Here is a 167,798-nt window from a genome sequence, read left to right as displayed (position 1 = left end):
TGGTTTTCTGGTATGATTGTCATCGAGTAGAGTCCCTTCTTGGTGGCGTGGTAACCCCGAGGATACTCTACTTTTTTGTGTCTTGGAAAGACTCCAAATGTTGGTACACAACTTATTGTACGTCATCGCCGGCAGGGCTGTAAGACGTTTTAATCGTCTTATTCACTCGAAAGTAGCTGCTGGCATGGCTGTAAGACGTTTTAATCGTCTTATTCGATCGAAAGTGACTTTTGGCAGGGCCATCACAGGGCCATCGCCAATTTGATAACTTGACGAATCCGATCAACAAACTTATACTTAATTACAAATAGTAAGTAACAATTTTTTATGAAGAGTAAGAATTAAGAGAGGTGACCATAGATGGCGCATCGGCTGAATCCGGCCGCTAGGCTTGGGGAAGTGAAGCTCAAAGTAAGCAATATGGAGAGATCGCTCGCTTTTTACCAAGACGTAATTGGCTTTCAGGTATTAACGAGGAACGGGAACATCGCGGAATTGACGGCTGACGGCAGTACGGCCCTTGTTGTGCTGGAGGAAGTACCCAACGCATATATTGTGCCCCAGCGATCGGCGAGCGGATTATACCACTATGCAATCCTTCTCCCGACGAGAAAGGCGCTCGGCAAGTCGCTTCGCAGGCTGCTCGATAAAGGCATTCAAGTCGGACAAGCGGATCATTGGGTAAGCGAGGCGTTGTACATTTCCGATCCGGATTCGAACGGCATTGAGATTTACCGCGACCGCCCGAGAGACGAATGGGAATATAACGAGCAAGGCTTCGTCAAGATGGGGACCGATCCGATCGACTGGCACGGTTTGCTTGCCGAAGCGGAAGGAGAAGAATGGGGCGGTCTGCCGCAGGGAACGGTCATTGGCCACGTGCATTTCCATGTCGGAGATCTCCACAAATCGAAGCAATTTTATTGCGATGCGCTGGGGTTTGACATCGAAGCCGATCTCATGCGTCAAATGGGCGCGTTGTTTATCGGCGCGGGACGCTACCATCACCATGTCGGCCTGAATTTATGGGCAGGAGCAGGCGCGCCCCAGGTACCCGCTAATGGTACGGGCATCTCGTATTTTACGGTTATTTTACCGAACGAGGAAGAACTGGAGAAGACAGCTGAAAGCCTTGAACAACACGGCTTTGCCGTTCAGCGAGACGGTCGGATTCGGTGGGTTGGCGACCCCAACGGCATCTCGGTGAAGCTTGAGGCAGAGGCTTAAACACGATGAGCCTGCAACTCGGCATGCATTGTCATGCCGCTTAAGAATAGAGCAAGCAGGGTAAACGAATAATAAGGCAGTTCAAATCAATGACTGGAGGCTATTTCACATGGGAACAACGCAGGGAGCAACCGCAACAAAAAACTTTTACGAGGCAGTTGAAGCAAGACGTTCGATCTACGTCATCAGCAATGAGCAAGTCGTATCGGACGAGCGCATTCAAGAGGTCGTCAATCACGCCGTGAAGCACACGCCATCATCTTTTAATTCCCAGAGCGCTAGAGTAGTCGTACTTATCGGCGACAAACATAAAAAACTGTGGAGCATCACGACGGAAACGCTGAAAGCCATCGTGCCCGCGGATCAGTTCGGATCGACTCAAGACAAAATGAACATGTTCGGCGCAGGATACGGAACGGTTCTGTTCTTCGAGGATCAAGAAGTCGTGGAAGGCCTGCAGAAGCAGTTCCCAAGCTATGCGGATAACTTCCCGGTTTGGTCGAACCAATCGAACGGCATGCTGCAATACGTCATCTGGACATCGCTCGAATTGGAAGGCTTCGGCGCGACGCTGCAGCACTACAATCCGCTTATCGACGATAAGGTGAAAGCAGAGTGGAACATTCCTTCCAGCTGGAAGCTGCTCGCCCAAATGCCTTTCGGCAAGCCGGTTGCACCTGCCGGCGACAAGGAATTCAAGCCGCTTGAAGAGCGAGTGAAGTTCATTAAATAATTTCAGAACGCGGGAATTACTGCGGTCATTCCATTCACGTCGATTTTTAAAGGGGCATCTAAAAAGTCACTAAGGTGAACTTTTTAGATGCCCCTTTTTGTTACGCCAGCAGCCAACACCTCCGGATCGCTATTGAACAAACTAGCTGCTGCAGCAAGACGATAACGATGGCTCATAGCGTTATCGCACGATTCACCGCTGCTTTAACGCCAGTAGCCACACCTACGATCGTAATCGAACAAACTAGTTACTGCAGTAAGACGATAACGATTGCTCATAGCGTTATCGCACGATTCACCGCTGCTTTAACGCCAGTAGCCACACCTCCGATCGCTATCGAGCAAAGTAGCTGCTTCTACAGAGCAATAACGATCTCGCTTATCGGTATTGCACGACAGGGCATTAACGTGGCTCCGTTCCGTTAGGCTCGAATAAAAATAAAACCCCAGCCGAGCAGGATATACCTCCTCGTCTGGGGTTTGCGCTTTTGAATATCTTAAATATCCCTCATCGGAATTTCGATCCGAAGCACGGAGCCGCCCAGAATGTCCGACACGGCAAGCTCGATCGTGCCGCCGAGATGCTTGATCTTGTCCTTCATGGCGGATAGGCCGAAGCCGTATGGCGCCGCCGTATAGGGCAAGCCGTCATTGTGAAGCGCGAACAGGAGGACGTCTTCGTCCATGTAGAGGGCGAAGTCGAACTGCTTGCTTCCCCCATGCTTGATGCCATTGGTCAGGCCTTCCTGCAGAGCGTGGAAGACCGATTTTTTCATCAACGCGTCCAGCACGGGGATATCGCCGCTTATCGAGCGGCGGACGGTAATGCCCGTCATATGCTCCGTTTCGTTCATCAACTCGTTCAGCGATTCGGCCAAATCATCCTTCGGCGAATTTTCTTTCATCATGCGAACGGCGACACGCACGTCTTCCAGTCCCTTGCGGACGGACTCCAGCGCGGCATCCAGCTTGCTCTGCGCGGAATCCGGATCGATAAGCATGAGCCTCTTGGCCGCCTCGAGCTGCATGGCCGCTCCGGTCAGCTTATGGCCGAGAATATCGTGTATTTCGTGAGCGATTCTATTCCTCTCCTCCCATATCGCGACCTCGCCGAGCGCATCGTAGGTCTCCATCATCGAATCCTGCAGTTGACGGTACGTGTTCTCCAAATCGGCCGTCCGCTGTTTCACTTGCTCCTCGAGCGCTTGATTCAGTCTTGCAAGCTCCAGGTGGAGCTGCATGCGGGCAAGAAGCTCCCGCTTCGAGACCGGCTTGATCATATAATCGTTGGCGCCGGCATCGAAGCCCTGCAGAATGTCGGACGGCTGGTTCTTGGCCGTCAGAAGCACGATCGGCAGCTCGCCGGGATGGTACTGCTTGCGCAGGGCCGAGCACACCTCGTAGCCGGTCATGCCCGGCATCATAATGTCGAGAAGAACCAAATCCGGCTTCTGCTCCCGAACGGCGTTCAGCGCCTCCTGGCCGCTGCCCGCGCTAAGAACGAGATGCCCGGTATCGGCCAAATAGTTCTTCCATACCTGCAGGTTAATCGGCTCGTCGTCCACGATCAGAATCGTGGCCTGGGCGCCGCCTGATCGCGATGCGGCGGCAGGGGCGGGCAAGTCTTCGGCCAGCGCGATCGGCGGTTCGTATTTCCGGAGGGAGGCCTCCATATCCCCTTCGCCTCCGGCGGCGGAATAGCCGAGCGAATCCGAATCGGCCGCAACGGGCAGCGAGAAGGTGACGGAGGTTCCCGCTCCGGGCAAGGAGACGAGCTTCAGCTCTCCGCCGTGCAGCTCGACGAGCTTCCGCGTAATCGGCAGGCCGAGGCCCGTTCCTCCGTTCGGCCGGTAGGCGCCGGCCTGCGTGAACGGCTCGAGCACCGCTTCTTGATCCGCGCGGTCGATTCCTATTCCGGTGTCGCGCACTTCCACGACGAGGAAGCCATTCTCTTCTTCAGCCCGAATGCGGACCTCGCCGCGATCCGTAAATTTATAAGCGTTGCCGATGACGTTGTACAAAATTTGCTGAAGCCGGTTTTCGTCGGCATAGGCAAGCGGGACATGCTGCTCGATATCGTTAATGAGCAGAATGCTTTTTTGCCGGGCCAGCGGCTCGAAGACGGCCAGCACCACCGAGGCGGCTTGCCGCAAATGAACGGGCGAGCGGCGCAGCTGCAAATCGCCGTGCTTCAGCTTCGACATGTCGAGGATGTCGTTCACGAGCCCCGTCAGTCTCGAGCCGCTGTCGGCGATCAGCTGCAGATTCGAGCGGACCGCGGGCGGGAGCGGTCCGGCCGCCTCTTCTAGCAGCGATTCGGATATGCCGACGATGCCTTGGAGCGGCGTGCGAATTTCGTGCGACGTATTGGCGAGAAATTCATCCTTTAATTCGTCCAGCTCCTTGAGCTTCGTATTCTGCTCCTCCAGCTGGCCGGCATAGACGTGCAGCTTCTCGTGCATGTTCCGCAAGTAACCGGAGAGGGCGAGACCCGTGCATAGCACGAAAATAAATCCCGCAACATACACCATATCCATCTGCCAGTAGAAGGAATAAAGCGGCCAATTCATGAAAAGCCAAACGCCGATCTCCGGGTACAGGTACAGCAGCCACTTATATATCCATAATAAAATCATGACGGCATTGCCCAGCATGATCCATTCCATCTTGCCGTCGATCTGGAGCTTATGGGTCCGGATGATGGAAGCGGACACGGCAATCAGCACCGCAACCAGAACCCATTGAAACGATTTGCCCGTCAGCCAGACGTACGCAGGCTCGTGGAGCCAAGCGGCTAAGAGGCTGCAAACGAAATAAGCACCCAAAAAGTACAGCGATAGCCGGTTAACCGACCGCCAGCCCTTCCCGTACATTCGCTCCAGGAAAGCCAAATAAGCGACCATGGAGAACGGCAGGAACAGCGAAGAGTAGTAGGCGAGAGCCGACACTTCGGCATAATAGCTGAGCAGCGACGTATTCACGAAGCAGGATAAGCCTTGGCCGATATTCAGCAGGGCGAAAAACAAATAGATGGCTTGCTTGCGGTTCGACGCAAACGCGAACAACGATGCGGCGCCAAGAGACGAAAAAATGATGCCCAGGATGGCTCTTACCGCGTTTTGGCGGAGCGCGTGGCTAAGCGCGTCCTCGGCCTTCACGATGAGGTACGTCGATTCGTAAAGCTGTATGCCGGGCTTCGTCAGGATGACGCGAATGTAGGCGAAGCCGTCCCCGGCCGAGGATAGAGGGACGAGGCGCAGCTGGTGATTCGTCCGCACCTTGGGATTGAACGGCTCGATATTAAAGCTGTATAGCCGCTCGTTCTGTCCGTACACCTCGTAGCGCTCGATGCCCCGTATCCATAGATAAGGGTCCAGGATGGTTTGCTCCGACGGACGGAGCCGGATCCAGTATTCGCCTTCGTACGATTGCGCCTGCCCGGATTGCTGCAGCTCGGTCATCGGAATCCATGCCGCGTCTTCGTCCCGAACATGCTCTCCCTGCACGGGCAGCGTCCCGAGGTGGACCGCCGTGCTCGGCATGTCGGAGGCGATGCTCTTGGAGACCGGAAAGTTCGGCTTGCCCAGCCCTCCGTTGATCAAATTGGTCAGCATCACGCAGCCGGCGAGCAGCACGGACAAAAATATCGTATATTTCATGATGATGGACAACCATCGTTTTCCTCGTTCAGGCACCGCTCTTCTTCCCCTCGTCGACAAGTGTGTGGTCGTTATTCCATAAGCTCTTTTAAATGCAGAATCGCCTTCGCCCGGTCGTTCACGCCAATCTTGTGGTAGATGATGCTGACGTAATTTTTGACCGTGCCTTCGCTCATGAATAAAGTTTGCGCGATCTCCTTGTTGTTCTCGCCCTCGATCAGCAGCTGTATAATCTGCTTCTCTCTGTCAGTGAAGGAATGGCCGTGTTTAAACCTGACGGCGGCCGGCGGCTTGGCCGGCGCTGCAGACAAGGCGGAGATGCGGGCGGCCAGCTTGCCGGCGATGACGCTGGACATCATGAGCTGCCCCTTCACCGCGTCTCGAACCGACTGCACGATCCGGTCGGCGGGCATATCCTTCAGCAGGAAGCCTACGGCCCCGTTCACGAGGCTGTCCACGATATATTGATCCTCCGCGAAGGTCGTCAAGACGACGATCAACGTCTCCGGGAATTCGGCAAGGATGAGCTTGGTCGCTTCGATTCCGTCCAAAACCGGCATGCGCACGTCCATCAGCACGAGATCGGGGCGATGCTCCCTTACAAGCTGTAAGGCTGCCTCGCCGTTATCGGCCAAGCCGACAACCTCCATATCGTCTTCCAAATTAATAATCGTTTGCAGTCCGTCTCGCATGAGCGTTTGGTCATCGGCGATGACAAGTCTAATTTTGGACAACGTGAATCCTCTTCTTTCTTCGGTTATGGGATGAATCTATTATAAGGCAAGGCCTGCGGGGGCGGATACGGCATAATCGCATTGTGACGAATATTGTGACTGCGGTCATATCGGCATTTCATGACGGGGGTAACTATTCGCAAAGGAGGTTTGGAGGTAGGATTTGGAATAGATTGCCGTTCGTTATGGAGAATAGCGGCAAAAAATTTCAAACGTTAGGGTGATGGACGATGTTTGCAGGGTTTATCGGGAGGCGAAGGCGATCCGGCAAGCGGATGATTGCCGCCGTGCTCGCGGCGGCGATGCTGCTTGCCGTGCCGCTGCAGGCGACGGCGGAAACCGCCGAAGCGCAGCAGGCTAGAGAGCTCGAAGAGGCGTTCGAGCAGCTCGCCGAGGATATCGTAGTGGAGGAGCCCCAAGGCGAAGGCGATGACGGAGCCGAAGGGGAGGAAGAAGCCGAGGGCGTGAGCGCGGAAGCGGACGGAAGTGCTATCGAGGCTCCGATTCTAAACCCGCTGAAGCCTTATACGAACAGCAAGACGATTACGATCGAAGGCGCGGCCTATCCGGGCGCCGAGGTCGTGGTATGGGTGACCAAAAACTACGACGGGTATAGAGCGGGCTCGGTCATAGCCGATGAGAACGGCAAATTCAGCATCCCGGTTACGGTAGCTTTCGAAGGCGCTTATTCCTTCAAGGCCGTATCGCACTACAGCGACGGGACGATGAGCGAGTTTTCGCTGCCGGTCGAGACGATTATCGATATCAACGCGCCGGACGGCCCGGTCGGGGGGAAATGGATTTCTCCTACGGCTTCCCAGATCGAGCTAAGCTGGGGGGCTCCGTACGGATCGGATCAGCCGGCCTTGTATCAGGTGTACCGCGGGGGCGAGAAGGTCGGAGAGACGTCCTTGTTGTATTACCTGGACGAAGGTTTAAGCTCTGGAACGATCTATGACTACAAAGTCTATGGCGTCGACGCCGCGGGCAACCAGTCGGAAGCGCTTGACATTACGGCATCGCCGACGCGTAATGACATTCGCCGCGTTAGCGGCACGGAGATGGAGGTCATCCGCGAAACGGCGATCAGTCCGGACGGGAAGACGATCGCTTTCGTTGAAGAGAAGTGGCCGGGGCGCTTGCTGCACGTCATCAATTCCGAAGACGGAGTGGATCACGAGGTCCGGACGGAGGTAGGCGGAACCTTCTACAACATCCAGCTGAGCAAGGACGGACGCTACACGATATTCGGCGCGGAGACGTCGGAGAACGACCACTATACGGAGCAGATTTTCCGTTATGACCGCCAGACGAAGGAGCTGGCCGAGATTACGGCGAGTTTGAACAGCTCTTATCTGGTTGGGGCAAGGGATGACGGGCAGTTGGTCGTCTACCTGGAGCAGGGCGAATATTACGAGGATCCCTACAAGCTGATCCGTTACGACATCGCGTCGGGAACGCGCGAGGAGCTGCCGCTGCCGGAGCCTTGGGACCAATACTCTTCTTACAAGGCGCTGTCCGCGGACGGAGAGCATCTAATCTACGCGATGGAAAGATGGGAATTAGCCGGAACCAGCGAGGTGGAGTCCGGTACGAAGAACGATCCGGGAACGGAGTCGGAAGACGATCCGGAGCCGGACTCCGGCAATGACTCTGGCAATGACTCCGGTAACGACTCCGGAGAAGACTCCGAGGAGGAGCCTGCGCCCGTCACGGGCCTGTTCTCCTACGATTTGACCACCTTCGAGACGATCGAGATCACCAATAACGCGCCTGATTCTGCCGCAACCGTGTCCAGGGACGGCAAGAAAGTCGCGTTTTCGGAAGAAGGCAGCATTTATTTATACGATACGGAAACGAACGAGCTCGCGGAGCTTGTACGGAAGGACGCCGAATACAGCTACGGCAAGCCGGTCATCAGCCAGGATGGATCGGCCGTCGTGTTCCGCTTCGAGGATCTGACGCCGCCTAGCGGCTGGAGCGTCAGCGGCAACGGGATGAAGTGGATGGATCTGGCGAGCGGTGCCGTGACGGACAGCTTCATCCACCCGGGCGAGGATATCCAGGATTGGCATATCGACTCCCGAGCCAATAAGCTGATCTATCAATCGACGGACGTTACCCGTCTGGATCCTTATGGCTGGTTCCCGTCGGCGGCTTATGTGTACTGCCAGGGAGGCGTGTGCACGGATGCGCCGCCGGAAGAAGAAGTCGCTATTGATTCATTCACTTGGAAGGCCGTCATGACGGGCGGAGAGGCAGAGCTCGGCAGCGAAGTGGCGCTGCGTATGGAAGGCAGCAAAGGAATGAGGGCTCAGGCGGTTGTTGCCTACCAGGCATGGAACGAAGACGGTACCGGCTCGGAGGAGCGGACGGCGAACGTGGCGCTTGCCGAAACGTCCGACGGCGTATATGAAGGAACGTTCACGTTGGCGGATGGCATTAGGCAGGTGAAGGCGATCAAGGCCGTGGCCGAAAAAGCAGGGGAGAAGGCCGAAACGAATGCCGGAAGACTGCCGCTTCAAGTTAGCGGTAGACTGGCAATTACGTTCGTCGCGGAAAATCCGGAGGATCTGGAGGGCGCGACGCTGATTGCATGGAGCGATGCGCGCAAATCGGGCAACCGTTCGGTTACGGTTAGCGGCACGTCGCTGAACCTGGCGCTGCAATCGAGCGAGGATTACCGGCTGAGGCTGCTCGCCGCAGATGGCGGCAAGCTGGCTCAGAGCGGAGTTGAACCGATCGTGGTGCCGAGCGGCAAGACCGCATCTTACACGCTTAGCGTGCAAGTCCCGGCCGCTATCGAGGTGCACGTGGAGAATTCGGATGGCGCGCCGATGCCGTTCACTCTATTGGAGCTGTCGGATACGGCAACTAGGAAGCAGCTGACGGGGGCGGTAACCGACTCGGGAGGCCGCGCTTATATCACCTACGGCTATGTCGGCGATTCGATCGATATAACGGCGGATGTCCGGTCACCATACAAGAAGCCGGAGAAGCAGACGCTGACGCTCGAGAAGCTGACGAAGGTCCGGATTGTCGTGGAGAACGAGGAAGGCACCGTCAGCGGCACGGTGAAGGACGAAGCCGGCAATCCGGTATCGGGAGTGACCGTAACCGTGACGCAGCCGAACTTTACGAGGAAGGCCGTAACGGACTCCGCAGGTAAATATACGCTGGTCGCGCCGGTCGGGGATTCTACGATCGAAGCCTACCGGACGGAAGCGCCGTTCCTTCGGAGCAGAGGCTATGAGGTGATCCAAGTCAAGACATCGCCCTCAACAACCAAAGATCTGAAGGTGTATTCCAAGGCGAACGGTCATGTCGATGTTCAATTGTTCAGCAAGCTGATCGATACGGACTGGGAGCAAATCGAAGTCAATCGCGGCACGCTGTATGCTTACATGCTGAAAGTGACGGGCGAGAACAACCGTCACGTGAACTACACGGTTGCGACGAACCGGCTGCTGATCGAAGCAAGCCCGGGAGAAACGATCCAGGTCTGCATTACGAAGTGGGGCGGGAATGGCGAAAGCAACTGCGCATCCGTGAAGCTCGACGAACGCCGCGAAGGGGCGGTGGAGCTGAGGCTGAAGGAATTCTCCGCGCTCAAAGGCAAAGTGGTGTTCGACGCGTCCAGGTTCTTCAATGTCAGTGTACGCGTGCAGCAGCTTGACGCTTCCGGTAAACGGATCGGCAGCGGCACTTACCGTGAGGTGTCCGGCGAATTCAGTCTGAGCGTGCCGAAGGCGGGACGCTATGCGGTCGAATTCACGGGCAGGGCTAGAATGAGCGGCGTGAAGCCGGCGACTGTCTACAAGGAAGTCGAAGTCGGCGAAGAGCAATTCGTCGAGCTGGGCGACGTTGAAGTGAAGGAAGGCGGCCTGTTCACGGGTCAAGGCAACTTCTTGACCGCCACGGCGGGCGAGGTCGTAACCGGAGGCACCTTCACGCTCAGAGGAAGCTATAAGAACGATACGGGTAAAGCGCTCGCCGATGCGGAAATTTTATTGGTCATTCCATCCGGCACGACGCTTATCGACGGCAGCGTCATTCACAACGGCGTTTCCGTGACGCCGGTCAAGAAGAGCGATGCCGTCTATGCCATTGCCGCGGGTTCCGTGCCGAAAGGAAAGCTCGGAAGCTTCAGCTACCGTCTGCGGACGGACTCGACCGTAAGCGAGCATGTGCGGGCGGAAGCGAGAATAGCGTTCGCGTTCGAAGGCGAAGAGGACCGCAAGGATGACACGATCGGCACGACGCTGCTGCGAGTGACCAAAGTCACGATCGCGGCTCCGGACCGGATCTCACGTCTGACGTTCGAAGTCAGCGGACGCGCGCCGGCGGGCAGCAAAGTGCTTATCTACGATCAAGATCAGCTCGTCGGGGAGGCGGTCTCATCGCCGGGCGGCTATTACGCGAGCGATATTACGATCGAGGACATCAAGCTGAATCCGTACCATTCGCTTAAGGCGGTGGCCGTTCATAACGAGACGGAGATGCAGTCGGAGCCGCTCATCGTCAAGCACGATCCCGAGCATGCCCAGCCCGTGGAGCTGGTCGTGTCGCAGGGCGGCAATAAAACGAGGCCGGTCGATATCGCGAAAGGCGAGCTCAGGCTCAACCTGCCGATTAATCTCGGGCTCCCGGTTATGTTCGAATTGAAATTCAACGAGCCCGAGAAAGTGGAGAACGTTAAAATTTATTCGGGCAAAAAAGGATACCCCGCGACGTACGACGCGAAGAAGCAAGCGTTCATCGCCATGCAGCCGCCGTACATCCAATCGTCGGGAGAGCCGATCTCGGTCACGTACGACGTCAAGCCGGATCCGTTCCAGCCGTCGGGTATGACGAACGAAGAGATCGCGGCGGAGCAGCTTAAAGCGCTGCCTAAGCCGCTGCAAGAGTGGGAGACGGAGATTTTGTCGCAAGAAGCGTCTTCCGCGAAGACGCTTGCGCGGGAAGTGGCGCCAACCGTCGTCCTTACATCCAAATCTAATCCAGCCGCAAGAAGCACGGTCAATATGAGCGCGGAGGAAGTGCCGAACTTTGTAGCGGAGCCGCTTGAAGCCGGGCGGCCGCCGATCTACAACCTAAGCTACAGCACAGAGGCGGCTCCTGATGGAGGCATGAAATTCCATATGGAATTCATCGTGCCGAGCGAGCAGGCGGAGCAAATGGGCTTTGGTCAGCTAGCGAAGTCCGGCAAGAAGTTTCTGAAGCTCGACATGGATTGGGAGAATAACAAAGAAGGCCTTTCGGACATGTACGACGTCATTGAAGCGGCCTTGGAGTACCAGGATACCTACGACGAAATCGATGCGCTGCTTCACAAGCTCGAAACCACGGACTGTATGCCGATGGACCGCATTAATCACCATGCTTTCGAAGCGGCGGAAATGATCGATCATCTGTCGACGGATCTCATGTTGACTTATACGCTCACGATTGTCGGCATCGGTGTTGCATACAGCGGGGTAGGCTTCCTTGCAGGCGTTGGAATCGCCGCAGTCGCTTTGTTGTTGGAGGAAGCGATTGAGTGGCAGTGGGAGCAGGCGTACGAGAATTTTAAAAACAATGTGGAGGCGGATATTAAGGCCGCAGGGGAAGATCCGGATTGTAAGCCGGACGAAGAAGAAGAACCGCCTAAGAAACCGGATCCGAAGCCGTCTCCGATCGTACCGGGCACCCTTATCGGCTTGCCTAGCTGGGTCTTCGACCCAAGCGGCTATGTGTTCGAGGCCGTGCCTTCGAACCGTCTGGACGGCGTAACGGCTACCGTCACGGAGAAGAATGTCGATACCGGCGAGTACCAATATTGGGACGCGGAATGGTATGGACAGCAGAACCCGCAAGTAACGGGCAGCGACGGCCGTTACGGCTGGGATGTTCCCGTAGGCACGTGGCAGGTGCAATACCGGAAGGACGGCTACGAGCCTGCGCAGAGCGCGGAGCTGGTCGTGCTGCCGCCGCACTTCGACGTCAATATTCCGATGGTGTCGCTCGCGGCTCCAAGCGTGAAAGGCGTTTACCCGACCGAGGGAGGCTTCCTGGTCGATTTCACCAAATATATGATTCCGGAAACTCTGACAGCGGACAAAATCAAGCTCTCGAAAGGCGGCGCGGAGCTGGCCTTTACGGTCGAACCGGCCGACGCCGAAGCGGATTTGGACGGCCGCACGTTCGCAAGCGCCTACCTGTTGAAAATTACGGACGCTATGGCGGACGGCGACAAAGTCGCGATTCATATCGATTCCTCCGTATTCAGCTATGCCGAAGTGCCGATGGCAGCGGCGTTCGATGGGGAAGCTTCTTATGTTAGCGGTCCTTCCAAGCCATCCGAGGCGGCAAGCGATCTGCGTCTTGTCCAAGGGTATGACGGAATCGGCCTTACATGGACCGAAGAGGATGTTCCGCTTCTGAAGAGCATGAAAACGTATTGGAAAGCATCGGATGAAAGCGTATGGTCCGAGCAGGAAATCGAGAAAGGTCTCGGCACCCATTGGTTCGCCGGCCTGGATGCTTCGAAGGCTTATGACTTCCGCCTCGTGACCGTCGACGCGAACGGAGCGGAGTCGGAAGGCGTAACAGTGACGGGACAGCCGATCGACGACGCCCCTCCGGAAGACAGCACGCCGCCTGCGGATGTAACGTCCTTCGCCGGGGAAGCGGTGGAAGGCGGCATCAAGCTGACCTGGAAGGATCCGTCCGACGGCGACTTCTACCGGGCTTCCCTGGAGCTGCGGAAATCCGGAGAGGAATGGGGAGCGCCGCGTTATGTCTCCAAAGGCGTTCAGACCTACGCGTTCGCGGAGCTGGCGGACGGCACGTACGAGGTACGGATCAAAGCGGAGGATTTGCGCGGCAATCCGTCGGCAGGCGTAACGGCGACGGTCGACATTCGCACGGAGGAGCCGGTATCCGACAGTCCTCTGGCGAACAACATCACGATTTCGAACAACCGGTCCGGAAGCCCGGATACGATTACGGTGAACGGTCTTGCTGCAGGAGATCTCGTGTCTGTCTACCGATCGGCGGATAGCGCCGAGAAACTGGGAACGGCTACGGTTGCGTCCGGCCAAACGTCGGCCATCGTAAGCGTGGCGCAGCTCGGAACTTCCGCGGGCCAGGTATACGTGTCCGTGACGAGCGCCGGCAAGCTGGAGAGCGCAAGAGTCGCCAAGGCGTACAGCGCGGAGCCGGTTCCTCCATCGGATACCATCGCTCCTGATACCAAGTTCCGTCTCCTGCCTCTGATCGGTTTCAACAGCAAGGGCTGGCCGTACATCAAGGGCTTCACCCTTTCCCTTAAAGCGACCGACAATCTGGGAGGAAGCGGCGTGAAGACGACGTTCTACCGCCTGAACGGAGGGGAATGGCAGGAGTACAATGGGCCGATCACTTTGACGGCGGGCGTAACGAAGGTCGTGGAGTACTACAGCATCGACCATGCGGGCAATTCGGAATCTCCGGTGAACAAAATGGATTTCGTCAAAGGGATTTTCATCGGAGCGGGCATTTACTAATAGCTGGCGCGCGGTCGATTATTCGGCCGCGCCTCTGCGAGCGAGGAGGAGATCAAGATGGCCGACATTCGTTTGGAAGCGGAAGCCGCAAGGAAGAAGCATTGGGAGAAGCCGTTGCTTGAAGTATTGTCCGTAGCGGACACGGCTTATTGTGAATTCGTGTTTAATCCGGAGACGGGCTTCTATCAGGAGCTCTGCCACGGGTCGTAGCATGGAAATGACAGGGAGCATCGTAACGACGCACTTCAGCGTTGCCGCGATGCTCCTCTTTATTATTTATCAGCTAATAAAACTTGCAAAGTGCAAATAACAATGCTATAACAGTCTCAGGAGGTAATGACGATGGAAAATGTGCGAAATTTATTTCAGATACTGTCCCGAAACTTCGGACTGCTGAACGAGCAATGCTGCGAGGACTGCTGCGGGCAGGAAGTATCCCTTGTTCAGAGCCATATACTGTACGAGATCAACAGGCAGCATAAGCCGTCCATGCAAGAGATCGCGGGAGCGCTGGGGATGGACATCACGACGTTCAGCCGGCAAGTGAAAACGTTGGCGGATAAGGGCCTGGTCAAAAAAACGCCGCATCCTTCCGATAACAGGATCAACATTCTGGCTCTCACGCCCGAAGGCCTGAACGTGGAGAACAACATCAATCTGACGGTTAATGCCCAATTAAACGGCGTATTGTCGATGATGACGGCGTTCGAACGGGATACGCTTCTAAGATCGATTCAATTGTTTAACGATACGATGAAGAAATCGGATTCCTGCTGCGTGCCTCCTAAATGATGGGAGGCTTTCGCCTGCACCTATACTTGCAAAATGCAAATTTATAAAACAGGAGGTTTTTCCATGAATCATGCCTTACCGACCGCCATTATGGGCGGAGGCCCGGTCGCTCTTGCCGCTGCCGCTCAGCTGGCCGCAAGAAACATGCCCTTTGTCCTTCTGGAGCAGGGAACGAACGTCGGAGCAGCCGTATGGAGCTGGAAGCATGTCCGGATGTTCTCGCCATGGGAGTTCAACATCGACTTGGCGGCGAGAGAGCTGCTGCTGCAAGCAGGGTGGCCGGAGCCCGACCACGCGCATATGCCTACCGGAGAAGAGCTGGTAAGGGACTATCTGGAGCCGCTGTCCCGGTTGAATTCGATCAGACCGTTTCTTAAGCTGAATTCGAAAGTAACGGCTGTACACCGCAAAGGATTCGATAAGATGAAAACGGCCGGCCGCGAACAGGCTCCTTTCATCATCGAATACGTGCACGAGGGCCGGACGCAGCGACTCGAAGCCGCGTCGGTCATCGACGCAACGGGTACCTGGCTGACGCCGAATCCGATCGGAGCAAGCGGCAATTTGGCGGATGGAGAAGCTTTGCACGCGGATCGGATCACGTACGGTATACCTGATATTTTGGGAAGAGACAGAGAACGTTATGCCGCGCGAAATATCGTCGTAATCGGAAGCGGTCATTCCGCCATTCAAGCCTTGACGCTCCTCCACGAGCTGAAGCTGCAAATGCCGGAAACGACGATCCATTGGCTGCTGAGAAAGATCGACGTATCGGACGCTTTCGGCGGAGGAGAGAGAGACGGCTTGCCGGCGAGAGGGGCGCTCGGCGCCAGGGCCAAGCAATATGTACGGAACGGCAATGTTATCGTTCATACCCCCGTGATGATCCACAGGGTTTCGCGGGACGAAGCGGCGACACTCACTTTGCTTGGAACCAAGCAAGGGGAGGATTACGCGATTGAGCGGGTTGACGAGGTAATCGTGGCGACGGGCGCAAGACCGGATTTTTCGTTCCTGCGCGAGCTGAGATACGCCGCGGATTCGGCAATCGAATCGGTCCCGGAGCTGGCCGATCTTATTGACCCGAATATTCATAGCTGCGGGACGGTTAGGCCGCATGGCGAGGCGGAGCTCCGTCAGCCGGAAAGAAATTTCTATATCGTCGGCTCCAAAAGCTACGGCCGGGCGCCGACCTTCCTGCTGGCCACCGGCTACGAGCAGGTGCGCAGCGTCGTCGCGATGCTCGCCGGCGATGAAGAAGCGGCCCGGGAAGTGAGGCTTCGTTTGCCGGAAACCGGCGTTTGCTCGGGAGCCGGGTCGCCCGAGCCGGACGGCGGCGGCAGTACCTGTTGTACCCCGACGTCAAGCTCCTACAAGCCGATTGCCGTAACGACGGCGGCAGCAAGCAGCTGCTGCGGCTCGACCGGCAAAGGGTCATCCTGCGGTTGAAAATAGAAAAGAAAAACGGGATCCTCGGCAAAGGGTCCCGTTTCGCTATATGATCCGTTACTTACCCGTCTCGACAAACTCGCTGATCCGCTTCTTGATCGAATCGCGCACTTGGCGAAACTGAGCCGTAATTTCTTCTTGCGTGCCCGTCGCTTTAGCCGGATCGTCGAAGCCCCAATGCCACTTGATCACATCCGTATTCGAGATGACCGGGCAGTGCTCGTCCGCGTGTCCGCAGAGCGTAATGACATAGTCGGCGCGGTTCAGCAGCTCGGGATCGATGACGTCCGAGGTATGGTTCGATATATCGATGCCGGCTTCTTCCATGATGGCGACCGCGCGGGGATTCAGCCCATGGGCTTCAAGGCCTGCGCTTTTCACCTCGTATCGATCTCCGCCAAGAGCTTTCAGGAAGCCGTCGGCGATTTGGCTGCGGCAGGAATTACCCGTGCACAGAAAGTAGACTAGCGGTTTTTTCTCCATAATTTTGCGTTCTCCTTTATGAGCCTTTAACCGATGGCTTTTAGTTTTTTGCGCTTGTTCGCGCGGGCAGCATGAAAAATAAACATGAATAGGGCAACAAGCAGCAGAATCGCCGCAATGACGGTCCAAACCGGAAGACTCATCTTGTCGATGGCCAAGAGCCATAGATAGAGTCCGGCAAGCGTAATGAACAAGGTGGGAACCGTAAGGACGATGCCGACCTTGAAATATTGGCCCCAACCGATTCGGATGCCCTTCTGGGCCAGAACGTGCAGCCAGAGCAGCGTCGCGAGCGAGCCGATCGGCGTAATCTTCGGACCCAAGTCGGAGCCAATGACATTGGCATAGATCAACGCCTCGCGAATGATGCCGTCCGTCGCGGTACCCTTAATGGCCAGCGCATCGATCATAACCGTCGGCAGGTTATTCATAATCGAAGATAGAATCGCCGCGATAAAGCCGGTGCCGACCGTGGCTGCGAATAAACCCTGCTCGCTGATCCATTGGAGCAGCCTCCCGAGCTCGTCCGTCAAGCCGGCATTGCGCAGACCGTACACGACCACGTACATGCCGATGGAGAAGACGACGACCGCCCATGGGGCGCCTTTGACCAGCTTCCAGGTGTGAATGGAAGGGCTTCTTCTAGCCAGCAGCAAGAAGACGAGAGCCGCTGCTCCGATAATAATGGAGACGGGGAGCCGGATCACTTCGCTCAGCATATACGCGACCAGAAGCACGCCTAGCACGACCCAGGACAAGCGGAACAACCGAATATCTTTGATCGCTTCCACGGGTTTTCTCAGCTGACTCGCGTCGTAATCGGCCGGAATGCTCTTTCGGAAATAAAGGAACAAAACGAGCAAGCTGGCCGCAATCGAGAAGAGAGTCGGGACGATCATGCGGCTCGCGTACTCGACGAACGAAATGGAGAAGAAGTCCGCCGACACGATATTGACGAGATTGCTGATAATGAACGGGAGCGACGCCGTGTCCGATATGAATCCGCTGGCCATCACATACGGCAGGATGAAGCGGTCGTCGAACTTCAGCGCTCTAACCATGGCAAGCACGATCGGCGTCAGGATAAGAGCGGCTCCGTCATTGGCGAAGAAGGCCGTGACCGCCGCGCCGAGCAGGATGGCATAGACGAACATCAACCGTCCGTTGCCGCCGGCGAAACGCGCCATATGCAGCGCGGACCATTCAAAAAATCCGATCTCGTCGAGCACTAGAGAAATAAGAATGATGGCGACGAATGCAAGCGTGGCATTCCAGACGATCTGGGTTACATCCCACACGTCGGCGAACGTCACGACGCCGCACGCGAGAGCAATGACGGCGCCGGCCGATGCCGACCAGCCGATGCTGAGGCCCCGGGGCTGCCAGATGACGAAAATCAAAGTCAGAATAAAAATGACGGAAGCGAGAGCGACCATGGTTCCTCCTGTTATTCACATGATAAATTCGTTCGGGCAGCCAGCGTTTCTTTCATGGAAGGAAGCTGCTCCAGCACGGCTTGCAAGTAAGGCTTGGATTCCTTGTTCAAGGAATAATAAATCCATTGGCTGCGCCTTGATTCGTTCACGAGCCCGCCGAGCTTCAGCTTTCTTAGGTGCTGGCTGACATTGGGCTGCGTCGTCTCCAGAATATCCACGATATCGCAGACGCACATGTCCCGTTCTTTCAACAAAGCCAAGATCGTTAACCGCGTTTTATCGGACAAAAGCTTTAGGGTTTCGGCTATCTCGTCGAATTCGTTCATCGTTTGCTCCTTTCTTTCCGTAGTCGGGCAATAATCGAAATTAAGTATATGCGCATCTGATTATATAATCAAGAACTAATGCAAGAAAAAAGTTTAATTCCTACTTGACAGGTATGATTAATTGGTTTAATCTAAGTCCAACGCAAATGCATCAGCTATCATTTAATCGATAGTCATTCAACGAACAGTCATTATCTTAAGGTTAAAACAATAGGACAGCCGATTGGACCACCAAAGGCTCCTTGCTTCCCCTACCGCACGAACGCGGAGGAGTCGCCGGGAGTCTTTTTTGTTTCCAAGCAGCAGGATTGAGAGGAGAGGCATGGAGGAGAAGGATTGGAGCTTACTGGAGGAGGCTGATTGGGCGTTCCGCAAGCTCGTGAGGCGGTTCGTCAAGGAGCGGGACAAAATTTCGGTCGAAGGCCTGTCGCTGCCGGGATTGCTCATTCTGAACTCGATCCTGCAGCAAGGCGAGCAGCGGCTTGGCGAGCTGGCGGAGCAATTCGATTTCACGTCGGGGGCGGTCACCGCGCTGGTCGACAAGCTGGAAGCGGGAGGCTATGCCGTCCGTACGCGCAGCGAAGAGGATCGCCGCACGGTCGTCCTCGGCATTACGGAGCAGGGCCGCGAGCTGCTGAAGCGGAACCGGCATGTCGGCACGCATATGATCCGCGTGTTGTTGGACGGTTTCTCGCCAGAGGAGCTTCGGACGTTAACGACGTTTCATAAACGCCTGCAGGGCAATGTGGAGCGGTTCGCGGATGAGGTGCTGACTTACGCGGAACAGAACAAGGCCGAGGCATCTCAGGAGCCTGCCGAGCCGAACGGCCAATATCGAAGCAAACGATTTATATCTTATTGAACAGACGAGAGGAGCAATTACGATGGGACACCCTACCATTTATCCGACAGGAACGACGGTTTACAACCCGAACAAGGCATGGAGCGGCTATACGATTTATCAAGCGGCAGACACGGGCGCGCTGCTCGTGGACATGAACGGACGGGAGGTTCACCTGTGGAAAGGACTGCGCGGCTTCCCGAACAAGCTTCTTCCGGGCGGCTACGTGCTCGGAAGCACGGCGGAGCGCGATACGAGATACGGCTTCCAGGACGAAAAAAATCTGGTGCAGGTCGACTGGGACGGCAACATCGTCTGGAAGTTCGACCGCTACGAATATATCGAGGATCCGGACAACGCGCCGGAATGGATGGCCCGCCAGCATCACGATTACCAGCGCGAAGGCAATCCGGTCGGCTATTATGCGCCGGGTCAGACGCCGAAGACGGGCTCGGGCAATACGATCATTCTGACGCATAAAAACGTGAACCGTCCGAACATCTCCGACAAGGAGCTGCTGGACGACGCGATCATCGAAGTCGACTGGGAAGGCAACGTCGTCTGGGAGTGGGTGTGCAGCGACCACTTCGACGAGCTGGGCTTCGACGAGGACGCCAAGGCGACGTTGTACCGCGAGCCGAACACGAGATTTTTCGGCGCGAACGCGGGCGACTGGATGCATATCAACTCCGCTTCCGTCGTCGGCCCGAACAAATTTTACGACGCGGGCGACGAGCGCTTCCATCCCGACAACATCATCTGGGATGCGCGCGAGACGAACATTATCGCCATTATCGACAAGAAGACCGGCAAAATCGTCTGGAAGCTCGGCCCGAGCTATAACGACGAAGCGTCGAAGCATATCGGCTGGATCATCGGTCAGCACCATGCCCACATCATTCCGCAAGGCTTGCCGGGCGAAGGCAATCTGCTCGTGTTCGATAACGGCGGATGGGCCGGCTACGGCCTGCCGAATCCGGAATCGCCGGACGGCGTGAAGAACGCGCGGCGCGACCACTCCCGCATCCTGGAGATTAATCCGGTGACGCTGGAGATCGAATGGCAGTACACGCCGACGGAAGCGGGCTTCCAGGCGCCGCTTGATTCGTACCGGTTCTACAGCCCGTACATCAGCTCCGCCCAGCGGCTGCCGAATGGCAATACGCTTATTACGGAAGGGGCGGACGGCCGCATCTTCGAAGTGACGCGCGAGCACGAGCTGGTATGGGAGCATATCTCTCCGTACAAGAACAAACGTAATTCCAACATGGTCTATCGCGCTTACCGCGTCCCTTACGAGTGGGTGCCTCAGCTGGAGCGTCCGGAAGAAGTGGAAATCGCTCCTCTGGACGTCGCCGATTACCGTCTTCCGGGAGCGGCGCCGCGGGGAGCCGTTACCGCAGTAGAAGTAGCGGGAACGGGCGAATACGGAGAAGGAGCGCTGTGCGTCGCGCGGGTCGACGAAGCGCCGCAGAAGGAGGGGAACGGCGATGACGAACAATAAGAAGACGCGCGTTAGCATGATCGTCCTCGCGCTCGCGCTTGTCGGCACGCTGCTGGCCGGCTGCGCGGGAGGCGAGAAGCAAGGAGCGGCGACGCTGAAGCTCCGCATAGCGGACATTACGTCCAACCCGGTCTTCCAGGTGGCGAAGAGCAAGGGCATCTTCGAGAAGCATGGCATCGACGCGGAGCTGATTACATTCGCGACGCCGGCCGAAGGCATCAACTCGCTGTTCATCAAGCAAGTGGACGTCGCGTTCGGCGCGGACTTCCCGCTGCTGAACGCCGCCAGCAAAGGCGACTATTCCATTATCGCTTCGTCGGGGACGGCGACGGATCTGAGCGCGAGCGAGTGGAAGCTGTTCGTCCGCAAGGACATTCAGTCGCCGGCCGATCTGAAGGGCAAGAAGCTGAGCTTCTCCCGCGGCACGTTCATCCCGTATTTGTGGGACGTCTACCTGGCGGAGAACGGCATCGCGCTGTCGGATGTCGAGCTCATCGGGCAAGGCGGATTCGACGAGACGTACGTCGCGCTGGGTAAAGGCGAGATTGACGGCGCATGGGTATACGGCACCGTGCTGAACGAGAAATTCGCCGCGCTGGAGGAAGTTCGCGAGTTGACGGATATGTCGAAGACGCCGGTCCGGCTTGGCACGGGTCTTATCACCACGGATGAGCTGATCGAGAGCAAGAAGGACGGACTGGTCGCGTTCCTGAAGGCGGTCGACGAGGCGGCGGCATACGCCCAGGAGCATCCGGAGGAGACGGCCGACATTCAATACGACGCGGTCAAGCAGCCGAAGGATGCGACAATTAAGGATTTACCGAAAAACCCGTGGGTCATCGGCTTCACGCAGAAGGCGTACGACGGCATGGCCGCCCAGAAGAAATACATGGTCGATACGGGCATTATTCAGAACGATTTCCATTTGGACGACAAGCTGAATCTGGATTTGGTAAGGGAAGCGTTCCCGGACCGGGTCGAGCTGAAATAGGGGGATGAAGAGATGAGGGCAGCGTCGAAGCGCAACGAAATTCATATTGAAAGGCTGAACAAAAGCTATTCGCAGCAAGCATCGGCCTCCGGCGAATTGCATTATATTATTCAGGATGTGGATTTGGCCGTCAAAGGCGGGGAGTTCTTCGTCCTGCTGGGACCGAGCGGCTGCGGCAAGTCGACGCTGCTCAGCCTCATCGCCGGCTTCGTCTCCAAAACGTCCGGGCAGGTGCGCGTCGGGGAGAAGGAGGTCGAGCGTCCGGGCCAGGACCGGGCCGTCGTCTTCCAGCAGGCGGATTCTTCGCTGTTCCCTTGGCTGACGGTTCGCGAGAACGTCGAATTCGGCTTGCGGATGAAACGGATCCCGGCCGCGGAGCGCAAGGTCATCTCTGACAAATTCATCGCTCTGGTCGGCTTGTCCGGCCATGAGAAGAAATTCCCGCGCGAGCTGTCCGGAGGCATGAAGCAGCGGGTGCAGCTGGCCCGCGTCTTGTCCAACGACCCGGCGATCCTGCTTATGGATGAGCCGTTCGGCGCGCTGGACGCGATGACGCGGCGCACGATGCAGAAGGAGCTCGTGAATATTTGGCGGAGCACGGACAAAACGGTTATTTTCGTCACGCACGATATCCAAGAAGCGCTGCTGCTCGGCGGCCGCATCGGCATTATGTCGCCTGGTCCGTCCTCCCGCATCTCGCATATTTACGACGTGCCGCTGGCCTACCCGAGGGATTTATCCTCCCCCGAGTTCCATGTCCTGCACGATCAAATTCAATCCCATTTCGAAGAATAGAGAGGAGGAGCCGACATGACCGCAAAGCTGAAAAGAGGAGGGCTTCACCTCCTGTTCGTCTTGGCCGGCTTCGTGCTGTGGCATCTATTATCGCTGGTGTACGGTCCGGAAATATTGCCGGGTCCGATCTATACGGCGCAAGGCGGGTATGAGCTGCTCCGGGACGGAACGCTGCTGCAGTATATCGGCATCAGCTCGTACCGCGTGCTCGCCGGCTGGACGATCGGTAGCCTGATCGCCATTCCGGTCGGACTCGTGATCGGCAAGGTCGGTCCGATCCGCGCGTTTGCCGAGCCGTTCCTTAATTTTATCCGGTTCATCCCGCCGATCGCCTTCATCACGCTGTTCCTGGTCTGGTTCGGGATCGGAGAGACGTCGAAAATCGCGCTGATCCTGTACGCCACGTTTTTTATCGTCGTGCTGAACACGCTGACGGGCGTGTTGTCCGTGGAGGAGGACAAAATCCGTTCCGCGCGCAGCATGGGAGCATCCGAATGGCAAATCGTGTTACATGTCATTATTCCCGCAACGGTGCCTTATATGTTCACGGGCATCCGGCTGGCGATGGGGACGTCGTTCATGGCCATTATCGGCGCCGAGATGATCGCATCGAACGAAGGGGTTGGCTACCTGATCTGGAATTCGCGGCTGTTCTTCCGGACAGATTGGATCTTCGTAGGGCTGATCAGCTTAGGGCTGATGGGCTTCCTGACGGACCGCGGCGTCGCCTGGATCGGCAAGCGTCTGCTCTCGCGGTATGGCGTTGTATCGACAACCTCGCTTAGGCGGTAATCCGGTACCATTAAGAGTTGGTACTATTCCCTTCGAGACCTCCTTGTTATAGTGAAAGCAAGCCGGAGACGCGGCTTCCACTACGAACGACGAAGAGGTGTAGAGCATGCCGATCGCAACCGAAATGACTGGCTCCCAAAACCTAGCTTATATCTATATCCTGCTCACGAACACGGGTACCGCATTCACGCGTTTGATCAAATGCTTTACGGGCGCGCCGTACAACCACGCTTCCATCTCCTTGGACCCGGAGCTGAACGAGCTGTACAGCTTCGGGCGCAAGGAAGCGCGAAACCCGCTGAACGCGGGCTTCGTCAAGGAAGACGTGTATTACGGGACGTATCGCTACTTCCCGAACACGACCTGCCAGCTTCTTCGGCTGGAAGTAACGCCCCGCCAGAAGGAAGCCGTGGCCGCCGCGATCGATTATTTCAAGCGGAACAAAGAACGTTATTCGTATAATTTGCTCGGTCTGCTCGGCGTTCTCGCCGGCAAGGATCTCGAGATTCAGAATGCGTGCTTCTGCTCGCAGTTCGTGGCGGAAGCGATGAACAAGGGCGGAGTCGGCTTGTGGAACGACCGCCCGGCGGCGCTTGTGACCCCGCAGCATTTCCGCGAGAACGCCAAGCTTGAGACCGTCTTCGAAGGACGTCTGTTCGATTACTCCGCGCTGGACGAGAGCAAGCTGCGGCTGGCTCAGGCGAATACGTACCAGACTCGTACCGCGGCTCTGAAGGTTAATTGACCGGGCTCGATCGGCGTCTGCGAATCGGCCATCGAGAGCGCGGCCGTCTTGAACCGGATCGGCGCGGCTTCCTGGCCAAGCTCCTGCACCTTGCAAGGAATGGCGGACAAGGAGACGCCAAGCGCGCCGGCGATGGCCGCCGCTTTCTCCTGCGCGCTCCGAACCGCCTCGCGAAGCGCGAGCGCCTCGAATTTGGCCGATTCCGAGGACAAGAAGACGATATCCGTTATCGCGTTCGCGCCCTGGGCGACGGCCGCGTCAATGACCGCTCCCGCGCCTGCGACGCCGTCCAGCGTAATGCCGAGCAGATGCGTAACCTTGTAGCCGCGGAACGTCTGGACGCCGTCCGCGTAATCGTATTGCGGTTCGATGCTGTACGTCTTGGTCTGTATGTTCTCCCGAGGCACCCCGAGCCTCTCGAGCGCCGCGATAATCGCTTCGATTTTTTCCGCGTTTTCCTTCTGCGCTGGCTGAACGTCCTTGCCTTCCGTCACGACGCCAAGCGTAATGTGCGTCCGGTCGGGCGCCGCCACCGCCATTCCTTCTCCTATCACTTCTATTGTAAAATCGCAGCTCCCGCCTCCGTTTTTCAATGCGTTTGTTGGAATCATCGGTCGACATCCTCTCCTGAAATTTCCGTTTCCTTCCTCTAGATTATGGGCGATTGCCCTCCCGCATTCAACCACCTTTGCAAGTTCCAATCTTTTACAACATCTCAATACAACGTTGACATTGTACAAATATTCCAGCGATATAGTTGTCCTCGAAGTAAAAGTCGAGACAAAGGAGAGTTACAAACCATGCGTGCAATGATGAAAGCACTACTCTTGATCTGTGCATGCGCCATGATCGTGGTCGGCTGCTCGAGCAACGGGGGCGGCAACAACACGCCGGCGGCATCGAATGCCGGCGCGAACGAAGGGGCGACGCAAACGCCGGAGGCGACCAAAGAAGCAGACAAGCCTTCGGACGAAAAGGTAGAGCTCAGCTTTTATTACCCGGTTGCCGTAGGCGGCCCGATTACCGAGGTCGTCGAGAAGATGTCTCAGGACTTTATGGCGGAAAATCCGAACATTACCGTGAAGCCCATCTACACGGGCAGCTATGCCGATACGATGGTCAAAGCGCAAGCCGCGGTTCAAGGCGGGACGCCTCCCGATCTGGCGGTATTGCTCTCTACCGAGCTGTTCACGCTGCTCGACATGGACGCGATCGAGCCCCTGGACGAGCTGATCGCGGCCGACGGCGGCGACGAGTATATCAAGGACTTCTATCCGGCATTCATGGAGAACGGCATTACGGAGGGCAAGACATGGGCGATTCCGTTCCAACGCAGCACGATCGTTCTCTTCTATAACAAGGAAGCGTTCAAAGCGGCCGGACTGGATCCGGAGAAAGCGCCGGGCACATGGGAAGAGCTGGCCGATTACGCGAAGAAGCTGACCAAAGACGGTCAATGGGGCCTCGAAATTCCGTCGACCGGCTTCCTGTACTGGATGTTCCAAACGTTCGCGCTTCAAACGGGCGACAACATTATGACGCAGGACGGCAAGAAGGTGTTCTTTGATACGCCGGAAAACGCGGAATCGCTGCAATTCTGGAGAGACCTGGCGGCCGTTCACAAGGCGATGCCGGAAGGCGCGATCGAGTGGGGCACGGTGCCGTCCGATTTCATCGAAGGCAAGACGGCGATGATGTACCACACGACGGGCAACCTGACGAACGTCAAAACAAACGCGAAATTCGATTTCGGCGTCGCCATGCTGCCGAAGAACAAGCAATACGGCACGCCGACGGGCGGCGGCAACTTCTACGTCTTCAAAGGCCTCAGCGACGCGAAGAAGCAAGCGGCATGGAAATTCATCCGCTTCATGACGGACTCCGAGCGCATCGCGCAATGGAGCATCGACACGGGTTACGTTGCCCCTCGCATGTCCGCTTACGAGACGGAGAAGATGAAGACGTACGCGGCGGACTTCCCGGAAGCGCTCGTGGCGCGCGATCAGCTGGAGTACGCATCGGCCGAGCTGTCGACGCACAACAACGGCAAGGTGTCCAAAATTTTCAGCGACGCGATCCAATCCGTCCTGACGGGCTCGTCCGACGTCGCTTCCGCGCTCAAGAAGGCGCAGGAAGAAGCGGACAAGGCGCTCGAGCCGTTCAACAAGTAAGCGAAGGGAGATGACCCATGGTGGGGACGGCAGCTAGGCGCAGAGCATGGAGAAGGAACGCGTTCGCGTGGCTTCTCCTGCTCCCCTCGCTCCTCTTCCTCGTGCTGTTCACCCTCTATCCGGTTGCGGGATCGCTGAAGCTCAGCCTCTATCAGGCTGATCTCGGCACCCCGCAGCCTTCTTATATTGGGCTCGATAATTACAGCAGGATGGCGGAGGACGACGTATTCTGGAAAGTGATCAAGAACAATGCATGGTTTGCGCTCGGAACCGTTCCGACAAGCATCCTCCTGTCTCTGCTTATGGCGCTGTTCGCCAATAAGGTAATGCGGGCAAAAGGACTCGTCCGAACGGCGTTCTTCTATCCGACGGTCGTGCCGATGATCGCGATCGGCAACATTTGGCTGTTCATCTACACGCCCGAATACGGGATGATCAGCCGGTTTCTCGAGCCGTTCGGCCTGACGGGCCCGAACTGGCTGGGGACGCCGGATCTTGTCATGTGGGCGATGATCGTTATGATTCTGTGGAAGGAAGCGGGTTACTTCATGGTGTTCTATCTGGCAGGCTTGCAGAACATCAGCGAGGAGCTGTATGAATCCGCCAAGGTGGACGGCGTCGGAGCATGGCGTGTCTTCTGGCGAATCACGTTCCCGCTGCTTATGCCGACGACTCTGTTCGTCTCCATCATCGCTCTGACGAACTCGTTCAAGCTGGTCGACCATCTCTGGATTATGACGAAGGGCGGACCGGAGAACGCAAGCAACCTGCTGCTGTTCTATATTTACGAGACGGCGTTCAGCTTCTGGGATCAGGGCATGGCCTCCGCGCTTACGACCGTCATGATTATCTTCCTTCTGCTCTTGGCGGCGCTCCAGTTCTTCGGACTTGACCGCAAGATCCACTATCGTTAGGAGGAGCAGACCCATGATGAAGAAAATAGGCTACGGCTTCATGTATATACTGGCCGCCGTCTGGCTCGTGCCTCTCGTCTGGACGGTCTGGACCGCCTTCCGTCCGAAGCGGCTGGCCTTGTCGTCGTCGTTTTCGTTCGACTTCACGCTGACGCATTTTACCCATGTCTGGAATTCGGCGCCGTTCAACACGTACTATTTGAACACGCTGATCATCGTCGCGGGCGTTTTCGCCATACAGTTTCTGACCGTCTCCCTGGCGGCATTCGCCTTCGCGCGCGTCGAATTCTGGGGCAAATCGGTCGTGTTCGTTCTATTCCTGGCGCAGATCATGATTCCGGCCGATATTCTCATCTTCCCGAACTATAACGTTCTAAGAGATCTGTCGCTTCTGGATACGAAGCTTGGCATCATGATTCCGTATTTCGCGTCGGCGTTCGGCGTGTTCCTGCTGAGGCAAATGTTCAAGACGATCCCGTTCGAGCTGGATGAAGCGGCCCGCATGGAAGGCTGCAGTCTGTGGCAGGTGCTGTGGCGAATCTACATCCCGCTGTCGGGGCCGGCGTTCGTCTCGTTCGGTCTCGTATCGGTCAGCTACCATTGGAACAATTTCTTGTGGCCGCTCATTATTACGAATTCGGTCGAGAACCGGCCGCTTACGGTGGGCCTCGCGATATTCGCGCAATCGTTCGAGACGGGAGCGCAGTGGAGCGAAGTGACGGCGGCAACGATGATCGTCATTCTGCCACTTCTGCTCGGGTTCATGCTGTTCCAGCGCCAGTTCATGAACAGCTTCATTCATTCGGGGATTAAGTAGACGGGCACTAGAGCAGGGAGAAGGGGGAGCCGCATGAGGAACGGGGGAGTGAATCCGATCATCGCGTCGATTACGAGCGATGAGCAGCTGGCGCAGGCGATCCGAAGCCAGGTTACGCGCATTAATCTGATGACCGGCGATATTTCGACGCTCGGAGATGTCGTGGGACAGCTGCATGAAGCGGGCAAGCAGGTTTACGTCCATATGGAGATGATGCAGGGAATCGGCCGCGACGCATCGGCTATTCATTATCTCGCGCGGACGTTCGAGGTGGACGGCATTATCACGACCAAAAGCCAGGCGGTTGCCGCCGCGAGGCTGGCAGGCATACGCAGCATCCAGCGCATATTCGCCATCGATTCGGCGGCGGTCGATACGGGCATCCGGATGATCGCCTCCAGCAAGCCCGACGAGGTGGAGCTGATGCCGGGGCTTATGCCGCGCATCATCCGGGAAGTGAGGGCGAAGATGAGCAGGCCGCTTATTGTCGGCGGTCTGATCCGGTATAAGGAAGAAGCGCGCGAAGCGCTGGACAACGGCGCGGACTTCGTGTCCGTCGGCAACTCGGAGCTGTGGAATTAGAGTCGGAGTTTGAGCCCGTTGGTTGGCTTCCCGGCGAATAGAAGAATAAGCAAGCAGCCCGCAGGCCTGCTGGACCTTGGTCCAGCAGGCCTGAGCTTTGGTCGGAGGACCAAAGCATGACGGGAAGATCATCCCGCGGCCCGTCACGAGGGCGTGCATTCCTCCTGTAAAGTGAAGGTATGACTTTACAGGAAATGGGTGAGGAATTTGCGTAAATCATTGTGGTTCCAGGGCGAGAAAGCGTTGGTATGGACGGGAGTGTTAGGCTTGCTGCTGGCGTTGCTGTGCGGCGCGGGGGTTCTGTTGTATGGGACGGAGGACACTCCGGGAGCGGGACTCGCGAAAGCCTTTTCGTTTAACGCGGCATTAGGCGTGTTCATGCTGTCTACGGCTGCGATCGCGCCGATGTCGGGGATGGGAAGCAAGGGGCGGGCGTTTTTCCGTTGGTCCTACATTGTGCTCGCTCTGTATTCGTATTTCGCGGAAACCGTACAGCATGCGCGCGGCGTCAATCCGAGATTCGTGGAAGACGGTTCCGCGTTCGACAATGTCGTGGCTATGGGCTTCGCCCTCGTGGCGCTGCTGCTCGTCGTGTACTATCTCGTCTTTGCGATCATGTTTTTCCGCAGGCGCTCTTATGAGCTGCAGCCCGCCGTCGTGGTCAGCATCCGGTATGCGATGATCGCCGTGCTGCTTTCGTTCGCTGGCGGTATTATGATTTCGGTCAACCAAGGGCGGTTCTTAGGCGCGGAAGGCAACCTGATCTGGTTCCACGGACTGGGCTTCCACGCGGTGCAGGCGCTGCCGTTCCTTGCTTGGCTGACGCTGCGTTCTTCGATGCCCGGCGCGGCTGGCCGTTCGCTGATTCACATATCCGGCATCTCCTTCATCGGCGGGCTCGCCGCCATTGGCTGGCAGACGCTGCTGGAGAAATCGATCTGGGAGTGGACGGCGCTCCCGCTTGCGGCCGTCGCGTTTTTCCTGGTCGCGATAGCCGCCGGAGCGAGAGCTCTAATGGAAGCCGTTAAGTATCCGCGCGTTAGGCAGACCGGCTCGGCCGACGCGTCGAATAGGAATTAGGATCGCTTTTACAAATCCTTTGCTTTTCATTTCCGCTACCATTGCTTACAATGGCTCTGATAACAATTGGAGGTTGTACGGATGAGAAGCAAAATAAAGCTTTGGCTCGAAATTTTACGCGTTTCCGGCAAGCTCGGCCTGCTCTCGTTCGGCGGGCCGACCGCGCATCTGGGCTACTTCCATAATGAATACGTCAAACGAAGGAAGTGGCTGGACGAGGCGGGCTATGCGGAGCTTGTGGCCCTCTGTCAGTTCCTGCCGGGTCCCGCAAGCAGCCAAGTCGGCATAGGGATCGGGATTGTCAGAGGCGGTCTTCTCGGAGGGTTGCTTTCGTTCCTCGGCTTCACGCTTCCGTCGGTTGTGCTGCTGGTTTTGTTCGAGTGGCTATTAAGCGGCACGGACGTCAGCCGGGCGGGATGGCTGCAGGGTCTTCAGCTCGCCGCGGTTGCCGTCGTAGCCCATGCCATATGGGGAATGGGTCAGAAGCTGACGCCGGACCGGACCCGAATGACCATTGCGGCCGTCGCCGCAGGCGCCGTCTTGTTATGGCAGACGGCATATTCGCAGGTCGCGGTGATCCTGCTTGCAGGGCTCGTCGGCCTCTGGCTGTACCGGAAGACCGGAGCCTTATCCGGACCGTCACCCGATTCCGTCTCGGTTATCGGGTCTGGAGCGGCAAGCCCGTACCGGATCGGAAGGGGTGCGGCGATAGCCAGTTTGTCCATATTTGCCGCGCTGCTGCTATTGCTGCCTTGGTTACGGGACTGGGATCCGCTGCTGGCGATGGCCGACAGCTTCTATCGGACCGGGTCCCTCGTATTCGGCGGAGGGCATGTCGTGCTGCCGCTGCTCGAGAGGGAAGCCGTTGGAGCAGGCTGGATCAGCGAGCAACAGTTTCTAGCGGGATACGGAGCGGCGCAGGCCGTACCCGGACCGTTGTTCACGTTCGCTTCGTATATAGGCGCCGCTTCGAACGGGCTGATCGGGGCAATTGTGGCGACGGCGTCTATCTTCTTGCCTGCGTTTCTCCTGGTGGTCGGCACGTTGCCGTTCTGGCAGCTGCTCCGGCGTTCGCCTGCCGCGCAGGGTATACTGACCGGCGTGAACGCTGCCGTCGTCGGCTTGCTGCTTGCGGCGCTCTACGACCCGATCTGGAAGCACGCGGTCGTCTCTACGGCCGATTTCGTTGCGGCATTGGTTCTGTTCATCTTGCTTGTATTTTGGAAGCTTCCTCCGTGGCTGGTGGTGCTGGCGGGCGCGGCGGCGGGCATCGTCATCGAGTTGGCAGCCTAGAGCGAGGAGCGGGAATGGACGTCTGGCCGCGTCATTTTTCTTCACATTGGCGTATAGATCGTTCCGAGTGTGACAAACTATAAAGTGGGAGAACACTCTAGGAAAGGAGCGATTGCTGATGGATTCCACGATTGGCGCGGACGAGGTCGTCCGCAGAATCAAGCAGCTGCAGACTAGTGGAGGCTCGGTGAGCAAGAAGCAAGTGAAGCAGAACGACCCTGAGCTCATGAAGAACGCGCTGTTCTATTTTCCTAGCTGGGAGCATGCGCTCAAAAACGCGGAACAGCTGTAGAGACTCTCATACATAAAAGGTTTTTGATGCGAATTTTCGAACCGCGCCGGCTGATGCCCGGCGTGGTTTTTTCTTTGATCGAGTAATGCTGCGTCGTTGGTAAGGTCTGGGCGAAAATAGCGGAAAAAATGATGTTATTTCTAAGCGACAATAGGCTCTCGTTCAAATAGCGGACATAACGGCACTAATTCCTTAGGAAATATGAAGTTTCTTCATTAGGGATTATATTAATGGTATTTTGGGTGCTATTTCCTTGAGATGTTGAAGTTTGAGTAAAAATAACAGTAGAAATGCCGTTATTCCAAAACAGCCACTTCATCAAGGGAGTGCTTAGACTCCCGGAAAGAGTTCCCTTCCTTTTGACGGGAATCTTCCATTATAGTAAACGTTTCACTTCCTCTTTATACACGGAGATTGGTAAGCTAAAGGAAAGCTATGAGGTAGAAGGATGGGATCAACATGACGTTAAATACATCGGCGCTGCCGTTAACCGTATCAACGATTGCGCAAGGACTTCGGGAGACCGGCGTTAAGCCTGGCATGACGCTGCTTGTTCACGCTTCGCTAAAGGCGGCGAACCGCTGGATCGCGGGAGGGCCTTCGGCGCTTATTCTGGCTTTGGAGCAGACTCTTGGAGGAGACGGAACGCTCGTCATGCCCGCGCACACACCGAATTTGTCGGAGCCCTCGGAATGGCGATATCCGCCGGTGCCGGAAGAGTGGTGGGAGATCATTCGGGCGGAGATGCCGCCGTTCGAGCCGGATCTAACTCCAAGCGGCCATATGGGCGTTACGGCGGAATGCTTCCGCAAGCGGAACGGCACGCTTCGAAGCCGGCATCCCCAGCTATCCTTCGCGGCAAAGGGCAAGCATGCGGCCGTCATCACGGAGAATCATTCGATCGACTATGGTCTGGGGGAACAATCGCCGCTAGCGCGCCTCTATGAGTTGGATGGGTATGTGTTATTGTTCGGGGTCGGTTACGACCGGTGCACTTCGCTGCATTTGTCGGAATACCGGGCGGAGTATGCGTCCAAAGCTTATGTTAAGCAGGGCGCTCCTCTGCTCGCGGACGGGCAAAGGCAATGGGTCACTTACGATGAAATTAACTTGGACAGCGACGATTTTGCGCGGCTGGGAGAAGCTTTCGAGAAGGAAGTAAGCAGTGTGCAGATAGGAAAGATCGGAGACGCGGATATTCGGCTTGTGCGGGTAAGGCCTTTGGTCGACTTCGGGGTAAGGTGGATCGCAAAGCATCGGTAATAGTGGCAGTGTTGCAAGATGGGTATGGAATAGTAGAACGCAGATGGTTCAACAATGTAGAGACAACTCAGGAGATGGTTAGCCTAGCACGGATGAGGGGAGTCCAGCAGCTCGAAGGCTTGCCCCTTGCTCATATAAGTGATGCCGTCCTTCGTATAGAAATCCCCGGGACAGCTCGCCCCGTTGATCCGAATCCGGCCTTCTGACAGAAGGAGGGAGTAGGTAACTCCCTTCGCGGCGATATCGATCGTGCCGTTAACATCATCATAGGTGAGCTCTCCTCCCGTTTGCCGGGAGACCTGCTCGATGGGGGCATAATCGGCTTCCTCCAATGGTGCAGGCGGATTCGTCAGCCCTCCGTAAAGCGTGGCGGCGGCAATCAAGATGAGCGCCGCGTTTTTGACCATGTTCATGTTCGGAAACCTCCTAAGCGCGCGGGACTGGCGTTCTTAGGATCAGTGTAACCAAGAAATGTGCAGGGAATGTTAGGGCTGTTTTAAGGTTTGTTAAAGCCCTCAAAAAAACGATCATGCGGCTCGAGCGGCCGGCATGATCGTTTTTGGTTGATGGGAAGGATGAATTAAGACGACGCTTTAAGCTCTTTCTGCGACTCGACAGGCGTGACCGACGCTTTGCTCACGGGCATTTTGCTGCTGCCGTTGAATACGCCGCCGGATTCGATGATGAGCGATTGCGCGGCGATATTGCCGTTCAGTACGCCGGTCGCGCATATCGTCAGCTTGCCCCGCACCTCGACGTCGCCGTTCAGCTGACCTGCTAATACCAAGTCACGGGCCGAGACGTTGGAGTTGGCCCGGCCGTTCTCCCCGATGATGACGTCGCCGCTTGATACGATGTCGCCGATTATCGTGCCTTCGATGCGGATGCTGGCTTCCGTTCTAAGCTTTCCTTCGAAAGTCGTGCCTTCCCCGATAAGCGTATCCGTTGCGTCGGGATTGATTTTGCCGGCGGCTGGTTTGTTCTTGAACATAGTCGGTCACGGTTCCTTCCTGTCTTCTTTGATATAAGGCATAGGGTCGACATGCTCTCCGTTCACGATAACCTCGTAATGGAGGTGCGGTCCCGTACTTCTGCCGGTGTTGCCAAGCTCTCCGATCAGCTGGCCCTTCTTCACGGTATCTCCGATCTCGACGAGCCGTCTGTTCAAATGCAGATACCTGGTCTCCATTCCGCGCCCATGATCAATCAGAATGTTGTTGCCCTGCGGATAACCGCGTTCCGATAAGGTAACGACGCCATCCGCGGCGGCATAGATCGGGTCTCCGCGGTTTCCTCCGAGATCCAGTCCGGAATGAACCGCAGATCTGCCGGAGATCGGGTCTCTGCGGACGCCGAACGTCGACGTCACCCGGCGGGAATCTGCGGGCCAAATGCTTGGCGTCATATCCAGCAAGCGCTGATAACCGATCAAAGCCTCTTTGGTCGATTCCAGGCTGGGTTTCATGGCTTCCATCATCGACGTCATTTCGCTGAAGCTTTGTTTGGTTGCCGTAGCGAGATTGGCATCGGTCTCTGCGGCGGATACAACAAATTCTTCGCCGCCTTGTCCGTCCGACAGGGGAATATCAGGCTCTTCGATACCCGCGATGTTCTTCAGCTCGGACTCCAGCTCTGCAATCTCCGTCATTCTGTCCTCGACCTCGGCTGCCTGTTGGGATAACGAGGCAAGGTCCGATTCGAGAACGGCGATCTGCTCCTCTCTGGATTGAAGCATATCCTCGTAATTCGTTTCCGAGAGGGCTAATTGACGCTGCAGCAGCTTGACCTGACTGGCGTGACCGGAGTTGAATATGATGAAAATCGCCGAACATAGGGCTAGCATAAGGATGAGGATAGGAATCGCGAAGAATAAGACTTTCGGCACGGTAAAGTGTCGAACGGGCTTGTTCGCGTCTGGAATAAGGACAAACTTCACCCTTTCATGTATTCGCTTCATGACTTTCCTCCTACATTTTCCATGACATTGCAAACGCTTTATTCGACACATCGTATGGAATATCCTTTATTTCCGGGGAAATACGCCGATTTATCGCAAAAAAATCTCGATTTACCTGATGCCGGACAAGTGATACTCTAGATGAAAATAGATAGGCGGGAGAGTGGAAGAGTATGTTGAAATGGGATGGGCACACGCACACGAGATTCTGTTATCATGGCAGCGATGCCGCACAGGAGCTCTATATAGATCGGGCTATCGAGCTGGGCTTCCAACGGTATACCATAAGCGAGCATCCGCCGCTGCCTGCCGGATTGGTGCCGGACGAGAAGCTGTTCGCCGAGCTGGCGATGCCCCCGGAGGAGCTGCCCGCTTATATGGATTACGCGAATGAAATGAAGCGGCGCTACGAGGGGCGAATCGACATAACGGTGGGGCTGGAGCTCGATTATTTGCCGGGTCAGCTTGACTTCACGGAGCGAATCGTAGACGAATGGCAGCAGGTATTGGAGGATGTCGTATATTCGGTCCATTATCTGCCGGGAGTCGGCGGAACCCGCTGCATCGACTACACGCCTGTCGATTTCCGGACGAATTTACTGTCGTACTACGGCACGATTGACCGGCTGGTGAACGAATATTACGACCATGTGGAAGCGGCTATAGCCTTCGCGGCGAAGCTCCCTATGCGCAAACGGCTAGGCCATATTAATCTAATCGAGAAGTTCCGAAGCGAGCTGCCGGAGTTCGACGACGCGCTGATTAGGCGCAGGCTGGAGGGCATTCTGCCGCTGCTCGCGGAGTCGAAGGTCGGAATCGACGTCAATACGGCCGGCTTGAGGGTCGCGACTTGCGGGAAGCCTTACGTGCCCGAATGGTTCCTGGCCGAATGCAGAAAGCGCGGCATCGAGTGCGTCTACGGCTCCGACTCCCACAAGCCGGAGCATGTAGGCTTTGGCTGGGACTGGTTCGAAGCGCAGATGAGAGCTGAGGCCTAGGATGGGAGGCGAGGAGATGGACAAGCTGGAATTGAAGACGGTAAAGCCGGGCCATGTGGACTTGTCCAGCTTGATCGAGAAGCTGGACGGCTATCTGTCCGGACTATATCCGCAGGATGAAATATTCGGCGTGGATTTGTCGGACCCGAAGTCGGAAGAGATGACTTTCGTGCTGGCTTATTGGGAAGGCGTGCCCGTAGGTTGCGGGGGTATCCGGCGAATAGATGAACGGACGGTGGAGCTGAAGCGCTTCTTCGTCGAGCCGGCGATGCGCAGGCAAGGCGTGGCTCGGCAAGTGTTCCGCTATCTGGAGCAGGAAGCGGAGAAGCAGGGCTGTACCGTCATGAGGCTGGAGACGGGCGCTCCCCAGTTCGAATCGGTGAACTTCTACAAGAAGCAGGGCTTCTACGAAATCGAGCGGTTCGGGGAATACGTGAACTGCGAGTCGAGCTTGTGCATGGAGAAGGTTTTGGCTTAGTCCGACTGAAGTTGGGCGGGCGTGGGAGCTGCTGAGCGGATGGACGGATGGACGGATGAACAAAAGGCGGAACAGGCTTAGTCTGTTCCGCCTTTTTTGGTGCTTGGGAAATGATGCAAAAGTACATTATTTTTTGAATGAATTCGCGATTTATAACAAAATGATGCGATTCTGCAGCATTTTCTGAGTTTAAAGCAATATGGGCGTCATTTGGCTCGGAAATGCTGCACTTTTACATCAATAACGGTTCCTGGGCAAATCAGTTGTTGAAGTTGCTGTAGAATTGCATCATTTCGTTGGCGCTCAAAGGATAAAGTCGACTCCGCAAAGTTTGAGCCTAACCCGCGCTGCGCTCGAAGGCGACGATCCATTCGCCTTTGGTGGCGGCATAGCCGCGATCCCCTTCGACGACGAGGCCGAACAAGTTCTTCACGTCGAGGAACTCCTTGCGCACGCCGTTGTCGAACTGCAGCGTAATGTAGTAATACGTGCGCGAGGAGGAGCCCGCGTGGCCGATTTCGTTGTTGTGATGGTGGTTCGAGTGATGGCGCACGTCCATCCGCTTGGCTACGACCGTCGCGTACGAGGTCACCTCGGGCGAACGCGAATTACGCATATATTTGACGATGCTGAAGATAATGCCGCCGATAATAAGCGCAAACACGAGGAAGAACAGAAACGGGAAAATGTTGAACATGAAGTCGAAGCCCGAATCTCCGAACGATGGACCGGGTCCCATATGAAAAAACCTCCTTATCGAGTCTTGTAGTCATACCGTCTACATGAATACGTTGAAAGCGGCAAGTATGTTGCAGCCTCATCTGAACCAGAGGTCCCGGAACCGCACCCAGCCGAGAGACTCCAGCGAAATACCCTGCACGGAAGGGTGGAAGGCCGTCTTCAGGTGTTTGCGGTACAAGAACAAGAGCGAATGGCGGAGGGAAAGCAGCCCCTCGATGCCGATGAACAGTCTCGTGCGGGCGGAGGCGTCCGGCTCCGCGAGGATGCGCTCGAGCGTATCCGCCACCTTGGCGCGGACTTGCGGTTCCGCATGCTGCATCATGCTTTTGTACAAATCGATCAGCCGGATTTCCCGATGCTCGTCGAGCATGACGGCGAACAGCAGCAAATCGGCCGACATCCGCTCGGCTCCTTTGAATTGCTCGGCCGGGAGCAGGCTCACGCTTACCGATACGCCCGCCTTCTCGAGCAGCCCCTGAATAATCGACGCGTCATGCCCGTATTGAGGAATCGTAGTGAGCGTCAGCGTCTCCCCAAGGTAACCCGCGTCGCGCAGCTCCTGCTTGATCGCTACGCATTCGTCCTCATAGCTGATTCCGCGGCTGTCCGAAGGCCCGCCGTTCTTCTCAGTCGTCCAGAAGCTGGAGGCGCCTTCGATGACGTCTCCCGACAGCTGCCTGAGCAGCTCGCCCCGATGGATGGCGCGGTCCAAGGCGGCCCGAATGGCGGGATTGCGCAGCGGGCCTGGCTTCAGCTCATTCACGGTGATGAATTTACAAGTCGTGCCGGACTGTCTGACCTGCTGGAACTGGCCGCCTGTAAGCCCCTCGATCCTCACATTATGCATCACCTGGAATTGCCTCAGCTCCTGCTGCTGCCTATCCTTCTCCGCCTCCTCCTCCAGCGGTATCGTCCATACCTCCACCCGGTCCAGGAACGCTCTCCCTTGAAAATAAGCCGGAAATGCCTCCAGCATCCAAATGCCGTGTCCCCGGCTCGCCAGCCGGAACGGCCCGGTTCCGATAACGGAACCGTCCGCTTCCCCGAACGACTCGCCTTCGGAGGAGCAGACGTCTTCCGGCACGATGGAAGCGCGGTTGGTGGAGAGGAACGACAGGAATACCTCGTTGCGCTGCTTGAGCCGAATTCGGATCGTGGTGGAGTCCGGCGTTAGCATGTCCTCGATTCCGTGGTAGACCCAGTTATAGAGGCCGCCCGGGGCAAGCCGCTGCAAGCGCTCCAGCGTGAACCGGACGTCGGCGGAGGTCATCTCCCGCCCGTGATGGAACATGACGCCCTTGCGCAGATAGAACGTCCACTCCGTCCGGTCTTCGTTCGTCTCCCAGGCATGCGCGAGGTGAGGGAGCACGATTTCGCCTCGGGCATCCACGCGAACAAGTCCGTCGAACAGCTGACTGACGAGATGGGATTCGCCAATGAAGTGAATGCGCGCGGGATCCAGGCTGCCGATCGCACCGGGCAGCGGAAAGCGCAGCGAATCCGTTCTTCGTTGTCCGTCAAGCGTGCTTCGGAAGCCGAATTGACCGGAGAGCCACTGCTGGAATCGGCCAAGCGCCGCCGAGCCAGCTCCTTTGTTCTGCAGCAGCTCGAAGGCCGATTGAAGATCGCCGCGCATCGCCAGCTCCTCCGCTTCCTCCAGCAGCAGCTTATCGAGCGGACGCTCGAACGTCAGCAACGAGCGGTTGCCCCGTCCGCGCTTCGCCGTCCAGCCGACCCAGCCTTCCTCCGTCATCCGCTTCAGCAGCAGCACCATATTGCGATGCGTGCAGTCCAGCTTCTCCGCCAGCTCCGCGGTCGTCACCTCGATCGGCACGCCGTCCTCGACATGCGGATACGCTTCTCTCAACTGAAATAAGTGCCTGCGTATTTTCAAGGGAAGCCTCCCATCGTAAAAATATGAAATTCCGCCAAACAAACTTGCACTTTTTGTTCTTATTTTCTAGGTTACAATAAAAGGGAGAAAAGCACAAAAGGGGGCATGGCGAGATGAGAGATCCCGCGCCTTGGCAGAAACGGTACGATACGATGTGGGTCCTGGCCGTCATTCTCGGTTTCATCAGCCAATACTTGTTCGTTGGCCGCGCTGCCGGTGTATCGGTGCCGATCTTTACGCTGCTGTTCTACGTTTATTTTTTCTATGCGACCAAAGGAAGACGGGGCGGCTTCGACCGCTGGCAAGGCCAATCCAAGACGGGATGGTTGTTGTTCGGTCCGATCGGTCTGCTGTCTCTTACTTATGCGATATTCGCGAACGAGCTGTTCCGGCTCTTGAACTTCTGGGTGCTGGTTGCGTTAATCGTCGGCCAGACGATGCTGCTGACGAGGGGAGGCTCGCAGCCTTGGTTCCGGCCAAGGTTCGGGGCGGAGCTGCTGAAGCAGTGGCTGGTGACGCCTTTCGCGCATCTGGGCGTACCGTTCGGTTTCATGGCAGGCTGGCTGCGCATGGGCGAAGAGAGCAGCCGTACGCGCACCAACCTCGGCAAGATCAGCCTGGGTCTGCTGCTTGCGGCGCCGCTCCTGCTCGTCGTCATCCTGCTGCTGGCTTCCGCGGACGGCATCTTCATGTCCTGGCTGAATCGGCTTCCCGCGTTATTGGACGGGGGGACGGCCGAAGAAAGCTTCCTTCGTTTCCTGTTCGCGGTCTGCGCGGCGTTCTACCTGTTCTCTTTTGTCTGGGGGTTGATGTTCAAGCAGGAGCGTCCGTTACCGGCCGAAGAGCCGAAGAGGGGCGAGGCATGGGAGTGGGAGGCCATTGCGTTAACCCCTAATAAGGCGGATGCGGCCAAGCCTAGAGACACGCTGGACCCGATCGTAGCGTCCACCGTCTTGGTCTGCGTGAACGCCGTGTACGTGCTGTTCGCCATTATTCAGTTCACGTATCTGTTCGGCGCCGCCGACGGCTTGCTGCCAGCGGGAACAGCTTATGCGGAATATGCGCGAAGAGGGTTTGCCGAGCTTGTATTCGTCGCGCTGATCAATATTTGCATCCTGCTGGTCGGCTTGCATTACGTCGAGCGCGGGGAGAGCTGGCTGGACCGGCTAAGGAAGATCATGCTGACCGTGCTGATGGGCTGTACGCTTGTTATGCTGATCTCCGCATACAGCCGCATGTCCCTGTATGAAGAGGCTTACGGCTACACGCAGCTTCGGCTTCTGGTGAGCGGCTTCATGATTTTTCTAGGCGTGCTGATGGCGATTGCCATAGTGCGAATCTGGTACCGCTGGTTCTCTTTGGCCAAAATCTATATTGCGCTGGGCATTGCGGCGTACGTTATAATGAACTATAGCAATCTGGACGCGAGAATCGCGGAAAAAAATATCGAGCGCTACGAGACTACGGACAAGATCGATCTCGACTATCTGGACACGTTGTCGGCGGATGCGGCGCCTGCGCTCGCCAAGCTTGCGCGGGAGCATCCGGAGCTGGAAGGCGTAGACGACATGCTGGATGATTTCCGCAAGCTGGCGAAGGATAGGAAGCATTGGCAGTCCTGGAGCCTGGCGCTTCGGAAGCTGGAGGAATAACGTCAACGGGCTTCGGGGTTGGGGTTGTTGGATGGAGGGAGATTTATGGGGAAGAGGAAACGGCGGGGCTGGCTTTATTTTATCGGGGCGGTCGTTGTCATTCTGTTGTTCTTGTATCTGGAAAACAATGCAATCGGAGTGACAACCTATAAGGTGACGTCAGCGAAGCTGCCGAACGGGATTGACGGTTATAGGATCGTGCAGTTGTCCGATTTGCAGAGCAAGGAGTTCGGGCGCGATCAAGAGCCGCTCCTGCGGAAGGTGGAGAAGCTGAAGCCGGACATCATCGTCGTGACGGGGGATTTGTCCGACAGCAACCATTTCAATGCGGAAGCCAGCTATCGGATGATGGAAGGAGCGGCTAAGATCGCCCCGGTATATTTCATAAGAGGCAATCATGAGCACAATACGGTCGGTTACCCTGCGCTCGAAGAGAGGCTGAAGCGGATCGAAGGCATCCATATTTTGCAGAACGAACATGTTATCCTGCCGGCTGGAGACGGCGTTATCCGCTTGGTCGGCGTGGATGATCCGATCTTCAACCAGGAGCGGGACGGGGACGTAGACAAAATGAATGCCCATCTGGACGAGGCTCTTGCCGGCATTGAACATCCGGAGGCATATACGATTCTGCTCTCCCATCGTCCGGAGCTGCTCCGCGTGTACGCGGATTACGGGATGGATCTCAGCTTCGCGGGACACGCGCACGGCGGTCAATTCCGCGTGCCGTTCGTCGGCGGCGTGTATGCGCCGGAGCAAGGCTTTTGGCCGAAATATACGGAAGGCCGCCACCGGATCGGCAGCTCCGAGCTCATCATAAGCAGAGGGCTCGGCAACAGCAGATTTCCTCAGCGAGTGTTCAACCGGCCCGAGATCGTGGTCGCGGAGCTTAGCCGGACGGCTGAGTAAGCCAAAAAAGGCGCATGTACCCGTTGGAAACGCCAATTCGTCCTAGTATCGCTCCGCATACGGTATAGAAACGGGTTGTATCGGAGACAAGGACGGTGATGGTATGTTCGGCTGGTGCGCGCATGTTAAGATCATTAAAAACGAAGGCACGGTCATCATCGGCAACATTAAGCAATACGCCCCGAGCACGAACTCCGTCACGAACGAATCCTCGGGCAGCGAGACGGGGACGGGGGATACGGAAGCGGGCGTCAGCGGCCGTCTCTCCCGGAAGGGGAAGCGAGGACGTGGAAAGGCTTGCCGTCAAGGACGAGGAAAGCGACGGGCTGGCGGGAAGGGCAAGCGAGGGAAGCCGTGGACGGCTTGGACCTGCGGTTGACGCGTTTGAGCTATCATACGAATGGGCAAAAAAAGGGGCCCGCTGCAACGGGCAGCGGGCCAAAGTGTTTATATTATAAAAAAGGGGGTCGAGTTCTATTATAGGCTCCCTACATTAAGGAGCGATGAAAGAAATATTTCAGTTGTATTACAAATTGTTGGATTGATATTCCATAGCTCTAAGCGTCGGAGACCATTTAAGGCAATTAAATGAGAAATCAATGATGGTATGCCGGGAGCGGGATAATGTTGACAAAATGAGCCGGTTCTCATACAGTAAAGCTAAGTAATCGTTTACGCACGCTGTATTAGCGTCTGTAAGCATATTATATAACGTTAGCATAGGTGTGAACTGTTATGAGCGAAAACAAGAACATCAGTATAAAAGACGTAGCCAAGCATGCGAATGTCTCGACCGCAACCGTATCGCATGTCATTAACGGCACCAGGTTTGTATCCGAGGATACGAAACAGAAGGTTATGCGCGCGATGGACGAGCTGAACTACCGGGTCAATGTCGTCGCAAGATCGTTGCGGAGCCGCAAGTCGTATGTCATCGCGTTCCTGGCTCCGATTCTTGCCAGCGAGACGTCGAATCACTTTTTTATGTCTGTCGCGGCCGGCATTCAAAGCGTGTTGAAGCAGAATCAGTACCATCTTATGCTTAGCGACTCGCATGAAGAGGAAGAGTTCGAGAAGGAAGAGATCCGCATGCTCGGCTCCCAAATGATCGACGGTCTCATCATGGCGCCTTCCAGCAGAGAAACGGATTACGAGCAACTATTCGGCGATTATCCTGTCGTTTATGTGGACAGGGTGCCGAATAACAGCGACAGGGACAGCGTCGTCGTTGACAATAGATCCGTGTCCAAGGATGCGGTGGAGATGTTGATTCGCAGAGGTCACAAGCGGATTGCGTACTTATCCGGACCGAATACGCTGACGACGACGGAGGAGCGGTTCGCCGGTTATTTGGAAGCCTTGTCGGAAGCGGGCCTGGCTGAGGATAAGGAGCTCGTCTGCACCGGGGAAGTGTCGCTCGACAGCGGCTATAAGCTGACCGAGTCGCTGCTCGCGCATAAGCCTACTGCTATATTTGCGACGGATAATGTGATGGCAATGGGCGCCATGATGTATATGCAGGAGAACCAAATCAAAGTTCCGGATCAAGTTGCGGTTGTTGCCTACGACGAGTTTCAATGGACGAGGGTAACGACACCGCCGCTAACCGTAATCGAGCAGCCGGCTTTTGACCTTGGCGTGAAGGCAGCCGAGGTCATGCTGGAGCGGATTGACAATGCCGATGCGCCGTTGTCTCAGCATCGGTTGTCCGGAAAACTGATAGTCAGGCAGTCGTGCTGACTATCTTTTTTTCGCTAAAAAACATCTTGACTGACAATTGTGGAAGCGCTTATAATTCATATAAACGATTACGTAATCGTTTTACTGGTGAAACATCAATAAAATTCATAGAGTTTGGGTAAAATGTCAAGGTTACGTAAACGATTACGCAAGTTGGAAGGTGGAATCACACATGGGGGCGTCAGAACGTTACGCGCAAGAGGAGAATAGGGGCGCAAGAGCTGCCGGAAGTAATCGCACTTGGGTGAAGATCCGGCAAAATTACGAGCTATATCTGTTCCTGCTGCCGGCCGTAGCGATTTACTTGGTATTTAAGTATTACCCAATGTACGGGGTGCAGATCGCATTCAAGGATTTCAGGGCAAGCAAAGGCATATGGGGAAGCGAATGGGTTGGCTTCGAGCACTTTATCCGGTTTTTTGAAGCGTATAATTTCTGGCCGATTATGGAGAACACGATTCTTCTCAGCGTGTATTCGCTCGTGTTCAGCTTCCCAATTCCGATCATTGTGGCATTAATGCTGAATCAGATGATGGCGAAGCGGTACAAAAAATTCGTGCAGACGGTTATCTACGCCCCGCACTTTATATCGACAGTCGTGCTGGTCGGTATGCTAGGCGTATTCCTCTCGCCGAATAGCGGCATCGTAAACCATATCATTACTTTTTTCGGCGGTGAACCGGTTCTATTCATGGCAGACGAAGGCTGGTTCCGCCCGCTATACATCTTGTCCGGTATCTGGCAGGAGACGGGCTTCGCCACGATTATCTATCTGGCCGCGCTTGCTGGAGTCAATCCCGAGCTGCATGAGGCGGCCGTCATGGATGGAGCAAGCAAATGGAAGCGCATCAGGCATGTTGATATCCCCGGCATTTTACCGACTATCATTATTTTATTGGTTCTAGCGATGGGCAATGTGATGAGCGTCGGCTTCGAGAAGGCATATCTAATGCAATCGGATCTGAACTACGCGGTATCGAACATTATTCCGACCTATGTCTACGAGCTCGGCATACAGAAGGCGCAATACAGCTTCTCCGCAGCTATTGGATTGTTCAACGCCGTCATTAACGTCGTGCTGCTGGTTACCGTAAACAAGGTTGCCAAGAAGCTGACGGAAACAAGTTTATGGTAAGGGAGTGAAACCGATGAACACGCTGCTATCCCGCAAAACGAAAGGCGACATCCTGTTCGATGTCTTGAATTATTCGTCTCTGACAATCGGCATGCTGCTGATTCTATATCCGCTATATTTCGTGCTCATCGCCTCGTTCAGCGACCCGAATCTTATCTATTCGGGAGCTGTGTGGCTCTTCCCTAAAGGCTTCACGCTGGACGGCTATGAGCGTATATTCGCGGACCGGCAAATCTGGATCGGCTACGGAAACTCGCTGCTCTATGCCATTGTGGGTACCGCTATCAGTGTAACCGTGACGCTTATGGCGGCTTATCCGCTCGCTCGCAAAGATCTCGCCGGCCGAAACGCGGTCATGTGGTTCTTCGTGTTCACGATGTTTTTCAGCGGCGGGCTCATTCCGACTTACCTGCTGGTTAAGGATCTGAACATGATCAATACGATCTGGGCTCTGGTTGTTCCGGGAGCGGGCAGCGTATTCAATATCATCATCGTGCGAACCTTCTTCCAGAGCACGATTCCCGATGAGATGCGCGAAGCCGCCTTCATCGACGGCTGCTCCAATACCCGCTTTTTCCTGATGATGGTGCTGCCGCTGTCGAAGCCGATTATCGCGGTCATGGTGCTGTATCACGCCGTAGGCTTCTGGAACGGATTTTTCGATGCCATGATTTATTTGAACGAGGAGTCGAAATATCCGCTGCAGCTGGTGCTCCGCAATATTTTGGTTCAGAACCAGGTCAACTCCAGCATGATGATCGACGTTGAATCGTACGCCGCGAAGCTTCGGGTAACCGAGCTGATCAAATACGGCGTCATTATTATCGCAAGCTTGCCGCTGCTCATCCTCTATCCGTTCCTGCAGCGTTATTTTGTCAAAGGGGTCATGATTGGCTCTATCAAGGGCTAAGGGTCGTGGTTATCGCCTGGATTCGTCGAAACCGCGGAAGACGAACCTGGATGATGATAGATAGAAACAAGCATATAAAGGGAGGATCATCGCAATGAAAAAGAGAGGTTCTGTTGCAGTCAGCATTCTTCTCGCAACAAGCTTAATGTTGTCCGCATGCAGCGGAGGAAATGAATCGAATACCGGTAACACGCAAGGGAACGCGAATAATGGAGCGACTGAGGACGCTGGGATCCGCAAGGATGGACTGCCGATCGTCGACGAGAAATTGACGCTGACGATTGTATCGCCGAAAGCTCCGCTTGCACCCGAGTATAACGAAATGGAAATCTTCAAGCGCTTGGAAACCGACACGAACATCCATATCGAGTGGAACAACATTCCGGACACCGACTATGCCGAGAAGAAAAATTTGCTGCTTGCCAGCGGCGATTTGCCGGATGCCTTCTATTCCTCGCAATTTTCCGACTATGAATTAATCACGTACGGGCAAGACGGCACCATCATTCCACTTGAGGATTTGATTAACGAATACGCGCCGAATCTGAAAAAGCTGCTTGAGGAACGCCCTGACATCAAAGCGGCGATGACTGCGCCGGACGGCCATATTTACGGCTTGCCTACATGGGAGGAGAACGAGCTCGGCACGAATCCGTTCTTCCATGTGATCAACACGAAATGGCTCGAGAAGCTAGGACTGAAATTCCCGGAAACGCTTGATGAATATACCGAAGCGTTGGTTGCGTTCAAGACGCAGGACCCGAATGGCAATGGTAAAGCTGACGAAATCCCGCTCAGCTTCATGCATATGCAATGGTGTATGGACATCGCAGGCCTGTTCGGCGCCTTCGGCATGCCGGACAATCTCGAGCATCGTATCGTGCGCGACGGCAAAGTTATTTTCACGGCAACCCAGCCGGAATACAAGGAAGCCTTGCAGTATTTCAACGAGAAATGGTATAAGCAAGGGCTGATCGATCCGGAATCGTTCACGCAGGACGCTCCGCAGTACCTTGCAAAAGGCAAGACGCCAGAGTCTACTCTTGGCTCCTATGTCTGGTGGGAAGTCGAGGAAGTTGTTGGAACGGACCGGGCAGCCGACTACGCGCTTGTGCCGCCGCTCACTGGCCCGACAGGCAAGAAAACGATCGGTCGTGGCAACGGCGGAGGACCGGGTAGGAACGCATTTGTCATTACGAGCGAGAACGAGCATCCGGAAGCAACAATGCGCTGGATCGACCAGCAATATGAGCCGTACATGGCTGCACAAATTCATTGGGGTCCGATTGGCATCATCTATGAGAAGGACGCAAACGGCAAGCTGGTAAACCTTCCGCTGGAGGAAGGCGTATCGATGGGCGAATTCCGTCAGAAGGTCGCTCCTAACGGAGCCGGCGTCATCACGGCCGAGCACTTCAAAACGATTGTCGACATGGAGCCGCGCGCGAAGCAGCGGAAGCTGGATCTGGAGAAATACTATGAGCCGTTCATGGAGAAAGAGAATTATCCGACGATCTTCTTCGAGCCAGAGGAATTGGATCAAATCAACCAGATCGAACCAGAACTCATTAAATATGTGAATACACAGCGAGCTAAGTTTATCGTAGAAGGCATGAACGACAAAGCATGGGATACGTATGTGAAAACGGTACAGGACATGGGCCTGGATCAACTGATGGAAATTTATCAGACAGCTCTTGATCGTTACAACGAAGCGCAGAAATAAAAGAATGACGGATTAAGGATTAGAGGAGAGAGAAACCTATGAAGCCTATCACAGAGCATCCTCTGCGACCCCAGTTTCATTTCACCCCGCCTGCCAATTGGATGAACGATCCGAACGGAATGGTCTATTACGAAGGAGAGTACCATTTGTTCTATCAGTATCACCCGGACAGCACGGTTTGGGGACCGATGCATTGGGGACATGCGGTAAGCAGGGATCTTGTTTACTGGGAGCATATGCCGATAGCGCTGTTCCCTGACCAGAACGGTACGATCTTCTCGGGCAGCGCGGTTGTCGATTGGAACGATACAAGCGGTTTCTTCGACGGAGGTCCAGGTCTTGTCGCCATCTATACGCAAATGGAGATGATTGCCGGTACGGATTCGTCCAAGCAACGGCAGAGCATCGCATACAGCAAGGACAACGGGCGCACATGGATTCCCTATGAGGGCAATCCCGTGCTTATCGACGAGCGGTTCCCGGATTTTCGCGATCCGAAAGTGTTCTGGCATGAACAATCCAGCAGTTGGGTCATGGTTCTGGCTGCGGGTGATCGGCTGTTCTTATACCGTTCGCCCGACCTGAAGTCCTGGACGTTCGCAAGCGAGTTCGGGGCGCAGGAAGGATCCCATGACGGAGTATGGGAATGTCCGGATCTGTTCGAGCTGCCGGTCGAAGGTGAGAACGAAGCTTCGCGCTGGGTTATGATCGTAAGCATTGGCGATGCTCCGACTTGTTCGGAGGGCTCCCGTACACAGTATTTTGTCGGTTGCTTTGACGGGACAACGTTTACGAACGAAAATACGCCGAATACAGTGCTCTGGCTGGATCACGGCCGCGACAATTACGCGGGTGTAACCTGGTCCGACGCCCAGGGCAACGACTCGGAGAGGCTGTTTATTGGCTGGATGAACAATTGGAAATACGCCAATCTGATCCCGACCGGGGAATGGCGCGGAGCGATGACTCTTGTGCGCAAACTGTCCTTGAGGAAGGAGCAGCAAGGGGTTCGTCTCATACAAAACGTTGTAGACGGCTACCGGCAGCTCCGGCTGCAAGGTATTGAACGCTCCAACGAGCTGCTGAGCGCGGAAGGCATACAGTTTGCCGGACTTAGCGGGCAGCTGGAGATCGAAGCTGAAATCGAGCTGATGATGGCGGCTGAAATCGGTCTTAGGTTCAAATCAGGAGATAAGGAAACGGTAGTAGGTTTTAACGCGGCATTGGCCGAGCTGTTCATTGACCGCACAATTTCGGGCCATATCGACTTTCATGATGAATTCGCATGCAGGCATTCAGCTCCGCTGAAAGCAAAGGAAGGGCGGATTAAGCTGCGACTATGGCTAGACCGATCATCGATCGAAGTGTTTGCGGATGACGGCGGACTCGTTATGACGGATCAGCTGTTCCCTCTTGATGGTACGGATTGTATCGAGCTGTATGCGATCGGCGGCAAGGCCATGCTGAGGACAATGCGGGTTTATCCGCTCCGGTCGGTCTATGCGGCAGCAACCGTACAAGCGGCAAGCCGCTAGCAAGGATTGGGAGGGATCGCGTTAATGGAGAATAGAGTAGGGTCCGACCGTTTATTGGCACATTGGCGTTTGGACGAATCGGGAGGCAGCGCTGCGCTTGACTCTTCAAGTGGCATACAAGACAAGGTGTCATACTCGCTGCTGAAAGGAAGATTCTCGAATCCTTCCGATCCGGGGTGGCGTCCAGGAATAAGCGGAGGCGCGCTTCTGTTTGACGGGTATTCGACCTGGATTACACGCCAGGCTTCGTTGGCGCCCAGGCTGGATGACGCGTTTACGATTACGGCTTGGGTCGCACCCCGTTCGTATGAGTGGGGGGCAGAAAACAGGCTGTCCGCCATTGTGAATCAACACAACCGGGAGGCTGCGGAAGGCTTCGTATTCGGCTTATTCCGACACGGCGCCTGGTCGCTGCAGCTCGGATCGGGCGGCAGCTGGCATGAGCTTTGGTGCCGGCACAGGCCTCTCGAGAAAGGGAAGTGGTCGCATGTTGCGGCTACTTATTGCAAGAAAGAAGGAGTCATGCGGTTGTATTTGAACGGTGAGCAGACCGCCGAGATGTCTTTACCGGATGATGCGGGTATGACCTTAAGCGGGGAAGATCTGCTGATTGGGAAGAATAACCAATCCACCGTGCTCGCGGAAGCCTTCCGGCACAATATGTTCGACGGCTTAATGGACGATGTGCGCATCTACGGAAGCGCTTTGTCCATTGTCGAGATTGCATCTATCTTCAAGGAGCCGCTGGCTTCACATGGCTTCGCTGTTCCTGCCATACCGTACGAGGTTATCCGGCTGGACCGCACGCCTATGCTGAGCGACCGGCATCGGCCGCAGTATCATGCAAGCCCGCCGGTTCATTGGATGAACGAACCGCATGCTCCCATTTATTTTGAGGGCAAGTACCACCTATTCTACCAGCATAATCCGCAAGGCCCTTATTGGGCGCAAATCCATTGGGGGCATTGGGTGAGCGAAGATATGGTTCATTGGCGGGATCTTCCGATAGCGCTCGCGCCAGAGAAGGGAGCCGTCGATCCCGATGGTGTCTGGTCGGGAAGCGCCTGCCTGGACGAATTCGGCGTGCCGGCGCTCTTCATCACCGCAGGCGATGACAGTGCGTCGCCGAATCAACGTGTCGGGCTTGCGCGCAGCAAGTTCCGGCTGGACGGCGACAGCGATTTGACCTATTGGGAGAAGCATCCGAATCCATTAATCGTTCAAGAGCAGGGACAGGGCAAATTCGGCGACTTCCGCGATCCGTTCGTATGGAAGGAAGACGGTTTGTGGCGCCTGCTTATCGGTTCTGGCACAAGTGATGGACAGAGCGGTACGGCGCTTGCTTATTCATCGGCCGATATGATTCATTGGACGTATCACGGTCCGTTCTATGTGAGCGATCCCGAGCGCTTCCCCTATCTCGGCAACATGTGGGAGCTGCCTGTGCTTCTTCCGCTCGGGAAGGGTGCGGACGGACGGGAGAAGCATCTGTTCCTGATCAGCCCGCTGGGTCCCGGTGCTGACGTTGAAGTGTTCTATTGGATCGGGGAATATAACCGAGAGCAAATGCGCTTTTCCCCCGACCATGAGGAGCCGCAGCTGATCGACGTTGGCGACTTTCACTTTACCGGTCCAAGCGGGATGGTCGATCCCAAGACAGGCCGCAATATCGTCTTTACCATTGCGCAGGGCGAAAGGACGCCGCAGATCGATTACGATTCCGGCTGGGCACATAACGCAGGTTTGCCGGTTAGCGTATTCTTAAGACCGGACGGACGACTCGGCATCGAGCCGATCGGGGAGCTTGCGTCGCTGCGTGGCCGTCAGTTGTGCTCCCTGCGGGATGTGACACTTGAGGAAGCAAATCGTGAGCTGGCGAATCTGCAAGGGGATATGCTCGAGATTCAAGTGGAATTCGAGACGTCTTTAGCGGATTCTATGGTTGGCATATGGATCAGACAGTCGTCCGACCGGGCGGAAGAGACGCTGATCTTCTACGATAAGCTGGCGGCGGAGCTTGGCGTTAACCGCGAGAAGACGACTTTGTCCACTGAAGAACGCACAAGAGGCATTCAATCCGGAAGGCTGGATCTGGACGGCGAAGCGCTCAAGTTCCATATCTATCTGGATAAGTCGCTGGTAGAAGCCTATGTAAGCGGTCTGAAAAGCCTGACGACGAGAGTGTATCCTAGTCGATTGGATGCCACTGGTCTCCAATTGGAAGGAAGCCCTGACACCGTCATCAAGTCGATCGATATTTGGATCATGAACTCGATTTACCAATAGCAAAATCATATTTCAGGCTGTCCTCGCAGGGCAGCCTTCGAATTATAGGAAATAAGGGGATTAAGCAATGAGAATCGGAGCAATCGAGGCAGGCGGCACAAAAATAGTATGCGGCATCGGCAATGAGCACGGCATCATCGAGGACCGAATCAGCTTTCCGACGGAGGAACCTGGGCACGTCATGGAGCAGGTTATCGCTTACTTCAGAGACAAGTCCGTAGAGGCGATCGGCATCGGGACATTCGGCCCGATTGATCTGGATCCTGGAAGCGGGACATACGGCAGCATTACAACGACGCCGAAGCCTGGATGGTCCGGCTTTCCGTTCCTGGATACGCTTAAGAAGGAGTTCAACGTGCCGTTTGGCTGGGATACGGACGTGAATGCGGCGGCATTCGGCGAAGCAAAGTGGGGCGCCGCACGCGGACTGGACAGCTGCGTCTACTTTACCGTCGGTACGGGCATCGGAGTGGGCGTTTATGCTGAAGGGCGGCTTGTGCACGGCATGACGCATCCAGAAGGCGGACATCTGCTGCCAAGGCGCCATCCTGATGATCACTTCGACGGCAATTGCCCTTACCATGGCGATTGTCTGGAAGGGCTAGCAGCAGGTCCTGCCATCGAGCGTCGTTGGGGCAAGAAGGGCGTAGAGCTAGGCAATGATCACCCCGCATGGGCAATCGAGGCGTATTACCTCGGGCAAGCTGTTATGTCGACCATCCTAATGCTGTCTCCTAAGCGAATCATTATGGGCGGAGGCGTCATGCATCAGGAGCAGCTGCTCCCGCTCATTCGTTCGGAGGTTGGCCGCATGCTGAACGGGTACGTTGACTCCGCTGTTCTTCGAAATGGTATGGATGATTACATTATTGCTCCTGGACTCGGCGACAACGCCGGAATATGCGGGGCGCTGGCGCTCGGACTAGTGGCGCTTAAGAGGAGTACATCCTAACAGGATGCAGGCGATATAACCCTGTTACAGCCGCTCATTAATATTAAATATCCAAATCAGTCACAAAAACGCTTCCAACTTAGATATAACGCGCAGATTAGTTTCTTTCTTCTCGTTATAAGTCAAGTTTGGAAGCGTTTCATTTTTGTGACAATTCTAGAAATACGATCGAGGAGGATTGTCAGTGCTTAAAAGCTTTATAAAGAAGAAAAAAGTCGCAATGATCACATCATTTCTACTCGTTTCCCAAATGATCGTTCCCGCCGTTCTCGCAACAAGCGTGTCTGCTGAAGAATTCGCAACGGCTTCGGAATTCGAAATTCAGAATCCAGGCTTTGAGACCGGCGATTTGACAGGGTGGACCGTTGTATCGGGAGGAGCGTTTGGTCCTGATAGCGTGTCGGGCGATACGACCTGGTGGGCGGAACAAATTCCTTACTTCCAGGAAGGCGAATATCACTTAAACGGTTGGAGGTATCCGGAAGCCGAAACAGGAGTTATTCGTTCTTCCATCTTCCAATTAGGCGGGAGCGGCTGGATCAGCTTCAAGCTGGGCGCGGCCAAAAATCCGAGCAAAACCTTCATTAACATCGTAGAGGCGGATACGGGCAAGGTCATTGCCAGGTACGGCAACAGTGAATTTGCGAATATCAACTTCCCTAATCCGGACAACGGCATGCGTCTGGCCAATATGGTGCAGTACAAAGGCGATCTGTCCGATCATCTCGGGAAGCTGCTGTATGTAGAGATCGTCGACCATGCGACGAATGACTGGGGCTTGATCATGGCGGACGCGTTCTTCATGAATCATGAAGCGGAGCCGGCCGAAGGCGTTGCCGCAATCGATATCAAACCGGATTTCGATCGTTACCAAATCGAGAATCCAAGCTTTGAATCCGGGGATTTATCGGGCTGGACGATTGTTGAGGGCGAGGCCTATAACAACGGCAGTGTATCGGATGAAACGACCTTCTGGGACGAAAATATTCCATACAATCAAGAAGGGAATTATCACTTGAACGGCTGGAGAAGTACGGAGGCCGATACCGGCAAGCTTCGTTCTTCCACGTTCGAGCTAGGCGGTACGGGCTGGATCAGCTTTAGGCTCGGCGGCGGCAAGCATACGGATCAAGCGTATATCCAGGTCGTCGATGCGGATACTGGTAAGCTGATTGCCAGATACGGCAATACCGAATTTTCGGAAGCTAATTTCCCGAATCCGGACCTGGGATTGCGTCTAGCGAACATGGAGCAGTATAGGGCTGATTTGTCTAAGCATATAGGCAAGAATCTGTACCTTGAAATCGTCGACAACGCAACATTGGATTGGGGCATGATTTTTGCGGACGCCTTCCACACCTTCCATGAGATTGCACCAGCGGAAGGGATCTATGCAGTCAATATCATGCCTACGGAGATTATCAATCGAGGCTTTGAAACCGGGGATTTGTCAGGCTGGGCAGTAGATGGAACCGGCTTCCAAGTGACGGACGAGGCTCATGAGGCGAAGGAAGGAACGTTCTATGCTGCATCCAGCGCTGAAAGCGAAGGCTCCATCGCATCTAATGTCTTTAAGCTTGAAGGCGCGGGCGTCATCAACTTTACCATTTTGGATATTCATAACCCTGAACAGGCGTATGTCGCGCTATTCGATGCAAACAGCCATATGATGCTCAAGAAGACAGGAGACGTGAGTGAAAATACACAAATTTCTTGGGGCGTTCAAGAGCATTTCGGCAAAGAGGTATACATAAAGGTCATTGACGATTTGAATGAAGCAAGCATTGCCGTCGACGGCTTTCAGGCGCATGCGGACGGAACCATTGCTTCCTTCAGCTTTGATGACGGCAGCGGGAAGACGGCGTTGGAAGGAGTTCGCAATGCCCAGCACGAGGTGCATTACGTGTTTAATGATGCCAGATACATGAACTCGAAGGATCCAAGGTGGACTCCGAACGGGGTGAAAGGCGGCGCCTTGCTGTTCGACGGCTATTCCAATTCTATCGAGATTGATGCCAAGGAGATCGTGCCCGTCAGTGATGCGTTGACTATCGAAGCGTGGGTGGCCCCGCGCAGTTATGAGTGGGGAGACGGCAACAAGCTGTCCGCGATCGTGAATCAATCCGACCCGGATAAAGCCGAAGGCTTTGCCCTTGGCATGTATCGTCACGGCTCATGGTCGATGCAGGTTGGCATCGGCGGGGAGTGGATAGAAGTATGGGTGCACGATCATCCATTGAAGAAATACGAGTGGAATCATGTGGTTGCAACCTTCGATAAAGATGCCGGCATGATTACGTTGTATTTGAACGGAGAGGCAGTAGCTTCGCAAGCGACGCCAGTCCACGTTCCAATCACACCGTCAACGGAAAATCTGTTCATTGGGAAAAACAGTAAACCCGTCGAGTTTGCCGGTTTGTTCTCCTACAATATGTTCAGCGGGCTTATGGATGAAGTGAGCCTGCGCAATGAAGCGCTGACAGCGGATGAGGTGCTTGCGCAATATGAGAGCGTGAAGGCGTTGCACGGCGGAGAAATTCCGAATATCCCGAATGCGGATATTGACGAGGACCCAAGCGTGTTCGACGGCGATCAGCATCGCCCTCAATATCATGCGATCCCGCCGCAAAATTGGATGAACGAGGCTCATGCGCCGATTTATTACAACGGCAAATATCACCTGTTCTATCAGCATAATCCGCAAGGGCCTTACTGGCATCAAATTCACTGGGGCCATTGGGTGAGCGACGATATGGTGCACTGGGAGAATGTAAGGCCTGCTCTTGCACCGGAAGCAGGCACCTTGGATCCTGATGGCATCTGGTCAGGGGGAGCGACACATGACCGAGACGGCAACCCTGTTCTGTTCTATACCGCTGGCAATAACTCCAAGTCGCCAGACCAGAGCACAGCGATCGCGACACCGGCCGACTTAACGGATCCTAATCTGGAGAAATGGGTGAAGCATCCAGAGCCTGTAACGGAACAGAACGGCATCGGCATTCCTAATGAATTCCGGGATCCGTACGTATGGTACGACGAAGAGGTCGATAAGTGGTATCAATTGGTTACTTCCGGACTTCAGGATTATAGCAGCGGTACGGCTTTGGTCTATGTATCCGACGATATGTACAATTGGGAGTACAAGGGGCCTTTATACGTCAGCGACAGAACCGTTTACCCGGAGCTTGGAACGGTATGGGAATTGCCGGTGCTGCTGCCGTTAGGCACAGACAGCGAGGGGAATAAGAAGCATATATTTTTGATCAACCCTCACGAAAAGCCTCATCATGTTCCGCCGTCTAACGATGTGCAGAGAGATGTTGAGGTGTTCTATTGGATCGGTACATGGGATCGCGATAACTTCCGGTTTATTCCGGACCAGGAGGCGCCTTCGAAGCTGGATGTGGGCGATGGCTACTTAACGGCAGAAAGCGGTATGGTCACGCCGGACGGCAGAACGGTCGTCTTCTCCATGGTACAGAACGTCAGAACGCCGCAAGCCGAATTCTTGTCAGGCTGGGCACACAATTTGGCACTGCCGATAGCATTGAGCCTGGACTCGAATGACGAGTTGAAAATAGAACCGATTGAGGAATTGCAAAGCTTGAGAGGAAACAAGGTAGTCGATTTTACGAACAAAAACTTGGCAAGCGCTAATGCTCTTATTCAAAATGTTAAAGGCGATATGCTGGAGATCGTAGTGGATATTGATCCGGGCAGCGCGCAGAAGTTTGGTCTGAAGGTGCGACGCTCCGATAACGGAGAAGAGGAGACGCTTATCTACTACGACAAGTCCAATGAAACCTTTAACGTAGACCGTACGAAGAGCAGCATCGATCCGGATGTCCGCGTGGACGGTATCCAAGGAGGTTATGTCGATCTGGACGGCGAGAACCTGAGGCTCCATATCTATCTGGACCGTTCCGTCGTCGAAGCGTTCGCTAACTACAAGAAGAAATTAACAACACGCGTGTATACGGGCAGATATGACTCGTTAGGTCTGCAAGTCTGGGCCGACGGCGACATTACCGTAAAGTCTATGGAAGTTTGGAACATGAATGCGTTGACGGGAGAGCCGGCCGCACCGGTCTATGTGCCGGAAAACTGGGACAACTCCGTGTACAAGGATATTACCGGATTGCCTAACCATGATTTTGCTACCGGCGATTTAACAGGCTGGATAACGGAAGGAGACGCATTCCAGGATCTTCATGTGACCGATGTCGAGAAATTCTGGGATGAAATTTATTTCAATCCTTCGCAAAAAATTCCGGGCGGCTATCATCTATGGGGTCATAATGAAGCGGCCGGCGGCGACGGCTTAACGGGTACGCTTAGGTCACAAACCTTCGTTCTTGGCGGAAACGGGAGGATCGATTTCCTCGTCAGCGGCGGCCGCGATATCGATCGCTTATACGTTGCTCTCATTAGAGCTTCAAATGGAGAAGAGTTGTTCAAAGCGACTGCAACCAACTACGAGGAGTATCAACGGAAGATATGGGACGCATCGGATTATATCGGCGAAGAGCTGTATATTAAGGTCGTCGACCAATCGACCGGCGGCTTTGGGCATATCAACGTCGATGATTTCCACGTGCCGGTTCGAATTCAACAAAATAGCGGGCCAGTCGTTCCTTCCAATCCGAATGACGATTTGATCTCCAACCCGAAAGCGAACGGACAAGGGAAGATTCCGGTCATAATCGCCAAAGGCGAGAAGAAAGTATTGCTACCTGCGAATGCGGCTGCAATCGATGGCCGGAATAGCCTGAGTATTACGAATGCGGATGAGGGAGTAGAGCTTGAAATTCCGGCCGAGGTTTTAACGGCATTACAGGGGCTTGTCGATGCTGCTGGGCTGGAGCATGCTAGAATTTTATTCGAGATGGATAAGGTTGATTCCGACAGCATTAATGAGCTGCTGGGCAAGGCAAAATCCAAAAGCAATGCGGATGTAAAAACAGCCGGAGATGTTTTTGAATTTCATTTGTCTTTGGTAACAAAGGACGGAAGCATCAGAAAGCTGACGAATTTCCCGAAACCCATACCTATCAAGCTGAGCGTGGGTGATGAAGTAAATCGGGATCTTATCGGTATCTATTACATCGCGGACGACGGTGCTTTGGAATATGTTGGCGGCAAGTACGAGGGTGGAAAGCTTTCCGCAGACTTGAGGCACTTCAGCAAATATGCCGTTCTGGAATATGACAAATCGTTTGAAGATGTTGGCGAACTGTATTGGGCCCACGATGTGATTAAGAATCTGGCTGCAAAGCATATTGTTGCCGGCATCAGCGAAACCGAGTTTGGCCCTTTGAGGGAAGTAACCCGAGCAGAATTTACGGCGTTTATCGCAAGGGCTCTCGAGCTGGAAGCAACAACCGAGCCGGGGTTTAAAGATGTAGATAGTGCCGCGTGGTACGCTGAAGCTATAGCGGCAGCCTTCGAAGCGGGAATCGTAACGGGACAGAGTGCGAATGTGTTTGCTCCGAACGCTGCCATCACTCGTCAAGAAATGGCCGTGATCATCATGAGAGCGTACGGGTATAAGACAGGCAAACCTGTCCCAGCCTCCGTTGATGCTCATTTCACGGATGATGCTAGAATAAGCGACTGGGCTAAAGAAGCAGTGAACGCTGCTGCCGGACTCGGCCTCATCCAAGGTAAAGGCAATAAGCAATTTGTGCCGAAGGGTTATGCCAACCGGGCCGAAAGCGCGCAAGTCATATTTAATCTGCTTACTGTAATCTAGTGTTTCTAATGAAGCCCAAGGCCGTGTCTGTTGTCAACGCCTTGGGCTTTCATTCAAATGAAAATAGGCAGGAGGCTGCTGTTGATGAAACCGTTTTTCTATCGTCCTAAGAATGCCTGGGTCGGCGATGTGATTCCCTATTATGAGGACGGGGAGTTTAAGCTGTTCTATCTGCATGGCTGGAGAGGGAATGCTCGGGAAGGTCTGCCGCATGGTTGGCATCTGATCGGAACGAATGACTTCCGCGAGTATCGGGAATATGGAGCAATAGACATTCATGGGGGCACCGGGCATGTTTTGAAGGTCGGTGATATCTATCATTTGTTCTATTGTATATTTCCGGAAGGCAAGCAGTTGGTCTGTCATGCGACCGGAGCGGATCTTATGAACTGGACTCCGATACCGGAAGATACCTTCTCCGCCGATGATCAGATATACGAGCTTTCCGACTGGAGGGATCCATTCGTGTTCTGGAACCAGGAGGAGGGGCAATATTGGATGCTCCTTGCCGCGATGGCAAAGGGCCCTTCCAGTCGCAAGGGGTGCGTAGCCTTACTCACTTCGCAGGACTTGAGGAAGTGGGCATATCGTCAACCGCTGTATGCGCCTAACCTTCATGTCGGGGCTCACGAATGTCCGGATATGTTCCGGCTGGGTGACTGGTGGTATTTGATTTACTCCAACTACACGGACCGATTTGGAACCTTCTATCGCATGAGCCGCTCCTTAGATGGCCCATGGATCACCCCAAAGGTGGATACGTTCGACGGCAGGGCATTCTATGCGGCGAAGTCGGTATCGGATGGGCAGAACCGTTATCTATTCGGCTGGAACCCAACGAAAAACGAAAACTTGTTCGGATGGAATCCTCCAAAATACGCAGGTAAAGACTATCATACTTGGGATTGGGGCGGCAATCTTATCGTTCATGAGATTTTCCAGCGTCCGGATGGCACACTAGCAGTGAAGGTCCCTGATGCCGTGAATCAAGCATTCACGGTCGAGCAGCCCCTTCATCTGCATGCGATCACGGGTGAATGGACGAATACGGTCTCGGACGAGTATGAATGCGATTCTCCATATGCCTTTGCGGCGAGCTTGAGCGCGGAAGAGCTGCCCGATCGATGCAAACTATCAGCGGATATCCGCTTCTCGGAGCATACGCAAGGAATAGGCGTAATGCTGCGTGCGGGTATAGGACTGGATGCCGCTTATTATGTAACTTTGGAGCCGCAGCGCAAACGGATGACGTTTCGAGGGCCAATCATGCAAAGCGAGGAAGGCGGCAAGACATTTCCTTACGAAGTGGAGTTGGAACGCCCAATCGAGCTACAACCAGAGCACGAATATAAGGTAATAATCTTCATCGACGGATCGATCTGTGAAGTCTATTTTAATGGGGAAGTCGCAATGAGTGCCAGAATGTATGATATAGAACGAGGCAAGTTCAGTTTATTTGTTAGTCAAGGAAGCGCTTGTTTCAAGCATGTCCGATTGGAAACTCAAAGACATGAAGATTGAGGAGATTATTGGTCTCGTTCCGGAGCTAAACCGAAAGTTTACTCAATATGAGGCTCTTAGCGGCGGGTTTAGCAACCAAACGTTCAAGGTGATCACGGAGCCACGCTCGTATGTTCTGCGGTTAAACAGCAAGCAAAACGAGTATTTGAACCTTACTCGTCAATCCGAGGTTGAGGTCATGCGGAAGGCGAGTCAAATGGGCATTGCACCCGAGGTTATCTATGCGGATGACCCGAAACGATTTTTTGTCACGACGTATAGTGAAGGGCGAATGCTGGAGAAGGACGATCTGCAAACCAAGACGATAAGAACCATGATTATGGATCGGCTTAAAAGCATCCACCGCATGGATATCGCTCAGCGAACCTGCACGCCTTACGATTTGATTTTTGGTTATTTAAAGGGAGCGGATCTATTCAAGGTTAAGCAACCTCAAGAGCTAAAACAAATTCTAGGTCGTGTCGAGAAAATCGCATATAAGCGAAGTGATGATAAAACGTACAACAACAAGTTCTGTCACAACGATTCGTTCTTATGCAATATGATTTTTACCGGCGACCAGTTGCAGATAATTGATTGGGAATTGTCCGGAATAGGCGATATTTTTTTCGAATTGACGCTCATCCCGTTTTCGAACCGGTTCAATGAAGCGGAGGAACGTGAATGGCTTACCATGTACTTCGGTCGTTTGGAGGAGGATGCCTTTCATATTTTCCAAGACATGAAATTTGTATCCATGGTTCGCGAAGTGGCCTGGGGCATGTTTTATAGTGGGCTAACCAAAGATGAACCTGCCAATGATTTTGATTATTACAAATTTGCGGAATACTGCGTACAGAGGATTGAAAACGGCATTTATTCTATATGATTCTCATGAAATAAATCTTAGCCGGGGGACCTGAGTACGGAGCAGACTGCTCTTGGCGATCTATCCTGTAGGTCCATGGTGAACAGTAACGATTAGGATTACCGATGAATGGTAACGTTAGTTCCATTAAACAACCACGACGAGGCTGCCGGAAAATCGGTAGCCTCGTTAACTAGAAGGACTCTCGGTGGAAGATCGTTAGTTTAGTAAGCGATACCTACACGTGCTCTTACATAATCGTTAGCGAATATCTGCCTAAATGCGAATTCTGCTGTGTCCGGAACGGATATTTCAACCCCATCCTCGGGCAAATAGTCCTTTTCTATTCGGTATTTGCCTACTTTTTCTCCATCGGGCAAGTACGTAGGGCAGACAATCGTCCAGTCGAGGGTGGATTGTTGAAGCATTTCGTAGACGATATGGTGTTCTCTTGCGGCATGAGTCGACTTCCGCTTGGATTCGCTGGATTGATAACGCAGTACATTCGGCGTGGTTCTGCTCTGAAGAATACCCGCCGTTCCTACCGTTATTATCCGTTTTACTCCTTCATTTTCCATTGCCTCCATAATGAAAGGCATGCTTTCCGATAAAGTGGTTGTGCCGTCCGTATTTAGTGCGCTAATCACGACATCAATCCCTTGCATGACACGCGCGATATCCCCTTTGTTTAAAACATTCCCTTGAATAACGGATAAATTGCCGTCATTGATTTGAATCTTCTCTGGAGTCCGCACCAATACAGTAACATGATGCCGATCATGAAGAGCATAAGTAATAATGTGATGTCCGACTCGTCCAGTTGCACCTAAAATTAAAATATTCATTGAGTGGGGACTCCTTTAGTCAGTCGAGCAGTGTCATCCGAAAGTCAGTTTAACTGCATGTCTCCGTTCCCTGGAGCTTTGGCTCCTTGATTTCTCTCTTCCAGAATCATATCGAGCAGAATGAGGATAGCGCCGATCGAGATTCCGATGTCGGCAATGTTGAAGATCGGGAAGATATAGTTACCGAACGTCAGTTTGAAAAAGTCGACGACCTCCCCGTACAGAGCTCGATCAACGAGGTTTCCAATCGCGCCGCCGAGGATCGATCCGAGCGCTACCATTTGCAGTGCTCGGCCCGTATTTCGATTCCTCAGGATGTACCATATGATGCCGATTACGACAGCGGTCGTAACGATAATGAAGAACAACCGCTGGTTGGGCAGCATGCTGAATGCCGCTCCGTTGTTCTTGTACAGCTGAATTTTGAAAAACTCGCCGATCACTGAAATTTGATCGCCTACCTCCATGCCGCCAGAGACGATCTTCTTCGTAATCTGGTCCAACAAAAGCAAGACAAGTGCAACCCAGAAATAATAGTATCTCACTACGTTTCCCCCGATACATTCAACATGGACGATCAACCATAATCTGCAAATTTATCAAAAACACCGAGAATACCCCTGCCTCTAAGCTACCTTGCTCACGAAGTGAGAGTGTAGGCAGGGGATGAATCGGGAATTTTGTTAGTGAATAAAGGCGAACGTATGTGCTATAATTGAAGCGAGTTAACATCCATCTCTTTTGTAGCGAGGTGATGAATCAGACGATGCTCCATCATAAAGCATTCAAATTTCGCATCTATCCGAGTCAAGAACAAATCATGCAGATGCGCAAAACATTGGGTTGCAGCCGCTTTGTGTTCAACCATCTCCTAGCAAAATGGAATCAGACCTATCAGGCTACGGGCAAGGGTTTGTCTTATAACACCTGTGCATCGCAGCTTCCTTTGATGAAGCGCGAGTGGCCTTGGCTGAAAGAAGTGGATAGCATTGCACTGCAGTCGGCTGTGCGGAACTTGGCGGACGGATTTCAACGCTTCTTCAAGAAACAGAATGATCCGCCTCGCTTCAAAAGCCGCAAGCACACCGTACAAAGCTATACGACACGGTATACGAACGGAAACATTGCCGTGAAGGGAGATTACTTGCAGCTTCCCAAGCTAGGATGGGTGCGCTATGCGAAATCAAGAGAGATCGAAGGCCGGATTCTATCGGTTACTGTACGGCTTGCCCCAAGCGGCAAATGGTTTGTAGCGTTGGTATGCGAGGTGGACATCCAGCCGCTTCCCTTGACGGATGGCATGCTTGGCATTGACGTGGGCATCAAGCAGCTAGCTGTCCCTTCGGAAGGGCCCACCATGGATAATCCAAGATATACGATGCGATATGAACGGCTGCTCGCGAAGTGGCAACGCATTCTTTCGAGAAGAAAACGGGGCGGAAGCAACTGGTCCAAAGCGAAAAGAAAAGTAGCCCTCATCCATGAAATAATTCGAAATAGCCGATTAGACGTGATACATAAACAGACCACGAAATGGATCCGTGAAAACCAAACGATCTGTCTCGAGGACTTACGTATTGCTAGTATGATGAAGAACCGACACCTCGCCAAACACATAGCAGATGCTTCTTGGGGCGAGATGAGTCGGCAACTGCATTACAAGGCCAGGTGGTATGGCCGAACGATCAAGGAGACAGCGGCTTTTGCGCCAACGAGTCAAACCTGTCACGTCTGTGGGAACAAACATGTAGAGGTGAAGGATTTGAGTATTCGGGTATGGAAGTGTTCCTTCTGCCAAACGGTGCATGACCGAGACAGGAATGCGGCACAAAACATAAAAGCCATGGCCTTGTAATGAAGGAAATAGGAACTGTGGGAACCACAGGGATCGCTTGGTGTACGATGTTTCGAAAGGAAATATCGCTACAGTTTTGCCCCATTAGGAGCAACGACCCAAGAATCCTCCACCTCTTAGGTGGCGGGAGTGTTCAATCCATAATAGTGTACCATATGCTCGGCGGGCAAACCACAAGTTAAATGATTCGCGGCAGCTGCTTCATTTCCATTGTTTTAAGGGCGGTATGCATGAGAAGGCGAGGACCTGGTGGGGCCTCGCCTTGGGATGTCACCTTGCTTTTTGTTTGTTTCGGAAGAAACCGAATTCCACCGGGTTCGTTCGGACCTTCGCCGGGCCGGAGCGAACTCTCTCAAAGCTGTTCAAATTGTAAAGCCCATATGCCGCTAAATACATTCCGGTCAAGATCAGGAAAGAATACGTGTACGCCCAGTTGATCTTCTTATACATATCAATAAGCGTGAGCAACGGCAGGCCAACATAAGCGGCAATAATGCCGTAGACGACCGCTTTGACGAATGGATTCAAGTGCGGCTTAATTTGTATGAATAACATTGCAAGGACAGGCAAGACGGAAAGTCGAAAGGAGAAGCTTAAGGTTGGAGACGGGATTACTTTGATTGGGTATGACCATAAGCCGGATTCGATTCCTATCGTATCCAAAACGGCGGAGAAAATCATGACGAACAATCCTGCAGACAACAGGCGACCGGTACTTTGTCTGTCTCGAATAACAAACCAAATAAACCATGGAACCACGATTAAAGCGACCCCCAACCACCATTGCCATGTAAATAAGAAAGCGTTCATAATAACATCGGCGACAATTCCGTTTGCCTCGACGATTTGTTCATTCGCCTCGCTTACTTTCTCTAAGCCTTCGTCCAAACTCATTATGTGCGCGCTCCTCAGGTAATTTTTGAATAGTCTGCACAGATCATCCTTTTCTTAACCAACTTGACGTGCTGTTTATCACGCACTAGATACGAGACGCGAAGCAAAGGAACCTTACCTTATTCAGAAGAGAAGGTTCCTTTTCCTTTGGAGAGTTGATCTCACGTGGTATATAATGTAAATGGCGCGCGAGCCCGAGGAAAGAAGAGCATCAAGCGTACCATACATGAGATGCAGCCTCTATTTAAAGACCGGCAGCGATTTCCCGCTGCCGGCGTTACTATAAAAAAACACAAGAAAGGAAGTGTAATCTTTATGGAAGTTAATCGTGAGACCTGTGTTCCGCATGGCGTGAATCAGAAAGACACCGGATTCGGTTATACGCTGTCCGTTATTGGCGGCAAGTATAAAATGACCATTCTATATTGTCTGGCCGAACACCATGTTCTACGCCCCAATGAAATGTTGCGGAGAATTAACGGCATTCCTTACAAGACGTTAAGCATTATGTTAAAAGAGCTCGAAGCTGACGGCCTCATTCTGCGCAAGGATTATGCCCAAATTCCCCCGAAAGTTGAATATTCCTTAACGGAACTTGGGCAATCGGTCATTCCTATATTGCATTTGATGTGTGAGTGGGGAGAGAAAAACAGGAGGCTTGAATCATCCTCCTGAAGGGGTTATGCCCTACAGAGTGTCGATAAAGCGAAGATATTCATGTACTCTCTCTTCCAAGGCATTGGTTGTCGGTCTATTGTCTTCGACGGATGACGCTTCGTCGCCCTCCTTGCCATAAACAGCATAGAACGAGCGGTAGTCAGAATGACAGTAGCGGAACGTTGTTTCAAACGGTGTCAGCAGTTGCTCTAACGAATACCCGTATTTCCCGTCAGAACGATATTCCTTTTGCCGTATCCCGGTTGACACGGCTAGAGCGACCTTTCGGTTTTTCATTTGGTTACCGTTGCCCGAACCATAGCCCCAGCCGTAGGTTAATACATCATCAAGCCATTTTTTCAACAGCGGCGGGCAATTGAACCAGAAGATCGGGAACTGCAAAATTAGATTTTCATGCGACTCTACCAGCCTCTGTTCGTTCCTTACATCAATGTTTCCGTCGGGGTAAGTTTTGTATAAATCATGGACGGTATACTTTTCCGGAAACTTCTTTAATTCTTCTACCAGTCGTTTATTAATCGTTGACGTTTCAATGTTTGGGTGCGTTACAATGACCAATGTTTTCATGTGATCCCTCCTATGTTCATGAGTATAATGGCAATCTTCCCGAGTTTGAAGTACGCACATTATTTTCAGGTACTTACCTAAAGGTGGGTAGCAGCTTGGCTCTCCAAGAAATTGAATAACCGGATCCTCCTGAATTTACTTACCTTGGATCGGGTAGACTAAGGCGCATAACATTTCCTTCTTTTGGAAGAGGTCGTGCGAATCGATGAGTTTTGAACAAAATCTGCTTTTGCTGATCTGGCTTTTAGGCTTGCTTGTGATCGTATTTGGCGTACCTTATGGCAGACGGCATTCGTTTTTCATCGCCTACTTAACGGCACAGGGGCTCGATTGGCTTGCGGAGATTTTGCTTTTGCAATTTAACACGGTGTCGTTTCCAATCCGGGAATTTCCGGGAGCTTCAGATATGAGTATTACGCTGATGATTTTTTTAATGCCTCTTTGCTGCGCGATTTACGTCATTTATGAGCCCAGAAAGTCTCTGCCGATCCGGACTTTATCCTTGTTATTATGGGCGAGCGTCATGACTTTGGTGGAAATCGCCATTTCCCGCTTTAGCAATCTGCAGGATCACAAGAGCTACTACTGGTTGGTCGCAGAGATCGTATTTAGCGTGGAGCTAGTTATCACGATTGCGATTGTCCGGTGGTTTTTCCACAAATCGTCTATATTGCGAAGGGGTCGGGAGACCGTATGATTTTGGAGCGTAGCATTCTTGTTGGCGTTCTGGTTATTTCCTTGTTATTGGTGCTGGTCATCCCCAGAGAAAAAATTCGATTAGCAATGGTCGCTTTTTTTGTGAAACAGTTTATTACCATGATTCTTGGGCACGTTGTCGTTCAGTCCGGGGCTATAACCTATCCGTTTCGCGAATTCGCCAAGGTCAATCGAACCAGTTTTGTTTATGAGTTTCTCGCCTTCCCCATGGTGTGCGCCATATTCAATGTGTATTATCCTGCGCATCGCAGCCGGCTATGGCAGATAGGCTACTATATGCTCTTCTGCTCCGTATTAACGATTACCGAGGTGTTGCTCGAACGGTATACGAATCTAATTCTTTATGTCAGATGGAATTGGTTTTGGACTTGGGGATCGTTATTGATTACTCTTCTAACAACTCGGGTAATCTGCGTTTTTTTCTTCCGAACGGTTCATCAGGAATATGAGAACGCGAAATAACACCAACGAAACATATAAGCTTCGGTTTGAAAGAATAATCGAATAATGACTTAATAACCTCGGGGGACTTATGACCGAGGTTTTATTTTTGTCAAAAACGATCAGCCAAAGCACGTCATGCCGAGTGTACGATTATACATCCGACAAGGTACTATATTGCATTCCAGCAGACGGTACCGATTTATATAATCAGTGATAGTAGTCGTACTACAATCTGATAGAAGGAGTGAAAGCTTTGAGCAAAACGAAACGCAGAAGTCTGAGCTTGGTGTTGGTTATGGCCATGCTGCTGTCAGCATTCGGCGCCAACCTTGCGCCGTTGACCGTACTTGCGGCAGAACCGGATGGATCCGAGGCTGAGCTGATCAGCGTAGCGGGGGAGGCGCTCGCGCCGGGCGGAGGAGGCGGCCAACAAAGCAATCCGATAACTGCCAGCATCAACGCCCTGAATACCCAGATTACGACGGATGACATCGTTGCTTCTTCCGCCGCGACGGTCGAGCTGTACGATGACTCGAGCTTCAGTACAGCACAGAACTCCATTTCTCTCCATGCGGGAGAAAATCAGGTATACATCAAAGTCACCTCGCAGGATGAAACGAATATCAAGCACTACCATGTCACTGTGAATGTATCCGATGCGCAGCAGACAACTGCAAGCGCTTACAACGTGTCGTTGACCATCAACAAAGACGGACAGCCGTTTGAAGGGCACGGCAAAGCGTTCACGCTTCGTCAAGCTGGGGAAACAAAGGCTGCTGGTTCTGCCGGCACCGGCGGCACGGTTACATTCGACGTGCCTGACGGCACTTATAACATCTTTGACGGCAGCGACGACACCGGCGAAACGATTGTCGTCTCCGGAACCGCCGACAAAACGCTCCATTACTACACGGTTGAGTTCAGGGCGGAGGATGCCGGCGCATCCAATGGTTCAGCCATTATCGCTACATACAACGACAGCTTCATTGCCAGCGGCGCCGTGGTTCTCGGAGGGAAAACGCTGGTCATTGCCGCCGAAGGAAGGGGAGCGACGTCATCTCCGCCGGCCGTGCTCGAAGCCGGATATTCGTATCAATGGAGCGGCGACGGCGCCAACAATCAAACCGCCGACTCGCTGACGATCAACAATCTGGACCGAAAGATCGATGTGCTCTGCACCGTGGAGGGAAGTCTGCGCTTGTATGCGGCGGGCAGAAACAGTACGGATGCCGCCAAGGCGCACTATGCGCTGCCGGAGGTTTTGACCAGCGGGCAAATGACGGTCGAGTTCGATTACGTCACAACGGTAACCGGTCCGAACACGGCCGTCTCCCTGGTTCACAGCGGCGCCGCGGTGAATACGGATGTCGTGGGCATGAACGCCCTTGTGCGGTTCAATACGGGGATTGGCGCCTATAACGGCAATGGGTGGGGGCCTGATGTCATCTCGCCGCTCAAGACCCATACATCCTATCATCTGAAATTGACGATTGATATGACCGCGAAGACATACAGCGCCTGGGTAACGCCCGAGGGCGGCTCGGAGATCGAGCTCGCCAAAAACTTTGCTTTCAGGGCCAAAGACCCTGCAAACATCGCAGAGCTCCGGGTGCTTGATACAAGGACCTCAGGCAATAACGGCGTTACGAAACAAATGTGGGTGGAGAATATAACCGTGTCCAAGAAGCCGGAGCTGACGGTGCTTCTGGATGGAGAGCCGCATCCCGACATTAGCGATATGGAGTTTACATTGGTGCAGGACGGCAGCGTAAAGGCTGTCGGCGCCAAGGACGGCAACAAGGTTACCTTTAACGAGACGTTAAGCGACGGCCTATATGACATTTATGTCGATGGCGCGAACACGAACGTAAAACTAGCGATCGCGGGCGGCATAGGCAGCGCGACGGTTGATCTGGGCACGGACGAGGGCAGGGCGAAGAAAGCGCTGCAAGAGCTTGTCACGGCCATTGAGGGGCACGGCCTGAAAGAAGAGCGCTACACCCCGGCTACGTGGGGACCGTTCGCCGCGGCGCTGAACGAGGCCAAAAGCCTGCTTCTTGACGATGCGGCGACGGCGGAGGCGCTCAATACCGCGCTCAGCAACCTGAGCAACGCGTATGAGTCTCTTGCGCTTATCCCGCGAGCCAACGGCATCTACAAGGCCGCGTACGCGGATAAATTCGGCGGCACCGTGGTTCGCACCGGCATAGGAAACACGAGCAATGGCGCGACTTACCCGAACGGCAGCTACTCGTCGCCGCCAGCCGGCCAGCCTAACGACAGATCCGTCCTTGGCGGCTTCCACACCGGCAGCGACCCCCAAACCTATAGGGCGAAGCCGGGCGCGGGCGTTACGTTCCCTTTCACCATTCACAAGGACGGCGAATACGGCTTCATGCTGAAGTTCTCCCGCGTTAATTACGAAATCGAGGATTATATCAGCGTGTACGTCAATTACGACCAGGTCGAGAAAAACGAAAACGGCTCTCCGAAAACGCCAGGCGAATACCGGATTCCCCTCGCCGGCAGGGACAGCGAGCTCGTCTTTGTAGAATCCGATATTTGGACGATGGACCTGAAAGAGGGCGACACGATTTCACTGGTGCTCGACACCTCCAGTCTTGACGTAGTAGACAAACCGGACAGGGGTCTTGTCAATATCGACTATCTCTCCGTCTGGGAGGTGGAAGAGTCCCATACCTATGACTCCTTCAACCGTAATTTCTACCTCCTGGCAGGCAGCGAGATCGTGATTCCGGAGCCCGTGGCCTTCCCGCTCACCTGGACCAGCAGCGATCCCGAGATTGCGACGGTCGACTCCGTGACCGGAAGAATCCAGGCGCTCAAGGCCGGGGACGTCGTTATGACGTCGACCGGTATCGGCGGTACGTTTAAGTACAACCTGTACGTCAAGGATAGCGAAGACGAGATCAAGCTGAAATCCGCCCATGTCTCGCTGTGGGATATGGAGAACAATGTGTTCGACCCGCCGGCGGCGGTACGGAACAGCAACGCCAATGAAGTCCCGGAGAACATTCCGATCGCGCTATCCGGCCTGAGCGGCGGGACTCGGGTGGGCAACGGGTTTGTCGATACGATGGACTACGTCCCGGTCGGCTCATCCGTTGAAGTCGACGTGCCGGGTGCCGTCGTAGATAAGCCCGGTTTGTATGACATCACGCTGAACTATGCGAAAGGAAGCTCTCAGGCGAGCGGCCAACTCGGCCTGCTTGTGAACGGGCAGCTTGCCGGCACCCTATATACGAGGACAACGGCCAGTCTCGCCAGCACGGAACAGTCGAATATCGTAACGGCGTATCTGAAGCCCGGCGATACGATCGGCATCCGGACGATCGTGAATCCGAAGGACGCGGTCGGGCGCTTCAACAGCTTGACGGTTACCGAGAACGTGGTCATTCCGCCGTCATCGGTTACCCTGTCCACGCCCGCCACCGTGAATCATCAGGACCAGACGACGCTGAATTATACAACGGTCCCCGCGAACGCCACGCCTGCTTTTGTCTGGACAGCCGCAGACACCGACATTGTGTCCGTGTACGGCAATCTGGTGGTCGGGGAGAATGTCGGGGAGACGACGGTTACGGCGACTTCTCTGTACAATCCCGATGTAAAATCAACCGCGACGGTGGCGGTTACGCCAAACCATAGCGTCTTCAGCATCGAGAGCGATGAAATGAAGGTCTATCTGGATAAGGACTTCCCTCGCGCCATTCAGTATGAGATGAAGGACAGCGGGGCGAAGATCGACGGCAACCGCACCAAGCTGGACACCCTCAGGCTGACGACCGGCATGACATACAGCCTGAATACGTCCCAGGGGCTGACCGGCTCGACGGTCAAGGACTACAAGCCCGTCGTTGCAAGCAGCGAGACCGTCCAGAACGCAGACGGCAGCCAGCATGTCATCTATACGATGAAAGTGACCGAGCTGAACGCGGAACTTAAGATTAAAGCGACGGTGGACGGTACGGTGCTTAAGTTTGATTTCATCGAGATAAAGGAGGAGCCCGAGAATCGCATTTTCGTTATCGAGATCCCCGATCACAATCCGGTAACGGTCAGCAATTTCAATGCGGGAGCCTCATTTGCCGGCTCCAAGATGGAAAGCAACATCGGAAGGAGCGGCGACAGCTTCCTCCAAATCGGAGATATGATGAGCGGCTCCGATTATTATAACTATGCTTTCGTGTCGAACGGCACCGTGGCCGCAAGCATCAAGAGCAATGCTTTCGGGTTGACGGACGGCAGCGTGGCAAGACGGGTGTACGCGAACACCAAGAGGAACGACTCGCTGGTCACGACGAGTCTGCTCAGCGGCTCTTGGGTATGGCGATTCCCCGACGCAACCAAAAAATTCGTTGATTTCGAAGGACGATACGGAGAAGCGCAAACTTTAATAACAAGGACTTATACGGATGAGCCGTACGAAAAGGATATGCCCCATGTCTGGGTCGTTCTGGCGGAAGAGAATAACAACGACGGCATCGTGAATTGGCAGGATGCGGCCAATGCGTTCCGCGAGGTTGCAAAGACGGCGGTTGGCTCGGACAAAATTGCCGATGCGGTCGTCCAGCGGTTGATTATGTCGCAGGGCAATGAAACGAACTACCCGTATCTGTCATCGGTGGATGAGACCAAGCGGATCTGGCTGCATACGGACGGCCTCGGGCAGATCATCTTGCAGAAATACCATAACGCGGGCAACTGGGGCGACTTCAGCGTCTATGACGACCAACTAGGTGGCCTCGATGAGTTCCGGAAATTTGTCGACATTACGACAAACCAATACAACAGCTTTGTCGGCGTTCATACCAACTTCACCGAATATTTCGCCAAGGTGGACCAGTTCAGCTATGAGAACGTGGAGATGCAGGCCGACGGCATTACACCGCGAAGCAAAGGCTATGTGGCGTTTGGCTACTACCTGCACCAGGCCTATGTGATTGACGATCAATTGGATGCGCTGACCAGGTATAACGAGAATGAGGCCAGTCAGGAGAAAAGCCGTTATGAGCGAATGAATCGGTTCAAAACCGATATTCCGAATCTGGGCTTCATCTACAGCGATGTGTATTCCCATAACGGCTGGCGTGGCAACGCTCTGGCGCGGGATTATGAGGATAACGGACTTGCGTACTTCGTGGAATGGCCGTATGTCTCGGAGGACGCCGCCGCGTGGGCGCACTGGTCCGTGGAGAAAAGTTACAGCCCCGCGTCGCTGAAGGGATATTCCAGCGATATCGCCCGGTTTATCTTCAACGACACCAAGGATCGCTGGGATAATTACTCGACCGACAACTGGAAGACCGATATAGAGAAAACGCGTGTGCCGAACAGCGCTTTCCTGCTGATGGGCGCCGATACGACCTCCTACGAGGGTTGGGTGCATAACGGCATCAATGAATATGACTCCATCGTGGAGAAAATTTACCGCAACAATATTCCTTCCAAGTACATGCAGCACTTTCCCGTAACGCGCATGGATAAGGATGAGAATGGCTGGGCGGACTATATTGAATTCAATAACGGAGAGGTGAAGGTATACGCGGAGGGTTACCAGAACGCCGGTAACGACACGAGAAACAGTAAACGCATTATCGAGAAAGACGGGAAAAAGATCTACGAGCAGGCAAATACCATCGGCACCGACCAAGGCTCCGCCAAGTACCTGATTCCATGGGACGAGGGCGACATGCAGAAGCTTGATGAGCAAGAAGAGAAGGAGATCAAGCTGTACCATTGGAACGATGACGGCGGCAGCACGACCTGGGAGCTTCCTGACAGCTGGGAGGGTCTCCATACCGTTTACATGTATAAGCTGTCCGATCAGGGCAAGAGCTCCGAACGGGCTTTAACGGTACAAGATGGGAAGATTACGTTGAACGCGGAGGGAAGAACTCCGTACGTGGTGTACAAAGAGCAGCAGGATATCGAAGTGGACGTCGACTTCGGCGAGGGACAGTACGTGTATAACCCCGGCTTCAGCACCGGCAGCCTGAAGGGCTGGAACACAACAAGCGGAAATCCCGCAGTCGTGCGCAACGACAATGCCAACATGTCGCTGTTCACCACGAGCGGAGCCGTAGCCCAGCCGAACTCGAACGCCGACAACCGCGGCAGAAGCCGTAACTATGAGCTTGCCGTCAAGGACGGCAACGAAGCGGAGGTCAGCCAGACCATTACCGGCCTGACGCCGGGCGACGAGTACGCCGTCTCGGTCATGGCGGAGGTGCAGCGCGGCAAAACGCGCAAAGCGTCGCTCCTGGTGGATACCGAAGGTGATACGGTTTCCAACTACACGGATTCCTCCATCTTGCTTAACTATGACCGCTATGACTCCAAGGAAAAAACCGGCATGCTGCGTATGCGAGTCGTGTTCACCGCGGACGCGCCTACGGCGACAATCAAGCTGCACGTCGCGGCGGGCGAGGGCGAGGTGCGATTCGACAACGTGCGCGTGTACAGGACGACCACGCCAACGCCGAAGACGACCGTGACCGACGGGGAGGTCATCCTGTATCAGGACTTCGAATCCGCGCCGGACGGAACGACGGAAGCGGGCACGTCCATTAACAAACCAACCTTTGAGGGCTTCTACCCCTTCAACCTTGGCAACGGCGGCGGGTTCCGCGAGGCCAGAACGATCATGCAGCGCCGCCACGAACCTTATACGCAGAACAATACGGTGCCCGATTGGGGCGAAGACGCGCCGGATAGCGTAAGAAGCTTCGTGCAGCCAACGAAGGACCAGGCGGGCAATACCGTTACCGGCCAGTGGTGGGATACCACGACCATTCCTATTGACCTGGTTGTGGACGGCAAAACTTCCTTCTCCAACATTACCGGCAGCGCGGGCATCATGTACCAGACCACGCCGCAGAGCATCCGGTTCGAGGAGGGCAAGACGTATCGGATCAGCTTCGATTACCAAACCGGCCTGAACGGCATATTCGCCTTTGTGCTCGGGAGCGGCATGAATGGCACGCTGAGTCAGAAGGTTTCTTCGACAAACGTGGAATTCGCCGGGCTCCAGCACTACGATTATTTGCAAGGCACGATGGGCCCGTACTTCAACAACGTGACGTCGAACCGGCCTGACGGCGGCGTGCCAATCACCGCCATGCCGGAGGGCTGGGCAGCCGATAGCACGTACCGCAACATCGACATCAAGAAGGCGGTTCCGAACTGGAGAGGGTACTACGAGTTCGAATTCGTGAGCGACTCCGACCAGACATGGTTTGGTATTTTGCGAAACAACGATACCCCGGCGCCAAGCGAAAATCCGAACCCGTTTATCATCGACAACTTGATGATTGTGGAAGTGGGCAATGATGATTCCGAATCCAATGACGCAACGCTGTCTGACCTGACCGTTAGCGCGGGCGCTCTGTCGCCGGCATTCAGCTCCGGGACGACGAGCTACTCCGTAAATGTAGCGAACAGTGTCAGCAGCATGACGATCGCCGCAACGGCGAATGACAGCGCCGCGACGGTCAGCGGAGCTGGCGCGAAAGCTTTGAGCGTAGGAGCGAATACATTCCATGTCGTCGTGACGGCCGAGGATGGCACGCAGAAAACCTATACCATAGCCGTGACCCGCGCTAGCGCGCCGCCGACGGGACCGATTACCGAGATTCCTGCCGAGCCTGCTCCGACGCCGACGCCGACACCTACGCCGAAACCAGACGATGAGGAGTGGATTCTCCAGGTCGAGGAAGACGCGAATGCTGAGATTATGAAAGGCAATTCGGATCAAACGAAAGCTGCGGAAAACGCGGTGAAGGCAGCCGCTGCGAGCAACGCGAACACGAGCGTGACCATTGCGGCCGTTGCGCCGCCGGTGATTGTGAAGCCGTCAGGGGATGACGGCAAGCCGTATGCCGTAACCTTGAGCATTCAGCAAGGCGAAGACCATGCGGAAATGACCACGATGGCCATTGTGAACGCCGACGGCTCGTTGACCCCGGTACCTACTAGGATGAACGGCGATGGCACGGTAACCGTCATCGTCCGCGGCGAGGTCATGCTGGTGCCGGTGAACGTCAAATCGGGCTTCATCGATACGACCGGGCATTACGCGGAAGAAGAAATTGCCCGTGCGGCGGAGCTCATGCTGGTTAACGGCAAGGGCAACGGCGGCTTCGCCCCATCAGGTAAGGTCACTGTAGCCGAAGCCATCACGATATTCCTCCGGGCGCTGGGCATTCCGGCTAATAAGGATGCCACTACCGTGTACGGAGTCGAACAGGATAAATGGTATGCCGAACATGTCCATACCGCAGCCGATCATCATCTGATTGACGGCACGAAGATAGACCCAGACAGCCCTATGACCCGCATGCAGACCGCGACCTTGATCGCAAACGCCCTGAAGGCTCTGCACTTGAATCCGAAGATGTCCGTTCAGGAGGCGAACGAGTGGTTGAAAGGGTTCGCCGATACGCGAGGGCTGACGGCGTCAGAGCGTATCGATCTGGCGATCTCCGTCAAGCTGGGGATCTTCAAAGGCAACGGCGACGGAACGATGAATCCGCACGCCGCCCTGCAGCGGGCTCACCTGGCAAGTCTTGCGGTGAGGTTCCAGGATTATATGCTGGAACGCTGAGGAATCACCTTGTGCCGCCGAGACGATCGGCGGCACATCTAACTTAGATGTGTACAATTATCCATCCTACAAGACACTATATTGCATTTCATCAGGATATCGGATTTCGTACAATCGGGATAGTAAGACGCAGTTATATGAAGCAGATATTCAGAATCTTCAAAAAATTAAACCATCTAGGGGGAAAAACAATGAGCAAGAAAAGACGACTGGCGATGATCCTTAGCACCGCGCTGATTCTGACGGTCGCCGCCTGCGGGTCGCCATCCAATTCCAATCCCAATTCGAATGCCAATTCTTCCTCGCCCGCGCCGGCGAGCTCCGAACCGTCGTCCGAGCCGTCCGGCGAACCGGAACCGTCGCTGCAGGGAGAGCTGGTGTTCTGGACGATGTGGAACGATACAGAGCCCCAGGGCGAAGCTTGGGCGGATGTCGCCAAAGCATTCGAGGCCAAGTACCCGGGAACGAAAATTACGATCAACTGGTCCGGACGCGACCTCAGCAAAACCCTAAAGCCCGCATTGGAGAGCGGCCAGCGAATCGACATCTTCGATTATCCCACGCAGTACGGCGGCCAGCTCGGCTCCTATGCGCTGGATCTGAGCGACATCATCGCGCAGCCCTTCGACGTTCTAGGCGGCAAGAGCCTGACCGACGTTCTTCTCCCGTCCATGCTGGAGACGCCGAAGAAGCAGACGGACATCTGGGACGGTCAGGTGGCGGTCGGTTACAAGCCATGGCTGAACCTGTTCATGTACAATGTCAAAGCATTCGAGGAAGCCGGCATTACCTCCGCTCCTAAGACCTGGCAAGAGCTGGACGAAGCGTCAGCAAAGCTGAAGGCGGCAGGATATTCGCCGATCACCTTCGACGACGCGTATGCCCACTGGATTTCCGGCACCTACTTGCAGCGCTTGAAAGGGCAGGATTGGGTTATCGAGCTGGCGGCGGACACAACCGGCGACAAGTGGCGCGATCCCGCCGTGCTGGAGTTTGCCAAGGCGTTCGAGGATTTCGCCAAGAAAGGTTATTTCGACGCTAACGTCGGCGGCAACAAGTGGCCTTCCGGACAGATGGATGTCGGCAGCGGAAAGGTCGCGATGTACTTCAACCTCACCGGTCTGCCCGTCGAGGTGAAGGATGTGGCCGGTCCCGACTTCAAATGGGGCGCGTTCAACTATCCCGATGTGACCGACGGTCAGAACTTCGCCGCCAACGCTGCTGCAGCAGGCGCGACGATGACGGCCATTAACTCCAAGACCGAGAATACGGCGCTTGCCGCCGAGTTCCTCGCGTTCATGCACTCGGCCGAGAGCGACGCGCGTTTCGTGGAAGCCGGCATGACCACGTCCCTGAAGGATGGCAACTGGCCGGCCGAGCTCGCCGACGTGAAGCCCGTGTTTGACGACATCAACGTCATCCTTCAGACAGGCGGCGGCATCGAGTCCAATCCCGAGATTAAGCCGGTCTTCTCCGAGAACTTCATCAAGCTGGCCGCAGGACAGATCAGCGCCGAAGAGTTCGTGGATAACATGGCTTCGGCCGCCAAGCAATAACAGGGCAGTCCATAACTTTTAATGGGAGGGGGAAGCTTTGGAATCCGAAGCTTTCCCCTCCTACATTCCAGTCCGAAGAAAGGAAATTACGATGAGACACAAAGGCAGAAACTTGTTCATGATCAGCTTTTTGGCCCCTGCAGTTCTGTGCTTCCTGTTCATTTTTCTCTATCCGACCGCGCGAACGCTGCTGATGAGCCTCTTCTATGTGGAATTCGTCACGGACGACATGAAGAGCTGGACGTTTATCGGCTTGGACAATTTCGAAACGCTGTTCGGCAGCGCTCTTTTCCTGCGTTCCATGACGAATATCCTTAAGATCTGGCTGATCGGGGGAGCTGTTATTCTCGTCATCTCCACGCTGTTAGCCGTCATCATCACCTCCGGCGTTAAATTCAAAAACTTCTGGCGGTCTTTGATCTACCTCCCGCACATCATAAGCGTGGTAGCGCTGGTGACCATGTGGACGCAGTATGCCTTCAATAATCAGTACGGTCTGTTCAAAACGGTCTTTCAGTCCTTGGGACTGTCCTCCTTGGCCGCCTTCCAGTGGACCGCGCCCGAAAACCTTTTTCTGTCCATGATGATCGCTTACGCCTATGGCAGCATTGGGTTCTACGTCTTGATTCTGGCAGCGGGCATTGACGGTATTTCCAAGGACTACTACGAAGCCGCCGAAATCGAGGGAGCGAACCAAATCGCCAAGTTTTTCCGCATTACGATGCCGCTGCTCAAAGATATTTTCAAACGCTGCATCGTGCTTTACTCCGCCGGGGCCATGGGCTTCTTCGCTTACTCCACGCTATTCTCGTTCAGCACGGAGCTTGCTACCGTCACGCCGCTTGTCTACATGTACGACAGCGTATTCGGCCGCGCGTCCGGCAATGTCACCACTCCGCTTAATGTGGGCGCGGGCGCGGCGGTCGGCGTCATGATCATGATTATGGTCGTGCTCGTCAATCTGCTGCTTGACAGGCTAATGCCGAACGATGTCGATATCAATCCGAACAAAAAAAGCTTGGCGAGGAGGAGTCGGAATGCAGGCCAAGTTTAAGATGAATAAACGGGAATGGATAGCCCAGCTAAGACTTACGCCGGGCTACCTGGTGCTGCTGTTTTGGCTGGTATTCAGCATCGTGCTGATCGGATGGATCATCCTCGCCTCCCTGAGCACAACGAAGGAAGTGTTCTCGAACAACCTGCTGGAGAGCGGATTCCATTTCGACAATTACATTCGGGTTATGGAGAAGCATAATCTGGGCGTGTACTTCATGAACAGCGCTTTGTATTCCGTGAGCGCCTGCATCGGGACGGTGCTGATCGGCGCGCCGGCGGCCTACGTGCTCAGCCGGTTCCAATTCAAGGGAAGGAAGCTTTTGAACAACACGTTTGTCCTGCTCATGTCCGTCCCGGTGGTCATGCTGATCCTTCCGTTGTTTAAGATGGCGGCGCAGTTTTCGCTGACCGGCTCGCAGCTGCTGCTTATTATTTTGTATATTTGCTTGAACGTGCCGTTCTCCATCTTCTTCCTGTCCGGGTTCTTCTCGTCCTTGCCGACGGCGCTCGAGGAAGCGGCGGAGATCGACGGCTGCAGCCCTGCCAAAGCGTTCTGGCGCATCATGTTCCCCTTAGCTCAACCGGGCATCGTGGCGTTATGCATCATCAATTTCATCAATGTCTGGAATGAATACTTTATGGCGCTGATCTTCGCCAACCAGACGTCCATGCGTACCGTGTCCATCGGCTTGCAGGTCATCGTGCAGTCCATGAGATACTCCGGCGATTGGGCGGGGATGTTCGCCGGCGTGGTCGTCGTGTTCCTGCCTACGTTCATCCTGTTCATCTTCCTATCGAATAAGATTATGGGCAATATGACGGGAGGAGCTTTGAAGGAATGACGCATCGAATCTGTTTCGACGGAGTGGATAACCGCTGGAATACCGCGCTGCCGCTGGGTAATGGCAAATTCGGCGCGATGGTCTTCTTCGAGGAGCGCACGCTTCATATCGCGTTGAACCATTACGACTGTTATTACCCGATCCTGCCCCGGTACGCTAGACAAAGCGAGAAATCAGCGGCAAAAACATACGAAGAGCTTCGCGCTCAGGTCGATAGAGCCCGCGGGGAGCCCGGCTATGAGCGTTCGCACTATACCGACACGCTAAACCCCGCTCCGCCGGACAGCCGTCCGTCCTACCGCACGACCAGCTATCCCATGGCGGGGGAGATTCTACTTCCGCTAGGACCGGAGATGAAGCCGGATGACTACTCCCTTGCGCTGAATATCGAGGAAGCCAAGGTTGTGTTCGTCGCGAGAGGGGGCGATCAAGAGGTTGGCTGCACCATTTGGATTGCCCAGAGGTTGGACGGCCTTTTTGTACAGCTCAGTCAGTCGGAGCCGGGCTTGTGGGGCGACGCCGGGCTTGTCATCCCGTCGGAACGGGGATTGGGCGGATACTCGGTAAGCCAAGGGCTGGAGACAGACACGCATTGGCTCAGATCCTCTTTCCAGCCGGAGTCGGAGCGGGATCTTTCTCATGTTATCACGGTCGAAACGGCGCTGACGGTCACGCGGGATTGTCTTGTCGCTTCGGTCAGCACGGAATCCGCCGTGGCTCAGACCCGGCTGTTAAGGAGCATGGAGCATGAGCTGGAAGCGGAGCATGCCGAGGCGTGGAAGGCGTTCTGGCGCAGCACGGTAGAGCTGCCGGACAAATTTCTGGAGACCTTGTGGCATCTGCATATGTACCTGATCGGATGCGCCAGCGGTCTTGGCAGCGCCTACCCGGAGCAAGCCTGCGGCTTGAACGGACTATGGGATATCCGCCGCCCCTCGCTATGGGGGAGCATGTGGTACTGGGACGTGAACATCCAGCAGGCGTTCTGGCCGGTGTTCTCCTCGAACCATCTGGAGCTTGCGAAGCTGTTCTGCGAGGGGTACTTGAAGTACGGGCAGGATGCCGAGCGATTCGCCAGGGACGTCTACGGCGCGGACGGCTGGGCGCTTGATTATCCCCACGCGCTGTACAACTGCATTCAGCCGTGGTGCGCGCAGTTTCTTTGGCAGTATTACAGCTACAGCGGAGATATTGAGTTTTTAATGGATACCGCGTACCCCGTGTTCCAGAAGCAAATCCGGTTCTTTAAGCAACTAGCACGTCCGGACGAGAACGGCATTCTGCATATCGATCCGGACATCTCGCCTGAGCAGGGGCCTGTATCCAGGGATTCGGTTATTACGATCGCGTCCATTAAGCAACTGCTGAGATATGCGGCGCAGGCTGCGGAGGCATTGTCGCGTCCCGCGTGCGAGTCTGAGGAATACCGGCGGCTGCTGGATGCACTGCCGGAGTATGCCAGAACGGCCGACGGAAGCCGGTTGAAGGACTCGGCGCTTGCTCCGGACGACCTGTTCCTCCGGCACCCCTCGGTTCTGATGCCGATATTCCCTGCAGAAGAAGTCAGCCGGCACAGCCCGGAAGAGGTATTGGACGTGATGCGGAACACCCTGAAATACGTCTCCTCGCATACGGAGACCGGCATGTTCGGCTTCGGGTGGGTCGCCTGCGCCGCGGCAAAGCTCGGAGAGGGGACCGCCGCCTTGCGGATCCTGTATGAGGAGGGACTTGACTACATTCTTCACTCGAATGGTCTGGGCTACGAGGAGTCCGAGCGCTTCATCAACTACTGCCTGGTGACGAAGCCGCCGCTGTATCCGCCGGCGATGACGGAGCCGTCCGGCGGGATCGTGATGGCGGTGAACACGATGCTGCTTCAGGCGGATGAATATATCGAGGTATTTCCCGCCGTTCCGGATGGGTATGACGGGCTATGGGAGCCCCAAGCGGAATACAGGCACTTGGATTGGCATTTGCAAGGCCGGTATCCGAAGTGGGAGGATTGCAGGTTCACAGGGTTGCTTGCGCCGGGCGGCTTCGAGGTGTCCGCCGAACGGAAAGCAGGGGAGATAAGCTGGATTCGGGTGACGGCTTCGAGGCAAGAAAAGCTATGCTTGCTGCTCCCGGCTCATCTGAGCCCGCTTGGCAACCAGATGGTCTACACCAAAGTGATGGAACCGGGAGAAACCGTTAGCTTCGGCATGCCAGGTACGGCGCAGTCCGGGGCAAGTCCCTCTGTACAAGAGAGACAGGCGGCTTTTACTCATCGAAGAGTGTACCTGGGAGAAGACCGGCACACGGAATTTCACAAGGCGGTGGATGCCTGCACCTGCGCGTTCCGTTTGGGCAACGCGCATCAGTACCCGATCACGCCGTACGTATTTGACTTCGGACTTGCTGAGGACGAGAGGAATTATGATTCCACCTATCCGAAACAACACTTCCGCACGGGGAAATCGCTGCTGTTTTTCGGAGCGCCCAAGCGGGTGGGGCTGGAAGCATACACCGGGGATAGGGGGTATGGCTTCGCGTCGCTTGAGGGGCTGGCCGCCCAAGACCGGAGCGCCCCGGACGACATGCGCCGGGATTTCATCGAGGGCAGCGCGGACGGCGAATTCTGGATAGAGCTGCCCCGAGGGAAATATAACCTGCTCGTCGTCTCGGGCGACGAGGAGGGGGAATCTGTGACTCATATCGGGCTGCCCCATCTCTCCGGCAGAATGCCGGGGGAGGTTATGCGCGCCGGGCGATATCAGTGCCGGACCATCCCGTTTGTGCACGAGCGCGACGGTGCGTTCCGGCTCGGGCTGTCAACGGAAGCAGGCTTCCGCTGGAAGCTGAACGCGCTATTTTTGAACAAGGAGTACACGTTTTGCTAGAGGGTTATCGCTATAACACGCTAGAGGAGGATCATGACATGAGCAAATGGAAGAGGGGTCTGTCGTGGCTGTGCATATTGGCGGTTCTAGTCACGTCCGTTCCCGCCATGCCTGCGGTGTTCGCCATGGAGAATGAGATTCCCCCCGACACATCGAACGTCAACCTCGCGCTGTTGGCCGTACCGGCACAAGGCGGCTCCATAATAGCCAGCAATGTCGGCTGGGCTAGCAATCCGGCCGAGAAGATGAATGACGGCAAGCTCGACAGCGGCCGTTGGGGAGCGGGCGGCGGCGAGGACACGGACCATACCGTCGATTTGGCCTTTGCCGGCCCGCAGACCATCAACAAGGCTGTCATCTACAACTATCGCGGCTCTCAATCGGAGTCGCGCAAACGCATCGCGGAATTCAAGCTCCAATACTCGAACGACGAAGGCGAGGTCAAGGAGTGGACGGATGCTTACCACCGGACGGAAACGACGATCCTGCCGGGCGGCAATTCCACCGGAAGCCCGAATCCGAATGTGTTTGAATTTCCGGCATTTACGGCGAAGTATGTCAGGCTTCACATTATCAAGGGGTATCAGCCCTCTATTTTTGAATTTCAGCTGTTCAATGACCAGCGTGACCCGCTCATAACGACCACGGAGCTGCAGGACGGCAAGGAGGGGGCCGTGTTCAATGCGGTACTGGAAAGCCGCGGCAAGGCGCCGCTCACGTGGACGCTGGAAAGCGGAGCCCTGCCGGCCGGGCTGAGCCTGGCAGAGGACGGCACGATATCCGGCACGCCTGAATCAGGGACCGCAGGCGACCACGCGTTCACCGTTAAAGCGGTCAACAGCTACACGCTTACCGGCGCGGCAGCCCCTGTGTCCGGCAGCCATTCGCGGCAGATCACGCTGACAGTCATCGGTGCCGACATTGTCCTGCCGATAGACCTCAACGTACCTGGCGCGCTGACCATCCCGGAGGGCGAGATCCGGCGCGTGAAAGCCGCGGACGGCACCGCGCTTACGTTTACCTCGAACGATACGAGCGTTGTCGAGATCGAGAACAACGGCTTCATACTTGCCAAAGCTCCCGGTACGGCGGTGATTACCGGCACGGCCTCGGACGGCAGCGGCAAAGTCGGATCGAGCATCGTGACCGTTGAAGCGCCAGCCTACACCGATATCGAGCGTATGCGAAGAAAGTACCGGGAGAGCATGGTGCCTTACGAGTCGCTTGACCTTGCCGACCCGGCTGTGAAGGCCGCCGTGGACAGCGTTTACGCCATCGCGGAGAATCTATATGAGGGCCCGGACGGCTTGAAGGGCAAGATCGTGAACGGTCAGCTCACCGGCCCCAGGCCGTGGACGATCTCCACCGAGCCTATGGGGACTCAGAGCTACCCGGTGGGCACGCACTACAGCAATGTGTATACATTGACGCAGGCGTTCCTGCTGCCTGGCAAGTACTATCACGATCCCGAGCTGTACGATCATATCGTCATTACCCTGGAATGGCTGCTGCGCAACGTGTTCAAAAACAGCGGCATAACAAATACCGCCGCCAATGCCCTGATCGAGCAATACGGCGATACGGACGCGAAGACGCAAGGCTCGGAGCGCTCGGCCAATTGGTACCATTACGGACTCGGAATCCCTAGCAACTCTGGCAAGATTTTGACCCTGCTGGCAGACACGGGCTTCCCAGAGGACCTGAAGGAAGCTTATCTCGAGCGCATCCACATCTTCAGCCCCAGCTCGAACGACAGGTTCAACCTGCAAAGCAACCCCGAAGCGGCCAATAAGATCGATTCCTGTATCATCATCATGGCCCACGGCCTGCTCGCGGACGATGAAGCCCGTGTGAGGCAGGCGGCCAATGAATTGTTCTCCAGCGGTACGATCGAGACGAACAAAACCGGCGGCAACGGCTATTATTGGGATGGCTCGCAAATCGCACACTCTTACTGGGCCTATTCGCTGGGCTACGGAATCAGCATTCTAAACGGTTTGTCCACCGTTGTGTCCGTGGTGGGCGGCGAATCGATAGACGGCAGCCCGATCACCTTCAACCAAACCTATTTCAACAACTTTATGAATACCTTCGATATCACGTACCTGACCTCCGTGTGGAAAGGCGCGGCCATGCCCGGCTTGGGCGGGCGCGGCATTTCCCGGCAGGAAGCCGTGACGAACTGGGCCAGGAATCTTACTGCCCTGCTGAGCCGCCTGTATCCTGTCGTGCCCGCTGAGAAGCAGTCGGCCGTGAAGGCGGCCGTCAAGTCTTGGGTGCAGCACGCGCCGGAGATCCTGAATTCCACGAACTTGAGTCAGAATAGGGAGCTGGCCGCGTTTGTCAGCGACTCCACGCCCGCAGGCGAATGGGAGGGGATCTTCGCTCAGAATAACCAGAGCCGCGTATTCTGGCGGGAGGATGACTTCGCTTTCTCTGTTTCTACGAACAACACCAACATTAATACCTTTCCTCTTGAGGTCGGCAACGGCGAGAACTACAAAGGCGTTCACACGGGCGACGGCATGACGTATCTTTTCCTCGAAAATGATATTAACCAATACGCGGGAAGCTTCTTTGCCACAGTCGATCCGGTCCATATGCCGGGCTCCACCGTGGAAGTCCGCGCCGATGGCTGGCAGGCGTACACCAGGGACAACGGTCCGAATTCCCGGAGGAACAGCAAGCACACCTGGGCAGGCACCTCCGTGCTGACGGACAAGGACGGCAAACAGTACGGCGCGTCCGGTTTCCTGATGGATCTGAGCGGCGCCACCGCCGAGGGCACAACAGCGCCATCAACTCTGGACATGGACGTGACGGCCAACAAAAGCTGGTTCATGCTGGGAGATAAAATCATCGCACTGGGTTCCAACGTCACAAGCACAAAGGGCCGCCCGGTGGACACAACCATCGAGAGCCGCAGATTGCCCTCCGGCAGCGGGGTACTCACCTATAACGGGGCGGCGGTCAGCGCGTTTGATCAGAAGACCGCTACGCCGGGCAGCTACGCCCACCTCAGCTATGGCGACGGGGCGCAGATCGGGTACGCTTTCCCCGGAGAGGGACAGAATATTTCCATCGGCCTGCAGGACCATACCGGAAGCTGGTACGAGACGAATCGCAACTATTCCAACACGCCCATCACCGAGCCGTACGCGGATATTTATATCAACCACGGCACAAACCCATCTGGAGATACCTACGAATACGTGCTGCTGCCGAACTACAGCGCAGACCAGACAGCGGCGTTTGCCGCGAATCCCGGCTATACGGTGGCGGCACAGACAGCCACCCTGCACGCGGTATATGATCATGCCGCCAAAGTGCTGCTCATCAACAATTTCGCCGGTACCGCGGCTACCGTAACGAGTCCGGGCACGGGAATTAATTATGAGATCGACAGAGCGGCGAGCGTGATCATCCGCGAGCATGACAACGGGCAAGTCGAAGTTGGCATTCTCGACCCGACCAGCGGCAACAATGGCGTGACCGTGACCATCAAGGACCGCAAAGGCTATAAGCTCAGCGGCGACAATATGACAGTTACGCAGAATGGCAACAATATCGTAACCAAGGTGACCGCTCCCACGGCCGGAGGCAAGAAATTCAACACTTGGCAGGCTTCTCTCGATGTCATGTCCCTGGATGAGGAAATCCCTCCTCCGAATGCGCCCCGCAATGCGGCGGTCGAATCCATAGACGCCTACAGCGCGACGTTGACTTGGCAGGAGCCGGACAACGCCGGGGAGTACGCCCAGTTGACCTATGAAATCCGCTACATGCGGGGAGGAACGGAGCAGGTCGTGGAGGTCCCGGGAGGCACTACCAGCTTCTATGTATATCCCCTGGAGAAGGGCACGGCCTACGAGTTCAGCCTATTCAGCAAAGACCGCGGCACGCTGTCTGAAACGTCGGCTAAGGCCCTTGGCACAACAACAGACTACTCCGCGCCGATCGACTTCGAGTGGGCGGCCGCCGGCGATACGGTGGTTGGGCCTAAGGCGGACAATGTCACTACGGGAACCATTGGCGGCAGGCCGTTCTGGACGTTTAACGATACCGGAACGCCCGGCGAGAATAAAGCTGCGGTCGTTCAGGACGGCGATACCAAAGCGCTGGAGGTGACGTCGGGAGCGACCAACAACACAAACGGACAGCTGAGCTACAGCTTCTCTCCCATTAATAGCGGCGTGTTCGAATTCAGCTTCCGGGCCAAAGCATCCGGAGGCGCGGGCATTATGAACGGCATTCATTTGCTCGGCACGGTAAACGGCGTGGAGAACGTGCCCGTCGTTTCCGTCGTAAGCGATACCGGCAAATGGACTTACGAGATTATGAATAACAACGCGGACCAAAATCAGACGCTTACCAATACTCGTCCGTGGGAAGTTCCCGTCGCCATCACAGATTGGGTCACCATACGGATGATTGTGGACTTTGACAGAAAAGCGGCAACCGTGTTGGTGGACGACAAGGTGCTTGTAAAGGACGAGGCGTTCCGGTATCGCAGCGGAACATCTGCCGGCAGTCCAGGCCGTTATACCAACGACCAATATACAGCCATCACGGGCTTTCAAGTGAAAACCCGGTGGGGCGGCGATGCAGGCAACGCAATTCGCGTGGATGATTTCTACCTCTCGCCGCAGGCATTGGACGGCGCGGTGACGATTGACAACACCGCCCCGAAAGCGGGAGACACGGTAACCGCGACCTATGACGGATACCATATCGGCGATCTGCTATACACTTGGACGGCGGGCAGCCGGGTGATCCCGGGCAGCTCTGCGTCATACACTGTGTCGGCGGAGGACGAGGGGAAAGCGCTGACCGTTGTGGTCACGTCCGGCTATGAAACAGGCAGCCGATCCGCGAGCGTGACTGTGGCAGAGTCCGCCGTTGCTCCAGGCAGCGGAGACGGCGGCAACTCTCCCTCGACGCCAACAGCTCCGGCCTATAGTGCCGACGTAACGACAGGGAGCGGTTCCGATTCCGCTGTACCCATCAACGTCGATACGAAAAGCGGAACCGCCTCCGTCGATATAGGCTCACAGGGCTTGCATCAGGGCAAAACCATTTTTATCGCGATGCCCTCCATTCCAAGCGTTAAAACTTATACGGTCGGCATACCGTTTCCGAGCCTGTCGACAACTGATGCTCGAAGTACGATGACCCTCGATACCAGCATGGGTAGCGTTACCGTCCCTTCTAACATGCTGACAGGAGTTTCCGGAATCAGCGGAGGCAAGGCGGAAATCTCCATCGGCCAGGGAGATAAGGACCGTCTGCCTGCTGACGTGAAAGCCGCCATAGGCGACAAGCCGCTTATCGAGCTTACGCTGTCTATTGACGGCAAACGGACCGACGGGAGCAATCCGGGCGCATCCGTGACCGTGAGCATACCCTATACCCCGACTGCGGCCGAGCTTGCCAATCCCGAAAGCATCGTCATCTGGTTCATCGACGGCAGCGGCAAGATCATGACAATTCCGAACGGAAAGTACGCTCCCGCGACGGGCAGGGTTACCTTCCAGACCACTCACTTCAGCGATTACGCCGTGGCGTACAACAAGGTGAGCTTCAAGGATGTGGTTCCAAGTGCTTGGTATACCAAAGCCGTGAGCTTCATTGCGGCAAGAGAAATGACAAGCGGAACCGGCAACGGTCATTACAGCCCCGATGCGCGGCTAACGCGCGGAGAATTTATCGTCATGATGATGCGTGCCTACGGCATTGAGCCGGATGCGAACCCGGCAGATAACTTCTCCGACGCGGGCAATGCCTATTACTCCGGCTATCTGGCGGCGGCGAAGCGGCTCGGAATAACCGCAGGCATAGGTGACAAAAAATACGCTCCGGGCAAGGAGATTACCCGCCAGGCGATGTTCACTCTACTGTATAACGCGCTGAAGGTTATCGGACAGCTGCCGCAGGGCGATTCCGGCAAGACGCTTTCGGATTTCGCCGATGCCGAACAAATTAACGGATGGGCTAAGGACGCCATGTCGCTGCTGGTTCAAACCGGCACTGTCGGTGGTAACGCCGGAAAGCTCGCTCCGAACGGCACGGCCACCCGAGCGGAAATGGCGCAAGTGCTGTACCGTTTGCTCGGGTAGTTGAAAATAGTGCAGATATATTGAAACAAAAACGAGGCGCTTCGCAGCTTGAAGCGCCTCGTTTTTGTTTATATAGGCTTACGCGTTATCCTCCGACGCTGTTGCGAGTGCATGCTCCCTCATCGCCGTTGGCGGCTGGCCGGTTACCCGCTTAAACACTTTGCTGAAGTAATACGTGTCGTTAAAGCCGAGCGAATTGGCAATATCCTTGACCGACAGGGAGGGACACTCCTGAATAATCGTTTTGGCCCGCTCGATTTTCAAATGGATAAAGTAGTCGATAGGCGTCATGTTCTTCTGCTTCTTAAACACGCGGCACAGATACGCCTTGGAGTAATTCATTTCCGAGCAGAGCATCGGCAACGTGAGGTTGCTCGATAGATTGCCGCGGAAATACTGCTCGATTTTGTCCACCAGCTGTTCAGGAGACAGGATTTGGCCGCCGTTGTCCGACGAAAGACCGAAAAGCTCGATAATGAATTGATAAAATTGATGGGCCAAATCCGCGTACGTGCCGGAAATGGAAATGATATTTTCAATATAATAGGCGACGGTAAACTCGAAATGGTCCGTGACGGATAAACTGTGCTTTAATGAATTGGCAATGTAGATCAGATCGTTCTGCACGGCGCGAAGCGGGTAGCTGCAAGCCTGCCATTCGTCGAACAGCGCTTGTATTTTAGCGTTCAAAGCTTGATGCTTCGCCTGGCGGATGCATAATGCCAAATAAGCGATAGTGTCGTTCATATTCGGAGTGACATATTCGTTTTTAGGTATTTCGGTCACGACGCTGTTCATCCCCGGCAATACGCTTTGGGTGGCGATCTTTCGCATCCGATTAATTTGCGTATCGATTCGGTCGTTTTTTTGCATCGCCCTATAGGAGAGCGTGACGGAGGATTTGTACTCGCGCTCTAAAACTTCGGCCATCTCGTGGAGCTTTTGCGAAAGGAAATGTTCCGTCATCTTTCCCTTCTGTATCATAATGACCTTTTCATTGGAGCAGACCCCGATAAAGCATGACGCCAGACGCAGGCCGGGAATCATGCTTTTGAGCTTTTGCTCAATATCCTGAGAAGGAATATAGAAACCGTTAGGATGAATAACGCTTTCCGGATTGGAGAGGGGGTTACCCAAAATAAGGTAGACGAGGAAGTGCTCCGTGTCCATCCATTGAATCGGAGCGCCCTCCGCCAGAAAGTCCTCGATATGCTTGGCGTTACGAACGGTATGGACCTTATCCCCGCATTTTTGGAGACAATCGCGGAGCTCCTGGGTAACAACGGGTTTAAGCAAATAGTCCTCCGCGCCGAACCGGATCGCTTTTTTGGCGTACTCAAAGTCTTGATAACCGCTAAGGATGACGGTAATGATGCTCTTGTGGCGAGCATCGATACACTCAAGCAGAGCGATGCCGTCCATATCCGGCATACGGATATCGGTGATCACCACATCGGGGTAGGTCTGCGCAATGACATCCAGCGCGTCCAGCCCGTTATAGGCCGTGCCTACGATTTCATAAGGGCCGTTTAAATCCATAATCTTCCTCTGAAGGCTCTTTAGAGCATATTCTTCATCCTCGACTAGACATATCCTTAGCATGTTGCAGCTCCCCTCCCTCGGTAACAGCCAGCTCGACCACGCATCCGGACGGCTCCAAATGATCAATTCGGATACGGAAGTCGGAGCCCTTCATAATTCTCCAGCGAATGTAGATGTTGTTGAGCGCCATGTTGTCGATCTTCATGTTCAGAATGTCCTTCTTATTGCCCTGCAGGGAATGATCGCTATAAGCAAATAAGGCATATACCTCTTCAATCTTCTCTTGCGCGAACCCTTTTCCGTTGTCGGTTACGCGGATCCGCCAGCCGGAAGCGGCGGTCTCGATCGCGACGCGCACGATAAACGGCGTGGTGTTGCGGTTCATCCCGTGCTTGATGGCGTTTTCCACCAAAGGCTGCAAGGTGAATTTGGGGATGATCTCAGCCAGGAGGGCCGGATCGGCGGAAACCTCCACCAACAGCCGCCCTTCGTATCTCTTTTTCATCAGAATCGCGTAATGATTCAGGTGCTGAAGCTCATCCTCGACTGTATAGGTGCTTCTCGTGTTGTCGGATATGTACCGCAGCATTTGCGAGAAGGCGATGCACAAATCCGCCGCCTCATAATCTCCGTTCATATAGCAGACGGACTCGATCATCGTAATGGTGTTGTAGATCGTGTGCGGGTTCATCAGCGATTCCAGCGCGATGTAGTTGGCGCGCTCCTCATTGGCTCTTGCCTGCGCGTTCTGCTCAATCTCGATCTCCAGCTGTTTAAGCATGGCCTGAAACGAGCGGTTGATGTTCTCGATCTCGGCTATGTCATACGAATTCGGCGTACGCACGGACAGGTTCTCATAGGAGATTTTATTAATCTGCCGGTTAAGCTTGGACAGCGGCGCCGTCAGACGATTGGTGAGGATACGAACAAGTCCTAGAAGGGAGAACAGAGCCACGGCAAAGCTCAGCAGAAAGAAGCCGCCCAGCCTCCAGTCCGGCAGCATATTGGTAAGCGGGGAGTAGATGACCGTGATCCACTCGGAGTAATCGGAGGCCATGTAGGAGATTTGGTGATTTTCCCATTGGAAGCTGCCCGATCGTCCCGGTTGATCCGCGATGACGGCGTAGAGCTCGTTCAGAAACGTCTCGTCCTCCGATTGTTTCCATGGATACACCACTTCTCCTTCTTCGGAGAACAGGACGCAGTCCCCGGGTTGAAAATCTACGGAGCAAAACGATTCAAGCTGCTCATAATTGTTCTGGACCTCGATGACCCCATATACATTGAGACCGTCGTTGACGGTGCGCGCCACCGAATAGACCGGCACGTCCGTAACCCCGAAGGGATCGTTGTGAACGGGCAAGATCACCTTGTCGCCGTTTGCCTGAATCAGCGAGTTATAAGGCTCATAGGATTTGATCGCGTTAAGGATGTGGGTCTGATCCTCTACGTTTTTTGTAAACGTGAAATAGGTTTCCGGAGTAAAGGCGATGATGCGATGGGAAAGGAACAAGGGTGCGTCTAAGGAGACAAACGTATCCAGGATCTCGTTGCTGTACTTCGTATAAGATAATGCCATATTTTCGGTCTTCATGATCTGCATAAAATCTTTGTTGAACAATAACCCGCTGACGATCCGGTCCATATTCTGGAGGGACATATCGACCTGCTGCTGCGTCTTCTGAACAAACTCCTGTTGGGCGTTGATCTCCTTGCGAATCTGATCGTTGTATACGACAACGAAGATTCCGATGAACAGCATCAACAGAAGCGCGGAGATAAGCACCGAATACGCTCGAAAAAGCTGCTGCGAAAACTTGCGCCCCTGCTTCATTGGAGCCTCCATTTATAACGTCGTTTAGCTATTATTGTACCATAGGATACAGGGTTCTGAAAGCGCATACAGCCCCGTCATGCCTAAAGGCTTTTAACGAAATAGGCTTTGAGATTACGAGAGAGTATTGCTATCATAATTGAAAGAGATCTGATCCCATTCGAGGTGAATGCGTTGAGAATTTGTAAGAGCTTACGAATTCCGTTCATCATTGTCGTTGTTGTTGTTCTGACCGCGGGTTGCTTCGGAGGCAATTTGGGCGGGGACGCCAAGCCTGCCGCGGGTCTTGAGCCTGTCACGCTTACCTTTATGCTGCCGCAAACCCATTTCAAGGAGTTTCTGAAGGAGTCCATCCGGCAATTCGAGGAGGAACAGGAGAACGTCAAGATTAACGTTCAGGTCATCCCCGACAACCAATGGGTCAATCTAATCAAGACGAAGGTGTTCACCAACGAAACGCCGGACATCGTCCGCATTGACAAGAGCGTCATGATGCAGATCGGCACGGACCGCTTTGTGGAGCTGGAGGAGTCGGAACCATGGATGGAGCGCGTGATCCCGGCGGAGCTGGAATCGAAGAGGATAGACGGGAAGGCTTACGGGCTGCCGGTATCCTCGAATTCGACAATCGGGATCGTCTATAACAAAAAACTGTTTTCGGAGAACGGCCTGGAAATTCCCAGATCCATAGAGGAGCTGTGGGAGGTATGCAGGCGATTCAACGAGCTGGGCATCATCCCGCTGTACGCTTCGGATAAGGACAGCTGGACGACGCAGACCTGGTTTACCAGCGCCGCTCCGCAGGTCGCGCCGGAGGGCACGTGGGACAAGCTGATGACGAACCGCGCGAATTGGGGCGACATTGGCGAGTTTGCGCAGGTTCTGAACGACATGGTGGCGTTACGGGCGAACGGCTACACGAACCGCGATTACATGATCGCGACCTACACCAGCGCGGTGGACGCCATGTCAAGCGGTTCGGCGGCGATGTATGTGTCCGGACATTTCTTCATCAACGACGTTCTCAAGAAAAACGCCGATATCGAACTGGGAATGGCGCCGATGGTGTACGGCGACAGAATTACGCAAATTCAGAGCCAGGGCATGTTCTCCATCTTCAAAAAATCGGAGCACGCGGAGCTGGCCAAGGCGTTTCTGGACTGGTTCTCCCAAGCTGAAAATATGGATGTATTTACGAATGGATGGGGCTATACGCCGATATTCAACGACCAGAAGGCTGCGTTGCCCGAATGGCTGGAGATACTGAACAGGGATTACATCCGTCCCGGCAAAGTGGTGCCGCATGTGGACAGCTTGCTCGTCGGCGTGGATTTTATGGATTTTTGGGGCTACCAGCAGGAGCTGGTTGCCGGAGACTTGACGGCGAACGAGACGCTGCAGAAATGGGACGAGGCGTACGCCCAGCAGATGAAGAACCGCAAAGTGCCCGGCTGGGCTGAGTAGGGACCGTGGTTCAACGAATACATTAAACCGGGAGTTTTCATGAAAAAAATTCGATTTCTAGCTTTTATTACGTTTGTATTCTTGTTGTCTGCTTGCAGCGCGGGTGGCGAAAGCAATGCCGCCTTTGAAGGAGATCCGCCGCTCTCTTCGGACTACTCATTCATTCCTGCAGGGTGGGGAGTAGCAGCGAAGGGCGATCCCATTGTTGCGGAAGGAGACTTGAACAAAGACGGAGTCCAAGACGTGGCGATGATCATAGAACAATCGGAGTCAGAAGCAGAAGGGGCGCCTCGGCGCGTATTGCTCATCGCCTTCGGATCCTCCGCCGGCGAATTCTCCCTCTCCATCATCGCAGACAAGGTGTTCATGAGAGCCGACGAAGGGGGCGTATGGGGAGATCCGTTCGAATCGCTGTCGATCGATCGAGGCTCTGTCGTCGTAAGTCATTATGGGGGAAGCAACTGGAGATGGTACAGCAAATATCGCTTCCGGTATCAAGACGATGATTGGTATTTGATCGGAGCGACGAAGGGCGAGCATTTTACGGGCGACGAATCGCGGACAGAAGAAGATTACAACCTGCTCACCGGAGACTATATCATAACGACAACGAATGAAGAGGGAGTCGTTTCCACGGAGAAAGGAAATAGGGGAAAGAAGCCGCTGGTCAAGCTCGGAAGTTTCGATATTACTACGGAAAATTGGTGAAAAAAGGCGTCCTCGAGGGGACGCCTTTCTGCATAGCCGAGAGCTGCTACTCCCGCGAAATAATCAGCTTGAGCTCGCCATCCAGCTCGTACGGGCCGAAGTCGACCGGCAGGATGAGGTGGTCGCCTTTGTTCAGCTTATATTCGCTGTCCAGAACGCGGAGCAGGCCGCTGCCGCCGATGACGCTGACGAGCGTATATTTTTCGTTGGCCGGCATTTCCGTTCGGCCGGTTATGTCCCATTTCTCGACGGTAAAAAACGAATTCGATACAAACGTCGTCTGGACGATGCCTTCGCGTTCGGCTGCCGAGTACTTGGCAGGCTCATAGGCCTGCGGGATCGTCGTGACGTCGATCGCTTTCTCGAGATGAAGCTCGCGCAGATTGCCGTCCTTGTCGCGGCGGTCGTAATCGTACACCCGGTAGGTCGTATCGGAGCTTTGCTGCGTCTCCAGCACGACGATGCCTTTGCCCAGCGCGTGGATTGTTCCGCTCGGTACGTAGAAGAAGTCGCCGGCTTTGACCGGTACCTTCGTCAGCAGCTCCTCCCATTGCCCGCTCTCGATCATCTGGCGCAATTGCTCTCTGGAAGAGGCTTCATGGCCGTAAATAATCGCAGCGCCCGGCTCCGCATCGACGATATACCAGCATTCCGTCTTGCCGAGCTCGCCGTTCTCGTGCTCTCCCGCATAGCTGTCGTCGGGATGCACTTGAACGGACAGATCATCGGAAGCGTCCAGCAGTTTGGTTAGCAAAGGGAACACTTTGGAGCCCGAGCGGAACAGCTCCGGATGCGAGGTCCAAAGCGTGCCTAGCGGCATGCCTTCATAAGGGCCGTCCTTGACGATGCTTTGCCCGTTGGGATGCGCGGAAATCGCCCAGCACTCCCCGGTTTGCTCCGTCGGAATCGAGTAGCCGAACAGCTCCTTCAGCTTTGTTCCGCCCCAGATGCGTTCTTGAAACACGGGCTGCAAAAAAATCGGTTGATTCATGAAATGAAACACTCCTCTTCTAGTACTTAATATGAATGAGAGCCGCCGCGCCGATGAGGCCGGCATCCTGCTGAAGCTCGGCAGGGATGACAGGCGTAGTTCGCCCGGAAGGATTGAGCGCATGGCGCTTCACATAGCCGCTGACGGCATCGAATAAGGGCGATCCGACTTGGGAAACGCCGCCTCCGATGACGATCAGCTCGGGATCGAAGGTGTTGATGAGCGTCACGCAGCCGATGCCCATGTATTCGAATACGCGGTGGACAAGCTGCTCCATGGCCGGGTCTTGACCGGAGAAGGCAAGCTCGAACGCTTCCTTGGACGTAACCGGACGGCCTAGCAGAGCGCTGGCTTCCCGCGCGATCGCCGTACCGGAGGCGATGTATTCGAAGCAGCCTCTTTGTCCGCAATTGCAGGCGCCTCCGGCCGGGTCGACGACCATATGCCCGATATCCCCGGCATTGCCTGATGCGCCGGTAATCAGCCGGCCATGGCTGTAGATGCCCGCCCCGATGCCGGTGCTGATCGTAATATAGACGAAGTGGTCCGCCGTCTTCGCGGCTCCGACCCACTTCTCCGCAAGCGCCGCGGCCGTCGCGTCGTTCTCCAGCACGATCGGAGCCGCGAAGTGACTTTGGAACGCCTGCACGATGGGGAAGCCCCACCAGCTCCGAAGGTTCGGCGGTTCGGCGATTTGACCTAGCCTGGTGTTGAGAGGTCCCGGCGCGCCAATGCCAATTCCTTGAAGATCGGCTGCTTGCAGACCATTATAGGACAACAGCGTCCGGGCCGCATCGGCCATTTTGCCTACCATCTCATCCGGCGTAAGCGAGAGGTCAGTGGCAAGTGAGGTTTTAGATAGGACCTGTCCCTCTGAATCGACAAGTCCCAAGGCCGTTTTCGTCCCCCCGATATCGACTCCTAGTGCAAATTTCACAGCTTTTTTCCTCCTTATAGCGCATCGCTTGACAAACTTGACAAAATAAATATATGTAAAGTAAAGTTGGGTTAAGTTTACCATGTTTCGAAGGGATTGAAAAGAACGATGGCCCGTAAGAAGAAGGTGTCGATGCAGGATATCGCCGATCGGCTGAACATCTCCAAAAACGCCGTATCGCTTGCATTGCAGGACAAGAAGGGCGTCAGCGACGAAATGCGGTTCCGCGTTCTGCAGACGGCGAAGGAGCTGGGCTACGGCACGTTCGCGGCGAAATCGCCGGCGAGCGGGAATGTGCTGGTGCTCGTGCCGGAGCGGATCATGAGCTATCAGGATAACGATCATTTCCGGTTCTACCATGACATGATCTGGGGACTCGAGAGGAGCATTCGGAAGCGGGGGCTGAGCGCCGTCATTGCGCCGATCGATTCCGAGATGGAGTCGTCTCTTCAGCTGCCTCGTCATTGCGAAGAGATCAAATATATCGGCATTATTTTGTTCGGAATCGTGGACAAGGCTTATGCGAGGCTGGTATGGGAGCTTGACGCGCCGCTCGTCATGCTGGATTCGTATCACCGGGAGCTGCCTTGTCCGGTGGTGGCAACGGCCAACATCGAGGGAGCTTGCGAAGCCGTTACGACGCTTGTTCGGTCGGGGCACCGCGAGATCGGATTTATTGGCCCGGCGAATTTGACGACGAGCCATGAGGAACGCTGGCTTGGCTACTGGAGCGCTATGCAGCAGCATGGTCTTCAGGTAGACATGGGCCGGGTATTAACGGATTCCGCCGGGTTTGGACAGACGGAGCGGGAGATCGAGGTTTTTCTGGAGCGTCTGGACGGATTCCCGACCGCGTTCTTCTGCGGGAACGATCGGATCGCGTATTTGCTCGCCAAGCAGCTTCGGAAGCGGGAGCTGAAGGTGCCGGAAGATGTATCGATTATCGGCTTTGACGATCTGGAATACGAAGCAGACGGTGGGCCGGGCATGACGACCATGCGGGTGGAGAAAGAAAAGATGTGCGAAGCCGCGGCTGAAATGCTGCTGTCGCTCAAGCATGCGAGCAGAGAGATGCTGCGCATGTATATCCGGCCTACGCTTGTTGTCCGGGAGTCGGTGAGGCGGGTTGGGGACGGCTAGCAATGTGATAGCGACACGTGTGATCGTTACTGGCGCGCGGTACGTGGCAGAGCGAGCAATAGCGACAAGTGTGATCGTTACTGGCGCGCGGTGCGCGGCAGAGCGAGCGATAAGGATACGCGTGATCGTTACTGGCGTGAGACGCGCGGTAAAGTGAGCAGTAGCGACACGTGTGGTCGTTACTGGTGCGAGGCGTGCAGCAAAGTGAGTAATAGCGACACGCGTGGTCGTTACTGGTGCGCGGCGCACAGCAAAGCGAGCGATAGCCACACGTGTGATTCCAATATCTAAGGCAACAAAGAAGAGACAGACCCGCACACCGCGCAGGTCTGTCTCTTTTTTATATACCGCGTTATTTCAGCTTCTTCCGATCGATATACGTCAGCTTGCTGACAATATCCTGGTAATAGTTTCCAAATCCGGCGCCGTAGATCGTCAGTCCGCCGATATTTTTCGCGTCTTCCTTGACCTCGAGCTTGAGGTCCCACTGCAGCCGGTTAATGTCGACATTGCCGATCGTGTAGTCCGAAACCTTCGTTCCTTCGATGAAGGTGCCGTCGGCATTGATGCGGATGTGAACCAGCAGGCCGTATTGGTTCATCTCGATGTTCCACCACTCCGGCGTATACTTGCCGCGGGTGCCGCCGAAGTCGCCGGGGCTTGTCCACTTGCCGATGGGGAAGCCGTTGAACGTGAACGAGATATCGGACGGCCAATGCTCGTTGGAAAGCGGCGCCTCCGAAGCGAGCTCCATCGTGAGCTCAAGCTCTTCCGGCTCCTCGTCGGGCTTCAGGTAGTTCGGAATTTTGTACGAAATAAAACCTTTCGAGAACCACAAAATTTTCGCGTCGACGCGTTCCGGGTCCAGGAAGTACCGCGGATCGTCGAAGCCGTCTCCGATGATCTTGTACTTGGACGCCAGTCCGCATGTCGGAACGACGTCGAAGTCGGTGAAATGGCCGATCGAGATGTTCGTAATATGGAAGTTGCGCGGAATGAGCCCTTTGCTTGGGAATACGAGCTCGATCCGGTCGGCGACCAGGGTGCATAGCTTCTGCGACGCGCCCTTGCCGGGAATCATCTCGGTGCGGACCAGGTCGGCCCGCTCCAGCTTCTTAACGTGCATGGTGATGATGGAATTGCTAAGACCGAGCGCGGAGGCCAAGTCCTTCATAATCATCGGCTCTTGTCCGAGCAGCTCGATGATCTTGATGCGGACGTTGCTGGCCAGTGCTTCGAATAACGGGAGATTATTCTCCGATACGATTGTCTCCATGCGACCCTCTTCCGATAGTTCATTTTTATATTAAATATACAGCACTTAAATACTAATTGACAAGGAAAAGGTGAATATCAAAACCATTTTCGTGATTATTTCATATAAACATAAAATACTTAACAAAAAGTTGTTGACAATTGGTGGAATTCGATATTATTCTAAAACACGAGGTTAATAAAACTGTTCAATGGTTAACATTTGAGCGAAACTTTGTTGGCGAATGTAAAGTTCTTTAATAGTCGCCAAAGTGGTTGACGAAATTAAAGGGGTGTTGCAAGTTTCGGAGATGTAACCGCTTAAACAGGCAGTTGTAAACGCTTCACTCAGGGTTGCTTAAAAAAAGGGAGGAAAAGTACAAATGAAAAAGCCATTTATTCATGCGTTAATTCTCTGCTTCACCTTAATGACGGTCCTGTCCGCTTGCAGCAGCGGCAACAGCAGCAAGACGATTACCTTCTGGACGCCGCTCACCGGCGAAGACGGCGCGTTCATGGACCAGCTCGTGAAGAACTACAACGCAACGAATCCGGAAATCAAAGTCAAGCATGTCGTGACGGCCGATATGTACACGAAAATTTCTACCGTGCTGAGCACCGGCAAGGACATTCCCGATCTGGCGATCATCCATGCAGACCGCGTTCCGGGATTCGTGAAGCAAGGCAAGCTCGAGGCTATGACGGGCATTATGGCGGCGCAGCCTGAGCTGAAGGAAGAGAACTACCTGCCGCAAGCTTGGAATACCGGCAATATTGACGGCGTTCAATATACGGTGCCGCTCGATATTCACAGCAACGCGATGTACGTGAACAAAGACCTGCTTGCGAAATACGGCGTAGAGCATTGGCTGGACGACAATAACGTGACGGTCGACGAAATGCTGGAGCTGCAAGGCAAGATGGAGGAAGGCCAGTACGTGGTGAACGACGCGCTGATCGGATGGGTTATGTTGGCGCAAATCCAGAACCTGGGCGGCGATATCCAAGTGGACGGCAAGCCTGCTGTAGATTCGGACGTGTTCCGTCAAGCTTATACATCGGTGAAAAAGATCGCCGACGCCGGCCTGATGACGCCGTTCGGCGAAGACGGCTTCCTGATGTTCCAATCCGGCAATGTACTGTTCTCCACGGATGGAACGTGGAGCTCGACGGCGCATGCCGCCGTTGAAGGGCTGAACCTTGGCGTAACGAACATTTACTCCGTATCCCCGGACAAATTCACGAACCGTTCTTCCTCGCACTTGTTCGCGATGTTCGAGAACGAGAAACGCGCCGACGAGAAAGAAGCGGGCATCGGCCAATTCCTTGAATTCATTCGTCAGAACTCGATGGAGTGGGCGAAAGCGGGACAAATCGTCGCAAGTAAACAAGTTATCGAATCTCCGGAGTATAAGAACTATATGCAGTCTTTCTTCACGTCGAACGACGTGCAGACGCAGTCGCTCTACATTTACACGTACGAACATTATCCTTACATTCAAGAAGCGGTCGACACCTATACAGCCGACCTCATCAGAGGCAACATCGATCTGGACGAGACGCTTGCCACGATGCAGAAGTTCGTGGAGGACAAGATTGCCGAGAACGAGTCAAGCGGGGCCAAGTAACTCCTAATTCAATAAACGGTGGAAGGCAATGTGTCATGTCTAGCACATGACACATTCCTTTCTATAGGAAGGAGAGCACATGAAAAAAGCGATTACGCCTTATTTATTCGTTGGTCCTCATTTGATTTTGTTCATCGTGTTCATATTGCTGCCGACGATCTACGGCATTTACGCTTCCTTCACGCAATGGAATCTCATGAACGATCCGCAGTGGGTCGGTCTTGCCAATTATAAAACGATCCTGTTCGATACCGAATCGACCTTTCATACGCAGTTCTTGAACGGCCTGAAGAACACGCTGTTGTTCGTGCTGCTGTCGGTGCCGCTTCTGATCGTCCTTCCGCTGATGGCCGCGGTCGCGCTTCAGCATAAGTATGTGCGGGCAAAAGGGCTCATGCAGTCGATCCTGTACGTGCCGGGTTTGATCTCGATCTCCGCGGCGGCGCTGATCTGGCTTCTGATCTTCAACAAGCAGTTGGGGGTTACCAATAACATCTTCGGCTCGGAAGCCGCTTGGCAGGCGACGCAGCCTTACGCGTGGATCATTATTATCGTCATGACGATCTGGGGCGGCCTTGGCGGCAACTTGATCATCTACCGGGCATCGCTAGCAGGCGTGGCCAGAGACCTGTACGAAGCTGCCGAGATAGACGGCGCGGGTTCGTACCGCAAGTTCTTCAGCATCACCTTGCCGTCGATCAACTTCCCGCTCATCTATACCTTCGTCATGACGACGGCGGGAGCGTTCAACGTGTTCGGCCAGCCGCTCATGATGACCGATGGGGGGCCGCGTCAAAGTACGCATGTGCTCATGATGTACATTCGCTCGCTCGCGTTCGGCCACGGGGAATCGATTGCGGGAATGGCCTCGGCGATGGCGGTATTGCTTGGCATCGTCATTCTGATCATTTCGGCTTTGCAATACTATGTGATGAACCGAAGCGCAAGGTAGAATCGACGGATAAGGAAAGGCAGGTGTCATGACATTGACGAAAGGTTTTAGCTTCTCGAAATATATCGCCTACGCGTTTTTGATCATCTTGTGTTTGTTGTGGGTGCTTCCCGTCATATTCGGAATATCGACCTCCTTCCGGTCGCAGACCGAGGTCGTATCGACGGGCTTCAGACTGTTCCCCGAAGCGTTCGTGCTCGAAAATTATTCGACCATCCTGTCGAATACGTCGACCGCTCCGATTATGCGCTGGCTGATGAATTCCGTCGTGATCGCCGTGTCGCATACGCTTCTGGTGGTTTTGGTCATTTCCCTCACCGGCTATGGCTACTCCCGCATGAAGTTCAAAGGAAGAGACGCGCTGTTCTTCACGCTGCTAGGCATTTCTTTTTTCCCGAACGTCGTGAACTTAATTCCTTCTTATAAAATCATCGATATGCTCGGCTGGGTGAACACGGCTTGGGCCATGATCATTCCCGGGCTTGCGGGCATGGGCAACCTCTTCCTGGTCCGACAGTTCATGCTCGGTGTGCCGCAGGAATTTGACGAATCGGCGCGCGTCGACGGCGCCAACGATTTCCGTATTTATGTATCGATCATTCTGCCGCTGATGAAGCCGATCCTGATCGTGTGCGGCTTGTTCTCGTTCGTCGGTTCCTGGAACGACTTCCTCTGGCCGGTTATCGTGTACACGGATGTCGATAAAATGCCGGTTACCGCGGGGCTGCTGCTCCTTCAGGACATTTACGGCAACTATCGCATGATCGGGCAATTGGTCGGTTCGGCGATTCTCGCCATGATTCCGACGCTGCTGCTCTTCGCGTTTGCGCAGAAGTATTTCATTCAATCGATCAACTTGAATTCCGGCATCAAAGGATAATCGGGTAGGAGCCCTTATATTTAGAAAGAGGAGATAAGCCATGACCACAACACATAAAATCGTCGTGCACGCCGACTGGTCGGTCGGCACCATTAACCGCCATATTTACGGACATTTCGCGGAGCATCTCGGCCGCTGCATCTATGAAGGACTGTGGGTTGGCGAGGATTCGCATATTCCGAATACGAAGGGCATCCGGAACGACGTGCTGGAAGCGCTGCGCAAGCTGAACATTCCGAACCTGCGCTGGCCGGGCGGCTGCTTCGCGGACGAGTATCATTGGAAGGACGGCGTCGGCCCGCGCGAATCGCGCAAGCGGATGGTCAACACCCATTGGGGCGGCGTCGTGGAAAATAACCATTTCGGCACGCACGAGTTTTTTCAGCTGTGCGAGCTGCTGGACACGGAGCCGTACATCTGCGGCAACGTCGGCAGCGGTTCGGTGCAGGAGATGAGCGAGTGGGTCGAATATATGACCTTCGGCGGCGAGTCGCCGATGGCGAACTGGCGCAAGGAGAACGGCCGCGAGCAGCCTTGGAAGCTGAAGTACTTCGGCGTGGGCAACGAGAACTGGGGCTGCGGCGGCAACATGGAGCCGGAATATTACGCGGATTTGTACCGTAATTATCAGACGTATGTTAGACAATACGGAGACAACCGCCTTTATAAAATCGCGGGCGGCGCGAACATCGCCGACTACCGCTGGACCGAAGTGCTTATGCGCAAAGCCGGCCGGTTGATGGACGGTCTTAGCCTGCACTATTACACGATCCCGGGCAGCTGGGAGGAGAAGAAGCCGGCGCTTCACTTCGACGAGCAAGACTGGGCCGAGACGATGGCCAAGGCTCTGTATATGGACGAACTGATTACGCGCCACAGCACGATCATGGATCAGTACGATCCGGAGAAGCGCGTAGGCCTGATCGTCGACGAATGGGGCACTTGGTTCCTGACGGAGCCGGGCACGAATCCGGGCTTCCTGTACCAACAGAACACGATGCGCGACGCGCTTGTCGCGGCGATTCACCTTCATGTGTTCCACAAGCATTGCAGCCGGGTCCATATGGCGAACCTCGCGCAGATGGTCAACGTTCTGCAGGCGGTCATCCTGACGGAAGGCAATCAGATGCTGCTGACGCCGACCTACCACGTGCTCGAGATGTTCAAGGTGCACCAGGACGGCGAAGCGCTTGCGATCCACGGCTCGTTCGGCGAATACGAGGGATTCGGCAAGAAGCTGCCTCAGGTGACGGTATCCGCATCGGTCAAGGACGGCGTCATCAGCGTCAGCCTGGCGAACCTCGATCCGGCGAACGCGGCCGAGTTGAACATCGAGCTGCGCGGATCGTCCGCGGGCTACACGGCAAGCGGCTCGATCCTCGCGGCGGACGACATTCACGCGCACAACACGTTCGAGCAGCCGGAACGGGTCGCGCAGCGTTCGTTCGACGAAGCGAGCTGGGCGGACGGCACGCTGACCGCGAAGCTGCCTCCGGCATCGGTGGCGGTCGTGACGCTGACTCCGAAGGCTTGATAGATAGTGAGAGAGATACAGATAGAGAGGGAGAGAGACGATGACTGGACTGAAAACGATGGCGGCAACGGAGCAACCGATTATTTTGCAGCGGGCCGACCCATGGGTTTACAAGCATGACGACGGGTTCTACTACTTCACGGCTTCCGTGCCGGAATACGACCGGATCGAAGTGCGGCGGGCGAGCACGATCGCCGGACTCGCGGAAGCGGAGCCGATCGTCGCCTGGCGGAAGCATGAGACCGGCATGATGAGCGCGAACATCTGGGCGCCGGAAATCCATTTCATCGACGGCAAATGGTACATCTATTACGCCGCCGCGCGCACGACGGAGACGAACGACGGTCTGTTCGATCACCGCATGTTCGTGCTGGAGAACGAGTCGGCGAACCCGCTCGAAGGCGAGTGGGTGGAGAAAGGCCAGATCAAGACGATGTGGGAATCGTTCGCCCTCGACGCGACGACGTTCGAGCACCGCGGCACCCGTTACCTCGTCTGGGCGCAGAAGGATCCGGACATCAAGGGCAACTCCAACCTGTATATCGCGCCAATGGAGAATCCGTGGACATTGGCGGCGGACGGCGTGATGCTGACGACGCCGGAGTACGATTGGGAAGTGATCGGCTTCCTCGTGAACGAAGGAGCGGCGGTCGTGAAGCGTGACGGACGCATCTTCATCTCCTATTCGGCAAGCGCGACGAACCATCATTACTGCATGGGGCTGCTCGAAGCTTCGGAGGACGCCGACCTGATGGATCCGGCCTCCTGGGCGAAGGCGCCGCAGCCGGTCCTGAAGACCGACGAGGCGATCGGCCTGTTCGGACCGGGACATAACAGCTTCACGAAGTCGGAGGACGGAGAGGACGACATTCTTGTCTTCCACGCCCGCACGTACAAAGAGATAGTCGGGGATCCGCTATACGACCCGAACCGCCACACGTTCGTCCGCAAGCTGCAATGGAGCGCGGACGGCAAGCCGATTTTCGAATAAGGCAGAATCAGGGCTAGGGCGACCTGTCTAACTTAGCCGTCGAATGCGCACGCGCCTCGGCGGCTTTCCATTTCAAGCGGCCAGAAAGAAGGGAGCATTACGAATGGAGAGCGTAACGAAGCATAAGCAGACGCGCGAGACGATCGGCGCGATGGTCTCGAAGGCGTTCCCCGGCCTCGGCGCGGCCCGAATCGCAGAGCTCAAGGAAGGCTTCTTCAATGCGGCCTATTCAGTCGAGTTGTCCGACGGCCGCGAGACGGTTCTAAAGATCGCGCCGCCTACGGATGCCGTCATTATGACGCATGAGCAGGATATCATGTTAAGCGAAGTCGAGGCGCTGCGGCTCGTCGCGGAGCGGACGAACGTGCCTGTGCCGTCCGTGCTGTTCTATGGCCGCGGCAACGACGGTTTCGGTTCGGACTATTTTTTTGCCGAGAAGCTTCGCGGCCGCAGCTATAACTCGATGCGCGCCGAGCTCGGCGATGCGGCGAGGGCGGCGATCGACCGGCAGGTCGGGCAGCTCAACGCGCGAATTAACGTAATCACGGGGGAGCGCTTCGGCTATTTCGGCCAGCCGCAGCGGCAGGGACGCGTCTGGATCGACGTGTTCCGCAGCATTCTTCAGGATGCCGTCCGGGACGCGGAAAGAAGGGATATCGCGCTGCCCGTCGACTTCCAGACGCTCGCGGCGCTGCTCGATCGGGACGCGCCGCACTTCGCGGAGGTCGCCGAGCCGAGACTCGTCCATTGGGATCTGTGGTCGGGCAACGTCTTCGTTGAATACGGCCGCGTGACGGGGTTGATCGATTTCGAGCGGTGTCTGTGGGCGGAGCCGCTCATGGAGGCCGGATTTCGGGCGATTAACGTTAATTCCTCCTTCCTTGAGGGCTACGGCATGGGCGCGCTCAGCGTAAGCGAGAGCGCCCGCTCAAGGTGGTACGATATGTATTTGTATCTGATCTCCGCGCTGGAGTGCGATTATCGGAAATATCCGGATAGAGGCGTGTACGATTGGGCGGTTCGGATGATCGGTGAATGCCAGGCCGCCATCGAGACAGGTACGGCTTAAGCCGGGTGGGAGAAGCTTGACCATCATGATGCAGAGGAGCCAAGATGACGACATGGACGCTTATTTATTCGTGCATTTTAAGGAGAAGAAAACGCCGGACGGAGAGCAAATCTACTTTGCTCTCAGCACGGACGGCTTTAACTGGGAGCAAGTGAACGGCGGAGCGCCGGTACTATGGAGCGAGCAAGGCGATAAGGGCGTACGGGACCATACGATCGTGCGGACCAAGGCGGGCAAGTTCGTCCTGCTCGCCACGGACCTCAGCTTGGCGAACGGGTTCCATGCGAAGTACCGGAGCAGCTGGGGCAGCATTAGCCGGGAGGGCAGCAAATGCCTGTCCATGTGGCAGTCGGACGATCTCGTGAACTGGTCGGAGCAGCGGCTGATCGAGCTCGGCGACGAAGATTACGGCTGCCTGTGGGCGCCGGACGTCGTCTATGACCAGAAGAACGGCGATTACGTGCTGCACTGGTCGTCGGCGCACGCCTCCAACAACTACGGGAATAAGGCGATCTACTATACGCGCACGACGGACTTCGAATCGTTCGCGAAGCCGCAGATGCTGTGCCGCAAGGACGACAGCGGTATTATTGATTCCGCGATCTACGAAGAGAACGGATGGTTCTACCGTTTCCTGAAGAGCGAGGCGAACCCCGTGGGCATTATCTTGCAGAAGGGTCGAACGCTGACCGGCGAGTACAAGCGGATCGAGGCGTTCGACGAGGAGATGGCGAAGCTCGGCCATCCCGCGTACGAGGCGCCGACGGCGTTCAAGCTGCCGGACGGACGCTGGTGCTTGATGATCGACTTCTTCGGCGTCGAAGGCGAAGGACAAGGCTATGTGCCGTTCATCGCCGACGACATCGCAAGCGGCCGGTTCATCCGCTCGGACGCGGCGTTCTCCTTCCCGTACCGGTTCAAGCACGGCACGGTGCTGTCGATTACGAGGGAAGAGTACGATCGGATCAAAGGCTGGGATTGGAAGTAGCTTATAATAGCCGCTGGAGGCGCGTGATGCCTCCGGCGGTTTTTTCGTGTCGACGAACCGGTGGTCGGCTCGCTAATTTTTGCCAATGAATATTGCTGACATAGAAACTGCCGCGCTTCAGCCCTTCGCCGGAGACAACACGTTCAAATGGTTCGTTCTCGAAAATCCTCTTCGTAAATCGTATTTACTCTCGACAGAACGTTCTGCGCTTGATCCGCAAACTTCAATTTCGCAACCCGCCCCCTCTGCAAGAACACGCCGGTTTCATTGCGTTGCATCCCGAGAGCTCCTTCATGCAGCAAGTCGGCGCCGTGACTAGGCGGCGGGTAAAACAGCTTCATCATCGCTTTAACCAATAAGGGGAGCCCGGATCCGGTTTCTTTTCTTATTGTATTGTTGCCGCCAGGATCAACACTGCGGATCTTGATGTCCTCTTTGGCCAACTGCGGCGCGACGGCCTGAGTCCAGAGCGAGAGAGCAAGCTTGGAGCTTGCGTAAGGACCAATCAGCTTGCGGAAGGTGCTGGGGCGCTCAAGCATTTCGATATTCAATGCTTTCGTAAATTGATGCGCGGAGGACGAGGTGTTGATCACTGTTTTGAAACGGCCGTTGTAGAGCAGTTCCTTCAATTCCATCAGAATGATGTACGGAACGACGGTCATCAGTTCATAATGCATTTCGCGTCCTTGCTTGGAATAGCGCAGCTCGGGAAAGGATCCGCCGGCGTTGTTGAACAAAATATCGATTTGCGATTCCTTTTGTTTAATGGCCTCCAAGCTCTCTCTCAAGCTGGCATAATCGGCAAGATCAGCTGTTTTATATACCCTTAGAAGGCCATTGTTGATGGCTTCTTGAATGGGCCTGTCATCCGCCGGGAAATCGGACCGGTTCAAGGCAACGACTTGCCATTGCTCCGACAACAACTTCCGGGTTAACTCCAACCCGATCCCGGAGCTTGCGCCCGTAATGAACGCGATATTTACATATTGGCTTTGATTCATTGTACATCTCCTCCAGATAACGGGTTCATGACCCTGTTAGCGCACATTCTAAAGGTTGGAGTCGACACCAAGTCAAGGCGTGAATATAAAGTTATCGTTCCGAAGAGATAAGACTTGACTTGGAGCCGGCACCAAGATGTATAATGCAACAAAAATCCCCGCCGGGAGGGAGCAGATTGAACGAAGAGCAGACGTTTACGATTAAGCAGGCTGCCGAACAAACCGGAGTGTCAGAAGATGCGATCCGTTATTACGAGAAGATCGTGCTGTTGCCCCGAGCAGAACGGAAGGATAACGGGCACCGAGTCTACCGGAAGGAGGATATTAGCAGGATCCAACTGATAGCGTGCTTGAAAAAAACGGGGATGCCGCTGGAGAACATGCGATCTTTTCTGGAGGTTTCCGCAGACGCCGATCCCGCAGAATATCCGGAGCTGGTAGAGCAATTAAGAAGCCACCGGAATCATATCGTCAGCCAAATAGCCTCTCTGCAGCAGGTGGTGGATTTCATCGACATGAAGCTGGTGGAGGGGAGCTACCGAAAGGATAACAATTGCTCGGATGCAGGTCAGGACGGAACAACAGGGGAACAGAGGAAGAGAGCGGAGTCAAAGTCCGTATCTCCCATGGAGATGAGCTACTTTCCTGCCTCGGCCAGGCCGGATAACTTGCCGGAAAAACAGGGGGCTGTTTGACGCCTTCGATTACACGCGATTGCTCGCCCTTTTAATATAGAACGGCTTGGGCCCGCAGCGATGCGGGCCACTTTTTTTTGTCGAGCGGTTAAATCGGACGTCCGGCGGCCTCGTTTTTCAGGAAGGATTTACCACGACATGCTATAATGATGGCTAAGAACCACGCTAAAGCCTGTGGACTGGAGGGAAGCCTGTTGGAAATCCGCCAGAGCAAAACGGAAAAAACGTCCGTAACCGAGCTTGTCATCGCGGCGGCCGGCGGAGATATGGAGGCTTTCGCGGAGCTGGTGCGCCTGTATACGAACGCGGTATGCGCGGTCGCTTACGATCTCTTAAGCGACTACTACCTCGCACAGGATATCGCGCAGGAAACGTTCGTCAAAGCGTTCCGCTCTCTGGGGACTCTTCAGCAGCCCGAGCGATTCGGCAGCTGGCTGTATGCCATAGCTCTTCGCTTATCCATTGATTATAAGCGGTCGCTGACCCGGAAGCATCGTCTACAGAAGGAACTTGCGCAGCTCGCGCTATGCGAAGGAGAACGGCATGCGGAGGATATCTCGATCCGAGACGAAATAAGCTCCGATGTCGCGCAAGCCTTGAAGCAGCTGGATGAGACGAGCCGTACCATTATGCTGTCCTACTATATAAGCGAGATGAAGGTGAACGAAATCGCCGGCATGCTCCATATGTCGGTCGCGGCGGTAGAGAGCCGGATGAGAAGGAGCCGCAAACTGCTGAAAGAGAAGCATCTCTCCGATTGGGCCGGGTATTTCCGAAGACGTGAAGCCACCGACAAGCTGGTAGGCCCTGTCGTAGAACGGCTCGTCAAGCAGGCGGGGCAGTACTATATCCCGGTTTCGAACCGAGATCGATCAAGGGAGTGGTTCATCCGCGTCCTGGGTCTCACGCTCGACCATAACGGGCATGTGATGCTGCCGTCGGGCCATTGCCTGTTTCTAATCGAAGTGAGCGAAGGGGTGCTTCGGGAGCGCGGCTTGTCCAAGCTGCCGGTCGTCGTATTCCTGGTCGAGGACGAGGAGCTATTTTACCGGGAGATGGAGGAACAAGCGGTACGGACGGAACGGGAGTCCATAGCTGGTACCGAGCAGCTCTTCTTCTTTGATCCGGATGGCAACAAGTATGGAGCCCTTGCAATAAAATAATAGATGTCCGTGACGGAATGGAAGGAGCGGTGTCGTCTATATAATGATAACGATGAAGGAGGAGTTCAATATGAACCAACAGCCATTAAAAGATTCGGAGCAACAACCTACGGCGGCCAAGACGCCGCTCGTCAAAGGCGTTCACTGCACCTACTTGCCGGTGTCGAGCCTGGAACGTTCGAGAACGTGGTACATGCAGGCGCTGGGCTTGAAGCCTTTCGAACGGAATGACAGCATCCTGATCATGGGCAGCGGGCAATGGATTTTCCTTCTCGAATCCAAAGACAGGCCCAATGCCAACTTCACGACGGATCAATGGGAGGGCGACAATTTCGAGATGTTCTCCTTAACCTTCGAGACCGGCGATATTCTAACGCTCCATCAGTCGCTGCGAGAGCATGGCGCTTCGGTCGAAGCTATTACGGACAACGGTTCGTGCGGCCTGCAATTCCGGTTCAAGGATCCGGACGGCAACCGGTTTAATGTTTGGCAGAATTGAAGATTTACAATATCTTAACTATCTATCCCTGGTCCTATTTGTTAGCATAATTTCCATCTGAGAATAAAAAGGATTGGGTAGCATGCGAGCATCATCATTGGAAACGGAAGCTTACAATCGAATCAAGGACAGAATCGTGCGCGCCGAAGTGATGCCGGGCGTGCTGCTGTCCGAGAACGAGCTGGCCGGCGAGCTTGGCATGAGCCGGACGCCGGTCCGGGCGGCAATCGCGATGCTGGAGAAGGAAGGGCTGGTCGAGAGCTTCAGAGGGCGAGGCGTCCTCGTGAAGGAAATTTCATTTCGCCAATTTTGCCAAATGCTCGAGGTGCTCGTATCGATGCAACTGTTCGTCTTGGAACGGGCGAAGCAGAGAGAGCTGCCATTCGATCTGGAAGCGCTCGAGCTATATTTGCGACGGCAGGACGTCTCCCGCGAGGAAGGCGACTTTCTAGGCTACTATAACAACTCGCTAATGTGCATCGAGACGATTCTAAGAGGCATGGGCAACGACTATATGCTTCAAGTGCTGGAATCGTATCGCGGCAAGTTCATCTGCCGGATGGTCACCTTCCGCAAGCAATTTCCGCAATTAAAGCCGCAGTGGGCGAATGTCATGAATGCGAAAATTTACGAGGCGCTGAAGCGGGGCGACTACGATGCGGCGAAAGCGGCGATCGAGGAAAACTATAATTTTACGACGCAGCAGCTCATGCTGAGCGGCGTTATATAATGGATCGGATGAAGGATGCCTGGGCAGGCGTCCTTTTTTTTTGTTTTGTAAAACCAGGGGGCTCTTTTACATATCATTTAGGCCGCGATAACAATCCACTTACATACAACCTGCATACTGATCGCGAATGGTCAATCTTGGAGTGCAAGAGACGAGAGGAGAGAGCATAGTGACAATCGTTCAAGCAAGCCGCGTGACAGGTGAAATATGGTATGACGACGCGAGGTTCGATACGGACATGCGTCCGTGGTTCGGCAAGCTGCCAGAACTGGCAACCGGAGATTTCGCTTTCGCGGTATTGGGAGACCGCTGCGGAATGGCGACGGCAGGCGTATTCGAGAAAGCGCTCGAGGTCGTAGCGGATTTGAAGCCGGATTTTGTCGTTTCGGTCGGCGACCTGATTGAGGGGTACTGGAGAGACGCCGCCGATGCGATCGCGGAGTGGGAAGAGATCGATGCGAAGATCGAGGCAGCAGGAGTTCCTTTCTTCCATGTCGTCGGCAATCATGATTACGGCAACCAAGTCATGCTGAAGGTATGGCGCGAGCGCAAGGGCTTTGAATACTACGCGTTCCGCGCGGGAGACGCCTTGTTCCTTATGCTGAACACGGAGGATCCGCCGACGGAGCTGTCCGATGAGTTTGTCGACATTATCAAAAAAGCTACCTACAACGTCCAGAACGATCCGGACAATATGGATACCCACATGCAAGCGTTCTATGCCGATATCGTCAGCAGGATGTCGCCCGAGCAGCTGAAGGAAATGGGCCGCATCGATCTTGCGTTCAGCGAAGAGCAGCTCGCGTTCGCCGAGCGAATCCTCGAAGAGAACCGGGACGCGAAGTGGACCTTCGTCAGCATGCACAAGCCGGGCTGGAAGTCGGAGGACGAGCGGTACGCCAGGTTGATGGATATGCTGGACGGCCGCCCGCATACCGTGTTCGCCGGACATCTGCATGCGATGGAATATTCCGTAGAGGGCAGCGGCGAGCGCATTCAGCTCGGGCGAACGGGCGGCCATGGGCATGGACACGGGCCGGAGAGCGACAACCTGTTCCTGTGGGTCAATGTTCGAGACGGCAAACCGTCGTACCGGGTTATTCATCTGGACGGCGTGCAAGAAATCGGCAGCTACAAACCGAAGACTCATTATGAGGAGGCTTAATTCGATGCAGGAACCTGTATTGTTCGCTCATCTCACCGACACGCATATTAACGTTGTGGGCAAAAATCCGCTTTTTGGCATGGATACGACCCAAAAGCTGCGCGAGGCGTTCGCGGAGCTCGGCAAGCTGACGCGGAAGCCGGCATTCGTCGTCATTAGCGGCGATCTGACGCAGGACGGGGACGTGGAAGACTACCGTCATCTGCGCCGGGTACTGGACGAGGAGAAGGAGAAGCTCGGCGTACCGGTGTATGTCGCGCTGGGCAACCACGATTCCCGCCCGTTCTTCCGCGAAGGGTATTTGCAGGAGCAGCCGTCTGAGGAGTCCTACTATTACAGCGTGATGGAAGACGGCCTTCGAATCGTCGTGCTTAATACGCAGGTTCCGGGCACGCATGGCGGCCGCCTGGATGAAGAGCAGCTGAACTGGCTTCGCGGCGTGCTTGCTGAGCCGGCTCCGAACGGCACGATCATCGTTCACCATCACCCGGTCGTTCCGACGATGACGCCGATGATGGACAGCCACCTGCTCGAGAATCCGCAGGACCTAGCGGCGGCGATCGAAGGAACGGATGTGATCGGCCTCTTGTCCGGTCATATTCATTGCAACAATATCGGCGTATTTCAAGGCGTGATCAGCGCCGCCGCAACGGGCGTCGCCTTCGGCATCGAGCCGACCAGCAACGGCAGCATGAAGTTCATCGACAACAGCGGCTACAATCTCGTGCTGGTGAAGAATGGTCAGATGATCGTTCATCCGATGCCGATGGCGGGCGATCAACAGATGGTATTCGAGTGGAAGCGGGATGCGGCTCACGCTCATGCTTAAGCTGGGAAGCGCCACTTCCGTTGCGGGATAAATTATGCAAGCCCGGAGGGGCTAGAAGGAGAGAGAGGAATCATGGCTTACAAAAAGATGGTTGCCGCGACGCTCGTCGCGATATCCGTGCTGGCATCGGCATGCGGAAACGCGGGAAATGCGGGGAACGCGGGCGGTTCGAATATGGATGCTAAGGCTGCGTCCGCGAATGCGGCCAATGAAGGGACCGTGTCTAGTACGGAGACGAAGGAGCAGGTCACGCTCAAATTTTACAGCTACAACCTGGCCATTGCCAGCCAAATTCCGGGCACGGAGAAGCTGATCAAGGAATTCGAAGAAGCACATCCGAACATTAAGATCGACGCGATTCCGATCCCCTCCACCGATATTAACGCCAAGGTACAGGCCGACATCGTAGCGGGATCGGCTCCGGACGTCGCGCAATTGACGTTCGACGGCCTCGACTTCGCCGTCAACAACTTCGGCGCCAAGCCGCTTGAGGATATCGTGCCGGCCGACGAGTTCCAGAGCAACTTCGAGGGCTTCTCACCGAACGGCATGAAGCTTGGTCAACTGAACGGCAAAACCTACGGCCTGCCGTTCACGTTCAGCACGCCGGTGCTGTTCTACAACGCGAAGCTATTCGAGGAAGCGGGGCTGGATCCGGCCGCACCTCCGGCGACCTGGGAGCAAGTGAAGCAATACGGCTTGCAGATCGCGGAGAAAACGGGCCAGACCGGGGCTCACGTTGGCGGAGCGACGGGCGGCGACTGGATTATTCAGGCGCTCATCGGCAGCAACGGCGGCGGGGTATTGTCCGAGGACCGAAAGACAATTAAGTTCGGCGAGCCGGAAGCGATCGGAGCGATCGAGATGTGGCAGGACCTGATCAAGAGCGGCGCGAATAGCAAGCTGAACGACGGCGAAGCGATCGAAGCGTTCACCCAAGGCAAGATCGGCATGCTTCTCTTCACGAGCGCGCTGCAAAGCTCGTTCCTCGCCGCATCCGAAGCGGGCGGCTGGGAGCTGAAGACGGCGAAGATGCCGGCATTCGGCGACAAGCCGACGACGCCGGTCAACTCCGGCAGCGCCTTGTTCATCCTGACGGACGACAAGGCGAAGCAGCAAGCGGCATGGGAGTTCTTGAAGTTCTCGACGAGCGAGCGCGGCTATACGATCATTACCTCGGAGATCGGCTACCTGCCTCTTCGTCCCGCCATTGTGGATGACCCGAACTACTTGAAGGATTGGGTGGAGGCGAACCCGCTCGTGAAGCCGAACCTCGAGCAGCTGGAATCGCTTCAGCCGTGGGTATCGTACCCGGGCTCTAACTGGAAGCAAATCGAGACGATCCTGAACGACTCGGTATCGAAAGCGATCGTGAGCGACGGCGATGTCGCCTCCATCATGAAGGATGCGCAAGAGCGCGCGCAGGCATTGATCCAATGAGCTACGAAGCCGTAGGCATGGCCCGCCATGCGGCGGAAGCGAAGCCGAAGAGCAAGGAACGGAAGCCGTTCCTGCCTCGGCTTGGCCGCATCAAGCCTTATATGTATTTGCTGCCGGCGCTTATTTCCATCGGCTTCTGGATTTACAAGCCGCTGCTGCAGACGTTCGAGCTAAGCGTCTATCAATGGAATCTGCTGCCGACGTCGCCGAAGCAATTCGTGGGCATAAAGAACTTCGCGAATCTGTTCGGCTTGCCGGAGATGGGCATCGCCCTCTGGAATACGCTGATCTACACGCTGGGCGTCATTCCGTTCTCGCTCATCCTGCCGCTCGTCATCGCGATCGCGACCGACAATATCGGAAGAAAGGCGAGCGGCTTCTACCGCGCGCTCATCTTCCTGCCGATGATCATGGCGCCGGTCGCCGTATCATCCGTATGGCGTTGGATTATGCATCCGACGAACGGTATCTTGAACAAGACGCTTACCGACTGGTTTCACCTGTCCGAGCCGATCCGCTTCTTCACCGATGAGCGCTGGGCGATCTGGTCGATCACGTTTATAACCGGATGGAAGCTGATAGGCTTCAGCACGCTCATCTTCTCGGCGGCACTAACGGGCATTAACAAGGAATACATCGAAGCGGCGAAGATCGACCGGGCAAGCCGCTTCCAGATCATCTGGCATATCATTCTGCCGCTATTGTCGCCGACGATCTTGTTCATGGCGATGATGAGCACGCTGTTCGCTTCGGAATGGAGCTTCTCGTATATTAACGTCCTTACGCAAGGCGGACCGTTTAACACGACCACGAACATTTACTATTTGCTGTGGACGTACGGCTTCCAGTCGTTTAATATCGGCGCGAGCTCGGCAGCGGCAGTCGTCTTCTTCCTGGGGTTCGGCGTGCTGGCCTGGCTGTTCATGAAACTATCGCGGAAGCTGTCGTTCTTCGACAACTAGAAGGAGGGGGAGCGTTGATGGAGAAAGCGATTGGACGCAAGACGGGCATCTATTCGGCTTCCGCCGTGAAGCACGCCTCATTGATTGCGCTCGCGCTGCTGGCGGTATTCCCGCTCTACTGGATGGTCGTCACCTCCTTGAAGCCGGAGAGCGAAGTGTTCACGTCGAGCCTTATTCCGCTTCATTTGACTTTCGAGAATTACGTCCAAGCCTGGAACGCCGTTCCGATGGACCGGATGCTGGCCAATTCCATGGTCGTGGCGGTCATTCAGACGGTGATGCAGCTCATCACCAGCATTCTGGCGGCGTACGCGTTCACGCGCTGGGAGTTCCGCGGCAGCAACCTGATCTACGGCTTGATCGCGCTCACTTGGCTCGTTCCGTTCCAAGTCATCATGATCCCGAACTACGTCGCGATCAGCGGCTTCGGCTGGCGCGATCATCTGGCGGGGCTTATCGTGCCGAATATCGCCTCGGCGTTCGCGGTGCTTCAGCTGTACAACGCGTTCAAGTCGTACCCGAAAACGCTGATCGAAGCCGCGAGGCTGGACGGCGCCTCCGACTGGGGCGTGCTGTGGCGCACGATCATGCCGAATTTGAAGGCGCCGGTCGCTTCCATCGGCATTCTGCTGTTCATCACGTCCTGGAACGATTATTTCTGGCCGCTGCTTGTTACGACGAAGCTGGAAAATACGACGATCCAGAAGGGACTGCAGATGTTCATCTCGTCCGACGGCAATATGTGGGGGGCGCTTATGGCGGCGACGACGATCGCGAGCTTGCCCGTGCTTATCATCTACCTGTTGCTGCAGCGGCAAATTATCGATTCTTTCGTGAAAGGCGGACTGAAATAATGACGATCATTTCAACAGAAGGTTTTAAACGGCTTCTTCGTCTGGAGGGCGCTTATAATGTAAGGGATATCGGCGGTTATGCGGCCGCTGAAGGGCTCGCGGTGCAAAAGGGGCGTTTCCTTCGCGCCGACGGACTGCATCGGCTGACGGACCGCGACCAGGACGCGATTATCGGTCTGGGCGTAAGAACCGTCATCGACCTGCGCCATGCCCGGGAGCTGGCGGAGAAGCGCAACGTGTTCCATAATTCGGAGCGGGCGAGCTACTATAATGTAAGCTTGATCAATCCGGCGGCTGCGGCTCATGTCTCTATTCGCAGCTTAGGCGACATGTACGTTAGCATGCTCGATCATTGCGGACCGCTTCTGCGCGAGGTATTCGAGCGAATGGCGGAAGCCGAGGGCGGCGTGTTGTTCCATTGCGCGGCGGGCAAAGACCGGACCGGGGTCGTCGCGGCGCTGCTGCTGGATCTGGCGGGCGTGGAGCGTTCGGTTATCGTAGCGGATTATGCGGAGACGGAAGCGAATCTCGCGCCGATCATGGATGAGATTCGCCAAGATCGCCCGGAGCAGATTCCGGCCGAGATGTACGAGCTGTTCCTGGGCAGCGCGCCTAGCAACATGGAGCAGATGCTCGACCATCTGCATGGCAAGTTCGGCGGCGCGGAGCGCTACTTCGCGCAAATCGGTTTAAGCGGCGATCAGGTAGCCGCTTTGAAACGGATGTTGCTGCAGCCGTAAGCTTCAATCGGTGTCCCCGTCCGTGCTGAACGGCCGGGGATTTTTTCTGGCGCGATTGCTTAATCCGGCGCTGCAGGATATAATACTGAATAAATCTTCAGTATGATGAACGAGCGCTTCCTGAAATGAGGTGGTTCCTGGATGAACAAAAAGAAGCAGCAAACCGAGCAGACGAAAAAGAAAATCGCCGACGCGTCGAAAACGCTGTTCGCGCAGAAGGGCTACAAAGCGACGTCGATCGACGATATCGTGAAAGCGACGGGCTGCAGCGCCGGCAACATTTATTATCATTTTAAGAGCAAGGAAGGCTTGTTCCTGCATTTGATGGATGATTGGAACAGGGAGTGGGAAGACAACTGGCTGGCCAAAGAATCGATGTACGCGACCACGATCGACAAGCTGTACGGGATGGCCGAGCATGCGGCGCTTGACCAGCTGAATCATCCGCTTAGCAAGGCGGTCGACGAATTTTTTAACAGCGCGGAGAAGGACCCCGAGGTCGAGGAACGCATTAACGAGATGGTGAGGGGTTATATTGAATTTAACCGGCATCTGCTGCAGAAGGGAATCGACGACGGCGAGTTGGAGATGGCGGACGTTACGGGGATCGCCACGATTCTGGACATTCTCATGTACGGTTTAAATCAGCATACTCGAAGAATGGGGAGAGAGGAAGCGCTGGCGGCCTACCGTTTAGCTATGGACGTGTTTTTGCATGGCATTGCCAAGCCGTCGCGCTAGGCTCTTTTTTTTCGGAATAATCTAGAATAAATATTCAGTATTTGAAATGAGCAATGGACAACTGGGGGAGTAGACGATGGCACTATTGTTAAAAAAACGGGGAGCTTTATCAAAAACACCGAGAATACTCCTCTCTCTAAACTCCCTTGCTCCCGAAGTGAGAGTGTAGGCAGGGGGTGAATCGGGAAATTTGCTGGTGAATGAATACGAACATATGTTCTATAATTGGAGTAAGTTAACATCCCTCTCTTTTGAAGCGAGGTGATGAATCAGACGATGCTCCAGCATAAAGCATTCAAATTTCGCATCTATCCGAGTCAAGAACAAATCATACTGTTGCGCAAAACATTAGGTTGCAGCCGCTTTGTGTTCAACCATCTTCTAGCGAAGTGGAATGAGACTTTCCAGGCCACAGGCAAGGGCTTGTCTTATAACACCTGTGCATCGCAGCTCCCTGCAATGAAACGCGAGTGGCCGTGGTTGAAAGAAGTGGACAGCATTGCGCTGCAGTCGGCTGTGCGAAACCTGGCTGACGGATTTCAGCGCTTCTTCAAGAAACAGAATGATCCACCTCGCTTCAAAAGCCGTAAGCATCCCGTACAAAGCTATACGACGCGGTATACGAACGGAAACATTGCCGTGAAGGGAGAGCGCTTGCAGCTTCCAAAGTTGGGCTGGGTGCCCTATGCCAAGTCAAGAGATATAGAAGGCCGGATTCTATCGGCTACTGTACGGCTTGCCCCAAGCGGCAAATGGTTTGTGGCGTTGGTATGCGAGGTGGACATCCAGCCGCTTCCCGTAACAGACGGCATGCTTGGCATAGACATGGGCATCAAGCAGCTTGCTGTACCTTCGGAAGGCCCTACAGTGGATAATCCAAGATATACGTTGCGATATGAAAGGCTGCTCGCGAAGTGGCAACGTATCCTTGCGAGAAGAAAGCGAGGCGGGAGCAACTGGTCCAAAGCGAAAAGAAAAGTAGCCATCATCCATGAAAAAATTCGAAATAGCCGATTAGACGTCATGCATAAGCAGACCACGAAATGGATCCGTGAAAACCAAACGATCTGTCTTGAGGACTTACGCATTGCTAGTATGATGAAGAACCGACACCTCGCCAAACACATAGCAGATGCTTCTTGGGGCGAGATGAGTCGGCAGCTGCATTACAAAGCCAGGTGGTATGGCCGAACGATCAAGGAGACACCGGTTTTTGCGCCAACGAGTCAAACCTGTCACGTCTGTGGGAACAAGCAAGCAGAGGTGAAAGATTTGAGCATTCGGGCATGGAAGTGTTCGGTCTGCCAAACGGTACATGACCGAGATAGGAATGCGGCACAAAACATAAAAGCCATGGCCTTGTAACGAAGGAAATAGGAACTGTGGGAACCACAGGGATCGCTTGGTGTACGATGTTTCGAAAGAAAATATCGCTACAGCTTTGCTCCATTAGGAGCAACTACCCAAGAATCCTCCACCTCTTAGGTGGCGGGAGTGTTCAATGATCCTCATGCTCAATTTGTTTTCAGTCTTTACGGGCATTGGGCTGGTTATCCCGATTATACCCAAATTCATGGAGAGCTTAGGCATAACCGGAGGAATCGTCGGCTTGCTCGTTGCCGCTTTCTCGCTTACGCAGCTACTCTTCTCGCCGCTGGCCGGCAGGTTATCGGACAAATTCGGCAGGAAACGAATGATCGTCATCGGCATGCTCGTGTTTGCCTTGTCGGAGGCGCTGTTCGGGATGGCCAATTCTCCCGTCCTGCTGTTTGTGTCCAGGCTTCTGGGCGGCATCAGCGCCGCGATGATCATGCCGGCCGTCATGGCCTACGCGGCGGATATTACGACGAAGGAAGAACGAGCGGCCGAGATGGTCTATATTAACGCGGCAATTACGAATTTTCTTAACGCTGTTCGTGCACAGCTTCTGGATGATATTCGCGGTGACGTTCGTCATCTTCCTGGCGATCGATATTTTGCGCCCGGCCATCAGCACCCAGATGTCGATGACGGCCCAAAATCAGCAGGGCTACGTAGCCGGCTTGAATTCGGCCTTTACGAGCCTTGGCAACATTATCGGTCCGATCGCGGCGGGCTTTTTGTTCGATTTGGACATCAACTTTCCTTATACCTTTGCGTTCTTGATTTTGATCTTATGCTTTGTCTTAACGCTCAGAGCCAAGCGGCGGAACGCGGCGATGGCTTCCTAACCGTTCATCCAGACGTTCTTAGCCAAAAAAGAAGGGCTGCCAGCTGTCGATAAAACCGACTAGCGGGCAGCCCTTCTGCTATGCCTTGAGCGATCTCCACTTCGCCAGCTGAGATTCCAGCTGCGCGATGACTTCCTCGATCTCATGCGGGAATAACGTGTATTCGCCGTCATGGGACGAAGCGGCGAGCTCGATGATTGTTTGCGTAATCTCTCCTTGGCGGGCGAGCTGCGAATGAAGCTGCTTCAGCAGCTCGGCGACGTTGCCTTTCGGCGCTGGAGGCGCGGCAATCGCGGCCGCCGCAGGAGCAGCGGCCGGCGCGGCTAAGCCTGATGCTGCAGCAAAGGCGGCTCCGGCGGGTGCTTCGGCAGGAGCGCCTGCTTGGGCGACCGGAGCAGCATCTCCTGAAGGAGCGGTGCCGCTTTTATCGGAAGCGGAAGCGGAAGGAGCAGGCTCGGCGGTTTGCGTTTCTTGCTTCTCGGCTTGCTTCCGCGCCTTCTCCTTGCGGTTCTGCTCGTAGACGGACCACGTCTCGATAAGGCCGGGGCCGTTCTTCAGAAGCAGCTTCTCCTTCGTGGCGTCCGAGATCGTCTTGTCCTTGAACAGCTTCGCGATCTTCTTCACGTCGCTGACCGGCAGTTCGTCTCGCGCCGCGATAAGAGCGAGCGGATCGCGATGCTCCATCGGCAAATCCTTGAGCGGCAGCAGCTGATCCTCGGTCAGCTTGTCTTTGCGGATCTCGACGCCGCTGACGATCAGCTTTTTGACGGCGCTGCTGAACTTCAGCAGCTCCATTTTATTTTTGATGTAGCTCTCCGGCTTGCCGAGCTTGGCGGAGAGGAACTTGATGGAGCTGCGGAAGCGGGAATCGTTCATTAGCTTGTCGAACGCCTCGGCCTCCTCGATGGGCGAGAAGCCTTCGCGCGTCAAGTTTTCCGCGATTTGCTCGAGATAGATTTCCATCTCGTCCGTCGTTGTCGAGACGATGCAAGGGATCGTCGCGCGTCCCAGCCGCTCCGTTGCTTTGTAGCGGCGGTTGCCGTATATGATTTTGTAGCGTCCGTCGCCCGTCGTTCTTACTTTGATGGGGGAGAGCAGGCCGAGCTCTTCAATGCTCCGCATCAGCTCCTGCAGCGCTTCTTCGTCGAACTGGTATCTGGGCTGATCTTTGTCTTCGTCAATTAAAGCCATAGGAAGTTCAATGATGTCCATTTGGATTCTCCTATCGTGTCGTCGTTATCGCATGGAAACGTCCGATTGGGACGAACCTATTATATACCAGCTTCGTCCCGCAATGTAGAAATTTTTGGCTAATAATAAGCTGTGAATGGCAATATGTGTAACTTTTTTTGCTCCATTGCGTCTATTAGGCAGGAATGCCATTCTTTTTCGATAGGGGAATCGCGCCATGTACAAACAATTAACGGCAATGATCGGATTATCGATCGCGATTATATTGCTCCTGACCCTGCCGGCGCTCAATCGCGAGAAGGTGATGGAAACGCCTGCCGAGGATCAAGCGACGGAAACGCTGGATGCCGGAACGTCGGCAGAGGAAGCCCGGCAGACGGATATCCCGGCCGCGAGCCCTAAACCGACAGAGACTGCTCCGGCTCTGATCGCGGCGGCAGTTCAGAACCCAGACGGCAGTTTTCGTCTGACTCTCGAAGATGCCGGAGACACCGTCACAATGGTCCTGGAGGAGGATGTGTTCGGAGATTTCGCGGTTCATTTGGTCGCCCGCGACTATTCGTCCGATTCGGAAGCCGGGCCGATCTATTTCGATCTGGTCCTGGTGCGACCGGAGCAGGGAGAAGTCCGAAGCTTTCCTCTCTATTCGTTTATCAAAGACGATAATGATTATTACACCGATTTATATGCCGGTCATCATCAATTGAAAATCATCGACGAGCGCACCGCCCTATTCGTACAGCGTGCCGTAAGGGATCATTCGCTGCACCATATGGTTTCGTACCTCGATTTAGAATCCGGCAGCGTTTACGCGACTCCCTCATTCTGGACGGTTGCGATGGGCAGCGAAGAACACGAAGAAGATTTTCTGATGGGCTCGGAGTACGCGTTCGATGACAAAGGCCGAGTAACCAAAGCTATGCTCTCCAGTTACTTGGGCAAGATGTGGCATATCGATCTGCAGTCGCGCAAAGTAACGAGTAAGGGGGGGCAGCCCTACCCTGCGATCGGCGATCCCGGCAGCTCTCCTCCGCGCACGATGCTGTATCCGACTCCGGACTTGGAACGATTCATCTATCGCTTCCCGCAAAGCAACTATTTCATGCTGGCGGATACGATGAGCGGGGTCGCACAAGGAGTGTTTGGCGCAGAGGAGGGCATGACGGCGGCGGATCCGGGGCCCGTATGGAACCCTGAGGGGACCTCCTTTTTCTTGGAGTATGCGGCTAAGGGCAACGAGAAAGCCACATATTTCGATACCGGCTATGCGGTTGCGGCGGAAGCGATCGCCTTCTATGACCGGGACGGAAAGCTTATAAGGGTGCTCAAGTCCAGCTCGGAGGAACGGATGAGCGTCTACAATTGGCTGGATGAGCATCGTTTGCTGCTGGAGTTTTACAAGCCCGCATTGAACCGGCAACCGAATTGGAGCAAGGAAGGGATCACATACAAGGAATATGATATCCGCTCGGGCAAGCTGAGCGCATATCGCTATGAGAGGAACGCTTCCCGGTTGGCTGAGCCCCGAATGCTGCCCCTGCAGAAGGAAGGCGCGACGTTCTATTCGAAAGCCGCCGTGCTCCTCGATGAGAAGAATAAGCGGATTTGGGAGCCAGGCTTGTACGGTCGGGCGTATACGGGAGCGGACGGCAGGCTGTTCATCGACGCCTGGAGCGGCGACCTATCCATCATCTATCAGTGGAATGAACAGAGGAAGCGGCTTGAAATCGTGGCGAGCAGGGATCATCTGCGAGCGGTTGCGGGCGATTGGCTGGTCTTGGAGGAGCAGGAAAGCCACAGCATTCTTTATCGCCACGCCGATGCGGCGGCACCTCTCAATGAAGATGGTCTTGCCATGCTTCCATCCGAGCTAGCGCAGCCGGCCGAGTCCGGCGATTGGTGGAACGGGCCGAGCAGCACCGTGGAGACGATTGATGAGAAGCCGATCCGAGCCGAAGGCAAAAGCCGGTACGGAACGCTTCGCGTTCGTTCCGTCGGCGGCGAGAAGCATGTGCCTAGCGGAGGGAACCTCCGCTTGTACGGCAGCTATGCCGTCGAATACGTGAATCCGTCGGGGAAAATGACCGAGCTCCCGAAGCTGGAGCATCTCGAGCTGGAGCAAGCGGATCAGATCGCGGATATCCGGGTTCTCCCGTTCGAAGGCTATGACGTTCTTATGTATCAGCCGGAACAATTCGAATTCAGCTTGGGCTATGACGGCGGCGTCAAACGGACCTTCGCTTACATGATTACCGAGCAAGGCGAGGCCTTCCCGTTAACATTCCGCTATGCGACGGCATCAGGCGCTCAGGATGCGGATGCGATCGGATTTTTTGACCAAATTCCCATTCAAGCGGAGCATGGCCGAATGGTCGCCCACGGCTATGCCGGCGAACGCTTCTATGAGCTGAGCTGGACGCCGGATATGGATCGGAAGCAGCTAACTCTGACCGCTGCCAAAGACAGGACGGAGGAATCGGAAGGTCTCAAGGGAATCGTCGGTCCGTATTCGCTCTGGCTTGCGCAAGCGCTCGGATTGTCCGAATTCGGCATGCCGGATGGACCGATGAACGAAGAGCGGCTCCGCGGTTTATTTACCGAGCAAGCTTGGCGTAACCCGGGCTTCCAGCGGCTGCTTAAGGATTTCGAAGAACAAGCCAAGGCAGGCAATCCGTCCAGGGCGTTCCCATGGGAGCCCATCAACGCGAGGTTCGATGAACACGGCAATATCCGAGTGACGTTCACCTTCAACCTTTTTTATGCCGTTGGCTGGGCCGCGCATCTCGAGGCCGTTCTGAAGTATAACGGATATGAATGGATCTTCCATGATTTCGGCGCGCTTACTACGGAATATGCGGAAAGCGTGGAAGAGGCCGACGAGGATCCGATGAAGCCGTATAACGGACTCCATATTCAGGATCCGCTGGATATTTGAATACGTTTCTTATTATTACCAATGGAAATCGAAGATAAAATTGGATAATTGTCGGATACTATTCCTCATGGAAACAGGATGGGGAGGTGTATCGTCTGACATTGAGCAAACGGAAAACGTCATTCGCCATACTGGCTGCCGTCCTTGTGCTGGCGAGCGTTCTTCTCTGGGCTTGGCGGGACAGAATCGGTTTATTCGCGAATACGGAGCCGCCGTCCCAGCCGGAAGCCGTTTCGACGGGAGAACCGAAGGAGCATTACGACGTCATCGTGGCCGGTACGGATCCGGAAGGCGTGGCGGCCGCATTGTCGGCGGCGAGGAGCGGGCTAAGCGTATTATTGACGGACGGCAAGGACCGCGATCGTCTCGGCGGACTTATTACGCTGGGCTGGCTGAACTCCTTCGACCTGAATTTCGCGCCTACGGAAGACGGGAAGCCTTCCGCAGACCGCGAGCTTCTGAACAAAGGCGTCTTCCAGGAATGGTACGACCAGCTTGAGGGTACTTCCATCGACGTTGTCCATGCGGCTTCCGCGCTGAACCGAATGGTGTCGGCCGAACCGGATATCGATTTGCTCATGCGAACGCGGTCGATGAAGCCGTTCATGGACGGAACCGAAATTGCGGGCCTCGAAATCGTCGACGAGTCGGGCGTGACGCGGACGATCGGCGCGAATGCTGTTATCGATGCTACGCAGGATGGGGATATCGCGGCGCTCGCTGGCGTGCCGTATACGACAGGCAGGGAGGATCTTGGCAATCCCGAGGCGCGAATGGCTGTTACGCTGGTCTTCAAGCTAAGCGGAGTCACCGATGAGATCTGGCAATCGTTCGGCAAGCGCGAAGACACGGGCATCGATAAGATGAGCGCCTGGGGCTTCCCGGATGCCAAGCTGTATGAGTCAAGCAATCCGGATAAAGTCGCGCTGCGCGGTCTGAACATCGGGCGGCAGAACGACGATACTTTACTGATCAATGCGATGCATCTGTTCGGCATCGATCCGCTGGACCGGCAATCGCTCGAGGAAGGCATGGAGATCGGGAAGAAGGAAGCGCCGAGAATCGTCGACTATCTGAAACGGAACTTCAAGGAGCTGTCGCAGCTCGAGTACGCGGGAACGGCGCCGGAGCTGTATGTCAGGGAATCCCGCCATATCCGTGGCGAATATCGGCTGACGATCGCCGACGTGATGGAAAATAGAGACTTCTGGGACGCGATCGCTTATGGCTCCTACGATGTCGACATTCAGCGCCTGAATCGCCAGGATACCGGCGCGATCATGCTGTCGCCCCAGCAGTACGGCGTGCCGTTCCGTTCGCTCGTTCCGCTGGAGGTCGATCGGCTACTTGTCGTCGGCCGCTCGGCAAGCTTCGATTCCTTGCCCCACGGGAGCGCGAGAGTCGTGCCGCTGGGCATGGCAACGGGGCAGGCGGCGGGAGCCGCGGCGAAGCTGGCGATCGAACGGGACATGAGCTTCAGGGAGCTGTCCCGTTCGAAGGAAGCGGTCGCGGAGCTGAGAAGCAGGTTGGCGGAAGCGGGAGTGGACCTCAAGTACCGATCGTTTCCGAAGCCGTCTTATATGAATCACAAAGCGTACAAAGGATTGCTGGCAGCCGTCAGCATGAACATGACGATCGGCGGCTACGACAACGATCGTTGGGATCTGGACGGCAAAGCGTCCCCCGCATCCTTCCGGAATATGATGCTGCGGCTATTCCTTATGTATCCGGATCAATTCGGCGAAAACCCGGCAAAAGCGGTGCAGACCGGCAGCGGCAGCCGGGTCGTAAGCCTGGAGCAGGCCTCCGGCGCGTTATGCTTCATGGCCGGAGCGGAGTACGACAAAGGCAGAGCGACGGGAGAGCTTCTGCGGCGCGGATGGCTGAAGGAAGAGACGGTGCAAGCCGTGACGGATCAGGAAGCTCTGACGAACGGAGAAGCTTTTATGCTGCTGCGCGACGTCCTGGAATTCCATGCGGGAGTCGTATATGAATAAACGGGTCCGGCGCCTTATAGGGCGTCGGTTTTTTGTGCTGGTGCTCAAAGAAAATAAAGTATTAGACTGAAAAATAATGTTGTAGACTGAGAAGATAAAGTAACAGACCGCCGCCGTGGCACTAAGCGATCGTGCAGCATTTGCTTAATTACAACTATCAGAATAGGCGACTAAAAAAAAGGGAGTGAGTAATTCTGAAAGTGGTATGGGGGATATTTGTATCAGAAAGTGCAGGAGGATTTCCGAATTTCTATCCTATCGCTTTACATTCCACACGCGAAAAGGCTATGGAGGAAATTAATACATTACCAAAAGATAAGAACTACCAGTTGCTCAAACTTCCGCTTAATCGAAATTTTGCTTATTACCACAAAAAGACAGGGGAATTGGTCGGTATGGATGGTATACACCACGAGCATTTTCATTTCAAAGACAATAATAGTATTTGAGCTAACGAAGGAACGTTACTGCAGTCGGTCCCCTTTGAATGCCATTGTTCGCTGAATGCCGATCTAGACGGAACTCACAGACGTTATTCCCCCATTTTTCGGCTATATGGATCTATTAACGGAACCGAGCGCTGCTATTTGCACCATTATTGTGATGGACAAGGGCTATTCGAATGAATAAGGGCCTATGGTTCCGTTAGAAAACCATAAACGAGATTTTAAGGGCAGATAAGGTCTGTGAGTTCCGTTTAGCCGATAAAATCTTCGGAAGCTGCTTTAAAACTTATTTTGCAGAAGCTGACTGACGATTCTTCGATTCAAAAACTCGCTAAATCAACATATCCAGTCTAATACTTTATTTTCGCTATACAGTTGGAAGTGATGATATCCTTGCTGTAAAAATGTTCTTTATTAAGAACAAATGCGGTGATATAGTAGGAGGGGAGTATTTAATAAAGAACGCTCAAGGAGCAGGGCTCCTTCTTACGAAGGGATTCCAGCTTCTGTACACGGTTCTCGGGGGTTAGAGAATGAATGGGTTAACAGGGTTGCAGGCGGATTCGGTCCCGTATTTGCTTCAGGAGCGCGCGCGGCGTTATCCCCGGCATACGGCTTACGTCTTTCCGGAATGGGACCAAAGGTATACGTGGCGCAAGGTTTGGCAAGAAGTGCTGCCGCTCGCCCAAGGCCTGGTGGAGCGAGGCATACGGAAGGGCGACAAAATCGCGTTCCTGATGACGGGACGGATGGAGCTGATCGTCGCCATGTATGCCGCGGCCTGCGTAGGCGCGGTGCTCGTCCCGATCAACGCGTATTCCAAGAAAGACGAGCTCGCCGGTTATTTGAAGGAAGCGGAGGCATCCATGCTGATCATCGGCGTGGACGGTCATCGGCAGCATTACCCGTCGATGCTGCGACAGCTTGTCGACGAGAATGGGCCCGAGGCGGAATGGCTGACGTCCGCCATTTATGTCGTTGGGGGCTCCGCCGGAGATCGGCAGGGCTTTCGGCCCTATTCGGAGCTGCCAGCTTCCCGCCCCCCGTCCGATCAGCTGATCCAAGCTTTACGGAACGTAACGGGACAAGATCCGCTAGTTCTGCTGTTTACCTCCGGCACGCTTGGCGTCCCGAAAGCGGTGCTGCGCACGACAGCTTCATTTTTTGTTCCCGCCAAAGACGAGGATAAGCCGAAGAGCTGGTTCGGCGCGGCCGCGGATGCGCTAGGCGCCAGGGTGATGCAGGCGTTCAAGATGCTGAACCTGCTGCCGCTGTACCATATGGGCGGTTTCGGGACGATACTAACTAATCTGAAAGCGATCAAAGTGCCGACGGTCATGCTAAGCCGCTTCCATCCGATCGAAGCGCTGTCGTTGATCGAGTCGGAGCGATGCAAAATCGTGGTCGGCACCCCTTACATGATGCAGCGAATGGTGTCCTCTCCCGAACGGTCCGGGTATGATCTGACTTCGCTGCTCGGCGCGGCGTTTACGTCCGCTGCCGTAACCCCTGCCATTCTCGAGCAAGTAACGGGAGGGCTTCGTTTGCAGTTTTTCACGGTTAGCTATGGTTCATCCGAGGCAGGTGCCGTCGCGAACGGAACATGTATCCGCAAGGAGCATTTAAGGGGAGTTCTGATCCCGCTGCTGTTCCGGTTATTCGAGCGGACGAACCTGCTTGGCGGTCTGATCGAATACGGCCAATTCATGAAAGAAAGCTCCAGTCTAGCCGGGAAGGTCGAATCCAGCGTCGAGATCCGCGTCGTGGACCCCGTCACGGGCGAAGAGCTGCCGGCGGGAGGGCAAGGGGAAATCTGCATTCGCGGCCACCGGGTCATGCGTTATACGAACGCGGACGCCGAACGGCCGGTGTTCACGGAGGACGGCTGGTACCGGTCCGGCGATCTTGGCTGGCTGAACGAAAAGCGCGAGCTTACGATCGCGGGCCGCATCCATCGGATCATCTCCCGTGGAGGCGAAAAAATTTCGCCAACCGAAATCGAAGCCGTCATTATGCAGCATGGGGACGTGGAGGATGCGTTCGTCATCGGCGTGCCGGACGGCATGTACGGCGAGGAGATCTGCGCCTGCGTCGTGCCGAGGCGAGGGAGCGGCTTGACGGCGGAGCGATTAAAGGCGGACTTGGCGCCTTCGTTATCGGCCTTTAAGCTGCCTCGGGATTTTCTGTTTCTTCCGCAGCTTCCGCTGTCTCCCACCGGCAAAATATCCGTCGCCGAGATGAGGAAGCTCGCGCTGCAACAATTCGGCGATTTGAGGAGACATGCCTAGTGCGTAAATTTTATCCGGGCATCACGGTTTTCAAATTCGCCGGCGCCCTGCTCGTTTTGTTCGCGCATGCCATGTATTTCTCCTACATGACCAACGAGACGCCGAGCGAGCTGGCTTCGTTCGCGGCTCTGGCCTCGCGGGTTGTCGTGCCGTGCTTCTATGCGATCGCAGGATTTCTAGCTTACAAAGGCTGGACCCATGCCGAACGTCCGGGTGCTTACGTGCGGCGCTATATGCTGCGAATCGGAATACTGTACGGCTGTTTCTGCTTGCTGTTCGCCGCGCAGCACATCATTCCCGCGCTTGTCTCCGGCGGCTTCACGGTCGGCAATCTCGTCCTGCAGGGAAAAATATTGTTTATGGTGGTTTTTGTGAGCGGGCCCTATGTGCATCTGTGGTTCATTCCGCCGCTGTTATTCGGGATTGCCTCCTCGTATTGGCTCCTCAGGAAGGGAAATGCGAGGGTGGCGGCGCTGCTTATTCTTGCGGGATATTCGCTTTGCCAGTTCACCTCCGGCAGCCTCCGGTTCGTGTTCGAGGGCGGGATGGACGGCTTCCTGGGTGTTAGGCTGGAGCATTGGAACTACGCGGATCTCGCGATCACGAACCATATCGGCTTCGGCCTCACGTTCGTTTTCGCGGGGGCGCTGGCGGCCCGTTACGAGGAATGGTTCCTTGCTCTCCGTGCGGGGCGCTGGACGATAATCGCTCTGGCCTTGGCCGCGGCCGAGGTGGGGCTGCTGCTTGCCGTTTCGGAGTGGACAACGGAATACAAGCTCATCTTCTCGATTTTGCCGCTGACTTTGCTGTTGTTCCGAGGCGTTCTGCGAATCCGGAGCCGATTTGCGACGATCTACCATCGGACGCTCAGCCTGTTCAGCGTCGTTACGTATATCTCCCATATCTTGTTCATGCAAGCAAACCGTTTCCTGTTCGGGTGGGAGCTGGGGGCGATGGCGTTCAGCGAGCATGCCCTGCAGTTCGCGCTGACCTTGGCGGAGTGCACGCTTCTGACTTATGCGATAATCCGCTGGACCCGGCGCACAGCGGATGCCCGGCGTTCGGCGGAAGTCGCGCATAGCGCTTGACGGAATCGGAAATAAAAAAGGCTGTTCCCGATTATCATGATGGACCATGATGGGGAATAGCCTTTTTGCATGCTTTATTTAAGTGAAGCTTCAAACGCGGCCTTAATGGCTGCTTGATCTTCCGAGATGGACAGAAGCACGTAGGTGCCGCTGCGCAATATTTGATAGTTTTTGGCGGCTTCGTGCTGATCCGGCAGGTAAGTCGAGAACGACTCGATGATGTCCTCGGCGCGCTTCGTCAGACCTTCCTTCACGGCATCGTAATGCTTCTCGTCCTTCAGCTTCACGATGACGAGCTCGGTCGCTTTGACGTTCATCATCGCTTGGCGGAACACGCCTTCCGTGATGTAATCGTCAGGATTAAAATAATACATATCCTCAACTTGCTCGCCTGTTACGGCGATCGTCATAGGCAGCTCGACGTCGGCCAAAATTTTGTCTACGATGTCGGACGTCGTGACGTCAGCCGAAGGCGCAGGCGTCGCCGCCGGCTTCTCGGACGGCTTGGCTGTCGGCTTCGCGCTTGGCGCGGCGGTTGCCGGTTTGTTCGTTGGCTTGGTTGATGGTTTGGCGGTTGGCTTTGCCGTCGGCTTTACGGAAGGCTTCGCCGTCGGCTTGGCGCTCGGCTGGGCACTAGGCTTGGCCGATGGTTTGGCCGTAGGCTCGACTGCCGCCTCTTCCGAAGCGGCGGGCGTTTCGCTTGCTGCCGCATCAGCAGACGGCTCTGCGCTTGCGCTTGCTTCGGCGGAAGGACTAGGCGACGCATCCGATCCGGCGTCGGCTGTTTCGGTTGGAGCAGGGCTGGCGGACTCCGCCGGCTCGCTGCCGCCCGCGCCGCTGTTGTTTTCATTATTGCTGCTGCAGCCTGCCGCGAATACGGACAGCGCAACGGTGATGGCAGCGATCGTTCGTAACCATTTGTTGTTGTGCATCATGCTTCTGTCTCTCTCCTTGGTCATATGAAGTCGAACACTAGACGGACGTGCCCTTCATAAGGTTGCAAGGAGGAGGGGATTGGTTATTTCTTGCGGCGCTTCCGCAATCCGACTATAAGCGCGAAGAGTCCGAAGACCGCAACGGCTTCTAGTAGATATTGAATCCAGTTCCATTGATAATGTACGATCACAAACGTATTATTGCCTTGGCTAAACTGAGCGGGCTCCGCTAGAAGAAGCATCCCCCATACCCAGAAGAATCCGTAATCCAGTACGGCCGCTGCCGCTAAGGCAACAAGGATGCCGAGCAAAATTTGTTTTTTTGTCATTTCGAAAAAATTTCGATCCCCCTACGATCTTTTTAAAACAGTCTTTTAAAATAGCAATGCCTCATCTTTCCTCCGTACATGGGCCGGGTAAATTGAAGGGAGAAGCCTGCGCGCTCCAAATTGTTCATGCTGGGGTAATTCTCGGGGTGAACCGTAGAATACAAGTACAGGTATTGCCGCTCCCGGGCCCGTTGCTCGCGCAGCTCGTGGAAGAGTCTCTGCAGCCCAAGGCCGCGCGCCGATTCATGAACGACCGTCGAATCCAGTACGGCAACCCGGTGCAGCTCGCCATCGGGTACTCCGGATTCGAATCCGAGATTGGAGTCGGTCCTCCCCGGAAAGGCCAGCACGGAATAGGCGACTAAATCGCCTTGCCGAAAGGCTCCGTAGATTTCGCCTTTTTCCTCGACGTGTTCATGGAAGTATGCCTCATCATCCATGGCAAAAAGCTCCTGAGAGGGCAGCCGGGAGATCACCTCGAGCATGAGGGCAATAATCCGAGGGACATCCGAGCGGGATAAGCGGCGTATTTCCATTCCTTTGATTTTCATCATTTGTCTATTATAGCAGGCTGAACCAGCAGGCGGCATCCGTTTTTGCCTGAACGGACTACTGGGCAGGTTGAATCCTTTCGTTTAATTTGGTAGGTTGAAAGAACAATCGATACGCGAGGAGAAGTGGTTGATCGTGGGGATGGAAATCGAAAGAAAGTTTTTGCTGGAGCACTACCCGGAGTCGTTGATCGAGACGGGCGAGCTGGCTGTAAAATCGGAGCAGCGGATCGAGCAGACGTATCTAGCGATGGACGATAACGAGGAGCTTCGCATCCGCCGCATTGAGGACTTGGCAACGGGCGACGTGAGCTATACGCATACGTTCAAGAGGGGCAACGGGCTCGTGCGCGAGGAAGTTGAGTACGCGATTTCGGAATCCATCTACTCGCAGGTTGCCGCCGCATTCGGCTTCACTCCGCTTACGAAGAACAGGGTGACGGCCGATTGGTACGGCCGAACTATCGAGATCGATATCTACGATCAGGTTCAGCTGACGGTCCTTGAAGTCGAGTTCGCTTCGCTCGAAGAAGCGAATGCGTTCGCGGCCCCGTCCTGGTTCGGCGAGGACATCAGCTCGCAGAAGCGGTACAGCAACAAGACGGTATGGAAGCAGCTGCAAGGGGAGAAGTGGCTGGGCAAGTAAGCAAGCAGGGGCAGCCAAGAGCCAAAAGCAAATGCTTCCGAAGCGGTTTTGTTCCACTTCGTTACACAAAACTTGAGGAGGGTTGAAGGTGTCCATACACGAATCTAGCGGCTACTTGCGCAAAGTGGCGTTGCTGAGAGACAGCGTGCCTTCCTTCCGCCAGTACCCCTTCAACCTGCAGGCGGTGCGGGAGCTGGACGAGCTGAGCTTTCATCCGAAGGTGACGTACCTGATCGGGGAGAACGGCTCGGGCAAGTCGACGCTGATGGAGGCGCTGGCGGTGGCGCTCGGGTTCAACGCGGAGGGAGGCACGATCAACTTCACGTTCCAGACCGAGGCGACTCATTCGGAGCTCCATCAATATTTGAAGCCGGTCAAAGGGATGAGGAAGCCGAGGGACGGGTTCTTCTTCCGCGCGGAGAGCTATTACAATCTGGCGACGAACATTGATGCTTTGGACGGCGAGTCCTCGTACGGGGCATCTTCGCCTAGGCTTATCGACTCCTACGGAGGCAAGTCGCTCCACCAGCAGTCGCATGGCGAGTCGTTCTTCGCGACGTTCCTACACCGCTTCGGCGGGAACGGCCTCTATATCCTGGACGAGCCCGAGGCGGCGCTGTCGCCGTCGCGCCAGCTGGCGCTGCTCGCGCGCATGCACGACCTCATTCAGGATAACTCGCAGTTCATCATCGCCACGCACTCCCCGATTCTGATGGCGTACCCGGACTCCATCATTTACGAATTGACGGCGGACGGCATCCGCACGACGACATGGGAAGAGACGGAGCATTACGTGATCACCAAGCAGTTCCTGAACCACCCGGACCGCATGCTGCGCGACCTCCTTACGGACGATGACGATGACGATGACGATTAGACCGTCAGTCGGACAAGCCCTCGCTGACCGCGATAAGCAGAAAAAATCGTGCTGCAGTTCTTCGCCAACTCAAAAAAAGCGTTTCGTCAGCTGACCTTAACCCGTCAGCCTAACGAAACGCTTTTGTTCCTCTACTTGCCTGCCAGTCCCGTCCTGCCCGCAAGCTCCTCGTACAAAGCCCGCGTCTTCTCAGGATCCTCATCGTTGTAGACAATGTACAGCTCGTCCAGCTTCATGACGATGAAGGGAGGCGATTTTTTGAACACGTACAATTTGGCCGATTCGTCCAGCTCAGTCAGCTTGAAATTGCCTCGGGCATAGGTGGACGTCGCCATCCCGTTCGTTCGGAAGCCGGTCGGCACGGTGTCCTCGAGCGACAGCTCCCGAATGTCGGCGACTTCGAAGCTGTAGGGATATTCGGAGTTTTCGATCGTCACGACGCCTTCGTCGTCGACCAGCAGCTCCGGCGGCACCGAGTCGGCGCGCACGAGAATGACCGTCAGCGGAATGACGATTACGGCGATGATCGCGTAGACGATGTAGTGCATCACCTTGCCCGCTCTTGTCGCGAGATTGAAGGTCATGCCCCCGCCGATCCGCTTCATCACCCACACGGACGAATCCTCGGGATTGTGGTAATAGAGTCCGTGCCGCCAATGCTGGTCGTCATCGGACTCATAGCCTTTGCCGTCGGTGTCGCCGTACCGGTACTCCAGATCTTTGATGAGATGATGGACATAGAAGATGCCGAACAGCGGCACGAGCGACACCATCGCTATCCCTCCGAGCCACATGCCGAGACCGATCATCGTCCCTTCGGACAGCACATTGTAGGCGATCGTCGCATTCATAACCTCGAAGATGGCCAGCGTCAGCCAAAACATCGACCAATATCTTCTGGCGGCCTGCTGGATGGCGAGATTAGGAGCGGCGTTCCGGCTGTAAGCGCGCGGTTTGCCATGGGTGAACGAGAGCGAGATCAGCAGCGTGACGCCTGTCATGAGCAGCGCCGCCGCGCCGGTCAAGCGAAGCAGCGGATGGCCGTGCTGCAGGGAAAAAATCAGAAGCGGCACGCACATGAGCGCCGGCACAATGAACCAATACGGCGACCAGGGCTTCAGCCCGGACATGAACGCGATCTCTTTTTCGACCGATACGTACCGCTTCCCGCGCGCGAACCAGCCGTTATCCCGCTTGAGAACCGTCGCCTTGTGGTGGATGCGTTTAAATGGTACTGTGGAAGTGTATAGGACGCCTGCGAGCCAGATAAAAAAATAAATGTAAGCTAGAGAGAAGTAATCGCTTAAAGCCAGCAGCGGCACCAGCGAGACAAGCATGCCAAGCCCGTACCAGACATAAGCTTTGCGGAATTCCTTCCGCAGCGCCGCGAGCCGCTCGTCGCCAAGCGCCTCTTCGGGGAGCGTGACGCCGAACCAAAGGCCTTTCTTCGGTTTGGATTGCGACCAGAACAGAACCAGTATCGCCATACATATGAGTCCAGCGGGTATTAACAAAATGAGTGTGTCCACTGTTCTACCTCCAAATCTATCGCGCCTAGCGTTCTCGCCCAATATAATATAGTAGAATTACTTTGTCAAAGAGAAGGAGCAACCACCATGACAACCATCAGATTCGGCATCATCGGCACCAACTGGATTACGGAGCGTTTCCTCGTGGGCGCCAAACAACATAAGGAATTCGCCGCGACGGCCGTCTATTCCCGGACGGAAGAGAAAGCCGCGGAATTCGCCGCCAAGCACGACATTCCCCATCGGTTCACGGATATGGACGCGATGTTCGCGAGCGGAGAGATCGACGCGGTCTATATCGCGAGCCCGAACAGCTTGCATGCCCCGTATTCGATCGCGGCGATGAATCACGGCATTCACGTGCTGTGCGAGAAGCCTGCCGCTTCCAATGCCCGCGAGATGAGGGAAATGATAGAGACGGCCAAGCGAACGAACACGCTGCTCATGCAAGCGGTGAAGTCGACGCTTATGCCGGGATTCGCCGCGGTCCGCGACAATCTGGAGCGGATCGGGACCGTAAGAAGGTATTTTGCGAGCTACTGCCAATACTCCTCGCGTTACGATGCATATAAGGCCGGCCAAGTGCTGAACGCGTTCAAGCCGGAGCTGTCCAACGGATCGCTGATGGACATCGGCATTTATTGCATCTATCCGGCGGTGGCGCTGTTCGGCAGACCGACCTCCGTGAAGGCGCAAGGCTACATGCTGGAATCCGGCGTCGACGGCGAAGGCAGCCTGCTGCTGGGCTACGACAACATGGACGCGGTGCTGATGCATTCCAAAATTACGAATTCGTTTGTCCCGAACGAAATTCAGGGCGAGCTGGGCAATCTGTTCATCGACCGGATCAGCGAGCCTTCCAGCATCGAGCTGCGCCTGCGCGACGGCAGCGCCGAGGACTTGTCCCGTCCAACGATCGAGGAGAACATGTATTACGAGGCCGAAGAGTTTATCGGCCTGCTGAACAAGGGTCTTCGCGAATCGCCGACAAACTCGCACGAGGTGTCCCTCATCACGATGGAAATCATCGACGAAGCGAGAAGGCAGATCGGGCTGAAGTTCCCGGCGGACGAAGCATAGGCGAGGCGGCGGACGGGCGTGATGGATGGACTCTAATCTAACAACGCGCTCAACATGCCGAGGAAACTCGCAGGCGCGCGCTCGGAAATGCTGCGAACCTGCAGGATTTCCGTTTTCAAACGGCGCTGCAGAACGTGCAGCATCTGCTCACTAATCAGCTCTAATTGGCTCATAGCCCGCCAAATTCCAGAAGGAAGTGCAGCAATTTCGCCGGACGTCATCGTTCGAGCGGAGTTGCTGCACTTTTTGCATCTTTAACTCAACCGATAAATCGCAAAAGGCTCGCCCTCACGGAAGGGACGGCTGATCTCATCAAGCCGCGCAAGCGCCGCGTCGTCCAGCTTCAGCTCGACACTGGCTAAATTCGCCTGCACCTGCTCGGCGCGGGTCGCGCCGACGATCACGGTCGATACGGCGGGCTGCTTCATCAGCCATGCGAGCGATAAGGCGCTGGCCGTGCTTCCAAGCTCTCCGGCGAGCTCGTTAACCTGCCGAGACAAAGCGATCGTCTTGTCGCCGAGGAACCGGCGGAAGCCGGGATCGGTATCCGCGCGCGAGCCGGACGGAGCGTCATCGGCCGCGGCGTACTTGCCGGTCAAGATACCGCCGGCCAGCGGGAAATACGGGATGATGCCGAGCCCTTGATCCAGGCACATCGGTATCAGTTCGCGCTCCGGCGTACGGTCCGCCAGGGAGTAGCTCGTCTGCATAGAGACGTACCGGTTCAGCCCGAGCCGGTCGCTGATGCCGACCGCCTTCATGAGCTCCCACGCGTAATAGTTGGATGCTCCGATATAGCGCACTTTGCCTGCGCGCACCATGTCGTCCAGCGTACGCAGCGTCTCCTCGAGCGGCGTCTCCGGATCGAATGTATGGATCTGATAGAGATCGACGTAGTCGGTTTGAAGACGCTTCAGGCTCGCATCCAGCTCGGCCATCAGGTGACGGCGCGAGGAGCCGCGCTCGTAAGGCCCTGCCCCGCGCGGCAGTCCCGCTTTGGTCGTGAGCACGACCTCGTGTCGCCTTCCTCTGAGCGCCTCCCCGATTATGCGCTCCGATTCCGTGCCCGCATAGATGTTCGCCGTATCGATGAACGTAATGCCCGCGTCGATGGCGGCATGAATGACCTCGATCGACGTTTTCTCATCCGCGCGCTTCCCGAACGCGTTCGTGCCGAGACCAAGCGCGGATACTTTCAGACCGCTATCTCCAAGCTTCCGAAATTCCATCAACTTCACTCCCCGTGTTTTTTTATCCATTGTACTCTTGTCCCGCGAACGATGCCAAGCAGTTGAACGACCGCCGCCCGCAAAGGTATAATCTTCCCAAGTACGATGACAAGGAGGAACCCGCATGCGATTCGTCAGCAATCAGGGCATAACCGATCCGGCGCTCAATCTGGCGCTTGAGGAATATATCCTTCGCTCCCTGCCGGGCGAAGACGATTATTTGCTTTTCTACATCAACGAACCGTCCATCATCATTGGCAAAAACCAAAACACCGTCGAAGAAATCAACGCGGAATACGTGAAGGAAAACAATCTTCATGTCGTGCGCAGACTTTCTGGCGGCGGAGCCGTGTATCACGATCTCGGCAACCTGAACTTCAGCTTTATCATGAAGGATGACGGCGGCTCCTTCCACAATTTCCGGAAGTTTACCGAGCCGGTCGTCCAGGCGCTGCGCAAGCTGGGCGTCGACGCGGAGCTGACGGGGCGGAACGATCTGCAGGTCGGCGAACGCAAGATCTCGGGCAATGCCCAATTCCACTCGAAGGGCAAAATGTTCAGCCACGGCACGCTTCTGTTCGATTCGGAAATCGAAAACGTCGTATCCGCCCTTAAGGTGAACGCGGAGAAATACGTCTCGAAATCAACGAAATCGATTCGGAGCCGCGTGGCGAACATTTCCGAATTCTTAAAGGAGCCGATGACGATCGAGCAGTTCCGCGAGGCGCTGCTGCGGTCGTTGTTCGACGGCGCCGACGACATTCCTTACTACGAGCTGAGCGAGCAGGATTGGGACAATGTCCGCAAGCTTGCGGACGAGCGGTATCGCAGCTGGGAGTGGAATTACGGGCGCTCGCCGGCCTTCAACGTGCAGCAGAAGCGGCGGATCGAAGGGGTCGGCACGTTCGACGTGCGCCTGCAGGTGGAAGAAGGCGTCATTACGGAAGCCGCGATCTTCGGCGATTACTTCGGCCGGGGCGACAGCGCGGAGGTCGCGGCGCAGCTCGCGGGCACGCGGTACGACGCGGCGGCGCTTCGCGAGCTGACGGACTCCCTCGACCTCGCGTATTATTTTGGCGCGATTACGAAGGAACAGTGGCTGGAGCTGCTGATGTAGCCTAGGTAGGGATTTCAAGCAACTAGGTAGAACGGGTGGAGGGGAACCATGCGTTTTCAGATTAAATCGTTTGCGCTCGGATTTGTTTGCTGTGCGCTGTTCGGCGCTGCGACCGCTTATGCGGCCGTAGGCTCGACGCAGATTGATGTATTTTTCAAAGACTTGAAATACATATTCAATGGGGAATCACAGCTTCCCGAGCCGGACAAGGAGGGCTTCATCTACAAAGGCACGACCTATGTTCCGATTCGGTTCGTCGGAGAAGCGCTGGGGAAAGAGGTCGGCTGGGACGAACTGACGGAGACGATACGCATTAGCGACGATCCCGGCGAATTTTCAATGGAGGATTTAAGCATTAAGGACGAATTGACGGGAACCGTCATTACGCTTGGAATGTCCAAGGAGGAAGTGGAGAGCAAGCTGTCTGCCGAGCCGGACATTAATATGGTTGGGCTGCACAATTATGACGGACTGCAGATCTTTTATCGGGACAATCAAGTGGTCGGTATGGTTGTTTCGGCTGATAATAACGAGACGAATCGATATCGGACGAATAGAGATATCGGTATTGGATTTGCGAAGGATCACGTATATCGGAAATATGGGAATGCTGTGGGGGATGAAGACGGCGAGGGTGCTGCTTACATTCTCCAAAGCAAAAACAGCGAGCTGAAAAAAGTCCCAAGCATCCTTCCATGGGAAATCAAGGGATCCTCGGATTATGTGTTGTCATTTTCATTTTTTGATAATACCAATCAAACGGTCCAATTTATTTCGATCGGCGATCATATTTTTACATATACAACGAGCTGAAAGTCGTTGACCAAGGAAAGGAGAGCCCCCATGCCTGTAACCAGACCCCCTTGCTAATCGTTAGCGCCATCCCGTGCCCCGCCAAGCAACTCGATTGAACATCGTAGATAGTTACGATCCAATCGAGAGGAGCCAATGAATAAGCATGCCTAACCTTTGGAAGCTGTATGCAATACGATTTTTTTACAATCTCATTCCGGCCTACGTGATCGAGAGGCTGTTCTGGGAAGAGAGAGGCATGACCATCCCGATGGTCGTTATGACGGAGATTTTGTTCGCCGTGACCATCGTGCTTCTCGAGGTGCCGACCGGGATCATCGCCGACAAGTGGGGCAGGAAGCGGATGATCGTCTTGTCCGCGTGTCTCGGCTGTCTCGAGTTTTTGATCCTGATCTTCTCGACGGAGTTTTGGCATTTCGCCCTGGTCGTCTTTCTCGCGGCGATCGGGAGCTCGGCTGCAAGCGGCGCGGAGAACGCGCTCCTATATGACTCTCTGCTGCAGGACAAGAGTGAAGCTCGCTTCGAAAAATATTTGGGCCGCTTGAACGCCGTCGATATCGTCTCGACGATGTTGGCCGCGCTAAGCGGCAGCCTGCTGGCGGGGAAATTCGGCTTCGAATTCAACTACTGGCTGTCCTTCGGCAGCATGATCGTCGCCTCCGTCCTGACGCTGCTGCTGAAGGAACCGAAGCTCCAAGCGGCGGATGAGGAGGAGCAAGCGATTCCGCTCCGGACCTATTGGACGGAGTCGATCCGATTTTTCCGGCTGAATCCGAGCGTGTACGTCGTCATGATGGCCGGCATGGCGATCGGCGCGGCCATCACGTATGTCGATGAATTCTGGCAGTTGTACCTGGAGAGGGTGCACATTCCGGTAGCGGCGTTCGGATTGTTTTCCGCCGGGCTGTTCGTCATCCGGTTGCCGGGCAATTTGCTGGCTTATAAGCTTAAGGACAGATTAAGCCTCCGGACGATCATCGTCACGGTTACGCTGCTCTCGGCGGCGGGCTACGCTTACGCGGCTTGGGCGAAGGACATAAGCGGCATTGCCGCGTTGTTCCTGGTCTGCTTGATCGCTGGAATCGTAGAGCCTCTCGCTTCGGGTTACCTGCATCACAGGATAGACTCGGCGATGCGCGCGACCATCGATTCCTTCCAGTCGCTCCTTCTGAACGCGGCGCTGATCGTCGTTGGGGCGGGCTTTGGCTACTTTGCCTCCAAGCTGGACCTCGTCGGAGGGTTTGCTTTTCTGGCGGCGTTTTGTTTGGCGTTTGCGGTGTATTTTGTACGAAGCTCAAATTTGGAGAAGGCGGTTTAGTTGAGTAAGGCGGTACAGGAGTTTTTGCTGTACCGCTTTTTTTGCGTACCCGGCCAGGCTAGGGAGAGCTTGCCGGTGCAAGTCCGGCCGAAGTAAGGGGAGTCCAGTCGCCCCGTAGATGACAGGCAATTGGTGGAGGAAGTATTCTACGGTCCAAAAGTGAAAGGTACTAGGTGAGATAGCAGAATAATGCAGCGCCAGCAGCCGCATGCGAGCGAATAAGGCGCTAAAAACGCCTTACAGCCCCGCCGTCAGCCGCATGAGAGCGAATAAGGCGTTAATAACGCCTTACAGCCCCGCTGTCAGCAGCATTCGAGCGAATAAGGCGTTAATAACGCCTTGCAGCCCCGCTGTCAGCAGCATTCGAGCGAATAAGGCGTTAATAACGCCTTACAGCCCCGCTGCCAGCAGCATTCGAATGAATAAGGCGTTAATAACGCCTTGCAGCCCCGCCGCCAGCAGCATTCGAATGAATAAGGCGTTAATAACGCCTTACAGCCCCGCCGCCAGCATCATTCGAATGAATAAGGCGTTAATAACGCCTTACAGCCCCGCCGCTAGTCGCATGCGAGCGAATAAGGCGCTAAAAACGCCTTACAGCCCCGCCGTCAGCAGCATTCGAGCAAGTAAGACGGTACTGTATGGCTCACTCCTCAAGCCCGCGGTCATGGGCCGTTTCCGATTGCTGCCGCATCGCCGTCGCATGCTTCAATACGACCTTCGCGGCGGCGTACGCAGGCACGACGAGCAGAATACCGAGCAGGCCGCCGACGCTGCCCGCGGCAAGAATAAGGACAATGACCGTCACGGGATGAATGTCGAGCGTGCGTCCCATCACCTGAGGCGAGATGAAGTTCCCTTCGATCTGCTGGACGATGACGGTTAAGGCAAGGACGTAGAGCGATTTGACCGGATCTTGAAACAGGGCGGCCAGCATGGCGGGAACCGCTCCAATAACCGGGCCGAAGAACGGAATGATGTTGGCGAACATGCCGATGCATGCGAGCACTAGCGCGTAGTCCAGGCCAATGGCCAAATAACAGACAAGCAGCATGACGCCGACGAGCAGGGAGACGATCAGCTTGCCGCGGATGTAGGAAGCGAGCGTATCGTCCAGCTCGTCGAGAAGGGCGGGCATCCGGTCCCGGTATCGTTCCGGCGCAAGCCGCGCCAGCTTCGGAGTAAGCTTGTCGCTATCCTTCAGCGCGTAATAAAGAATGAACGGCACCAAACTCAGGATGAGCAGGGCGTTGCTGATCCACTCGACCACGCGCAGCAGACTGTTCGCGATCGATCCCGCATAGCGGTTCCACTCCGAAGCGAGCTCGCTTCCGACGTTCGGAATCGCCTCCTGGATCGGCGGCGACAGCGTCTCGTGTCCGTCGCGGAGCGACTCGATCGTCTCCGCGGCGAAGTCGATCATGACCGGTACCTGCGCCGCAAATTCGGCGAATTGGTCCCGAATGAACGGCCCCGCCGTGAGGATTATGCCTGCTAGCAGCAGCCCGACCAGGACGAATACGATCAGCACCGCAATCCCTCGCGGCGCTTTTCGCCGTTCCAGCCCGTCGACGAAAGGACGGAGCAGATAATAGAAGACGGCCGTAATCGCCAGAGGAACGAAGACGGCGTTCAGCGCCTTCCAAAGCGGCAGCAGCCACTGATGATTTAGGCGAAGCAGGTATAGAAACAGCAGGATCAGAATGGAGGTGACCAGCCATTTGAACCCTCTTTTCTCCTTATAAGACATAGGCTCACCCCCATGTAACGCGTTTTTTTACAATGATTCGATATAACTCCAATAAACGTCTCGCTGCCCCTTTAAACCGATTTCCCCTCACAAAAAATCCCATGGGTATGGAACGTCTGCCACAAGATTGCCGTAATACGTTATAATCAAATTTGATCAGCAGTCGACTAGCGGAGAGGAAGGGAACCAAAGTGGAACAAGGCATGAAGGTTGTATTAATGGAGAAAAGCCCAAGCGGAGGCCTGATTCACATCGAAGAACGGGAGTGGACGATGAACATGGTGGCCGCGCTTGAGCATGTCAATTATTTGGTCGTAGGAAATCGGGAGTACGAAACGGTAGAGGGACGGCTCAACGTCGATCTTGGACGATTAGAGCTTCTGCTTGTGCCGATCCACACTTAAAAATGGTTTTCGGAAGGTGGAATGCAGCTTGACGCATGACGATAAAAAACAACCGAAGGAGCAGGCGTCCAAATGGTTAACGCCTGAAGGCAGGCCGCTACGCGTATTGTCCACTTCGCTGGGCGTAGCTCTTCTGGCGAACGCGGTGCTCAGCACGGGCGTATCGGCGAATAGCGGGGGAGCGTCGACGGAGGAGCAGCCCGAGCTCGTCTCCTGGTCGACGGAGGAAGTGAAGAAGTATTTTGACCCGGGCGTGGATTGGAATCTTCCATTGCTTCAGCCGGTTCCGACAGAGGAGCCCGCGAATCAAAGCGCCGGCGGCGGAGGAACGACAGTCGTCCATCATTACGGCACGGGCTTCGGCTGGGACGATCTGCTTCTCTATCATTTGTTGTTCAACTCGGGCTCCAGCTATTCTTCGTCCAGCTATTATAAGAAGAGACCGGCATATTACTATCAGACGAAGACGACGTACAGGCCGGCGACATCCTACACGAGCGACACGTTCCAGAACAAAGCGGTGGTCGGCTCGACGGTAAGGCCGAAGACGTCTTCCTCCACGGGTACCGTGACAAGACGCTCGACCTCGTCGAATCCCGGCAGCATCGGAGGGACCTCCAGCAGCATTAGCTCCTCCGGCTCCAAGAGCTCCAGCAGCAAGAGCAGCGGTTTCGGCGGATGAGCGGCGTATTCGAGGTGGTATCGGAGCCGTCTCCCGACCGGGCGAGCCGCGTAGCCGAGCTCGCTGAGCTGGGGTTCAAATGGGCGGATATCGGGGAGGAGAACTATTGGATCGACCAGGCCGTCGCCATGAAGAAGGAAACGTACGAGGAATTGGTTCGGGCGTCGGAGGGACTGTGGCGGGTGCTGGACCGCGCGGCCCGTTATATTCATGGGAATCACGCGTTTTACGAGCTTATAGGCATTCCGGACGTGCTGTGGACGATGCTCGACGAGCTGCCGTTCCCGGAAGAAGGCAGCATCAGCCGATATGCTAGATTCGACTTCGCCATCGATAACGATGGAACGATCAAGCTGCTGGAATTGAACGCGGATACGCCGACGGGCTATGTGGAAGCCTCTATCGCGACGCCGTGGATGTGCGCCCAGCTTGGTCTCGAATCTCCTAATCTCGCAATGAGAGAGCGGATAGCCGAGGCTTGGTCGATCGAGCGGCCGGATACGGCGGCATGCGTCGATTACGGCGAGCATCTCGAGGACTCCGGCACGATCGAAGCGCTGGTCAGGCATAGCGGACTGGACGTCAAATGCGTGGACTGCTTGGAGCTGTACGTCGACGAGGGCGTGCTGAAGGACGGGGAAGGCCGCTCCATTCGGAGCATGTTCGCCCTCTATCCGAAGGAATGGATGGCCGTCGACGAAGGCGGAGACGCGCTCGCGTATTCGATTGAGACGCGGGAGCTCTCTATCTGGAACGGCCCGCACAGCATCCTGCTGCAATCCAAAGGTCTGTTGGCGGTTGTATGGGGCCTGTACGAGCTTGGCCAGCTGTATAACGAGAACGAACGGGCCATCATTGGCCAATATATGCTTCCCGCTTACAACAAAGCGGTATTCGAAGGCAGCTTCGTGTCCAAATCGATGTTCGGGCGCGAAGGCGGTTCCGTGCGTCTATTCGACGCCTCCGGCGGTCTCGAAATCGAAGACAGCGAAGGCTTCGATACGAGCACGCTGTTCCCGACCATGTACCAGAAGCGGGCGGAGCTTGCCCGGATCGGAACGGCGGAGGGGGAGCTGCATCTGCTGACCGGCATGTTCGTCATTAACGGGAAGCCTTGCGGCATGCTTGGCAGAGGCGGCGGTCCGATTACGGGGAACGCCAGCCATTTTATCGCGATTGGAGTGAAATAGATGCATACACATAAGAAAAGGTCCTATGCGGCCGTCGTGTTCGGCTTGCTGCTGGCGCTCGCGCTGACGGCGTGCTCGAATTCGTCTTCCGTGTTCAGCACGAGCTCGGGTTCGTCCATGGACGTTGCGAGAGTGCCATGGGATTACCGCATCATTGACGGGACGGTCGGCGATCTGATCGGCAGCGACATGACGATCCTGCCCGACAATACGCTTCTGCCGAACGATAACAACTATGCGACGGGCAACAAGGTATACGTGCTCCAGTTCATGGACGCCGAGATGGTGACGGACGCCGATCAGCGCAACGAGGTCCGGCTCTCCGCATGGAGAACGCTTAAAACTTACAAGAAAGAGACCGACGCGCAGAAGGATCTCGAGCAGCTGAAGGTTCGGCTTACGACCGAAGCGGATCTCGTCGGCGTGTACAAAACGTCGTACAAAGGCGAGACGCGCAATTTCGCGGTGGTGGAGCTGCCTACCGGCAACCGGATCAAGCAGCCGATCGACGACGCCATGTACGAGACGATGTCCGGCCAGTCGACGGTGAGCGTTCATCTGGAGGAAGTGCACGATTTTGCGGATTATGATCAAGCGTATGCGAAATTTCGGGGGTGGGCGAATTGACGGTCGTTATTAATATTGTGGTCAGCGTTATCGTAATTATCGTTCTTCAATTGATTGGCATGTTTGTCTTCAGTCTCATGACGCCGTTCAAGGATATGGAAGAGCTGAAGAAGGGGAACGTAGCCGTCGGCATCGCGCTCGGCGGCAAGTTCATCTCGACGGCTCTTATCTTAGGCGTCGCGGCTTACACGAATTCAAGTATTTGGTTCATGGCGTTGTGGTTCGCGGTCGGATACGTGTGTCTGATCGCGGCCTACTGGCTGTTCGAGCTTCTCACGCCAAGATTCAGAATCGCGGATGAGCTCGTGAAGGGGAACGTCGCGGTTGGCATTATGCTGTTCGCGGTGTACCTGGGCTTCTCCTTTGCAATCAGCAGCTTGATTATTTAAACGGGTTACGATTCCGAAATAAAAAGGACTGCTTGACCGGATGGCGTTCATCCGAGTCAAGCAGTCCTTGCGTTTAGTCTTGCGCGCGTCCGGCCCCGAACAGGAATCGGGCGTCCGCGGGAAGAATGTCTTCGCCCTCGTAGAGCATAAACCTTCCGTCCAGCCATTCGATGCGCATCAGCTTGCGGTCATCGGACTGGTACTGCCAGACGGATTGCTCGCCGGGCCTTGGGAACGGCGTCTTGCCGACGGTCGTGATGTAGTCCGCGTATTGCTCTTCCAAATGGAAGACGCGCCCGTCGAGCTCGAGCGTCATCGGCACCTCCGTGAAGGAATCGAGACGCCCGTCGATTGCGGTATATAGAGAATAGGCGATGGCTTCGCGGTCTTCGACAAGCAGGTAGCGAATGTCCGAGCCGTCCTGAAGCGTAAGAAGCGTGGTCCTGCGGCGCTGATTCGAGGTGCGTCCGGTCACTTGGTAAGTAACCATCGACACCTCGCACACGTCGCCCGGGCCGGCTTCGAATACGCTCCGTTCGGCAATAGGAGGCTCGGGACGCTTCATGATGCCGCGTATGCGTCCGAATAATCCCATGGCGGTCTACTTCTTCTCGTATTGCTTCATCAGAGCGGCGAGCTCGTCTTCGACGGCTTTGTTCTTGCCGAGATTCGCGAATTCGTCGTCGATGGATTTGCCGCGGGAAGCGGCGAGATCGTTGCTTGCTTCCGCCATCGCCTCGGCTTGCAGCATCTTCTCTTCCATCCGCTTCATGCCCGCCGCGGCGGAGCTTCCGCCGAAGCTGGACATCGCTTTGTTGATCTCGGTCTGCGTCTTCGCCGCTTGGTAGCGGGCGACGAGCGTATCCCGTTTGTTCTTCATGTCGGCAAGCTGCTTCCGCATCTCCTCCAGCTTGGCGCGCAGATTGTTCGCGAGCAGCTGGTTCTCGGCGTAAGCTTCCTTGTATTCGATCATCTTCGTTTCGACGGCCTGCTTGTCTTCGATGACCCGGCGGGCGAGCTCGAGGTTGCCTTCTTGAACGGCGATATGGGACTGCTCGATCCGCTTCTGCAGGAGCGCTTCCTGCTCTTCGTATAGCTTCTTGAACTTCTTCTCGAGCGCGATCTGGGAGGCGACGGCTTTCTCGGCATCCTGCAGATCCTCCGTCATGTCGCGGATGTATTGGTCGGTCAGTTTGATCGGATCTTCGGCTTTCTCGATCAGGGCATAGACGTTGGATAAGGTTAAGTCACGCAGTCGCTTGAACAAGGACATGGTATTCCCTCCAATGGCTTTTTGATATAAGCTTCCATACGGCAAAACCGACAATTGGTTTCAGGAATCAATCTTAGGAAGGAGCGGGGAGCTCGTGCATTTTATATTCCTATTATCCGAGAAGCTGTTCCGCGCGGGGAGGAAGACGCTTGCGGTCAGCATTCTGCTCTTCGTGGCCGTCAGCGCGACCGTGGCTTTCCTGCTCGAGCCGGATACGTTCGGCAGCTGGTTCAACGCCCTGTACTGGGTGCTGACCACGATGGCAACGGTCGGCTACGGAGACTATTTCGCGGTCACGATCGCGGGCAAGGCATTCACGATTTTCCTGTACATATTCGGGATCGGTCTTCTGAGCTTGGTCATCGGCAAAATCATCGATTCGTTCGCGCTTATCAAACGTTTGAGAGGAGAGGGGCAGTTGGGCTACAAAGGCGAGGGCCACATCGTGATTATCAATTGGAGCAAAAAAGCGCATACCGCGGTCGAGGAGCTGCTTGCGCACAGTCCGGAGACGTCGATCGTTCTTATCGACGAATCGGGTAAGCATCCGCTCGAGAGGCTGCCGAGGGTGCATTTCGTAAGCGGCGATCCTTCGGAGGAGGACGTGCTGGCCCGCGCCAATATTCAGAGGGCCAAATCGGCGATTATATTCGCGGACGCCCGCATCGACGAAGCGTCGCTAGTAGACGGGAAGTCGCTGCTCATAGCCTCGAGCATCGAAAGAATGGCCTCTCATGTTCATACGACGGTGGAAGTGATGCAGGAGAAGCATATCCGGAACTTCGCCCATGTGCAGGTGAACGAATTTGTCGTGTCGCATGACGCCATCTCCCGTCTCGCGGTACGCTCCGCTCTTCAAGAGGGCAACTCGGACGTGTTCCGCCAGCTGCTGAGCAGGCAATATGGGGATGAGCTTTACGAGGTGCCCGTCAATCGCGCGTGGCGCACTTACGGCGATGCGTTCTTCGGTTTGCTGGAGCAGGGCGCGACGCTGCTCGCGGACCGCGGCGATCTCGGCATCAACCGCAAGCTGAACGAGGCGATCCCCGGCGAAGCCAAGCTGTTCGTCGTCTGCGACGAGGCGACTTACAGAAGGATTATCGGCTAGCTTTCAAAGGCTGGCTTTTGGCGGCATGAATAAGAATGGAACGGAGAAGGAGCACGAATGGCGTGCTTCTTTTCTTTTTTTGCGCGGTTTGGCGGAATTAGGATGGGGGTAACAGGAAATAGTACGTAGGTAAAGGAGTGAGGATCGTGAAGCTTACGCATGAGCAGCGCATTCAGCTGCACGGATTCAATAACCTGACCAAGACGCTCAGCTTCAATATGTACGATATTTGCTACACGAAGACGAAGGAAGAGCGGGAGGCGTACATCGCTTATATCGACGAGCAGTACAATTCCGACCGGCTGACCTCGATCTTGAACCAAGTTTCGGAGATGATAGGCGCTCACGTGCTTAATATCGCCAAGCAGGATTACGTGCCGCAAGGCGCAAGCGTAACGCTGCTCGTGTCCGAAGGACCGGTCGTGGAGGTGCCGATGGAATCGTACGAGGAATCGCCGGGCCCGCTGCCCGCGAACGTCGTTCTGGCGCTCGATAAGAGCCACATTACGGTGCACACTTACCCGGAATACCATCCCGACGAAGGCATCAGCACGTTCCGGGCGGACATCGACGTCTCGACCTGCGGCGAAATTTCGCCGCTCAAGGCGCTCAATTTCCTCATCCATTCGTTCAATACCGACATTATGATGATCGATTACAAGGTGAGGGGATTCACGCGCGACATTAACGGGTACAAGCTGTTTATCGATCATGAGATCAACTCGATCCAGAATTACATACCGGACGAGCAGGCCGAGCTGTACGACATGATCGACGTGAACATCTATCAGGAGAATCTGTTCCATACGAAGTGCCGGCTGAAGGAGTTCGATCTGAACAATTATTTGTTCGGCTATACGAAGGACACCCTGAGCCTGGAGGAGCAGAAGCAGATCACGAACCGCCTGAAGCAGGAGATGGACGAAATCTTCTATCACATTACGTAGAGAGGAGAGGACCTCAGATGTCTTCATCATCGCAGAAAAAGAAAGTGTTCCCGCCGCAAAACCAAAACCGGCAGCCGGGAATCGAGTCGGAAATGAATCCGCTGCCCGTCTTCGAGACGGAGCAGTACAAGGCGGCCGGCAAGCTCGCCGGCAAGACGGCGATCATTACGGGCGGCGACAGCGGCATCGGCCGCGCGGTGGCGGTCGCGTACGCGAAGGAGGGAGCGTCGCTGCTGATCGTGTACAAGGACGAGCATGACGACGCGAAGCAGACCAAGGAAATTTGCGAGAAGCACGGCGCGCGCGTTCGCCTGCTCTCCGGCGACATCGGCACGGACACGTTCGCCAAGGGAGCCGTCACGGCGGCCATCGAGGAGTTCGGCAGGATCGATATCGTCGTCAATAACGCGGCGGAGCAGCATGTCCGGCAGAAGCTGGAGGACATTACGCCGCAGCAGCTCGAGCAGACGTTCCGCACGAACGTGTTCGGCATGTTCTACCTGACGATAGCGGCCATGCCTCATCTGAAGCAAGGCTGCGCCATCATTAATACGGCGTCCATCACGGCCTACAAAGGCAATCCGACGCTGATCGATTATTCGTCGACCAAAGGCGCGATCGTGTCATTCACCCGCGCGCTCGCGGCGAATCTGGCGGGGCAGGGCATCCGCGTGAACGGCGTCGCGCCCGGGCCGATCTGGACGCCGCTCATCCCGGCGTCGTTCGATCCGGAGTCGGTGTCGACGTTCGGCTCCGACACGCCGATGGGCCGCGCGGGCCAGCCGCATGAGCTGGCGGCGGCCTACGTCTACCTGGCCTGCGACGATTCCAGCTACATGACGGGGCAGATGCTCCATATTAACGGCGGGGAAATCGTGAACGGGTAAGCAGCAGAAGAAGCGGACTCTCCTTCAGGAGCGCCCGCTTCTTCTGCGTTCGTTGGCCGCTTATAGAAACCCATGCTCCTTCGCGTATCGTCCCCAGTGCGGCTTGCGCCCGTCGATGTCGATAAAGCCGTACTCATCCGACAAATCCCAGCTTGGCAGCACTTTGCCCGTCTTCTCGAGAACAGCGGGATCTGCGGCAAGCGCCGCGATGCCCCGGCCGACGAAGCGCGGCGTCTCGGATTGGCCGAAGTGCTCGGCTTGATCCTTGCCGCTATGAACGGCGTCCTGCCAGTTCGCTTCCGACACGCCGAAATGCTCCAGCATCTCCTCCGAGCGCAGAAATCCCGGGGTAACGGCGAGCGCCGTCACGCCGTGCGGACGCAGCTCCTCGGCCAGCGATTCCGCGATGTGGATCGGCGATATTTTGGCCAGGCTGTAGAACAGATTGCCCCGGTATCGGTAATCGATGCCGTCGGTCACTTCGATGATCAGACCCGATTTGTTCGCGATCATCAGCGGAGCGCCGTAATAGCTCGTAATGAGATGCGCCTTGACGGCTCTCTCCTGCACGAGCAGACCGCTTGGCAAGGAATGCTCCCAGAACGTCTTGCCCCACTCGATCAGCTTCTCGCCGCCCCATATGTTGTTGACCAGAATGTCGAGCCGCCCGTCCTGCTCGGTCCGGAGCCGGTCGAACAACGCGGCGACTTGCTCGGGAGACGTATGATCCGTCTGTACGGGAATTCCGATTCCTCCCGCCGCCGTCACGAGCTCGGCCGTCTCCTGAATCGTCTCGGAGCGGTTCAGGTCGGACGGCGAGCCGTTGACGCTGCGGCCCGTGCAGTAGACGGTGGCTCCCGCTTCGCCCAGGCTGACAGCGATGCCTCTTCCCGCGCCTCTCGTCGATCCCGCAACGACGGCAATCTTGCCTTGCAATGGCTTTTGTTCCATATCGTCCATCTCCTTGCATTCATGGTGGGCTACGAACTTCATTGTACGGGAGCATATACGACAACCCCTGTCATAATTTAATTGGTATACTGAGTAAAATGGATTTAAGGGAGGGGCGCATCATGCGGGCGGGAAGATTGGTATCGATCGTGCTGCTGCTGCAGGCGGAGGGCAGACTGACATCGAGGCAGCTGGCGGAGCGGCTGGAGGTGACGGAGCGCACGATCCTTCGCGATATGGAGGAGCTTAGCGCTTCGGGCGTTCCGGTCTATTCGGAGCGGGGCGCGCACGGCGGCTGGCAGCTGACCGAGGGCTACCGTACGGGTCTAACGGGGCTGCATGCCGACGAGCTGGCGGCGCTGCTCGTCACGAGCCAAGACCATCCGCTGCGGGAGCTCGGACAGCAGGAAGCGCTGGACGCGGCGCTGAGGAAGCTGCTGGCGGGAACGAACGAGGTCGCCAGAGAGAGCGCCAAGGCGGTGCGTCGCAAGCTCCACATCGACGGCGCGGGCTGGCATGGGCAAGCCGGCGGGAACGCCAAGGAGCAGCCGCCGCTGCTGCCGGTCGCGCAGGAGGCCGTATGGGAGGAGAAGGCGCTCCGCATCGCCTACGAACGCGAAGGCGAGCGGACGGAGCGGGTCGTCCGGCCGCTTGGACTCGTCGTGAAGCGGAACGTCTGGTACGTCGTGGCGATGATCGAGGAGGAGGAGCTTCGCACCTTCCGGATTTCCCGGCTCACGGACGCGGAGATGCTTCCCGAGCGGTTCTCGCCCCCGGCCGTGTTCGATCTCGCCGCGTATTGGGAGGCGTCCTTGTCCGATTTCAAGGAGAGGCTGCCCCGCTACCCGGCGAGGGTAAGAGTCCGGACGGAGCGTCTCGGCAGGCTCCGCGCCGAACGGTACGTATTCTCCGTCGATGCCGAGAGGGAAAGCGAAGGATGGACGGAAGCCCGCGTCCTGTTCGAGACGATGGAATCGGCCTGCGATATCCTGCTCGGCTGCGGTTCGGCCGCCGAAGCGCTCGAGCCTCCCGAGCTGAGGCGGCGGGTCGCAGATGAAATCGAGGCCGCGCGGGTGTTATACTGGAGAGGCGCCGAATGAAGGATAGCGGCGGAACGTATTTTATTCTCAAGGAGTTGTTGTACATATGAGCAAGAACATGGAGCAGTATTTCGCCAAGTACGCCGAGCTGATCGTCCGCACGGGCGTTAACATTCAGCCGGGTCAAGAGGTATTCGTGAACGGAGCGTCGATCGAAATTGCGCCTCTTGTGCGCCTAGTGGCGGAGAAAGCGTACGAGGCGGGAGCTTCGAACGTGCACGTGGATTGGACGGACGACAAGCTGGCGCGTCTGAAATACGAGAAGGCGGCCGATTCCGTATTCGCGGATTTCCCGGCTTGGGAGACGGCTAAGCGCAGCGCCTTCGTCGAGAAGGGAGCGGCGTTCATCTCGATTACGGCGTCGAGCCCCGACCTGCTCAAGGGCATTCCTTCGGAGCGGATCTCCGCGTTCCAGAAAGCGGCCGGCCAAGGCCTCAAGGAATTCCGCAGAGCGATCCAATCGGACAAAGTAAGCTGGACGGTCGTGGCGGCCGCCGGCGCGGAGTGGGCGAAAAAGGTGTTCCCGGACGTATCCGAAGCGGAAGCGGTCGATAAGCTGTGGGCGGCCATCTTCGATTCCGTGCGCCTGCATAACGACAATCCGGTCGAGGAGTGGGTGAAGCATAACGAGACGCTTCATCAGAAGGCGGAAATCCTGAATGGTCATCATTTCAGAAGCCTTCACTACAAGGCTCCGGGAACGGATCTTACCGTCGAGCTGGCGGATAAGCATATCTGGGTAGCCGCGGGCAGCACGAACGAGAAGGGCTTCTCGTTCATGGCCAACATGCCGACCGAAGAAGTGTTCACCGTCAACAAGAAGACGGGCGTGAACGGCTATGTGTCGAGCACGAAGCCGCTCAGCTACGGCGGCAACATCATCGACCGCTTCAAGCTGACGTTCGAGAACGGCCGCATCGTGAAAGCGGAGGCCGAGGAAGGCGAAGAGATTCTGAACAAGCTGATCGAGGTCGACGACGGCGCTCATTATCTGGGCGAGGTGGCGCTGGTGCCGCACGAGTCGCCGATTTCCCAGTCCGGCATCCTGTTCTTCAACACGCTGTTCGACGAGAACGCGTCGAACCACTTCGCGATCGGAAGCGGCTATGCATTCAATGTCGAAGGCGGCAAAACGATGACGCCGGAGGAGCTGGAGGCAAGCGGCGTCAACTCCAGCATTACGCATAACGACTTCATGGTCGGATCCGCCGAGATGGATATCGACGGCATCAAGGACGATGGAACGGTCGTGCCCGTGTTCCGCAAGGGCAACTGGGCGATCTAACGCAGACGCAGCAGCAGGAGCCCGCTATCCGATTGGATAACGGGCTCCATTCATGAGGAGGAGAATCGATGCCGGATTGGTCGTATCAGACGTTGTTCAAGCCGCTGCTGTCCCGCCTGCCCTCGCGCGTTAGCCGCTCCTTCACGCTTGGCGCGATGGGCGGCATCAGCAGGATGCCGGGAGGGTCCTTCGTCATCCGGACGCTCGGCCATATGGAGCTGTCTCCGCTGCTCGAGCGCGAGGCCGGGGGACTTCGCCTGCCGTCGCCCGTCGGCTTGTCCGGAGGCGTCGACCCGGGCTGCGTCGCGCAAAAGGCGCTTGCCCAGTTCGGCTTCGGATTCGCTGAGGTTGGTCCCGTCACCGTCCGTCCGATCCATAGCGCCGAACCGATCGTCATGGAGCCTGCCGGCGAAGCGATCCGATATCCGGACCTGTTCGAGAATGACGGACTGGATGCGATCGCGGCAAGGATGGAGCGGAAGGAGCATAAGCTGCCCCGTCTGGCGCGCCTATTGCCGATGCCGGACGCATCCCCGGAAGAAGCGTTCGGCCAGTTGGCCGCCATGATTGAACGATTGGCGCAGGCGGGAGCGGCGGGCTTCATCCTGGACATCGCTTCCGGGAATCGCGATTGGCGCGACGTGCTTGCCATTAGTGAGAGGCTGGCTGGGCTGGCGGATGCAGCCGGATACCCGTTCTTTCTCTATGTCCCGCTGGATTTACCGGAGGAGCGGCTTCGCGAGCTGCTGAGCCTTCCGTCTTCGGCCGTTTGGCAGGGAGCCGTCGTGGGCGACGGCGTGGCGGCAGAACGGGCAGGCGTGGATGCGAAGGGTGCAGCTGGACGCCCGATCATCGTAGGCAGACAAACGCTCGGCTTGTCCATCGTGCAGGCGAAGCGGCTTCGCGAGCAGATGGGCTCTCGCTTCACGATCATCGCGGGGGGCGGCGTACACGAGCCTATCGACGCTCTGCAGCTGACGGAGGCCGGAGCCGATCTGATCCTGCTGCACGGCGGCCTTGTCTATTCGGGACCGGGGCTGCCCAAACGAATCAATGAAGCGATCATGTACGAGACGGTACGGCGGGAACCGCCGCCCGAGCCGATTCCGTTCTGGCGCAATTGGGGATGGATGTGCCTTCTCGGCGTCGGCATGATCGTCGGCGGTCTGTTTGCCTGGTGGATCGGCGAAACCAGCGTCCTGTTGTCGTATGATTTAAGTTTTCTCGGGATGTCCGCGGCGGACATTCACCGGGTGAACCATCATCTGCTTCATTTCATGTCGCATGACCGCATTACGCTGGCCGGGACGATGATCTCGATCGGCATCGTCTATTACCAGCTGGCGAGGCACGGCCAGCGTTACGGCCTGCACTGGGCGAAGACGGCGCTGACGACATCGTGCATCGTCGGCTTCTCCAGCTTCTTCTTGTATCTGGGCTACGGCTATTTCGACCCGCTGCATGCGCTCGCGGCAGCCGTCCTGCTCCCTATGTTCATCCTATCGATGCGGAGAAATGCCGACCGACCGAGCCTGAGGCCGGTCAATCTGAGGAACGACCGCGCGTGGCGGCGCGCGATGTGGGGCCAGCTGTGCTTCGTCGCACTCGGCTTCGCCCTGACAGCCGGCGGCATCGCGATTGCAGGCGTCGGCGTGACCGACGTGTTCGTGAAGGCCGACCTCGCCTTCCTCGGCACGACGCCAGAGACGCTTCATGAGGCGAACCCGAAGCTGCTTTCGCTCATCGCGCATGACCGGGCCGGCTTCGGCGGCGCGCTGCTGTGCGACGCGCTGGCCATTCTGATCATCGCGCTGTGGGGCATCGGCGAAGGGCAGCGCTGGCTTTGGTGGACGCTGCTCATAGGCGGGGCCCCCGCATTCTATGCCGGCTTGTCGGTGCATTACGGCATCGGCTATATCGACTTTCTGCACCTGCTTCCGGTATTCGTCGCCGTGTTCCTGTACGCGGCCGGATTGATCTTGTTATATCCATACATGATGAAGGGTTATCCCTCGAGTCATCGATGATGACGGGGATAACCCTTTCTTTTATGAAGCGGAGTATGAAAATAAATCCATATGAAATTGCTCATAATAGCAGTATCGATTAGACGGGCAGGCGGTGAAGGGGCATGAAGCATGAACAATCACTGGAATTAGGGAAGCGATTGGAGGACTTGCAGGCGCGATTCTCCGGCACCGAAGATTTGTGCGTGCGCGTCTTCCGTCTCCGCGCCAAGGAATGCGCGCTTGTATACTTAGAGACCATGACCAGCCCCGAGCTTGTTCAAGCATTCGCCGTCAAGCCGGCTTCCGAAGCATCGTCATCTAGTCTGGATGACCTATTCGGGCCGCTTCATGCGGATCGGACTGCGGATCTGGCACGCGTGGATAAGGCGCTGCTGGAGGGAAGCTGCGCCATTCTCGAAGACGGCTCGGACACGGTATATCTGATCCAAGCCGTTGTGGCGCAAGCGAGGTCTATTGAAGAGGCCAAGGGCGAGCAGGTCACCCGCGGACCGCATGACGGCTTCATCGAGCCGATCTCCGCCAACATTAGGCTCATCCGCAATCGGATTAGAAGTCCCAAGCTGAAGGTTCGCTACCTCACGCTGGGCAAGCTGACGCAGACGAAGGTAGCGATGCTCTACCTGGACGAAGTGGCCGCGCCTTATATCGTCGACGCCTGCGAGAGGAGATTGTCCGGGATCGAGCTGAATTCGTTATATTCGACTGGCGAAATTGAAGAGATCGTGGACGAAAATCCGTTGTCCCCGTTTCCCCAAACCTTGCAGACGGAGAGGCCGGACCGTACCGTCTCTTATTTAATGGAGGGGAAAGTGGCTATACTGGTGGACGGTTATCCTTCCGCCCTTATTCTTCCCATTACGTTCTTCTCCTTCTATCAGTCGCCGGATGACTATAATAACCGCTGGGTGATCGGCACCTTCAACCGCGTGGTGCGAATGATCAGCTTCGTCCTCGCTATTAGCCTGCCCGCCATTTATATCGCGATTGTATCGTTCCACTCCGAGGTGCTGCCGATGGGCATCCTGTATTCGGTAAAGGTCGCCATAACTTACGTGCCGTTCCCGCCCATCATGGAGGCGATTACGATGCAAGTCATTCTCGAGCTGCTCAAGGAGGCCGCGATTCGGCTTCATTCCTCCGTCGCTCAGACGATCGGTATCGTCGGCGGCCTTGTCATCGGAACGGCGATCGTGGAAGCCCACCTCGTCTCGCATACGATGATCGTCATTATCGGCTTGACGGCGATATCCTCCTTCGTCACGCCGCTCAGCGAATTCGGAACGAGTCTTCGCATCCTGGGCTTCTCCACGATCATAGCGGCCGCGATGTTCGGATTTTTTGGCCTCTCCATCATGCTCATGTTTATATTTATCCATTTGTGCAAGCTGGAGATTATGGGCGTGCCTTATTTCTCGCCGTTCGATCCGTTCCGCGCAAGCTCGGGTCCGAGAGATGCCTTCTTCCGGCTTCCTCGATTCGGTTTCGCGGAAAAATGGAATATGGGACATAGGAGGAGGGGGGCGCAGGATGACCGCTTATAAAGATTCGATATCGAAATTCGGATTATTCATCTGGATGATCAAATGCCAGATCGGCATTGCTCTGTTGTCGCTGCCCTCCGTCATCCAGCGGTCTGCGGACGGGGATTCGTGGATTTCCGTCCTGATTGCGGGCTGTATCATTCAACTGCTTTTGCTTGTCTATTGGAAATTGTACACTAGATTCCCTCACCTCATTTTGAGCGAGATGACGGTCAAGCTATTCGGCCGAATTGCCGGCAAGGCGGTAAACGTGTTAAGCGCCATTCTTTACGTGACGATCGCGGGGTACGCTTCGACCCTCTATATTCGTCTGATTAAGACTTGGCTGCTGCCTTTGACTCCGGCCCCCGTCATTCTGACTTTGATTCTCGCGACGGTCGTCTATCTCGCGATGCAGAGCGTCCGCGCCATCGAGAGATTTCTTGTCATTACCTCGATGCTTTTCATCGTTATTATTTTGTTCAGCCTTATGGCATTCACCCACGAGGTCGACTTGTCGCGCATTATGCCGGTCGGAACCGCGGGGGCGGCGAATATATGGACGGGCAGCGAAAAAACGTTTCTCTCCATGCTCGGCTTCGAGGTCATCCTCTATTTGTTCGCCCGGGTAACCAGCCGTAAATCGAATCTGCTGCCCACGATATCCGCGGCCAATCTATTTGTTACTTTGTTCTATACCTATTTCGTCCTTCTCTGTTTAATTGGTTTCAGCCCCAAAGCACTGGAGCTTGTTCGGGAGCCTGTCCTCTTTCTGTTCAAAGGAATATCCCTTCAGCTGCTGGATCGTCTGGATCTCATCTTTTTGTCCATATGGATTTTCGCGATGACAACCGTATTCGTCGGTTATTTGTATATGGCCGGAAGCAGCTTGTCAGGCGGCCCGAAGTCATATAAGCGGACGGTTGGAATCGGCGGAGCGGTTATATTCGGCATCGGATATGGACTGAATTCTGTGGAACGAATCGAGCTGATAACCGTGTGGATCGAAAAGGTTTATCTCGGCTACATCATAGGGCTGCCATCCTTCATGCTGCTCGTATCCCTGCTGTTCAAGAAAAGGCTGGCGGAGGGGACGACATGAGACGATTCGGCCAGATGCTCGCAGCCGGATTGCTGCTGATTCTCATGACAGGGTGCTGGGATATCGACCGGCTGGTGAATAAGACGATCGTCAATGGAGTCGGAGTCGACGCGGCGGAGGACGGCGGCATGCGCGGGACCATCAGTACGATCAAGCTGCTCAACAAAGGAGGCGGTCAGTTCGAAGCGCAGGACGTAGTCGTCGAGGCGACGGGCGGTTCGATCTCCGAGCTGGCCAGCCGGCTGAACAATGTAATGCCCGGCAAAATCGAAGGCTCGAAGACGCATATTATCATTTTCGGGGAACAGATGGCCAAAAAAGGAGTAATGGCTCCTCTTGAATATTTCTATCGGAATCCGAAGACCAACTTGAATTCCAGCTTCCTGATCAGCGAAGGGCAAGCTTCTGCCATTCTGAATTCCACGAAGATGGATACCGGAAGCCCGATCGCTTTCAATATTTTGCAGTTAATAGAAGGCTCGAAGCAAGCGACGATTTCTCCCCATCAGACGTTGTTCTCGTTATGGCAGACCTCCCAGGAAGAGGTTTCGGATTCCGTCATCCCGATTATTAACTTACAAGCGGACGGAGAGCTGGCTGTCGAAAACGTCGGCCTGATGAACGGAGACCGGTATTCGGGAGTGAAATTATCGGCCGAGCAAAGCATGGTGCTCATGCTGATGATGAATAGGCTGGAGAAAGCCGCGGTTCTGAATGTCGGTACGGAATCGATCTCGCGGCCGCTCACGTTCGTGGCCCGCAAGCAGAACAACGACATGAGCGTATCGATCGATAAGGCGAGCCGGAAAGTCGAATGCAAGCTGAATGTGCGGTTGTCCGGCGAGATCACCAGCTTTCCCATAACGAAGGAAGGAAAGGCCGATCCCGAAGCGCTGAAAATAGAAGTGGAGAGCTGGTTGGAGAAGCAAGCCGAAGACGTCGTCGCAAAACTCCGCCAAGCGAATTCCGACGCTCTTGGCATCGGCCGGAAGGTGAAGCAGTCCGATTTCGCCTTCTGGAAAGAAACGGATTGGAAATCCATCTATCGGGACGTGAAGATCAGCGTGAAGTTCGATGTCCGAACCACAAGCACGGGAGCCTTATACTAAGGCCGGTTTAAAGCTGCCTATATGACATTTGTCATATAAGCGGCTTGACGTTTATGACTGGGAGCCGCCAGCAATATTTTCTACAATGGATATAATAAGTGCCGAAGCACTGTACTCCAGAGCGAGGAAACATCCGAGGAGGAAGCATGCATGACTGAATCCAATCAAACCGTTCATTTGAAAAAAAGCGTAGCCCCGTACGAGCATTCGCGAATTAGCGTAAGCGTCAGACAAATGGCGAATACGCTGCTACCGCTAGTCGCCCTATGGTCCGCGGCCTATTTGAGCTTATCGGTATCGTATCTGCTGACCCTGCTCTTCGCCGTCGGCGCGTCGTTTTTCGTTATCCGCACGTTCATCATCTTCCACGACTGCTGCCACGGCTCGTTCTTCAAGAGCAAGCGGGCGAACGACATCGTCGGCAACATTACCGGCGTCTTGACGCTGGTGCCCTATCAGCAGTGGAAAAACTCGCATGCCATTCACCACGCGACGAGCAGCAACCTGGATAAACGCGGCGTCGGCGATCTGTGGATCCTGACGGTCGACGAATACGCGTCCGCTAGCCGAATGACCAAGCTTGCTTACCGCCTGTATCGCCATCCGCTTATCATGTTCGGGCTTGGTCCGATCTACGTATTCGTCTTTCAATACCGTTTCAACCGCAAGGGAGCCCGCCGCAAAGAACAGCTGAACACGTACTTGATGAACGCGATGATCGTTGCGCTGTACGCCCTCATGTGCTGGGCGATCGGCTGGGAAGCGTTCCTGCTGGTGCAAGGACCGGTGTTCTATTTGTCCGGCGTACTCGGCGTGTGGCTGTTCTACGTGCAGCATCAATTCGAGGATTCGTACTTCGAGCACGACGAGGAGTGGAGCTACGTGAAAGCGGCGGTGGACGGAAGCTCGTATTACAAGCTGCCGAAGTTTCTGCAATGGCTGACCGGCAACATCGGCTTCCATCATGTGCATCACCTCAGTCCGAAGGTGCCGAATTATTATCTGGAGCAGGCGCATGACGCCGTGCCGCCTCTGCATAAAGCGACGACCATCACCATCCGTCAGAGCCTGGAGTCGCTGAAGTTCCGTCTCTGGGACGAAGAGGGTAAGCGGTTCGTCAGCTTCCGGGATGTCCGGGATCGGCTGCGCAAGCCTGCAGGAGTCCGGAGGGGGTCGGCTTCCGCCGATCCGAGGAAGGCGAGCTAATCCCGCTTATGCTACAATAGAAACCAATTACGGCTATCGGCTGATGCGATAGCGACTATCGGCAGAAGGATGGGCAGCGGAATGAACAAATGGTATCACATCTTCCATCGGGCGACGGGGCTCAGTCCTTACGTATGGATCGTGTTCTGCATTTTACCGTTCTATTTCATCTTCCGCTCCTCCTCCACGCCGGAGGTTGTCTCCGGCATCGTCATGATCATTTTGTTTTTTGTCTGCTATCGGCTGGCTTTCGCGTCCAAAGGATGGCTTGTCTATTTCTGGACCAGCGTGCAGATCGTCGTTTCCATTGCCATGACGCTGTTGTTCAGCTATGTGTATTTTTGCATTTTCCTTGCTTTTTTTATCGGCAACGTGCAGAACAAAGCGGGCTTCATTACGCTGTACGCGATCCATATCGCGACGACGTTCATTACGGTCAATTATGGCTTCGTGACGCAGAATCAGCTGTTTTTTCAGCAGTTTCCTTTTATCCTGATCAGTCTCATCGTGGTCATCCTGCTGCCGTTCAACACGTATAACCAGAAGAAGCAGGGCCAGCTGGAAGGGCAGCTGGAGGATGCGAACAAGCGGATCGCGGAGCTTGTGAAGCAGGAGGAGCGGCAGCGGATCGCTAGGGACTTGCACGACACGCTCGGCCAGAAGCTTTCCTTGATCGGTCTGAAAAGCGACTTGGCCGGCAAGCTGGTTCATTCGAATCCATCGAAAGCGCAAGCGGAAATCCGGGACGTCCAGCAGACGGCGCGTACGGCGCTGAAGGAAGTCCGGGAGATGGTCACCCAGATGCGGGGCGCTCGTCTCGAAGAGGAGATGCAGCGGGTGAGGCAAATTCTCGCCGCAGCCGGCATCGAGCTGCAAGTGGAGGGCGATTATCGGCTGACGGATACGAATCTCTTGACGGAGAACGTGCTCAGCATGTGCCTGAAGGAAGCGGTGACGAACGTCGTGAAGCACAGCCATGCCGCCTGCTGTTCGATCCGATTCTCATCTACGCCGAGCGAGTTCGCGGTTACCGTGCAGGATAACGGCGTTGGAATGGCGGACGTGCGGACCGGCGGCTATCGCGGAAACGGGTTGCGCGGCATGAAGGAACGGCTGGAATTCGTGAACGGAAGCTTGGAGCTGAGATCCGACGGCGGCACGGAGCTTGTCATGACGGTGCCGCATGTGGCGAAACGGCCGACGAAGGAGGTGCGGAGCGAATGATTACGATCGTGATCGCGGAAGACCAACGCCTGCTGCTGGGCGCTCTCGCCTCGCTGCTCGATCTCGAAGAGGATATGCGGGTTGTAGGCCGCGCTTCGAACGGAGAGGAAGCGATCGCGCTTGTCGAGCAGCACCGGCCCGACGTCTGCATTATGGATATCGAGATGCCGGCGAAGAGCGGGCTGGAAGCAGCGGAAGAAATCAAGGGGAAGTGCAAGGTCATCATTCTGACCACATTTGCGCGCGCGGGTTATTTCGAACGGGCGGTCAAAGCCGGCGTAAGCGGCTATCTGCTTAAGGACAGCCCAAGTGAGGAACTGGCGAGCTCCATTCGGAGCATCATGTCGGGCAAGCGGATTTACGCCTCGGAGCTTATGGACGAAGCGTACGGAGGCGGCGGCGACAATCCGCTTACCGAACGGGAGAAGGAAGTGCTGGAGCTCGTAGCGGACGGTAAAAACACGAAGGAGATCGCAAGCGAGCTGTTTCTTACGACGGGAACGGTGCGGAATTATATATCCGTTATCCTGGATAAGCTCGGCGTAAGCAACCGAATCGAGGCGATTACGAGATTCAAGGAGAAGGGCTGGTTCAAGTGACCGGCTCTTTTTTTTGCGCTAGAGAGAATTAACAGGAAGTTCAGGAAGGTTTAAGGAAAAATTTAGATTTAGAAAAGGATGGGGATTTATAGTAGAAGTGGGCAATCGAGGATGGCTGCGAAGTTTTCTTTCAACCAGGGTGCAACTATCTAGCAAGAAAAAACGTATTGTTTGTGGTACATATTGGTTGCGATGGAAGTTTAACTAGAAAGGGAGAGGGAGAGAGAATGAAAAATTGGTGGAAAACGACGGCAGCCACGGCGCTTGCCGCCGCTATGCTATCCGGCTGCAGCTTTGGGGGGAATAACGGAGAGGGCGAACAAACGCCGACGACGCTGAAGGTGATGTATTACGACGAGAACAGCTTCTATCAGGAATACGGCATGTTGTTCAGCGCGTTATACCCGGAGATCGAGCTGGAAGTCGTATCGACCCAGAACCTGTATCGCGGCGGCGAAAACGGCGAAGAGGTCGACATGGAGAAAGCGAAGAAGGAATTCCTCGAGAAAGAGAAGCCCGACATTCTCATGCTCGAAATGAAAGAATACGAGGATATGTCGGCGGACGGCGGGCTGATCGATCTCGGCCCGTTTATCACGAAGGATAAGTTCAACACCGAAGGGCTTGTTCCCGGCATGGTGGATTATATGAAGGAGCTTGGCGGCGGGCAGTTGTACGGCTTGCCATCTGGCTTCAGCAGTCAAGTGCTCTTCTACAACAAGGCCTTATTCGACAAATACAACGTTACCTATCCGACCGACCAGATGACCTGGAACGAAGTGATTCAATTGGCGCGTCAATTCCCGATCGACGGAGAAGGGGAAGACCGCGTGTACGGACTGAAGGCCGGCTATTCCGGAGATCTGAATCAAATGAGCCAGATGATCGCAAATTCCGAAGGGCTGAATTACGTGAACCCTGCGACGAAGACGATGACGATCAATACGCCGGGGTGGATCAACGCGGTGAAGACGGCGAATGACGCATTGAGCTCCGAAGCTCTTTATTTCGAGAATCAAAACGACATGATGGGCGGGAGCAGCTCCTACGAGGATTACCTTATGAGAAACCCGTTTATCAGCAACCGTCTCGCCATGACGATCGAAAGCAGCTGGTTCATCCGCGAAATGAAGGAAGCGAGCGACTACATCAAGGAAGAGGGCAAGGTCGTCAGCGACTGGGATATCGTGACGATGCCGGTCAGCGCGCAGTTCCCGGATCAGAGCACGGGCGCTTACTACAACAATATTTTTGCGATCGCCAAGGATTCTCCGAACGCGGATGCCGCGTGGAAATTCATCTCGTATATTTCCGACGAGGAATTCGCGAGGGTCAAGTCGAAGCTGACCTACAACAACGGATTCTCGATCCATACGAAGTATATCAAGGACGAAGAGGGCCGCAACTACGCGGCGTTCTATAAGCTGAAGCCGATGAAGCAGCCATTCGATTACACCGACATGCAGAAGCTGCCGAAGCAATTCGACATGATGTTCTATCAATACATGAACGAAGAGTTTACCGCGATCCAGAACGGAACGAAAACGGTGGAGGAAGGTCTGGAATTGCTTCAGGTCAAAGGCGAGGAGCTGCTTGCCCAAGAATCGATGACCGATGAAGAGGTTCAGGAGTTGTGGCAGAAGCAGATGGAGGAGGACCAAGCCAAGCTGGAGGAAGCCGCGGGCGAAGCCTCGGCCGATGCCGGAGAAGCGGTTGACGAAGCGGTCGTCGAAGAGGCGGTAACGGTAGAATAACACGAGATTAAGCCTTCGCGGATCCGACGATTCGCGAAGGCTTTTATTCTGCTTGCAGGCGAGAGCGAACCCCCCTATAATAAATCCAATTATTTATTTTGGAAAATTTACCGGATTGAGGTGGGATAAAGATGGGAGAAGCTCGATTAATTGAACCGCATGTTGCTTACCGGGAGGCGTATATGACCTTCTACCGTGACTGGATCGCTAGCGGCGAATCCATCGTGCCATGGGTCGTAGAGAAGGATCCGTCGGACTTCGAGGCGTACGTGGCGTTTCTGTACTCGGAGGACACCGAAGACAAGGTGACGCGGGAAGGGTTCGTGCCTCATTCGACTTACTGGCTGGTTAATGAGGAAGACGAGATCGTCGGAGCCGTTAATTTCCGTCATCGGCTTAACCGGAAGCTGCTCGAGAGCGGCGGGCATATCGGGTACGGCATCGCGCCGTCCCATCGCCGCCAAGGCTACGCGCGCAAGCAGCTGGCAGAGGCTTTGAAAATAGCGAAAGCGAAGGGGCTCGATCGGGTGCTGCTCGTATGCGACGCCGGCAACGAGGCCTCGGAGCGGACCATACTCGGTGCCGGAGGCCGCTTCGAGTCCTTGTTCACGATGGAAGACGGCGAGACGGTCAAGCGGTTTTGGATTCGGCTGGAGGAGGCGTGAGGCATGAGAAGGGAGACGGAAAGGTTAATTTTAAGAGAGTTTACGGCGGGGGATTGGGAGGCTGTTCATCGCTACGCGTCCGACCCGGTCGTGACTTCGCATATGATCTGGGGACCGAATACGGAGGCGGATACGCGGGCTTTCTTGGAGTCGGCGATCGGGATGCAGCAGCAAGCTCCGCGCGTTGATTTCGAGCTGGCCGTCGTGCTGAAGGAAAACGGAGAGCTGATCGGAGGCAGCGGACTGCGGTCGTTCGACCCCAGGCAGGGAGAGATCGGCTACTGCTTTAACCGGTCGCACTGGAGGAACGGATATGCGTCGGAAGCGGCTAGCGAGCTGCTGCGCTTCGGCTTCGAGGAGCTAGGGCTGCACCGGATATTCGCCACCTGCCGGCCGGATAACCTCGGGTCCGCCGCCGTCATGCGCAAGATCGGCATGACCTTTGAGGGGCATATGCGCGGGCATATGTTCCATAAGGGAAAGTTCCACGACTCGCACCAGTACTCCATTCTGGAGGATGAATATTTTGCCGGGAAGAAGAAGGGGCATTCGCTTTGACGGATGCTTCTTTTTGCTAATAAAGAACGTTAGCAATTCATGAGAAACCAAGCATGCTGCGGGGAGTTAAAATGTAGATATCCTGATGATGAATGGGTGAGAAAAAGGGAGGAGAGTGATTCGTATGGCAAAAATCGTTTTCGCATTGAACCAGTCTCTGGACGGATTCGTCGACCACATGGCATTTCTGCCCGACCCCGTGCTATTCCGTCATTTCATCGACGACGTGCGCGGCCTGGCAGGCAGCGTGTACGGGCGCGTTATGTACGAGACCATGCGGTATTGGGACGCAGAAGATTTAGAGTGGGATGCAGCGGAGCGAGAATACGCAGCGGCGTGGCGAAGCAAACCGAAGTGGGTGGTGTCGAGGACGTTAAAGTCCGTCGGTCCGAACGCTACTCTGATCGAGGGCGACCTCGCGGCGACCATACGTGAGCTGAAGGCTCAGCATGAAGGAGAGATTGAGGTTGCCGGGCCGGAGTTGGCGCACAGTCTAACGGAGCTCGGTCTAATTGATGAGTACCGACTTTATCTCCATCCAGTGGTGCTGGGTCACGGCAAGCCGTTCTTCGCCGGCCCCCGGCCGCCGCTGCGCCTCGTGGCAAACGATCGAATTGGCGAGCAAGTAATCAGATTGACCTACGTACCCGTTTAGGCCTGCGGTTGACGTAGCGGCCTAAGAAGTAAAGAGAAGGGTTAAACAAAAGAGCTGCCACACGGAGAGAAGCCCTCCCCGTGCGGCAGTTCCTTTTTTGTATAGGGCTACTTTAGTGTTATTAATTTCACCCACCCGAGGTTGTCCTCATATTCGAGCTGAATGAAAGGTTTCAAGTCGTTCCCCATTCTAAGAAATCTGCCCCGACCATTCCAATATACTGCGGAGAGGCGTCATGACTCTTCCGTTGAAACCCGCACTTAGAACGGAAAGATCGGTGCCTCATTAAGTAACGGAACTCACAGACGTTATTCTCGCTATTTCTGGCATTATGGATCTAGTAACGGAACTGATTGCCGCTATTTTCACCATTTTGGTGGTGGACAAGGGGCATTCGGCTGAATAAAGGCTTATAGTTCCGTAAGAATCCATAAATGTGATTTTAAGCGCAGATAAGGTCTGTGAGTTCCGCTAGCCGTCAAATCCTCGGCAGTTTGTCATTCCTGATCGGAAGGCATTAGTTACGACAAGAGATCTGATAAGTGTGGCACTAAACGAAGCAGATGGGCGAAGTTGAGGGGAGTGAGCGTGCGTGGCACCACGTCTAAAGGGTGGCGATAGACCAGATGAAATGACGCCTGCTGCACGTCCAATCGGAGCTATAGACGCGCGGCAGGCGCCCGCAATAAGACGGCTTCACTGAAAATCCCGCTTCAGCAGCGCGAACATCGACAGATCGTCGTATTTGCCGAGTGTGTATTCGTATTCGGCGAGCACGCCTTCCTCGCGGAAGCCGAGCTTGCGGAGCATCGCGGTGGATGCGGCGTTGGCCGGCTCGACGAGGGCCTGGATGCGGTTCAGGCCGAGCTCGCCGTAGCCGTAAGCGAGGATCGCTCGCAGCGCCTCCGACATAAGGCCGCGGCCCCAATGCTCCCGGGCGAGCTCGTATCCCAGCTCCGCCCGGTTATGCCTGCGGTCCAGCTGATGATAGCCGCAGGAGCCGATGACTGGGGCATCCTCCCCGAGCGTGAGCGCCCATCGGATGCCCGTGCCTTTCTCGAGCAGGCTGTCGTACCAGTCCACTTCTTCGCATGCTTCCTCCTCGGCGGAGAAGGGCGCCATGCCATAGTGCTTCATTACTTCCGGGTCCGACAAATAATGAAGCATATCCCGGGCGTCTTCCTTGCGGAAGGGACGAAGGATCAAACGGTCCGTGCGGAGGATTGGAAAATGAGGACTCAAGTTGTATGTTCTCCTAACTATGCGTAATGGCTACCTCTTCCGAGACCAGCCGAACACCTTGACGTGAACGAGCCACTTGGTCGCCCAGTGGGTCATTATATACAGAATTAAGAATACGAAGATGAGCGGGCGGAACAAAAGAATCGCGACGAACCAGCCGAGCAGAATTTGCCACGGCTTCAGCCGCTTGAGCACATTCGTCGGGGCGAGCAATATGCGATAAAATTTGTAGCTCTTCTGCAAAGCTTCCAAATACGCCTCGCGGATTTGTTTGTTCTCCGGATCGAGCCGAATCGCGTTCTTCAGCATCAGCAGCTGTTCGTCGTAATCGTTGCGCCACTCGGCTGCCCAGCCGAGGTAGAGATAGACATGATCGTGCTCAACATCCTGACGCAGCGCTTCCTTCGCGTAATGCTTCGACTCCTGCATATTCCCGAGGAGCGCTTCCGTATAGCTTAGCGTTGCAAGAAACAAGGCGTTATGGGGACTAAGCCGAAGTCCCGCCAGCAGCATCTCCTTGGCATTCGCGTATTTGCCTTTGCGGTTGAAGGCGTTGGCGCGAAGGAAATAATAGTGCGGCTCGTAGGGATCGACGCGCTGCGCGTTGTCGAGCGCATCGTCAAGCAGCTTCCAGTTCTCGCCCTCATAATAGGCGGCTGTGCGAACGAACCAGGCAAGGGAGTTCTCCGGATCGCGCCGAAGCGACTCCTGCGACCAATGCAGGGCTTCGTCCCGCTTATCTAAGCGAAGGCAGATTTGGCCGAGGACGGCATACGCGTTCGCGTCCTCCGGCTCCTCGCGGAGAAGGGCCATCGCTTCGTCCAACGCTTCCTTGTGCCGGTTCCATTCCATCAGCTGCGAGATTCTCTTATAACGCAAATCCGTAGTTTCTCTTTCCATGGGCATAACCTCATGTCTTATGGGAGTTGGTTATTTCAATCCGGTCGCTTTCATATAGTCCAGAACGATCTGGTAGTCGTTATTGACGTCGCTGAAGGTGGCATAGTTTTTGGCTGTGGCGAACCATTCCAGCGTCGTGGCCTTGCGGCCCTTGGCGGATTTGCGCATATCATCCTGGTTGATCGGCTGGATATCGCCGGTCTCGAGCGTCCGCTCCAATGCGTCCTCGACGGCGTCCTTCACGAGCTGCTCCAGATCGGCGCCGGAGAAATGCTTCGTCTCCTTGGCGATCCGCGTCAGATCAAGTCCATCCGTAGGCTTGCCTGCCAGCTTAAGGCCGAGAATCGTCTCGCGTTCGGCCTCCTCCGGCGGCGGCACGAAGATCAAGTGATTGAAGCGGCCGGGCCTGCGAAGCGCGGAATCCAGGTACCACGGCGTATTGGTCGCTCCGATGACGAATACGCCCTCGTTGAACGACTGCAAGCCGTCGAGCTCCAGCAGCAGCTGGTTAACCAGCATGCGGTCGTGGTGCTGGCGCATATTGTTGCGGCTGCCGCCCATGGCGTCCAGCTCGTCAATGAAAATGACGCAGGGTTTGTTCTCCCGCGCTTTCTCGAACAAGTCATGCAGGTTGCTTTCGCTTTGGCCCACGTACATGCCTAGAATGGCTTGAAGCTCGACATGCATGAAGTTGGCGTCGATCTCGCCGGCGATCGAACGTCTTCCCGCAGCCGGGCGGGCCGTAAAGCAGGACGCTGCCGCCCGCTTCTTTGCCGTATGCGGCGAACAGCTCGGGCTGCTTTAGCGGAAGAATGAAATTCATGCGTATCTTTTTCTTCACGGCATCGAGGCCGCCGACGTCATTGAATGTTTCCTTGGGCTTCTCGGTTTCTATCAGATGCTTCCCGTCTTTATCGAATTGCAGCACTTTCAGCTTGTTACGGCGGCGTTCCGCCAGATCATCGCGATCGTTGTGATCGGACATGGCCATCATCCTCTTTCGAAAAAATAATAGGAGCGCTCCTCCCATTATACCAGAAAACGGGAATGGAACGCCCTCATTCGATGGCAAAAAAACGAAGCCGGCGCTTTCCGATCGCGCCGGCTTCGTTCATTCTATTATTCTGCCGTTACCGACGGCATGATATCGATCGGCATGGGCTTCTGCCCGTAGCCATATCCGTTCCCGCTCTCGGGATCCGCCGGATAAGCGAGAGAGCCCCTCTCCTCCAAGCTGTCCATTCGGTTCGCCTTCAGCATAGCGTCGGATAGCGTATACAGCGTATCGCCCGCATAGAGGATCCGCCGGACCGTCTTCGCGTAGTCGTACCCGTACTGCCCGCTCTTCCTTAGATCCTCATCGGACAAGTGGCTGATGCGGCCCCGCAGCTGGAAGCCCTTCGTCAGGTCAATGCCGTAAATATATGCCCCCTGATACGTGAATTCGCCGTAAGCGGGGAAGCTGCCGTCCGCAAGCTGCTCCTTGTTCTTGATTTCGTGCAGCTCGACGGGGAAGGCGAGCAACCCTTTTTCCTTAGAGAACAGCAGCGCCTTGTGGTCGCTCAGCAGCTCGGAATGCGTGCCGCGGTCGCCGATGATTTCCTTGAACAGCTCCTTCGGCTTGGTAACGTCCGTCACGTCGAACAACGCGATTTTCATGCCTTGGTAGAAGGCCATAGTCTCGTCGGGTCCCATTCCTTTGGACGGGAGCTCGATCGTTTCTTTGCCGAAGCCGATCAGATGGTTCTCGTCATATGGATGCAGATAGTCGCTGTAGCCTGGAATCTTGAGCTGTCCCAGCACCTCCGGCTTGGCCGGATTGCCGAGGTCGATCGCGAACAGCGGGTCGACGTTGCGGAAGGTGACCATGTAGGCGCGGTCGCCCATGAACCTTACGGAGTATATCCGCTCGCCGGGCGCAAGACCTTCCAGCTTGCCGACCGTCTCCATCTTCTCGTTCAGCACATACACGTTGTTCGTGGAGCCGGCTTCGCCGGTTGCCCACATATTGCCGTTCGTTAAAGCAACCCTGAAGTAGCCCTCGTGCTCATCCATCGAAAACTGGTTCAACAGCGCGCCAGGCACCGAGCCCTCGCTTATATATGTGATGCTGCCGTTATCGAGGCGGAATTTGTGAAGCTTCGTTTCCTGCTTGTACGTGCTGCCGTCCTCGGTAAATACCGATTGCGCGGCGTACAAATTTTTCTGGGAGGCGTAGATGGTGCCGCCGGCTCCGAAATAAGCGGACACCTGCAGCGTGCCTTCCGAGTCGCCCAAGTCGACGGCTCCAACCATCATCATGGAGCTGTCGGCCGGCTCCGGGAAGTAGCGGATATCGCTTAGCTTCACGGTCTGCGGCTCATCCGATACGGCCGTGTCCCGGTACAGCGGCTCGAACGAAGAGGCTAACTCACGCGCAGTCTCTAGATCGCTCTTCCCGGCCGGCAGGTCATAGATGCCGTAATTATAGCTATATTTGTTCGTGACGATGTACAAGGCTTCGCCGATCTTTCTCGAAGAGAGGTAGCTGCCTTCTTGCTCAAGCTGTCTGACCAAAGCCGGCTTGCCTTCGTTTCCTAAATCGTATACATACGTTTTGACCATGCTCTTATGAAAATACGGCAGGATCGCCATCTTGCCGCTTACGGCGATATCGGCAGACGCTCCGCTTGCCGCGGCGGCTCCGTCCGCCGCTGGCCGCTCGGCCGCGCCGCCTGAATCGGCGGCTTCGCCTTCCATCGGCACCGCCGGGGCATCGTAAATCTGCTTCGTCCCG

At 55.3% G+C, this 167,798-nt stretch carries 133 protein-coding genes and 2 pseudogenes (1 of these 135 running past the window's edge); 99 read left to right on the top strand and 36 right to left on the bottom strand.

Annotated elements, in window-relative coordinates; translation table 11 throughout:
• The first annotated feature begins 360 nt into the window (after nucleotides 1-360).
• Together NQZ67_RS06910 and NQZ67_RS06905 are read left to right on the top strand one after the other, a co-directional pair.
• Nucleotides 361-1,227: a VOC family protein gene (locus tag NQZ67_RS06910; RefSeq protein ID WP_257444045.1), complete on the top strand. Its 867-nt coding sequence runs from the start codon at nucleotides 361-363 to the stop codon at nucleotides 1,225-1,227.
• Between the two features lie 109 nt (nucleotides 1,228-1,336).
• Nucleotides 1,337-1,960 carry a nitroreductase family protein gene (locus tag NQZ67_RS06905; RefSeq protein ID WP_257444044.1) on the top strand — a complete coding sequence of 208 codons (624 nt, stop codon included), beginning with the start codon at nucleotides 1,337-1,339 and terminating at the stop codon, nucleotides 1,958-1,960.
• A gap of 496 nt (nucleotides 1,961-2,456) precedes the next feature.
• Here NQZ67_RS06905 and NQZ67_RS30580 read toward each other — a convergent pair whose 3' ends face one another.
• A complete protein-coding gene (locus NQZ67_RS30580) occupies nucleotides 2,457-5,654 on the bottom strand; it encodes an ATP-binding protein (protein WP_257444043.1) in 3,198 nt (1,065 codons plus the stop codon).
• Between the two features lie 35 nt (nucleotides 5,655-5,689).
• On the bottom strand, nucleotides 5,690-6,352 hold the full coding sequence (locus tag NQZ67_RS06895; RefSeq protein ID WP_257444035.1) for a response regulator transcription factor: 663 nt from the start codon (nucleotides 6,350-6,352) through the stop codon (nucleotides 5,690-5,692).
• Between the two features lie 230 nt (nucleotides 6,353-6,582).
• On the opposite strand from NQZ67_RS06895, the gene NQZ67_RS06890 reads away from it, so the two are divergent.
• The 4 genes from NQZ67_RS06890 (at nucleotide 6,583) to NQZ67_RS06875 (ending at nucleotide 16,119) form a co-directional block, all read left to right on the top strand.
• Complete coding sequence (locus NQZ67_RS06890) at nucleotides 6,583-13,878, top strand: carboxypeptidase regulatory-like domain-containing protein (RefSeq protein ID WP_257444034.1); 7,296 nt, start codon at nucleotides 6,583-6,585, stop codon at nucleotides 13,876-13,878.
• Between the two features lie 57 nt (nucleotides 13,879-13,935).
• Complete coding sequence (locus tag NQZ67_RS06885; RefSeq protein ID WP_257444033.1) at nucleotides 13,936-14,088, top strand: hypothetical protein; 153 nt, start codon at nucleotides 13,936-13,938, stop codon at nucleotides 14,086-14,088.
• 132 nt (nucleotides 14,089-14,220) lie between these two features.
• Entirely contained in the window at nucleotides 14,221-14,670 is a 450-nt protein-coding gene (locus NQZ67_RS06880; protein WP_257444031.1) for a MarR family winged helix-turn-helix transcriptional regulator, read from the top strand.
• A gap of 63 nt (nucleotides 14,671-14,733) precedes the next feature.
• On the top strand, nucleotides 14,734-16,119 hold the full coding sequence (locus tag NQZ67_RS06875; RefSeq protein WP_257444029.1) for an NAD(P)-binding domain-containing protein: 1,386 nt from the start codon (nucleotides 14,734-14,736) through the stop codon (nucleotides 16,117-16,119).
• Nucleotides 16,120-16,176: 57 nt separating this feature from the next.
• Here the strand turns inward: NQZ67_RS06875 and arsC are convergent, their stop codons facing one another.
• Genes arsC through NQZ67_RS06860 form a run of 3 tightly spaced genes read right to left on the bottom strand, consistent with a single transcriptional unit; the run spans nucleotide 16,177 to nucleotide 18,364 of the window.
• On the bottom strand, nucleotides 16,177-16,602 hold the full coding sequence (gene arsC, locus NQZ67_RS06870) for an arsenate reductase (thioredoxin) (protein ID WP_257444027.1): 426 nt from the start codon (nucleotides 16,600-16,602) through the stop codon (nucleotides 16,177-16,179).
• A gap of 26 nt (nucleotides 16,603-16,628) precedes the next feature.
• On the bottom strand, nucleotides 16,629-18,038 hold the full coding sequence (locus NQZ67_RS06865; RefSeq protein ID WP_257444025.1) for an arsenic transporter: 1,410 nt from the start codon (nucleotides 18,036-18,038) through the stop codon (nucleotides 16,629-16,631).
• A gap of 11 nt (nucleotides 18,039-18,049) precedes the next feature.
• Nucleotides 18,050-18,364 carry an ArsR/SmtB family transcription factor gene (locus NQZ67_RS06860; protein ID WP_257444023.1) on the bottom strand — a complete coding sequence of 105 codons (315 nt, stop codon included), beginning with the start codon at nucleotides 18,362-18,364 and terminating at the stop codon, nucleotides 18,050-18,052.
• 322 nt (nucleotides 18,365-18,686) lie between these two features.
• Here NQZ67_RS06860 and NQZ67_RS06855 point away from each other — a divergent pair, with 322 nt between their 5' ends.
• From NQZ67_RS06855 to NQZ67_RS06830, 6 genes are all read left to right on the top strand, one after another.
• Nucleotides 18,687-19,226 (top strand): MarR family winged helix-turn-helix transcriptional regulator, encoded by a 540-nt coding sequence (locus tag NQZ67_RS06855; RefSeq protein WP_257444021.1) that lies wholly within the window; start codon nucleotides 18,687-18,689, stop codon nucleotides 19,224-19,226.
• Nucleotides 19,227-19,248: 22 nt separating this feature from the next.
• Nucleotides 19,249-20,709: an aryl-sulfate sulfotransferase gene (locus tag NQZ67_RS06850; protein ID WP_257444020.1), complete on the top strand. Its 1,461-nt coding sequence runs from the start codon at nucleotides 19,249-19,251 to the stop codon at nucleotides 20,707-20,709.
• The gene (locus tag NQZ67_RS06845) at nucleotides 20,696-21,700 is read left to right on the top strand and encodes an ABC transporter substrate-binding protein (RefSeq protein WP_257444018.1); all 1,005 of its coding nucleotides are present in this window, start codon (nucleotides 20,696-20,698) and stop codon (nucleotides 21,698-21,700) included. The genes NQZ67_RS06850 and NQZ67_RS06845 overlap by 14 nt, the downstream gene beginning before the upstream one ends.
• Before the next feature lie 12 nt (nucleotides 21,701-21,712).
• Nucleotides 21,713-22,495: an ABC transporter ATP-binding protein gene (locus tag NQZ67_RS06840; protein WP_257444016.1), complete on the top strand. Its 783-nt coding sequence runs from the start codon at nucleotides 21,713-21,715 to the stop codon at nucleotides 22,493-22,495.
• Nucleotides 22,496-22,510: 15 nt separating this feature from the next.
• Nucleotides 22,511-23,287, top strand: coding sequence for an ABC transporter permease (locus NQZ67_RS06835; RefSeq protein ID WP_257444015.1), 777 nt, complete (start codon nucleotides 22,511-22,513; stop codon nucleotides 23,285-23,287).
• A 106-nt stretch (nucleotides 23,288-23,393) separates the two neighbouring features.
• Nucleotides 23,394-24,032: a hypothetical protein gene (locus NQZ67_RS06830; RefSeq protein WP_257444013.1), complete on the top strand. Its 639-nt coding sequence runs from the start codon at nucleotides 23,394-23,396 to the stop codon at nucleotides 24,030-24,032.
• Here NQZ67_RS06830 and NQZ67_RS06825 read toward each other — a convergent pair.
• Nucleotides 23,984-24,643 (bottom strand): SIMPL domain-containing protein, encoded by a 660-nt coding sequence (locus tag NQZ67_RS06825; RefSeq protein WP_257444011.1) that lies wholly within the window; start codon nucleotides 24,641-24,643, stop codon nucleotides 23,984-23,986. The two genes, NQZ67_RS06830 and NQZ67_RS06825, sit on opposite strands and share 49 nt — an antisense overlap.
• A gap of 189 nt (nucleotides 24,644-24,832) precedes the next feature.
• Here NQZ67_RS06825 and NQZ67_RS06820 point away from each other — a divergent pair, with 189 nt between their 5' ends.
• The 8 genes from NQZ67_RS06820 (at nucleotide 24,833) to NQZ67_RS06785 (ending at nucleotide 32,444) form a co-directional block, all read left to right on the top strand.
• On the top strand, nucleotides 24,833-26,203 hold the full coding sequence (locus NQZ67_RS06820; protein WP_257444010.1) for an ABC transporter substrate-binding protein: 1,371 nt from the start codon (nucleotides 24,833-24,835) through the stop codon (nucleotides 26,201-26,203).
• A 17-nt stretch (nucleotides 26,204-26,220) separates the two neighbouring features.
• On the top strand, nucleotides 26,221-27,117 hold the full coding sequence (locus tag NQZ67_RS06815) for a carbohydrate ABC transporter permease (protein WP_257444008.1): 897 nt from the start codon (nucleotides 26,221-26,223) through the stop codon (nucleotides 27,115-27,117).
• Between the two features lie 13 nt (nucleotides 27,118-27,130).
• A complete protein-coding gene (locus tag NQZ67_RS06810; protein ID WP_257444006.1) occupies nucleotides 27,131-27,934 on the top strand; it encodes a carbohydrate ABC transporter permease in 804 nt (267 codons plus the stop codon).
• Between the two features lie 33 nt (nucleotides 27,935-27,967).
• The gene (locus NQZ67_RS06805) at nucleotides 27,968-28,516 is read left to right on the top strand and encodes a glycerol-3-phosphate responsive antiterminator (protein ID WP_257444004.1); all 549 of its coding nucleotides are present in this window, start codon (nucleotides 27,968-27,970) and stop codon (nucleotides 28,514-28,516) included.
• A gap of 207 nt (nucleotides 28,517-28,723) precedes the next feature.
• Complete coding sequence (locus NQZ67_RS06800) at nucleotides 28,724-29,596, top strand: hypothetical protein (protein WP_257444003.1); 873 nt, start codon at nucleotides 28,724-28,726, stop codon at nucleotides 29,594-29,596.
• 81 nt (nucleotides 29,597-29,677) lie between these two features.
• Entirely contained in the window at nucleotides 29,678-30,889 is a 1,212-nt protein-coding gene (chrA, locus tag NQZ67_RS06795) for a chromate efflux transporter (protein ID WP_257444002.1), read from the top strand.
• A 118-nt stretch (nucleotides 30,890-31,007) separates the two neighbouring features.
• Nucleotides 31,008-31,181, top strand: coding sequence for a hypothetical protein (locus tag NQZ67_RS06790; protein WP_257444000.1), 174 nt, complete (start codon nucleotides 31,008-31,010; stop codon nucleotides 31,179-31,181).
• A 459-nt stretch (nucleotides 31,182-31,640) separates the two neighbouring features.
• Nucleotides 31,641-32,444, top strand: a complete 804-nt coding sequence (locus NQZ67_RS06785; protein ID WP_257443999.1) for an AAC(3) family N-acetyltransferase — start codon at nucleotides 31,641-31,643, stop codon at nucleotides 32,442-32,444.
• A gap of 83 nt (nucleotides 32,445-32,527) precedes the next feature.
• Here the strand turns inward: NQZ67_RS06785 and NQZ67_RS06780 are convergent, their stop codons facing one another.
• The 3 genes from NQZ67_RS06780 to NQZ67_RS06770 all read right to left on the bottom strand — a co-directional run bounded on the left by NQZ67_RS06780 (nucleotide 32,528) and on the right by NQZ67_RS06770 (nucleotide 34,401).
• Nucleotides 32,528-32,857, bottom strand: coding sequence for a hypothetical protein (locus NQZ67_RS06780; protein WP_257443997.1), 330 nt, complete (start codon nucleotides 32,855-32,857; stop codon nucleotides 32,528-32,530).
• Nucleotides 32,858-33,024: 167 nt separating this feature from the next.
• A complete protein-coding gene (locus NQZ67_RS06775; RefSeq protein WP_257443995.1) occupies nucleotides 33,025-33,435 on the bottom strand; it encodes a bactofilin family protein in 411 nt (136 codons plus the stop codon).
• A 6-nt stretch (nucleotides 33,436-33,441) separates the two neighbouring features.
• Nucleotides 33,442-34,401, bottom strand: a complete 960-nt coding sequence (locus NQZ67_RS06770; RefSeq protein WP_257443993.1) for a M23 family metallopeptidase — start codon at nucleotides 34,399-34,401, stop codon at nucleotides 33,442-33,444.
• Between the two features lie 173 nt (nucleotides 34,402-34,574).
• Between NQZ67_RS06770 and hisJ the strand changes: the two genes are divergently transcribed.
• Together hisJ and NQZ67_RS06760 are read left to right on the top strand one after the other, a co-directional pair.
• Complete coding sequence (gene hisJ / locus NQZ67_RS06765) at nucleotides 34,575-35,399, top strand: histidinol-phosphatase HisJ (protein WP_257443991.1); 825 nt, start codon at nucleotides 34,575-34,577, stop codon at nucleotides 35,397-35,399.
• 16 nt (nucleotides 35,400-35,415) lie between these two features.
• Nucleotides 35,416-35,877: a GNAT family N-acetyltransferase gene (locus tag NQZ67_RS06760; protein ID WP_257443989.1), complete on the top strand. Its 462-nt coding sequence runs from the start codon at nucleotides 35,416-35,418 to the stop codon at nucleotides 35,875-35,877.
• A 337-nt stretch (nucleotides 35,878-36,214) separates the two neighbouring features.
• Here the strand turns inward: NQZ67_RS06760 and NQZ67_RS06755 are convergent, their stop codons facing one another.
• Nucleotides 36,215-36,616, bottom strand: a complete 402-nt coding sequence (locus NQZ67_RS06755) for a DUF2500 domain-containing protein (protein ID WP_257443987.1) — start codon at nucleotides 36,614-36,616, stop codon at nucleotides 36,215-36,217.
• Nucleotides 36,617-36,694: 78 nt separating this feature from the next.
• Complete coding sequence (locus tag NQZ67_RS06750; protein WP_257443985.1) at nucleotides 36,695-38,512, bottom strand: ABC transporter substrate-binding protein; 1,818 nt, start codon at nucleotides 38,510-38,512, stop codon at nucleotides 36,695-36,697.
• 113 nt (nucleotides 38,513-38,625) lie between these two features.
• Here NQZ67_RS06750 and NQZ67_RS06745 point away from each other — a divergent pair, with 113 nt between their 5' ends.
• The 13 genes from NQZ67_RS06745 to NQZ67_RS06685 all read left to right on the top strand — a co-directional run bounded on the left by NQZ67_RS06745 (nucleotide 38,626) and on the right by NQZ67_RS06685 (nucleotide 59,501).
• A complete protein-coding gene (locus tag NQZ67_RS06745) occupies nucleotides 38,626-40,164 on the top strand; it encodes a DUF4153 domain-containing protein (RefSeq protein WP_257443983.1) in 1,539 nt (512 codons plus the stop codon).
• Nucleotides 40,165-40,209: 45 nt separating this feature from the next.
• On the top strand, nucleotides 40,210-41,073 hold the full coding sequence (locus tag NQZ67_RS06740) for a metallophosphoesterase (RefSeq protein WP_257443981.1): 864 nt from the start codon (nucleotides 40,210-40,212) through the stop codon (nucleotides 41,071-41,073).
• 103 nt (nucleotides 41,074-41,176) lie between these two features.
• Nucleotides 41,177-41,452, top strand: coding sequence for a hypothetical protein (locus NQZ67_RS06735; RefSeq protein WP_257443979.1), 276 nt, complete (start codon nucleotides 41,177-41,179; stop codon nucleotides 41,450-41,452).
• 356 nt (nucleotides 41,453-41,808) lie between these two features.
• Nucleotides 41,809-42,813, top strand: a complete 1,005-nt coding sequence (locus tag NQZ67_RS06730) for a LacI family DNA-binding transcriptional regulator (RefSeq protein ID WP_257443977.1) — start codon at nucleotides 41,809-41,811, stop codon at nucleotides 42,811-42,813.
• 172 nt (nucleotides 42,814-42,985) lie between these two features.
• A complete protein-coding gene (locus NQZ67_RS06725; RefSeq protein WP_257443976.1) occupies nucleotides 42,986-43,948 on the top strand; it encodes an ABC transporter permease in 963 nt (320 codons plus the stop codon).
• Between the two features lie 13 nt (nucleotides 43,949-43,961).
• Nucleotides 43,962-44,858, top strand: coding sequence for a carbohydrate ABC transporter permease (locus tag NQZ67_RS06720; protein WP_257443974.1), 897 nt, complete (start codon nucleotides 43,962-43,964; stop codon nucleotides 44,856-44,858).
• Between the two features lie 94 nt (nucleotides 44,859-44,952).
• Nucleotides 44,953-46,584, top strand: a complete 1,632-nt coding sequence (locus NQZ67_RS06715) for an ABC transporter substrate-binding protein (RefSeq protein ID WP_257443972.1) — start codon at nucleotides 44,953-44,955, stop codon at nucleotides 46,582-46,584.
• A 38-nt stretch (nucleotides 46,585-46,622) separates the two neighbouring features.
• Complete coding sequence (locus NQZ67_RS06710) at nucleotides 46,623-48,119, top strand: glycoside hydrolase family 32 protein (RefSeq protein WP_257443970.1); 1,497 nt, start codon at nucleotides 46,623-46,625, stop codon at nucleotides 48,117-48,119.
• 24 nt (nucleotides 48,120-48,143) lie between these two features.
• Complete coding sequence (locus NQZ67_RS06705; protein ID WP_257443968.1) at nucleotides 48,144-50,405, top strand: LamG-like jellyroll fold domain-containing protein; 2,262 nt, start codon at nucleotides 48,144-48,146, stop codon at nucleotides 50,403-50,405.
• Nucleotides 50,406-50,472: 67 nt separating this feature from the next.
• Nucleotides 50,473-51,357 carry an ROK family protein gene (locus NQZ67_RS06700; protein ID WP_257443966.1) on the top strand — a complete coding sequence of 295 codons (885 nt, stop codon included), beginning with the start codon at nucleotides 50,473-50,475 and terminating at the stop codon, nucleotides 51,355-51,357.
• A gap of 220 nt (nucleotides 51,358-51,577) precedes the next feature.
• Nucleotides 51,578-57,112, top strand: a complete 5,535-nt coding sequence (locus NQZ67_RS06695) for an S-layer homology domain-containing protein (RefSeq protein WP_257443964.1) — start codon at nucleotides 51,578-51,580, stop codon at nucleotides 57,110-57,112.
• A gap of 84 nt (nucleotides 57,113-57,196) precedes the next feature.
• On the top strand, nucleotides 57,197-58,633 hold the full coding sequence (locus NQZ67_RS06690) for a glycoside hydrolase family 32 protein (protein WP_257443962.1): 1,437 nt from the start codon (nucleotides 57,197-57,199) through the stop codon (nucleotides 58,631-58,633).
• Nucleotides 58,599-59,501, top strand: a complete 903-nt coding sequence (locus tag NQZ67_RS06685; RefSeq protein ID WP_257443960.1) for a choline kinase family protein — start codon at nucleotides 58,599-58,601, stop codon at nucleotides 59,499-59,501. The genes NQZ67_RS06690 and NQZ67_RS06685 overlap by 35 nt, the downstream gene beginning before the upstream one ends.
• Before the next feature lie 203 nt (nucleotides 59,502-59,704).
• Here the strand turns inward: NQZ67_RS06685 and NQZ67_RS06680 are convergent, their stop codons facing one another.
• Nucleotides 59,705-60,325 carry an NAD(P)-dependent oxidoreductase gene (locus tag NQZ67_RS06680; protein WP_257443959.1) on the bottom strand — a complete coding sequence of 207 codons (621 nt, stop codon included), beginning with the start codon at nucleotides 60,323-60,325 and terminating at the stop codon, nucleotides 59,705-59,707.
• 44 nt (nucleotides 60,326-60,369) lie between these two features.
• Nucleotides 60,370-60,870 carry a signal peptidase II gene (gene lspA, locus NQZ67_RS06675; protein ID WP_257443958.1) on the bottom strand — a complete coding sequence of 167 codons (501 nt, stop codon included), beginning with the start codon at nucleotides 60,868-60,870 and terminating at the stop codon, nucleotides 60,370-60,372.
• Nucleotides 60,871-61,091: 221 nt separating this feature from the next.
• Here lspA and tnpB (NQZ67_RS06670) point away from each other — a divergent pair, with 221 nt between their 5' ends.
• A complete protein-coding gene (tnpB, locus tag NQZ67_RS06670; protein ID WP_257444072.1) occupies nucleotides 61,092-62,180 on the top strand; it encodes an IS200/IS605 family element RNA-guided endonuclease TnpB in 1,089 nt (362 codons plus the stop codon).
• Nucleotides 62,181-62,450: 270 nt separating this feature from the next.
• Here tnpB (NQZ67_RS06670) and NQZ67_RS06665 read toward each other — a convergent pair whose 3' ends face one another.
• Nucleotides 62,451-63,074 (bottom strand): CBO0543 family protein, encoded by a 624-nt coding sequence (locus tag NQZ67_RS06665; RefSeq protein WP_257443956.1) that lies wholly within the window; start codon nucleotides 63,072-63,074, stop codon nucleotides 62,451-62,453.
• A 315-nt stretch (nucleotides 63,075-63,389) separates the two neighbouring features.
• On the opposite strand from NQZ67_RS06665, the gene NQZ67_RS06660 reads away from it, so the two are divergent.
• Complete coding sequence (locus tag NQZ67_RS06660; protein WP_257443955.1) at nucleotides 63,390-63,749, top strand: winged helix-turn-helix transcriptional regulator; 360 nt, start codon at nucleotides 63,390-63,392, stop codon at nucleotides 63,747-63,749.
• A 12-nt stretch (nucleotides 63,750-63,761) separates the two neighbouring features.
• Here the strand turns inward: NQZ67_RS06660 and NQZ67_RS06655 are convergent, their stop codons facing one another.
• Nucleotides 63,762-64,319 (bottom strand): NAD(P)H-dependent oxidoreductase, encoded by a 558-nt coding sequence (locus NQZ67_RS06655; protein ID WP_257443952.1) that lies wholly within the window; start codon nucleotides 64,317-64,319, stop codon nucleotides 63,762-63,764.
• Nucleotides 64,320-64,524: 205 nt separating this feature from the next.
• Between NQZ67_RS06655 and NQZ67_RS06650 the strand changes: the two genes are divergently transcribed.
• From NQZ67_RS06650 to NQZ67_RS06615, 8 genes are all read left to right on the top strand, one after another.
• Complete coding sequence (locus NQZ67_RS06650; protein WP_257443950.1) at nucleotides 64,525-65,016, top strand: CBO0543 family protein; 492 nt, start codon at nucleotides 64,525-64,527, stop codon at nucleotides 65,014-65,016.
• Entirely contained in the window at nucleotides 65,013-65,498 is a 486-nt protein-coding gene (locus NQZ67_RS06645) for a CBO0543 family protein (protein ID WP_257443949.1), read from the top strand. Before NQZ67_RS06650 ends, NQZ67_RS06645 begins: the two co-directional genes overlap by 4 nt.
• A 235-nt stretch (nucleotides 65,499-65,733) precedes the next feature.
• Nucleotides 65,734-74,106, top strand: a complete 8,373-nt coding sequence (locus NQZ67_RS06640) for an endo-alpha-N-acetylgalactosaminidase family protein (RefSeq protein WP_257443947.1) — start codon at nucleotides 65,734-65,736, stop codon at nucleotides 74,104-74,106.
• Between the two features lie 191 nt (nucleotides 74,107-74,297).
• Entirely contained in the window at nucleotides 74,298-75,662 is a 1,365-nt protein-coding gene (locus tag NQZ67_RS06635) for an ABC transporter substrate-binding protein (RefSeq protein WP_257443942.1), read from the top strand.
• 37 nt (nucleotides 75,663-75,699) lie between these two features.
• Nucleotides 75,700-76,716 carry a carbohydrate ABC transporter permease gene (locus NQZ67_RS06630; protein ID WP_257443940.1) on the top strand — a complete coding sequence of 339 codons (1,017 nt, stop codon included), beginning with the start codon at nucleotides 75,700-75,702 and terminating at the stop codon, nucleotides 76,714-76,716.
• Nucleotides 76,700-77,560 (top strand): carbohydrate ABC transporter permease, encoded by an 861-nt coding sequence (locus tag NQZ67_RS06625; protein ID WP_257443938.1) that lies wholly within the window; start codon nucleotides 76,700-76,702, stop codon nucleotides 77,558-77,560. Before NQZ67_RS06630 ends, NQZ67_RS06625 begins: the two co-directional genes overlap by 17 nt.
• Nucleotides 77,557-80,439, top strand: coding sequence for a glycosyl hydrolase family 95 catalytic domain-containing protein (locus NQZ67_RS06620; protein ID WP_257443936.1), 2,883 nt, complete (start codon nucleotides 77,557-77,559; stop codon nucleotides 80,437-80,439). The genes NQZ67_RS06625 and NQZ67_RS06620 overlap by 4 nt, the downstream gene beginning before the upstream one ends.
• Nucleotides 80,440-80,477: 38 nt before the next feature.
• A complete protein-coding gene (locus NQZ67_RS06615) occupies nucleotides 80,478-86,555 on the top strand; it encodes a polysaccharide lyase family 8 super-sandwich domain-containing protein (protein ID WP_257443934.1) in 6,078 nt (2,025 codons plus the stop codon).
• A gap of 78 nt (nucleotides 86,556-86,633) precedes the next feature.
• Here NQZ67_RS06615 and NQZ67_RS06610 read toward each other — a convergent pair whose 3' ends face one another.
• Nucleotides 86,634-88,094, bottom strand: a complete 1,461-nt coding sequence (locus NQZ67_RS06610) for a response regulator transcription factor (RefSeq protein ID WP_257443932.1) — start codon at nucleotides 88,092-88,094, stop codon at nucleotides 86,634-86,636.
• A gap of 34 nt (nucleotides 88,095-88,128) precedes the next feature.
• On the bottom strand, nucleotides 88,129-89,931 hold the full coding sequence (locus NQZ67_RS06605; protein ID WP_257443930.1) for a cache domain-containing sensor histidine kinase: 1,803 nt from the start codon (nucleotides 89,929-89,931) through the stop codon (nucleotides 88,129-88,131).
• A 174-nt stretch (nucleotides 89,932-90,105) separates the two neighbouring features.
• On the opposite strand from NQZ67_RS06605, the gene NQZ67_RS06600 reads away from it, so the two are divergent.
• On the top strand, nucleotides 90,106-91,395 hold the full coding sequence (locus NQZ67_RS06600; RefSeq protein WP_257443928.1) for an ABC transporter substrate-binding protein: 1,290 nt from the start codon (nucleotides 90,106-90,108) through the stop codon (nucleotides 91,393-91,395).
• A gap of 39 nt (nucleotides 91,396-91,434) precedes the next feature.
• Entirely contained in the window at nucleotides 91,435-92,103 is a 669-nt protein-coding gene (locus NQZ67_RS06595) for a hypothetical protein (RefSeq protein ID WP_257443926.1), read from the top strand.
• Nucleotides 92,104-92,149: 46 nt separating this feature from the next.
• Here NQZ67_RS06595 and manA read toward each other — a convergent pair whose 3' ends face one another.
• Nucleotides 92,150-93,094, bottom strand: coding sequence for a mannose-6-phosphate isomerase, class I (manA, locus tag NQZ67_RS06590; protein ID WP_257443925.1), 945 nt, complete (start codon nucleotides 93,092-93,094; stop codon nucleotides 92,150-92,152).
• 19 nt (nucleotides 93,095-93,113) lie between these two features.
• Nucleotides 93,114-94,031, bottom strand: a complete 918-nt coding sequence (locus tag NQZ67_RS06585) for an ROK family protein (RefSeq protein WP_257443923.1) — start codon at nucleotides 94,029-94,031, stop codon at nucleotides 93,114-93,116.
• A gap of 108 nt (nucleotides 94,032-94,139) precedes the next feature.
• Between NQZ67_RS06585 and NQZ67_RS06580 the strand changes: the two genes are divergently transcribed.
• Entirely contained in the window at nucleotides 94,140-95,171 is a 1,032-nt protein-coding gene (locus NQZ67_RS06580; RefSeq protein ID WP_257443922.1) for a LacI family DNA-binding transcriptional regulator, read from the top strand.
• A gap of 352 nt (nucleotides 95,172-95,523) precedes the next feature.
• Here the strand turns inward: NQZ67_RS06580 and NQZ67_RS06575 are convergent, their stop codons facing one another.
• Nucleotides 95,524-96,447 (bottom strand): ArsR/SmtB family transcription factor, encoded by a 924-nt coding sequence (locus tag NQZ67_RS06575; protein WP_257443920.1) that lies wholly within the window; start codon nucleotides 96,445-96,447, stop codon nucleotides 95,524-95,526.
• Nucleotides 96,448-96,808: 361 nt separating this feature from the next.
• Here NQZ67_RS06575 and NQZ67_RS06570 point away from each other — a divergent pair, with 361 nt between their 5' ends.
• From NQZ67_RS06570 to NQZ67_RS06540, 7 genes are all read left to right on the top strand, one after another.
• Nucleotides 96,809-98,053, top strand: a complete 1,245-nt coding sequence (locus tag NQZ67_RS06570) for an extracellular solute-binding protein (protein ID WP_257443918.1) — start codon at nucleotides 96,809-96,811, stop codon at nucleotides 98,051-98,053.
• Nucleotides 98,054-98,132: 79 nt separating this feature from the next.
• Nucleotides 98,133-99,005 (top strand): carbohydrate ABC transporter permease, encoded by an 873-nt coding sequence (locus NQZ67_RS06565; RefSeq protein ID WP_257443916.1) that lies wholly within the window; start codon nucleotides 98,133-98,135, stop codon nucleotides 99,003-99,005.
• Between the two features lie 28 nt (nucleotides 99,006-99,033).
• Nucleotides 99,034-99,885, top strand: coding sequence for a carbohydrate ABC transporter permease (locus NQZ67_RS06560; protein ID WP_257443914.1), 852 nt, complete (start codon nucleotides 99,034-99,036; stop codon nucleotides 99,883-99,885).
• Nucleotides 99,886-99,925: 40 nt separating this feature from the next.
• Nucleotides 99,926-101,419 (top strand): alpha-N-arabinofuranosidase, encoded by a 1,494-nt coding sequence (locus NQZ67_RS06555; protein WP_257443913.1) that lies wholly within the window; start codon nucleotides 99,926-99,928, stop codon nucleotides 101,417-101,419.
• 40 nt (nucleotides 101,420-101,459) lie between these two features.
• Nucleotides 101,460-102,410: a glycoside hydrolase family 43 protein gene (locus tag NQZ67_RS06550; protein WP_257443911.1), complete on the top strand. Its 951-nt coding sequence runs from the start codon at nucleotides 101,460-101,462 to the stop codon at nucleotides 102,408-102,410.
• 103 nt (nucleotides 102,411-102,513) lie between these two features.
• Nucleotides 102,514-103,479 carry a phosphotransferase family protein gene (locus NQZ67_RS06545; RefSeq protein ID WP_257443910.1) on the top strand — a complete coding sequence of 322 codons (966 nt, stop codon included), beginning with the start codon at nucleotides 102,514-102,516 and terminating at the stop codon, nucleotides 103,477-103,479.
• Between the two features lie 25 nt (nucleotides 103,480-103,504).
• Entirely contained in the window at nucleotides 103,505-104,467 is a 963-nt protein-coding gene (locus NQZ67_RS06540) for a glycoside hydrolase family 43 protein (protein WP_257443909.1), read from the top strand.
• A 143-nt stretch (nucleotides 104,468-104,610) separates the two neighbouring features.
• Here the strand turns inward: NQZ67_RS06540 and NQZ67_RS06535 are convergent, their stop codons facing one another.
• Nucleotides 104,611-105,468 (bottom strand): SDR family NAD(P)-dependent oxidoreductase, encoded by an 858-nt coding sequence (locus tag NQZ67_RS06535; RefSeq protein ID WP_257443908.1) that lies wholly within the window; start codon nucleotides 105,466-105,468, stop codon nucleotides 104,611-104,613.
• Nucleotides 105,469-105,644: 176 nt separating this feature from the next.
• Between NQZ67_RS06535 and NQZ67_RS06530 the strand changes: the two genes are divergently transcribed.
• The 13 genes and pseudogenes from NQZ67_RS06530 to NQZ67_RS06470 all read left to right on the top strand — a co-directional run bounded on the left by NQZ67_RS06530 (nucleotide 105,645) and on the right by NQZ67_RS06470 (nucleotide 117,496).
• Nucleotides 105,645-106,163 (top strand): MerR family transcriptional regulator, encoded by a 519-nt coding sequence (locus NQZ67_RS06530; RefSeq protein ID WP_257443907.1) that lies wholly within the window; start codon nucleotides 105,645-105,647, stop codon nucleotides 106,161-106,163.
• A 194-nt stretch (nucleotides 106,164-106,357) separates the two neighbouring features.
• Nucleotides 106,358-107,326 (top strand): sigma-70 family RNA polymerase sigma factor, encoded by a 969-nt coding sequence (locus NQZ67_RS06525; protein ID WP_257443906.1) that lies wholly within the window; start codon nucleotides 106,358-106,360, stop codon nucleotides 107,324-107,326.
• 70 nt (nucleotides 107,327-107,396) lie between these two features.
• Nucleotides 107,397-107,825 (top strand): VOC family protein, encoded by a 429-nt coding sequence (locus tag NQZ67_RS06520; protein WP_257443905.1) that lies wholly within the window; start codon nucleotides 107,397-107,399, stop codon nucleotides 107,823-107,825.
• Between the two features lie 82 nt (nucleotides 107,826-107,907).
• Nucleotides 107,908-108,555: a GntR family transcriptional regulator gene (locus NQZ67_RS06515; protein ID WP_257443904.1), complete on the top strand. Its 648-nt coding sequence runs from the start codon at nucleotides 107,908-107,910 to the stop codon at nucleotides 108,553-108,555.
• Nucleotides 108,556-108,724: 169 nt separating this feature from the next.
• On the top strand, nucleotides 108,725-109,720 hold the full coding sequence (locus NQZ67_RS06510) for a metallophosphoesterase family protein (RefSeq protein WP_257443901.1): 996 nt from the start codon (nucleotides 108,725-108,727) through the stop codon (nucleotides 109,718-109,720).
• Nucleotides 109,721-109,724: 4 nt separating this feature from the next.
• On the top strand, nucleotides 109,725-110,549 hold the full coding sequence (locus NQZ67_RS06505) for a metallophosphoesterase family protein (RefSeq protein WP_257443899.1): 825 nt from the start codon (nucleotides 109,725-109,727) through the stop codon (nucleotides 110,547-110,549).
• Nucleotides 110,550-110,621: 72 nt separating this feature from the next.
• Entirely contained in the window at nucleotides 110,622-111,989 is a 1,368-nt protein-coding gene (locus tag NQZ67_RS06500; RefSeq protein WP_257443898.1) for an ABC transporter substrate-binding protein, read from the top strand.
• Nucleotides 111,986-112,951, top strand: a complete 966-nt coding sequence (locus NQZ67_RS06495) for a carbohydrate ABC transporter permease (RefSeq protein WP_257443893.1) — start codon at nucleotides 111,986-111,988, stop codon at nucleotides 112,949-112,951. The genes NQZ67_RS06500 and NQZ67_RS06495 overlap by 4 nt, the downstream gene beginning before the upstream one ends.
• 17 nt (nucleotides 112,952-112,968) lie before the next feature.
• A complete protein-coding gene (locus NQZ67_RS06490) occupies nucleotides 112,969-113,805 on the top strand; it encodes a carbohydrate ABC transporter permease (RefSeq protein ID WP_257443891.1) in 837 nt (278 codons plus the stop codon).
• Nucleotides 113,805-114,545, top strand: coding sequence for a tyrosine-protein phosphatase (locus NQZ67_RS06485; protein WP_257443889.1), 741 nt, complete (start codon nucleotides 113,805-113,807; stop codon nucleotides 114,543-114,545). Before NQZ67_RS06490 ends, NQZ67_RS06485 begins: the two co-directional genes overlap by 1 nt.
• A 141-nt stretch (nucleotides 114,546-114,686) precedes the next feature.
• On the top strand, nucleotides 114,687-115,286 hold the full coding sequence (locus NQZ67_RS06480; RefSeq protein ID WP_257443887.1) for a TetR/AcrR family transcriptional regulator: 600 nt from the start codon (nucleotides 114,687-114,689) through the stop codon (nucleotides 115,284-115,286).
• A gap of 276 nt (nucleotides 115,287-115,562) precedes the next feature.
• A complete protein-coding gene (tnpB, locus tag NQZ67_RS06475; RefSeq protein ID WP_257444071.1) occupies nucleotides 115,563-116,651 on the top strand; it encodes an IS200/IS605 family element RNA-guided endonuclease TnpB in 1,089 nt (362 codons plus the stop codon).
• 136 nt (nucleotides 116,652-116,787) lie between these two features.
• Nucleotides 116,788-117,496, top strand: a pseudogene (locus tag NQZ67_RS06470) (MFS transporter).
• 78 nt (nucleotides 117,497-117,574) lie between these two features.
• On the opposite strand, the gene NQZ67_RS06465 reads toward NQZ67_RS06470, so the two are convergent.
• Nucleotides 117,575-118,708 (bottom strand): ParB/RepB/Spo0J family partition protein, encoded by a 1,134-nt coding sequence (locus tag NQZ67_RS06465; protein WP_257443885.1) that lies wholly within the window; start codon nucleotides 118,706-118,708, stop codon nucleotides 117,575-117,577.
• A gap of 196 nt (nucleotides 118,709-118,904) precedes the next feature.
• Between NQZ67_RS06465 and NQZ67_RS06460 the strand changes: the two genes are divergently transcribed.
• From NQZ67_RS06460 to NQZ67_RS06445, 4 genes are all read left to right on the top strand, one after another.
• Nucleotides 118,905-121,622, top strand: coding sequence for a hypothetical protein (locus NQZ67_RS06460; protein ID WP_257443884.1), 2,718 nt, complete (start codon nucleotides 118,905-118,907; stop codon nucleotides 121,620-121,622).
• Nucleotides 121,623-121,723: 101 nt separating this feature from the next.
• A complete protein-coding gene (locus NQZ67_RS06455) occupies nucleotides 121,724-123,619 on the top strand; it encodes an FAD-dependent oxidoreductase (protein WP_257443882.1) in 1,896 nt (631 codons plus the stop codon).
• A gap of 979 nt (nucleotides 123,620-124,598) precedes the next feature.
• Nucleotides 124,599-126,353: a class I adenylate-forming enzyme family protein gene (locus NQZ67_RS06450; protein WP_257443880.1), complete on the top strand. Its 1,755-nt coding sequence runs from the start codon at nucleotides 124,599-124,601 to the stop codon at nucleotides 126,351-126,353.
• The gene (locus NQZ67_RS06445; RefSeq protein WP_257443878.1) at nucleotides 126,353-127,441 is read left to right on the top strand and encodes an acyltransferase family protein; all 1,089 of its coding nucleotides are present in this window, start codon (nucleotides 126,353-126,355) and stop codon (nucleotides 127,439-127,441) included. The genes NQZ67_RS06450 and NQZ67_RS06445 overlap by 1 nt, the downstream gene beginning before the upstream one ends.
• A 74-nt stretch (nucleotides 127,442-127,515) precedes the next feature.
• Here the strand turns inward: NQZ67_RS06445 and NQZ67_RS30300 are convergent, their stop codons facing one another.
• The 3 genes from NQZ67_RS30300 to NQZ67_RS06425 form a co-directional block, all read right to left on the bottom strand.
• Nucleotides 127,516-128,376, bottom strand: a complete 861-nt coding sequence (locus tag NQZ67_RS30300) for a DUF4358 domain-containing protein (protein ID WP_306812728.1) — start codon at nucleotides 128,374-128,376, stop codon at nucleotides 127,516-127,518.
• Nucleotides 128,377-128,459: 83 nt separating this feature from the next.
• A complete protein-coding gene (locus NQZ67_RS06430; RefSeq protein WP_257443877.1) occupies nucleotides 128,460-128,705 on the bottom strand; it encodes a hypothetical protein in 246 nt (81 codons plus the stop codon).
• Between the two features lie 32 nt (nucleotides 128,706-128,737).
• Entirely contained in the window at nucleotides 128,738-129,145 is a 408-nt protein-coding gene (locus tag NQZ67_RS06425) for a GNAT family N-acetyltransferase (RefSeq protein WP_257443875.1), read from the bottom strand.
• Between the two features lie 247 nt (nucleotides 129,146-129,392).
• Between NQZ67_RS06425 and NQZ67_RS06420 the strand changes: the two genes are divergently transcribed.
• Together NQZ67_RS06420 and NQZ67_RS06415 are read left to right on the top strand one after the other, a co-directional pair.
• Nucleotides 129,393-129,902, top strand: coding sequence for a CYTH domain-containing protein (locus NQZ67_RS06420; protein WP_257443874.1), 510 nt, complete (start codon nucleotides 129,393-129,395; stop codon nucleotides 129,900-129,902).
• Between the two features lie 88 nt (nucleotides 129,903-129,990).
• Complete coding sequence (locus tag NQZ67_RS06415) at nucleotides 129,991-130,779, top strand: AAA family ATPase (RefSeq protein ID WP_257443873.1); 789 nt, start codon at nucleotides 129,991-129,993, stop codon at nucleotides 130,777-130,779.
• 131 nt (nucleotides 130,780-130,910) lie between these two features.
• Here NQZ67_RS06415 and NQZ67_RS06410 read toward each other — a convergent pair whose 3' ends face one another.
• Nucleotides 130,911-132,266, bottom strand: a complete 1,356-nt coding sequence (locus NQZ67_RS06410; RefSeq protein WP_257443872.1) for a DUF5808 domain-containing protein — start codon at nucleotides 132,264-132,266, stop codon at nucleotides 130,911-130,913.
• A gap of 129 nt (nucleotides 132,267-132,395) precedes the next feature.
• On the opposite strand from NQZ67_RS06410, the gene NQZ67_RS06405 reads away from it, so the two are divergent.
• The gene (locus tag NQZ67_RS06405; protein WP_257443871.1) at nucleotides 132,396-133,388 is read left to right on the top strand and encodes a Gfo/Idh/MocA family protein; all 993 of its coding nucleotides are present in this window, start codon (nucleotides 132,396-132,398) and stop codon (nucleotides 133,386-133,388) included.
• Nucleotides 133,389-133,420: 32 nt separating this feature from the next.
• Here NQZ67_RS06405 and NQZ67_RS06400 read toward each other — a convergent pair whose 3' ends face one another.
• A complete protein-coding gene (locus NQZ67_RS06400) occupies nucleotides 133,421-133,561 on the bottom strand; it encodes a hypothetical protein (RefSeq protein WP_257443869.1) in 141 nt (46 codons plus the stop codon).
• Nucleotides 133,562-133,642: 81 nt separating this feature from the next.
• Complete coding sequence (locus tag NQZ67_RS06395; RefSeq protein ID WP_257443868.1) at nucleotides 133,643-134,617, bottom strand: aldo/keto reductase; 975 nt, start codon at nucleotides 134,615-134,617, stop codon at nucleotides 133,643-133,645.
• 124 nt (nucleotides 134,618-134,741) lie between these two features.
• On the opposite strand from NQZ67_RS06395, the gene lplA reads away from it, so the two are divergent.
• The 3 genes from lplA (at nucleotide 134,742) to NQZ67_RS06380 (ending at nucleotide 137,865) form a co-directional block, all read left to right on the top strand.
• A complete protein-coding gene (gene lplA / locus NQZ67_RS06390) occupies nucleotides 134,742-135,734 on the top strand; it encodes a lipoate--protein ligase (protein ID WP_257443866.1) in 993 nt (330 codons plus the stop codon).
• A gap of 48 nt (nucleotides 135,735-135,782) precedes the next feature.
• Complete coding sequence (locus NQZ67_RS06385) at nucleotides 135,783-136,547, top strand: stalk domain-containing protein (RefSeq protein WP_257443865.1); 765 nt, start codon at nucleotides 135,783-135,785, stop codon at nucleotides 136,545-136,547.
• A gap of 145 nt (nucleotides 136,548-136,692) precedes the next feature.
• Nucleotides 136,693-137,865 (top strand): MFS transporter, encoded by a 1,173-nt coding sequence (locus tag NQZ67_RS06380; protein WP_257443860.1) that lies wholly within the window; start codon nucleotides 136,693-136,695, stop codon nucleotides 137,863-137,865.
• Nucleotides 137,866-138,511: 646 nt separating this feature from the next.
• Here NQZ67_RS06380 and NQZ67_RS06375 read toward each other — a convergent pair.
• The gene (locus NQZ67_RS06375; RefSeq protein ID WP_257443858.1) at nucleotides 138,512-139,615 is read right to left on the bottom strand and encodes an AI-2E family transporter; all 1,104 of its coding nucleotides are present in this window, start codon (nucleotides 139,613-139,615) and stop codon (nucleotides 138,512-138,514) included.
• A gap of 203 nt (nucleotides 139,616-139,818) precedes the next feature.
• Between NQZ67_RS06375 and NQZ67_RS06370 the strand changes: the two genes are divergently transcribed.
• The 5 genes from NQZ67_RS06370 to NQZ67_RS06350 are packed head-to-tail and all read left to right on the top strand — an operon-like array spanning nucleotide 139,819 to nucleotide 142,907.
• Entirely contained in the window at nucleotides 139,819-140,019 is a 201-nt protein-coding gene (locus NQZ67_RS06370) for a hypothetical protein (protein ID WP_257443856.1), read from the top strand.
• A gap of 28 nt (nucleotides 140,020-140,047) precedes the next feature.
• Nucleotides 140,048-140,701 carry a hypothetical protein gene (locus NQZ67_RS06365; protein ID WP_257443855.1) on the top strand — a complete coding sequence of 218 codons (654 nt, stop codon included), beginning with the start codon at nucleotides 140,048-140,050 and terminating at the stop codon, nucleotides 140,699-140,701.
• Complete coding sequence (locus NQZ67_RS06360; RefSeq protein WP_257443852.1) at nucleotides 140,698-141,891, top strand: glutathionylspermidine synthase family protein; 1,194 nt, start codon at nucleotides 140,698-140,700, stop codon at nucleotides 141,889-141,891. The genes NQZ67_RS06365 and NQZ67_RS06360 overlap by 4 nt, the downstream gene beginning before the upstream one ends.
• Nucleotides 141,892-142,518: a hypothetical protein gene (locus tag NQZ67_RS06355; RefSeq protein ID WP_257443850.1), complete on the top strand. Its 627-nt coding sequence runs from the start codon at nucleotides 141,892-141,894 to the stop codon at nucleotides 142,516-142,518. It begins immediately after the preceding gene.
• A complete protein-coding gene (locus tag NQZ67_RS06350) occupies nucleotides 142,515-142,907 on the top strand; it encodes a DUF350 domain-containing protein (protein ID WP_257443848.1) in 393 nt (130 codons plus the stop codon). Before NQZ67_RS06355 ends, NQZ67_RS06350 begins: the two co-directional genes overlap by 4 nt.
• 73 nt (nucleotides 142,908-142,980) lie before the next feature.
• Here the strand turns inward: NQZ67_RS06350 and NQZ67_RS06345 are convergent, their stop codons facing one another.
• Both NQZ67_RS06345 and NQZ67_RS06340 read right to left on the bottom strand, forming a co-directional pair.
• A complete protein-coding gene (locus NQZ67_RS06345) occupies nucleotides 142,981-143,502 on the bottom strand; it encodes a DUF4178 domain-containing protein (protein WP_257443846.1) in 522 nt (173 codons plus the stop codon).
• A gap of 6 nt (nucleotides 143,503-143,508) precedes the next feature.
• Nucleotides 143,509-144,180, bottom strand: coding sequence for a PspA/IM30 family protein (locus tag NQZ67_RS06340; RefSeq protein WP_257443844.1), 672 nt, complete (start codon nucleotides 144,178-144,180; stop codon nucleotides 143,509-143,511).
• A gap of 94 nt (nucleotides 144,181-144,274) precedes the next feature.
• Between NQZ67_RS06340 and NQZ67_RS06335 the strand changes: the two genes are divergently transcribed.
• From NQZ67_RS06335 to NQZ67_RS06325, 3 genes are all read left to right on the top strand, one after another.
• Nucleotides 144,275-145,288 (top strand): potassium channel family protein, encoded by a 1,014-nt coding sequence (locus tag NQZ67_RS06335; protein ID WP_257443843.1) that lies wholly within the window; start codon nucleotides 144,275-144,277, stop codon nucleotides 145,286-145,288.
• A 146-nt stretch (nucleotides 145,289-145,434) separates the two neighbouring features.
• Complete coding sequence (speD, locus tag NQZ67_RS06330) at nucleotides 145,435-146,235, top strand: adenosylmethionine decarboxylase (protein ID WP_257443841.1); 801 nt, start codon at nucleotides 145,435-145,437, stop codon at nucleotides 146,233-146,235.
• A gap of 17 nt (nucleotides 146,236-146,252) precedes the next feature.
• Complete coding sequence (locus NQZ67_RS06325; protein WP_257443839.1) at nucleotides 146,253-147,122, top strand: SDR family oxidoreductase; 870 nt, start codon at nucleotides 146,253-146,255, stop codon at nucleotides 147,120-147,122.
• Between the two features lie 60 nt (nucleotides 147,123-147,182).
• On the opposite strand, the gene NQZ67_RS06320 is transcribed toward NQZ67_RS06325, so the two are convergent.
• Nucleotides 147,183-148,073, bottom strand: coding sequence for an SDR family oxidoreductase (locus NQZ67_RS06320; protein WP_371825274.1), 891 nt, complete (start codon nucleotides 148,071-148,073; stop codon nucleotides 147,183-147,185).
• A 122-nt stretch (nucleotides 148,074-148,195) separates the two neighbouring features.
• Here NQZ67_RS06320 and NQZ67_RS06315 point away from each other — a divergent pair, with 122 nt between their 5' ends.
• The 13 genes from NQZ67_RS06315 to NQZ67_RS06255 all read left to right on the top strand — a co-directional run bounded on the left by NQZ67_RS06315 (nucleotide 148,196) and on the right by NQZ67_RS06255 (nucleotide 162,880).
• A complete protein-coding gene (locus NQZ67_RS06315) occupies nucleotides 148,196-149,173 on the top strand; it encodes a helix-turn-helix transcriptional regulator (protein ID WP_257443831.1) in 978 nt (325 codons plus the stop codon).
• A gap of 46 nt (nucleotides 149,174-149,219) precedes the next feature.
• Nucleotides 149,220-150,458 carry an aminopeptidase gene (locus tag NQZ67_RS06310; protein WP_257443828.1) on the top strand — a complete coding sequence of 413 codons (1,239 nt, stop codon included), beginning with the start codon at nucleotides 149,220-149,222 and terminating at the stop codon, nucleotides 150,456-150,458.
• Nucleotides 150,459-150,526: 68 nt separating this feature from the next.
• Nucleotides 150,527-152,485, top strand: a complete 1,959-nt coding sequence (locus NQZ67_RS06305) for a dihydroorotate dehydrogenase (RefSeq protein ID WP_257443826.1) — start codon at nucleotides 150,527-150,529, stop codon at nucleotides 152,483-152,485.
• Nucleotides 152,486-152,589: 104 nt separating this feature from the next.
• Nucleotides 152,590-154,029 carry a spore germination protein gene (locus tag NQZ67_RS06300; RefSeq protein ID WP_257443824.1) on the top strand — a complete coding sequence of 480 codons (1,440 nt, stop codon included), beginning with the start codon at nucleotides 152,590-152,592 and terminating at the stop codon, nucleotides 154,027-154,029.
• The gene (locus NQZ67_RS06295; protein WP_257443823.1) at nucleotides 154,016-155,110 is read left to right on the top strand and encodes a GerAB/ArcD/ProY family transporter; all 1,095 of its coding nucleotides are present in this window, start codon (nucleotides 154,016-154,018) and stop codon (nucleotides 155,108-155,110) included. Before NQZ67_RS06300 ends, NQZ67_RS06295 begins: the two co-directional genes overlap by 14 nt.
• Entirely contained in the window at nucleotides 155,107-156,219 is a 1,113-nt protein-coding gene (locus NQZ67_RS06290; RefSeq protein ID WP_257443822.1) for a Ger(x)C family spore germination protein, read from the top strand. The genes NQZ67_RS06295 and NQZ67_RS06290 overlap by 4 nt, the downstream gene beginning before the upstream one ends.
• 150 nt (nucleotides 156,220-156,369) lie before the next feature.
• Complete coding sequence (desA, locus tag NQZ67_RS06285; RefSeq protein ID WP_257443821.1) at nucleotides 156,370-157,425, top strand: Delta(5) desaturase DesA; 1,056 nt, start codon at nucleotides 156,370-156,372, stop codon at nucleotides 157,423-157,425.
• Between the two features lie 81 nt (nucleotides 157,426-157,506).
• Nucleotides 157,507-158,649, top strand: coding sequence for a sensor histidine kinase (locus NQZ67_RS06280; RefSeq protein ID WP_257443820.1), 1,143 nt, complete (start codon nucleotides 157,507-157,509; stop codon nucleotides 158,647-158,649).
• Nucleotides 158,646-159,248, top strand: a complete 603-nt coding sequence (locus tag NQZ67_RS06275) for a response regulator transcription factor (protein WP_257443813.1) — start codon at nucleotides 158,646-158,648, stop codon at nucleotides 159,246-159,248. Before NQZ67_RS06280 ends, NQZ67_RS06275 begins: the two co-directional genes overlap by 4 nt.
• 227 nt (nucleotides 159,249-159,475) lie before the next feature.
• Nucleotides 159,476-161,002: an ABC transporter substrate-binding protein gene (locus NQZ67_RS06270; RefSeq protein ID WP_257443811.1), complete on the top strand. Its 1,527-nt coding sequence runs from the start codon at nucleotides 159,476-159,478 to the stop codon at nucleotides 161,000-161,002.
• Between the two features lie 131 nt (nucleotides 161,003-161,133).
• Nucleotides 161,134-161,667, top strand: coding sequence for a GNAT family N-acetyltransferase (locus NQZ67_RS06265; protein WP_257443809.1), 534 nt, complete (start codon nucleotides 161,134-161,136; stop codon nucleotides 161,665-161,667).
• A 3-nt stretch (nucleotides 161,668-161,670) separates the two neighbouring features.
• A complete protein-coding gene (locus NQZ67_RS06260) occupies nucleotides 161,671-162,225 on the top strand; it encodes a GNAT family N-acetyltransferase (RefSeq protein WP_257443808.1) in 555 nt (184 codons plus the stop codon).
• A gap of 124 nt (nucleotides 162,226-162,349) precedes the next feature.
• Nucleotides 162,350-162,880 (top strand): dihydrofolate reductase family protein, encoded by a 531-nt coding sequence (locus NQZ67_RS06255; RefSeq protein WP_257443807.1) that lies wholly within the window; start codon nucleotides 162,350-162,352, stop codon nucleotides 162,878-162,880.
• A 696-nt stretch (nucleotides 162,881-163,576) separates the two neighbouring features.
• Here NQZ67_RS06255 and NQZ67_RS06250 read toward each other — a convergent pair.
• The 4 genes and pseudogenes from NQZ67_RS06250 to NQZ67_RS06235 all read right to left on the bottom strand — a co-directional run.
• Nucleotides 163,577-164,122, bottom strand: a complete 546-nt coding sequence (locus NQZ67_RS06250) for a GNAT family N-acetyltransferase (RefSeq protein WP_257443805.1) — start codon at nucleotides 164,120-164,122, stop codon at nucleotides 163,577-163,579.
• A 30-nt stretch (nucleotides 164,123-164,152) separates the two neighbouring features.
• Nucleotides 164,153-165,022, bottom strand: a complete 870-nt coding sequence (locus NQZ67_RS06245) for a tetratricopeptide repeat protein (RefSeq protein ID WP_257443803.1) — start codon at nucleotides 165,020-165,022, stop codon at nucleotides 164,153-164,155.
• 30 nt (nucleotides 165,023-165,052) lie between these two features.
• Nucleotides 165,053-166,007 (bottom strand): annotated as a pseudogene (locus NQZ67_RS06240) (ATP-binding protein).
• 134 nt (nucleotides 166,008-166,141) lie between these two features.
• Nucleotides 166,142-167,798 carry the 3' portion of a beta-propeller domain-containing protein gene (locus NQZ67_RS06235; protein WP_257443801.1) on the bottom strand. Its footprint extends 878 nt past the window's final position, so the window shows 1,657 of its 2,535 coding nt (coding positions 879-2,535); the start codon falls outside the window, past its right edge; it ends in the stop codon at nucleotides 166,142-166,144.

The organism is Paenibacillus soyae (assembly GCF_024623455.1).
Classification (GTDB): domain Bacteria; phylum Bacillota; class Bacilli; order Paenibacillales; family Paenibacillaceae; genus Pristimantibacillus; species Pristimantibacillus soyae.
Note: the sequence above shows the minus strand (reverse complement) of the source record. Positions and strands in the feature narration are given on the sequence as shown.

Excerpts from the sequence above, each read along its gene's own strand:
- NQZ67_RS06545 (WP_257443910.1), top strand. The coding sequence starts at position 102,514 with ATGGAGAGCGTAACGAAGCATAAGCAGACGCGCGAGACGATCGGCGCG.
- NQZ67_RS06830 (WP_257444013.1), top strand. The coding sequence starts at position 23,394 with ATGCCGATCGCAACCGAAATGACTGGCTCCCAAAACCTAGCTTATATC.
- NQZ67_RS06845 (WP_257444018.1), top strand. The coding sequence starts at position 20,696 with ATGACGAACAATAAGAAGACGCGCGTTAGCATGATCGTCCTCGCGCTC.
- NQZ67_RS06315 (WP_257443831.1), top strand. The coding sequence starts at position 148,196 with ATGCGGGCGGGAAGATTGGTATCGATCGTGCTGCTGCTGCAGGCGGAG.
- NQZ67_RS06355 (WP_257443850.1), top strand. The coding sequence starts at position 141,892 with ATGCATACACATAAGAAAAGGTCCTATGCGGCCGTCGTGTTCGGCTTG.
- NQZ67_RS06735 (WP_257443979.1), top strand. The coding sequence starts at position 41,177 with ATGTTCGGCTGGTGCGCGCATGTTAAGATCATTAAAAACGAAGGCACG.
- NQZ67_RS06395 (WP_257443868.1), bottom strand. The coding sequence starts at position 134,617 with ATGGAATTTCGGAAGCTTGGAGATAGCGGTCTGAAAGTATCCGCGCTT.
- NQZ67_RS06715 (WP_257443972.1), top strand. The coding sequence starts at position 44,953 with ATGAAAAAGAGAGGTTCTGTTGCAGTCAGCATTCTTCTCGCAACAAGC.
- NQZ67_RS06340 (WP_257443844.1), bottom strand. The coding sequence starts at position 144,180 with ATGTCCTTGTTCAAGCGACTGCGTGACTTAACCTTATCCAACGTCTAT.
- NQZ67_RS06580 (WP_257443922.1), top strand. The coding sequence starts at position 94,140 with ATGGCCCGTAAGAAGAAGGTGTCGATGCAGGATATCGCCGATCGGCTG.
- NQZ67_RS06850 (WP_257444020.1), top strand. The coding sequence starts at position 19,249 with ATGGGACACCCTACCATTTATCCGACAGGAACGACGGTTTACAACCCG.
- NQZ67_RS06300 (WP_257443824.1), top strand. The coding sequence starts at position 152,590 with ATGAAGCATGAACAATCACTGGAATTAGGGAAGCGATTGGAGGACTTG.
- NQZ67_RS06820 (WP_257444010.1), top strand. The coding sequence starts at position 24,833 with ATGCGTGCAATGATGAAAGCACTACTCTTGATCTGTGCATGCGCCATG.
- NQZ67_RS06835 (WP_257444015.1), top strand. The coding sequence starts at position 22,511 with ATGACCGCAAAGCTGAAAAGAGGAGGGCTTCACCTCCTGTTCGTCTTG.
- NQZ67_RS06325 (WP_257443839.1), top strand. The coding sequence starts at position 146,253 with ATGTCTTCATCATCGCAGAAAAAGAAAGTGTTCCCGCCGCAAAACCAA.
- NQZ67_RS06700 (WP_257443966.1), top strand. The coding sequence starts at position 50,473 with ATGAGAATCGGAGCAATCGAGGCAGGCGGCACAAAAATAGTATGCGGC.
- NQZ67_RS06345 (WP_257443846.1), bottom strand. The coding sequence starts at position 143,502 with ATGGGATTATTCGGACGCATACGCGGCATCATGAAGCGTCCCGAGCCT.
- NQZ67_RS06815 (WP_257444008.1), top strand. The coding sequence starts at position 26,221 with ATGGTGGGGACGGCAGCTAGGCGCAGAGCATGGAGAAGGAACGCGTTC.
- NQZ67_RS06495 (WP_257443893.1), top strand. The coding sequence starts at position 111,986 with ATGAGCTACGAAGCCGTAGGCATGGCCCGCCATGCGGCGGAAGCGAAG.
- NQZ67_RS06775 (WP_257443995.1), bottom strand. The coding sequence starts at position 33,435 with ATGTTCAAGAACAAACCAGCCGCCGGCAAAATCAATCCCGACGCAACG.
- NQZ67_RS06245 (WP_257443803.1), bottom strand. The coding sequence starts at position 165,022 with ATGGAAAGAGAAACTACGGATTTGCGTTATAAGAGAATCTCGCAGCTG.
- NQZ67_RS06260 (WP_257443808.1), top strand. The coding sequence starts at position 161,671 with ATGAGAAGGGAGACGGAAAGGTTAATTTTAAGAGAGTTTACGGCGGGG.
- arsC (WP_257444027.1), bottom strand. The coding sequence starts at position 16,602 with ATGGAGAAAAAACCGCTAGTCTACTTTCTGTGCACGGGTAATTCCTGC.
- NQZ67_RS06645 (WP_257443949.1), top strand. The coding sequence starts at position 65,013 with ATGATTTTGGAGCGTAGCATTCTTGTTGGCGTTCTGGTTATTTCCTTG.
- NQZ67_RS06885 (WP_257444033.1), top strand. The coding sequence starts at position 13,936 with ATGGCCGACATTCGTTTGGAAGCGGAAGCCGCAAGGAAGAAGCATTGG.
- NQZ67_RS06690 (WP_257443962.1), top strand. The coding sequence starts at position 57,197 with ATGAAACCGTTTTTCTATCGTCCTAAGAATGCCTGGGTCGGCGATGTG.
- NQZ67_RS06745 (WP_257443983.1), top strand. The coding sequence starts at position 38,626 with ATGAGAGATCCCGCGCCTTGGCAGAAACGGTACGATACGATGTGGGTC.
- NQZ67_RS06460 (WP_257443884.1), top strand. The coding sequence starts at position 118,905 with ATGTACAAACAATTAACGGCAATGATCGGATTATCGATCGCGATTATA.
- hisJ (WP_257443991.1), top strand. The coding sequence starts at position 34,575 with ATGTTGAAATGGGATGGGCACACGCACACGAGATTCTGTTATCATGGC.
- NQZ67_RS06865 (WP_257444025.1), bottom strand. The coding sequence starts at position 18,038 with ATGGTCGCTCTCGCTTCCGTCATTTTTATTCTGACTTTGATTTTCGTC.
- NQZ67_RS06825 (WP_257444011.1), bottom strand. The coding sequence starts at position 24,643 with ATGATTCCAACAAACGCATTGAAAAACGGAGGCGGGAGCTGCGATTTT.
- NQZ67_RS06565 (WP_257443916.1), top strand. The coding sequence starts at position 98,133 with ATGAAAAAAGCGATTACGCCTTATTTATTCGTTGGTCCTCATTTGATT.
- NQZ67_RS06500 (WP_257443898.1), top strand. The coding sequence starts at position 110,622 with ATGGCTTACAAAAAGATGGTTGCCGCGACGCTCGTCGCGATATCCGTG.
- NQZ67_RS06785 (WP_257443999.1), top strand. The coding sequence starts at position 31,641 with ATGACGTTAAATACATCGGCGCTGCCGTTAACCGTATCAACGATTGCG.
- NQZ67_RS06625 (WP_257443938.1), top strand. The coding sequence starts at position 76,700 with ATGCAGGCCAAGTTTAAGATGAATAAACGGGAATGGATAGCCCAGCTA.
- NQZ67_RS30300 (WP_306812728.1), bottom strand. The coding sequence starts at position 128,376 with ATGATGCACAACAACAAATGGTTACGAACGATCGCTGCCATCACCGTT.
- chrA (WP_257444002.1), top strand. The coding sequence starts at position 29,678 with ATGAGAAGCAAAATAAAGCTTTGGCTCGAAATTTTACGCGTTTCCGGC.
- NQZ67_RS06485 (WP_257443889.1), top strand. The coding sequence starts at position 113,805 with ATGACGATCATTTCAACAGAAGGTTTTAAACGGCTTCTTCGTCTGGAG.
- NQZ67_RS06320 (WP_371825274.1), bottom strand. The coding sequence starts at position 148,073 with ATGGAACAAAAGCCATTGCAAGGCAAGATTGCCGTCGTTGCGGGATCG.
- NQZ67_RS06280 (WP_257443820.1), top strand. The coding sequence starts at position 157,507 with ATGAACAAATGGTATCACATCTTCCATCGGGCGACGGGGCTCAGTCCT.
- NQZ67_RS06560 (WP_257443914.1), top strand. The coding sequence starts at position 99,034 with ATGACATTGACGAAAGGTTTTAGCTTCTCGAAATATATCGCCTACGCG.
- NQZ67_RS06270 (WP_257443811.1), top strand. The coding sequence starts at position 159,476 with ATGAAAAATTGGTGGAAAACGACGGCAGCCACGGCGCTTGCCGCCGCT.
- NQZ67_RS06760 (WP_257443989.1), top strand. The coding sequence starts at position 35,416 with ATGGACAAGCTGGAATTGAAGACGGTAAAGCCGGGCCATGTGGACTTG.
- NQZ67_RS06615 (WP_257443934.1), top strand. The coding sequence starts at position 80,478 with ATGAGCAAATGGAAGAGGGGTCTGTCGTGGCTGTGCATATTGGCGGTT.
- NQZ67_RS06610 (WP_257443932.1), bottom strand. The coding sequence starts at position 88,094 with ATGGATTTAAACGGCCCTTATGAAATCGTAGGCACGGCCTATAACGGG.
- NQZ67_RS06310 (WP_257443828.1), top strand. The coding sequence starts at position 149,220 with ATGAGCAAGAACATGGAGCAGTATTTCGCCAAGTACGCCGAGCTGATC.
- NQZ67_RS06655 (WP_257443952.1), bottom strand. The coding sequence starts at position 64,319 with ATGAAAACATTGGTCATTGTAACGCACCCAAACATTGAAACGTCAACG.
- NQZ67_RS06465 (WP_257443885.1), bottom strand. The coding sequence starts at position 118,708 with ATGGACATCATTGAACTTCCTATGGCTTTAATTGACGAAGACAAAGAT.
- NQZ67_RS06680 (WP_257443959.1), bottom strand. The coding sequence starts at position 60,325 with ATGAATATTTTAATTTTAGGTGCAACTGGACGAGTCGGACATCACATT.
- NQZ67_RS06730 (WP_257443977.1), top strand. The coding sequence starts at position 41,809 with ATGAGCGAAAACAAGAACATCAGTATAAAAGACGTAGCCAAGCATGCG.
- NQZ67_RS06685 (WP_257443960.1), top strand. The coding sequence starts at position 58,599 with ATGTCCGATTGGAAACTCAAAGACATGAAGATTGAGGAGATTATTGGT.
- NQZ67_RS06410 (WP_257443872.1), bottom strand. The coding sequence starts at position 132,266 with ATGGCGATACTGGTTCTGTTCTGGTCGCAATCCAAACCGAAGAAAGGC.
- NQZ67_RS06790 (WP_257444000.1), top strand. The coding sequence starts at position 31,008 with ATGGATTCCACGATTGGCGCGGACGAGGTCGTCCGCAGAATCAAGCAG.
- NQZ67_RS06875 (WP_257444029.1), top strand. The coding sequence starts at position 14,734 with ATGAATCATGCCTTACCGACCGCCATTATGGGCGGAGGCCCGGTCGCT.
- NQZ67_RS06540 (WP_257443909.1), top strand. The coding sequence starts at position 103,505 with ATGATGCAGAGGAGCCAAGATGACGACATGGACGCTTATTTATTCGTG.
- NQZ67_RS06720 (WP_257443974.1), top strand. The coding sequence starts at position 43,962 with ATGAACACGCTGCTATCCCGCAAAACGAAAGGCGACATCCTGTTCGAT.
- NQZ67_RS06405 (WP_257443871.1), top strand. The coding sequence starts at position 132,396 with ATGACAACCATCAGATTCGGCATCATCGGCACCAACTGGATTACGGAG.
- NQZ67_RS06490 (WP_257443891.1), top strand. The coding sequence starts at position 112,969 with ATGGAGAAAGCGATTGGACGCAAGACGGGCATCTATTCGGCTTCCGCC.
- NQZ67_RS06290 (WP_257443822.1), top strand. The coding sequence starts at position 155,107 with ATGAGACGATTCGGCCAGATGCTCGCAGCCGGATTGCTGCTGATTCTC.
- NQZ67_RS06650 (WP_257443950.1), top strand. The coding sequence starts at position 64,525 with ATGAGTTTTGAACAAAATCTGCTTTTGCTGATCTGGCTTTTAGGCTTG.
- desA (WP_257443821.1), top strand. The coding sequence starts at position 156,370 with ATGACTGAATCCAATCAAACCGTTCATTTGAAAAAAAGCGTAGCCCCG.
- NQZ67_RS06535 (WP_257443908.1), bottom strand. The coding sequence starts at position 105,468 with ATGAATCAAAGCCAATATGTAAATATCGCGTTCATTACGGGCGCAAGC.
- NQZ67_RS06770 (WP_257443993.1), bottom strand. The coding sequence starts at position 34,401 with ATGAAGCGAATACATGAAAGGGTGAAGTTTGTCCTTATTCCAGACGCG.
- manA (WP_257443925.1), bottom strand. The coding sequence starts at position 93,094 with ATGAATCAACCGATTTTTTTGCAGCCCGTGTTTCAAGAACGCATCTGG.
- tnpB (WP_257444071.1), top strand. The coding sequence starts at position 115,563 with ATGCTCCAGCATAAAGCATTCAAATTTCGCATCTATCCGAGTCAAGAA.
- NQZ67_RS06555 (WP_257443913.1), top strand. The coding sequence starts at position 99,926 with ATGACCACAACACATAAAATCGTCGTGCACGCCGACTGGTCGGTCGGC.
- NQZ67_RS06425 (WP_257443875.1), bottom strand. The coding sequence starts at position 129,145 with ATGGATGATGAGGCATACTTCCATGAACACGTCGAGGAAAAAGGCGAA.
- NQZ67_RS06595 (WP_257443926.1), top strand. The coding sequence starts at position 91,435 with ATGAAAAAAATTCGATTTCTAGCTTTTATTACGTTTGTATTCTTGTTG.
- NQZ67_RS06710 (WP_257443970.1), top strand. The coding sequence starts at position 46,623 with ATGAAGCCTATCACAGAGCATCCTCTGCGACCCCAGTTTCATTTCACC.
- NQZ67_RS06380 (WP_257443860.1), top strand. The coding sequence starts at position 136,693 with ATGCCTAACCTTTGGAAGCTGTATGCAATACGATTTTTTTACAATCTC.
- NQZ67_RS06910 (WP_257444045.1), top strand. The coding sequence starts at position 361 with ATGGCGCATCGGCTGAATCCGGCCGCTAGGCTTGGGGAAGTGAAGCTC.
- NQZ67_RS06705 (WP_257443968.1), top strand. The coding sequence starts at position 48,144 with ATGGAGAATAGAGTAGGGTCCGACCGTTTATTGGCACATTGGCGTTTG.
- NQZ67_RS06480 (WP_257443887.1), top strand. The coding sequence starts at position 114,687 with ATGAACAAAAAGAAGCAGCAAACCGAGCAGACGAAAAAGAAAATCGCC.
- NQZ67_RS06385 (WP_257443865.1), top strand. The coding sequence starts at position 135,783 with ATGCGTTTTCAGATTAAATCGTTTGCGCTCGGATTTGTTTGCTGTGCG.
- NQZ67_RS06295 (WP_257443823.1), top strand. The coding sequence starts at position 154,016 with ATGACCGCTTATAAAGATTCGATATCGAAATTCGGATTATTCATCTGG.
- NQZ67_RS06550 (WP_257443911.1), top strand. The coding sequence starts at position 101,460 with ATGACTGGACTGAAAACGATGGCGGCAACGGAGCAACCGATTATTTTG.
- NQZ67_RS06430 (WP_257443877.1), bottom strand. The coding sequence starts at position 128,705 with ATGACAAAAAAACAAATTTTGCTCGGCATCCTTGTTGCCTTAGCGGCA.
- NQZ67_RS06370 (WP_257443856.1), top strand. The coding sequence starts at position 139,819 with ATGAAGGTTGTATTAATGGAGAAAAGCCCAAGCGGAGGCCTGATTCAC.
- NQZ67_RS06505 (WP_257443899.1), top strand. The coding sequence starts at position 109,725 with ATGCAGGAACCTGTATTGTTCGCTCATCTCACCGACACGCATATTAAC.
- NQZ67_RS06515 (WP_257443904.1), top strand. The coding sequence starts at position 107,908 with ATGCGAGCATCATCATTGGAAACGGAAGCTTACAATCGAATCAAGGAC.
- NQZ67_RS06860 (WP_257444023.1), bottom strand. The coding sequence starts at position 18,364 with ATGAACGAATTCGACGAGATAGCCGAAACCCTAAAGCTTTTGTCCGAT.
- NQZ67_RS06620 (WP_257443936.1), top strand. The coding sequence starts at position 77,557 with ATGACGCATCGAATCTGTTTCGACGGAGTGGATAACCGCTGGAATACC.
- NQZ67_RS06890 (WP_257444034.1), top strand. The coding sequence starts at position 6,583 with ATGTTTGCAGGGTTTATCGGGAGGCGAAGGCGATCCGGCAAGCGGATG.
- NQZ67_RS06450 (WP_257443880.1), top strand. The coding sequence starts at position 124,599 with ATGAATGGGTTAACAGGGTTGCAGGCGGATTCGGTCCCGTATTTGCTT.
- NQZ67_RS06840 (WP_257444016.1), top strand. The coding sequence starts at position 21,713 with ATGAGGGCAGCGTCGAAGCGCAACGAAATTCATATTGAAAGGCTGAAC.
- NQZ67_RS06275 (WP_257443813.1), top strand. The coding sequence starts at position 158,646 with ATGATTACGATCGTGATCGCGGAAGACCAACGCCTGCTGCTGGGCGCT.
- NQZ67_RS06810 (WP_257444006.1), top strand. The coding sequence starts at position 27,131 with ATGATGAAGAAAATAGGCTACGGCTTCATGTATATACTGGCCGCCGTC.
- NQZ67_RS06755 (WP_257443987.1), bottom strand. The coding sequence starts at position 36,616 with ATGGGACCCGGTCCATCGTTCGGAGATTCGGGCTTCGACTTCATGTTC.
- NQZ67_RS06880 (WP_257444031.1), top strand. The coding sequence starts at position 14,221 with ATGGAAAATGTGCGAAATTTATTTCAGATACTGTCCCGAAACTTCGGA.
- NQZ67_RS06635 (WP_257443942.1), top strand. The coding sequence starts at position 74,298 with ATGAGCAAGAAAAGACGACTGGCGATGATCCTTAGCACCGCGCTGATT.
- NQZ67_RS06780 (WP_257443997.1), bottom strand. The coding sequence starts at position 32,857 with ATGAACATGGTCAAAAACGCGGCGCTCATCTTGATTGCCGCCGCCACG.
- NQZ67_RS06805 (WP_257444004.1), top strand. The coding sequence starts at position 27,968 with ATGAGGAACGGGGGAGTGAATCCGATCATCGCGTCGATTACGAGCGAT.
- NQZ67_RS06695 (WP_257443964.1), top strand. The coding sequence starts at position 51,578 with ATGATCACATCATTTCTACTCGTTTCCCAAATGATCGTTCCCGCCGTT.
- NQZ67_RS06375 (WP_257443858.1), bottom strand. The coding sequence starts at position 139,615 with ATGTCTTATAAGGAGAAAAGAGGGTTCAAATGGCTGGTCACCTCCATT.
- NQZ67_RS06255 (WP_257443807.1), top strand. The coding sequence starts at position 162,350 with ATGGCAAAAATCGTTTTCGCATTGAACCAGTCTCTGGACGGATTCGTC.
- NQZ67_RS06520 (WP_257443905.1), top strand. The coding sequence starts at position 107,397 with ATGAACCAACAGCCATTAAAAGATTCGGAGCAACAACCTACGGCGGCC.
- NQZ67_RS06855 (WP_257444021.1), top strand. The coding sequence starts at position 18,687 with ATGGAGGAGAAGGATTGGAGCTTACTGGAGGAGGCTGATTGGGCGTTC.
- lplA (WP_257443866.1), top strand. The coding sequence starts at position 134,742 with ATGCGATTCGTCAGCAATCAGGGCATAACCGATCCGGCGCTCAATCTG.
- NQZ67_RS06360 (WP_257443852.1), top strand. The coding sequence starts at position 140,698 with ATGAGCGGCGTATTCGAGGTGGTATCGGAGCCGTCTCCCGACCGGGCG.
- NQZ67_RS06265 (WP_257443809.1), top strand. The coding sequence starts at position 161,134 with ATGGGAGAAGCTCGATTAATTGAACCGCATGTTGCTTACCGGGAGGCG.
- NQZ67_RS06575 (WP_257443920.1), bottom strand. The coding sequence starts at position 96,447 with ATGGAGACAATCGTATCGGAGAATAATCTCCCGTTATTCGAAGCACTG.
- NQZ67_RS06605 (WP_257443930.1), bottom strand. The coding sequence starts at position 89,931 with ATGAAGCAGGGGCGCAAGTTTTCGCAGCAGCTTTTTCGAGCGTATTCG.
- NQZ67_RS06660 (WP_257443955.1), top strand. The coding sequence starts at position 63,390 with ATGGAAGTTAATCGTGAGACCTGTGTTCCGCATGGCGTGAATCAGAAA.
- NQZ67_RS06725 (WP_257443976.1), top strand. The coding sequence starts at position 42,986 with ATGGGGGCGTCAGAACGTTACGCGCAAGAGGAGAATAGGGGCGCAAGA.
- NQZ67_RS06740 (WP_257443981.1), top strand. The coding sequence starts at position 40,210 with ATGGGGAAGAGGAAACGGCGGGGCTGGCTTTATTTTATCGGGGCGGTC.
- NQZ67_RS06570 (WP_257443918.1), top strand. The coding sequence starts at position 96,809 with ATGAAAAAGCCATTTATTCATGCGTTAATTCTCTGCTTCACCTTAATG.
- NQZ67_RS06305 (WP_257443826.1), top strand. The coding sequence starts at position 150,527 with ATGCCGGATTGGTCGTATCAGACGTTGTTCAAGCCGCTGCTGTCCCGC.
- NQZ67_RS06665 (WP_257443956.1), bottom strand. The coding sequence starts at position 63,074 with ATGAGTTTGGACGAAGGCTTAGAGAAAGTAAGCGAGGCGAATGAACAA.
- NQZ67_RS06905 (WP_257444044.1), top strand. The coding sequence starts at position 1,337 with ATGGGAACAACGCAGGGAGCAACCGCAACAAAAAACTTTTACGAGGCA.
- NQZ67_RS06400 (WP_257443869.1), bottom strand. The coding sequence starts at position 133,561 with ATGAGCCAATTAGAGCTGATTAGTGAGCAGATGCTGCACGTTCTGCAG.
- tnpB (WP_257444072.1), top strand. The coding sequence starts at position 61,092 with ATGCTCCATCATAAAGCATTCAAATTTCGCATCTATCCGAGTCAAGAA.